This is a genomic window from Paenibacillus endoradicis (assembly GCF_024721975.1).
The window spans coordinates 519,044-749,729 of record NZ_JANQBB010000002.1 but is presented as its reverse complement, the minus strand read 5'-3'; the positions used below and the strand labels follow the sequence as shown (position 1 = coordinate 749,729).

At 38.4% G+C, this 230,686-nt stretch carries 178 protein-coding genes, 1 tRNA gene and 4 pseudogenes (2 of these 183 cut by a window edge); 142 read left to right on the top strand and 41 right to left on the bottom strand.

Annotated features, from left to right (window positions below; translation table 11 throughout):
• The 13 genes and pseudogenes from NV377_RS09340 to NV377_RS09285 form a co-directional block, all read left to right on the top strand.
• Positions 1-3,100, top strand: partial view of a beta-N-acetylglucosaminidase domain-containing protein gene (locus NV377_RS09340; RefSeq protein WP_258200928.1) — the final stretch only. It extends 3,506 nt beyond the left edge of the window; the window shows 3,100 of its 6,606 coding nt (coding positions 3,507-6,606); its start codon lies off the left edge, out of view; it ends in the stop codon at positions 3,098-3,100.
• A gap of 242 nt (positions 3,101-3,342) precedes the next feature.
• Positions 3,343-4,503, top strand: coding sequence for a cobalamin-independent methionine synthase II family protein (locus tag NV377_RS09335; RefSeq protein WP_258200927.1), 1,161 nt, complete (start codon positions 3,343-3,345; stop codon positions 4,501-4,503).
• A 424-nt stretch (positions 4,504-4,927) separates the two neighbouring features.
• A complete protein-coding gene (locus tag NV377_RS09330; RefSeq protein WP_258200926.1) occupies positions 4,928-5,944 on the top strand; it encodes a methionine ABC transporter ATP-binding protein in 1,017 nt (338 codons plus the stop codon).
• Entirely contained in the window at positions 5,937-6,599 is a 663-nt protein-coding gene (locus NV377_RS09325) for a methionine ABC transporter permease (protein ID WP_258200925.1), read from the top strand. The genes NV377_RS09330 and NV377_RS09325 overlap by 8 nt, the downstream gene beginning before the upstream one ends.
• 36 nt (positions 6,600-6,635) lie before the next feature.
• Positions 6,636-7,484 carry a MetQ/NlpA family ABC transporter substrate-binding protein gene (locus NV377_RS09320; RefSeq protein WP_258200924.1) on the top strand — a complete coding sequence of 283 codons (849 nt, stop codon included), beginning with the start codon at positions 6,636-6,638 and terminating at the stop codon, positions 7,482-7,484.
• Positions 7,485-7,633: 149 nt separating this feature from the next.
• A pseudogene (locus tag NV377_RS25920) lies at positions 7,634-7,711 on the top strand (DNA alkylation repair protein); the annotation flags it as partial.
• Between the two features lie 101 nt (positions 7,712-7,812).
• Positions 7,813-8,406 (top strand): YdeI/OmpD-associated family protein, encoded by a 594-nt coding sequence (locus NV377_RS09315; RefSeq protein WP_258200923.1) that lies wholly within the window; start codon positions 7,813-7,815, stop codon positions 8,404-8,406.
• Positions 8,407-8,703: 297 nt separating this feature from the next.
• On the top strand, positions 8,704-9,396 hold the full coding sequence (locus NV377_RS09310; protein ID WP_258200922.1) for a response regulator transcription factor: 693 nt from the start codon (positions 8,704-8,706) through the stop codon (positions 9,394-9,396).
• Positions 9,374-11,611: a sensor histidine kinase gene (locus NV377_RS09305; RefSeq protein WP_258200921.1), complete on the top strand. Its 2,238-nt coding sequence runs from the start codon at positions 9,374-9,376 to the stop codon at positions 11,609-11,611. Before NV377_RS09310 ends, NV377_RS09305 begins: the two co-directional genes overlap by 23 nt.
• A gap of 414 nt (positions 11,612-12,025) precedes the next feature.
• Complete coding sequence (locus NV377_RS09300) at positions 12,026-12,733, top strand: DNA alkylation repair protein (protein ID WP_258200920.1); 708 nt, start codon at positions 12,026-12,028, stop codon at positions 12,731-12,733.
• Positions 12,734-12,767: 34 nt separating this feature from the next.
• The gene (locus NV377_RS09295; RefSeq protein ID WP_258200919.1) at positions 12,768-13,730 is read left to right on the top strand and encodes a helix-turn-helix transcriptional regulator; all 963 of its coding nucleotides are present in this window, start codon (positions 12,768-12,770) and stop codon (positions 13,728-13,730) included.
• A gap of 113 nt (positions 13,731-13,843) precedes the next feature.
• A complete protein-coding gene (locus NV377_RS09290; RefSeq protein WP_258200918.1) occupies positions 13,844-14,470 on the top strand; it encodes a type 1 glutamine amidotransferase family protein in 627 nt (208 codons plus the stop codon).
• A gap of 68 nt (positions 14,471-14,538) precedes the next feature.
• Positions 14,539-15,063 carry a VOC family protein gene (locus tag NV377_RS09285; RefSeq protein ID WP_258200917.1) on the top strand — a complete coding sequence of 175 codons (525 nt, stop codon included), beginning with the start codon at positions 14,539-14,541 and terminating at the stop codon, positions 15,061-15,063.
• A 206-nt stretch (positions 15,064-15,269) separates the two neighbouring features.
• Here the strand turns inward: NV377_RS09285 and NV377_RS09280 are convergent, their stop codons facing one another.
• Positions 15,270-15,836 (bottom strand): TetR/AcrR family transcriptional regulator, encoded by a 567-nt coding sequence (locus NV377_RS09280; protein ID WP_258200916.1) that lies wholly within the window; start codon positions 15,834-15,836, stop codon positions 15,270-15,272.
• 196 nt (positions 15,837-16,032) lie between these two features.
• Here NV377_RS09280 and lpdA point away from each other — a divergent pair, with 196 nt between their 5' ends.
• From lpdA to NV377_RS09245, 7 genes are all read left to right on the top strand, one after another.
• Entirely contained in the window at positions 16,033-17,421 is a 1,389-nt protein-coding gene (lpdA, locus tag NV377_RS09275; RefSeq protein WP_258200915.1) for a dihydrolipoyl dehydrogenase, read from the top strand.
• Positions 17,422-17,466: 45 nt separating this feature from the next.
• Positions 17,467-18,099 (top strand): biotin/lipoyl-containing protein, encoded by a 633-nt coding sequence (locus tag NV377_RS09270; RefSeq protein WP_258200914.1) that lies wholly within the window; start codon positions 17,467-17,469, stop codon positions 18,097-18,099.
• Complete coding sequence (locus NV377_RS09265; protein ID WP_258200913.1) at positions 18,083-19,228, top strand: ABC transporter permease; 1,146 nt, start codon at positions 18,083-18,085, stop codon at positions 19,226-19,228. Before NV377_RS09270 ends, NV377_RS09265 begins: the two co-directional genes overlap by 17 nt.
• Before the next feature lie 104 nt (positions 19,229-19,332).
• Positions 19,333-20,145 (top strand): DUF4097 family beta strand repeat-containing protein, encoded by an 813-nt coding sequence (locus tag NV377_RS09260; protein ID WP_258200912.1) that lies wholly within the window; start codon positions 19,333-19,335, stop codon positions 20,143-20,145.
• Between the two features lie 169 nt (positions 20,146-20,314).
• Positions 20,315-21,193: an alpha/beta fold hydrolase gene (locus NV377_RS09255; RefSeq protein WP_258200911.1), complete on the top strand. Its 879-nt coding sequence runs from the start codon at positions 20,315-20,317 to the stop codon at positions 21,191-21,193.
• An 82-nt stretch (positions 21,194-21,275) separates the two neighbouring features.
• Entirely contained in the window at positions 21,276-21,647 is a 372-nt protein-coding gene (locus tag NV377_RS09250) for a BlaI/MecI/CopY family transcriptional regulator (RefSeq protein ID WP_258200910.1), read from the top strand.
• Positions 21,640-23,496 carry a M56 family metallopeptidase gene (locus NV377_RS09245; protein ID WP_258200909.1) on the top strand — a complete coding sequence of 619 codons (1,857 nt, stop codon included), beginning with the start codon at positions 21,640-21,642 and terminating at the stop codon, positions 23,494-23,496. The genes NV377_RS09250 and NV377_RS09245 overlap by 8 nt, the downstream gene beginning before the upstream one ends.
• 204 nt (positions 23,497-23,700) lie before the next feature.
• Here the strand turns inward: NV377_RS09245 and NV377_RS09240 are convergent, their stop codons facing one another.
• Together NV377_RS09240 and NV377_RS09235 are read right to left on the bottom strand one after the other, a co-directional pair.
• On the bottom strand, positions 23,701-26,805 hold the full coding sequence (locus tag NV377_RS09240) for a hybrid sensor histidine kinase/response regulator (RefSeq protein WP_258200908.1): 3,105 nt from the start codon (positions 26,803-26,805) through the stop codon (positions 23,701-23,703).
• A gap of 124 nt (positions 26,806-26,929) precedes the next feature.
• Complete coding sequence (locus tag NV377_RS09235; protein WP_258200907.1) at positions 26,930-27,877, bottom strand: helix-turn-helix transcriptional regulator; 948 nt, start codon at positions 27,875-27,877, stop codon at positions 26,930-26,932.
• A 119-nt stretch (positions 27,878-27,996) separates the two neighbouring features.
• Between NV377_RS09235 and NV377_RS09230 the strand changes: the two genes are divergently transcribed.
• The 17 genes from NV377_RS09230 to NV377_RS09150 all read left to right on the top strand — a co-directional run bounded on the left by NV377_RS09230 (position 27,997) and on the right by NV377_RS09150 (position 46,284).
• On the top strand, positions 27,997-28,446 hold the full coding sequence (locus NV377_RS09230; protein WP_258201159.1) for a VOC family protein: 450 nt from the start codon (positions 27,997-27,999) through the stop codon (positions 28,444-28,446).
• A gap of 244 nt (positions 28,447-28,690) precedes the next feature.
• On the top strand, positions 28,691-29,803 hold the full coding sequence (locus NV377_RS09225; protein ID WP_258200906.1) for a helix-turn-helix domain-containing protein: 1,113 nt from the start codon (positions 28,691-28,693) through the stop codon (positions 29,801-29,803).
• A 112-nt stretch (positions 29,804-29,915) separates the two neighbouring features.
• Positions 29,916-30,899: an ABC transporter substrate-binding protein gene (locus NV377_RS09220; RefSeq protein WP_258200905.1), complete on the top strand. Its 984-nt coding sequence runs from the start codon at positions 29,916-29,918 to the stop codon at positions 30,897-30,899.
• Positions 30,896-31,702: an alpha/beta hydrolase gene (locus NV377_RS09215; RefSeq protein WP_258200904.1), complete on the top strand. Its 807-nt coding sequence runs from the start codon at positions 30,896-30,898 to the stop codon at positions 31,700-31,702. The genes NV377_RS09220 and NV377_RS09215 overlap by 4 nt, the downstream gene beginning before the upstream one ends.
• An 81-nt stretch (positions 31,703-31,783) precedes the next feature.
• Positions 31,784-32,860, top strand: coding sequence for a FecCD family ABC transporter permease (locus tag NV377_RS09210; RefSeq protein ID WP_258200903.1), 1,077 nt, complete (start codon positions 31,784-31,786; stop codon positions 32,858-32,860).
• Positions 32,860-33,852 carry a FecCD family ABC transporter permease gene (locus NV377_RS09205; RefSeq protein WP_258200902.1) on the top strand — a complete coding sequence of 331 codons (993 nt, stop codon included), beginning with the start codon at positions 32,860-32,862 and terminating at the stop codon, positions 33,850-33,852. Before NV377_RS09210 ends, NV377_RS09205 begins: the two co-directional genes overlap by 1 nt.
• 281 nt (positions 33,853-34,133) lie before the next feature.
• On the top strand, positions 34,134-34,874 hold the full coding sequence (locus NV377_RS09200; RefSeq protein WP_258200901.1) for a hypothetical protein: 741 nt from the start codon (positions 34,134-34,136) through the stop codon (positions 34,872-34,874).
• 311 nt (positions 34,875-35,185) lie between these two features.
• Positions 35,186-37,450: an AraC family transcriptional regulator gene (locus NV377_RS09195; RefSeq protein WP_258200900.1), complete on the top strand. Its 2,265-nt coding sequence runs from the start codon at positions 35,186-35,188 to the stop codon at positions 37,448-37,450.
• 321 nt (positions 37,451-37,771) lie between these two features.
• Entirely contained in the window at positions 37,772-38,716 is a 945-nt protein-coding gene (locus NV377_RS09190; protein ID WP_258200899.1) for an ABC transporter permease, read from the top strand.
• A gap of 15 nt (positions 38,717-38,731) precedes the next feature.
• Positions 38,732-39,631: a carbohydrate ABC transporter permease gene (locus tag NV377_RS09185; protein ID WP_258200898.1), complete on the top strand. Its 900-nt coding sequence runs from the start codon at positions 38,732-38,734 to the stop codon at positions 39,629-39,631.
• A gap of 48 nt (positions 39,632-39,679) precedes the next feature.
• Positions 39,680-41,326: an extracellular solute-binding protein gene (locus NV377_RS09180; RefSeq protein ID WP_258200897.1), complete on the top strand. Its 1,647-nt coding sequence runs from the start codon at positions 39,680-39,682 to the stop codon at positions 41,324-41,326.
• Positions 41,327-41,431: 105 nt separating this feature from the next.
• The gene (locus NV377_RS09175) at positions 41,432-42,466 is read left to right on the top strand and encodes a glycoside hydrolase family 88/105 protein (protein ID WP_373425817.1); all 1,035 of its coding nucleotides are present in this window, start codon (positions 41,432-41,434) and stop codon (positions 42,464-42,466) included.
• Between the two features lie 327 nt (positions 42,467-42,793).
• Positions 42,794-42,997 carry a cysteine-rich CWC family protein gene (locus NV377_RS09170; protein ID WP_258200895.1) on the top strand — a complete coding sequence of 68 codons (204 nt, stop codon included), beginning with the start codon at positions 42,794-42,796 and terminating at the stop codon, positions 42,995-42,997.
• 127 nt (positions 42,998-43,124) lie between these two features.
• Positions 43,125-44,369 (top strand): SGNH/GDSL hydrolase family protein, encoded by a 1,245-nt coding sequence (locus tag NV377_RS09165; protein ID WP_258200894.1) that lies wholly within the window; start codon positions 43,125-43,127, stop codon positions 44,367-44,369.
• A 108-nt stretch (positions 44,370-44,477) separates the two neighbouring features.
• Complete coding sequence (locus tag NV377_RS09160; protein WP_258200893.1) at positions 44,478-44,771, top strand: ArsR/SmtB family transcription factor; 294 nt, start codon at positions 44,478-44,480, stop codon at positions 44,769-44,771.
• 112 nt (positions 44,772-44,883) lie between these two features.
• Positions 44,884-45,906, top strand: a complete 1,023-nt coding sequence (locus NV377_RS09155; protein WP_373425813.1) for an NADP-dependent oxidoreductase — start codon at positions 44,884-44,886, stop codon at positions 45,904-45,906.
• 78 nt (positions 45,907-45,984) lie between these two features.
• Positions 45,985-46,284, top strand: coding sequence for a putative quinol monooxygenase (locus NV377_RS09150; protein ID WP_258200891.1), 300 nt, complete (start codon positions 45,985-45,987; stop codon positions 46,282-46,284).
• Between the two features lie 151 nt (positions 46,285-46,435).
• On the opposite strand, the gene NV377_RS09145 is transcribed toward NV377_RS09150, so the two are convergent.
• Entirely contained in the window at positions 46,436-47,089 is a 654-nt protein-coding gene (locus NV377_RS09145; protein WP_258200890.1) for a TetR/AcrR family transcriptional regulator, read from the bottom strand.
• Between the two features lie 229 nt (positions 47,090-47,318).
• On the opposite strand from NV377_RS09145, the gene NV377_RS09140 reads away from it, so the two are divergent.
• The 14 genes from NV377_RS09140 to NV377_RS09075 all read left to right on the top strand — a co-directional run bounded on the left by NV377_RS09140 (position 47,319) and on the right by NV377_RS09075 (position 64,316).
• The gene (locus tag NV377_RS09140; RefSeq protein WP_258200889.1) at positions 47,319-48,104 is read left to right on the top strand and encodes an SDR family NAD(P)-dependent oxidoreductase; all 786 of its coding nucleotides are present in this window, start codon (positions 47,319-47,321) and stop codon (positions 48,102-48,104) included.
• A gap of 302 nt (positions 48,105-48,406) precedes the next feature.
• Entirely contained in the window at positions 48,407-49,381 is a 975-nt protein-coding gene (locus NV377_RS09135) for a LacI family DNA-binding transcriptional regulator (protein WP_258200888.1), read from the top strand.
• 13 nt (positions 49,382-49,394) lie between these two features.
• Positions 49,395-50,288 carry a ribokinase gene (rbsK, locus tag NV377_RS09130; RefSeq protein WP_258200887.1) on the top strand — a complete coding sequence of 298 codons (894 nt, stop codon included), beginning with the start codon at positions 49,395-49,397 and terminating at the stop codon, positions 50,286-50,288.
• A 63-nt stretch (positions 50,289-50,351) separates the two neighbouring features.
• Positions 50,352-51,272, top strand: a complete 921-nt coding sequence (gene rihC, locus NV377_RS09125) for a ribonucleoside hydrolase RihC (RefSeq protein ID WP_258200886.1) — start codon at positions 50,352-50,354, stop codon at positions 51,270-51,272.
• Between the two features lie 34 nt (positions 51,273-51,306).
• The gene (gene dcuC / locus NV377_RS09120) at positions 51,307-52,740 is read left to right on the top strand and encodes a C4-dicarboxylate transporter DcuC (RefSeq protein ID WP_258200885.1); all 1,434 of its coding nucleotides are present in this window, start codon (positions 51,307-51,309) and stop codon (positions 52,738-52,740) included.
• Between the two features lie 273 nt (positions 52,741-53,013).
• Positions 53,014-53,832: a GNAT family N-acetyltransferase gene (locus NV377_RS09115; protein WP_258200884.1), complete on the top strand. Its 819-nt coding sequence runs from the start codon at positions 53,014-53,016 to the stop codon at positions 53,830-53,832.
• A gap of 63 nt (positions 53,833-53,895) precedes the next feature.
• Positions 53,896-54,669 (top strand): class I SAM-dependent methyltransferase, encoded by a 774-nt coding sequence (locus NV377_RS09110; protein WP_258200883.1) that lies wholly within the window; start codon positions 53,896-53,898, stop codon positions 54,667-54,669.
• On the top strand, positions 54,659-54,988 hold the full coding sequence (locus NV377_RS09105) for an MBL fold metallo-hydrolase (RefSeq protein WP_258200882.1): 330 nt from the start codon (positions 54,659-54,661) through the stop codon (positions 54,986-54,988). Before NV377_RS09110 ends, NV377_RS09105 begins: the two co-directional genes overlap by 11 nt.
• A 620-nt stretch (positions 54,989-55,608) precedes the next feature.
• Positions 55,609-59,310: an S-layer homology domain-containing protein gene (locus NV377_RS09100; RefSeq protein WP_258200881.1), complete on the top strand. Its 3,702-nt coding sequence runs from the start codon at positions 55,609-55,611 to the stop codon at positions 59,308-59,310.
• A 232-nt stretch (positions 59,311-59,542) separates the two neighbouring features.
• Positions 59,543-60,397: an EcsC family protein gene (locus tag NV377_RS09095; protein ID WP_258201158.1), complete on the top strand. Its 855-nt coding sequence runs from the start codon at positions 59,543-59,545 to the stop codon at positions 60,395-60,397.
• 131 nt (positions 60,398-60,528) lie between these two features.
• Positions 60,529-61,416: an AraC family transcriptional regulator gene (locus NV377_RS09090; protein WP_258200880.1), complete on the top strand. Its 888-nt coding sequence runs from the start codon at positions 60,529-60,531 to the stop codon at positions 61,414-61,416.
• 244 nt (positions 61,417-61,660) lie between these two features.
• Positions 61,661-62,341: a DNA alkylation repair protein gene (locus NV377_RS09085; RefSeq protein ID WP_258200879.1), complete on the top strand. Its 681-nt coding sequence runs from the start codon at positions 61,661-61,663 to the stop codon at positions 62,339-62,341.
• A 120-nt stretch (positions 62,342-62,461) separates the two neighbouring features.
• Positions 62,462-62,863 (top strand): BlaI/MecI/CopY family transcriptional regulator, encoded by a 402-nt coding sequence (locus NV377_RS09080; protein WP_258200878.1) that lies wholly within the window; start codon positions 62,462-62,464, stop codon positions 62,861-62,863.
• Positions 62,847-64,316: a M56 family metallopeptidase gene (locus NV377_RS09075; protein ID WP_258200877.1), complete on the top strand. Its 1,470-nt coding sequence runs from the start codon at positions 62,847-62,849 to the stop codon at positions 64,314-64,316. Before NV377_RS09080 ends, NV377_RS09075 begins: the two co-directional genes overlap by 17 nt.
• Positions 64,317-64,444: 128 nt before the next feature.
• Here NV377_RS09075 and NV377_RS09070 read toward each other — a convergent pair whose 3' ends face one another.
• Both NV377_RS09070 and NV377_RS09065 read right to left on the bottom strand, forming a co-directional pair.
• On the bottom strand, positions 64,445-65,710 hold the full coding sequence (locus NV377_RS09070; RefSeq protein ID WP_258200876.1) for an MFS transporter: 1,266 nt from the start codon (positions 65,708-65,710) through the stop codon (positions 64,445-64,447).
• Positions 65,711-65,789: 79 nt separating this feature from the next.
• Positions 65,790-66,248 (bottom strand): annotated as a pseudogene (locus NV377_RS09065) (SDR family NAD(P)-dependent oxidoreductase); the annotation flags it as partial.
• A 211-nt stretch (positions 66,249-66,459) separates the two neighbouring features.
• Between NV377_RS09065 and NV377_RS09060 the strand changes: the two are divergent.
• The gene (locus NV377_RS09060; RefSeq protein WP_258200875.1) at positions 66,460-67,272 is read left to right on the top strand and encodes an SDR family NAD(P)-dependent oxidoreductase; all 813 of its coding nucleotides are present in this window, start codon (positions 66,460-66,462) and stop codon (positions 67,270-67,272) included.
• Between the two features lie 172 nt (positions 67,273-67,444).
• Here NV377_RS09060 and NV377_RS09055 read toward each other — a convergent pair whose 3' ends face one another.
• Positions 67,445-68,905, bottom strand: coding sequence for an MFS transporter (locus NV377_RS09055; protein WP_258200874.1), 1,461 nt, complete (start codon positions 68,903-68,905; stop codon positions 67,445-67,447).
• A gap of 262 nt (positions 68,906-69,167) precedes the next feature.
• Here NV377_RS09055 and NV377_RS09050 point away from each other — a divergent pair, with 262 nt between their 5' ends.
• Both NV377_RS09050 and NV377_RS09045 read left to right on the top strand, forming a co-directional pair.
• On the top strand, positions 69,168-70,946 hold the full coding sequence (locus tag NV377_RS09050; RefSeq protein ID WP_258200873.1) for a methyl-accepting chemotaxis protein: 1,779 nt from the start codon (positions 69,168-69,170) through the stop codon (positions 70,944-70,946).
• Between the two features lie 277 nt (positions 70,947-71,223).
• Positions 71,224-72,417, top strand: a complete 1,194-nt coding sequence (locus tag NV377_RS09045; RefSeq protein WP_258201157.1) for a CynX/NimT family MFS transporter — start codon at positions 71,224-71,226, stop codon at positions 72,415-72,417.
• Between the two features lie 77 nt (positions 72,418-72,494).
• Here the strand turns inward: NV377_RS09045 and NV377_RS09040 are convergent, their stop codons facing one another.
• Entirely contained in the window at positions 72,495-73,844 is a 1,350-nt protein-coding gene (locus NV377_RS09040) for an MFS transporter (protein ID WP_258200872.1), read from the bottom strand.
• A gap of 166 nt (positions 73,845-74,010) precedes the next feature.
• Between NV377_RS09040 and NV377_RS09035 the strand changes: the two genes are divergently transcribed.
• The gene (locus tag NV377_RS09035; protein ID WP_258200871.1) at positions 74,011-74,673 is read left to right on the top strand and encodes a helix-turn-helix transcriptional regulator; all 663 of its coding nucleotides are present in this window, start codon (positions 74,011-74,013) and stop codon (positions 74,671-74,673) included.
• Positions 74,674-74,771: 98 nt separating this feature from the next.
• Here the strand turns inward: NV377_RS09035 and NV377_RS25915 are convergent.
• From NV377_RS25915 to NV377_RS09015, 4 genes and pseudogenes are all read right to left on the bottom strand, one after another.
• Positions 74,772-74,888 (bottom strand): annotated as a pseudogene (locus NV377_RS25915) (GNAT family N-acetyltransferase); the annotation flags it as partial.
• 245 nt (positions 74,889-75,133) lie between these two features.
• A complete protein-coding gene (locus NV377_RS09025) occupies positions 75,134-75,868 on the bottom strand; it encodes an SDR family oxidoreductase (protein ID WP_258200870.1) in 735 nt (244 codons plus the stop codon).
• Between the two features lie 57 nt (positions 75,869-75,925).
• Positions 75,926-76,507: a Crp/Fnr family transcriptional regulator gene (locus NV377_RS09020; RefSeq protein WP_258200869.1), complete on the bottom strand. Its 582-nt coding sequence runs from the start codon at positions 76,505-76,507 to the stop codon at positions 75,926-75,928.
• Between the two features lie 47 nt (positions 76,508-76,554).
• Positions 76,555-77,442 carry an SMP-30/gluconolactonase/LRE family protein gene (locus tag NV377_RS09015; protein ID WP_258200868.1) on the bottom strand — a complete coding sequence of 296 codons (888 nt, stop codon included), beginning with the start codon at positions 77,440-77,442 and terminating at the stop codon, positions 76,555-76,557.
• A gap of 331 nt (positions 77,443-77,773) precedes the next feature.
• Between NV377_RS09015 and NV377_RS09010 the strand changes: the two genes are divergently transcribed.
• Positions 77,774-78,781 carry a hypothetical protein gene (locus NV377_RS09010; RefSeq protein WP_258200867.1) on the top strand — a complete coding sequence of 336 codons (1,008 nt, stop codon included), beginning with the start codon at positions 77,774-77,776 and terminating at the stop codon, positions 78,779-78,781.
• 130 nt (positions 78,782-78,911) lie between these two features.
• Here NV377_RS09010 and NV377_RS09005 read toward each other — a convergent pair whose 3' ends face one another.
• Entirely contained in the window at positions 78,912-79,793 is an 882-nt protein-coding gene (locus NV377_RS09005; RefSeq protein ID WP_373425812.1) for a LysR family transcriptional regulator, read from the bottom strand.
• Between the two features lie 125 nt (positions 79,794-79,918).
• Between NV377_RS09005 and zwf the strand changes: the two genes are divergently transcribed.
• The 3 genes from zwf to fsa are packed head-to-tail and all read left to right on the top strand — an operon-like array spanning position 79,919 to position 84,108.
• Complete coding sequence (zwf, locus tag NV377_RS09000; protein WP_258200866.1) at positions 79,919-81,442, top strand: glucose-6-phosphate dehydrogenase; 1,524 nt, start codon at positions 79,919-79,921, stop codon at positions 81,440-81,442.
• Positions 81,423-83,417, top strand: a complete 1,995-nt coding sequence (gene tkt / locus NV377_RS08995) for a transketolase (protein ID WP_258200865.1) — start codon at positions 81,423-81,425, stop codon at positions 83,415-83,417. Before zwf ends, tkt begins: the two co-directional genes overlap by 20 nt.
• 25 nt (positions 83,418-83,442) lie before the next feature.
• Positions 83,443-84,108 (top strand): fructose-6-phosphate aldolase, encoded by a 666-nt coding sequence (gene fsa / locus NV377_RS08990; RefSeq protein WP_258200864.1) that lies wholly within the window; start codon positions 83,443-83,445, stop codon positions 84,106-84,108.
• 457 nt (positions 84,109-84,565) lie between these two features.
• On the opposite strand, the gene NV377_RS08985 is transcribed toward fsa, so the two are convergent.
• Positions 84,566-84,913 carry a winged helix-turn-helix transcriptional regulator gene (locus NV377_RS08985; RefSeq protein WP_258200863.1) on the bottom strand — a complete coding sequence of 116 codons (348 nt, stop codon included), beginning with the start codon at positions 84,911-84,913 and terminating at the stop codon, positions 84,566-84,568.
• Between the two features lie 172 nt (positions 84,914-85,085).
• On the opposite strand from NV377_RS08985, the gene NV377_RS08980 reads away from it, so the two are divergent.
• The gene (locus NV377_RS08980; RefSeq protein WP_258200862.1) at positions 85,086-85,715 is read left to right on the top strand and encodes a nitroreductase family protein; all 630 of its coding nucleotides are present in this window, start codon (positions 85,086-85,088) and stop codon (positions 85,713-85,715) included.
• Positions 85,716-85,868: 153 nt separating this feature from the next.
• Here the strand turns inward: NV377_RS08980 and NV377_RS08975 are convergent, their stop codons facing one another.
• Both NV377_RS08975 and NV377_RS08970 read right to left on the bottom strand, forming a co-directional pair.
• Positions 85,869-86,981, bottom strand: coding sequence for a saccharopine dehydrogenase family protein (locus tag NV377_RS08975; protein ID WP_258200861.1), 1,113 nt, complete (start codon positions 86,979-86,981; stop codon positions 85,869-85,871).
• 65 nt (positions 86,982-87,046) lie between these two features.
• Positions 87,047-87,481 carry a MarR family winged helix-turn-helix transcriptional regulator gene (locus NV377_RS08970; RefSeq protein ID WP_258200860.1) on the bottom strand — a complete coding sequence of 145 codons (435 nt, stop codon included), beginning with the start codon at positions 87,479-87,481 and terminating at the stop codon, positions 87,047-87,049.
• A 301-nt stretch (positions 87,482-87,782) separates the two neighbouring features.
• Here NV377_RS08970 and NV377_RS08965 point away from each other — a divergent pair, with 301 nt between their 5' ends.
• Positions 87,783-88,613 carry a DegV family protein gene (locus NV377_RS08965; RefSeq protein ID WP_258200859.1) on the top strand — a complete coding sequence of 277 codons (831 nt, stop codon included), beginning with the start codon at positions 87,783-87,785 and terminating at the stop codon, positions 88,611-88,613.
• A gap of 137 nt (positions 88,614-88,750) precedes the next feature.
• On the opposite strand, the gene NV377_RS08960 is transcribed toward NV377_RS08965, so the two are convergent.
• Both NV377_RS08960 and NV377_RS08955 read right to left on the bottom strand, forming a co-directional pair.
• Positions 88,751-89,704: a type III secretion system chaperone family protein gene (locus NV377_RS08960; protein WP_258200858.1), complete on the bottom strand. Its 954-nt coding sequence runs from the start codon at positions 89,702-89,704 to the stop codon at positions 88,751-88,753.
• Between the two features lie 25 nt (positions 89,705-89,729).
• A complete protein-coding gene (locus NV377_RS08955; protein WP_258200857.1) occupies positions 89,730-91,802 on the bottom strand; it encodes a hypothetical protein in 2,073 nt (690 codons plus the stop codon).
• Between the two features lie 464 nt (positions 91,803-92,266).
• On the opposite strand from NV377_RS08955, the gene NV377_RS08950 reads away from it, so the two are divergent.
• The 24 genes from NV377_RS08950 (at position 92,267) to NV377_RS08840 (ending at position 128,500) form a co-directional block, all read left to right on the top strand.
• Positions 92,267-93,568: a hypothetical protein gene (locus NV377_RS08950; protein WP_258200856.1), complete on the top strand. Its 1,302-nt coding sequence runs from the start codon at positions 92,267-92,269 to the stop codon at positions 93,566-93,568.
• A 27-nt stretch (positions 93,569-93,595) separates the two neighbouring features.
• Positions 93,596-96,565 carry an MFS transporter gene (locus tag NV377_RS08945; RefSeq protein ID WP_258200855.1) on the top strand — a complete coding sequence of 990 codons (2,970 nt, stop codon included), beginning with the start codon at positions 93,596-93,598 and terminating at the stop codon, positions 96,563-96,565.
• A gap of 161 nt (positions 96,566-96,726) precedes the next feature.
• Positions 96,727-97,158, top strand: coding sequence for an ATP-binding protein (locus NV377_RS08940; RefSeq protein WP_258200854.1), 432 nt, complete (start codon positions 96,727-96,729; stop codon positions 97,156-97,158).
• A gap of 18 nt (positions 97,159-97,176) precedes the next feature.
• The gene (locus tag NV377_RS08935; RefSeq protein WP_258200853.1) at positions 97,177-97,521 is read left to right on the top strand and encodes an STAS domain-containing protein; all 345 of its coding nucleotides are present in this window, start codon (positions 97,177-97,179) and stop codon (positions 97,519-97,521) included.
• 14 nt (positions 97,522-97,535) lie between these two features.
• A complete protein-coding gene (locus tag NV377_RS08930) occupies positions 97,536-98,906 on the top strand; it encodes a PP2C family protein-serine/threonine phosphatase (protein ID WP_258200852.1) in 1,371 nt (456 codons plus the stop codon).
• Positions 98,907-99,031: 125 nt separating this feature from the next.
• A complete protein-coding gene (locus tag NV377_RS08925; protein ID WP_258200851.1) occupies positions 99,032-101,266 on the top strand; it encodes an AAA family ATPase in 2,235 nt (744 codons plus the stop codon).
• 5 nt (positions 101,267-101,271) lie between these two features.
• Positions 101,272-101,847 carry a Pvc16 family protein gene (locus NV377_RS08920; protein WP_258200850.1) on the top strand — a complete coding sequence of 192 codons (576 nt, stop codon included), beginning with the start codon at positions 101,272-101,274 and terminating at the stop codon, positions 101,845-101,847.
• 108 nt (positions 101,848-101,955) lie between these two features.
• Positions 101,956-103,644, top strand: coding sequence for a phage tail sheath family protein (locus NV377_RS08915; RefSeq protein ID WP_258200849.1), 1,689 nt, complete (start codon positions 101,956-101,958; stop codon positions 103,642-103,644).
• A gap of 38 nt (positions 103,645-103,682) precedes the next feature.
• Positions 103,683-104,120, top strand: a complete 438-nt coding sequence (locus tag NV377_RS08910) for a phage tail protein (protein ID WP_258200848.1) — start codon at positions 103,683-103,685, stop codon at positions 104,118-104,120.
• 402 nt (positions 104,121-104,522) lie between these two features.
• Positions 104,523-104,900 carry a phage tail assembly protein gene (locus NV377_RS08905; protein WP_258200847.1) on the top strand — a complete coding sequence of 126 codons (378 nt, stop codon included), beginning with the start codon at positions 104,523-104,525 and terminating at the stop codon, positions 104,898-104,900.
• Complete coding sequence (locus tag NV377_RS25780) at positions 104,897-105,085, top strand: DUF6760 family protein (protein ID WP_308860116.1); 189 nt, start codon at positions 104,897-104,899, stop codon at positions 105,083-105,085. Before NV377_RS08905 ends, NV377_RS25780 begins: the two co-directional genes overlap by 4 nt.
• A gap of 30 nt (positions 105,086-105,115) precedes the next feature.
• Positions 105,116-105,556: a phage tail protein gene (locus tag NV377_RS08900; RefSeq protein ID WP_258200846.1), complete on the top strand. Its 441-nt coding sequence runs from the start codon at positions 105,116-105,118 to the stop codon at positions 105,554-105,556.
• A gap of 64 nt (positions 105,557-105,620) precedes the next feature.
• Positions 105,621-108,839 (top strand): hypothetical protein, encoded by a 3,219-nt coding sequence (locus NV377_RS08895; protein WP_258200845.1) that lies wholly within the window; start codon positions 105,621-105,623, stop codon positions 108,837-108,839.
• Between the two features lie 88 nt (positions 108,840-108,927).
• The gene (locus tag NV377_RS08890) at positions 108,928-109,557 is read left to right on the top strand and encodes a CIS tube protein (protein ID WP_258200844.1); all 630 of its coding nucleotides are present in this window, start codon (positions 108,928-108,930) and stop codon (positions 109,555-109,557) included.
• Positions 109,558-109,569: 12 nt separating this feature from the next.
• Positions 109,570-110,670, top strand: coding sequence for a phage late control D family protein (locus NV377_RS08885; RefSeq protein WP_258200843.1), 1,101 nt, complete (start codon positions 109,570-109,572; stop codon positions 110,668-110,670).
• A 2-nt stretch (positions 110,671-110,672) separates the two neighbouring features.
• Positions 110,673-111,389: a phage baseplate assembly protein V gene (locus tag NV377_RS08880; protein WP_258200842.1), complete on the top strand. Its 717-nt coding sequence runs from the start codon at positions 110,673-110,675 to the stop codon at positions 111,387-111,389.
• A gap of 229 nt (positions 111,390-111,618) precedes the next feature.
• Entirely contained in the window at positions 111,619-112,020 is a 402-nt protein-coding gene (locus NV377_RS08875; protein ID WP_258200841.1) for a GPW/gp25 family protein, read from the top strand.
• Between the two features lie 19 nt (positions 112,021-112,039).
• The gene (locus NV377_RS08870) at positions 112,040-115,171 is read left to right on the top strand and encodes a baseplate J/gp47 family protein (protein ID WP_258200840.1); all 3,132 of its coding nucleotides are present in this window, start codon (positions 112,040-112,042) and stop codon (positions 115,169-115,171) included.
• Positions 115,172-115,186: 15 nt separating this feature from the next.
• Entirely contained in the window at positions 115,187-117,349 is a 2,163-nt protein-coding gene (locus tag NV377_RS08865) for a baseplate J/gp47 family protein (protein WP_258200839.1), read from the top strand.
• Between the two features lie 651 nt (positions 117,350-118,000).
• A complete protein-coding gene (locus tag NV377_RS08860) occupies positions 118,001-120,076 on the top strand; it encodes a phage tail protein (protein WP_258200838.1) in 2,076 nt (691 codons plus the stop codon).
• Between the two features lie 22 nt (positions 120,077-120,098).
• Complete coding sequence (locus NV377_RS08855) at positions 120,099-121,769, top strand: hypothetical protein (RefSeq protein WP_258200837.1); 1,671 nt, start codon at positions 120,099-120,101, stop codon at positions 121,767-121,769.
• Between the two features lie 458 nt (positions 121,770-122,227).
• Positions 122,228-125,308, top strand: coding sequence for an AfsR/SARP family transcriptional regulator (locus tag NV377_RS08850; protein ID WP_258200836.1), 3,081 nt, complete (start codon positions 122,228-122,230; stop codon positions 125,306-125,308).
• A 270-nt stretch (positions 125,309-125,578) separates the two neighbouring features.
• Positions 125,579-127,915: a chitobiase/beta-hexosaminidase C-terminal domain-containing protein gene (locus tag NV377_RS08845; protein WP_258200835.1), complete on the top strand. Its 2,337-nt coding sequence runs from the start codon at positions 125,579-125,581 to the stop codon at positions 127,913-127,915.
• Between the two features lie 180 nt (positions 127,916-128,095).
• Complete coding sequence (locus NV377_RS08840) at positions 128,096-128,500, top strand: hypothetical protein (RefSeq protein ID WP_258200834.1); 405 nt, start codon at positions 128,096-128,098, stop codon at positions 128,498-128,500.
• 198 nt (positions 128,501-128,698) lie between these two features.
• Here NV377_RS08840 and NV377_RS08835 read toward each other — a convergent pair whose 3' ends face one another.
• On the bottom strand, positions 128,699-130,573 hold the full coding sequence (locus tag NV377_RS08835; protein WP_258200833.1) for an MORN repeat-containing protein: 1,875 nt from the start codon (positions 130,571-130,573) through the stop codon (positions 128,699-128,701).
• Between the two features lie 39 nt (positions 130,574-130,612).
• Entirely contained in the window at positions 130,613-130,951 is a 339-nt protein-coding gene (locus NV377_RS08830; RefSeq protein WP_258200832.1) for a DUF4280 domain-containing protein, read from the bottom strand.
• 289 nt (positions 130,952-131,240) lie between these two features.
• Between NV377_RS08830 and NV377_RS08825 the strand changes: the two genes are divergently transcribed.
• From NV377_RS08825 to NV377_RS08800, 6 genes are all read left to right on the top strand, one after another.
• A complete protein-coding gene (locus tag NV377_RS08825; protein ID WP_258200831.1) occupies positions 131,241-133,991 on the top strand; it encodes an adenylate/guanylate cyclase domain-containing protein in 2,751 nt (916 codons plus the stop codon).
• Positions 133,992-134,059: 68 nt separating this feature from the next.
• The gene (locus NV377_RS08820) at positions 134,060-134,563 is read left to right on the top strand and encodes a GNAT family N-acetyltransferase (protein ID WP_258200830.1); all 504 of its coding nucleotides are present in this window, start codon (positions 134,060-134,062) and stop codon (positions 134,561-134,563) included.
• A gap of 599 nt (positions 134,564-135,162) precedes the next feature.
• Positions 135,163-135,507: a YojF family protein gene (locus tag NV377_RS08815; RefSeq protein WP_258200829.1), complete on the top strand. Its 345-nt coding sequence runs from the start codon at positions 135,163-135,165 to the stop codon at positions 135,505-135,507.
• 539 nt (positions 135,508-136,046) lie between these two features.
• Entirely contained in the window at positions 136,047-136,706 is a 660-nt protein-coding gene (bshB2, locus tag NV377_RS08810; protein WP_258200828.1) for a bacillithiol biosynthesis deacetylase BshB2, read from the top strand.
• Positions 136,707-136,782: 76 nt separating this feature from the next.
• Positions 136,783-137,310 carry a DUF402 domain-containing protein gene (locus NV377_RS08805; RefSeq protein WP_258200827.1) on the top strand — a complete coding sequence of 176 codons (528 nt, stop codon included), beginning with the start codon at positions 136,783-136,785 and terminating at the stop codon, positions 137,308-137,310.
• Between the two features lie 78 nt (positions 137,311-137,388).
• A complete protein-coding gene (locus NV377_RS08800) occupies positions 137,389-138,450 on the top strand; it encodes a DUF2804 domain-containing protein (RefSeq protein WP_258200826.1) in 1,062 nt (353 codons plus the stop codon).
• Between the two features lie 313 nt (positions 138,451-138,763).
• Here NV377_RS08800 and mnhG read toward each other — a convergent pair whose 3' ends face one another.
• The 7 genes from mnhG to NV377_RS08765 are packed head-to-tail and all read right to left on the bottom strand — an operon-like array spanning position 138,764 to position 144,569.
• The gene (gene mnhG / locus NV377_RS08795; protein WP_258200825.1) at positions 138,764-139,159 is read right to left on the bottom strand and encodes a monovalent cation/H(+) antiporter subunit G; all 396 of its coding nucleotides are present in this window, start codon (positions 139,157-139,159) and stop codon (positions 138,764-138,766) included.
• Positions 139,137-139,421, bottom strand: a complete 285-nt coding sequence (locus tag NV377_RS08790; protein WP_258200824.1) for a Na(+)/H(+) antiporter subunit F1 — start codon at positions 139,419-139,421, stop codon at positions 139,137-139,139. The genes mnhG and NV377_RS08790 overlap by 23 nt, the downstream gene beginning before the upstream one ends.
• Positions 139,421-139,897, bottom strand: coding sequence for a Na+/H+ antiporter subunit E (locus tag NV377_RS08785; RefSeq protein ID WP_258200823.1), 477 nt, complete (start codon positions 139,895-139,897; stop codon positions 139,421-139,423). Before NV377_RS08785 ends, NV377_RS08790 begins: the two co-directional genes overlap by 1 nt.
• A gap of 31 nt (positions 139,898-139,928) precedes the next feature.
• Positions 139,929-141,416 carry a Na+/H+ antiporter subunit D gene (locus tag NV377_RS08780; RefSeq protein WP_258200822.1) on the bottom strand — a complete coding sequence of 496 codons (1,488 nt, stop codon included), beginning with the start codon at positions 141,414-141,416 and terminating at the stop codon, positions 139,929-139,931.
• Positions 141,409-141,747, bottom strand: a complete 339-nt coding sequence (locus NV377_RS08775) for a Na(+)/H(+) antiporter subunit C (protein ID WP_258200821.1) — start codon at positions 141,745-141,747, stop codon at positions 141,409-141,411. Before NV377_RS08775 ends, NV377_RS08780 begins: the two co-directional genes overlap by 8 nt.
• Entirely contained in the window at positions 141,747-142,172 is a 426-nt protein-coding gene (locus NV377_RS08770; RefSeq protein ID WP_258200820.1) for a Na(+)/H(+) antiporter subunit B, read from the bottom strand. Before NV377_RS08770 ends, NV377_RS08775 begins: the two co-directional genes overlap by 1 nt.
• A 3-nt stretch (positions 142,173-142,175) precedes the next feature.
• On the bottom strand, positions 142,176-144,569 hold the full coding sequence (locus NV377_RS08765; protein WP_258200819.1) for a Na+/H+ antiporter subunit A: 2,394 nt from the start codon (positions 144,567-144,569) through the stop codon (positions 142,176-142,178).
• A 307-nt stretch (positions 144,570-144,876) separates the two neighbouring features.
• On the opposite strand from NV377_RS08765, the gene NV377_RS08760 reads away from it, so the two are divergent.
• The 5 genes from NV377_RS08760 (at position 144,877) to NV377_RS08740 (ending at position 150,132) form a co-directional block, all read left to right on the top strand.
• Entirely contained in the window at positions 144,877-145,533 is a 657-nt protein-coding gene (locus NV377_RS08760; RefSeq protein ID WP_258200818.1) for a universal stress protein, read from the top strand.
• A 318-nt stretch (positions 145,534-145,851) separates the two neighbouring features.
• A complete protein-coding gene (locus NV377_RS08755) occupies positions 145,852-147,243 on the top strand; it encodes an ABC transporter substrate-binding protein (RefSeq protein WP_258200817.1) in 1,392 nt (463 codons plus the stop codon).
• Positions 147,244-147,333: 90 nt separating this feature from the next.
• Positions 147,334-148,176: a carbohydrate ABC transporter permease gene (locus tag NV377_RS08750; RefSeq protein WP_258200816.1), complete on the top strand. Its 843-nt coding sequence runs from the start codon at positions 147,334-147,336 to the stop codon at positions 148,174-148,176.
• Positions 148,176-149,009 (top strand): carbohydrate ABC transporter permease, encoded by an 834-nt coding sequence (locus tag NV377_RS08745; protein ID WP_258200815.1) that lies wholly within the window; start codon positions 148,176-148,178, stop codon positions 149,007-149,009. The genes NV377_RS08750 and NV377_RS08745 overlap by 1 nt, the downstream gene beginning before the upstream one ends.
• An 88-nt stretch (positions 149,010-149,097) precedes the next feature.
• Entirely contained in the window at positions 149,098-150,132 is a 1,035-nt protein-coding gene (locus NV377_RS08740) for a LacI family DNA-binding transcriptional regulator (RefSeq protein WP_258200814.1), read from the top strand.
• 251 nt (positions 150,133-150,383) lie between these two features.
• On the opposite strand, the gene NV377_RS08735 is transcribed toward NV377_RS08740, so the two are convergent.
• The 4 genes from NV377_RS08735 to NV377_RS08720 all read right to left on the bottom strand — a co-directional run bounded on the left by NV377_RS08735 (position 150,384) and on the right by NV377_RS08720 (position 153,159).
• Positions 150,384-150,460 (bottom strand) — tRNA-Asp (locus tag NV377_RS08735).
• Between the two features lie 84 nt (positions 150,461-150,544).
• Positions 150,545-151,552, bottom strand: a complete 1,008-nt coding sequence (locus NV377_RS08730; protein ID WP_258200813.1) for an electron transfer flavoprotein subunit alpha/FixB family protein — start codon at positions 151,550-151,552, stop codon at positions 150,545-150,547.
• A complete protein-coding gene (locus NV377_RS08725; RefSeq protein ID WP_258200812.1) occupies positions 151,552-152,385 on the bottom strand; it encodes an electron transfer flavoprotein subunit beta/FixA family protein in 834 nt (277 codons plus the stop codon). The genes NV377_RS08730 and NV377_RS08725 overlap by 1 nt, the downstream gene beginning before the upstream one ends.
• Before the next feature lie 303 nt (positions 152,386-152,688).
• A complete protein-coding gene (locus NV377_RS08720) occupies positions 152,689-153,159 on the bottom strand; it encodes a GyrI-like domain-containing protein (protein WP_258200811.1) in 471 nt (156 codons plus the stop codon).
• A gap of 226 nt (positions 153,160-153,385) precedes the next feature.
• Between NV377_RS08720 and NV377_RS08715 the strand changes: the two genes are divergently transcribed.
• The 13 genes from NV377_RS08715 to NV377_RS08655 all read left to right on the top strand — a co-directional run bounded on the left by NV377_RS08715 (position 153,386) and on the right by NV377_RS08655 (position 171,126).
• Entirely contained in the window at positions 153,386-155,698 is a 2,313-nt protein-coding gene (locus NV377_RS08715; RefSeq protein WP_258200810.1) for a (Fe-S)-binding protein, read from the top strand.
• A 125-nt stretch (positions 155,699-155,823) separates the two neighbouring features.
• A complete protein-coding gene (locus tag NV377_RS08710; RefSeq protein WP_258200809.1) occupies positions 155,824-158,295 on the top strand; it encodes a 3-hydroxyacyl-CoA dehydrogenase NAD-binding domain-containing protein in 2,472 nt (823 codons plus the stop codon).
• A gap of 30 nt (positions 158,296-158,325) precedes the next feature.
• Positions 158,326-159,537 (top strand): acetyl-CoA C-acyltransferase, encoded by a 1,212-nt coding sequence (locus NV377_RS08705; RefSeq protein ID WP_258200808.1) that lies wholly within the window; start codon positions 158,326-158,328, stop codon positions 159,535-159,537.
• Between the two features lie 593 nt (positions 159,538-160,130).
• Positions 160,131-161,927, top strand: a complete 1,797-nt coding sequence (locus NV377_RS08700) for an acyl-CoA dehydrogenase FadE (RefSeq protein ID WP_258200807.1) — start codon at positions 160,131-160,133, stop codon at positions 161,925-161,927.
• Positions 161,928-161,941: 14 nt separating this feature from the next.
• Positions 161,942-163,918, top strand: a complete 1,977-nt coding sequence (locus NV377_RS08695) for an AMP-binding protein (RefSeq protein WP_258200806.1) — start codon at positions 161,942-161,944, stop codon at positions 163,916-163,918.
• A complete protein-coding gene (locus NV377_RS08690; RefSeq protein ID WP_258200805.1) occupies positions 163,911-164,312 on the top strand; it encodes a PaaI family thioesterase in 402 nt (133 codons plus the stop codon). The genes NV377_RS08695 and NV377_RS08690 overlap by 8 nt, the downstream gene beginning before the upstream one ends.
• A 46-nt stretch (positions 164,313-164,358) precedes the next feature.
• Positions 164,359-164,526, top strand: a complete 168-nt coding sequence (locus tag NV377_RS08685) for a hypothetical protein (protein ID WP_258200804.1) — start codon at positions 164,359-164,361, stop codon at positions 164,524-164,526.
• Positions 164,527-164,759: 233 nt separating this feature from the next.
• Positions 164,760-164,948 carry a hypothetical protein gene (locus NV377_RS08680; RefSeq protein WP_258200803.1) on the top strand — a complete coding sequence of 63 codons (189 nt, stop codon included), beginning with the start codon at positions 164,760-164,762 and terminating at the stop codon, positions 164,946-164,948.
• Positions 164,949-165,481: 533 nt separating this feature from the next.
• The gene (gene map, locus NV377_RS08675) at positions 165,482-166,258 is read left to right on the top strand and encodes a type I methionyl aminopeptidase (RefSeq protein ID WP_258200802.1); all 777 of its coding nucleotides are present in this window, start codon (positions 165,482-165,484) and stop codon (positions 166,256-166,258) included.
• Between the two features lie 201 nt (positions 166,259-166,459).
• A complete protein-coding gene (locus tag NV377_RS08670; RefSeq protein WP_258200801.1) occupies positions 166,460-167,254 on the top strand; it encodes a hypothetical protein in 795 nt (264 codons plus the stop codon).
• Positions 167,255-167,473: 219 nt separating this feature from the next.
• Complete coding sequence (locus NV377_RS08665) at positions 167,474-168,271, top strand: hypothetical protein (RefSeq protein ID WP_258200800.1); 798 nt, start codon at positions 167,474-167,476, stop codon at positions 168,269-168,271.
• Between the two features lie 173 nt (positions 168,272-168,444).
• Positions 168,445-169,308: a sulfurtransferase gene (locus NV377_RS08660; RefSeq protein WP_258200799.1), complete on the top strand. Its 864-nt coding sequence runs from the start codon at positions 168,445-168,447 to the stop codon at positions 169,306-169,308.
• Positions 169,309-169,671: 363 nt separating this feature from the next.
• Positions 169,672-171,126: a stalk domain-containing protein gene (locus NV377_RS08655; protein ID WP_258200798.1), complete on the top strand. Its 1,455-nt coding sequence runs from the start codon at positions 169,672-169,674 to the stop codon at positions 171,124-171,126.
• 975 nt (positions 171,127-172,101) lie between these two features.
• On the opposite strand, the gene NV377_RS08650 is transcribed toward NV377_RS08655, so the two are convergent.
• The gene (locus NV377_RS08650; RefSeq protein ID WP_258200797.1) at positions 172,102-174,378 is read right to left on the bottom strand and encodes a preprotein translocase subunit SecA; all 2,277 of its coding nucleotides are present in this window, start codon (positions 174,376-174,378) and stop codon (positions 172,102-172,104) included.
• 301 nt (positions 174,379-174,679) lie between these two features.
• Here NV377_RS08650 and NV377_RS08645 point away from each other — a divergent pair, with 301 nt between their 5' ends.
• Positions 174,680-175,423 (top strand): DUF975 family protein, encoded by a 744-nt coding sequence (locus NV377_RS08645; RefSeq protein ID WP_258200796.1) that lies wholly within the window; start codon positions 174,680-174,682, stop codon positions 175,421-175,423.
• A 424-nt stretch (positions 175,424-175,847) separates the two neighbouring features.
• On the opposite strand, the gene NV377_RS08640 is transcribed toward NV377_RS08645, so the two are convergent.
• A complete protein-coding gene (locus NV377_RS08640; RefSeq protein WP_258201155.1) occupies positions 175,848-177,200 on the bottom strand; it encodes an MATE family efflux transporter in 1,353 nt (450 codons plus the stop codon).
• Positions 177,201-177,337: 137 nt separating this feature from the next.
• Between NV377_RS08640 and NV377_RS08635 the strand changes: the two genes are divergently transcribed.
• The 4 genes from NV377_RS08635 (at position 177,338) to helD (ending at position 186,771) form a co-directional block, all read left to right on the top strand.
• Entirely contained in the window at positions 177,338-178,018 is a 681-nt protein-coding gene (locus tag NV377_RS08635; protein WP_258200795.1) for a TetR/AcrR family transcriptional regulator, read from the top strand.
• Positions 178,019-178,689: 671 nt separating this feature from the next.
• Positions 178,690-182,292 carry a glycosyl hydrolase family 18 protein gene (locus tag NV377_RS08630; protein ID WP_258200794.1) on the top strand — a complete coding sequence of 1,201 codons (3,603 nt, stop codon included), beginning with the start codon at positions 178,690-178,692 and terminating at the stop codon, positions 182,290-182,292.
• A 926-nt stretch (positions 182,293-183,218) separates the two neighbouring features.
• Entirely contained in the window at positions 183,219-184,136 is a 918-nt protein-coding gene (locus NV377_RS08625) for an oxidoreductase (RefSeq protein WP_258200793.1), read from the top strand.
• Positions 184,137-184,434: 298 nt separating this feature from the next.
• Positions 184,435-186,771, top strand: a complete 2,337-nt coding sequence (gene helD, locus NV377_RS08620) for an RNA polymerase recycling motor HelD (RefSeq protein ID WP_258200792.1) — start codon at positions 184,435-184,437, stop codon at positions 186,769-186,771.
• Positions 186,772-186,797: 26 nt separating this feature from the next.
• Here the strand turns inward: helD and NV377_RS08615 are convergent, their stop codons facing one another.
• Both NV377_RS08615 and NV377_RS08610 read right to left on the bottom strand, forming a co-directional pair.
• On the bottom strand, positions 186,798-187,160 hold the full coding sequence (locus NV377_RS08615) for a YbgA family protein (protein WP_258200791.1): 363 nt from the start codon (positions 187,158-187,160) through the stop codon (positions 186,798-186,800).
• An 86-nt stretch (positions 187,161-187,246) separates the two neighbouring features.
• On the bottom strand, positions 187,247-187,489 hold the full coding sequence (locus NV377_RS08610) for an ATP-binding protein (RefSeq protein ID WP_373425816.1): 243 nt from the start codon (positions 187,487-187,489) through the stop codon (positions 187,247-187,249).
• Positions 187,490-187,751: 262 nt separating this feature from the next.
• Here NV377_RS08610 and NV377_RS08605 point away from each other — a divergent pair.
• Positions 187,752-187,912: pseudogene (locus NV377_RS08605) on the top strand (transposase); the annotation flags it as partial.
• A gap of 360 nt (positions 187,913-188,272) precedes the next feature.
• Complete coding sequence (locus tag NV377_RS08600; protein ID WP_258200790.1) at positions 188,273-193,615, top strand: endo-1,4-beta-xylanase; 5,343 nt, start codon at positions 188,273-188,275, stop codon at positions 193,613-193,615.
• 163 nt (positions 193,616-193,778) lie between these two features.
• Here the strand turns inward: NV377_RS08600 and NV377_RS08595 are convergent, their stop codons facing one another.
• Positions 193,779-194,381, bottom strand: a complete 603-nt coding sequence (locus tag NV377_RS08595; protein WP_258200789.1) for a TetR/AcrR family transcriptional regulator — start codon at positions 194,379-194,381, stop codon at positions 193,779-193,781.
• A gap of 184 nt (positions 194,382-194,565) precedes the next feature.
• On the opposite strand from NV377_RS08595, the gene NV377_RS08590 reads away from it, so the two are divergent.
• The 9 genes from NV377_RS08590 (at position 194,566) to NV377_RS08550 (ending at position 200,848) form a co-directional block, all read left to right on the top strand.
• Entirely contained in the window at positions 194,566-195,303 is a 738-nt protein-coding gene (locus NV377_RS08590) for an SDR family NAD(P)-dependent oxidoreductase (protein ID WP_258200788.1), read from the top strand.
• A 64-nt stretch (positions 195,304-195,367) separates the two neighbouring features.
• Positions 195,368-196,141 carry an SDR family NAD(P)-dependent oxidoreductase gene (locus NV377_RS08585; RefSeq protein WP_258200787.1) on the top strand — a complete coding sequence of 258 codons (774 nt, stop codon included), beginning with the start codon at positions 195,368-195,370 and terminating at the stop codon, positions 196,139-196,141.
• A gap of 197 nt (positions 196,142-196,338) precedes the next feature.
• Entirely contained in the window at positions 196,339-196,833 is a 495-nt protein-coding gene (locus NV377_RS08580) for a pyridoxamine 5'-phosphate oxidase family protein (RefSeq protein WP_258200786.1), read from the top strand.
• Between the two features lie 94 nt (positions 196,834-196,927).
• Entirely contained in the window at positions 196,928-197,110 is a 183-nt protein-coding gene (locus NV377_RS08575; protein ID WP_258200785.1) for a hypothetical protein, read from the top strand.
• Positions 197,111-197,186: 76 nt separating this feature from the next.
• The gene (locus tag NV377_RS08570) at positions 197,187-197,966 is read left to right on the top strand and encodes an alpha/beta fold hydrolase (protein ID WP_258200784.1); all 780 of its coding nucleotides are present in this window, start codon (positions 197,187-197,189) and stop codon (positions 197,964-197,966) included.
• Between the two features lie 253 nt (positions 197,967-198,219).
• Positions 198,220-198,939: a metallophosphoesterase family protein gene (locus tag NV377_RS08565; protein WP_258200783.1), complete on the top strand. Its 720-nt coding sequence runs from the start codon at positions 198,220-198,222 to the stop codon at positions 198,937-198,939.
• 59 nt (positions 198,940-198,998) lie between these two features.
• The gene (locus NV377_RS08560) at positions 198,999-199,196 is read left to right on the top strand and encodes a DUF4177 domain-containing protein (RefSeq protein WP_258200782.1); all 198 of its coding nucleotides are present in this window, start codon (positions 198,999-199,001) and stop codon (positions 199,194-199,196) included.
• Positions 199,197-199,456: 260 nt separating this feature from the next.
• The gene (locus NV377_RS08555; RefSeq protein WP_258200781.1) at positions 199,457-200,098 is read left to right on the top strand and encodes a DUF4004 family protein; all 642 of its coding nucleotides are present in this window, start codon (positions 199,457-199,459) and stop codon (positions 200,096-200,098) included.
• Between the two features lie 3 nt (positions 200,099-200,101).
• Positions 200,102-200,848 (top strand): polymer-forming cytoskeletal protein, encoded by a 747-nt coding sequence (locus NV377_RS08550; protein ID WP_258200780.1) that lies wholly within the window; start codon positions 200,102-200,104, stop codon positions 200,846-200,848.
• Between the two features lie 88 nt (positions 200,849-200,936).
• On the opposite strand, the gene NV377_RS08545 is transcribed toward NV377_RS08550, so the two are convergent.
• The gene (locus tag NV377_RS08545) at positions 200,937-203,279 is read right to left on the bottom strand and encodes an AraC family transcriptional regulator (protein WP_258200779.1); all 2,343 of its coding nucleotides are present in this window, start codon (positions 203,277-203,279) and stop codon (positions 200,937-200,939) included.
• 155 nt (positions 203,280-203,434) lie between these two features.
• Here NV377_RS08545 and NV377_RS08540 point away from each other — a divergent pair, with 155 nt between their 5' ends.
• The 5 genes from NV377_RS08540 to NV377_RS08520 all read left to right on the top strand — a co-directional run bounded on the left by NV377_RS08540 (position 203,435) and on the right by NV377_RS08520 (position 209,895).
• Positions 203,435-204,946: an extracellular solute-binding protein gene (locus NV377_RS08540; protein ID WP_258200778.1), complete on the top strand. Its 1,512-nt coding sequence runs from the start codon at positions 203,435-203,437 to the stop codon at positions 204,944-204,946.
• Between the two features lie 307 nt (positions 204,947-205,253).
• Positions 205,254-206,807, top strand: coding sequence for an extracellular solute-binding protein (locus NV377_RS08535; RefSeq protein ID WP_258200777.1), 1,554 nt, complete (start codon positions 205,254-205,256; stop codon positions 206,805-206,807).
• Between the two features lie 110 nt (positions 206,808-206,917).
• On the top strand, positions 206,918-207,871 hold the full coding sequence (locus NV377_RS08530) for an ABC transporter permease (RefSeq protein ID WP_258201154.1): 954 nt from the start codon (positions 206,918-206,920) through the stop codon (positions 207,869-207,871).
• Between the two features lie 22 nt (positions 207,872-207,893).
• A complete protein-coding gene (locus NV377_RS08525) occupies positions 207,894-208,769 on the top strand; it encodes a carbohydrate ABC transporter permease (RefSeq protein ID WP_258200776.1) in 876 nt (291 codons plus the stop codon).
• A gap of 22 nt (positions 208,770-208,791) precedes the next feature.
• Positions 208,792-209,895, top strand: a complete 1,104-nt coding sequence (locus tag NV377_RS08520) for a glycoside hydrolase family 88/105 protein (RefSeq protein WP_258200775.1) — start codon at positions 208,792-208,794, stop codon at positions 209,893-209,895.
• A 47-nt stretch (positions 209,896-209,942) separates the two neighbouring features.
• Here the strand turns inward: NV377_RS08520 and NV377_RS08515 are convergent, their stop codons facing one another.
• A complete protein-coding gene (locus NV377_RS08515) occupies positions 209,943-210,857 on the bottom strand; it encodes a class I SAM-dependent methyltransferase (protein ID WP_258200774.1) in 915 nt (304 codons plus the stop codon).
• Between the two features lie 162 nt (positions 210,858-211,019).
• On the opposite strand from NV377_RS08515, the gene NV377_RS08510 reads away from it, so the two are divergent.
• Positions 211,020-211,871, top strand: a complete 852-nt coding sequence (locus tag NV377_RS08510; protein WP_258200773.1) for a phosphotransferase family protein — start codon at positions 211,020-211,022, stop codon at positions 211,869-211,871.
• 128 nt (positions 211,872-211,999) lie between these two features.
• On the opposite strand, the gene NV377_RS08505 is transcribed toward NV377_RS08510, so the two are convergent.
• Positions 212,000-212,446, bottom strand: coding sequence for an OsmC family protein (locus tag NV377_RS08505; RefSeq protein WP_258200772.1), 447 nt, complete (start codon positions 212,444-212,446; stop codon positions 212,000-212,002).
• Positions 212,447-212,800: 354 nt separating this feature from the next.
• On the opposite strand from NV377_RS08505, the gene NV377_RS08500 reads away from it, so the two are divergent.
• The 3 genes from NV377_RS08500 (at position 212,801) to NV377_RS08490 (ending at position 214,006) form a co-directional block, all read left to right on the top strand.
• Positions 212,801-213,001, top strand: a complete 201-nt coding sequence (locus NV377_RS08500; RefSeq protein WP_258200771.1) for a helix-turn-helix transcriptional regulator — start codon at positions 212,801-212,803, stop codon at positions 212,999-213,001.
• Positions 213,002-213,006: 5 nt separating this feature from the next.
• Positions 213,007-213,309: a hypothetical protein gene (locus tag NV377_RS08495; protein ID WP_258200770.1), complete on the top strand. Its 303-nt coding sequence runs from the start codon at positions 213,007-213,009 to the stop codon at positions 213,307-213,309.
• A gap of 166 nt (positions 213,310-213,475) precedes the next feature.
• Positions 213,476-214,006 carry an NAD(P)H-dependent oxidoreductase gene (locus NV377_RS08490; RefSeq protein ID WP_258200769.1) on the top strand — a complete coding sequence of 177 codons (531 nt, stop codon included), beginning with the start codon at positions 213,476-213,478 and terminating at the stop codon, positions 214,004-214,006.
• A 98-nt stretch (positions 214,007-214,104) separates the two neighbouring features.
• Here the strand turns inward: NV377_RS08490 and NV377_RS08485 are convergent, their stop codons facing one another.
• Both NV377_RS08485 and NV377_RS08480 read right to left on the bottom strand, forming a co-directional pair.
• On the bottom strand, positions 214,105-214,449 hold the full coding sequence (locus NV377_RS08485) for a winged helix-turn-helix transcriptional regulator (RefSeq protein ID WP_258200768.1): 345 nt from the start codon (positions 214,447-214,449) through the stop codon (positions 214,105-214,107).
• Positions 214,450-214,636: 187 nt separating this feature from the next.
• Positions 214,637-218,068 carry a galactose-binding domain-containing protein gene (locus NV377_RS08480; RefSeq protein WP_258200767.1) on the bottom strand — a complete coding sequence of 1,144 codons (3,432 nt, stop codon included), beginning with the start codon at positions 218,066-218,068 and terminating at the stop codon, positions 214,637-214,639.
• Positions 218,069-218,448: 380 nt separating this feature from the next.
• Here NV377_RS08480 and NV377_RS08475 point away from each other — a divergent pair, with 380 nt between their 5' ends.
• From NV377_RS08475 to NV377_RS08440, 8 genes are all read left to right on the top strand, one after another.
• A complete protein-coding gene (locus NV377_RS08475) occupies positions 218,449-219,300 on the top strand; it encodes a pentapeptide repeat-containing protein (protein ID WP_258200766.1) in 852 nt (283 codons plus the stop codon).
• Between the two features lie 126 nt (positions 219,301-219,426).
• Positions 219,427-220,443, top strand: a complete 1,017-nt coding sequence (locus NV377_RS08470) for an SDR family oxidoreductase (protein ID WP_258200765.1) — start codon at positions 219,427-219,429, stop codon at positions 220,441-220,443.
• Between the two features lie 314 nt (positions 220,444-220,757).
• Positions 220,758-221,213 (top strand): HEAT repeat domain-containing protein, encoded by a 456-nt coding sequence (locus NV377_RS08465; protein WP_258200764.1) that lies wholly within the window; start codon positions 220,758-220,760, stop codon positions 221,211-221,213.
• Positions 221,214-221,399: 186 nt separating this feature from the next.
• Positions 221,400-222,548 (top strand): phosphotransferase, encoded by a 1,149-nt coding sequence (locus NV377_RS08460; RefSeq protein WP_258200763.1) that lies wholly within the window; start codon positions 221,400-221,402, stop codon positions 222,546-222,548.
• A gap of 152 nt (positions 222,549-222,700) precedes the next feature.
• On the top strand, positions 222,701-223,186 hold the full coding sequence (locus NV377_RS08455; RefSeq protein WP_258200762.1) for an RNA polymerase sigma factor: 486 nt from the start codon (positions 222,701-222,703) through the stop codon (positions 223,184-223,186).
• Entirely contained in the window at positions 223,183-224,145 is a 963-nt protein-coding gene (locus NV377_RS08450; protein WP_258200761.1) for a zf-HC2 domain-containing protein, read from the top strand. Before NV377_RS08455 ends, NV377_RS08450 begins: the two co-directional genes overlap by 4 nt.
• A gap of 96 nt (positions 224,146-224,241) precedes the next feature.
• Positions 224,242-229,791: an S-layer homology domain-containing protein gene (locus NV377_RS08445; RefSeq protein WP_258200760.1), complete on the top strand. Its 5,550-nt coding sequence runs from the start codon at positions 224,242-224,244 to the stop codon at positions 229,789-229,791.
• Between the two features lie 301 nt (positions 229,792-230,092).
• On the top strand, positions 230,093-230,686 hold the 5' portion of the coding sequence (locus tag NV377_RS08440) for a family 43 glycosylhydrolase (protein WP_258200759.1). Its footprint extends 372 nt past the window's final position; only the first 594 of its 966 coding nucleotides appear in the window; its start codon is at positions 230,093-230,095; the stop codon falls past the right edge of the window.

Below are 230,686 nucleotides of genomic sequence, written 5' to 3'. Positions count from 1 at the left end.
TATAGGCGGTATTGAGGCCAAATATGTTCGAATTGTGTATACAGCAAATTATTTAGAAAGATTTGCGCATATTAATGAGTTCGTCATTAATGGTGGCCAGTATGTTGATACGGAGAACAATCCAACCTTTGTTGTAGATCCAATTGAGGAAGAAGGATTTGGTCCTGGACGTTTAGTTGATGGTAATCTAACGACTGCGTTTAAACCGAATATGACGAATCGTGCAGATGGATCATTGATTTATCGTTTGTCGGAGAAAACAGATGTAGCGGTACTCACAATTGTTCAAGGTTCAAATGCCATTTCGAACGCTACAGTAAGTGCTCGGGTTGGTACTGACCAATGGGTTGAATTAGGGTTTTTAAATAAAAGTTTAACGACTATTTACAATTCAACCTATGATCATATTTTTGAAATTAAATTAACTTGGGGTAATGTTCAACCAATCATTTATGAACTGAATATTTCAACCAACAAAGAATTAATACCAGCAGAGGCTAATAAAACAGCCCTATTGGCAGCAATTTCTGAAGCAGATACGAAAGTGCAGGCTGATTATACAGTTGAAAGCTGGAACGTATTCAGCCAAGCATTAACGGTTGCAAAAACAGTGAACAACAAGCAATATGCGACCCAAGTAGAAGTAGACGCAGCCGTATCATCTCTGTTAGATGCGCAAAGTAAGCTTGTAGAAGTTGCAAGCGATGAGAAGGAAATAAAGGAATTCAGCTTTATGGACTTATCTCCAGCAGTGACAGCAACAATTAACGGAACAAACATTGATCTTACTGTCCCTAACGGTACAGATGTAAGTGCATTGATTGCGACATTCACTAGTACTGGAACTTTGGTGCAAGTAGATGGAGTAGATCAAGTAAGTGGGACAACAGCGAATGACTTTACTTCTCAGGTAGCGTACATTGTAACGGCACAAGATGGAAGTACGCAAACTTATACGGTGACCGTAACAGTAGCTGCAAGTAGTGAGAAGGAAATAACAGAATTCAACTTTATGGGCTTGTCTCCAGCAGTGACAGGAACCATTAATGGAGTAAATATTGAACTTATTGTTCCTGAGGACACAGATGTAAGTGCATTGATCGCTACATTTACTAGTACTGGATCTTCGATACAGGTGGATGGAATTGATCAAGTGAGCGGGACAACAGCCAATGACTTCACTTCTCAGGTAGCATACATTGTAACGGCAGAAGATGGAACAACGCAAACCTATATAGTGACTGTAACAGTAGTCACAAGTAGTTCAAAGGAGATACTAGCTTTTAGCTTCAAAGAATTGTCACCTGCTGTGATAGGAATGATTAACGAGAAAAATATTGATCTTATTGTTCCTTACGGTACAGATGTAAGTGCACTAATCGCGACATTCACTAGTACGGGAACTTTAGTGGAGGTAGATGGAACCGAGCAAGTAAGCGGAATAACGGCGAATGACTTTACTACACCGGTAATGTACACCGTAACGGCGCAAGATGGAACAACGCTAACATATACTGTGACCGTAACAGTTACCGCAAGTAGTGAGAAGGAACTAACGGAATTCAGCTTCATGGACTTGTCGCCTGCAGTAACTGGAACAATTGACGGAACAAATATTGATCTTATTGTTCCTTACGGCACAAATGTAAGTGCGCTAATCGCGACATTCACTAGTACGGGAACTTTAGTAGAGGTAGATGGAACCGAGCAAGTGAGTGGAACAACGGCGAATGACTTTACTTCACCGGTAACGTACAGAGTAACAGCGGAAGATGGCACAACGCAAACGTACACCGTGACGGTGACAGTAACAGTAGCCTTAAGTAGTGAGAAAGAAATAATAGAATTCGGCTTCATGAACTTGTCGCCTGCAGTAAGAGGAAAGATTAACGGTACAAACATTGCACTGACTGTTCCTCGTGGTACAAATGTAAAAGCGCTGATCGCAACATTTACTAGTACAGGAACTAAGGTAGAGGTAGATGGAACTGAGCAAGTGAGTGGAACAACGGCGAATAACTTCACTTCAAAGGTAACATACATGGTAACGGCGGAAGATGGAACGACACAAACGTATACTGTGACGGTGAAAGTAGCCGCTGGTTCAACAAATTATGTTGATCCAGAGCCTATTCAAAATGATGGTAAGCTTAACATTCCGATTGGCGGCACTGGAACAGCTAATCTTAATGACGAAATTATAGTACATGTTCCAGTTGGAGCAATTAACCAACAATTACAGCTGACGATAGAGAAGATACTCGATCCGTCTGCATTAATTACTGACGAAGATATATTGGTCAGTCCGGTCTTTGGCATTGCTAAAAACATCTCAGAAGATTTCATAAAACCGATTACGATAACTGTAAAGTTTGATCCGAGCAAACTTGGAGAGGATCAAACGCCATCCATTTCTTATTATGACGAGGAGAAAAAGACTTGGATTTCAATAGGGGGAACAGTATCTGGGAATGAAATTACAGTAGAAGTTAGTGACGTGGCAAAGCTTGCTGTGTTTGGACTCAGCGAAAGTGAACCTGTTGAACCAAGTGTTGACCTTGAGGATATTCAAGGACATTGGGCGGAGGAAATGATTAAGCAAGCGGTTATTCAAGGTATTATTAGTGGTTATCCTGATGGTAGTTTCAAGCCGGAGGCTTCGATTACCCGTGAAGAGTTTATCGTTATGTTGGTTCGTGCATTGAAACTTAAGGGTGTTCAATCGGAACTTCTCTTCAAGGATACAGCAGAGATTGGCGATTGGGCGAAAGACTCGATATCACTTGCTGTTCAGGCAGGTATTGTGAATGGGTATGCGGATGGCACTTTTAGACCAAACGCAGAAATTAGCCGTGTCGAGATGAGTGCTTTATTAGAATCAGCTATGCGCATAGTATATAGAATGAATGTGGAAACGGATAAGGAATTGATTTTCGCAGACAAGGATAATATTCCGGTATGGGCGAAAGATGCGGTCGCAGTGGTAGCGAGTAATGGCGTAATGATCGGTCGCGGTGACAACCAGTTTGATCCAAACGAGACGACAACAAGAGCAGAAGCAATAACGGTTATAATGAGATTATTGGAAATGGAAAAATAAATAAAGTGTAAAAAAGCAAATAACTCGGAAAGTCTTCAAAAGACTATTCGAGTTATTTGTATTCATCTTTTGTAATGGAGATAATTGCTATTTCTTGTTAACGTATATTGACTTCTTTTGGTTATTGTTATAACTAAAAACTATAACTGGATATGGTTTTTAAGTGTTACGTATACATTACTTCTCCATGCTACAATCAGAGCATTACAAATTGACATGTTCTAGATTGAGGAGGTTTTTTTATGTGCAATAAATTTCAAATCGTAGGTAGCTTGTTGCGACCGGCTGATCTACTAAAATATAAAACACAAATTGAACATCGTGATGACATCGATTATCCATTTTATCAACAATTTGAAGGATATGAGCAATGTGAAGCGGAGGCAATACATGCTGTAGTGGATAAAGAAATTGAGAATGGTTTGTCAGTTATTACGGATGGTGAACATTCCAAATCCATGTGGCATCTGGACTTTGTCTGGGGTCTTGAAGGGATTAGTCGCTATATTGCAGATCATGGATATTTTTTCAGAGACACGGATGGAACTTCGAAATACGAGACACGAAAAGATATTGGTCTGCGCATTACTGGTGAATTGAGCGGAAAGAATCATCATTTTATTAAAACATATAAAAAGCTCCAAGCTCTTGCTGGCGACCGTGAAACAAAGCTGTGTGTACCTTCACCATCTCATATTTTTGGCGAGTTGTCATGGTCGGATAATATTGGTGGTAAAGAATCTGTTTATAAAGATAGACAGGAGCTTAAAAACGGTCTTGTTAAGGCATATAAACAATTTGTTGAGGAATTTGCTGCTGTCGGTGGAAAAATTCTGCAATTCGACGATTGCTTATGGGAGCTATTTGCGGATGACAACCCGAACTCTCCATATACTGGCGAGAACATCAATCAAGAGGAAGTACAGACTCTTGCTACCGAGTTTATTGACATTAACAATACAGTAATTGATTTTGGTCATAGCTTAGGCTTGAAAATGTGGACGCATAACTGCCGTGGTAACTATGATTCCCGTAATATGGGTGGAGGATCATATGCTAAAATTGCCAATCTGTTCTTAAAGCAACTTAAATATGATCGCTTTTTCCTTGAATGGGATGATGAACGTGCAGGATCACTTGAGGCTCTTTCTGTTTTCAAGGATAAGCCTAATACAGAAATTGTACTTGGCTTGTTATCTTCTAAAACCAGTACACTTGACGATGAAGAACGCGTAATTAGAATGCTGGATGAAGCATCAAAAATTATTGACAAGGATAGATTGTTACTTTCTCATCAATGTGGCTTTGCGTCCTGTGATGGTGGTAATGAATTAACTGAAACTGAGCAGTGGATGAAGATTAATCAAGGATTAAGAATTGCCCAGCAATATTGGGATAAATAATGTTCAATCGGCATCGTAACAGTGTGTAGTTGCGAAGGTGATACAAAAGGATGGCTCTGAAGGTCGTTAATAGACCAAAGAGCCATCCTTTTTCCTTTGAATAAACATGTATTAAAAGTAGTATAGAGTTCGTAAGGTATGAATGATTTTGACCAAATTATCAATAATAGTAAGAGAGAATCGATCAATGAAGATGTTTGAAAAAATGAAAATGATATAAATTACATATATTAATTATTTTTTCATCTAATATAGTATAATAGTAGTTTGTTTAAATAAAAAAATACTAAGAAAAAGGGGAATATAATTGTTCATAAACTGAAAATATTTGTTATACTAATTCATATCGAAATCGTCGGAAATAGATGGCTTCATAAATAGATGCATTGTAAACTAGGTAACTGGTGTGCTAGGAGGATTCAGGTTGATTCAACTCATTGACTTACACAAGCTATACAAAACAAATAAAGGCACAGTCGTTGGCGTCGACCACGTCAATCTTCATATCGCAAAAGGTGAAATATTTGGAATCGTCGGTTATAGTGGTGCAGGCAAAAGCTCGGTGTTGCGCTGCATTAATCTGCTTGAGAAGCCAACCTCTGGTAATGTGCTAGTGAACGGCGTTGACCTCACCACTTTGAATAAAAATGATCTGAGAATCGCTCGTCAAAAGATAGGAATGATCTTTCAACATTTCTATCTTGTCGGAAGTAAAACTGTATTTGAGAATGTTGCGCTTGCTTTGGAAGCTGCGGATACACCAAAATCGGCTATTCATAGCAAAGTTACGGATTTGCTTCAGCTCGTTGGTCTTGGAGATAAGGCAGATAGCTACCCTGCCCAATTAAGCGGAGGTCAAAAACAGCGTGTCGGTATCGCACGCTCTCTGGCAAATGATCCACAAGTGCTGTTATGCGATGAAGCAACGTCAGCGCTTGATCCAATGACTACACAGTCCATTCTATCACTACTTCGAGAAATTAATCGTAAGTTGGGGCTTACCATCGTGCTTATCACTCATGAGATGGAAGTGGTAAAGGAACTATGTCACCGGGTTGCCATTATGCAAAACGGCAAAGTAATTGAAGATGGCAATGTATATGAAATTTTTGCAAATCCTGTGCAACCACTGACTCGGGAATTTATTAATAGCGTGCTGGAATTTAAGTTGCCAGCAAAACTATGGGAAAAACTTGACCCATCTGGCAAAGTATTAAAGGTACTATTTCGTGACGATGCAGCAGAACAAGCGATTATTTCCGATTTGCTCAAGAAGAGCGGCATTCAGGCAAATATTTTGCATGGGAAAATCGAGTATATAGGTGAAAAGCCTCTCGGAACCTTCATTATGGAAGTAACCGGAACCAATGAGGAAGTCAATTCAGCCATTCGATATTTGAATGATCGCTCTTGTATTGTAGAGGTGGTTGAGAATGTTTAACTCCTTAATCGAGATACTTCCCGATATGGGAAAAGCGTTTTATGAAACGCTCCACATGGTAGGCATCTCGCTATTCGTTGCCCTTATACTAGGTCTGCCGCTTGGAGTGCTGTTATTTATAAGTAGTAAAGGGCTATTTTCAGAGAACCGTGCAATTAATATGATTCTGGGTGTAATTTCAAATATTGTACGCTCAATACCGTTCTTAATTTTACTAGTGCTATTGCTGAAATTCACGCAATTTTTACTTGGAACTACGATAGGTCCATCAGCGGCAGCTGTTCCGCTTTCCGTTGCAGCCATTCCTTTTTTTGCGCGATTGGTAGAGAACTCACTTAGAGAGGTGAATAAAGGAATCATTGAAGCTGCTATAGCAATGGGAGCAAGACCTTGGTTCATTATTCGTAAAGTATTACTACCAGAAGCTAAGTCGGGCATAATTTCAGGCCTTACTATAACCGCAATTAGCTTGCTTGGTTTCTCTGCGATGGCAGGTACGGTCGGTGGCGGGGGAATTGGCGATCTTGCCATACGATACGGCTATTATCGTTATGATAATGAAGTACTATTCACAACGGTTATTCTTCTTATTGTGGTTGTCCAAATTATTCAATTTGTTGGAGATTGGGCATCTCGTAAAGTAGATAAACGTTAAGAATAAAATTACAAATTAGCAAAGGGGATAATATCATTGAAAAAGCAATTAACGATCGTTACGTTGTGCATCTTGTTGATGTCAATGCTTGCGGCATGTGGTAGCAACAACACAGGAGAAGGAACTGGTACTAACGGAGGAGCTAGTGAACAGAAAAAATCGATTAAAATCGGAGCAACCGCTGGTCCTTACAGTGATATGGTGAATAAAGCGATTAAGCCTCTTATGGAAGAAAAGGGTTATAAGATTGAAATAGTTGAATTTAACGATTATGTTCAGCCAAACAAATCGCTTGATAACGGGTCGATCGACGCTAACCTATTCCAACACATTATTTATTTGAACAAGTTTGCAACGGATAACAAGCTTGAACTTAGCTCTGTCATTAGTGTTCCTACTGCTCCAATGGGACTGTATTCAAATACAATTAAATCCATTGATGATATTAAAGAAGGAAGTTCTCTTACGATTGCCAATGACCCAGCCAATCTTGCACGCTCACTACTGCTACTTCAAGATATTGGGTTAGTTACTGTTAAAGAGGATGCAGATCCAGCGACAATTTCTGATAAAGATATCGAAACTAATGTTAAAAATCTTAAAATAAATTCACTAGAGGCTGCTCAACTTCCACGCACGCTTGACAGCTCAGATCTGTCTGTTGTAGCGGGTAATTTTGCACTTGCAGCGGGTATGGACCTGACCACTGCTTTGCAGCTTGAGAATATGTCTGAAAACTATCGTAACGTAGTAGCTGTTAGAACAAAAGATATCGAAAGTCAATTCGCGAAGGATCTGAAAGCAGTTATTGAATCTCCAGAATTCGAGCAAAAGATTGACGAGCAGTTCCAAGGCTTCTCTAAACCAGAATGGATGACAAAATAAGTAAATGAAAAATAAGACCGTGCTGGTTCATCACATAGCACGGTCTTATTTATTGTACGCCCATAATGGGTAGAGTTTGATCTTTATTAACAACAGAGTTAGATATCATTAAGATTTGAGCTATAATTGATATAAATATCCGGAAACTATCGTTGGCTGAACAGCTTTTCGCAATGGGGAATTATGATACCATATATTTTGCTGGAATAATTGCTGGTCCGAAGGCGAAGATAGTATATAAAGTGAATATAGGATTCAAACACAAACATGAAAGATGTTAGATGCAGTGAACAAAATACAATATTGGGATGAAGAGGGATGTTTCTTAATGACAAATAGTAGACTGAATATTAAAGTTGATGAATTTTTAAGTAAGTCTAAAAAGTGGAAGAATGAATACGAGAAATTAAGAAATATCGTTCTTGACTGTGAATTAACCGAAGAATATAAATGGATGCATCCCTGTTACACGTTGCACAATAAAAATATTGTGTTAATCCATGGATTTAAAGATTACTGTGCGCTTCTGTTCCACAAAGGTGCCTTGTTAAAAGATACAAATGGTATTTTAATCCAACAAACGGAAAATGTACAAGCGGCGAGACAGATTAGGTTCACCAATGTTGAAGAAATAGTTGAAATGGAGTCCATCTTGAAAGCCTATATTAATGAAGCGATTGAAGTTGAAAAAGCTGGGTTGGAAGTGAAATTAAAAGAGACTAAAGAATACACAATTCCTGAAGAATTTCAACATAAATTAGATGAAATCCCTGCCTTAAAAACAGCTTTTGAAGCATTGACCCCTGGTCGGCAAAGAGCATACATTTATAATTTTTCTCAACCTAAACAATCAAAAACTAGAGTCTCTAGGGTTGAAAAATATATGCAGCAAATTTTAGATGGAAAAGGATTAGATGATTAATAAACGTATGCTAAATGTTGGTCCAGGTCTTTCATTAGACATAGAGTAGTAGTTTTGTATTACTTGGATACGGTAGGTACTGTTGGTTCAGTATCTGCCGTATCTTTTTCTTTTTTCTGTGCTGCCAACGCCTCACAAGCGTGCCATAATAGACTTTCACAGAGCTATGATTATGTCTAAGTAGACGAATAACTACAAAAATATTAAGAATGTCTTCATAATTATCGTAAACTAATGTTAAGATTTACCGTTTACAATTAAAATATGTAAGAAGGCTATTGGAATGGAGGGTGAGATATGGATCATTTTTTTGTACTAGTTGTTGATGACGATAAAGAAATACGTGACGTTATTGAAATCTATTTGAAAAATGAAGGAGTTACCGTATTAAAAGCAAAGGATGGAATTGAAGCTTTAGAAATAGTAAATGAACACCAAATTCATCTCATTATATTAGACATAATGATGCCCAAGATGGATGGGATCTCTACTACATATAAAATTCGTGAAAACAAAAATATTCCGATCATTATGTTGAGTGCAAAAAGTGAGGATGCGGATAAGATACTAGGTTTACATATGGGTGCTGATGACTATGTCACAAAACCATTTAATCCAATGGAGCTTGTTGCAAGGGTGAAATCCCAGTTGAGAAGATACGTTACTTTAGGTACTTATGAAGGTATTAATAAAATAATTGATCTAAATGGACTTACTCTAGATCAATCAGCAAAGGCAGTCACGGTTCATGGTGGACCCGTAAAGCTAACTCCAATTGAATATAAAATAGTTGAACTTCTTATGACCAACGCAGGGCGGGTGTTCTCGATTACTGAAATCTATGAACGAGTATGGAAGGAGCCCTGCTATAACGCTGAAAATACGGTAGCCGTCCATATTAGAAAAATTCGAGAGAAAATTGAAATAGATGCGAAAAATCCAAGATACTTAAAGGTGGTATGGGGAATTGGGTACAAAATGGAAAAGTAGAGTTGTCTGGACAGTGATGTTTACTTTTGGCATAAGTGGGATACTATCATTTTTAACGTTAGGTAGTAGTTACGTTCATAAGGACTATTTTCAGACTCCTGAATTTCAATCCGAGCTCCAGCAATTCGCAAACAATTTGAACAGATTTGAGTTAAACAGTATTACATTGGAACAAGCGAAAAGGTCGATCACGGTGGCAGAATATGAAATTAATAATTACCGAAATCAGTTTGGAGATGAAACATACCAAATCGATAACGTAAATGCTGAGTTTGAATCCCTTATTCTGGAAGCGTTGGCAATGGACGACCAAGCGGCAGCGGATATCTATACTGCGGAAAGAGACCAAAAAATAGAGGGAATAAAGAAAATGTTTGCGAATGACGATGATGCAAAAGCGCAGATAATAGCTAGAAAAGAACAGATTTTGAGAGAGTATTATCAGGAGCAAGAGTATTATCGTCCAGATTATTTGATATACAAGGAAACATTCCAATACTTATTTAAAAACAAAGTGACCGGTAAATCGTATACAAATCTGCAAAACTCAGGAGGACAGTTTGATAACGACTTGTTGTTTATCACAAGTTATTCTATACCTAAGGAATATTCGATGAATGGTAGCATTCCAGCAATATCTGACGAACTGGCGAATTCATTTATCCCATTTGAAGGTCAGATTGTGGTACCTAAATTTTTACCATCATCAAACCCAGTTATGATCGAATACGAACGGTACAAGCAGAAGCAAATTATCTGGTTAGTATATATTTTAACAAGTATTGGTACTCTAATACTATGTTTGTATCTGAAAAAAGCAAGAGGTATACCTGCGGAAAATGAAGCATGGAGGCTCTATTATAACAAGTTTTCGATTGATGCCAGAGTAATGTTGTTCACTCTAACAGCAATTGGTGCCATTATTTTCCCACTTTTAATGAATGAACAAATCTTTTATGACATCGAAAATTTATTTGTTTATAGCTCCAATGTAATTAGTTATTTGGCAATCGCATCGATTTGTTGGGGGTTTTCGCTTATTCAGGGGAAATTTCTTATTGCATCATTTAAGGATCAGGAAAACGTTAGAAATGAATGGGATAAGGCACTACTTAAGAGGGCTGGCCGGCAAATAAAGTCGATGCTTGGCAGAGTGGGTAGAGGCTTGAGGTCATTTTCTAGCAAAGTAAAGTGTAGCCTGAGAGATGCTTTTTTGAATAAGAGTCTAGGTATGCAGTTGTTTTTCATTTTAGTGGCGGTATTTGGTTTAGGGATAGCAGTGATCATGATTGTCATAGATCCCGTTTTTATTATTATCTATCTTATTTTGCTTGCGCTTATTGGGCTTCCATTAGTAATGATTTTGATCAAAAGCATAGGATATTTTAACCTGATTTTAATAAAAACGAATGAAGTGGCTGTTGGAAATCTTGGGCAGGATCTAGCAGTGTCGGGCAAATCTGTTCTAGCTAATCTTGCTAGCAATATCAACATGTTAAAACATGGGGTAAAAACGTCACAGAACGAACAGGCAAAGAGCGAACGCTTAAAAACGGAATTAATTACAAATGTAAGTCATGATTTACGGACACCGTTAACTTCAATTATTACTTATACCGATCTATTGAAAATGGAAGGAATAACGAATGAGGATAGAGCAGCCTATCTCGAAATAATTGATAGAAAATCAAAACGGCTAAAAGTGTTAATAGATGATTTATTTGAAGTTTCAAAAATGGCGAGTGGGAATCTAGAATTGAAAATGGAAAAGGTTGATCTTGTTCAGCTGTTACAGCAGACACTTGCCGAACATGATAACACGATTAATGACTCTAGTCTTCAATTCCGGATTACATACGCTGAAATGCCAGTTTTCGCTTTTGTCGATGGAAATAAGTTATGGCGTGTCTTTGACAACCTAATTGAAAATGTGCTTAAGTATTCCCTAGATAACTCCCGTGTGTATATTATGGTGGGAACGAACAACCATCAGGCGACAGTTACGTTTAAGAATGTATCTAAATTTGAACTTAGCGAAAATATAGATGAGCTATTTGAGAGGTTCAAACGTGGAGATACATCCAGGCAAACTGAAGGTTCTGGACTTGGACTTGCTATTGCCAAATCAATCGTGGACCTTCACGAAGGCAGTCTTAATATTGAAACGGAAGGTGACTTATTTAAAGTCAGTATTTCTCTAAAACTTGTGGTATAGCTGGAGACAAAATTGTACTTCGTTAAGTTACGATACCCACTACGCTAGTACCTATTTACTTCATTTATCACTTACTGGTTCTTGTTTATTGATCCTTAACGCAGCACAACTAGTTCGGTTGCAGTACAATAATGATGTGTTATCTTACTACTTTCCTTACTAAGAGCTTTACCATATGAAGTGACCCCAATTGTTAGCTCATATCTTACAATTAGGGTCACTTTACTTATGATCAGGCTTTTGATTTATCTGAAAATGTATATCAAGCGTAGATGAATTTATTTTATATGAAGAAATTCAAGAAATATATTAAGTGATTAGCATTTGTAATTGGTCTCCAAAAGAGATAAATTTGATAATACAAGTACAAGCAATCTTAGGAATCATTTTGAAGCAGAGAAAGGAGCATTAAATATGGATTTAGAAATGGTTATGCAGGAACTTGAAGCTTTAGGCAAGGAACGAACCAAAAAAATTTACCAATCCAATGGAGCACATGAACCTCTTTTTGGAGTTGCTACAGGTGTAATGAAGCCTATTTTCAAAAAAACAAAAATTAATCAACCGTTGGCGGAGCAGCTTTACGCTACGGGTAACTATGATGCCATGTATTTTGCTGGAATAATTGCAGATCCACAGGCGATGACTGAAGCGGATTTTGAGCGTTGGATTGATGGAGCTTATTTTTATATGCTGTCCGATTTTGTAGTTGCCGTTACTTTGGCAGAAGCAAATATTGCGCAAGAAGTTGCAGATAAATGGATAGCAAGTGGTGAAGAACTAAAAATGTCAGCAGGGTGGAGCTGTTATTGTTGGCTATTGGGTAATCGCCCAGATAGTGAATTTTCCGAAAGCAAAATAGCCAATATGCTTCAAATAGTGGAAAGCACGATACACGATGCTCCTGAACGAGCAAAATATGCAATGAATAATTTTATATACACAGTAGGAGTTTCTTATGTGCCTCTTCATAATATGGCGGTTGAAACTGCGAAGGTAGTAGGTCCTGTAGCAGTGAAACAGGATAAGAAAAAAGACAATTATTTGATCGCTTCGGAACGAATTCAAAAGTTCGTAGATAAAGGCGATCCTGGTTTTAAACGCAAACATGTAAGATGTTAATATTGAGTTATTATAGAAGCTGAGGGCTCATGATATGCCAAAAAACGATAATATGCTGGCAATTCTTTGGATGCTGAATTCGGGTGTAAAAGTTACTGCACAGCAACTAGCTGAAAAGTTAGAAGTAAATATAAGGACAGTTTATCGGTATATTGATGGACTATGTGCTAGTGGAGTGCCTATAATATCCGACACAGGTCATAACGGCGGATATAGCTTGCTTAATAATTATATTAGAGCACCTTTGTTATTTGATATAGAAGAAAAAAAGGCACTCCTTCATGCTGCTATTTTTGCAAAAGAAGCCGGGTACCCTTTGAATGAGGCATTAGACAATGCAACGTCAAAATTAAAAATGTATTCGAACGAGGAGCAGGGAAGTATACTTAGTCGTCATTTAGCCGGATTTGAAGTGATAAACAGTAGGGGATCTTCTTCAGTTCATCCGGTGTTGGTAAAATTGGAACAGTCTATAGCAAACCAATTTTCTGTAGAAATTGATTATCGTACAAATCGTGAAGAACAATCGAAGAATCGGTTGATAGAGCCCTATGGAATGGTTTACTGGAACAATAAATGGTATACTGTTGCATTTTGCCACCTAAGGAATGAAACTCGTAGCTTTCGAGTAGATCGGATTCTACAAATTAACCAAACTCAAATAATATTTAATCGTCCTAAAGACTTTTCTCCCCGTGAATTTTTTATGCAAAATCTGTTACCTGATTTAGTGGGTAAGGATGGATTAATTTCTTTAATTATCGGAGGCAGATCAGAGGCATTGGATGACTTATGCCTACATTGGTTTCTGGGTCATTATTTGGAAGAGCGAACATCAAATCAAGCCATCTTTTTACTTGATGAAAGATCTATTCATGCCTACGTCCCTTATATTCTACTTTCCTATGGGAAAACGATTCAAGTAACAGAACCACAGAGTTTGAAGGAAAAACTAGTTGCTGTTACATCGGAGTTAATAGAATATTATCAACTTTAATAGCTTCACTGACAGTAGATGTCAGTGAAGCTATTTTATAATAAAGATAATCATTGATTACTGATGAATGCAGAGTGTCATTTGATGAGTTGTAAAATAAGGAGAAGTTGCGAATGAATAAGGTGTATCTGTATGTTTTTGATACAATGGCTGATTGGGAAATAGGTTACTTAACTGCCGAACTGAACTCGGGAAGATATTATAAAAAGGGGCTTACCCCATCAAAAATAGTTACTGTAGGAGTTGATAAGACACCTGTAACTACAATGGGTGGATTAAAAATACAGCCTGACATTAAACTGGAGGACTGCGACATTGAAGGTATAGGTACATTGATTTTACCTGGCGGAAATACATGGACAGAAACCATCCATCAACCCATTTTAACAATCACCCGGAAGTGTTTAATGGAAGGTGTGTTGGTAGCAGCGATTTGTGGAGCCACACTTGGACTTGCCCAGGCAGGATTGTTGAATTCACGACCGCATACAAGCAATGATCTGGAATACCTTAAAATGAGCTGTCCAACTTACACGGGAGAAAAGTATTACAAAATGGACTCTGTTGTAACGGATGGAAAACTGATCACTGCATCTGGAGTGGCTCCGCTAGAATTTTCTGTTCATGTATTGAAAGCGCTGGAGGTATTCTCTTCTGAAACATTAGATGCTTGGTATAGACTCAATAAGACTCATGAATCCCAATATTTCTATGAGTTAATGAATTCAATAGCCGATTAACAAGACCATAAGAGCAAAAGGTATAAGCATAGAATTGATATGTTATGTTTTTTAAAGGAGGAGTAAAAGTGACTGAAAACAAAAAATATACTGCAGTGTCAGGTAAATACACAAAGAATGGAACACCCAACGGCTTTACATCGCTTACCCCATTTATAACAGTGAAAAAACCTTCTGAAGCAATAGAGTTCTATAAACTTGTTTTCAATGCAAGGGTTAAGGATATTACTGAATATCCTGATGGAAATGGCAATAAAATAATTGTTCATGCGGAATTAGATTTTGGAAATGGTTTTTTGCAACTGGGAGCAGCGAATCCAGCATATAAATTGGCTTTACCGCCAGATGGAGACAATGCGTGTTATTCTTTAGGAGTCTACGTAATGAATGTTGATGAAGTATTTGAAAACGCGGTAGCAAGAGGAGCAAAAGTAAGAGAACCCGTGGCAAGTTTTGTTTCAGGTGATCGATTCGGAAGTATATTAGATCCTTTTGGAGTAAGATGGTCTATTATGACTAGGATTGAAGATTTGTCAGAAGAAGAAAGTAGTCGGAGAGTTGCTGAATGGGCTAAAAGCATTAGTGGAGAATAAATGAAGTAACAGTTTTAATAAAAAGTGTTATAAGAGATAATTTGCTGAAATGGTGTAATAGAAATGCTGCCTGATATCATCTTAATCTCAAACAGAAAAAACACGCCATTGCTGGCGTGTTTTTTCTGTTTGAGAGCAGGATATTATGGATCGAATAGACTACAAAGTTACAAATAGTATAAGGACTTATGCTCAAATCATTTATGTTAGTTAATAACCAGCTCTTTGGCATGCTTCTTGCCTGTTGAGAGAATATTATTACTCAGTTCTGGATCATTAACAGTACGTGCAAGCATAAGAGAGCCAACCATGGTACTGAACAGCGCGCTACCTTTGGACACGTCAATCTCTGCCAGATTGGAAATGAAATCAATCATCCGCTCCAGTTCAAGCGTAAATACTTGGCGAACTTCCTCTGTAGAACGGGATATTTCACTAGAAAGAGCAGGAATAATGCAGCCCATCTCCGTTATGTCGCGGTGATACGGACTTAAATAATAATCAATGACAGTATTGATTTTGGGGTTCTGCTTCTCGTCATCAGCGACTTTTTGCAGAAGTGCAATCGTATCGCTGATAGCATAGCGACAAGTTTCGGCGACGAGCTGTTCTTTATTGTCAAAGTGTGAATAAAAACCACCATGAGTCAATCCGGCCCCCTTCATGATGAACGGAACACTTACATCTTGAATACCCTTGGTGCGAAAAGCCTGGGCAGCACTTTCAATGATCTTATTCCGAACTTTTATCTTATGGCCTTTGGGATACGGCATTGTAATCACTCCACAACTTCATAATTCTACTTTCAAAATATTATAAGCGTCATAATTAAACATGTCAATTTAGCGATCCGTTAACTGTTAGCTCAAGAAAGGATAAAACATGGATGTTGACGTTTCTAAAATATGATGGTTATAATATATTACGATCATCATATTTTAAAATTGCATCAACTGGAGGTATTAGGATATGAGTAAGTTTGAATCCGTAGAAACTTTGGTCATTGGATCAGGTCCGGGAGGTTATGTGGCGGCACTGCGATCCGCACAGCTTGGTATGAAGACAGCGATTGTAGAACGTAGTCAGCTTGGTGGAGTCTGCACACATGTAGGTTGCATTCCTTCTAAAGCATTAATTGCAGAATCGCACCGCTATAATTTGCTCAGGCAGTTCAATATTACAGATGCGGTAGAGTCATTTAAGAATGCTCAGCATTTCAAGCGGGGGATTGTGAATAAGCAGGAGGGCGGAGTTAGTTATTTATTAAAGACTGCGGGAGTAACTGTTCTGGAAGGCGAAGCTAGTTTCATTGATGAACATACAGCAATTATTAATCAGGCTGGAAACGAACATACTATTTCATTTAAGTACGCCATACTGGCAACGGGATCTCGTCCCATTGAGCTACAAGCATTTCCTGTTGGCGGACGTATTTTGTCTTCCACAGAGGCTCTGTCTCTCCCTGAGATTCCGTCCAGTCTAGTAGTTATAGGCGGTGGATATATCGGTGTCGAACTGGGACAAATGTATGCCAAGTTTGGAACAAAGGTAACGATAGTGGAGGGAGGAGAACAAGTACTACCTGGATTCGAGGCAGATCTTGTGGTCCCTGTTGTTAAGCAGTTAAAGTCTGATGGTATTAACATTATTACCGGAGCTATAGCTCAGAATATAGTGCACAATGTGGATTCAATTACACTACATTACAAGAAAAATCATGAGCAAAATCATATTACAGCGGAATATGTGCTAGTTACTATCGGCAGAAAACCAAATACTGACGGTCAGTTAGGATTAGAGCGTATAGGCTTACAAGTAGCAAGCAGAGGATTGATCGCTACGGATCTCCAGTGTAGAACCGCTATTCCGCATATTTTTGCAATTGGAGATATTACTGCTGGTCCAGCACTTGCGCACAAGGCATCCTATGAAGCCAAAATAGCGGCAGAAGCCATTGCAGGCCATGCTTCCGAGGTTGATTATAAAGCTATTCCGCTTGTAGTTTTTTCTAATCCAGAGTTGGCCAGTGTTGGCTTAAATGAAACAGAAGCAAAGACAAAAGCCATTCCGATTGTTATTGGCAAAGCTACTTTTGTGGTCAACGGAAGAGCATTAGCATTGAGGGAAAGCGAAGGGTTTGTCAAGATTGTAGCGGACCCGATGTCAGGGATAGTGATTGGTGCACAAATCGTTGGTGTTGATGCATCAACACTCATATCGGAGCTAACACTTGCTATCGAGATGGGGGCAACTGTGGAGGACTTAGCTATGACGATTCACCCTCACCCAACATTGGGAGAGGTGATTATGGAGGCTGCCGAAAACGCGGTCAGAAAAATGATGATGAAAAGTAAATAAGAGCAGTACTAACATTAAGAGAACGGGAATGGGAGAGATTGAAGGATGAAGATAAAGGCTGGAATTTATATCGGGATGGCAATAGCGCTGATCGTTGGAGGTTCGCTTCTTACTGTTAAAGGAAAGGATGCTGTCAGTCAGGCTGAGAGTAGGAAACAAGGTATTCTTGAAGCGGAACAAACAACAATAATTTATAAGGAGAATCCAGCATTAATTGTAAAGGTCGGTGTGGCAGTAGGCGATTTTATAAAAGAGGGAGATTTACTTTTCAAAGTTCAATCAGCTGAAGAAGGAGAAAAGGATGTATTGTCTCCGGATGATGGATTGATCAACAGAATTGTTGTAAAGCAGGGGGATCAAGTAAAACAAGGAGCAGCGATGGCGATGCTGCAAAAAACCAACTATTATGCAGATCTTTATATACAGGAAAGTGAAATTCAAAAGCTTGAGCTTAATCAAAAGATTGATGTTCATTTTCCATATTTGGATCACCCAATACAAGTGAGTGGTGTTGTTACTTCGATCTCAGTGGCTCCTCAATTTGCGAGTTTGCGTATGACACGTGAGAAAGGGCAAGCTGATTTAAGTATGTTTTCTGTTAGAATATCTATCGATTCAAATGCTGATTTGCTTCCAGGGATGACAGCGGAGGTGAAACTTAATGAACTCACTGATTGACGAGTGGAAGTACGTATTGGGAAGTAAGTATGTTCGCCTGATTTTTATCGGTCCACTTGTCGCAGCCTTATTTTTTGGCTTAATGTTTTCGAAAAACCAAATCATCGAATCGCCAGTTGTTGTCATTGATGAGGATCATAGCTCATATTCAAGGCAGCTGATCAATACAATAAATGCTTCTCCGAATATGAACGTCACAAATGTATACTCCAGTCGTCAGAACCCAGAAATATTACTGGCAAATGAGCAGGCTGTAGCCGTCATCATACTTCCAAAAGAGTTAGAGCTACGTCAGCAGCAGGGACTATCGACGAATATCGGTATCTTAATGGATAACACGATGCCTTCAGGGCTAACCGGAATTCGAACTGCGATTCAGGAAGTTATTCAAACAGAAAATATGACCCTTTCGATGACACGTCTAGTTCAAAAAGGAATGGATGCCGAAACGTCTAAAGGGCTTGTTACTCCGTTGTCTCTTCAACAAAGAATGGTATTTAATCCGACTTCAAGTTATGTGAGTTTTATGGTACTTGGATTTGTTAATATTGTGGTTTTGATGATTACAACAAGTGCAGCTGGCTCTATTGCTCCTCGCTTACGGCAAGAAGGGAAACTCTTTGCAAACGGAAAATCTCCTTTGCAACTTTGGATTCGCAGTGTCCCTTACGCGGTCTTGACCTCCCTTTCGTTACTTCTATGCTATGGATTATTAAAGCAGGTTTGGGGGATGCGGTTTGAATCAGAGCCTTATCTTTTTATTATTCCACTGCTTGTTTATGCTTTTGCTTTGTCCCTGATGGGCATACTAATCGGCTATTCCGCCAAAGAACAGTCTAAAGTTAATTTACGAACCAATTTCTTAGTGTATCCGTCTTTTCTTGCTACTGGAATTCAACTAACTCCACTTGCATTTCCGGAGCCCTTTCAAATATCCGCATGGGTATTACCAATGAACTGGCTTAACCGCCTCATACGTGGGATGGCCTTTCGGGATGGACAGTTAAATTACTACAGTCAAGAAATGGGTGCACTTCTAATCATTATTGGTGTTGTGTCTTTATTAATCGGCTTACTGGTACTAAGGGAATCATGGAAAGAAAGATTACTTCAGCCGAGAACTGCTTGAGTACCCGTCTAAAGTCTAGCTATGATCTGGCCGAGGGTCTGTTTTGCTTTTTCTAATTCATGATATAATATAGAAAAATATGGTTGGAAATAGGAGAAGAGATCATGAGATCATATCAAACAATAAGTAGGTTAATAGTGATTGTACTACTGGCAGTGGGAATGACAGGTTGCAGTTCATTTACGACAAACGTTGGCAATGTTGTCATCGGTGAAGGTTCTGGTTCGGGCGAACTTATTAGCTTACAAAAAGAGTCATTCAAGGTTGATGATTTTGATAAGATTCACGTTAAAGCGGAAGCAATGGCAATATTCATAACAAAAAGCAAAACTGATGATGCAGAAGTGGAATTACTGGTAGATGATAAGATCGAAAGCAAATTTACATTAGAAGCTTCGATTAATTCTAGTAAATTAGATATTAATGTAAAGGAAAAAGAAAAGGGCGGGAGCATTATCAATGACACTAGAGGTGAAAGGAAGTTGAATATCTCGTTGCCTGATAAACTGTATAATCAATTGACTATCAATAATAATTTTGGATTAGTAGATGTTCATGATGTGAATGCGGAGAACTTAGATATAAGTGTTGATGCGGGTTCCATTCAGCTTACAAGTGTAGTTGGAGAAATGAATCTTGAAGTAGATGCTGGTCAGATAGTAGTTGAAGGATTTAGTCTCGAAAACGATTTGACTGCAAAAACGGATGCAGGAGCAATCAGAATTAATCTGAACGAATCTCCAACGTCAGCTGAAATCAAACTAGTTAGCGAAGTTGGTTCAGTGTCGTCGAATTTAGAAGGACTTGACTATAGCGTTAACTCATCTAATAAAAAGGTAGGAACAATTGGATCAGATGGTTATCGAATAAATGCATCTACATCTATAGGGGACATTCAAGTAAATTTACAAAAATGATAAATTAGATTGCGTTTCTATTAAACCGTTTAATGGGGAAAGTCTCTGTTGAACGGTTTTTTTATAAATTCTATTGTTAGTAACACAGCTATATCAAATTACACTGATAATACTTATTACTAGTTATTACTGTTAATGACAAAAGAAAAACGTGGAGTGTGGATGTTCAATGGGATCTATCTTTAGGAACGATGAAGTTGAAAGAGAGTACTACCATTGTTACGAGAGAAGTTTAGCAATGTTTGAAATGAATTTCACATCTCTTATAATTCCTACATCATTCGGAGAAACACATGTGCTTTGCTTCGGTGATACGAATAAGAAACCGTTGTTGCTTCTTCATGGAATGACTATGAGCAGTATGATGTGGTATCCCAATATGAAACAATTGGTTCAAGAGCGTTCCGTGTATGCTATTGATGTAATAGGTGATTTTGGAAAGAGCAAGCCTGAAAAGGCTATAAAAAGTAGGAAGGACGCACAACTGTGGTTACTTGAAGTATTAAACGGTCTACAATTCGAAAAAGTAGACTTAGCAGGACACTCAATGGGCGGATTTTTATCTTTGAATTTTGCTCTGGCTTATCCAAAACGATTGTCCAAACTGTTGCTTTATGCCCCTGCCGGGTCTTTTCATAGAATAAGTCCAAAATTTTTCATGAAGGTTTATCCGGCGCTATTGTTTCATACAGATAAGTCAATCGACAATGCATTTAAGTGGTTTTCAGGCAAGGGGGAGATCCTACCTCCTGTATTTCGCTCTCTAGTTATCGCAGGTTATCGCCATGCGAAACCGCTTATGCAAGTGATGCCCTCCGTATTTTCCAAAGAAGAATTTCACAGTTACCAGATTTCTACTTTGCTCCTTATAGGAGACAAAGAAGTAATATACCCCGCGAAAAAGGCAATAGCAAACGCAAAAAACTGGATTCCAAATCTTGAGACTCATTTAATCACTGGAGCTAGTCATTCTCTAACTATGGAGGATGCCGAAATCGTAAACAAAATAACTCTTAATTTTCTTCATAATCAAGGTACAGATTGTTAATAAATAATATTCTTGATTTTCGCTTCTACAAGTTGTATTATAATAAACAAGTTGTAGAAACGAAAGGAGGAGTAATGATAATATGCAAATAACTAATGCTGAAATGGAAATTATGCAAATCATATGGAAAAGTGAAAGAAGAATGACCACAAAGGAGATTATGGAGCTATTGCCGGACAAAAAAACGACGACAATTCTCACGCTTGCCGGCAGGTTATTAGACAAAGGGGCATTACAATCTGTTAAGTTAGGGCGTTCGCATGCTCATGAATATTGGGCAGCCATAAGTAAAGAGGAATATCAAAAAATGCAAACACAGAGCTTCGTGCGCTCCATACATAATGGCTCTGCAAAAAGTTTGATTAGTGCATTGTTTAAGGACGAGAATTTAACGAAGAAGGACATCGAAGAACTACGGGAATTTATTAATAACGAGGCGGATGATCATGATTAAGTGGTTACTAATGACCTCGATTTCTGGAAGTATCGCGACTTTGTTACTTATTTTGTTAAGAACGAGATTGGCCGCGAAATACGGTGGACGCTGGTATTATTGTGTCTGTTTGGTAGCGCTGTTGCTATTTATAATCCCATTGTCCGTCAATGTGCCTGTGATTCAACCGGACCTTTCCTTCTTTGAAGAGAGGATAAATACAGAGCCAAGCGCTGTAGAGTTGACGACTACTGCGGTCGGGACGTCAACGCCAGAACAACTTGCATATCCCATTGTATCAACTGAAAATCTTGTTTTCCCTCATTTAACCTTAGAACAGTTGATCATCGGAATATGGTTATGTGGTTTTTTCATTATGATGTATCGTTACTTTTTCAGTTATTTCCGATTTAAAAAGCAAGTGATTCACGCTTGCCCAATCGACAGTATGGAAAATTTGAAAGTGGTAGTAAGCGATTATGTACACTCTCCTATGATCATTGGATTTTTCAAGCCTCTTATTGTTATTCCTAATACAGAAATGAATTCTGACGACTATAAATTGGCATTACAACATGAATGGATTCACTACAAGCAAAGAGATATCTGGTTTAAGCTACTTGCGGTATTAGTCAACAGTTTGCATTGGTTCAATCCAGTGTCTTATGTAGCTTTGTCTAATATAGGCGAGGCCTGTGAATATTCCGTAGATGAGAAAATAACAAAAGGATTGAAGACAGCGGAAAAGAAGCGATATAGTGAGATGATTCTACATTTTGCTTCATCAATATCACCCGTTCTGAACAGCAGCTTGGCCCTACATAAAAAACAACTATACAGGAGGTTTGCGCTCATTATGAAACGGAAAAACGATAGCAGGCGAATGTTCATGGGAACTCTTATTGTGATTTTAATCGTAGCAGTTTCAGTCTTCTCATCATCCGTCGTGTTTGCAAAATCGTCCACACCACTTACAGAATCTAGCGGTGGTATTAGAACTTATTATAATTATGTAAATAGTATGGAAGAAAATGTGCAAAGAACGCTCGGAATTAAGTCTTCGACATCCCCAATAAGTTGGAGTGTTACTTCGGGAGATTTGTATATCGATGCTGACGGACGAAAGATTGATAACCACAACCGTACGGAACCTTACTATAAAGTAGTTCAACATTGGCAGGACAAAGAAACTGCTGTTGCCAACATGACAAACAAAACTTTATCGATAGCAGGACAGACAGTAACGGTTGCTGTGAGCGACCAAGCAAAGGCTTATATTGACGACAAGGTCATTAAAAAAATGATTATTAACCAAATTAATTTTGAATTGACGACTTACCAGAGCAAAAATAATAATTACGATCATCAGGCGTTTATCAACGAGCTTATTAAGCGAGGAGCTTATGTTATTGAGGACGTTGTGACCCCAGAACAGTTTACATTCAACTTATCCAAGTTACCAAATGGCGGTGTTGTCGGCACGAAACAGTTAACTTCATATGACACGAAGGTTAAAAACATGAACATTTTTAACGGAAAAGCTAAACTTCCCAAAACTATTAATAACGGTGAAGGCAATCAAGGGCTACAGCTTGGAAACGCATTTGTCATGAAGAACGGCGAAACATTAGCAATCGATATCAAGGAAACGACAGATAAAATGCCAACGATAAGTTTAGCGGTCGTGGATAAGATAACTGGTGAGTTAGTGTTCTGGAATCCAGTTGTAAACAGTGGTGAAAGAATTATCTTTACTCCTGGAGAAAATGAAGTAAACCATTCCTTTAAGGTTTTGGCAAGCGGAGAGGAAAAAGATAATGCGAGTATAGAGATTTTTACTTATAAGACTGGAGAAGCGAAAACATTTTGAATCTATTGATTGGATGATGTAAGGAGATATTAAATTCTCCGAATGTTGTTCAAGTAACGCTTATAGTTGTGATGTATTGACGGAAATCGTAAAGAGGGGTAAGTGGCCCCTCTTTTTGTTATCTAATGCAATTCTCTAAGGTAACTTATCATTTCTTTAATAGCATAGAATCCAAGGGATTCACAGTAAAGTAAGACGGACTTTCTATCTACTGTCCGGAATGATAAACGACACCGTTGTTCCTTCATTGGGTTTACTGAATATAGATAACCCTCGACCATACAATTGTATCAATCGTCTATTCGTATTGGACAGACCAATTCCGCCCTTCCCCTTCATTGTTGGAGTCAACAGCTGATTCACTTTTTCTTCGTCCATTCCTTTGCCGTTATCACGTACTTCAATAAGCGTGGAATTGTCCAGACGAACAACTCGGATATATACCGTAACTCCTTTGTTCTGATTGATCAGACCGTGCTTGACAGCATTTTCAATTAGCGGCTGCAGTGAAAGCGGAGGGAGAAGCAAGCTAATGTTGGATTCAACCTCCCATACGATAGATAACCTTTCCTCGAAACGCACTTTTTCAATATATAAATATGATTCGACAAGCTCGAGTTCATGAGAAAGCTCGACCAGTTCTCCAGTATTCAAAAAATTAAAGCTGATCCGTAAAAATGATGCAAATGAATCACTTAGATTTCGCATCTTTTCCGTATCGATATCGCTAAGTGCCATGATTGAATTAAGCGTGTTGAATAAAAAATGAGGATGAATCTGTGCCTGAAGATAGGCGGCTTCCATACGCAAACGTTGATTTATAGATTGCTTCAGCGTAATTAGTGCACTAATTCGGTATCTAAGCTCTAGTGCGTCTACTGGCTTTGTAACATAATCGTTGGCTCCCGATGAAAATCCGGTGTAGATGTCAGCAGGCTGACTACGTGCTGTAAGCAGCAGAATCGGAAGCTCAGATACTGAGTAATTCTCTCTTACTCTCTGCGTCAACTCATAGCCAGACATATGTGGCAGCATGACATCGGCAATGAGCAGATCCCACTGTTGTGTGCCTAACAAGGCAAACACTTCGTGGGCTGAATGTGCTGTTGTGATGTTATACTGCTCAGTAGAAAGTATGCTAACAAGCACTTTCAAGTTGACGGTATTGTCATCCACTACAAGAATATTCGCCTTCCCCTCATTCATAAGTGGTGGAATTAGTAAGGAGTCCTCAGCTTCAACCATTGCCGGAAAAAACAATCCGGAGACTTCAACTTCACTTTCATCCATTAGTTGGTGTGGATGGCTTGGCAGTTGCGACAATGGAAGATTCGCCACGCTCGCTAATGGCAGATCAAAACTGAATATGGAGCCCTTGCCTAGTTCGGAGTCAACCTTCAATGCGCCACCATGTAAACTCACTAACTGCTTGCAAATACTTAAGCCAAGTCCGATGCCTTTCCCATCACTTACTCCATAAGTTCCTTGCTCATAGGGAAGAAACACTCGCGCTTTCGTTTGCTCATTCATGCCGACACCCGTATCGGAGATATGAATGATGGCATGCCCATCCCGAGTCTCGGTAGAAACCGAGATGGTTCCTTCTTCAGTATACTTAATGGCGTTATGCAATAGATTATACAAAATTTGTATTAATCTCTTCTCATCGGCCATTACTGGCGGGAACGATTGTGCGATATTAAGATGAAATTGAATAGATTTTCCTTCTGTCATAAATTTTAGCATAGTAATTACGCCAGGAATGATCGATTGAATCTTTACGGGTTCTTGTTGCAAGACAATCCGGTGTTCCTTAAGCCGTGCGACATCGAGAAGATCCTCAAGCATATACGACATGCGGCGACTAATTGATATAAGTAGTTCCATATCTTTAACGCTTTGCTTATTCATCTTCTCATTTTCTTTTGTAACAACAGTTTGAGCGATATTCATAATACCGTGTAGTGGTGTTCTCAGTTCGTGTGATGTATTGGCGAGAAATTGATCTTTCAGTTTATCAGATTTCTTTAACTGATCGTTTAGCAACTCATTCTCCATAGAATTCCGAAAGTATTTCTTAAACCAATAGGTCGAAAATCCGATAAAGGTCGCGATGATATCGATTGGATAATAGACGGGTACATTTCCAAATATAATCCACGACAGATTGGATATTATGCTTGCGGCTGCTAACAGCAAGAAGATGACGTCATTGTCGGATTGTTTCTTGAAGATCATTGTTCCTACTATATAAATAAACCATATGTATGGAATCATACTAAACGCAATAAATATATTAGAATCAAACACTCCATTTACAAATGAAGAGGGTGCTAACAATAGTACTCCTGTAGTTGTAAAAAGTGCTAATGTGTATAATCGTAGCCATACATTTGGTGAAGAAACCCCAGATAATCTTCTAAATATAATAAGAATGAAAAAGTTTTGCCACAGATACGAGACCAGCCTGATCTTTACCGCCCATGAATAATTAATGGGAATCCATTCCAGGAGCAAATTATCATATCTACTTACTATTAAAATTCCAACGGTCAGTGTTAACAGACTCATAATCAACAAGGCACGATCTTTAGGATTGAGTAAGTAGAGAATACAAGCATATATCCCATGAAGCATTAAAATAATAAACGTAACGAGTTGAAATAGAATGGAATCCCAACGCATCTTATCAATCGATTCCTGAGTACCGAAGAGAATGGAGCGCGTAATCCCACCGTCATTAGGGTCGTCGAAGTTGGCAACGCGAATAAGTAATTCTATTTCAGTTGTCCTTTCAACAGAATGGAGAGCGGTGTAAGAGACATTCTTGGGTGTGTATTCATTTACGTTTGAAGCAGGTATGCCACTACCACGCGAGACTACGCCATTAATTTCTATTTCCGATGAAGCTTGAATTCCTTGAATCCAGAATGCAACAGGTTGTTTCAATGGATCGATTAAAATCGTCAGTCGATACGTTCCGTACCCGTATGAGGAATCCGAATCCTTATTCAACACGTCTCCCCAGTCTCCTGGAACTTGAATATTGCGGGAGTGTTCAACCTTCGATTGTATATCCTGACTTGAAATTAATTTTTCAGGGTAGAATTTCCATTGGCCGTTCAAATAGAATGAAGAGGAGTTCTCCAAATCCAAATCGCGCATGTCTAGTACGCCATTGACGACGCGAGGGGACGCTGCTGTAGAAAAAAATTCGGACCAAGCCCAACGCAGTCCGAGGAGAACGCCGAAAAATAATGTAATGATGACTATATATTTATAAGAAGCTTTGTTTATTAATTTCATCATACCAAGTAATTTAACACAAAATGCGTGTATTCCTTTCTTATTCCAGCGATGAATGTAGATTAGTATAAGTGCTTCAGTAAATATCGCGACTAGTTTTAAATTTAAACTCAGCATCGATGCTAGTTTATAAGTTTTGATAGTGATTTAATAGATTTTTCACTTTATCTTGAATAATTTGTTTTAATGATTCTGGCTTCACTGATATAACAAAATGACCATACCTCATGAAATAGTTAGCTATAAACTCTTCTTCTCCTAGAGTATAGAATCCTTTTATCACTGTTTTATTATTAATCTCTAGTTGCATAGAAGGATAATGTTCCTTATAAAAAATATCCTTTGCTTGATCTACAATCTCTACTTGAAAATTAATACTGTTCCCAGATTGATATATTTCTAATGATCGTTCAAGGAGTTCATCTATTAAAAAGCGAGAATTGGTTTCCTCTTCTTCAATTTCTTCAATAAAGGTTATTCTATCACATCTAAACACTCTATATTTATTCGTATGTAGCTCTATTCCTGCAGCATACCATTGACCGAACTTAGCGGAAATTTTGAAAAACTGAACATGGTAACTTTTTTTCTGGTTATTCTTTACATATTGAATGTTACAGAAACTCTCGCTAATAATACTTTTAAGGATTTTATCTAAAAAAACACTAACATTATTATGCGGATATACTTCAAATTGAAGCACTTTTTTCATTTTATGAATCTGCTCTATTTGCATTATAGAAAGGCAGTTTTCAAATTTTTCATTTAATTTATTAACGCTTAAATGAAATGGTGTTGATTGATAAGATTGTAACGTCAACATCGCAAAATACAGTGCGTACACTTCATCTAGAGTGAAAATAATAGGTGATAACAATCTGTTTTTTAAGATACCATACCGTCCGTGTCTGCCATGTTCCGAAAATATAGGCATACCTAATTGTTCCAATGAACTAATATCGCGAAGAGCAGTGCTTTTTGAAATATTATATTTATTCATTAGGTCAATTAGATTAAAGTACTCTCGACCGTTCAAATATCTGATCATGTCATTTAATCGTTCTGATTTTTGCATAGTAATCCCCTTAAAAGGTGTCGTGATTTGATATCTTTTTATATGATAATAAGTTTAAGGTAATAAATCAAATGTATAAGTACTTACCTAAAATCAATGAATAAAAGGAGAATAATATGATGAGTACAACATTAGAAATAGCTATTTTCTTGTCGATGAATGGAAGAGCACATGAGGCAATAAATTTTTACGAAAAACATTTTAATGCAGAGCAATTGTTACTTGTGACCTATCAAGACATCGCAAAACGTGATAGCTCAATCCAGCTTACTGATGAAAATAAAAATTACATTTCTCACTCTGTCTTATTAATCGGAAAAACTAAAATAATGATAGCGGAAGATACGATGAATATTAGTGAAAAGTATGCAGTTGGGAATAACACATCATTATGTATTCAAAGTGCTGACTTAGCTGAAATTGAACATTTTTATAGTAGCTTAATTACTGATGAGCGAGTGAAGATTATAGCACCTTTATCTAATAATGTGTTTAGCAAAGCATACGGCATTATTGAAGACCCATTCGGTATACAAATTCAATTAATGTTTGATGACAGATTACGGTGAACGATTCGTGCTTTCAAATTTTAGAATATATTAGCGGGATTAGTATAGAGGGGCGATTTGCCCCTCTTTTTGCTATTCATCTCAATGAGATAAAGTATCTTATCCCTTCTCTATCTGCTTACAACTCAACCGATTCATATAGTTGCTTGTTTTATAAAAGGAAAGTATAATTGATAATCATTATCAATTGGCGAAAATTAATAAACAAGCTGAATGTTTATAGAGGCAGTAAAGAGGTGACGAGATGCAAAAACAGTTTCATAAAACAGATTTAAGTGAAGTTAGACAGTATATAGAAGAGAATTTCACGAAGCAATTATCTTTAGGGCATTTAGCAGACATTACTGGTCTTAGCTCCAGTTACTTTTCATCGGCGTTCAAACAAGCATATCATCAAAGTCCAATGGAGTTTGTTACACAGTTACGTATTCAAAAGGCTAAACAACTATTACAAAATGAAGATGTTCGGATGAAGTTTATAGCTGAAGCGGTTGGATATAGTGATGAATTTTATTTTAGTCGAGTGTTCAAAAAGGTTGAAGGTGTGCCACCTACAATATATAGTGGTCAGCAAAAGTCTCATATTGGAGTTGTTACAGGTAATATGATGGGATATTTACATGCAGCTGGACTGGTACCATTTGCTGCACCATTAAGTGCAAAATGGACACCATACTACTTTAATTTGTGGAAGGAACAAATAGAGCATAAGATTTCACTAATTAACAATAAAAATTATTGTAATCTAAATGAGCTATTTCAATTGCAATTCGATCTTCTTATATCCCCAAGAGATTTACCATCAGAAATGGTAAAACTGATGGAGGATCATTTTCCTATTTATTGGTTAGATGATAAGAAAAATTGCTTAATGGTATTAACTGAGCTTGCCGTTTTATTAAATAGAAAAAAAGAAGCAGAACAGTGGATCACGCAATATAAAACGCGATTAGAGGAGATTCGTGGACAATTAGGTTGGATAGCTAATCAACCTAAAGTTCTAATTATACGAATCTATCAAAGCCACATATTTGCTTATTGTAATACAGGCATACAGCATCTTATATATCAAGATTTAGGAGCAGTAGCTAGCTATGAACATTCTGGAACGTATAATGAAGAAATTACATTAGATGAGCTAGCAATAATGAATGTAGATAAGCTATTTACTATTATATGCCCCGATGATGAATCACGAGCAACATGGCATCATCTGCAAAGAAATATCGGATTTAAACAATTAGAGGCTGTAAAAGATCAACAAACATATGTGATACATTCGGACCCATGGTTTGAGTATTCTCCCATTGCATTAAGACGAATGCTAGAGGAAGTTGCGTTTATGATGATACCTTAAAATTGTACATGACTAACCATCATATATTACATGGTTAATATGTCATATCTCTTATATAATAACGAATGAGAATGATTATTAATGAGAAAATACGAAAGAGGGATTGTCAATTATGAAAGGGTTTAATGTGAAGAGATTAAGTTTTGTTGTCATTGTTGGTATATTGTCCGTTCTACTAACAGCTTGTGGAAGTAATAATGAAGCAAATCAGCCAGCGACGGTTACACCAGTTACAACAAGTGAATTGAATAAGGAAGAAGTTATTAGAGAACCATTCGTAGTAACCGATCAAGTAGGCAATGAGGTATCAATTCCAGGGTCAGTAGATAAGGTGTACGCACCTGGCTTAGAGGATTACTTAGTAACACTGGGCGTAACTCCAGTAGCTCAATGGTCAACTGGTACAAGCCCTCAACAATATTTACAGGATGCGCTGAGTGGCGTACAAGAAATTAGCTTTGCTAATGGAGTGCCTTCTCCAGAAACTGTAGTAGATTTAGAGCCAGAGTTAATTTTATTCCCTACAGCTTTTTATGCACAAAATGGTGTCCATGAAAACTATTCGCAGATTGCTTCAACTTACGTGTTTGAAAATGCACTTGGTAACGTAGTAGAAGCAACAGAGACGATTGCACAATTATTAGGCTTAGAGGAAAAGGCAACAGAAGCTATTTCTGCTTACAATACTAAGTTAGAATCAACAAAAGCACAGTTAGCTAGCATTACTGCCGGTAAAAAAGCTATTTATATTAATGCCAATGCTCGTGCAATCTTTTTAGTAGGTAACTTCCATTACGGGGGTTATGTATTAAGTGAGCTGGGATTTGCTCAAAGTGCACTTGTAGAGGGTCAATCCTCTGCTAATATTTCATTAGAAATGATATCAGATCTAGAAGCTGATTATATTTTTATTAACGACAACGACGGTCTTGGAGATGCCTTCCTATCAGAAATTAAAAATAGCCCACTATGGAGTGCTCTACCTGCAGTCCAATCTGGTCAAGTGTTTGAGGTAAAAGGTGATCACTGGAGATCAAGTGGATTAATTGCTTATGAAAAAACGATGGATGATATCGTGGAGTTTTTACAACCGTGATCATTAAGCCGTACACTAAGCCCAATTATGAAACGATGCTAATTACGAATACAGTAAATGATTTAGATTATGAAATTTTCATTGCAAAACCTTTTGATGAACCTGCAAAGGATGGCTATGGTGTTATCTACGTACTAGATGGTAATGGACTATTTGAAACAGCTGCTGAAATTACTCGATTACTGACGCGGAAACCTAAAGGATATCATTCAGCTATTGTTGTTGGTATTGGTTATCCTGGTGGAGAAGCATTTGATACAGAGCGTCGAATGTATGATTTAACAATGCCAGCTGAGTTAGAAAATTTACCACAGCGCCCAAATGGGGAGCCTTGGCCTAATCTAGGGGGAGCAGATGAACTGATTTCATTTTTTGAGAATGAATTAATGCCGACCATTGAACAGCAATACGTAATAGATAAGCATAAGCAAGCATTGTTTGGTCATTCATTGGGAGGATTATTTGTCCTTCATACTTTATATACACACTCATCATTATTTTCACATTATATTGCAAGTAGTGCATCAATATGGTGGAATCATCAAGCAATATTAAATGAGTATGAAGCATTTAAATGCCAGTTGTTAAAGAACGATTTAAGTAATGCACTCAAAACGCTTATGATTGTTGGTGGAGATGAGCTTGAGTATATGGTTAAGGATAGCTTGGATTTATGCACAAGCATGATGTCGTTACACGGTCCAAACTTTGAAGTAAGCTGGGCACTGCTTGAGCATGAGGAGCATGTTAGTGTAATATCTGGCTCTATAAGTCGAGCAGTTAAATTTCTGCTTACAACTTAATCCGATTTAAGTAGACATCATATTCGTTGTGCACCTGAGCTAGCCCTTGGCTGGCTCTTTTTGCAAAGTGAAGGGAAAGGATTGGAAATATTGGCCTCAAATGTTCATGAATCATCAATAAGTAGACCATATTCAGAGCCTAGTCCTGATACTATAAAAGGGGCTAAAAAGTTATCATTTTTCTTGTTACTAATATTATTTTTTTTACTATTAATAGGTGTTTTGATACTCGCAATGGCACTAGGTGCGAAAAAAATTCCTTTTTCAGATGTGTTTTTGTCGATTTTTGCTTTTGATGAGATGGTTACTAATCATCAAGTAATCCAGTCCATTCGCTTACCCCGTGTTCTTGCAGCTATGGCCACAGGGGCTGGTTTTGCAGTAAGTGGCGCTATTATTCAAGGAATTAGTCGTAATCCTTTAGCTGATTCAGGTATTCTTGGATTAAATGCTGGGGCAGGAGTCATGTTAGTAATTGCTATGATTTTTCTACCGACGCTTACATTTACAGGGTCACTTTGGCTTTGTATTATAGGCGCGGCGTTAGGAGCGGGTTTAGTATTTAGTGTTGGCTTGTTAAGTAAACGAGGTTTGACACCTATTCGACTTGTATTGGCTGGGGTTGCAATATCTTCAATGCTAACGGCCTTAAGTGAAGGTATAAGTATCTTTTTTTCAGTTTCACAACAGGTAGCTTTTTGGTATGGGGGAGGCTTAAGTGGCATTAGTATGGCACATTTACAGCAAATGTTACCTTGGATGATACTAGCACTATTACTTGCTATCGCAATTTCAAAATCGATTACACTGCTATATGTAGGGGAAGAAACAGCGCAAGGGCTTGGAGTTAATATTAAGCTTATAAAGAGTCTTTCACTATTATCCGCATTTATGTTAGCTGGCATATCATGTGCACTAGCTGGATCTGTAAGCTTTATTGGGTTACTTGCTCCACATTTGGTACGTTATTTAGTCGGTGTAGATTATCGTTTTATAATTCCGTTATCAGCAATTCTCGGAGCTATAATTGTAGTGCTTACTGATTTAGTTGCTCGAATCGTAAATGCTCCTTATGAAATTCCTGTAGGAGCTGTAATTGCTGTTATCGGTATTCCGTTCTTTCTGTTTTTGGCACGTAAAGAAAGGCGGGGGCTATAGTGACATTAAGATGGAAATTTATAGTTGTAGCAATAATTTTACTTCTTGGCTGTTTGTTTAGTTTGTCTACCGGTCAAAGTAGTTTAAGCTTACAGGAATTATGGAAAACTTTATTAGGGGATGGAACTTCGAGGCAGGAGCTTGTACTTTTTCAATTCCGTATACCTCGTATGATACTAGCTTTTCTAGTTGGTGGAGCGTTAGCCATTGCAGGAATGCTTCTGCAAGCAATAAGTCGAAATGCATTAGCTGATCCAGGAATATTAGGGATAAATGCCGGAGCTGGGTTAACAATGATGCTATTTTTGCTTTTACAAAATAGTTCCACTAGCGTTCATACTTATGTCCAACCACTCTATGCTCTAATGGGTGGATTTATCGTTGTAGCACTATTATTTTTACTTTCATATGATCGTAATGATGGCATTGTTCCCATTCGATTGATTTATACAGGGGTTGCTATCGCTGCTGCTATTAGTGCATTTATGATAGTACTAACATACATACTAGATCCTTCGCAATATCAAATGATAAAGGTATGGTTGGCAGGAAATATAGGTAATAGTAATTGGAGCGATGTGTATGCTATGCTTCCTTGGTTAATTATTATTGTCCCTTTATTAATTCGTAATCATCTTTTACTTGATGTGTTAAAGCTTAACGATCCAATATCAATTAGTATAGGTGCGTCTGTAAATAAATATCGCGTTTGGTTTTTAGTTTGTAGTGTGTTATTAGCAGCACCAGCGGTTGCGGTTAGTGGAAGTATTGGATTTGTAGGGCTAGTAGTTCCACATTTAGTTAGGCAATTATTTGGTCATGCACATAAATTAACGATTCCTGCATGTTTATTGATCGGAGGAGGATTAGTCGTTATTGCAGATGCTCTTGGCAAAATGGTAGTAGCAAATACTGAAATTCCAGCAGGAGTTATCGTTGCCTTAATTGGTGCACCTTATTTCTTATATTTATTAATTAAAAGTGATCATTGAACTTATCTGTTATAACAACCAGTATAGAAAACTTGTATAATGTCTATCGTTCCTTAGGTAGAAATAAAAATGGAAGTAATAAAGAGGGGCAACTTGCCCCTCTTTATTACTTCCATTTAAGTTGCCATACTCTAATTGTGGAATCAAATGTTTTTGTGTATTGCAACATATGAATGATACAATAATTAACAAAAAAATAAAAAATTACATTTAAAGTGAACGTAAAATTATAAGTCACAAGTACTTGAAAGAAACTCTTAAGTTAAGGAATGTGAAAAGTTATGACGGACAAGAGAGATATACATGAGAGGTTAGCAGATAGGATAGAATATGGAAAAGGTTTTTTTAATAATTTTATAAAAATAGCATTTTTTCCATTGGCTATGGCTATTATGATGTCTATATCATTACTATTTAGTAATGTAGCAAAAAAGATTCAATCAAGTATATTTTCTGATAATAATAGTTTATTGTTTATACCTGGCGATGCAAGTAATAATGCTGAATTTTGGGTGTTTATATCATCTATACTTTATATATTTATATGGATGATTTTTAAATTTAATTTTCGTTCGAGAAAAATGAAAATTATTTTTAATTCGATTGTATCTATTATGTTATTAGGAAATATATTAAATACAATTAAAGCATCATATGACTATTATGACATAACAAAAGAACATATTTTAATTAGAGAAAATAGAGATAGCAAAGTTAGAATGTATAATTTTAGTGATATATCCTATGTTGAAGCGACTTACAGAACTTTCAAATCTCGTAACAGTCCAGATAGATATTACTTTGTATATAAGGTTTATATGAAAAATGGAATGGAGTTTGATATGGTTGATAGTCCAGATTTTGAGAAGTATATAATCAATGTGGATAAAATTCTTCAAAATAATAATATAGAAATCATCAGAGATTATAGTGCAAAATATTTTCTGTATAAAATATGTGAGAATAGATGCTCTAATGATATATTAAAAATATATGGGGTATCAGAAATCATAGAAAATTAATAAGTTAACTAGTGAAATAGATTGTTATCTAGAGGTATTGAACCCTCAATAACAATCTTTTTTTTGAGTAAATAGAAGTGAAAAAAGAAAAATGACTTACAAAACATACAATAGATTGTATTTTGTTCTGTTTGTTTTTGGTATTTATGTATATTCAAACAAAAACAAACATGATACAATTATTAGTAAAACAATTAAATAATAACAAATCTATTTAGGATGAGCACCCAAACAATTGGTACTAATTCAAACGATGTTGTAATTAAAATTAAAGATCTATGGAGAGGTGATGTATCATAAAACGTCTTCCGATGATGTTGCAACTAGTACTAATTCTTTTTTGTGTCATGATTATTCCAATTTCTATTATGACTTGGTATAGTGGCACGCAGATTCTAGGAAATTCTGAACAAGTAATAGCTGAGTCCTCATTGGCTAGATTAGAATCCAATCTCAATTTAAATGAAAACGCTTTAGATTACATCGCTCAGGATACTGTTAAGCTTGCTTCTTCTAAAACGGTTGATGGTATTCGCCAGTATAAAACTTTCGTACAGCTTAATGCCGATTATAATCGTGTTGAACGTGCTCTTTCACTGTTTAAGGAGCTTCAGCGCATAATTCGCACAAATGACGGGGTATACTCTGCTTATTTTTATCTAAACGATGCTGATTACATTGTTTCATCGGATAAAGGAATTACATTGTTGGAGCGGTATGAATCCATTGATTGGATAGATGACGCCCTTAGCAAAAAGGAAGGCATTGCTGGTGTTTGGTACCCAAGGAAAATGGGGAATGGCGAAGTGGTTTTATCTTATCTATTGCCTTTGAATAGTTTATCAACGTCCACACAAGGAACGCTTGTTGTCAATTTAAAAGAAACTCAAATTGCTAAATATATGAATGTCTCTGATCAACAAAAGAATAGTTATTTTCTAATTGATGCAGCAGAGAAAACAATTATTTCACAAGAAAATAAAGATTTATTGCTTACAAATGTAGCTGATAATCCATTTATATCGGAATTATTAAAACAAAAACAGAAAAAAGGATACGTTTTTCATGAAAGTGAAGGGGAGCGTCTACTTTACACTTGGAGTAGTTCTAATATGTCTCAATGGCTTTATGTAAATATATATTCTATGGATAAGTTAATGTCCCAGACTCGGGCTGTGCAGCGGGATATTATTATACTTACCATAGTCATTATATTGCTTGGTACAGTTCTTACTGTTCTTCTAGCTACATGGCTATCTAGACCTTTGCGAAAATTAGTTCGCAACATTCGATTACGTAGTAATTTAAGCTTAACAGGTAAAAATGAGTTGGCATTTCTTGATACCGTATTTCACAGAATGCAAGAAGAAGAAGATAAACTTAATAAGCTAATCGTAGAACATGAACAAGATTCATGTAGTTTAACAATTCATCATTTACTTAGAGGTGATGCATTAGATAGTAAGAAAAAAGAACTGCTTCTCGAAATGTTTCCTCAGAAGTATTATATACTTGCCATGATGTCATTGGATCAATATAGCAAGTACGTTAACAATACAAGCCCAGAGGTACGATCTTATCATCGCTTTTTATTTATATCGCAATATGAAAGCCAACTTCCACAAGGCATTTACATTAAAACAGTCTACTATGGTGAAGGAAGAATGGCATTAGTCGTCAATGTTGGAGAAGAAGAGATTACAAAGTATGAGGATATTAAAAAAGCTATAGAGAATATTCGAGACACTGCATGTGAAGTTTTTGGTCATACTGTAACGATCGGTGTTAGTAGTGTAACGGAATCGACGGTTACGATACCAGATAAATTGCTCGAAGCAATGGATTTAATTAAGCATCGTATGATTAAAGGAAATGGTCGAATCATTTACTGGAGACAGGAATCACAGAGTAATAAAAAATATATTTATCCTATAAACAGTGAGAGACGTATTCTTAATTTTCTAGATACAGGAGATTTTGAGCTTATACTTGTAGATCTTAATAGTATTCGCAAGCAGATTGAATCGGCTGAATATATTTCGTATGACAATATACTATTTATTTACAACCAATTAGTCGGGGTAACGATTAAACATCTGAGTGAAAAGAATATGAATACGTCAGCTATTTTTGCAAACAGAGGAAATATATATTCAACAATTGCGTCTAAAGATACATTGGATGAGCTTGAGAGCTATTTGAGAGAATTTTTTAGAGATATTAGTAAGCATATTGAACAAAGCTCAAACGAGATTAATTATGAAGAACAAATATTAGCATTCCTTGATCAACATTTTTGTGAAGACATTGTTTTTGAGGATATGGCTAAGGAAATAGGTATTAGTTATTCGTATATGCGTAAGCTTTTCTTGGAGTTAACTGGAGATAGCTTAATTAATTACATTAACAATAAGCGTATACAAAAAGCTAAGCAGCTGCTTGTAGAAAATACTCTTACTGTTACGCAAATTGCGACTGAAGTTGGTTATAACAATATCCAAAGTTTTAATCGTTTTTTCCGTAAATATGAAGGTGTGACTCCTAGTAGTTATAAATCATCTAAACGTAATGATTAGTTTTGATTGTGATGATGAATTTTGATTATATTGGTAATGTAAGCGCTTTTAATTTAGGTCATTTAGGTAGAAATGATACAGAAATAGATGGGAATATCCCGTAATTTTGAACTGATTCATTGCTTATAAATATCATTGAACCCAGTAACAATGCGGGATATTTCGAATTATCAAAAATGATAGTAACAATCAAAATATACGATTTATCTTTTAGTGATGATCAGTGTAGTATTTGAATCAGCTTCTCCGCTCAATCAGAGCACAGCGTGGTAAATATCAAATAATAAAAAGGGTTGTAAGCCAAAGGAGGAGGTGGAAAATGTGAAAATTGTAAACGCTTTAAAAACTCGTGATGTTGACGGTAAAGGAATTTTCTACTATTTAAAGCGTGACAAAGAGTTGTACTTGATGCTTCTGCTCCCGATCATTTTTGTAGTTCTTTTCAAAATATCGCCAATGTTCGGAACGGTAGTTGCTTTCAAGGACTATAAAATTGCGAAAGGTTTTTGGGATAGTGATTGGGTAGGATTCCAAGTATTTCTCGATATCTTTGAAAAACGCGATTTTGGAAGAGCTGTTAAAAACTCGTTACTACTTAATATTTCAGACCTCCTACTAAGTTTTACAGCACCGATAGTTCTATCATTATTACTCAATGAAATTAAAAGTGTAAGAATGAAAAGAATTAACCAATCACTATTGTACCTTCCTCACTTCTTATCTTGGGTTATTATAGGTGCAATTGCTTATCAGCTACTAAGTTTAGGTAATGGTGTCATCAATAATATTGTTGATTCATTAGGTGGAACACGGATTCCATTCTTGCAAGAGGATAATAACTGGCTGATCAGTTATTTAGCAATCGGAGTTTGGCAAAGTATGGGCTGGGGGACAATCATTTATTTAGCTTCTATAACTTCTATTAATCCGGAGCTATATGAGGCAGCGTTTGTCGATGGTGCAGGACGCTGGCGTAAAATGTGGAACGTAACACTACCTGGTATTAGAGTGACAATAGTTACCTTATTGATCATGAATTTAGGTAAAGTGATGGGCGGTTCCTTTGAAAGGATTTCTGCACTCGCGAATAAGGCGACTACTGAGTATACAACAACTATAGAGGTATTAGTTTATCGTTGGGGTATTGAAGGTGGACATTTCAGTCGAGCTACTGCACTAGGACTTTTTCAGGCAGTTATAGGGCTTGCACTAGTTATCATCGCTGATAGAATTGCCAAAAAACTCGGCGAGGACGGCTTACTGTAGAAAGGAAGACAAACTATGAAAGCATCTAATAACCTAATTATGGTGAATCGAAAAAAACGGTTCGATATTTGGGATGTTCTAATCAATATCTTTGTGGTTATGACATCATTAGCATGCTTGTTACCGCTAGTACATACTTTAGCCAAATCTTTGAGTAAAGATGCCTATGTATTGGCGAATAAAGTAATGCTATGGCCGCTAGGATTCAATTTTGATGCATATGGAAAAGTTTTAGGTGATGCATCTATTCTACGATCTCTATATGTATCCGTTGTAGTAACGATAGCGTTTACAATACTTGGTATGATTATTACGATTTGTGCAGCATATCCTTTATCGCGAAAACAACTTAAAGGACGGAAATTCCTGTCATTCATCTTCTTAATCACGCTATACTTCAGCGGTGGAATTATTCCTGAGTACATGCTTATTAATCAGCTGGGATTACTAGACACAATGTGGGCGCTTATATTACCTCAAGCATTCAGTGCATTTAACTTCTTAATTATGAGAAGTGCGATTGCCAGTAGTATTCCAGTGAGTTTAGAGGAATCCGCACGTATTGATGGAGCAGGACACTTCAGGGTATTATTCAATATTGTGCTTCCGCTTTCTAAGCCGATTATTGCAACATTGTCTCTATTTTATGCAGTCGGCAGATGGAATGCATACCAAGATGCGATGTTCTATATTAAAATGAATACGGATCTGCGTCCACTGCAATTAAAGTTGTATTATATGGTCGTTGAAGCAAGTGAGAGTTTTCAACTTGAGGCAACTATGGTACAAGTAACGAATCCCGATGTATTAAAAGCAGCTTGCGTTATTTTTGCTACTGTTCCCATTGTCTGTATCTATCCATTTATTCAAAAGTATTTTGTTAGCGGCCAAATGCTTGGTGCCGTTAAAGAATAAAAGGACTAAATACTGTTTCATTAATATTAATTAGGGAGGCAATTTGCAATGAGAAATAGAAAATTAGTAATTATAGTTTTAACGTTAGTTATGTTATTTGGTGTATTGTCTGCTTGTAGTTCGAAAGGTAATAATACACCTGCAAACACAGATAAAACATCAGCTCCTCCTACAACAACAAATGACGTAGTCGAGGGTGCTTTTCCTGATTATTCTGCAGGTTTCCCAGAAAATGTAACGATTGAAATTCCTGTATATGAACGTGCCTTTGAAGGTTGGAACGTTGCTGACAACTATTATACTCGCTGGATTCAAAAAGAATTTGGAGATAAAAATAATGTAACTGTTAAATATGTACCTATTTCTCGTGGTAATGAAGTACAAGATTTCCAACAGTTACTTGCAGCTCATAAAGCACCAGATATCGTTTTCCACTATGATATGCCACAACAAATCGCTTATTACAGCGAAGAAGTTTTACAACCTATTAATTATGATGAAGTTGCAAATTACGCTCCTACGTATTGGGGTAATATGAGTTCAACTATTGAGCAGTACGGTACGATTAATGATGAGAAAATTTTCTTCTTTGCAAGTCGTCCTGATGCAGATAACTTCTTAACTTTGATTCGTAAAGACTGGGTTGAACAAGTTGGTATGAAATTAGAGGATTTAACTTCTCTAGAGAAATATAATGAAATGCTAGTTAAATGGAAAGAAGCTGGCTTAGGAGTTACAAGTGGAGCCTTGGTTCGCAATAACTTCAACTTTAACTATGGATTCCGCGATTGGCCAATTGACCCAGCATATCGTGCACTTTATTCTGATCTTTCCGTAGCAGATCTTACGACTGTAGCAACAGAACGTTACCTTCGTAACTTGAATTATCAATACAATAATGGACTTCTTGATAAAGAGTTTTACTTACGTGACGATGACAACAAAGTTAAATCAGAGTTTGTATCAGGAAGAACAGGTACTTATGCTACTTATCTAGCTAGTAATTCAGACGTAATCTCATCGACGTTAGCAAACAATCCAAAAGCTGAATTTGCTATTCTTCCACCTAATGCTGCTATTCCAGAGGGGCTTCAACCTCAAGGTCGTGCTTACTGGCCGTTTGGCTTTATTATGGGTATTAACTATGAAACGCCTGAAATTGAGCGTATTGCAGTTTGGAAGTTCTTAGAGTGGATGAGCCAACCAGAAGTTCTATTCTTCTTGCAAAATGGTGTAGAAGGTGAAAACTATACACTTGATGCAGACGGTCTTGCTGTTAAGAATTTAGAATACACTGGTGAATCTGTACTATCTATGAATAATAACAAAGATTATTGGGCTCTTGTAACAGAAAGTGCACAATACCCAGATCCAGAAATTAACAAGAAATCTCAAATTAGAAACTGGGCACCAGTAGGATACGAGTCTCTAATTGAAACTCACTTGAAAAACTATGTTGATACTGCCCCATACCGTACTCCAGATGCTCTATTTACTGATGTTGTAGCTACTGTTGGTGAATATAAAGCTGATCTTAATGAATTGTTCCAAGAACTTTACATTAAAATCGTAACATCTCCTGAAGCTCAATTTGATACACTTTACGAAGCAGCTAAGAAAACTTATCTAGATGCTGGTTATCAAGAAATTCTTGATGAGAAGCAGGAAATTATTGATAAAGGCAACTTCAGATAGTAAATTTTGAACCTGTATTTTAAGAGGTAGTTCAAAACGCGGAATATCATATCCAAAACAACCGAAGCTCTTGCAGATGCAAGAGCTTCGATTTAGGAGGGATACATAATGAAATTAAACACAAGTACAAATGAATTGAAGTCTACTATTGATCGTGTTGTAGATTATACGTTAAGTATGGATCTAACATGGGATTGGCCATGTGGAGTTGCCTATTATGGCGTAAGCCGAGCATTTGAAGTTACAGGTGAACAGAATTATTTAGATAGAATGGCATCCTGGTGTGATGAATATATTGAAGCAGGTCTCCCTACATGGACGGTAAATACATGTGCAATGGGACATATGTTGGTGACATTATACGAACAAACCAATGATCAGAAATATCTTGATCTTATTATGAGCAAGATAGATTACATAAAGAATCATGCACTTCGATTCGGAGACAATGTATTACAACATACGGTATCTGCTAACAATGATTTTCCTGAGCAATGCTGGGCAGATACGCTATTCATGGCAGCATATTTGGAACTACGAGTGGGAGTTATGCTTGAGGATAAATCTCTAATAGACGATGCTCTTCATCAATATTACTGGCATATCAATTATTTGCAGGATGAGAAGACGGGGCTATGGTATCATGGCTACAATAATGTTAATAAAGATCATATGTCTGGAATGTACTGGGCTCGTGCCAATGCTTGGGCAGCGTACACGATGTCTAGAGTAGGAAAAGTACTTCCACAACCATATTTATATCCTAACTTTATGCATATTGATTGTTCATTGCGTGATCAATTAGCTGCTCTAAAGAGATTACAAAGGGAAGATGGACTATGGGGTACAGTTCTTGATCATTCTCAATCTTACGGTGAAGTATCTGCTTCTGCTGGTATTGCTGCGGCGATGGTTACTCAAAGCAATCCACTACACGGAAAATATGCTCAAAAATCACTACAAGGTATATTAGCAAATATTGCTGATAACGGAAGAGTATTGAATGTATCTGCGGGTACTGCTGTTATGAACGATATAGAAGGGTATTTAGATATACCTAAAAAATGGGCACAAGGTTGGGGTCAAGGATTAGCTTTAGCTTTCTTAACCGCAGCTGTAGAAAATGAGCAGAAACTATAAATAAGCTAAACTACCAATGAATATAGAGAGCTGACTATATAATTAGAAGGTTACGTGAGAAACACCCCAATGACAATACTGTCATTGGGGTGTTTCTAGTATAATTTATTTAATTAGAGTGACTGATAGGTAGCTTAATCAATTGTATGATCAGGCAAATGGATTTTTAGAAGAAGGAAATCTCGAAAGGAACAGAGAAGAGTCACAGATTAAGTATATTATTCAGATTAATTTATAATAAAATGCCTATCGTCGAGATTATTGAAATAGAATTTCTGTTAGATTGTTATAGGTCACGTTATACTAAATATTAGGGTAGGTGAGAATATGTCAGATATAATTGCTAACAAATGTCCAATATGCAGTAATGATAATAAATGCGGAAATCTTTCAAGTGCCCGCAATACAAAATGTTGGTGTAGTAAAGAAATGTTCTCTAAAGAGATATTTGAAATGATACCAGCAGATCAATTGGGAAAATCAAGTATTTGTAAAGACTGTCTTGATAAATATAATAAATCTTCAATTTAGTTATAAATTAATAGTCGGTTAGAGTAGGTATAAGGGACTTTCTTCTTCTTCTAAACTTCAATGGACTGTGCATTAGATGTAGCATTAGTAAGTTGGAATATCAATATTTTTTGGAGGAGGATGACTAATGAGAATCAGGCAGATTATCTCACTTATAGGAATAGTCGTTGTGGTATTACATTTAACGGGTTGCTCATCCGCTCAACAGATTGGCGGGAATAAAGCTACGAATGACGATACGAATACATTTGAACAGGATATAGGTGAAGAGAAGATGGAAGATGATATTGCTAATAACTCAATGCTGGAACGTTCCCTCGTAAGTACTGGTAACAACTATCGGATGAAAAAAGCAATGGAGCAATCTCGTAATGGTGAAGAAACGACAATCGCGTATATTGGTGGCTCGATCACTGAGGGGTTCAACGGAGGAGCCGAGCATAATTACGCTAAGGAATCCTATCAATACTTTGTAGACACCTTCGGAACGGGTAATAACGTTAAGTATATCAATGCCGGGATGGCAGGGACTCCATCCACACTTGGTCTAATACGCTTGGAGCGCGATGTGTTACAGTATGATCCAGATGTGGTATTCGTCGAGTTCGCAGTAAATGATCCGAATGATGGGCTAAGTATGACAGCATTTGAGAGTCTCTTACGTCGATTGTGGGATGGCACGAAGGAACCTGCTGTAGTGTTGATTTTCACGGTTACAGAACAAGGCTACTCTGCTCAGAGCCAGATGGAGAATATCGGACTCCATTACGATTTACCGATGATTAGCGTGAAGGATGCTTTACTGCCGGAATTTGAAGAAGGAAGAATGTCTTGGAGTGATTATTCTGATGACGATGTCCATCCCGATATGAATGGACATATGCTTGTCGCGGAATTTATTAAGCATTATTACACTGTCTTGGATAGCGAAGAGAAGGATAGCGAACCGGTCAAACCGGCAACGACTTTCTATGGAAAAGCATTTGAGAATATGAAGATGCTAGATGCCGAGAATACGCAAGTCGTATCAATGGGGAGCTTCATCGAGGATTTGACTATCAAGCAATTTCCACAAGGTTGGACGCATCGGCGTGATGCAGGGAACGACAGCTTTATTCTTGATCTAACGTCCAGCAGTCTATTCATTGTGACGAAGGAAAGCAGTGAAATTTTAACCGGTACAATAGAGATCATTATAGATGGTGAGTTGGAACATGTTATCGACGGATACAAAAGTACAGGTTGGAACAATCCCGTTACAAAATTCATGTTCATGAAAGAGAATTCTGAAAGGCATCGAGTTGAGATTAGAATGGCAGAAGGTTCAGAGGATAAGGAGTTTTCTATTCTCGCATTTGGTGTTGTGGAATAAAACAATTCGTTATCACTCTAGTTTAAGTCAGATTTCAACTACCAGAGTTGCTTTTCAAGCTTATCTGAAAACTTGACAATCAAAGTTCAGTGAGAGTAGGATAGTTTTATGACTATTCAACAATTATTAGAAGAAGATGAGAAGCGGGTACGAATTTTTAAAGCTCTTGCAGAAATAAAACGAATTGAGATCATCCGTTATCTACTTGCCGAGCCAAGCCGTAATAGCTGTGGAGAGATCGGCGCTATAATGAATACGGATAAATCCAACATCACTTATCATCTCAAAATTATGAATGATGCTGGACTCATACGAGTCGTTCGTGAAGGGCAGAAAAAAATGATTTATTTGCGGGATGATGCATTTCAAGTGTATTTACCAGGTTTCTTGGACAGTCTATAAGATGTCAAGAAACCTTATTTTTGAGTAAATAGTTTGAAAGTATTATAACTATCATACAATGTTTCAGATAGGTATGATTATTGAATTGTTAATATCATTAAGAAGAGAGTGAATGCACATGATGAACAAAATGATAACGTTGCGATCTCGTCCGCAAGGATGGCCAACCAACGAAACATTCGAATTTAAGGAAACTCCAGTGAAACAACCTGAAGCGGGACAGATCGTCGTTCGTTCTTTGTACTTTTCCGTTGATCCATATATGCGAGGAAGAATGAACGAAGGTAAATCTTATATTCCACCTTATAAGTTGGGTGAGGCAATAGTCGGTGGCGTAGTTGGAGAAGTTATCGAATCACGTTCTGATAAATTTAGCCCTGGCGATAAAGTAATGGGTTATTTAGGTTGGAAGTTATATAACGTTGTGGATATAGCGGAAGTTCGTCCAATCGATGAGAAGATTGCACCGTTGTCTGCTTATTTAGGAGTAATAGGTATGACAGGATTAACTGCTTATTTCGGGTTAATGGATATTGGTAAACCAAAGGCTGGAGAGACTGTTGTTGTCTCAGGAGCTGCCGGGGCAGTTGGATCTATTGTAGGTCAAATTGCTAAAATACAGGGAGCTCGAGTTGTGGGAATCGCTGGATCCGATGAGAAAACCAAGCTACTCACGGACAAGCTTGGCTTTGATGCCGCAGTTAATTACAAAACTTCTCCCGACCTAAAAGCGGCAATCGCACAAGCCTGTCCAGATGGCGTTGATGTATATTTCGATAATGTTGGTGGCGATGTCACTGATGCGGTAATGAGCTTACTTAATGATTATGCGAGAATTCCTCTCTGCGGTGCAATCTCTTCATACAATAAGGAGATTGGTACTGATTTGAGACCTAGCATTTTAACGCAGCTTATTAAAACGCGTTCAATGATTAAAGGTTTCGTGCTTAGCGACTATTCAGACCGCCTAGAAGAAGGAGCTCAACATCTTGGGAAATGGCTATCTGAAGGTAAGTTGAATTACGAAGAGACGATTATTGATGGATTTGATCAGATTCCTGAAGCATTTCTCCAGTTATTCAAAGGAACGAATGTAGGGAAAATGCTTGTCAGAGTAACACCTGATGAAAAGTAGTCACTTAAAATTTATATAAAAGCTTTTTTTTGAACATGATCTCTAAAGGCTTATTAATAAGATGAGGAATGATTAATAATGATTATTGTACATGCTAATCTCCATGTGAAACCCGATCAAGAACAAATGTTTTTGGAAGAAATGAAAACTTTGCTTCCGCTAACAAGAGCAGAAGAAGGTAATATTAGTTATGAATTAATGAAAAATACTGAGAAGGACCATCATTACACGATGGTCGAATTATGGAAAGACGTTGAGGCGACTACTTCACATAATACAAGTGCTCATTTTACAGCTTTTGTTCAGAAAGCATCAGTCTTCATGGCTGCTCCTATGGATCTTAAAGTATTCAGTGGTGAAGTTGTAAAGCGTGATTAGCTCCTGCTAATATCGACTAACTTAATAATAATCTCACTTTGGACGACTTTGCTTGTCTAAGAACACTGAACTAATAAGCCGCTATCATGAAATATTTCATGATAGCGGCTTATTTTCTGTGGCATATAGTTTTGCAAAGATGTTTTTGTGATCAATTATCACTTCTAAAGAATGTGTGAATTAGATTTGATACGGATCTATCATACAATATTTTAGCAGCTTGCTCATCTTGAATGTGTCCTCCTAGATGCAGGTGAATGGTACCATGGAGCGATGCCCACACAAGATTAACAACTAGTATCGGGTCTTTCTCGGAAATAAAACCTTGTTCAATCGCTTTTGTAATAATGAAGATTACTTGTTTCAAAGCGGTTACGATAGCTTGCAAACTTTCCTCTTCAGGTTTGAATTCGCTAAATGCCCCACCAAACATAACCATATAGTAGCTGGTATAATCCCGTGAGAAATCCCAATAAGCTTGTCCAAGATCAAGAAGATACTGTTTAAGATCGGCTTGTTGTGGGACGGCTTGAAATGAAGCAGCGAGCAGTTTACACCCTTCCATAAAGAGTTCTTTAGCCAGACCTTCTTTACTTCCAAACACATTATATATGACTTTTGTGGGACATTCCATTTTCTCAGCAACTCTACGAATGGTTACGGCTTCAGGACCGAATTCTTGCATGATAGTAGCAGCAACTTCAATAATATTGAGTCTTAATAGTTCTGCATGTTGAAGTTTGGCTTTAGGGTAAGTTGTAACTGTATGATTAACTGCAGAAGGATTATTAGAAGAATTAAGCATGTAAATTCACAACCTTAGAATGTTAATTTCTGAAACAACCTATATTTCTAAACCTTATTTTACTGTTATGGAAGGGAAATTGCCAATATATATATTCTATACACATCATATTAATGTTTCAGTCGTGCTGCGATATGAAAAGATATATTGACATTATAGTCCAAATTAAATACAATGATTCATATTGAAACACTGTTTCCAAATCGCAATTAATGGGAGAGATAATGTAATGATACCAATAAATAATAAATGGGCATTGATTACAGGTGCATCTTCAGGAATAGGTGAGGCATTTGCTCGTGAGTTTGCAGCGAAAGGCAGTCACTTGATTTTAGTCGCTCGCTCAGAAGATAAATTGATCGCTTTAGCAGAGCAATTACAAAGAGAATTTTGTATTCAAGCACATATTCTTGTTTCGGATCTATCTCGAGAAGATTCCGCGATTAAGCTCTATCAACAATGTGTTGAACGAGGGCTTAAAGTTGATATTCTTATTAATAATGCAGGCTTTGCTACTCATGGTCTTTTTGAACAACTTTCTGGTTCAAGACAGCATGAAGAAATAATGCTTAATGTATCAGCAGTTGTAAATCTTACACATCTATTTTTACCGGAAATGTTGAATAGGAAAAGTGGTCTTGTCATAAATGTAGCTTCAACAGCAGCGTTTCAACCTCTACCTAATATGGCTGTATACGGTGCGACTAAAGCTTTCGTATTATCATTCACTCAAGCTCTATGGGAGGAAAATAGAAAACGCGGCGTACAATTTTTTGCGTTATGTCCGGGGTCAACGGAAACAGAATTTTTCAATGTTGTAGGGGCTGATGAAGCTTCAGTAGGGAAACGAGATACTCCAGAAAATGTGGTTAAAGTCGCTCTTCGCTCTATTCAAGCTGGTAAGGTTTTTGCTATTCCAGGATTTAAAAACTATATTTCTGCCCAAATGTCTCGTGTCTTTACAAGAAAACAGATGTTATTCATCGTAGGGCGAATGCTTCGCCCACGTCATTAAAAAAAATGCATAGATGGAAGTGTTTTCTAAATGTAACTTTTATCTTCAACAATTCACAGTTCCCTCAAATTCATTGAAAATACAGGAAAATTACATATCTTATATGTAGGATGCCCGTTCATAAATTAATTAAGAAGGGTATCCTATTTAGATGCGATACATAGTTAAAATATTCCAATCAATAAAAATGTACCCAAGTGGTGCTATTATGCGAAATGTGTTCGATAACAATATTGACTTACAATAAAATAAATAGTATATTATTTGTGTAACCGGTTACCTATGTAGGGTGGAGTGATAGTATGGCTTCAATTAAAGACGTTGCAAAGATGGCAGGAGTATCTGTTGCTACAGTATCAAGAGTGCTGAATAACAAGGGATATGTTGGGCAAGATACAAGGGAAAAGGTTGAAAGCTCGATTTTAGAATTGAACTACAAGCCGAATGAAGTTGCGAGAAGTCTTTTTAAGAAGCAATCTAATACGATAGGGTTAATCGTACCTGATATCATGAACCCTTTCTTTCCTGAACTTGCAAGGGCTGTCGAGGACACAGCTATTAAGTTAGGCTACAATGTTATTCTATGTAATTCAGATGCAAATAGAGAAAAAGAACAAGCTTATTTAGACGTTTTACAACAAAAATATGTTAACGGTATCATTGTTTCTTCAAATACTTTGACTGCTGATCAGATTATTGAAATTAATATTCCAGTAGTCAGTATTGACCGCGAAATAAGCAAAGGTCTACCGACGATAGTTGTAGAGAACAAAAAAGGTGCCATTGCTGCTACTCGTTTTCTTAAAAGCAAAGGGTGCAAAAGAATCGCCCACATCAGAGGTACCGATGGGATTGTTAATGCAGAAGAACGTTGTGAAGGTTATAAAGAAGTTGTAGACCAGGAACTGTGGTTTGGAGAGAGCTACATTGTGAATGGAAACTATGAAATGCAATCTTCAATTAAAGCGACGTTAGAGCTTTTGAGTCAACACCCTGAAATTGACGGTATTTTTGCTGCAAATGATATTATGGCAATAGGTGCTATGAAAGCCGCCCACCAGCTTGGGAAAAAAGTACCTGATGAACTTTCGATAATTGGATTTGACGGAATCTCGCTTTCTGCAGCAACGATTCCTGAACTAACAACGATTGTCCAGCCGATCTATGAGCTGGGAGAAAAAGCAACAACTTTGTTAGTTAATTTAATGGAGCAGAAGTCAGTTGAGAAAACTTATTTTAAATTTGATGTTGAACTTATAGAGAGAAATTCAACGTAAGGAGAATACTGGGATGGAGCAGAAACCTAAAATAACTGTTGTTGGAAGCATTAATATGGATTTGGTTACAATTACTTCTCAGGTTCCTAAGACAGGAGAGACACTCTTTGGAGATCAGTTTTATATGAATCCAGGAGGAAAAGGAGCCAATCAAGCAGTAGCCGCTGCTAGACTTGGAGGACGAGTGAAATTGATCGGTTGCGTAGGCAATGACAGCTTCGGTAAAGATATCCTCCAACATCTTCAAGAGCAAGGTGTTGATGTAAGCAATGTGGAACCGGTTACACATATGACTGCTACTGCGTCTATCATCGTTGCAAATCAAGATAACAGTATAATTGTAGTGCCTGGCGCTAACAATAATGTAACAGCTGCATTCGTAGAATCGAAACGAGATATTATTGCGGATAGCGATATTCTAATCCTTCAATTAGAAATACCACTAGAAGGTGTCCAGAAAGCAATAGAGATTGCCAAGGAAAATGGTGTTAAAGTCATTCTGAATCCCGCACCTATTCAAAACTTGCCATCACAAGTAATTCAAGATGTGGATTATATAACCCCTAATGAACATGAATATCTGCTATTGAAAGAAGAAAGCAACGAAGAGACTTTTGCTGAGAAACTGATCATCACTAAAGGCAGTAAGGGAGTTTCTATTGTTGAAGAAGGCAAGGAAATAATTATTCCTGCTTATAAAATGAATGTAGTTGATACTACTGGTGCTGGTGATTCATTTAATGGTGGCTTGGCCATTGCATTAAGTAAAGGATTAGATTTGAAAGACGCATGTAAATACGGAAATGCTGTAGCAGCATTATCCACTACAAAACTTGGTGCCCAAACGGGAATGCCTACTAGTGAAGAAGTTGAATCTTTTATTGTTAATCAAGGACGGTTAGATTAGAAACTATTTCTGATTAGTTCATATGAAATCTCATACGTTTACATTTCAAGGAGGAAGAGAAACATGACAAAAAGACCTATTATTATTGATACAGATCCAGGAATTGATGATGCAGTTGCACTAGCAATAGCACTTTATAGTGACAAATTAGATGTTCGCCTAATAACTACTATTGCCGGAAACGTTGGACTTGATAAGGTTACAACTAATGCACTCAGATTACTGAAGTTTTTCAATAAAAATGTACCGGTTGCCTTAGGTGCTGATAGACCGCTTATTAAGGAACCTATCGATGCAAGTGATATACATGGTTCTACAGGGATGGATGGTTATGATTTCGAAGAACCAACTGAAGATCTTGTATTGAAAGAGCATGCAGTAAATGCCATGTATCGCGTTATTATGGCAAGTGAAAAACCGATCACTATCGTTCCAATAGGTCCTCTTACTAATATTGCTCTCTTGCTTTCTATGTATCCAGATGCGAAAAAAAATATTGAAGAAATAGTATTAATGGGTGGCTCAACAACGCGTGGAAATTATGGAGTTATGGCAGAATTTAATATTGCTGCAGATCCAGAAGCAGCGAAAATGGTCTTCCAAAGTAACCTGCCAATCGTTATGGTAGGTCTGGATGTTGGATTGAAAGCTTTAGTGTATCCAGAAGATAGTGAGAAATTGAAAGAAATGAATCAAACAGGAAATATGATCTATCAATTGTTTCAAAAATATAGAGGTGGCAGCCTGAAAACCGGATTGAAAATGTATGATAGTACTGCGATCGCTTATCTGCTTCAACCAGAGATGTTCCAAGTAGTCGATACTTTTGTTGATGTTGAGTTAAGCGGTTCCATGACTACAGGATGCACTGTTGTAGACTTGAAAGGGTATCTGAAACAGCCCAATAATGCCAAAGTATGTGTTGATATTGATCCACAGATGTTTAAGCAATGGTTCATGGAAAGCTTGAGTAAGTGTAATTAGGCTATATTCATAGAAGTGGGGAGGAAATTCAATTATGAATTCCAATATAATAATGTATGCTTCTGCTATTATCGCAGTATTAATAGTCATTTATATGCTTATCAAAAAAATGGACATCAAAATCACACTCTTTCTAATGGGTATTATACTCATATTGATAAGTGTTGGTATGGGAAAAGAAATAGCGGTTAAAGATTTTGTATCGACAGGATCGTTATGGTTAGATCCGCTTCAGGTTATTGTTACACAGTTTAAGCAAACCTTTGGCGCTGCAGGCTTTATAGTACTTATATTGGGTGGATATACAGCTTATATGTCCTCAATTGGTGCAAACGATGTCACTGTAAATGCTTTAACAAAACCAATTGCAAAAATCAAATCTGTTTATGTTTTAGTTCCAATCGTGTTTTTATTAGGAAATGCATTGTCTCTTGTTATTCCTAGTGCTTCAAATCTTGCTATTATCTTATTGGCTACTCTATATCCAATTTTACGAAAAGCAGGAATGACTGCACTAACAGCTGCTGCGGTAATTGCTACATCAGCAACAATCGTTCCAACTCCTTTAGGTAGCGATAATGTGGCGATAGCTGAGGAATTAGCTAAACATTCATTATTCGCTGGAATGAACGTAACGGATTATGTATTTAATTATCACGCTCTAGTTTCAATTCCTACAATTATCTTTATAGCATTCGTTCATTACTTCTGGCAGAAGAGAATGGATAAAAGAGATAGTCTGCGTGGAATAGCTTTAAATGATAATGATAAACTTGAAGTACATGAAACAGTCGAAGTTAAAGGTGGTTTGCTTTACAAAACGGTATACGCACTACTACCAGTATTTCCGATTATTCTCCTATTAGGTGCTTATGCTGTTCAACTTACTACAGGTAACACGATAGATATTAGTGTAGAGGTTGCTACGTTAGTATCACTGGTACTTGCTATTGTATGTGAATTGATCAGACATAAAGGGAATAAGAGCGTTCTAGAGAAGACTGAAGCATTCTTTAAAGGAATGGGCGGAGCTATTCCAATTGTAGCCTTGTTAGTTGCTGCATCTGTGTTTGTAACTGGCCTAAAATCGATTGGTTTAGTTGATGAACTTCAAGCTTCAATGCAACAAATGCAAGGTAACGGGCTCGACTTTATTCTCCCTCTTATATTAGTGGGTTTAACCGCTCTTATTGTAATATTAAGCGGAAGTGGTACAGCACTGATTTTCGCAATGGTGCCGCTAATCGTTCCATTGGCTGAAGCAGCTGGAATAAGTCCTATCGCAATTTCTGTTCCACTTGGTCTATCAGGCAACCTATTCCGCGCTGTTTCTCCTGTTGCAGCTGTTATTCTAATTGTTGCTGGAACAGTTAAAGCAGATCCTATCGCAATCGTGAAAAGAACTTCAGTTCCGATGATTGCTGGTGTATTGTTTATGTTCATATTGTCTATGATTATGTTCCTATAAAGCTGATCTGGGATCAACTCACGAAGCAAAGGGAATGTATCAACTCTTTACGATCAATGTCTGCTGGATTTTCAGCAGACATTGATCGTTTTTATTTCTATCAATATTGGAAAGGAAATTAGCGAATAAGCTGCATAACTTGTTACTTTCTATGTGGCGAATTGAGGCTTGATAGAAAAGATGCAGTTATGTAAGCTTTAAAGGAAGTAGTTGAGAAAAATGGGATGAACGTCATACTTTCGGCCATTTGATGAAAAGAATTGAGGGGATTATGTGCAGAATAGTCTTGCTAAATTAGTTAGGGATAACTTTATACACAAAATTTCATTCTTAGCAGAGTATACAGATAGTATCAACGTAAGTGAAAACGATGATTATATTAGAGTGGATAGTGGTCTACCTTCAGATACATTCAATAACATTGTTTTGCTTAACCAACATTTACAACAATCTGATTCAGCGATAATCGAAGAAGCGATTCGTTATTTCATGAATAAAAAATTTCCTATGGCTTTATGGTCATGGGAAGATGGTAACAGCGACATCTATCAAGTTCTAAAAAGTATAGGATTAATAAAAGCAGAAACAAATATTGCTATGTATGCAGATCTACACGCATTGTTTCCTAATAAGAATCACACGGCAGAGTTTAATATGATCGAGGTTTCGTCTTCCAAGGAAATTGAACAATACGGGGATGTAATAGTTTCATTATTTGGTGATTCTGAAGAAGCGATTCAAGTTCATGCTTACTATAAATGCTTATCTGAATTACCGCTTATTAATCATTCAATTATGAAATTATATATCGGATTTTTCCAGAATGAAGTGGTTTCAACCGGCTCTTTGGTATTCACTAAGGACAGTGTGGGCATCTATGATATTGTAACCAAACGAGAATGCAGAGGGAAAGGTTTTGGTTCAGCGATGTTTAATTTTCTTATTGCAGAGGCGCAAAAGCAGTATACTGGACCTTGTGTACTTCAGGCTTCACCTGATGGAATCAATATTTATAAGAAGTCAGGATTTGAACCCATATGTAATGTTATCGTATATGAAAATCCACATCTGTTTGAATCGTTAATTGTTTAAAGGTTTATTATTAGAAATACTTTTATTATTATCCTATCTTACATAAAAACTGGAGGTAGAAATATGTTTAGTTCTTACAGTTCACTTTGTACAGAAGTCTATGATTTTACAAAACCAGTGGGGTATTCGCTAGCCGGAGATATTGAATATTATCAAGATCGGTTAAAAACATGTCAGGGGCGTATTCTTGAAGCTGGAGTTGGCTCTGGGCGTTTTATCATTCCGCTTCTTGAAGCTGGACTGACAGTGGATGGCATAGATTATTCTCCTGAGATGTTGGAGTCCTGTAGAAAACGTTGTGAGGAAAGAGGATTAACTCCTAATTTATATGAAGGTAAATTACAAAATTTTTCATTGCCGATTACTTATGAGGCGATAATTATTCCTACTGGCTCTTTTTGTTTGATCGAGAATCGAGAAGACTCGCAGAGTGCATTGAAATCTTTCTATAAGCATCTTGTTCCCGGAGGTCGATTAATTATAGATCTTGTGTTTCCTCATGGATGGAAAACAGGAGAGATTACTACTTCAACTTTTTCGCTACCTAACGGTGATGGGATTACGATGGAAAACAAATCTGTTGAAATAGATTGGTTAAATCAATGTACTGTATCTTATCTTAAATATGAGAAATGGCGGCAAGGCAAGTTGATTCAAAGTGAGCTGCAACGACTTGCATTGCGTTGGTATGGAATTGAGGAAATGAAATTTATTTTAGAAAGTAACGGTTTTACTAACATAACATGTTCTGCTGATTACGTTTATCAAAGCCAACCATCTAGTGGAAGTGATATTATTACATTCGAAGCGGTACGAAAGTTTGCTAATGACAATTGATGCAGTTCCGGTCGATGTGAAACTTTATGGAGGGGAGAGCATCGATGCTGTTGGAGGGATAAACGTAATTGAGATTCCAGGCCATAGTCTAGGACAACTTGCTTTTTCATTACAGCAGCATGGTGGAATTATGTTTGTCGCTGATGCGGCTTCAAATATTCCAGCACTTGGTTGGAGTATAGGACATGAGGATATGACAATTGCTAAACAAAGTCTAAAAAAGTTAGCCAATTTAGAATTCAAGATTGCTTGTTTCGGTCATGGTAAGCCTATCTTGATAGGAGCTTCGCAAAAATTCCGCAACAAATGGGGACAATAAAGGATTCTATCTAAAAGTATATTAGTTTAAGGTTATAAGATAGATAAGCTATATTGCAAGCAGTTTGCAGGATCTGTAATGATGACCTTGCCGGTATTAATCTATTATATTATTTGCGATTCAGTAATTGGTGGACTCATTTACATATTAATGTGTGTATATATCTTAACTGCTATCTTTACAAAAAAAAAATCACTTTACGATACCATCACTAGAACAATAGTTGTCAAAGTATCATCAAAATAAAGCACCATTATAGTAGTACGAAAGCTTGCCAGTCTGTATTAATATACATGAAAGGTACCCCTTATAGTGATCATTAGAAAAATACAAAGTGTATTTACTGATGAAATACTATAAAGGGATTTTTTTTTGTGAAATAACGTTACAAGAGGTCGAATAAATCAGTCCAATTGACCGACTAACTTTCGTTACTCAGATGAAAATAAAGGGATTGATTAAGTAGGTCAGAAAGGAATCTGAAGGGAGAGTCTCCTACCTTAGAATTAGATGAATTATATTAATTTCATTTACAATAATTCGGGAAAATGATACCATTATTTAGCATTGTTAAGTAATACATACAAAAAAGTATATTTATTAGGAGGCTAATGAAGTAAATGAGTAATTCATTATTAAGAATTAAAAGAAACATAGCAATTTTATTAGTAGTTTTCTTATTTGTAGGATTATTACCAGCACAAGTTTTTGCTAATGAACCGAAAAGTTTTACAGATATTAAAGGACATTGGGCAGAAGAATCTATTAATAAGGTAGTGCAAGAGGGATTATTTAACGGAAGTGCAGAAGGTGTATTTGAACCACAAGGTTCAATGACAAGAGCGATGTTTATTACTGTGCTAAATCGCTTAGCGGAAAAGTTAGATGGTCCTGAAGTTGCAGTTAAAGATCAGACCTTTACTGATGTTCCTGCGAGTGCTTGGTATGCCAATGCAATAAGTTGGGCTGTAAGTGCAGGTCTGACTGATGGATATGGCAATGGGACTTTTGGTCCTAATGATTTATTAAATCGTGAGCAAATTACAGTACTAATGATGAGATTCCTTACTTCATATATGGGTTATGATTTAAGTAAATATCAATCTAGTGATTTATTTGCTGATAGTGATCAAATTAGTTCTTGGGCTAAGGAAGCAGTATATCAGGCTGTGGCTCTAGGACTTGTTCAAGGAGAGAAAGGAAATTTGTTCAATCCTAAAGGTACAGCAAGTCGTGCAGTTGTAGCAGTAATTACTGAACGTTTCCTTGAAAAGTCAGCTGAACTTAAAGTTGATAAACCAAGCGAGACTCCTGCACCAACAACAACACCAGAGCCGACAGCAACACCAGAGCCGACAACACCATCAAGCGGTGGAAATGGCGGTGGTGGCGGTACTAATACGGTTAAAGTGACGGGTGCTACGATTAAACGTAACAATACGGATGTGGCAGGTACAGTTATTCGTTCTGGTGATCAGCTAACAGTTGATGTAACACCAACTAATGCAACTAAAACTGTGAAATGGCTTGTGAATGATCAACTTAAATCAGAATCGGCAACATATACTGTTCAAACATTTGATGTAGGTGCAGTAATTACTGCGGAGGTAACTGGTACTGGAAAATATAGTGGTACAGTAACAAGCGCGGCAACGGGCACTGTAATAGCATTAGTAGATCTGGCTAATAAAGATCTAGATAGCGCACCAGTTGTTGTTGCGGATGATGTGGTGTTCGTGGATGAGAATGGTGATGACATTACTCTAAACGCTACTGATACTGTTTCTTTCTCAGTGACAGCTTCAGCGGCTGAGGTTACTGAAGAAGAACAAGAAAATGTGACAGCAGCTCTTAATAAAGAATTTGCAGATGCGGAGTTAGATGTTGCTTCACTTAATATTAAGTACTTTGCAATAGATGCAAAATTATTAGTAGAGTCAGCAGAGAATAATACATCATCCGAAATCCATCCTGTAGGAAAAACGACATTAACGCTTTCTAAAGCAAATCTTGGGTTTGCTGCGGATGTAGATATTACTCCGTACACGTTCCTAATTGGACATACAAACAAAAAAGGTATTAAAGAGAATTTGATTGGAAAAGTTGTTGAGATTAGCGGTGAACAATTTGTTCGAGTTGAGCTTAATGGTCTGAGCACAGTTTATATTGGTAATGTTCCCCCATTAACGCTTACTTTTGATACAGATGGTGGAAGTATAATTGAACCTAAAAAAGTGAAGTTAGGAGAAATAACTCCAGCAGTTGCTGCTCCTACAAAAGAAGGCTATTTCTTCATCGGTTGGAATGTTGATCTGAATAAGTCTCCGATCTATATGAATATGACGATTAAAGCACTATGGCTTAAGGGAGCGTATATTCCGGAAGAGCGTTTGTCACTAGTAGATTCCAATGATATTGAGATTGAAGATTACAGCTATAATGCAAATGGCGTAGTTAAAGTTACATTAGCTGAATCTATTACTTATGATGCTAATCTACAGTATACGCTAAATATTGAAGCTCCTGAAAATGCAACAAACTATGCACTTCGTAATTCAGCTGAGGCTGCTGCTAGTGCAAAAGTTGAAGATGCTACTGCGGTGGATGGAATTATTAATGTTCCAATACAGATTACTGATGCAGAAGCTAAAGTGATTACAGGTAATTATTCTTCGTTCATTAAGTGGTTCGATGAAAATGGACAAGAAATTATTTTAGAGACTGTAACTGTTACTGTAGAAACGGATGAACGAGCAGCTACTAGAGAACAAACTTTTGATGTAAATCGTGGAGTTGGAACGGTAGAGGTAATGTTACTAGCTAAAGATGCTGAAGTTGAGAATTATGTTTCTTACTTAAATGGCTACTTAAGTGGAAGTCCAATATGGAATAACTATACACTTTATTTAAATGCTAGTTTTGATAAATATATTTCAGGGACATCAGTGCAAATCGATTATAATAATTATTCTGGATTTAAGATGATCTTTACTCCTTTCGTAGACGAATCATATAATAATGTGGTAGCAAAGGCTAGTGCATACTATTGGGATGCTATTAATAAACAAGAAAAAAATATTGATTTAGATACAAGAGTGAATGCTGATGGACTTCTAGAGGTGACAACGAAGGCTAATCAAAACCTTGAACAAATGGCTGGAACATCAAATAGCTTATATCTATACGTAACGGTTGACGTTGGCGGTAGAACGCAACAAGTAAATGTGAATGTGTATAATGTAACTAGTAATGTTGATGAACCTATCGAAACTATCAATACAGACAAATGGACTGAAGTAGTTGCGGCACTTGCAACATATCCAAAAGTTTATGTTAATTACCGCGGAGAAGCTGTAACTTTGAATAATGTATTAGAGCTACAGCCAAAACAAAATCTTAATATACTAAATTCTAACTTTACTATCGGTTCAGGAGGAGAGCTACGCTTAGGTGGTAGTGTTAACGGGGGAGCATATGTTAATACTAATGGAGAAATCATAGTATCAAGCGGAGGGAAAATTACAACTACCTCGCAGTTAGAATCACAAGGACATTACTATTATACTGGTGTGAGTGCGAATAAAGGGATTACAATAGAAGCAGGTGGAGAAATTGCTGTACCAAATATAGGTCTCTTGTCCATTCGTGGTAATGCTGGCTTGTTTGTTAAGCAAGATGGTCTTTTGAATGTTAAGGGTGACTTAATGATTAATACTGATGCAGATATTAATGGTACAATGAACATCATTGGTGCAAATCAAAATTATACTAATTCCTTAAGAGGAAGTGTAAGTATTTACGGAGATCTAACAATTAATAAATTGTTGGAAGTAAGTAAAAATGGACAAATATCAGTTTCTGGTATGACAACTATTCAAGAAAACAGCGAGCTTCGTTTAACTAAGGGTAACATTAGACTAAACGGAAAGACATACAACTATGGAAAGATCGCTGTACAAGAGGGAGATTTAACGTTATCGAACGTTGGTTATGCAGTGAATAATGATGGTATCATTGAGCTTGCAGCACAAGCTAGATTGACAATGCCTGGTACTACATTGGTAAATAATAAAACCATTTCAGGTTCTGGTACAATTACGTTGACAGAAGATGTTAATGCGGCAGCAAATTATGATAATGGTATTAAGTATGTAGAAGTAGAAGGAACTCCTTCTCCTAGTAACTATAATCGTTATCAGTTTGTGAGTGATCCAGAAGCAACAGTAACAGGTATAATTTATGAAAGTAAAATCTCTGGAACAGGCACTAAAGCGGAGTCAATAAAAGTTATTGAGTTCAAAATTCCTACTGCTGAACAATGAAGTAATGATGGAATAAAGTAACTAATAAGGCATGAATTCTGTAGTTTACAGAATTCATGCCTTATATTTTTAATTGAATATAGTAAAGGTATCTTGTAAGATTCGAATAGAATTTGTAAGACGCCTTTTATTATGTATAGCTAGGAATCGTTCACAGTACATAACTAAAATTTCATTTGCATCCATATCTCTTCGGATAACGTATAACAGAGCAATATGAGGGGGCTGAATGATGAAATCGGCGGATACAAAGCAGCAGCTTGAAATAGAGTTACAAGAGGTGGAAGCATGGGAGAAAGATCAGAAAGATTTATGGTTTTGGGAAAAGCTTGGTAGACTTCCGTTTATGTTACTAGATAAACTTACACCCAAATTTATTCAGCAAAAGCTAGGTCAAGCAGTTGAAGAGATTGGTGGATATGTTCAAAATGGGGGGAAGTACCTTGTTTCGGAGAAAAGTGTACTAGAACGAATTCAACAAAATGCAAAAACAGCCTCACAATCTGAAGCAATTGAAGTCGAATTAATCAATCGTGCTGAACCTCTAACGCTTGATCAATGTGCTATGTTGCCAATGTCAATCATGAATAAGACAGCCGACCAACTGTCAGCGAGTCGTTCTTCTATGGTAGCTATTCAAGGCGCGACAACAGGCTTTGGGGGCTTTCTTACATTAGCCGTTGACATCCCTGCTATATTAGGACTTTCATTGAAAATTATTCAAGAAATTGCAATGAGCTATGGTTTCGATCCGAAGCAGAAGGAAGAACGGATTTTTGCAGTTAAAGTGATGCAATTCGCATCTTCTGACATTGTTGGTAAAAAAGCAATTCTTGAAGATCTTGAGGCATTCGGTAGTGGAGAGCGCAATCAGCAGATGATCTCGCAACTACAGGGATGGCAGGAGGTTATCGCTGTCTATCGTGATAACTTCGGCTGGAAGAAACTGTTTCAACTTATACCAGTAGCAGGAATGTTATTCGGCGCCATTATTAACAAGGGAATGCTTAATGATGTGGCAGAAGCAGCCAAAATGTTATATCGTAAAAGAAGAGCATTACAGAAGTTAGAAGCATTAGAAGAGTAGATGTAACAAACATATTAAGAGCCCTCTGGTATCCTATTGATGATCCCTCTAGTCCTCTTGCACAATCGTGCATGAAAAGCTAGGATACATAAATTTTTTTCATCTATTCTTAAGAGAAAAGGAGGAGGAGTATGGATTGGCTGCAAAGAATGAACGGTGCCATTAGTTATATCGAAGATAACCTTACAGAGGAAATCGACTATGAAGTAGCAGCGGAAATTGCTTGTTGCTCAGTCTATCATTTTCAACGTTTGTTTTCATTTATCGTTGAAATCCCATTGTCAGAATATATTAGACGCAGACGATTAACGCTTGCGGCGTTTGACCTGCAAGGGAGCAGTGTTAAAGTAATTGATATTGCACTTAAATATGGCTACGATTCACCGGAAGCATTCGCCCGAGCATTTCAAAAGTTACATGGTATTACACCAACTACATCACGTAGTCAGGGTGTCAGTCTCAAAACATATCCTCGCATATCCTTTCAAATTTCAATTAAGGGAGTTGAAGAAATGAATTATAAAATTGTTGAGAAAGAAGCTTTTTCTATTTTTGGAGTTGAATCCATTGTTACTACTGAAAATGGTGAAAATCTAAGGCAGATCCCTGAGATTTGGACTAAAGCCTTTGCTGAAGGAACAATTGACCGAATTATCGGTGAGTTAGATCAACCTATTTCAAGCAGCGGAATTTCACCTGTTAATGCAGTAATGTGTTATCGTGAAACTGGTGGGATGACATTCCCTTATATGCTTTATGCTAATATGCCATTAGGAGGTGCACCAGAAGGATATACTTCTGTTGCAATTCCTGCGCTAACATGGGTAATCTTCACTACAGTAGAATATACGAAAGATCAAACGACAGAGCAGGTTCAATCGTTGTGGAAGCGGATATTTAGCGAATGGTTCCCAATAGCAAATTATGAGCAAGTTCATGGTCCTCAGTTCGAGATATACGGCACAGCTGAGAGTGGTAGAGAGTATTGTGAAGTATGGATTCCTGTTATGAAGAAATAAATAATGTATGCCAAAATCACTTCGTAATTTGCGAAGTGATTTTTTATTTTTTCATTTCCAGTAAAACATGAGTCTTAAATGAATCAAAACCGTTGTATATTTCGTTATTTTGCTATCATATTCGATTAAATGAATATAGTAGTATTCTATATTGTATAGTAGAGCTATATGTTCCAGTTAATGCAATAGCATCGATTTATTTATAGCAAGTTACATTTAAATAATAAAGGTGGTGTGATTAACAATGACGACAATGAAAGAGCAATTAATAGATTTGGCAGAAGAAGAGTATCAGAAATTTTCGGCAGCATTGATCCCGAATATTAATAATGTATTAGGCGTTCGTCTACCAGAGCTGCGCAAAATAGCACGAAAACTTGCAAAGAATGATTGGAGAACTTATCTAGAAAAGGCGGATCATCAGTATTTTGAAGAAATTATGCTGCAAGGTATGGTTATCGGTTATGTGCAAACGGATATTGAAGAACGATTAAATTATATATCTACATTTGTTCCTAAAATTGATAATTGGTCGGTTTGCGATAGTTTTTGTACAGGCTTAAAGTTCACTCATGACAATAGAAATCTGGTATGGGTGTTTTTGCAAACGCATCTAGTGTCGAATAAAGAATATGAAATACGCTTTGGCGTCGTTATGTTTATTTTCTATTATATTGATGAGCAATATATCGATAAAGTGTTGGAAATACTAGATAGTATTAGTCACGATGGCTACTATGTTAAGATGGCGGTCGCTTGGGCCGTCTCGATTTGTTATGTTAAATTACCTGAGAGTACAATGATCTACTTAAAGGATAATACACTAGATAATTTCACATACAATAAAGCTTTGCAAAAGATTACAGAATCTACCCGAATCGATCTGGATACGAAAAAGAAAATTCGTAGTATGAAACGAAAATAACTAAGATTGAAACCACCCTTAAATAGGAAATATAGAAGTCAGAAAATAATGACCATCTATTTACATCTAGAGGTTACAAGTGTAAACTATAAATGAAGTTACAACTGTAACCTTTAAGGAGTGATAAATCTGAACAAATTAGTAGCTAAAATATCTGATTCTGAGGCTGAAATTTTGCGTGTATTATGGGACACGAATGATGAGCTTCCTATTGCTGAGATTAGAAAAAAACTTGAGCAGACGAGTACATGGGAAAGTTCTACGATTAAAACATTACTTCGCAGACTGTGTGAAAAGGGGGTAGTTGTAGCAACTCAAAAAGAAGTGTTCTATTATAGATCATTAGTAAGTGAGGTAGAGTATAGCGAATATAATACTCAGAGCTTAATTGATCGCTTGTTTGCAGGGAGTGCCAAAAATCTTGTAGCTTCTCTTTTAGGTAGCAAAAAACTTAATGAAACTGATATCGAGGAACTTCGATCTTTATTTAAGGTAGGTGATAGAAGTGAACGAGATAGCTAAACTTATTCTCTCACTTTCCTTATCAGGAAGTATTCTTGCACTTCTGCTGTTTGCAATAAAGCCTATTATTAAGCATAGACTATCTAAGTCGATTCAATATTACATATGGATCGTAGTATTACTGCGATTAATCATACCATTCTCATTCGAAGGAAGTATTATTGATCAGTTGATGTATAGTTATCAAACTACTGAAGTGAACAATTCGCAAGGGAATGTTCAACAAGATGATAGTAGTAGCGGGAATATATTAGGCTCATTGACATTACCTAATGTTCAGGGAAATGTTGCAAACGGTGTCTATAATAATGATATTGACCATAATAGATATTTCACTGATCTAGTTATAGAATCTATTTTTTATATTTGGTTATTTGGTGTTATCTTTGCCCTTACTGTAAATTTGATTGGATATGCTAGATTTTCGAAACAGTTAAAACAAAGAAATATAACTACTTCTGATGATGATAATAAATTATTAGCTACGTTAACTAAGGGGAGAACGAAGGTCACGCTTGTACGTAATCGCTTTATAACCACACCGATATTGATTGGCATAATAAGACCTCAAATCGTAATTCCAGATTATAAATACAATGAACAACAACTTACAAATATTTTACTCCATGAACTTACCCACCTAAGACGATTTGATCTCTTTATGAAATGGCTGACAATGATCGTTACATCTATCCACTGGTTTAACCCACTTATGTATATCATCAAAAAGGAAATTAATCGTGCTTGTGAATTGTCATGTGATGAGGCGGTAATTAAAAACTTAAATACAGAGCAAAAACAAGACTATGGTGATACGTTAATTGCAGTTGTTGCGGAGCAAAAGTATGCTCTCGGAGCATTACAAGTAACGATGTGCGAAGAGAAAAAGCATTTAAAGGAACGGCTGTTGGCGATAATGGCTTACAATAAGAAGTCCAAATTGTTGACGTTCATTTCATTACTGCTACTTCTGGTTGTTACATGCAGCGCTGTAATATTAGGGGCAAGTGCAGGGAAGGTCAAAGATCATGAGATAGCCGAAAGTAAACAGCTAGATCAATATAAACTAGATACTCCTGAACATTGGTCTATAGTAAAACTTCCTTTCGCGTCACTGTCTTTTGAGGAAAATGGAAAAGTAATAGGCGAACTTGGTGTAACCCCATACTATCCAGACCAACCTCTATCACAATTACGAAATAACCATACAGAAGTTATTGAATCTCATGCATTGAATGGTTTTTTTACGGAAGTCATACAGGAAAAGATACAACAAACACCTCCAGCAGCATCTGGTGATACAACGGTAACGGAAACATTACATTTTTATTTTATTATGAAAGACAAAAATAAGGCATATGACCTTTATTTTTATACGCAAGATGTTGATGAACAAACCGCTGTAAGTGTAGCTAAAAGTTTTACATTACATTCAAGTAACGATGCTCAATGATTGCGATCAGTAGAACTTCGTATTTTTCACCGTATAAATTAGTAGTCATAGGGAACATCAACAAATAGCCAAGGCATATTAGCCCCGGCTATTTGTTTGACTTGCTACACTAGCCCTCATGACTATCTTTAATCCCACAAGCCAGCTGCTTCAAGTTTCTTTTTACCTTTAAAAGCGAAGAGTACAGCGATCACATTAATTATCATCATAAGACCAACGGCATATAAGATTGATGTATAGCTGCCAGTGATCTGAGCAATGTATCCATATGCAGGCAATGCCACCATACCAGCAATAGCTAACCCTATAACAGCAGTCGAGTAGATTTGGCTGTATTCTTTATTTCCGAATAAAGCAGTTGTTAGCAATGGTCCTAACGTTCCCATAGATGCTACGATGAAGCCAAAGATAGCGATAGCTATATTAAACATCGCTGGTTTATTTGCAACGGTTATAAGCATTATTACAGGAACTAAACCTACAATCATCGCAAAAATTGCGGTGCTTTTAGCTCCAATTTTATCGGATAATATTCCGAACGTTAGAGCCCCAACTAAAGTTCCAATTTGCCAACCACCCATTGCAGAGCCAGCAAAGGAAATATTATAACCTATGTTCATAGCAAAAGGTGCTACAAATTGACCAAAGCTCCCTATAGAAGTAACAAAGAAGAAGAAGATAAGCAACGAATAAAATGCCGAAGATTTGAGTGCTACAGATGACTTAACTCCTTTAGCTTCAACTTGCCTAACATCTTTTTTGTCATTGTCTCTAACTTCCTCTATACCAAGAGGCTGGAGACCTTTTTGTTGTGGCGCCATTCTAATCGTTAGTAGTACAGTTGGAATGACAATTGCCATGACTAGTACTCCTAGAAAGATGTAAGTATATCTCCAACCATGACTTGCGATCAAGTTGCCTGCCATAGGTTGAAGAATCGCGCCGAACAAGCCACCTGATGCGACCATAATCCCCATTGCTAAGCCATTATGTTTTTTGAACCAGTTATTGATTAATACAGGGCCAGCCATTTGAGCGACAAAGACCGAACCGATTGACATTGGAATACAGAACAAATACCATCCCCATACCGAATTCATGAGACCAAACATAGCAAACGATCCCGCTTGTAATATAATACCAATAATCAATACTAAACGAATATTGTATTTACTCATTAATTTACCAGCAATAGGAAGGAAGAGCATAGTTACAATTGAGGAAATACTGAAGTAGAGCGACAAACTTCCCATCCCAATACCTAAATCTTGAGTAACGGGTGTTAGAAATAGACCTCCGGCTGTCATAATCCCACCCTTGGCTAAACCTACGATTAAAGCTACTCCAAGTAATACCCACCAAGCGTAATGGATTTTCCTTTTATGCTGTGTCATGTTGCATTCCTCATTTCGACAATTATACCTTTTATCATGATCTAAAGTGAGAACCATTATTCTCTAATCTATGCAAACATTAACGTAATTTTATCGATCCACCAACAACCATAATTGTTTGTCCTGTAATATAATCAGAATCTTCGCTAGCTAGAAATACGGCAACTCGTCCAATATCTTCTTCAAGTTCACCAAGTCTTCGCATTGGAATTTTATCAAGCATACTTTGATAATACGCAGGATTTTTTTCAGCCCATTCGATCAAACCAGGAGATTTGGCAATGGGTGCAATTATGTTTACATTGATACCAAAGGGACCAAATTCGTTAGCAGCGACACGAGTAATTCCACGAATAGCTTCTTTTGCGGCAGCATAAGAAACTTGATTAGCGTCTCCATTAATACCTGCCCCGGAAGCAAAGTTAATAATTTTACCTTTTGTTTCTTTCAAATAAGGTAATGCTGCTTGCATGAAATAGAAGGTTGGATAGAACCCAGTATTAAAGGAAAGATCGAAATCGCTTTGTGTTGTATCTTCACTTGTAGGAAGCAATTGATATTCAGTTCGGTCATTATTATAGAGAAAAGCATTCGTTATTATGTGTTTAAAGCTTTTAATTTATATTGATATGGTATATAATTTCTCGTTGTACTAAAGTTGAAGTAAGCATAGCTTCTAATTCGTTTGAACATAATATTGGCATCTTGCTTTCTCAAAATTCATTCAGACATCAAAGGAGATTTTCATAATGGGAAGAGTTCAAGGTAAGGTAGCATTGATAACTGGTGGAGCTTCAGGAATTGGATTGTCTGCAGCTACACTACTAGCACAAGAAGGCGCTAAAGTAGTTATTGCCGATTTCAATGTTGATGCGGCTGTAGAAGCAGCAACGAGTCTTAAAAGTCAGGGCTTCGAAGCTTCTGGAGTTTTTCTAGATGCAGGTAAAGAGGAGTCTATCAAGGAAGCCGTAGAGTTTACGGTTGCAACATACGGAACAATTAATGTTCTTCATAATAACGTTGGGTTAACTAATTTGCGTAAGGATCTAGACGTAATCAATATGGATTTGGAAGAATGGGATCATCTAATGGATGTAAACCTGAAGAGTGTGCTGCTTGGTAGCCGTTTTGCTCTTCCATATATGATTAAAGCAGGTGGAGGTTCTATAATTAATACTGCTTCAATGGCTGGATTCGCTGGAGATGTAACGCGTACAGCATATGGTGCTTCCAAAGGTGCTGTTGTCAATCTAACAAAATATATCGCTGCTCAATATGGTAAACATAAAATTCGTTGTAATGGTGTAGCTCCTGGTCTAATCTTGACACCTGCAGCCGAGAAAAATATGCCACCAGCAGTTCTTGATATTTTCGGAAAGTTCAACGCACTGCCTTACCATGGTGAAGCTGACGATATTGGTTACACTGTATTATTCTTGGCATCAGATGAATCTAAATTTATTACTGGTCAAACAATTCAAGTTGAAGGCGGACATTATGGAAATAATCCAACGATTGCTGATTTCACGGATTATATGTTCCAAGTTCAAGCTAAGAAGTAACTATCTATAGTCGCGAGTACAGTTGTTGAAGATATATTTTAATTCTGACATCAACATTTAACAAAAGGGGATATGCTTAACGTCAATGTATCGACGTTAAGCATATCCCCTAATTTATTAGTTAGATCAGCATTGCTGGTACCTCTCACCGCTCCAATCAACTTTATCGACGCTAGTGATTCAAAGTGAGGTCTCTATGCTTGTTGAAGATGACATAAGTTGCAAATAGCAACAGAATAATTCCTGTTAACACAAACCCTTCAGTGATGGTTAAAGGTAGCCAGCCTAAAACGGAAGATCCTGCAACAACCCCTAAAGAGAATGCAGCGTAGAAATAACCATAAGCTTTTCCACGTAGTTCTGCTGGAGTAGCTTTAATGAGCATCGTATTAATAGATGGGAACAAAAGGGCAAAACCTACTCCGTACAGACCCAAAACAACGTGAAGTGATAGGTTCGTCGTTGATTGACTAATTAACAGCTGACTAATTCCCATTAAACCAATGCCAATAGTCATCGTTTTTGATGGAGCAACCCGATCGAAAATTCGGTTAGTAGGAAGCACAAAAATTAGTACAGCAACGATTCCGAAAGTACTCATTAATGTGCCACTTAATCTTGAATCATAACCGAGTGATTGAACATGCAAAGGTAGTAAATAAGCAATAACACCTTGAGAGAACATTAAGAAAAATGCACCTAAATATGCTTTAAGTACACCTGCATTGAAGATCGTGCCGGTTAATTGAAGGTTCGTTTGGCTGTTATCTTTTTTCAATAGATTGTGCTTACGCAGAAAAATAGCAGCCAGTATAGCTAGTAATAGTCCTAATAAAGCGACACATGTAAAGACGAATGGAACGGATGTTTTGCTTGCTAATATTCCGCTGAAAGCTGGACCTATAATAGCAGCTAGTCCGACAAATGTACCTGTGAAGGCGACTTTTTTTCCTTGCTGTTCTTTGATCGTACTATTCGCAGAGAATGTAAATGCAGCGGGAACAATGAGACCAGCAACAAAACCGTGTATGATTCGAACGACGATTAATAATGCAGGTGAATCGACGAATCGGTAAAGTAATAATGCACTACTCGTTAATAGCAAACCAATCATAAGTATTTTGAAAGGTCCCACTTTATCAGTCATAATACCAGATAAAATATTGCCGAACGTATTAGTTAATGAATATAAGCCAACGATAAAACCTACGAGAAACGTACTAGTGCCTACAGAAGTTGCAAATGTGCTCATGACTGGTAGTTGTGCGAACAAATCTATAAAAGAAAAGAACACAATACTATACACAATTAGAGCGTAGTTAAAAGGTTGAACACTATAGTTGACTTGGGCCTTCTTCAGTTTCCAATCGAGGACAAAGTTTGCGAATGGTATAAAAGCTGCGATTAGGGCAGCAACAGGCCATAGTATGCTCCATTTCACTCGAACTGCAGCAAATAGTATAGTCAGTACATAGGTTATGAAAATTCCACCATGAATACTCCCCATAATCGTTACCGCTTGGTCTATTCCCCAAATATATTTCAAAGGCATAGCAATACCTAGTAATACTAACAATGAAATACCATCTAGAAGACCTGTTATACGTAAAAAGTAAATAGGATGTAATCTCAATTGATATGCTCCTTATATATATTGAACTTCATAATTCTATTCTAACATTTGATGAGGGATGTAGAATAGGGTAGATTACTGGGCTTTACCAACATACTCTGAACACTTATTGAATAAGACGAAAGAACTATATAAATTTTGTGTAAATGTAAAAAAAAGATCTTTTTATCAGTAATAACAAGTTTCTTTTGATTAATTTTTCCAATTTTAGTACTATAGTATTGTGCTGTTATTATAGATAATTGGATGCGGGGCGTAGAAAATGAAAAAAGTTACACGTACGGCGCTGAGATTAACGATTCGCAAAAAACTGCTTTTGATGTCACTATCCTTACTTATCCTTCCCGTTTTAATTTTAGGAGGCGTCGCTTACAATGCTTCAATTAAAGAAACAGATGCCTTAATTGAGAGTAAATTAAGTACAAGTGTAAACTTGGCGATAGCATTGATTGAAAATCTGGAAAACTCCGTTCAATTGGGACTGTTGACAGAAGAGGATGCTCATGAACAGGTACGAACTATGCTTCTTGGGAAGAAAAATGAGGATGGTACTCGTCCGATTAATGACTCTTTCGATCTTGGATCAAATGGTTACTTTTTCATATTAGATAACAAAGGAAAACTTCTGGCGCATCCCTTGCTTGAAGGTGAGAACATTTGGGATAAACAAACTTCTGATGGAACGTATTACATACAGAATTTAATAGAGGTAGCCCTGAAGGGTGGAGGAACTACTTATTATAATTGGCCGCTACCTAAATCAGAAAATTCGTCTAATGATGCGGGGAAAGAAGCACTCAAAATAACGTATGCTAAGTTATCCCCATCTTCAGGATGGATAGTAGCAGCTGGTTCTTATATGCAAGATTATAATACCGGGCAAACAAATATTTTCAAAGGTATCATCATCACATTGATCGTATGTGTAATAATTGGTACTGTCGTGATTCTCTTATTTGCCCAACATATCTCTAAACCAATTACCCGTATAGCACGTGAGGCTGAAAGAATAGCTCAAGGTGATTTAAGAGTTGAAGAATTGAATGTACGTAACCGTGATGAGGTTGGTCAATTGGCAAGTTCATTCAATCAATTACTAGGGAATATTCGTCAATTAGTTGGGAGTTTATCGTCAAGTTCGAATGTGTTGGCATCTTCATCTAACCAGTTATCAGCAACATTAGATGAAACAACTGAGGCACTCCATCAGACGTCATCATCAATTAATGATCTGGCAAACAATAATGAGATACAAGTTAATGCTGCACAAGAGTCTTCACAGGATATTGAAGAATTAGTAAGTGGTATTGAGCGAGTGTCCGAAGCTTCTAGTCAAGCCTATCAGATGTCTATTCAGACGTTAGAAGAAGCCAATGCTGGTAATCAACTTATTATTAACTCTTCTATGCAAATAAAAGCAGTAAGTGGAACTGTGAATGAGCTAAGTATTGCTGTTTCTGGTCTTAATGAACATTCAGAAGAGATTGGAACAATCGTCAGCACGATTAAGGCTATTTCTGAACATACGAATTTGCTGGCACTTAACGCTGCTATTGAAGCCGCTCGATCAGGAGAGCATGGTAGAGGATTTGCAGTGGTGGCTAATGAAGTCCGTAAATTAGCAGGTCAAACAAGTGAAGCTGTAGAGCAGATTTCTATAACGATTGAGGAAATTAGACGAAATATCGGAAGTGCCCATGAATCAATGAATAAAGGTCAAAGTGAAGTAGCAGCAGGAGTTCAATCTATTGATGAAACAGGGAAAGCTTTTGAGAGGATCTTGGAAGCAACTCGAACAGTTGTTGATCAAGTGAAAGAATCTGCTGCTGCAGTGGAGCAGATGTCAGCGAGTTCGAAGCAAATATCTGATTCGGTTATCGAAGTGGAGAAAGTGTCACTTCACTCTGCTTCTGCTACACAAACGATTTATGCAAGCGTCGAAGAACAGCTTGCATCTATCGAAGAGATATCAGCATCGTCCCATAGTCTGCGAGAGATGTCAGATAAGATGCGTAGTATCGTCAATGAATTTAAGTTATAATAAATGATTTAAATTATAGTATCTAGCAGGAAAGTAGCCACTTCAAATGATGAAGTGGCTACTTTTTTAATTTGATTGACATTACAAGTAAAATACCTCTATAACATTGGAAAAAATAGTAGCGTTCAATCAAAGTTACAATTAGTTTTCAAATAATTTATAATATGTTAGCATTGAATTCATCTTATCTTCCTGAAGTGTAGATAAGACAGTGTTAACCGAAATACTAGAAGCAATGGATATGGAGGAAATATAAGTGAAGTCCGAACAACATCATATGATTACAACAAATGCGGGCTCGCAGATTACACGCTGGTTACTACTTATAGGAATAGTATTAATCGCAATGAATTTACGTGCTCCTTTAACTTCGGTAGGTCCTTTAATATCGATTATTCGTGACGATTTGGGTATATCGAATACATTAGCTGGCTTGATTACTACGCTCCCATTAATTGCGTTTGCCTTGCTATCGCCGCTTGCACCGAAATTGGCTCGCAAATATGGTATATCTAAAGTTCTGTTTGGAGCGCTAGTGTTGCTAGTCATAGGCATTGGTTTACGTTCAGCGTGGAATATAGGTTCAATGTTAATGGGGACATTGATTTTGGGACTTGCAATTTCCATTTGCAATGTATTGATGCCAAGTTTAATCAAAGAAAAATATCCTTTGCAGATCGGAATAATGATCGGTGTTTATTCCGTGGCAATGAATCTAAGTGGTGCTATTGCCTCAGGAATTAGTGTACCGCTGGCTAATCAATCAGGATTAGGTTGGAAAGGGGCTTTAGGTATTTGGGGCATCCTAGCATTTGTAGCTCTTCTCTTCTGGATTCCGCAATTAAAACATCAGCAAATTAAAGTGAAAACAGCGACGGCGACTGAACACCGAACGAATTTGTGGAAGTCTCCATTAGCTTGGTATGTGACTCTATTCATGGGGTTACAATCTATGCTTTTCTACGTTATCGTATCTTGGCTTCCAGATATACTCAAAACACAAGGGATAAGTTCGGATGATGCAGGATGGATACTATCTATAATGCAACTTGCTTTACTACCTGTTACTTTTATTGTCCCTATTATTGCTGGACGTATGAAAAATCAAATCACACTAACCATAATAACTGCACTTTCTTTCACTGTTGGTATTGGAGGTCTACTATCTGGAAATGATCGGGTTCTTCTGTGGGCAATTTTTATAGGAATTGGTTCAGGTTGTGCATTCAGTATTGCGATGACTTTATTTGGACTAAGAACGACTAATGCACATGATGCAGCTGAATTATCGGGTATGGCTCAATCTGTAGGATATCTATTGGCAGCGATAGGACCAATATTATTCGGCGCTTTACATGATTTGACGAATGGATGGAATGTACCACTAATCGTACTGCTAGTTATCACGATGTTGTTGCTTGTTTTTGGTGTTGCTGCAGGTCGCAATCGATTGATTGGAGCAGAGAACTGATTCGTTGAATACAGGGCGAAAAAAGTTAAGAGGGTGATGAACCCTCTTTTTTGTTGTGGTTGTAATTATCCGGATAGTTACTTTGCTATTCTCGTACTAGCGAAGAAACTTAATATGATTAACAATAGGTGAAAACCCATCGTTACAATTAATCCAGCTTGCATCGTCATACCAGAAGCTTGAGTTATAGCAATAATAGCTCCACCTATACCAATAATGACACCTGGTGTGAAAGAGTCTGCAAATTGTAGATTTGCGGAAGTTGCGCCAGCTCCTGTTTCTCCAGCATGGGCAAATGCTACTGCGCCGCTTGTCGGATGTGCTAATCCCATACCAATCCCCGCAATGATTTGTCCAATAACTGCGATCGTAACCGTTACAGCCGGAATCCAAAATACGCAAGTGAATCCAAGGATAAGTAACAGTACGCCCAAAACAATTCTTCGATTTCGTCCCTTACCTTGATCTGCCGTATCCCATCGTCCTTGAAGATAAGCAAAGATGCACCAACTTAGTGCAGCGCTAGCTACTACTAATCCTGCTTTATCTGGAGATAAGCCTTTTACCTCTATTAAAGCTAATACAAGGAAATTTTGTGTGCTGACATATGCTGCGAAGAACAGTCCACGTGTCGCAAGAATAGCCGGTAGACCTCTTTGGAATGCAAGGGTTCCCTTCGGTAATAATTTACGTAACGGCTGTATCATTATCGCCATGCCTACTATACTAAGCCCAATCCCTAATAACTTCGGTAGCATTCCTAGACCAATTAGAAAAACTCCTGTACCTATCGTTAATAACACAGCCATCCAGGTTGAGGAAGTTCCGTTTCCTTCTTGAGAACCTTTAGCAGTTAATTTTCTGAAGGCCGGTAAACTTAGTATTGCTGATAAAACGAGGATCGGTAATATACCCCAAAACACATATCTCCATGACCACTGATTTGCAATTAAGCCTGCAATGTATGGACCGAGCATAGAAGGTAGAACGTAGGCTGTCCCAAATGCACCTAATATCTTAGCACGTAATTCATCTGGATAACTTAATGAAATCGCAGTGTAAACGCATGTCATCATAGCGCCAGCACCTAGACCTTGCATCGCTCGTGCAATGATCATGATAAACATATCGGTTGCTATTGCAGCAATGACAAGTCCTGCGATAAATAATACGAGTGCAAAAGTAAAAGGTGTAGCTGGTCCTTTGATGTCAATAATACGACCTACAACTAATGTGCCAATAATCTGGGCAAGCAAGTAAGTACTGAATATCCATCCAAACAATTCAATGCCGTTTAGATCACTTGCGATCGCAGGGGCAATCGTAGTTACTGCTAGGCCCTCGAATCCAACAGCCATGACAGAGAGGATAATTCCTATCGTTAATGCAAAATAACGTGGGCTGAAAATACTTTGATGATTACTCATAAGATGTGTCCTCCAAAAGAAATTTTATGTATAATACAGATCTGAATACTTTGTAAAGATAAATGTTTATAAAGTAAAATCTACAGTTTGTTTTTGACTTTGTCAACATTTATATTTAAAATGTAAGGAGTGACCTTGAGGTAATTAACTTAAAGGGGGATTTTATATGAAACGGAATGAATCGAATAAAGAAGCTTCAATTAGAACCCGGAGAGGGATTATTAATCTGCTTAAGCAACAGGGAGCGATGGATGTTATGGCACTGTCCACCGAATTTTCATTATCGGGAATGGCTATTCGTCAGCATCTTAATGGACTCTTTGAAGAAGGACTAGTCATTTATGAAGAAGAAGCCCGTCCTATGGGAAGACCAGCGAAGTTATGGAAGTTGACATCTGAGGCTAATCGTTTCTTTCCAAGTGGCTATTCGGAGTTATCAGTCAGTTTAATTCATTCCATGAGAGAGGCTTTCGGAAAAGAGGGACTAGATAAGCTTCTCGCTGTCCGAGATAAAAATATGCAAGAGCAGTATTTGCAGCACATTGGAGATACATCGAGTGTTAGGGGAAAACTAGATAAACTAGCTACCATTCGAACTAAGGAAGGATATATGGCAGAGGTCAAGGAGCAAGACGATGGGAGTTTCTTATTAATTGAGAAGCACTGTCCGATCTGTGAAGCTGCTGCTGCATGTACTGGTTTATGTAACAATGAATTAAAACTTTTTCAATCGATTCTTGGAAATCATGTTTTGATCGAAAGGGAAGAGCATATTTTGGTGGGCGGAAGAAATTGTGTATACAGAGTAAAGGAATATCAACAAGCATAGTCACACTATATTAGAATAAATACAATGATTTTTACCGAAAATAAAGGTTTCTTTTTCCTTAGTGAACCCAATTTCGACTCTGTTCTGTCATTTACGATTTGTTTGACAAGACCGCAGTCTCCGATGATTTGATTCGTTTCTTTGAGACATACTGCCCATAATCCGTAACCATCATTAGCATATCTAACTTGATTTCTTGTAATCCAGTCTTGTGTTTAATATTACTCCGCATACCAGGCAATACGATAAAGCTCCCCGTTAGATTACAAAAAGCAATGGCATACTGGGGAAGTAAGAATGGTTTAATGTCTGACAACCAAATTCTCTTTGTTTATCATTGAAATGGGTTGCAGCAACCGGATCAATAACGATGATTACGATAAGGATAGCCTTTCAAGAGGGGCTATCCTTATTAATGTTTAATTCACTTCTTACAAGTTATTATCTAACTTCTTATTGTCTAGCTGTACTTCAATATTCGCTCTGCAATGGAAGGGAACAAGCGATTAATTACTATTAGCCATTTCACTTTACCAATAGGAACTTCAAATCGATCTTTTTGGAAGAATGCAAGAAATTGCGAAGCCAGCTCATCTGTTGAAATTTTATTATTTCCTCTGCCTATTGTCATATTCGTATCTACCACAGGTGGGATAATTTCAAATACTTTTATATTCGTATTTACAAGTTGATAGCGAAGAGCTTTCGTGAATATATGCAAAGCAGCCTTAGTTGCGCAGTATACAGGGGCAGATTTTTTCGGAACTAGACCTAATCCCGATGAAACATTAACGATTGCTGCTTCTCTCTGACGGGCAAGTAAAGGGAGCAGTTTCGATACAAGCAGAACTGGTGCGTTTAAATTCACAGCAATTTCTTCATTAATTTGATACGAGGTATGATTACCTTTTATAAATGAAAAGTTATATTGTATGCCTGCATTATTAATCAAAATGTTTAGTTGAGGATGATTGTCATATAGCTGTTTGACGAGTTGATTCAAATCCTCTTCATTTCCTACATTACAAATATACGTCGTGATGCTTGGATAACGTGTTTTTAACTGATCCAGTTTATGTTTATCTCTGCCGACGACGATGATGTGATTATCATGCTTAATAAACTCTCCTGTTAACGCTAGCCCAATGCCTGCTGCGCCACCTGTTATTAAAATAGTATGACCTGTAAGCTTCAAAAAAATCTCCCCTTTCTCTACTTAATTGTAGAGGTTGGAGGAGACTTTTTCATTAACCTAGGTTAACTTTTTGCGAATTCTGCTTAATGCAACAGGAGTTATTCCGAGATAAGAGGCAATATGATATTGCGGAATATGCTTTACCATGTGTCCGTACCTTTCGAGAAATAACAAGTATCTTGATTCAGCGGAAAGTAGCAGTAGTTCACGCTCCCGCATTTCTTTCTTAACGTATAACTGCTCTATTAATATCCGCCCTAATCTTTCCCAACAGACATGCCGAGCGTACAATAATTGAAAGTCTTTGTAGCGAATCGTAATTATTTCACTATTTCGCAAAGCTTGAATGGAAAAGTAAGAGGGAACATTGATAAGTAATGAACTGTAAGAAGCTATGAAATCATAGCCAGAGCAAAAGCTTTTGTTGAATTCATCTCCATCTTGCGTAGTATAGTAAAATCGAAATAATCCGCTCACGCAAAAACCGATGGAATCTGCAAAATCACCAGCTCTAATGAAATGATCATTTTTAGTAATAGTTGTAGCAACAGACAATTCCTTGAAAGCTAGTAGCTCCTCATCAGGGATAGGTGAGACTTTTCGCAAGCGATGAAATAGTGCTTCCCACATTGCTTCCATCGTGAACTTACTCCATTCGTAATAGAATATGAATATGACAATACTAATTATCCTGCAAATGCAGTAGATGATGTACCTGTAATACCTAGCTTAATGATGAATAGTCCGCCAGCGTCAGGCTGTTTTGAAAGTTCTTCCTCACTAAGTCCAACACGAGCGGTAGTAATATATAAGGTGTCTAAGTCAGTTCCACCAAATGTACAAGAAGTAACTTGGGAAGCGGGGACTGGTACAGTTTGCAGCAATTGGCCGTTCAGCGGATTCCATCTTGTCACACACCAACCTCCCCAATGTGCTACCCATAACATTCCTTCCGCATCGATTGTCATTCCATCAGGAAAACCGAGATGGTCTGGTATTTGAACGACAACTCGTCGATTACTTATATGTCCAGTTTCTAATTCGTAATCAAAAGCAACTACATTTCTAGTAGGTGTATCAATAAAGTATAATGTATTGCCTTCGGCAGACCATGCAAGTCCATTAGATATGCTAACTTCTGTCAGTAAAGTCGTAACTTTGTATTCACGATCCATAGAATAAAGTGATCCTTTTGATAACTGGTTGGACAAGGACATCGTACCTGCAAGATAGCGACCTCTAGGATCACATTTACCATCATTGAATCGATTATCCGTTAAGGAGGACTCGACTTCTGCTAGTAATGTTAACTCTCTAGTTGATAGATCATAACTATAGAAACCATCCTGTAGCGTTAATACGATACCACCTGATTGTCTAGTAATAACTGAACTAATATATGGTGGAATAGTAATGATGTCATCATTCTGAGGATGTCCAGGATTATGAATATGTAAATTATGTTCTAATATATCAAGCCAATAAAGTTGCCCAGTTGTCGTATTCCAAACAGGCCCTTCACCAAGCAAAGCTTTACTATTACTCACTAGGGATACATTCATTGTAGTACTCATCGATTACTCCTCTTTTCTATAACTATTATTTACATATAATTGTGCATTAGATTGAACGAACATACAATACATATTCTATTTGACTTAACTTCACAGTAGCGGAGAGGACATATCAATAGTAGACAACGGTTATTGGAATATCGATATGTCCCCTTAGCGTCTATCTAGCATATCAAAAAACAAACAAATTTTAAGGTTAAATGAAATTTATGGAACAAAAATTATATCTGAAACGTCAATCCTATGTACTGTAAAAAAAGTCTGTTAAAACTACTTCTTATTACCGCGAAGTTACTTGGGAAGATGAATGAAAATTTTTAGGGGGGATAGTGTGCAAGTATTTAAAAGTAATAAGTTTTGGTGGATCTTTGCACTTTCGATTATTTTAATTGGTTGTATCTTTTGGATAGTTATGCAAAACGATAAGGACAAAGTAGAACGTGCTGACCTTGAAGTGATAGTTCCTACCACGAATAAACCCAAAAGTGGTGACGAGCATATTGACACAGTCATCAACGACGAATTTTCGGTATCTGAGGAAGTTGAACCACAATATTTAACAGGTTCATTACAAGACGATCCATCATATGATTCTGAAAAAGTTGAGTCAATCACTGTACAGTATGGAAGTAACGAACCGTACACTGTACCTGAAAATAGAGAGTATGTCATATTACAAAGTTTGTATTGGCTAGATCTAACGGTAGCCAAGGCAGAGGATCAAACAATAGCAGATGATAATATGATGATCCATATTAATAGCACCGACAATATAGTTGCCATCCCGTACGATATTAACAAAAATACGTTCCAACTAGGAGACACGTTGTATTATGCCACTGATGAAGTGGCGAAAATGATGTACGGACAATATAAGCAAGAATCAGAAATAGCTAATATTGATCGAATTTACTCTAATGCCTCGAAAGAGGCTGCTGAAAGTATATCTACAGTAAATGAAAGTTTTCAATATGATTACGAACAATTAGTAATTGATGACATGGATTTTCATACATGGAAGGAGCACTTATCGAACGATTCTAAAGAAATGAATATAGTTAACTATTATGATAATGGATCAGGAAAAGTTTCTAGTATTAAATATTACGAAGATATAGCGGTAGTATCTGAGCGTGAAGTTATATTTATATCAGATAGCGTAGCAACTAAGGATGGCATTAAGATTGGGTTAACGAAAGATGAAGTACTGACAACACTAGGCAAATCGAATCTGGAAAATGACTCTCAGTGGAGCTATAAGATCGGAGACTATTTGAAATTCCATCTTTATTTTGAAGATAATAAAGTAGTATTAATGAGTCTGACGTTACCGCTGTAGGTTGAGTAGATTCAAACAAAACCCTCCAATAATGAAGTGTAGATCCAATCGTTAGACCTATGTCTAATGGTATGATGCACTTCAATTGGAGGGTTTATTATTTTTAATGGTGAAACACTCAAATTTCATTTTATTTAATATGCTCAATAAAACTACTTGCTGCACTTGAAAGTGGCATATTACGCATAATCATTAAACCTACTTGAGACGGAGGGAGCTGCACATCTAATTTGATTTCAAAGAGTGATCCATCATCTAGTTCTTTAGAAACAAATTCTCTCGTCACATATGAGATTCCAAGACCTTTACGTGCAAACTCAATCAACAAGTCTACACTTCCAACTTCTATGGCTGGTTTGAGCTCGTAACCGTACCCTTGCATTAATTCGGTAATTGCCATACGTGCTCGACTATTTCGTGAGAACAAGATGAGCGGATATTGGATGAGTTTATCTAGTGACAATACGACATCTTTAAGCTCTGCATAATGAGCCCCCGCAACAAAGCAATCTTGTAGTTGAATACCTTCCTTTAACTCCAATTGCGGATCGACGATCGGCATCCTAACAACACCTAAGTCGATTTTACCTTCTTTCAGAAATGAAATTATTTCTGGTGTCGTCCCATGAATCAGTTGGAGCTTAACAGCTGGATAATTTGTATGAAATTGTTCTAAGTATTGCAACAAATAATGCTTGAACAATGAATCACTTCCACCAATCCGTAACTCTCCACTTTCCAAATTTTTAAGAGCAGCTAATTTTTCTTCTGCTAATGTAATTAGAATTTGAGATTTTTCGATATAGGAGAAGAGTATGGTGCCTTCTTGTGTCAAAGCAACACCTTTGGAATTTCTATAGAACAAGGTCATTCCAAAACTATCCTCAAGTTGTTTAATCGCGTGACTAACACTAGGTTGAGTAATATATAGCGATTTTGCAGCCTTAGTTAAGCTGCCTGTTTTTGCGGCCCAATAGAAAACTTTATATAGCTCATAATTGGTCATAGACATGGTCTATAGCTCCTGTCAAATATATTAATTACTTGTATAGGTGTTATTAGTATTATAGTAGAAGTAATGAAGTGAAGCCAGTAGAAACTGCACCTAATATATAACGTTTGGAAGGAAAGATGATAATGGAAGCAACAACGTTTGTATTGTTTGGAGCAACAGGCGATTTAGCGAAAAGAAAAATCTACCCTGCCTTATATAATTTATATATCGATCAAAAATTACCGGAATCTTTCGCTGTTGTAGGACTTGGGCGAAGAGAATTTTCTGATGAAGTATTTCAAGCAAGTGTAGAGAAATCAATCCGTGATTTTTCTAGACGTGAAGCGAATGACGATGTTGTCATGAACAAATTTCTACAAGCATTCCGCTATTGCTCGTTAGATATTGGTCACACAGAAGACTATAAAAAACTACTGCACCTTATTGAAGAGCAAGAAACTAGCATGGGAACGTCTCCTAACCGTATGTTCTATCTTTCTGTTGGACCTGAGTTTTTCGAACCGATTGCTGCCAACATTAAAGAAAGTGGACTTGGTGCAACAAAAGGTTGGAAACGTCTGTTAATCGAAAAACCATTTGGACATGATTTGCAATCTGCTCAACATTTGAACCAGCAACTTAGTGATTCATTTGAAGAAAATGAAATTTATCGTATTGATCATTATCTTGGCAAGCCGATGATTCAAAAACTTGAAATCTTGCAACAAACGAATCCGGTACTTCAAGCGTTATGGTCCAATCGTTATATCTCTAACGTTCAGATTACTGCTAGCGAAACCGTTGGCGTAGAAGAGCGTGCTGGTTATTATGACCATGTTGGTGCGATAAGAGATATGTTCCAGAACCATATGCTTCAAATATTAATGATGTTAACGCTACATCTGCCGCAGAACAGTACTTCAGAAGTTGTGCGCTTTAAGAAGAAGACGATTATGGAATCTCTAGAGCCATTGTACAAAGAGAATGTAAAATCTAATGTTATCCGTGGTCAATATTCAGCAGGTTCGATCGCAGGTTCATCAGTAGTTGGCTACACCTCTGAAGCTGGCATCCCGGCTACATCAATGAATGATACGTTCGTAGCTGCAAGATTAGAGATTGATGATTCATTCTGGCGTGGCGTTCCTTTCTATATTAGAACAGGAAAACGTATGAACGAAAAATTCACACGTATTATCATTGAGTTCAAAGAAGCATTGCAACAGAGTACTACAACAACTGAAAATAACCAAGTTGCCAATCTGTTAATCTTTGAAATTAGTCCGAATGAAGGAATTACATTCCAACTAAATTCAAGAGATCCGCAAAATAAAGAACAATTCATACCTATTAATATAGATTTCCATTCGAGCAGTGATGATGTTCCGGAAGCTTATGAGAATCTCATTCATGATGCTTTCCATGGTGATGCTACATTCTTTGCTCATTGGGATGAAGTTGAATTGTCTTGGAAATGGGTTCAACCAATTCTAAACGCATTTGAAGAAAATCTTGTCCCACTTCATTATTATTCAGCAGGTTCTAATGGTCCAACCGAATCCGATGAGCTATTAGCTAGAGACGGTAATCACTGGTGGTTAGATGCCAAAGCTGATCAAAAAATACAAGCAACAGAAGGAGAACAATATGTCTATTCAAAACATTGATCAATTATCTATCGACACGATTCGTACTTTATCTATTGATGCAATTAACGCTGCAAATTCAGGTCACCCAGGTCTTCCAATGGGAGCTGCTCCAATGGCATACGCGCTATGGGCAAATCAAATGAATTATAATCCTGGTCATTCAAATTGGTTCAACCGTGATCGCTTCGTGCTTTCTGCGGGTCACGGATCTGCGCTACTATATAGCTTATTACATGTAGCAGGTTATAAAGTATCTATCGACGATTTGAAACAATTCCGTAAAATGAACAGTAAAACTCCTGGACATCCAGAATTCGGTCATACAGATGGCGTTGATGCTACAACTGGTCCACTTGGTCAAGGTATCGCTATGGCAGTTGGTATGGCAATGGCTGAAGCTCACTTAGCTGCTAAATTCAACCAAGAACAATTCCCAGTAGTTGATCATTACACTTACGCACTTGTTGGTGATGGTTGCTTAATGGAAGGTGTTTCTTATGAAGCAATGTCAATGGCAGGTCATATGAAACTTGATAAATTAGTCGTATTATACGATTCAAATGATATTTCTCTTGATGGAGACCTAAGTCTGTCTTTCGGCGAAAACATGCAAAAGAGAGCAGAATCTGCTCAGTGGCAATATTTGAGAGTTGAAGATGGTAACGACGTTGCTGCAATTACAAAGGCCATTGAAGAAGCGAAAGCTAATACGACTCAACCAACAATTATCGAAATTCGTACTATTATTGGTTACGGTAGTAAAAAAGTTCAAGGTACGAACAAAGCTCATGGTAATCCACTAGGTAAAGAAGAAGCAATCGCTACGAAAGCTGTATATGGTTGGGAACATGATGAGTTCACAGTACCAGCAGAAGTTAAAGCTCACTTCGAACAATTGAAACAACAAGGTGCTGTTAAAGAGCAGCAATGGAATGAACTGGTTGCAACGTACTCTGCACAATATCCTGAGCTAGGTCAAGAACTTGCTCAAGTGATTGATGGCAAAGTAGTTATTGATGCTTCTGACATCCTTACTTTTGATTCATCTAAAGCAATTTCAACACGTATTGCAAGTGGCCAAGCGATTAATCACTTCATCAAATCAGTACCTTCTATCTTTGGTGGTAGCGCCGATCTATCTGGTTCTACAATGACTGATATTAATGGAGAGCCAATCTTCGCAGTTGATTCATATGTTGGCCGTAATGTGTACTTTGGTGTTCGTGAACATGCGATGGGCGCAGCAGGTAACGGTATGGCATTACATGGCGGAGTGAAGCCGTTCGTAAGTACGTTCTTCGTATTCAGTGACTATCTTCGTCCAGCGATTCGTTTGGCAGCACTACAAAAATTACCTGTAACTTATGTATTTACACATGACTCTATTGCAGTAGGTGAAGATGGTCCTACACATGAACCAATCGAGCAATTAGCAGCACTTCGTACTATTCCAGGACTAACTGTAATTCGTCCTTCGGATGCGAACGAAACAGCGAGTGCTTGGGCATATGCATTACAACAACAAGATGGTCCAGTTGCTCTAATTCTTAGTCGTCAAAATCTACCGGTGTACGAAGAAACTAAAGCAAATATTACTGAAGTAGCTAAAGGTGCTTACGTTCTAGCTGAAACGAATGCAACGCCTGATGTTATTCTAATTGCTACAGGTTCTGAAGTTTCACTTGCAGTAAGTGCTAAGTCAGAATTAGAAAATGAGAATGTATCTGTTCGTGTCGTGGCAATGCCAAGCAGAGAGTTATTCAATGCTCAATCTGATGCATATAAAGAATCAATTCTGCCTGCTGCTGTAACGAATCGTGTAGCTATTGAAGCTGGTATTTCTCTAGGCTGGGAGCGTTATACAGGAGCTAATGGTAGTATTATCTCCATCGATACTTACGGAGCTTCAGGTCCTGGTACAGAAGTTATGGAATATTTCGGATTCCGGGCAAGCAATGTCGTTTCTGTAGCTAAGCAATTATTGAATAAATAATAAAAATCATTGGGGGTAATTTATTATGAAATTTTTCATTGATACAGCTAATGTGGTAGACATCAAAAAAGCGCATAAAATCGGTATTATTTCTGGAGTAACTACGAATCCATCGCTAGTTGCCAAAGAAGGCGTCAAATTCGAAGATCGTATCGAAGAGATTTTACAAGCAGTACCTGATGTTGAATCTGTTTCTGCTGAAGTTACTCCTGATGCTGTTACAGCTGAAGAAATGATTGAACAAGCAAACGAACTAATCAAAATTAACAATAACGATCCAAATGTAACGATCAAACTTCCGATGACACTTGCTGGTCTAGAGGCTTGCCGTTACTTGACTCAGAAAGGTGTTAAAACAAACGTTACTCTAATCTTCACAGTGAACCAAGCATTATTGGCTGCACGTGCTGGAGCTACTTATGTATCACCGTTCTTAGGTCGTTTGGATGATATTTCAGAAGATGGCGTTCAATTGATCGTGAAAGTTGCTGAATTGTTCCGCATTCACAACTTAGATTCACAAATCATTGCTGCATCTGTACGTCACCCAGACCATGTTACTCGCGTTGCTATGGCTGGTGCTCATATCGCTACTGTACCTTTCAATGTAATTGAGCAAATCTCCAAACATCCCCTTACAGATCAAGGGATGGAAAAGTTTGCAGCTGACTGGAAAAACACAGTAAAGTAATAGGATAACAATGCACGAAAATTATTACTGATACTCGGGCTGTAAGTAAACTAGATCGTATCTAGTTTACTTACAGTCTTTTTCATTTTAAATGTAAATACCCCTATATTCCACCAAAGTGGAGTGTAAGTGTCGAATGAAAGGGTATACTCCCCTTTATTTATATGAAATGGAGTGGAGGCGCTGAATCAGCAAAAGTGATGGTCACTAATTACGATGAGTGCTTTGTTCACTAGATGTTTCCAAAGAAAACACTAATGATTTAAGCATGATAAAGAAATACTAATTGCAGGACAGAGTACACAAAATAAAATAACCACCTTATACCGGGCGTGGTATAAGGTGGTTAAGTGAGTAATAGCGAAGTGGTTTGCTCGTTACTGGATTAGTATGATGTATGCAGTTGGTAATGAAAAACACACATTATTTATCTGTAAGAGTTTCTTATGTTTTAGAGTTAAGAAGATGCTTCTTTCGATTTATGTTCTAACTCACAAACCTCGACCCATCTGTGTATCGAAACAATAACATCTTTTAAAGCATGTCCACTAGCAGTTAACTCATATTCAACTTTTTTATTAGAGCAGTCAATTAAGTTTTTATTTATTAAAGCAGCATTAACTAATTCATTGAGTCGCTCGGTTAATAGTCGATCTGATATTCCATCAATACTTGAATGAATTTCATTATAACGTTTGGGACCAGACATTAATGTGTATAGAATCATACCCATCCAGCGCCTACCAAGAAATTCAATAGCACTATGAAAATCACTACATGTATGTTGACAATCAGACTGTTTCATTAGAGACCTCCCCGAACATTACTTTTATTTAGTTTAACACAAATCTGTCTATGGAACATTTAGAATCGTTAAATGGAGCAAAGGAATTACTTTCATATTGACTGATAAACTTACTTATGGTAAGTTTCTATTATAAACTTACTAATAGTAAGTAAAAAGAGGAGAATACTTTATGAATACTACAACAAAATCCGATTTATATTCAGTAATGGAAGCAAGAAAATCTGTTCGGGTATATGACCCTGCTTTTACAATTTCCAAAGAAGAAATAGAAGGAATTATTAAAGAGGCTACAACAGCACCATCATCAAGTAATCTTCAAGCTTGGAGATTTCTTGTTATTCAAGACCAAGAAGTGAAGAAAGAATTAAGAGCAATCGCTAATAATCAAGAGCAAGTAGAGACATCTTCTGCTGTAATCGCGGTTTTAGGCGATATAGAAATGTATAAAAAGGTTGAACAAATTTATACGCAAAATGTAGCAGAAGGCCATATGCCAGAGGCGAGCAAAGATGCTATGATTGCTAGTACAAATCGTTTGTACCCTAATGTATCTGACGAAGTAAGAAAAAATATTGCAAACTTTGATGCAGGACTAATTTCTATGCAATTGATGTTAATTGCAAAAGAAAAAGGTTTTGATACTGTAACAATGGGCGGGTTTGACAAAGAGAAGTTCTCTCAAAGATTTGAATTGCCTAGCAATGTAGTTCCAATCGTGCTAATCGCTATCGGTAAAGGTGCTGCACCTGCATATGGATCGTCTCGTTTACCATTGGAAGATATTTTGAGTTTTATCTAAACTATTGATGCACTTATAAATCATTTTATGTACATTTATATGAAAAAGCTGACTCACTTTGGGCAAGATCAATTGCCCTTATGAGTCAGCTTTTTTTCGAATAGTACGTCAGTAAAGCGTTAGCACTAAATTCATTGAATTTTCTGATATATGTTAGAAAGCTATTTTACTTGTTTTCGTTACGATGTTTACAGATGGTTCAATACTTGATGATACCGTTTCTAGATCGAAAAGCTGCTCGATATGAAATACACCTGTTGGGAACGATCTACTATAGAGAGAGTGAGCAATAGAGCAGGCTACTTTAGCTGTTATTTCCGCTTCAATTCGGCCATCGAAGAAACATTCGACTAACATATGTTTATCGTTTTTCTTGCCAAACGCGTCTATTTTAACTGCAAATCGATCACTTCCAAATTTCATTTTTTCAAACATTTTCACAGTCATGTTACGAAGTGGAGTATATTGTAATACTCGCAATATATTTAGCTTTCTTAATCCACCGATAAGCTTTGTCACGAATGCAGAATCGAAACAAAGACGAGTAGACACCTGTGGAATATGAAGTGTTTGAGTAAGGGTATGCTGGTCAGAGAAGTTAAATCGATAGGCATCTTTATGACCTAACGAATGACCAAAGTCAATCTTCTTACGTCCACTAAAACTAGATACGACCGTTGTATCCGCACTAAAACCTGACACGAGCGTATTCTGGTCCCATTTCTTCGTAACAAAGGTGCTAGCCAAATTATCAACGGTCCATTCGATTGCTACCTTACCATGATGATCGCCTAGTCCTAGCATGATAGAGATATCAATTTGATCAGTGTGATCCAATCGTTGTGACGCGTGATGAGCCATCAAATTAGTCATACCTGGTGCAAGCCCAACACTTATTACCGCTGTAGCGCCACCTTGATCAGCAGTAGTTTGTAGTGTTTGTACATCTAATAGAAAGGTATGTTGGGCAGAAATATCAACATAGTGTATTCCCTTAGCAAGACAGGAGCGAACAAATGTTAGATCTGTTTGATCTAAACACATAATAACTAGCTGCACATCTTCCCAAAGACTGATATCCACTTCGCTACTTATATCCAGTTGTAAGGGTAAAACTCGACCGTTTGTAGTGCTACAAAACTGTTGAGCGCGTTCCATACTTCTACCGGCAGCAAATACCAGTCCTGGATGAAGCCTACTCAACTCGGTACAAATGATTTGCCCCACATGACCATAACCACCAACGACTATAATTTTGTTTTTCATAGTTGACCTCACTTACATTATATTGAAAATATAGTATAGTAACTAAACTAAATATCCAAAAAAAATTAGTCTCTCATGACATTACATAAAGTATCGATACATTTTTCAAAGATCTTTATCTCTTCTTCACTTAATTGTTCTTGAAGTTGACGATAGAACTTTAGATGCGCCTCTTCATGTGCACGATAGGCTTCTTTTCCTTCCTCCGTAAGTGAAAGGACAGTTGCTCTCGAGTCAGAATGATGAGGAGTACGTTTGACGAGCATTTTACTTTCTAATTTTGCAACTAACTGAGTTACTGCTCCTTTCGTAATTTTCAGTCGTGCCGCAAGCTCATTCATTAGTAAGTTTCCATCTAATCCAATGGCATCAATGGTATGAATTTCACTAGGTGTTAATGGCCCTATATTACCAAAGAGTCGTGGTTGTCGTTCTAATTGTCGAAGCTGTAGAAATAATCTACCTAGTAATAAGCTTCCTGTATGAGTTTGATTGTCCATAAATATAGTATAGTTACTAAACTAAAGCGTGTCAAGTTGTTATATATTTGCAACATATTTCCTTTATTACCCTAATGATTAAGATATTAACTTTTAAATGTGTCTATAACGTTACTTAAATAAAAAATAAACGTCATGAAGCTGAATTATATGATATTTGTCAATAGTATAATGACTGATCATCGTGCTAGTATAAATCAAGCCATAAAACATTGGGCTATTCTAACCTATAACAAGTTAAAAAATATAAACTGTAAATAGTTGTACGTATTCGAAAACAAAGGATAGATGGAGGTTTCATATGACTTATCAAATCGTTGTAGACTCTTGTTGCGATCTAACTAATGACATTAAGCAAGCCCTTAATATTAAAGTAGTGCCTTTAAATTTATATCTTGGTGATAAAGAAATTATAGATGATGAAACCTTAAAAATCCCAAATTTTATTGAGGAAATGAAAGCTTGTACGCAAAAAGTTGGTTCTGCTGCACCATCACCTTCGCTCTATCATGAACTTTACGAGCAATCACCACAAACGTTCGTTGTGACGTTATCAAGTAAATTGTCTAGCTCTTACTCCAGTGCAACACTGGGTGCAGATATGTTAGAACAAAGTGAAAGTAAAGTTCATGTTTTTGATTCAAAAAGTGCCTCTGCAGGGGAACTTCTAATTGCTTTTCAAATTCGTGATCTTATCGAAAGTGGGATTCAAGGTGCTGAACTAATTAGTCAGGTTGAGCAGTTTATAGATGAAATGAAAACTTACTTCGTACTCGACAATGTTGATAATCTTATGAAAAATGGTCGATTAAGTAAGGTAAAAGGTAAGATCATTAGTATCTTGAATATTAAGCCATTACTTGGTTCAGATGGCGACGGTAATATCACTCAATACTCCACTTGCAAAGGTCAAACGAAGATCGTCAAAAAAATGGCTGAAACAGTAACTGATAGTGGTAAAAACACCGAAGGACTACGTGCCGTTATTTCACATTGCAATAATGAGCCACTTGCTCTTCGATTACAACAGCAACTAGTTGAACAATTCCAGTTTAAAGATATCGTTATTGTACCTACAGGTGGAGTAAGTTCCCTATATGCTAATGACAAGGGTGTTATATTAGCCTATTAATCGATCAAAGATAAGTCGATTTTAGTATCCAACTTACACGTTTATATTGTTAAAACTTATAAATAGGGGGCTCGTCCCAAGGTCATATTTTATAATGACTTTGAGCTGAGCCCCTTTTATTTATCTAGTAGATAAACTCACGTTATATCTTGTAAGGCTGGAACATATTGTTCCATGATCAGTACATGTTCATTCATAATCTTCATCATACTATATTCATCTATCCCTGTAGGACAAAGTAACGTTGAGCGGAAACGAAGTTCTCCATCAGCAATGTCCATTTCGAATGCACCATTCATAAGATCATAGTTTTCATTTATAAATTGTAGCGCAAACTGCTCACGATGTTGTTCATCAACAAGTGTGGGGAAAATGGCATAAAAAATAATGAGTTGAGAGTCATCTTCAATGCGAATTAGCTCTGTCCAGCTAACCTGATTTTTCCCATGTAGTTTTAATCGAATTAACTGTTCATTGTGAAAATCATATTTGATTTGATGATTAACAAGAAATTGTTCTAACTGATTTGAAAGATTATCATTATTTGTAATGATCTCAGAATCTGATGGCTGCTGTTGACTAGTCATGTTACGAGTTGAGGGAGAATGTAATAACTCTTGTCTCCATATAGTATGGAAGCCATGTCGCAGTTGCCCTTCATGAGCTAGTTCAATTGGTAAAGAAACGGTTTGCATCGCTTCAACGACATACCATAGTTCTGCCTGTGTAAGTTCAGGTATTGTTCGTGAGATAAATGTATCGGGAATAACAGATAGAAGAATAGCTTCAGCATCTGCTTCTTGTTTTACTATTTGTCTCGCCACGGAAGGTGCCAAAATAAGTTTAAGTTCAATATTGTCCTCAGCTTCAAAACTTACATCATTAAGCATTGCATGAGATGTTACGTGAAACCATTGATCATGAAAAATTGTTGCCATCTGCTCTGGTTCTACAATCGTTGTCATCGTAATATAATGTAGCTCGTCCTGTTGCTGGTGAACAACAGAGGTAATCAATACGGACAGACTCCGACCACTCCATGATTGAAAGATAGCAGGGGTAGAAGTAGATACAGATGAGATTACTTTCATAGACTGAGTCTCCTTTCAATGTTTATTAGCTTTGATAAAAATTAAGCTCTTTTTCGATTTGCCCGTCTTTTTTTCCACGTGAGGCACTCATTAATTTTCTTGATTTTTCAAGTTCTAAACTGAGAAAAGGGGTTTCAATTTTGATGCTGCTGCTTTTGGTAATGTCAAATTCGATTTTCCAGTCTCCGGATTTGCCATCCTTAAAGCCTAATTCTAAGCCGAAGTTAAGAGTAAGACCTGAATCCTTTTCGACAACGCTTTCTACTTCTCCTGTCTCTGGATCGACAGTCTCGGTCGCTTCACTAAGCATTGTTGTTAATTCGGAAGCTTTATTCTCTAGCTGCTCCTGCAATGCTTTCATTCTTGCGTCTTGAACATTATTCGTTTGTCCTGTTGATGTAGTATTTTTAGCTTGGATTAGTTTTTGAATTTTAGCAGTAGCACTAATTACCTTCGGTATAGCTTCCTCAACAATCGTTTCCCATGCAGAGAAACCAGCAATCTCACCTGGAAGATCGACGGATATACTTGCTTCCAATTGCTCAAGTGCTCTATCAAAGAATGTGATTGCACCTTCAGCACTGAAGGCTAGCGTTACTCCAGGTAAAGTTAGCTCAGTCGAACTAGAAGCTGATAATTTCTTATACGTCTTAAGTTGATTCATACGGGTAGATTTTTGTGTCAGAGCATCTAGTGTAGTTTCAGTATTTTCACCAAATAACAAATCAGGAATTGTTTCAAAGCTCTCTTTGCTATATTTGGTATAACGTTGACCTGATAATTCAAATTCCCCAGAGTAAATGCCGGTTTCAATTTCTGCAGAAGCGGACAAGCTTTGTCCAACATCAACGTAATTTTCAGTATCTTCCATTTCTCTAGCTTCCACGGTAGCAGCCCATAACTCGGCTTCCTCAAGTCTACTTTTTCCGCTTAATCCGCCTTTGCCCCATAATCGCTGAGCAAGTGAAGGCAATCCAGCATTCATGTTACGGTACATTCCATAAGAGACTAAATTTAGAGAGGACTGGACACTCGAGCCTTTCGCTTCAATGAACATGCCTAATTTTACAGCGACATCGGTTATTCCTGCGGATACTCCTGCACCGACAGCAATATTGGCACCAATCGTCATATGACCATCGTCTTTTTCAGCCTCTGCGCCTAGACCAATCGATACAAATACACCTGAACTAACGGGAATTTTTAACTCAAAATCAAGTGAAGCAGAGTCACCGTCATATGGAACAGCGCTGTTAATGATTGGAGCAATTTTAGACAAACCACTATTGACAGAATCAGTCTCAATAACTTTCTTGAGCGCTTTTTCACCAATTTGATCCAACGTAACCTGACCTTTAACTTCCTTGGTCATATCGTCAACTTTAACCTGATTGGGCTCAGCGGCTCCAGCGCTTTGATCACCTTTAATAATTATGCGAGCTTCATTGATCGCTGGCTCTTTAAATCGTTCAAGTAGGTCCTTTGCTTTATCTTTGGCGCTACTCGCAGCTTTCTTTTTCTTATCTTTCTCTTTGAGAGTACTGGACGACACACTTGCAAGAGCAGCTTGTTTCAATTGTTGTACTGCAGTATCTTCAGGAACTAGCTTATGTAGAATCCGATCGGATTCTTTCTCCATAATACTGTTCACGGATACCTTTGATTGAGAGTGAGCTTCCTTATTAGCAAGCATGCTATTGAATTGTTTCGAAATGTTACTATTACCTGCGAGCGAACTGTTAGAATCAAGATGCGTAGCAATATCTTCACTAGCTTGTGCACGCGCAGCATCCTTCATCGTTTGACGAAAATCATTCAATTTCTTAGAACGTCTGAAAGCACTTCTTCCTACGCCAAATTTATATAAGACTTCTGACTTTAGTGGTTTGTATAGATTTGTTTCATATATTGTATAGAATTCGGTTTCTGTTAGTCCAAACTGTTCTTCCTCAGCAATCCGAGCAAGTTCTTGGTTTCCAACGGTTTTCTGCAAATCAGTAAGATTAGATGATTTTGTTTGGGCGATTGGAGGGAGAGTTTTGTTAGTATCTACTTTTTCAGTATCTTTACTTGTTGACATCATAGATTTCGATGGCATTCCCAAGCCTCCTAATAGGAAATGTAGTAGAGAAGGTAGTTCATTTAGTATTGTAGCCATAAGAAATAAAAGGGAGGTAGGGAGGATGGCTATGTATATAGCTTACTCGAATAGTAACTATACAATGTATTTTAGCAGGAATAGATACAATAATATAGAAATATTGATATAATTAACAAATGAATTTATAAATATCCATATTCGATGTCGAATAAGCTAACAAGCTAATCATCGTTATCAAAGTTTGCTATTTGAACTACCTCTAATTAAAATAAAGGTTCAAAAAGCGGGCTTTCAGAATCGAGAAGATGCCCCACAGCGATAACGAGTAGCACAGCGTACGTTTTGTGTACGTGAGCACACGCAGGCTTTCGATGGGGTGCATATTCGATGTCGAATATGCTACGAAGCTAATCATCGTTATCAAAGTCTGCTATTTGAACTACCTCTAAAAGGAGGACATTATGGTATTCGGACGAAGACTGTCACCAGCTCCTAATCAACAAGGGAACATCAAGGAGCGCGATCAGCCTAATGTTGTTACAAAGCCTAGTCAAAGGGAGCTATCTCCCGTATGGAGGATGCAGCAAAGCATTGGCAATAAAGCATCAAGCCAATTGCTACAACATATTTCTCATACAGCACCTATGACGACAGCGACAGAAGGAATGAATCTGCAGTTTAAGCAGCTAATATTTGTGTTATCACTTCAAGCTCAGCAAGCTGGAGAAGGTATGATATGGAGTCAATTTGAAGCATTGTCTGTTGGGCAAAGACAATCATTGTTACTGCAGTGGTATGGCGAAATTGGAGATTTTACAACCGCGATGAGTATCATGCCAGATTGGAAGCAATGGCAAGAGATGATTACTTCGGTGAGGCGGATTACTTTACAGCCGGAGGAACCGTTTAATGAAGCTGATATATCAACTTTAGGGGCGAAAGAACCAAAAGTTGAGATGAGTGGGGCAGGCTTATTATTTCCATATCATGAAACATGGTTATGGTTGAATTATAAAGGTAATAAACAAGGGCAGGCTCATTTATTACAACGACTAGATCGTTTATCTATCCTCAAAAAGCAGTTATTACTACATAAATTGAATGGTGCAGGTCAATTATCACTATATCAATTGAGTAATAATGTGACGATTGAAGAGCATTTGAAACAATGGGTAGATTGGAATCGCATTGAAGAAGCTCTTCATGTCATGAATGGTTTGAATGATCGACAAGTTGAAAGACAACTCGAAACAGTTCAACAAGTAAATAACACAAACTTATCACACCCTGAATCTGGGCAAGAAGAATTGGAACAAGATGACGATCAACAATTTTCATGGCTCGGTTTTATCGGTTTTGATGGACAATCTGAAGATGCAGAGCAACCAGTGTCGATGGAGCAAATACTTCAAGATCCTGAAAAAATGTTCCAGTTGTTATTCGGTATTCATTTTGACAATGGAAAGCAGCCAATTACTGTTGGTAATAGAGATCAGCTTATTAATCGTTTTTTGGAGATTGATCATAAACTACTACCTAAGCAACAAGAACAGCAAAGAATGCAGAAGTTGAAGGAACAAGGTTATGCTTCTATTAATCAGTTAATAATGCTTCTGAAAATTACGATGATTGATATACTGTATCAATTCGGTGTTACGCGTAAAGATAAGAAGTTTATCACCATTTTGCAGAAGCTTGAACTATTACAGGGTAAGAAGAAGCCAACTAGAGAGTACATCGCTACCCGAATACATTCAATCTAATTACAAATAACAAGGTGGATATGTCTAGTGATAACAGCGGTGCAAAGATATTTTCATTTGAAACCCGAAGATAATCGTAAATTAATGTTAATGGGTGTCGTGTTCTTACTCGCAGGTATTTCTGAGATGATGAATTACACATCATTTATGGCGATTTTCAATACGAGGGTTGGCATTATGATTTTACCTATTATGTATGGGATTGAAGCTTGTCTACTTCCTCTGGAAGGATGGCTTTTATCATTTTTTTCACAACGAATAGCGAAGCCTCGATTTATGAGCAGGCTATATTTATTATTTGTTAGTATAGGATTGCTTAATGGTGTGATTCTACTATGCTTTCGGTGGCTCGAGCTCGAGTGGATAGGTTTTTATTTTATAATGTTTATTACGTCTAACTTTGTTATTAGACAACAAACATTGCTTATGTGGAGCACAGCATTTGACCTATGTCCAACGCAACAGGCAAAGCGATTAATGCCTGTATTCGTTTTATTAGCGATTATAGGTGGTATTATTGCAGGTCTAGCTTCCACTACGCTAGCTACTTTACTTGGTTCTGAGTTGTTGTACATGATTGCCGCATTATTATTACTGGCAGCATTTCCTAGTTTTATTCACGCGATACGCAAATATTTAGTGCCGTTAAGTTTTCAAGAAGAGCAAGCTCCGCAAGGCGAGCGAAGCTCATATTATTGGTCCAGAATCTTCCGATCTCCCTTCCTCCTATTAGTCGTCGGAATCATGACGGTCATGCCTGCCTTATACTTCGTGATGGAGTATCAATACTTCACAAAGGCTCAACAAGCATTTCCTAATGAAAGTGAGCTAACATCATTTTATGGAATGATGGTTGTGTTGCTATTTATAGCAGCATTTATTTTACAGCTCATATCTACCAAGTTGATGGATAAACTTGGTGCGACGAATACTATTCTATTAATTTCTCTTATTTTTGTAGCATGTTTTGGAATTACTTCACTATTTATTGATCACTCTATGGCGCTTATTATGGTAGCGATTGGCTATAGTTTTACATATTTGCTACTCTATTATTTCGCAGAACCAAGCTATCAATTTTTTTTCAAAATGCTACCTTTACAACATCGCGATGGTTATCGATATACAGCGCAAGGAATTGCTTCCTCAGCAGGTATATTGCTTGGCTCTGGTATCTCATTATTGCACTCCCAGTGGCAAGTAAGTCTAACGCTACAAGCCATTATTGGTCTCGTGCTTGCAGTTCTTTTAGTTGCAATCGCTTGGGGAGCGAAGTCGCTTTACATTAAAGAGTTAATTGCTAATTTACAGCAATCGACGAAAGATTATATTGCTGAATTACTAGAATCTATGCGACATGAACGTGTACGAAAAGCAATCGTGCAACAGCTTCAGCAAGGTGATGTACTACTGCAACAATTTACGCTAGAATTGCTAATTCGTCAGCCTGACCAAGCACTTTACCAAGTACTTTGGCAATATGCAGAAAATAGGCAAGGTAAGCTGAAAGCTTTAGCACTATCTGCTATTCATCCTCAAAGTTGGCAGCAGGTAAAGCTAGCACAATATAAGTTGTTAATTCGAGATGAAGATGATCAAGTACGTGCTATAGGTTATCGTCAATTATTTCTGTCGTCACAATTACTTTCTACGCAACTACGCAATGAGTATATTGAGCAGGCTCGTCGTGACATCTCACTTCTAGTTAATTATGAAGCATGGACAGTAACAAGTGATCTTAATGAACTGCAACTAGAGCTACAGCAGCAACTTCAGAAAGGAAATGAAGCAGCACAGCTTGCTTGTCAGCTTATTGGAGAACGTCATTTAGATAGTATGATCATGGATGTCATGATGTGTATGTTATCGCAATCACAAGCAGTAAAATTAACTGCTGTACGAGTAATTGGACAAATTTCCGATAAGGATATGGTTACGAGTTTAATGGAGTTTCTCGTTGGTGCAGATATTGAATTGAATAAAGCAATTGAAGAAGCGTTACTTTCACTTGGAGAATCTGCTAATGAGGAGCTACTTCGCTTTGTAGTATCTCCCAATCAGGAGCAATGGAGTAAAGCAGTATCGGTATTATCTGTTAACGGTAAGGAGCAGCATATTGAATCTATTGTCATCCCTACATGTGTAAGTAAACTGCAAGAGCTATCTGCTAGTCATCGCATGTATGAGCAAATTGCTGCTACGAATCAGGCGCAATGGATTGAGCTTGCTAGGGAACGGACAACTGATATTGTAAAGCAACAGCTAGATACGATTTGGAAAGTTATGATTCGCTATAGTGATGAGCGAGCAGTGACACTACTTCGTGAAGCTGTTGAAAACGAGCAGGAAGAAATTAGAGATCATGGCATTGAAATCTTATCTGAAGGCTTTGGTCATAACAAGTTAAGTGCAGAATTATTAAATTATTATCGAGGTCGTGAAGTTGAACAAGAAGAGCGGAAGGAAGTGACTGATCCTTGGCTTCAAGCAATTGCAATTAAGGCAGGAGCAGAGAAAGGTGAACTATTACTTATGAACAATTGGGAGTATCTAGGTGCACTTGATAAGATCGTATTTTTGAAGCAGTCTCCACTGTTTCAAGATATCTCAATAGATGAGCTTGGTAGAATTGCTAGTATTGCTCATGAAAAGACATACGAAGAAAATGAATACCTACTTCAGCAGGGTGAGCAAAGCACTAAGCTATTTATTGTACTAGAGGGGCATGTCGAACTTAGTGGCACGAATGAAGATGGCGTAGAAGGCACATTAGCTATTATAGGTGAGAAGATGAGCATAGGTGAAGCCTCATTATTCGATGATTCACCGTCAAAAATATCTGCTCAAGTACTATTCGGGCAGGTTCATGTATTAGAGATAAGTGGAGACGAAGTCGTCAAATTAGTCCGTCTTTATCCTGAGATCGGCGTAGGTTTGTTGCGCTCCATTAGTCATCGTCTACATGCCCTAGAGCAAATGCTATTGAAGTTAGGCTAGGGAAAGGGAAGTTCAAAAGGCGGACTTATGCTTCCGATGTATTTTTCATTAGCATGATGTATATCAGGGAGTGAATGAAAAATTAGTTTTATGCTTCCGAAGTATTTTTCATTAGCGAGAAGCATCTCAGGAAGCGAATGAAAAGTTGGAGGAGGTTTTCTATGTCACAGCTTCAGCTGAGGACCACGCCGTATGTTGCGAATTGGGAAGAGTTGCGTCAGCTTATTGAGCAATTTTGTATAGCAGAAATGCTAGATAGTAAGCTACGTTTTACTGTGTTGCTATGTTGTGAGGAGTGGTTTGTTAATATCGTTAATCATGGCTATAAAGCATATACAGATGCTGAGCTTCAACGTGAAGAGATTCGATTAGTAATTGAGCATATTGACGGTCAACAATTACAAATTGTATGTAGTGATGGAGCTCCTTTGTTTAATCCATTACTGCATAAACAGCCTAGTGTAATAGAAGATGTAGCCAGCCGAAAAGTTGGTGGTCTTGGTATATATTTTATTAGATCCAAAATGGATCAATGTCTGTATGAATATAAGGATCAACGTAATGAACTGACCATGATAAGACGATTAAATTAGAGATAAGGATGATCGCAGATGAATATTCATATTGAGCAAAAGGATCTGGCTACAGCGATAGCATTAGAAGGAAGATTAGATGGTGTGACGATGCAACAATTAGAACAACAGTTAGTACAGTTATTGGAACAAGGGTATAAACATTTCTTATTCCATTTAGAACGATTAGATTATATAAGTAGTGCAGGATTAAGAGTAATGTTATTCGCCATCAAAAGAACTAAGGTTATTCAAGGTTCAGTAGTGTTATGTGCTATGCAAAGTAATGTGAAAGATATTTTTGATCTGTCAGGCTTCTCTTCTATATTTACAATTTGTAACTCAGAAGAGGAAGCATGGGCATTTTTGCAAGCTAATGCATAGAAAGGACTGTTAGCATGCTGCTAGAATTAGGTTTTGGCATTGTTTCTGCTGGATTTGTTGGAACTATTTTTTATGCTCGAAAGTTGCAAGAGCAACATCGTAGAGATGTTGTTTTACTAGATTTAAGTTTGCAGCTAAGCTCAACGATTAAGCGTAAGCAATTGCTAGAAGTTATTATGACAACAACGGCACGCTCTTTGCGAGCAGAAGGTTCTTCAATTATTTTGCTTGATCCAGATAGTGGTGAGTTATATTTTGAAGTAGCAACCGGTGAAAATCATAAGCAAGTGAAAGAAATTAGATTACAGCCGGGTGAAGGAATTGCTGGTTGGGTAGCTTTGCATGGTCAATCGTTGTTAATTCCTAATACTGAAAAAGATGAACGTTGGTCTAGTAGAGTAGCAAAGCGATCAGCTATTGCAACTCGTAATATGATCTGTGTTCCCGTACAAAGTAATGGTGCCTTGTTAGGTGTGTTACAAGTCATTAACAAAAAGGGTAAAAGTCCGTTCAATAAGTTGGATTTGGCAATGTTGGAGAGTATGAGTGCTCCAGTAGCGATGGCAATTGAAAATATGCTGTTGTATGAAGCGCTTGAACATAACATGAATAGTCTACAACAGACAACAGCAGCGAAAGAAAAGATGGAGAGCGAGATGCGAATTGCCAGAGAGATTCAAGAAAGCTTTCTCCCAGGTAATCAATACAAGATGCATTCATGTCAGCTAAATGCTACTTTAATGCCTGCAAGAGAAGTCGGCGGCGACTTCTATCATTTCTTTCCGCTTGATGATGAGCATGTCCTCCTATGCTTAGGGGATGTATCAGACAAAGGGATGCCAGCGGCACTTTTTATGTCCGCAGTTATGATCTGGATTAAAGCCAAATCAACAGAGTTTGCTTCACCAGAGCAAATTATTACAGCGATTAATGAAGAATTAAGTACGGACTATTCTACAATGTTTGCAACAATTTTCTTAGCCATTATGAATACTAAGACAGGTCAGTTTGTATACTGTGATGCGGGACATTGTCCACCACTACTATTACGCAATGGTTCGGTTACAACTCTTAATAGTCAAAAAGGATTACCAATTGGGGTTTTAGTAGAAGCTCCTTATGTTGCACAAAGCATACAACTTCAAGCTGATGATCGCATTATTATGTATACCGATGGCATTACAGAAGCGGAAAATGAGTACGGACAATGGTATGGTATGGAGCGTTTACAACACTATTTGACCAAGCAACAATACTGTTCTACAGAAGAACAAGTAAAATATATTGTGAACGATGTTCAGAGCTTTGTAGCTACCTATCCGCAATGTGATGATATTGCTATTATGTGCATTGACTATCGTGATTCCATGAACTATCTCAATTAATGTGACCTAGATTACACAAATAAATAAAAGATATTGCACAAAGTGTAAGTAAATGCAAAAATATAATTAGATGAAATATTAACGACCTTAATCAGTAACAATATACTGGAAAAGGGTGGAATGAGATGGGCGAAGCTGTAAAAGTCCCAATAAAGATTGAGCCTTATGAATCTGCAAGTGAATATATATATGATCAGCTCGTCATCTTGGATTTGTTGCTCGAAGCGGAAATGAATGCGATGTCGCAAGAAGAACTTCGAACATCCGAGCGAAATCCATTCAAAGGAATGTATTTGACAGAATCAGAAGCACAGCAAATACTAGCTACAGAATTAACCTATATATCTCTTGAAGCAGAGCAACTTGAACTCATTAACAGACTAGAGCAGATGATTGATAGCCGATTACAACGTAATAGAGAGCTATCGATACCCCTCTCAATTATTAATTTACAACAACGATTATGTTTAGACGAGCTAGATATTAGATTATTGATCGTATCTCTAGCGCCGCATATGAATCGCAAATATTTGAAATTATACGGCTATGTTCAAGATGATCTCACTTGCCAATTCGTCACGCTTGATCTACTCATGCGTTTATGTAGTCGTAGTAGAGAAGAACAAAAGCAAGTGTATCGACGCATGATGAATGCGTCAAGCAATCTAAGAAATCTATTTACTACCAATTCAACACAATCTTTTGCTAACAAAGACTCATCGGTACTTGTTGAACCGCTTGTACTTGAGCCGCGTATTATACACTATTTACTAGAATTGAACTGGAAATATAACGGGTTATTAAGCAAAGTACGTTATACGACGCAGCAAAAGTATGAATCACTCCTCCCACTTATGATTCATGAATCGTTACAGCAACAAATGATTAATTATGTGAAACATTATCATGACCAACCTTTTATACTATTAATGATTGGCACAACTGGTAGTGGAAAAACAATACATAGTCAACATTTAGCGCGGAAAATGGGTAGACCAACACTCGAATTAGACACAACCTCCCTTTCTAACGATATACATCTTCTTGGTCAAACTATTGAACTTTTTCTACAGGAAGCAAAGCTTATGAATGCAATTCCGATATTCGATCATATTGAGCAATTTACTTCGAAGAATGAAGAAAAAGAAAATTATACAAGCCTGCAAATATTACAGGAGCAGCTTCAAGGCTGGCATGATATTATCATACTCCACAGTAATAATCATTTGCCGCTCATAACAAAATATGACCAAATTGAACGTGTAATTATTACATTCCCACTCCCAACACTTGAAGAAGGATCCAATCTTTGGAGATCTTATGCAGGTTCTAAATTAATAATTAATCCAACTTTAGCATTACAATTAGCTACCAAATTTCAATTTACAGCTGGTCAAATTGCTTCTACTGTTCGAGAAGCGTCGCTATTAAAACACTGGTCAGCGATAGATGTTGATCATATACAACTTCAACATGAGCAAGACGATAGTTATTGGCTTCATCAAGCTGCTAATGGACTTATTCATCATGGTTTACAACAAAAAGCAGTACAAATAAAGTCGCAATGGGACTGGCCAGATCTTATTTTGCCACAAGAGACATTACAACTATTACAACAAGCCTGTCATCGTGTAGCTAATCGACATATTGTCATGCATGAATGGGGGTTTGAACGTCTACTTCCATATGGAAGGGGCGTTAGTATGTTGTTCACCGGCCCTCCTGGAACAGGGAAGACCATGGCTGCACTTGTCATGGCTAAAGCGATGAAGGCTGAATTATATCGTGTAGATTTGACGCGTATCGTTAGCAAATACATTGGAGAAACAGAGAAAAACTTAGCTGATGTATTCGATCGTGCGAAATTAAGTGGAGCTATCTTATTTTTCGATGAAGCGGATGCTCTTTTTGGTAAACGATCAGAGGTGAAGGATGCTCATGATAAATACGCCAATATGGAAACTTCCTATTTGCTACAGAAGATGGAAGAGTACGATGGACTGACTATTCTAGCTACGAACTTTTCGCAAAATCTTGACGATGCCTTTATGCGTAGAATTCAATATATTATCAAGTTTCCTTTCCCGGATGCGACGCAACGTGAACAATTATGGCGTTCTATTATTCCATCTCATATTCGGATAGAGCCACTAGATATACCATTTCTAGCAAAAACATTTGAATTATCAGGCGGCCCTATTAAAAATATCGTATTAACAGCAGTGTATTTAGTTGCACAAGATCGCTCAAAGCTCAGTATGCAACATTTCATAGAGGCAGCGATTCAAGAATATAAGAAAACAGGAAAATTGTTAATGAAAGATCGATTAGGGCCATATGCACAGTATTGGAAGGGGTGATGCTAGTGGCGGATTACTCTGTCATAACAGATATTGGTCTATCTCTAGTAAAGGTGCTGCGTGAAGCACTTGTACCAGAGCTGATCTCGCATCCAGATGGAGTAGGTCTTGCTAGTCCAATGGATAAGGGCGATATGAATCTGACGGTATATTTGTACGATGTTCGTGAGAATACGGAAGTTCGAAACAATGATCTTATCGATCAAGGTGATCGAATGCGTTACCCTCCAATTCCTTTGAATCTAAGTTACTTAATTACTGCACATTCATCGTCAGATGTTCTTACTAGGGCGATTGATGAACAGCGAATTATCGGTCGCACGATACAGGTACTGCATGATCATGCAGTACTTCGAGGAGAAGATTTGGAAGGTGCATTGGCAGGTACAGATGGAACTTATCGGATCGTCAAGGCGGACATACCGCTAGAAACGATGATTAGTTTGTTTCCGAATCAGCCCTACAAACTAAGCTCAGCGTATCAACTAGGTCCAGTCTTTCTGGATTCAACTCGCACAAAATCAGTATCTAGAGTTAAAGAGCGACATCTTAAGTTACAGCAACATGAACCTCAATCGTAAAGCGAAATATGTACACTACATACTAGCAATACTATACCTAATATCCGAAAGGAGGAACCGATCTTTATCGAAAGGCACGTTAATCAGATAAAGGATCGGGAAAAAACAATGGCTGAATATTTTTCACCTGGAGTCTATGTAGAAGAATTTGATAGTGCAGGTCAACCGTTATCCGGTGTAAGCACGAGTACTGCTGGTTTTATAGGAATTGCGGAGATGGGGCCAGTTAAAGGGTTACCGACATTAGTCACTAGCCTAAATGATTTTAAACGTAATTTTGGTAGTTATCTTTCTGACAATCAATTTGGTCAATATCGCTATTTATCTTATGCAGTTGATCAATTTTTTACAAATGGGGGCTCACAAGCGTACATAGTACGCGTAGCACCAGAGGATGCAAAAGCAGCTAACGGTAGTAATGCACAGCTTAATGTTGCGGCAAAAAACTCAGGTTCATGGGGTAATGGCGTTAATATTCTTATTACACCTTCTAGCAAAGCGAAATCCTACATTACAGCTGAAGTTGGCGAAAAGTTATATGCCGTGAAAAACAGCGCTGGTTTTAATATTGGGGATGAAGTGAATTTTGCGGGTGAAGATGGAACTGAGCAGTCCGTTATCGAATCTGTTCGTGATGGTGTCATTGGTCTTTCTAAAGCGCTTAGCGGTAATGTTGTAACAGCAGAAGGTGCGATTCCAACAAAACTATTATCGACAGCTGAATTTACAATCCAGTTAGGTTATGGAAACGTAGTTGAAAAGTATGAGCATGTTTCTTTCAATGCTATTGCTGCGAATTACGTTGATAAAGTACTTGTAAAATCATCTCTAGTAGAAATCACTGGATTAGAGAATAGTAGTGTTGTTGCACTATTTGAAAGTAGTAATAAAGTAAGCCTGCAACTTACAGGTGGATTGGATGGTACACAAGGAAATATTTCACCTGCTACATATATTGGTGTTGATGAAGGTCCTGGTAAGCGTACTGGTATTCAATCTTTTGTAGATAACGATCGTATTAGCATCATCTCAGTACCTGGTGTGACTGATCCTGCAGTTCAATTAGCTCTAGTTGCACATTGTGAAAATTTAGGTAGTCGTTTTGCAATTCTAGATATTCCACGCGACAAAACATCGGTACAGGATGTACTTGAACATCGAGAACTATTTGATTCAAGTTATGCTGCGTTATACAATCCATGGCTACAAGTATTTGATCCACTAGAAAAACGTAATATTTTTGTTCCTCCGTCTGGCTCAGTAGCGGGTGTATATGCTAGAAGTGATAGTACTCGTGGGGTAGAGAAAGCGCCAGCAAATGAAGTTATTCGCGGTGTTTCCGGACTAGATGTTCAATACAATCGTGGTGAGCAAGATATTCTAAATCCGCAAGGCGTTAACCTGATTCGCAGTTTCTCTGGTCAAGGTATTCGTATCTGGGGTGCTAGAACAACAAGTTCTAATAGTTTATGGAAATATATTAATATTCGTCGCTTATTCATTTTTGTCGAAGAATCAATTAAACAAGGTACAAACTGGGTTGTATTTGAGCCGAATGATGAACGTCTATGGGCAAGAGTACACCGTACAATTGATGCATTCCTAACACGTGTATGGCGTGGTGGAGCATTGCAAGGTTCATCACCAAGTGAAGCATTCTATATTGATATTAGTAGCAACACGATGTCACAAGATGATATAGATAACGGTCGATTAATTTGCGTTATTGGTATTGCACCAGTGAAACCAGCTGAGTTCGTCGTATTCCGCATTACACAGAAAACGAACGAACAATAATGAACAAATCTATTAAGCAAAGAAAGGGAGATTAACATATGGCAGGCGAAAGAAATGATCCATTCCGCAAGTTTCGATTCCGTGTTGAGGTAGAGGGTATTGAACAAGCGGGCTTTAGTGAGGTTTCAGGATTTGATGCATCACTAGACGTTATTGAGTATAGAGAAGGTACAGATACGATAACACCTCGTAAATTACCTGGTCTTGCAAAGTATGGCAACATCTCCTTGAAATGGGGAGCTACTGATTCGTTGGATCTATTTGAATGGATTCAGGACTGTATCGTAGAAGGAACGGTTGAGCGCAAAACAATTACAATTATTGCGATTAGTGAAGAAGGCGAAGATGTTGCCACATGGCAAGTGAATGAAGCTTGGCCAACTAAGTATACAGCGCCTGATTTTAACGCAACAGCATCTGAAGTTGCTATCGAGCTTCTAGAGCTAGCGCATGAAGGCATGCTAAGGACGCTTTAATGCGACTAGGCGGGGGACAACATCTAGCATGTTGTTCCTTCGTCTGTTTAGATGTAGTTCAAAAAGTGGGCATTGATAACGATGATTATGCTAACGTGGAATATTCGACATCGAATATTCCCCCCATCGAAAGCCTACGTGTGCTCACGTACACAAAACGTACGCTGTGCTACTCGTTTCCGCTGGAGTGCATCTTCTCGATTTGCGAAAGCCCACTTTTTGAACCTTTATTGGAAGATGTAGTTCAAAAAGTAGACCTTGATTATGAAGTTACGCTGTAACTTGTCAGCAACAAGAAATATAACAAAAACATATAATAGTTTGGTGAATGCTTACGAGGCAACTTTTCAATAACAGAAAGCATAACAAGTAGTTACAAAAAGTTTGTGGGAGGAAATATGAATGTCATTTCGTACAGAATTTGAATTTGAGTTACCTAGAGGATATGTAGATGAGAATGGTAATTTACATCGTCGTGGCACGATGAGACTTGCAACAGCCGCGGATGAGATCTTACCGATGAGAGATCAAAGGGTACAGCAAAATCCAGGGTATTTGACGATTATATTGTTAGCTCGTGTTATTACGAAACTTGGAGATGTACGTGCTGTAGATACGAAAACAATTGAGAAGTTCTTTACGGCTGATCTAGCGTTTCTACAAAATTTTTACCGTGAAATTAATGAAACAGAAAAGCTTTCTGTACGCACAATGTGCCCTAAGTGTGAACATGAGCATGAGGTTGACATCTCTTTTTTGTCCGAGATGGAAGGAGCATAAGCGTTTATCCCGAGCAACGTCTATATGAGGAAGCGGGATTTATCGCTTATTACTTCCACTGGAAGCATGAGGACATTATGAATATGGAGCATCGTGAACGGCGGAAATGGTGCGATGAAATATCGAAGATTAATCGTAAGATGGGCGATGAAAAAGATCGTAAAAATCCATTTGACGTGTTCTAACAGTATTTTTCTGAAGTTGAGGTGAACAGCATGGAAGAGAAAGAGATATATCTTTCTAATGTCGTTGGTAACTATCGATTCATGGTCGAAATAGAAAATCTGCTCGTAGCAAGTTTTTCAGAAGTTAGTGGTCTAGTTGTCGAAACAGAGCTAGAGCAATATAACGAGGGAGGCGTGAACGAGTATACTCATCAATTACCAATGCGTACTAAGCATGTTCCAATCGTACTGAAACATGGTTTAACTGATTCCTATGAGTTATGGGATTGGTATGACGACGTGGTAAAAGGGAAGATTGTACGGCGTAGTGGTTCAATTATTCTATTTGACGATCAGTTTCGTGAGTTTCGTCGCTGGACATTTAACGATGCCTTTCCCAGTAAATGGGTAGGACCTGAGCTGAACGCTAGTGTTAGCGAAGTTGCCATCGAACAAATTGAACTTGTACATAATGGTTTTAAATTTTTGTAACAAATTAATAACTACGGTAATAGCAGCATAATGATCATCGCAATGAGAAAGGAGAGATCAGAATATGTCAAAGAACAAAGTAAAACCGATAAGAAGTATACATCTAGCAGATCAACAATTCGCTAATCAAATCGTTGGGAAATACGGTTGGAGAATTGATAATGGATTTGCAAGAAGTAAACTACAGCATCGGGTACAGCCTAAGAAACATGATTCAATGACATTCGCGAAATCTCCAGTCATTCATTTGACGAAGGTTATTCAGCCCCTGCATATTAAGCTAATTTACGAGCATCATCAACTTAATCAAATTGTAGAGTATAAAAATGCTTCACTACTTGTAAATTCAACATCTTCTAACGAACAACGGGGTGCAAGTACAAGTGCAATTAAAAGTGGTGATGCGGTAATAAATGCCACTTCGCAACGTACTTCAACTCTACTGGAGAAAGTTATACAAAAGGCTCATGAGCAAGCAGAGCGAAAGGTATTACAGCAAGTACAATCTCAAATTAAGCATAAAACGATATTAACGACATTACATGATATGCAACGATATGAAGGAAGTGAAGTAGATAATGGTAAGCAATCTACAGCTACATTACTACGCATACCAGCATCGTTTAGTAATTCAATAAGTAATCCGATAAGTAATCAAGTAACTAATCAACGAAGTGATTCAATATCAGCAACATCTTCGTCACCATGGATTAATACTACTCAATCTATTTATTCTTTCAATCAGACGATAGATAGTTTGCATCATATCGAGCAGAAGGCAACGAATAAACAAGCTAGTAAAAAGCAAGTTGCTTTAGCAAAAGTACTACTTAGTCCATACATAAGAAATATTGTAAGAGAAGAGCAGGAGCGTATTACAACGGAATTGGTTGAGCGTAATAAGCATTACCGAACGAAGGCGACATTACATGGTTTAGTTCCGCAATCACTTACTCCAATTACGGAGCAATTCATTGCTAGAAAAGTAATTATTGATAAATCATTATTAATTTCAATGGAACGGTGGCATCGCAAGCTAACGATAGCGCAAATTTCAATACTACGCCAACAGAAACTTCATATTGGTATACATCGAATAAGTAGTAAATTAGATGATCAGCAGTCACATACGAATGCAGTACAACGTAGCAATTTTTTACAGAAAGCAACTGATCCAGCGCTTCGACTAAGTAGCAATTCATCCAATAACAGCTCACAATTGTCTTTACAGTATGCCGAACGCGGTAAAACGATAACACAAACTAATCGAGAGCCAAGTCACAGTAACATAAATCATAAGACAATTATTAATGATGTGAAATATTATTTGAAAACTACACCTCAACATATTCATAGCATTAAGCATCATCAAAGATTAATACAAAACGAGCAAAAGCTTGTATACGTACCATTTGTTAATAGGAAAGATGCAGGAGTAACTGAGAAAGCAAAGCTGATCTATCGTAATCAACTTACACAAGTAGATTCACGAATTACTAATAATCAGCATTCATATAAACAACAACTTATTAATAATAAACATATACAAAAACAAGAGATTGCTAATAATGAGCATTCACATAAGTATGAAAATATAAATAGTGAGCAATTACGTAAGCAAGAGGTAAGTAGCAAAGTAATTTTATCAGCTACAAGACAGATAGCGATACTTACAGGTGAATTAGCAAAAAAACAACAACGACGTATTGAAGCTACTACAATACAAATTCGCTCAGTAACATCGTTTCATCAGCAATTGATAAAGCGCAATGAACGATTAATTTATGGAATTGAAATCGTTGAGAAGAAAAAGACGCCAAGAGCACGCAAGTTGTCACTTGTTCCTGTCGTAAAGCTAAGCTATAGAGTACTACCAGAGGAGCAACGAAAAGCTTCTATTCAAATACCGCAAGCTCAACATACACTAGACAAGGATAGACAGACTAAGAGGCAAAATCGCGAGACGATGCATTATCTTTCAGCGGAATCAACAGCTATAACAAATTCTTCATTGGAACATGAGCGACAAGCTAATTCACTTGCTCCATCGGTACGACAGCGATATGGGATACGTCGTCAGGCTCAGCTTATTTACACGGTGAATAGAAAGCATGAGTTGCGAATAGATCAGCAAACAACAAACAAAGTCGTTGAACAGACAACAAAGCAAATGATTCAACAAGTTAAAGAACAATTAATACAGCAGGTTAAAGAACAAGTCACACATCAAGTAACACAGCAAGGCCAAGATCAGGTCAAACAGCAAAACAGAGCTAAGGACCAACAATCTTCAGTCTCTGCAATAGTGGCAACAAACAAGGGGAATCAGAAGCAACTAACTAGCTCATCTAGTGGTTCGAATGCGAGGATAATAGAGGGACCTTATTACAATAAAATCTCTGTATCGGGTCAACTTACTCATATAAGTAAAGTTAATAAGATGCAATTGCAACAAGTGAAGGTACTGCATAGCAAATTAAAACAGTTACAAGCGACAACTATGATTGTACCAACTTCGTTACGTACCGCATTTATAAATTTGAGTAAAGCTGAATCTGGTCAATCTAGCAACAATGATAGCTCATTGCCAGTTACACAGACTAATCATAATGAGAATAACTTCCATTCAAAGCAACTAGTTTATCGTCAAATAAATAGTAACAATGTGCAACAGTTAGGTACATTAATTAATGAACTACATAAGACTAGAAATCAAACGATCCAAAGTTCTAGTCATAATATATCTGTCATAGATGTTCCAAGTATAATTCAGCCATTAACTATAATATCAACTACAATGAATAGTTTAATAACTAAGCGGATTAATCTTATTCACTCTTCACATCAACAAAGTGAACGAATTACGAAACGAATAAAACAAATAGGTGGATCTACATTACTGAGAAAGATGAAAAACATCATAAGTACACAATCATCTCTATCTACTCTTCATATTAAAACAACGGCTGAACAGGACTTAAAACTTATCGTGAATGAACAACATCATAAGAGTAATTCTCAAATCGTAGAACAAGTAAAACATCATACGCAATCGTCGATGAATCTACATGTAGCGAAGCAGCAAAGTATGCAACAGGATGATTCCAAGCAATTAAATGCTATGAAGCAGCTGGAAGTAACCGTAAAACGATTAGAGCAGGAAATATCCGTAGCGAAAGAAACTCCGATGCAACCTAATATCAATATTAGGCAACTATCAGATCAACTATTTGATCAAATCTCCAAAAAAATAAGGTTGGAAAAACATCGTAACGGACGATAGATATGAACGACAATATGCTCACGATAATAGCAATTGAGTATGAAAGAGTACTTAGCATAGATTCGAACAGATAAGGAGTTGAACAGTAATGGCGCTAGAAAAGGCGATGATTATCGTTATAGCAGGATCAAAACAGGAGCGAATAAATGTTTTATTCAATCCGACAGAATACTCACTAGAATCATCAAATAAATTTTCATGGCAATCCATTCCAGGTTCTTCTCAGCCTATTGCTCAATTTGTTTCTGGTGAAGCAACAACTCTATCCATGGAGTTATTTTTTGATAGCTACGAAAAATCAGAAGATGTACGTAAATATACGATGAAAATCGTTGAATTATTAAATGTGGATAAAGATTTACATGCACCACCATTATGTAAATTTGTATGGGGATCCTTAACATTTCAAGGTGTAGTTGAAAAAGTTGGTCAGCGTTATACGATGTTCAATCGTAGCGGAAAGCCAGTTCGAGCCAAGCTCGACGTATCATTCAAATCAGCTAAGACGGTAAAGGAACAACTTCAAGAAATTCCTCGTCAATCAGCTGATCGTACAAAGCAAAGAACGGTGAAGCAAGGGGATCAATTATGGCAAATTGCAGCTGAAGAATATGAAGATCCTGCATTGTGGAGGGCAATTGCTCGTGCTAACGGGATAGCTGATCCACGTCAATTAGAACCGGGCACAGTAATTAAAATTCCACGTTTATACGGCTAGAGGGGGAGCGGAATGAGTAGTGTCAAGCTAGATAATTCTAAGATGAGTTTCGATAAGCTTGAAGAGCATTATCGAGGGTTTCTCGCTCCTAGCTTCAAAATCGTTATCAATAATAAAGATATTATAAGAGAAGGAATGGCTGTAGAATCGGTAACCGTTGATACTTCAGTTACGAAAAAAGCAGATATGACTAGCTTTTCGGTTACAAATGCTTTTGATCTTATTAAACGAGATTTCCAGTGGACGAGTTCATTACTTATGTTAGGTAATTCTATTGAAGTATCGTTTGGCTATACAGATAGACTTACACCGATCTTCTTTGGTTATATATCCAATGTAGATTTTGACTTTTCAACAAACGATGCACCGTCAGTTTCGATTACCGCAATGGACATCAGCTTCTATATGATGCGAGGTGGAGAGCCGCAAGTTTGGGCTAACAAAAAGATTAGTGACATTGTCCAAGAAATAGGCAGGAAGTACGGAATTACAAGCTTTGATATTGAAGCAACACCTATTACACATCCAAAAATAGTAAAAAATGTTGAAAGCGATCATGCATTTTTGAATAAACTTGCGAAAGAACTAGATTATGACTTTTTTATTGTTGGCAAGAAACTGTACTATCGCGAAATGGCGTCTAACAAAACACCAGTCATGAAGTTAGAGTGGGGCAAACATCTCAGTAGCTTCCAACTAGAACAAGATATATCAGAGCAAGTAACCAAAGTTATTGTGAAGGCGACATTACGCAACAAGAAAAAAACGATTTATGTAGAATCAACAAAAGTGGATAAAGTGGGTTCGAACTCGCGCACCGGACCGAATATCTTAAGCAAATTAGGAGATTTTGTAGAGGTAATTCAGAAGACCGTGAATGATGAAGCAGAGGCCAGAGCTCTTGCAGATTCGAAAATGCAAGAGCGTAGTATGGAATTAGTTAGCGCGAAAGCTAGTTGCATCGGATTGCCAGAGTTACGAGCTGGTAGATACATTGAACTTAGTGGTTTAGGGTCCCATTTGAACAATACTTATTATATCGAGAGTGCTTCACATGTCATTGATAGCTCAGGCTACCGATCTAGTTTTAATTTACAAGGAAATGCGGTGTAGCAATGATTAATATATTTGATAGTTTCTCATCTGAAGACACCGACGAGTTGATGCAAGGTGTATATACAGGTTTCGTTACTGATAATAAAGACCCTGAAAAACTTGGCAGAGTTAAAGTGAATATACCGGTTATTGACGATCAGAAGGAATTAGATTGGTCTAGAATCGTAACCTGGATGGGTGGGAAAAGTCGAGGTGCGCTATTCATTCCTGAAGTTGGTGATGAGGTGCTTGTAGCATTTCTGCTTGGCGATATTCGTTCGCCAATCGTTATCGGGAGTTTATGGAATGATGTCGAAAAGCCACCAGAGGGTAAAAATGATAACAACGATATTCGGAAGATTAGGACTAGAGCAGGCCATGAAATTGCATTTAATGATACGAATAAAGAAGGTAGCATATCAATTACAACGGCAGAAGGTTATCAGCTAGAACTTGACGACAAAGGGAAAACTGTTCAACTAGCAACGAAAAATAAAGAGCAAAAGTTAACGATGAATAGTACAAGCGGTAATATTACGGTAAGTAGTGGTAGTACGAAAGTAACAATTGATAAGAGTGGCTCAATAAAACTAGAAGGCAGTGCTGAGATTACGTTGAAAGCTATGGCCGTTAAAATTCAAGCTGATAGTAAATTAGAATTGAAAGCAAATGCTTCAATCGATATTAATAGTGGTGGGCTTATCAATATAAAAGGCGCCATGGTCAAAATCAACTAAGAGGAAGTTCAAAAAGCGGACTTTGATAACGATGTAGCGCTAACGTAGCTTAGTCGGCGTCGAATATGAAGTGAATTTTGGAAGTCCGGTACGCATGTACCAAGTACGTACATTTACGTTTCCTCCTTCCTAAAATTGACTCCATCTTCTCGGTTCTGAAAGCCCACTTTTTGAACCTTTATTGGAATAGGTAGTTCAAAAAGCGACAGTGCATGATTGGAGGGCGGAAATGTCTAAAGAATTTTTGGGTCGTGGTTGGAAATTTCCAATCGAAGTTGATGAGCTAACAGGTCGCGTGAAGTCATCACAGTTCGAGGATGATATAGCTGAGGCGATTAAAATTATTATATGGACATCGAAGGGCGAACGGGTAATGCGCCCTGACTATGGTAGTGGTATTGAGCAATATTTATTCGAGAACAATGATGCAGTTACTTTGCAGTTAATCGAGAATGAAGTATTGAGCGCCATTATGAAATGGGAACCACGTGTGCATGAAGTAGAAGTAGAAGTAAAACCTGATCCCAATGAGGACAATAGGTTGAATATACATGTTCAATATACAGTTAGAACTACTAATAATTTATATAACCAAGTGTATCCTTTCTACTTATATGAAGGATCAAATTAAACCATCGGAGCGATGAATCATGAATACGAGCTTAGGAATGGGTACTCAATCACCATTAATTGATACCCGTAAGCATCAACAACTCATTGAACAATTGAATATGATGGTTCCTTATTATGCGCCAGAATGGAAATTCAATGAGGATGATCCTGACTTTGGTAGTGCTCTCGCATTGATGTTTCTCCATTTATTAGAAGGGAATATTCAAAGGCTCAATCAAATACCGTATAAAAGCTATCTTACATTTCTTAATCATTTCAATGTTGAGCGTGCTCATGCAACATCTGCTATTGCTCACGTTACGTTCAAATTAGCTGAAGGAACACCGGAATCAGTGTTCATCGATAAAGGAATACAATTATCAGCTAATAGTATGGACAGCAGTGATCCTATCGTATTTGAAACTTCCAGACCTGCCTTACTAACAACAGCTAAGTTACAACAAATCATATCTGTTTACCCTCGTAAAGATCGTGTTATTGTTCATCGTAATGATGGTGTCGACATCAGTTCTGATAGTGCTACCGAACAAGTAACACCAATAGCGTTATATGGTAGTGAAGGAATAAATATTCAAGAACATACGGTATATCTTGCACATGATTTTTTATTACTAGTTCATGAACCTGCTTCTATAGAGCTTACATTCATACATACACAGCGTGAATCTGCCTTATTAGAATCAGTAGCTATATTAGCAGATTTAGATAAGGTGGTATGGGAGTATTACAGTGATGGACAATGGGTGGAGTTTGATGCAGTTCATAGTTATGGCGCAATTATTCGCCTCTTAAAATTAACACGGCGCAAGCTACAACATACTGTTGTTGAAGGCAGGGAAGGTCGCTGGATTCGCTGTCGCGCCTTTTCACTCTCTGATGTTGCGGGAGGATCGGTACTAGGTAAAGTACAATTCGAGCGCGTTATTATGAAAACGGATTATGCCTTAGCGAAAGAGACAATCGGGATGTTTGCAGACCGAACGTATTACAACGATATGGCTGTTAATACGGTGCAAGGTGCTGAGCCGTTTGGCGATTTCTTTGCTCCCTATGGATTGTTCTATATTAGTAGTGAAGAGACGTTATCTAAGCGAGGGGCATTAACGACAATAGTATTCCAACTTGAATATCATATGCATCGTCTATTTCCGAATAAGCCGAAACCGATTAATTGGAAACCAATTATGAAGCGCGATGCACTTGATAAGGTAGACCAACCAGATATCGTAACAATTACGCATGTGCAGTGGGAATATTGGAATGGTCGTTCTTGGGTTCAATTAGAAGTAGCGGATACTGCAAGTACGATGTTCAATATGATTTGGGAAGGCAAACAAACTTGTGAGCTAAGCTTCGTGTGTCCAATAGATATTGAGGCTACTGATGTAAACTCAGAATTAAACTACTGGATACGTGGACGTATTGTTTCGGTAAACAATGCCTATTCGATTGATGCAGTCTACTATTCACCTTTTGTGTCACAGCTTCAGCTGAGTTATAAGTATGCAGAACCGTTATATGCTCCACAACAATTTATAACGTTGAACAACTTAGAACTAATAGATCGTTCTCCAGAAATGCGTAGTGGAGGTATGCCTTTTCGCCCATTTCTACCGTTAAGCGGTTATCAGCCAACGGTATGGTTTGGTTTCGATCACGCTCCGACTCGTGGTCCTATACATCTCTATATCGATATGATTACAAAAAATTGGACCAGTGATGAAATACCTCATATTCAATGGGAGTATCTACGTAGTGTGGGGACATCGGCAGTATGGACTTCCTTGGCGGTAGCTGATGAAACGCAAGGATTTACACAAAGTGGAACGATACAATTTGTTGGCCCACAAGACTTCGCATATAGCCATCATTTTGGTAAACAATCGTATTGGATAAGAGCAATTAATCGAGATACTCGTTTTTACGCAAGTAACGAAAAGGTATACGAGCCTAGAGTAAAACAGATCATCTTAAATACTTTAACCGTATTACAACAGATGACGATTGAAGGCGAGTTGCCTAGTTTCGTTGATGGCTATCATATTGCCCAAGATGTTCATGCCAGTTATTATGCTCTATCGTTAACGCCAGTACTAGCAGAAGAAGTATGGGTGGATGAAACAGATAGTATTAGCTCACATGAATTAAGTCAGTTACAGATTGATATCCCTTATCGTTTGAAGTTAATCCATGATTCCGAACAACAATTAATGAAAGTATGGATTCGGTATGAGCATGTCGATCAATTTCTACGTTCTAAACCGACAGATCGGCATTATCGAATAGATAGAGCAGCAGGTAGAATTACGTTTGGTGACGGTAAACAAGGTAGAACAGTGTCCGTCGTTGGTGATGACCAAGTAAAGGTTAATTATATTAGCGGTGGTGGAAGACGTGGTAATGTAGGCAAACGAGAAATTACAACGATGCAAAATGCGATTGCTTTTGTGGATTCGGTTCATAATTTTGAGGAAGCGGCAGGAGGCTGCGATGCAGGTACCATTAAAGAAGCAGTAGAACGTGGATCTAAAGTTTTTGCGCATCGCAAGAGAGCCGTCATAGCAGAAGATTTTGAATGGATGACGAAGGAAGCACATCCGAACGTAGCTAAAGTAAAGTGTTTACCCAATCGTAATGTGAAGCTAGAAAAGGAATTAGGTGCATTAACTATTATCGTAATGCCTCAATCTGGCAGACGACAAGGTGCACATTTTCAAGAGTTGAAAAAGGCTGTTGAGCATACGTTATTGCAGGCTACAGCGGCAAGTATTGCATTTCCTAATAAGCTTCAAGTTATCGAACCTGTATATTTAGAAATTGGAGTTCGAGCTACGATTTGGGTACGCAATATGGATGAAGTTGTGCTAGTTGAACGTGAATTGTTGTTGAAATTAGAGCAATTTTTACATCCATTAACGGGAAATACTGATGGACGTGGCTGGGAAATTGGTGGAATGATTCATCCATCCATGTTCTATGCACTAATGAAATCTGTAGGACCAGTCGTCCATATTCCGCAGCTATTACTAGAGTCCTATAAGCTTGAAAATGGTGAACGTAGCGAATGGAATCCAGATCGTATAGATGAGTTGCCACACAGTATCGTAATACCTGGTCAACATCAATTGACTATTGAGTTACACCAATAGAAAGGAGTCATTGTCATGTTACCGATACCTAATCTGGATGATCGTAGTTTTGAACAACTTGTGCGTGAAGCGAGAGACCTCATACCACGTATCGCGCCTGATTGGACAGATGAGAATGCTCATGACCCAGGTATTACATTACTTGAAATGTTGGCTTGGCATCTGGAAATGCAGCAATACGAGTTAGACTCTCTATCTGTTACTCACGAACTTAAATTTCTAAAATTACTTGGAGGTATGCCGCGTCATCGTATGCCTGCAACGACTTCACTAAGCTTTTCTCATGCTAGTAAGCAAACCTATATACCACTTGGAACACAATTGAAGGTAGGGCAATTAGTATTTGAAACGGTACGTTCAATTAATATTATCCCAGATATAAGCCAAAAAATCACACTTTATCGTATGGACGATATCCATCATTTGTCACAGGACATGACGACTGGTCGATCAGTAATTTATCCATTTGGAGAACATGCACAGCAGGATGCAACGATGGAACTGAAGCTTGCGGAACCGCTGCCACGTCAAATGCCACTATCTTTGTGGATTGAACTGGATCGTCAAGAACCAACGATACGTATTCCTGCACGGTATAAAAATTTTACACCGTCTGCTTACGTACAATGGAGTTACTTAGATGAGGACGAACATGGAGATAGTTGGAAACCAGTTCGAATGGAACGTGATGAATCGTATTGTATGCATCAAAGTGGTCCAATTCTATTCGAAATTCCTGTAGGTTCAAGTAAGGTGACAGCATTACGGGCAAAACTGTTGAGCGGTAGCTTTGATGATGTGCCACGCATCCGTAGACTAGTGTGGAATGAAGTGTTTGCTACGCAAGGTCAGACGTGGTGTATGGAACAAACATTCGAGGGTTGGTCGGAGCAAGATATGATGATTGGACAGATAGATCCGATTCACGTCTATTTATATCATGCTTTATTTATGGAAGGTCATATTCAAGTGCAATATTTTGTTCATAATGGTTGGATTGATATTTCAAGCAATGGATATGAATTAGTTCACGATGCCTCTCATCTGAAGATAATACTGTTACCTTCTTCATTGGTACCAGTTGGTACGAATAGCATTAGAATTGTAGCTGTTCAACCAGAATTTATAGCTCAACAATATATAGCAGCGGGTAATGGTATTTCATTTCAAAAGTATGATCTACCTATACCGTCAGTATTTTCGAACCAAGTCCGCCTGCAAGTAGGTGCTTACTCAGCTAAGTTAGGTTGCATGTTATGGGAAGACTGGGATTCAGTATTAGATTTTGATGATTCCAATACGTATAGCAGACATTATATTTTATCTAATGACGAGTCACAAATACAGTTTTCAGATGGAATACATGGGATATCTCCTCCAGCATCTACGTCTCGTAATATTAGATTTATTAGTTATCGAACGGGTGTAGGAAGTGCTGGTAATGTGAAGGAAGATACGATTCGTGAAATGGTACTAAGAAAAAATGCATTGCGTCTAACAAACTTGTTTCCAGCTTATGGTGGGACAGAGGAAGAAAGCGTTAGCGAAGCACTGGATCGTATTAAGCTTGAAGTTCTTGAACCAAAATGCGGCATTACAACTGCAGATATTGAGCAACGTGTCCTTGAAATTCCAGGGATACGAATAGCGCGAATAAGAGCAATTGCTGGCTATCATACAAGGTTGAACAATTACCCTAATGAGCGAGCGATGGGACATATATCAGTTGTAGTCGTTCCTGAGAGCTCACGTAGTTTTCCGATCCCAAGTGAAGGACTTCGCTTGACGATTGCTACTCATCTTGAACCTTACCGCTTGTTAACATCACAGTTTCACATCATTGCACCTGAATACATTAAAGTGACGATTCGTGCAATTATAGTTGTTACTCCTCAATATGAAGGAAAAGAGCATGACGTTATTCAGGCGTTAAATGGCTGGTTGAAGCCTGAAACCTCAGTACATTCTGAAGGATGGGAATTCGGCAGGGCCATATATAAGAGCGATGTTTATGACATGATTCATACCGTAGCGGGAGTGCAGTATATCCAAGATGTGTGGTTAATGGCAGAAGGTAATAATGTGTATCAGGATGAGGGCGGAGATATTATTATTCCGCCTAATGGATTGGCTTACTCGGGGGGGCATGATGTCGAATTTGTTCTGACAAACAATTAGGGGAAGTTCAAAAAGCGGACTTTGATAACGATGATTGGCTTCGCAGTATATTCGGCATCGAATATGTCCCCCATCGAAAGCCTGCGTGTGCTCACGTACACAAAGCGTACGCTGTGCTACTCGTTTCCGCTGTGGGTCATCTTCTCGGTTCTGAACGCCCGCTTTTTGAACCTACATTATGAGAGGAAGTTCAAAAAGCGGACTTTGATAACGATGATTGGCTTCGCAGTATATTCGGCATCGAAGATGTCCCCCATCGAAAGCCTGCGTGTGCTCACGTACACAAAGCGTACGCTGTGCTACTCGTTTCCGCTGTGGGTCATCTTCTCGGTTCTGAACGCCCGCTTTTTGAACCTACATTATGAGAGGAAGTTCAAAAAGAGGACTTTGATAACGATGATTGGCTTCGCAGTATATTCGGCATCGAAGATGTCCCCCATCGAAAGCCTGCGTGTGCTCACGTACACAAAACGTACGCTGTGCTACTCGTTTCCGCTGTGGGTCATCTTCTCGGTTCTGAAAGTCCACTTTTTGAACCTACATTATGAGAGGATTTCAAAAAGCAGACATTGAACAAACATGTTTATGCTTACGACGTTACATTTGATTAATGAGAAGAATATTAATTAAATGTTTTAGGAGGATTACTCAATGAATCAACCTACTTTTTTTACATTTCGTAAGCCCTCCGATTGGAGCAACGGGACGACGTTTCAGTTACAAGGAGAGCTTGCAGGGTTGCAAATAGCTAGAGATTATATGTATCGCCAAGTGAAGCGTACATCAATTCCTCTCGCACATGGTCATGAGTTTATTATTGATACAGTGCTAACGGACGATGGACGATGGTATATGTTAGATTCGAAATGCTGTATATGGCGTACTGATCTTGTTAGTTCTTTAGTGGAATTGGTCATGAGTCTTCCCTATGAGGAGAGCTATCAGCCGGCTAGAATTGCAGTGAATCGTGAGTCAATTGTTGTGCTTTATGATGGTGAACATGGAAGTATGCTGCAATCTTTTTTACTGGATCGTGCACAATTGAAATGGAGTACAACAGCTTGGTATAGTGATTATTTTATTGGTTATGAGTTAATTAACGACGATCAGGATGGAGTAATTATTATCGGTCAAGTATCCTCTACTGAGGATACACAATTACTACGTTTTGATGCCATTGGTGAGCCTATACTTAATGTTGAGTTGCCGAAGCGTAAAGCATTGTTTGACCAGCAACAGCAACTTCAAGTTCCAGCAGGACAGAAACATTATCAGTTACTGCTAGACGATCAACGTAACGTTCTCATTCTTGATTGCAATGAACAACGTCTACTTCGGTGGCAATTAAACAATAATATGTTGTCATTAATTACAGTAGCATTACCGTTTCAAAATGTCCGTTCTATTTGCTATCATGCTAATCATCAGTATTGGGCGTTGGTGTCTCAAGAAGATGATGTACTAGGTTGTGAGTTGATCTCTTTTTCACTTGATGGAAGCATTAATAAACGAGGTCAGATGGAGTTAGCTCGTGGTCAACAAGTAGAAGCAGGAAAGCATAATCTATATATATGGAATGATAAGGAGCATGAAATCTATACCGTACATCCAATATCTGAAACAGCCTATTGGGAAGAGCGACATGGACATATTGGTGTATGGTGTAGTCAAAGTCTTGATAGTGGTGTAGCGGCGACGGAATGGCATAGGGTGAAGTTACAAGTACATAAGCAGCAAGATACACAATGGAATTTAAGTTATTACGCCTCTGATCAGTTAGAGATCGTACTCGGTCAGGAAATAATCCACTTAGACCAATACATCCGTAATGAGTCTATACCAGTACTAGAGAAGCTAGATACGCTTGCTCCGCTATGGATAACGCCATTGAAAGATGCTGAGGATGCATTATTACATCGTGCGAACGGTCGCTACTTATGGATTTTCATAGAATTGATCGGATCGAGCATGCACTCTCCTATTATTGAAAGTATGGAAGTATATTTTCCAAGAAGTTCTTATCTTACTTATTTGCCAAGTATTTATCAAAGGGAAGCTACATCGCAAGATTTTCTATCGCGATACTTAAGTATCTATCAAAGTCTATTAGAAGATACTGATCAAAGCATTGCTTCGGTTACGAGAAGTTTAGAGCCTAATCAAGTCAAAGGGCAATCGTTGCATTGGTTACTGGGATGGTTAGGTATTGAATCAGATGATTATTGGTCAGAGAACCAATTAAGAGAGTTAATGAAGGTAGCACCAAAGTTATATAGTATGCGTGGTACAAAGTATGCAATTGAAACATTAGTGCGCATTTATACAGGATTTACACCAATTGTTCTTGAATATGAGCAAATTAAGCCGTTGAAAGAGAACGTGGAACTTGGAGACGTAGCTGAACGTTTGTATGCTGCAGACCCGCACGCATTCAATGTACTAGTAAAAGCAGAACATGTAGATACCGAGCTTAAAAGAGTAACGTTACAGCATATTGTTGAGAACTATAAGCCTGTATTTGCTACTTTCAAATTAGTTATATTACAGCCGTGGGTATATATGGATCTTCATTCTTATCTAGGGATGAACACTGTATTATCAGAACCTACTTTACTTACATTAGATGGTCGATCATCAATGCCACATCATACGATTACGATTGATGTTGGTCAAGACAATCGCATGGATAAACATACTAGATTAGGGTTGAATTCTCGATTGGAATAAGATAAAGGAGAGGAATGAGCGTATGAATAGAGCAAGATATGTTCCGTTTGAACGTAATCGGTATTTCTATGGTAAGTTGCTAACAGTACGAGATTTTATGTCTGAGCAAACGTATAACTCCGATAAACACCGATTAAGCAATCGTCTTTTATTTGGAAGCGGAGTAGTATCAGGGTTACAGGTTGTTGCAGTTGATGACAAATCTATTTCAATGGAAACAGGAGTTGCACTTGATAAATTAGGTCGAGAAATCGTAGTTGCTTCTCCTGTTACGATTAAGCTATCGAATGTAGATGGATTTACAAATAATGATTATGCAAAAAACGTCTATCTTTGTATAGCTTATGATGAGAAAGGCAAAGAACCAGTTCATACTGTAGCGGGTGGAGTTGGCTCTAGTGAGGAAGTTAGCGAGCATAATCGAATACTAGAAAGCTATCGTATTTTCATTACGGAACAAGCGCCTAAGCCACAGCAGTTCGAATATGATTATCTCATTGAAGATACATGGAGTTGGTACGATGATGGTCAGGTTCGTATTTATCAGCAGTTGCCACGTTACGTAGAATACGGACAAAGTTTTGAACTAAAGCTCATTATTGAAAAAACGCTTCAAACTTCTCCGATTTCTTTCCAATATGAGTTAGAACTTGAACATGCCGATATTGTTGATGGTCTTATTGATGGTAAAGTCGTTTTCAGTGAGCCGACTGAGGCTAATAGCACAAGGTATGAAAAAATAATTACATTACGCGCTCATCAAGCTGATGGCGATGAAAAAAGTAAACATATTCAACTAACATCAGTGTCTGGAAGCTCTAAACTTGTTATTGGAGAACGTTTATTGTATGACCTATCTTTGCCTAAGCAGTCAGTGCAGATTAGTAAGGAGTCGGTGGCAGATCGAATTCTTCATGCTTACTATGCTCGTCCTTTGGATCAAGCGATGGAAGCCCCAAGTGATCCTTGCATCTATATCGCGCAAATTAACTTGTTGCAAATGGGAGCAAGCTATGTCATCGATAAAGTGATTCAACAGCCTTTTCATGATTATGTTGTGAACCCAACTTTACTTTATAAAATGCTACTATCTAGTAATCTTTCAACACCTGAGCATTCAGGGCAAACGGAACTTGATGAACCGATTAGTACAGATGATCACGTTATCCCTTTCCCTACCATTGAAGAAGAATTTGCGAGACTTATCCCTCCGCAAATTGAAGAACTTGAAGAGCAGCAGGTGATTACTGGCGTCGTAGAAATCTCGATTGAGCCGGAGAAAAAATTGAAATGGTACCATCGTAAACAACGCCGATTTATTTCTGATGAAATTGAGCATGGATTCGATGTGCATCTTCCCGTTCTGCTCACACTTGCACTAAGTGATGAAGATGGACAAAGCAATATACCTGTTCCTGAAATGTGGAAGCGAAGCGATACGATTGTAGTAGGCGACAAAGACGTATTTAAGGGTAGTGAGTATGAACTAGATTTCCCTAAAGTATCATTAGCGCATATTCAATATCCGAGTAAAGGCAGCTTCCGTATTGGAGTGAAAGTACACGAGAAGACGGAACGATTACGGCTGCGAGTGCGTTGGTGGGCAGTGAAGGCATTAGAAGAGGAAGCAGTAGGATTAGCTGCTGAAGCGATTGAGCAAAGTCACAACCGCGCTGCTACAAGCAAAGCATAGTAGCCGGGCAGGTCTCTACGATAATGATTCGTTGATATAACCGCTGTTGACTTCGGATTTATGTTAATGATCATAGCGCCTATCGTTTCGCTGAAATAATAAAATGCCGAGTAGAGGGAATTAGTTTACCGTCTTCTCGGCATTTTTATTATATAGTTGAATCATTTGTATTTTAATAATTAAACGTGAGCAGTAGAGCAACATCTAGTAAGAGTTGTAGTTGTCAAAAGAAAATATAATATTAGACTGACGGTTCTTTATTAAACGGGCAGGATAGTTGAAGATCAAATGCGGGGAGCCGTATCACTCATCAATAACGGGGCAACCTTCTACAAAATGTCTTCCCGCGCAAATTCGCTAATGGGGCATATGTTGTGCAGCCTAAAGCATAGGATTTTACGACTTGAATGTCGAAGTTACTCCTAATTACACATTTTCTGTCTTATGGAGGGTTATCGATGATTATCGCAACAAAGATGCACATCCCTTATGAACGGCATACCTTGGTTGCACGTACAGACCTGCTTCGTCTGCTTGATGAGGGCATGGACGCGAAGTTGACGCTCTTATTCGCTCCATCTGGTTATGGGAAAACGACGGCGTTAAGCGAATGGGCCAAACAAAGCGGAAAGCTTGTTGCATGGGTGTCACTGGACAGGCAGGACGATGATTGGTTCACCTTTTGGAACATGGTCATCATTTCGATCCAGAATCATGTCGACGTCTTTGGCCTGACCGTTTGGCCTCTGCTGGAGGAGGGACCCTCTATATCTTCCGCATCGATGGAGCCGGCGATGACTGCGCTGCTAAACGAGTTGAATCAACTGCCAGGCGAGCTAGTCATCATGTTTGACGATTATCATCTGGCGACGATGCCGGCAATCCAGAAGTCGATGAGCTACTTACTGGAACACCTCCCAAACCACATTCATTTATATATTGCAAGCCGCAACGACCTCCCCTTCCCGACAGCAAGATTATTTATGAAAGGCGAGATGCGGAAGGTTACGATCGAGCAGCTGCGGTTCCGACTAGAAGAAGCCAATGATTTCTTCCGAGAGACGACGGAGTTACAATTGTCGGCTGAGCAGCTCCATATGCTGTACAATCAAACCGAGGGTTGGATTTGCGGCTTGCGGCTTGCGGCCATCTCACTGAAACGAAGCGAAAATATGACGGAATCAATTCGTGAATTCAGCGGCCATCAGCAGCACATATCTGATTACTTGCTAGAGGAAGTCATTCGCGATCTGCCGGAGGCGCTGCGCGATTTCTTGCTGCAAACTTCCGTGTTAAACCAGATGAATTATGCATTGTGCGAGGCGGTGACCGGTCAAGCGAGAGGTCAGCAGCAGTTGGAACAGCTAGAGCAGCTTCAGCTATTCATCATTCCTCTGGACGATCAACGCAACTGGTATCGTTATCATCATCTGTTATCTGATTTCCTGCAATCGATGCTTGCTCGGTCATACCCTAAGTGGTGGGTTCAGGCGAATACGCGTGCTGCGCAATGGCTCGAACTTAACGGGCTAATCGTAGAAGCTGCGGATCATTATTTGGCGGGCCGGCAGTATGAAGATGTCGCTCGCCTGATCGAAGAGCATCTGTACGAGCTTCTGGGAGGCAAGAATACCATCGTTGCTCGTTGGGTGATGCAAGTGCCTGAGCAGTATATAGCGAGCCGACCACTTGTTGAGCTTTTTTATTTGTTCGTGATGGTCGGCGTTCGGCAGTTTCAACACATTCCGGATCGAACGGAACGGCTTCGTATCCGTTTTGAAGCGTTAAAGGATCATATGGATGCTGACGTATGGCGTAAGACCATGGGGGACATCTATTATTTCTGTGGTACGGCTGCCTATGTGAAAAAAGACCTTCTGAGCACGGCTGACTATTTTATTCGTGGAGATACGTTTGCACCCGCACACGAACAAAGCTTGTTTATTCAAGGTGGAAACAATAAGCATTATTCGGTTGAAGAGTTTGAAGATCATCTGAGCTACATTAACGATTACCAGGGTGCTGCACAATTTTTCATAAGAATGATCGAGTATTGGCGAGATCACGTTAACCATCCGAATGCGACGCCGATGTATGCTTCCTATGCCAAGGTATTGTACGAGTGGAATCGGCTGGAGGAAGCGGAGGACTGGCTGAACCGTGTTATGCATGCAGACGGATTCGATCCGGTTCCTCGTAATCGGTATCAGCTCTTTGTGGCAGCTGCTAGAATTCAGCAAGCAAAAGGGAACTCACTAGAAGCAGCGACGCTGCTAGAACAACTTAAGTTGAAGATCGATTCACCAGACTATGAAATCTTCATAAGTAAAATTGAAGCGGAACAGGTGAGCTGGGCGGTGCGTCAGGGCGACATGGCGTCTGCTCAGCAATGGTTGAAGCAATGCGGGATGTCGTACTCGGACGAAGCAACGCTGGACCAAGTTTCTCAACAGTTGGCACTCGTTCGCGTGCTGGCCGCATGCGGAGAATTCGAATCCGCGCTATCTCTCTCAGAGCGACTGTATCATCTGTTGACGAAGGAAGACCGTCTGCGGGACTGCATTCACATTCTGAATTTGCATAGTATGACGTTATATCGCGACAATCAGACGGAGCCGGCGCTTGCGAAGCTGGCTGCCGCTTTACGTCTCGCCAAACCTCAAGGGTTCATTCGCAGCTTCGTTGACGAAGGCTCGGCGATGGCAGAGTTGTTGTCTATTTATGTGCAGTCGTATGGAGACAAAGGTGTGGGTTCGAAGGATGCAACAAGTTATGCGCGTCTCGTTCTGCAATCGTTCCCTGTTTATGAAGCACATCCACGAGTTAAGATCCGATGTTTCGGGAGGTTGCGCGTAGAGATAGAGAATGGTGCGGTGGTTAAATGGCGGACTTCCAAAACCGAGGAATTAATGGCATTTCTCATTCACCATCGCGGCGAGGCGGTAAGTAGAGATCAAATTCTCGATCGTTTGTGGGGAGAGGTGGAGGTGGACCGGGCAGGGGCCCAGTTTAATACAACGACTCACTATTTGCGAAAAGCTTTAAGGCAAATTGGACTTGACGGTATCGTTCAGCATGTGGAAGGCGGTTATCGCATCGATATGAGCCAGTTGTACTGTGATCTCGATGAATGGGATCGTTTGCTGGCCTCGCAGGAGCAAATTGAAGACATAAAACTTCGTGACTATGCCGATGAGCTTGTTCAATTATACGGAGAGGGCTTTATGGCAGGCACTTCGTACGAATGGTCAGAGCCGACGCGAGTTCGTCTGGAAAGCAAGTACGTCGGAATGTTACTTCGCCTTCATGAACGTGAGGAGAAGAGGGGGCACTATGATGCGGCTGCGGAACTGCTGCGGAAGGCGCTTATACATAATCCGCTGAATGAGTCCATTCATGAACGGCTCATTCGCGTACTGGTTTTGGCGGATGACCGCATTTCGGCGATCAAGCAATATGAGACTTTGAGGATGCTGCTTCTGACTGAGTTGGGGATTGAGCCGAAGGAAAAGGTCAGGAGATTGCTGGGTATAAATTGATACGTTTTCCTCCATAAAAGGAGTATCCCTCAGTTATGAATAATAACTGAGGGATACTCCTTTTCATTAGCAATTGTTTAGGAATTGTTTAGACCGGCTGTAATATGATGAAGCAGAAATCGACAACATTTTTGCCGAAAAGGTTAGAAAAATGGCTGGAGGGGAAACACACTTGTATAATCGTATGATAAGTATATCGCTTTATTTTAGTCGGCTCTGATATTGTGAAGCAAACCATTTTGAAACTTAACACTAGAAGGGATGAATCCGATGAAAAAAAGAATCTTAATTTTCACACTGGTGGCTCTATTGGGGTTAAATGCTGCTTTCAGCTTTCCCGCTAATGTGGCAGCCAAGACTTCTGCCGACTTTGAGGACCTGAAGGCTCTGGATGCGGCAACGAAAGCCAAGTTCGATGCGATGATTAGTGCTGGGATTTTCGATGGTGTTAGCGATACGACGTTCGGGCTCAAAGATGAGATGAACCGTGCCCAGTTCGCCAAGGTTGCAGCATTGATTACGGGCATTGAAGTCAATAAAGATCTGAAGACGTCCAGTTTCAGCGACGTCACAGCGGATGATGCCGCCAACGGTTATGCACTGCCCTTCATTGAAGCACTGAAAACGGCCGGCATCACGGAAGGCTATGGTGAAGGTACATACAATCCGGCCGGTAAAGTAACCAAAGAGCAGTTGGCAACGTTTTTGGTCCGCTTGCTAGGCAAGGACGCGGAAGCAAAAGCTAAGACTGGCGACGATAGTACGGTATCCGACTGGGCACAGGGTTATGTCGCCGAGGCATTGTCACTAAAATTATTGGAAAATCTTCCGGACGGAATTTTCGGCGGCAAAGCTAACGCAACGCGCGATCTGCTTCTTACCGGTGCTTATGAAGCCAAACAACAGTACGTTCCCATTGGGAAAGTGTCTATCGTGGAAGCGAAGCAAGTAGGCGTAAAGAAAATCAACGTGACCTTTAATAAGGCCGTAGATTCAACGAAGGCTGGTTTATCCGTCACAAAGGCAGAAGGTGCACAAATCGACTGGGCTGCTGATAAAAGAAGTGCTACATTGATCTTCGCGAAAAATTTAGAGGAAGGAAGTTACGTCATAACCTTATCCGGCCTTGATGCTGCGGATATAGACAAATCCACTGCCACCGTGTCTGTAACTGCCGAGAGAGTCACCAAGATTGAATTTCTCACTACATCCGACACGCTTCCCAGCTCGAGCAGGGTCCCTATTCAGTTTAGAGCTATCAATCAGTTTGGCGAAACGGTTCAAGATTTCTTAGAATTCTCTTTGTACCTTTCGGTTGCTGCTTTTACTGACTCTACATCTATGACCCCTACAACGTTTACTGTCTTTGCGGATACCTCGTGGAGTTCAACGGGTGAAAAATTCGACATTGAAGTGACAGATCTGGTCAGTGGAGTTACAGCTACTAGAACTTATATAGTTGGAGATCCTGAGGTTGTGCCGCAGGTAGTCAGTACGTCCAAAGTGGTTGCGAAACCGACTGCTAGTGTTTCGAGCGGAGCTGTAACGGTAGGCACTAGTGTATCGTTGATTAACGCGACGCAGGGGGCAACGATCTATTACACGACGGATGGTACCTCGCCAAACACCAGCAGCACGGTGTACAGCTCCCAAATCACGATTACGAATGCAATGACGATCAAGGCGATCGCAGTGAAAAGTGGCATGACAAACAGTAGTGTAATGACCGTAAGCTACACGATTATCGAGCAAGCGGCGACACCGACAGCAAATCTTGCAGGCGGAGCTGTTGCGGCAGGCACGAGTGTATCGCTGTCCAACGCGACGCAGGGGGCAACGATCTACTATACGACAGATAACAGCGATCCAAGCCCAACGAACGGCACGATATACAGCTCTCCAATCACGATCACGAATGCAATGACGATCAAGGCGATCGCAGTAAAAAGCGGCATGACCAACAGCGAAGTCATGTCAGTGTCGTATACGATTGCACAAGCGCAAGTAGCAACCCCTACGGCAATTCAGACTGACTCGAACGGCAGTGTCCAAGTTGAGCTAAGCACAACGACGTCCGATGCGACGATCTACTACACGACGGACGGTATTCATGATCCGACGACTAACCCGCAGACTGACCCGTACACCGTTATGTACAACGGACCCTTTTATGTACAGACCGGTTCTACGATCAAAGCAATTGCAGTGAAAACAGAGATGGCGAATAGTAACATCATGACAGAGCAAATTACGGTCGTTCCCACGCTAGTCTTATCTGCAAACAGCCTGGAGTATATCGGAGAATCGAACATCTCTGGGAGAAGTCTTCTGAAGTTGACGTTCAGCAAGAATGTGGACCCAACTTCAGCAGCGGATGGAAACTATATTGTATTGGCACAGGGCGGGATGAACATCCAACCGGTTTTCTTGCACTCGGCGACTTGGGGAGGCATTGATCATGAGAATGAAGTTACGCTAGAGGTTGACAGTCTGGCGGGTATAGCCCCAGGCACTTATGTGAGCGTCCAGGTGGACAACGTCAAAACCACTGACTTGAGCGAAACGATCGGAAACGGTCACAATAATACCGGTTATACGGTGCCTTAACCAGGCTAATTCTATATTGTCTAATAAACGAAGGCACCTGGTTGGGTGCCTTCGTTTATTGTTTGGCACAGGTCAAAGCCTCCAAGTATCTGCAACATAACCTGAGTAGTTTTCGTTATTTAGATCATAGGGAATATAAATTTCGAAGATTAAGCTACTTGAGCAAAGGGGAATTGAGGTATGAAGGTATTCATTTCACTATTTATTGCTTTATTCATACTTACAGGATGTAACCAATCAACAGTAAGCAATACCGAACATTCGCGTACTCCAACATCAATTGGAAATCCATCAGCAACAGATATTCTCGCTGAAAATCCGAATGCAGATATTTTTCAATACAAAGATGTTATCTACAAAAATGCAAGTAACAATGAATGGGTACAACAAGCAGAACTAACCATTGGTGATAGAGTCTTAACTATTGAAAAACAATATAACAACGATCTTACATTTGAACAAGGAATGGCGACTATGCTTCCTATTGGAACAGAAATTCATGTACCAATAACAAAAAGTGGAGCGATATTAATTGCTAAAGTAGACGGCAAGGAAATAAGATATGTTGGTCTAATCGAGGGTTAATTAATTGAATTAATGTTTTTTTCACTATGGTGTTTAATGTACGAGGACATAAGGAGAAACTTTCACTCATGGGGTATAAGTATAGTGAAAATTCACTTTTTTCGCTGAAAGTAGCGGAGCAACGCACTGTTTACGTAGCGGTGCTGAATGTAAGAAGGAGCATGGAAGCGTCATATGACGCTTCCATGCTCCTTTTAATTATTTGGGTTCATCAGGTTTCGATGATGGTTTCGGAAATACATCTATTGACTGTGTTGTGAGATCTACAGTTGCAGAGACAGGCTTCTCATCGAGATTAAGTTTAATTTTATAAGTGACCTCATCAATAGAAAAAGTACGTGTTAATCCGAGCGACACTAATTTAACTTTATCAGGTGTAGCAGTTACTCGTTCTAGAAGCTCCGTGTAGAATTGATCGAGTACATGTCCTTCTGATATCGTGAAAGATAGTAGTTGATATTCTGCGACTGAAACATCAGCCTGCCTAGTTTCGAAAGTTAAACTTAGCTGAGGATAGAAGAACTGTACGTCTGCCCCTTGAATAATAGCTGTCTGCTCAGTTGTTGCAGGCTCAGTAGTGCCTGACGGTAATACAGAATCCAATGCTGCAGTTATAATGGTAGAGTTGTAATTGTAAGCTAGTGCTTCCATTGGTTTAGTCGCAGCTTGGGAGTTATCAGCTTGCTCTTCACTAATTGGTTCAACTGGTGGAGCAACTTCAGATAATTCATCTAACTGCGTTTTCACTGAGGCAGGCTTACCAAGTAATGTTTCTCGTTCAGTGAATGACAGTCTAAGTAATTCATTAAAATCGAGATAATTGTCTTGGAAGTTACCGATGTAAATTATGCGAGTTCCATCTTCATACCATTTGCCAATGCCGTTAAGTTTGTTGTATTTGAAACTACCTTGATATTCTAACAAACCATCACTATTATACTTTTCACCAGCACCGTGATATTGATTGTTCATAAAGCTGCCAGTATAGATCGTATTTCCTTTTTCATCAAATATCGTACCGGTTCCATGATATTGATTAGAAAGAAATTCACCTTGATACATCACATTGCCTTCTTCAAAAAATTCTATACCTTGACCGGATCGCTTACCGTTACTGAAACCACCCTCATAAGAAATAAATCCATTATCATATAATGTTTTTCCTGTTCCGTGGTAGTTTCCATTCAGAAACTGTCCCTGATAGATGATAGTTTTATTAGCGTCATATAACGTTCCTGTCCCAGCATAAATACCGTTAGACCATTCCCCTTCATAGACTAGTGCCTTAGTTTCCGTATACTTTCTTCCTTGCCCATGCGGAATTCCTGCCTTAAAGTTACCTTGATAGGATGCATCACCATTAGGGTAGTATAACGTGCCTTCACCCTCATAGATGCCATCAACATAGCTACCTGTGTAGATGAGCGATCCATCGTCACCATACTTAGAACCTTCTGTTAATGTGCCTAATGCAAAGACCCCTTGCTCAATAAGTTTGCCATCAGTATTGAATAGCTTACCTTCACCGTCATATTGACCATTTGAAAAATTTCCATCATAAACTAGTAATCCTTTGTCAGTATAAAGCTTTCCTATACCATGGAATTGGCCTCTTGAAAATTGTCCGTCATAATGCAACTCTTTATTTAAATAATAGAGTTTACCTTTTCCTTCATAGACTCCATTAGCAAGTTCTCCTTCGTAAATGAGAACTTTATCACTAGTAAGTAATTTTGCTTTACCTGTATAAGCTGTAGCAGAACCATCTGCTTGTAATGTAATGGATGGAGTACGATTAAATAATTTATTAATGAACTTAGGAGGCTTAATAAAAATAAAGAAATAAAGCACTAAAATAACGATAATAATGATGATAACGAGTTTTTTTGATATGTAATAATTACCGATAGCAAAATAACTTTCTTTCGTAGTTTCTTTTTTACCTAATATTTTGGAGAACTGACGTTTTATCCATTTCGCAAGTAACTTAGGCCAGTTTTTTAACCGCTTAAGCGGCATAATAACATGCTTTTTAATAGGGTTAAGAAACGGCTTAATAATTTTTTCAATCATGAGCCTTTACTCCTTCTTCCTTCTGTCACAATGAAATAGTTAAGGCACCTGAACAGTAAATTGTCCGGGTGTATTAATAGAGATCACGCCTCCATACGAGCACATACATTTTGAAGTATTGTTAAGTGCGGGCATGTTGGCAATCATTACAGTAGGAGAGCCAGGTGCCCATGGTGCAACAGTTACTGGAACACAGGGCATAGGTGTTAATACGCCTAATGCGGACGCTGTAGCACTAGCTACTAAGGGATTAGCAAGAGATGAACACATAACAAAAGGTAAAATATTAACCATAGGCTTATTGTCTAGTATATTGGCGTAAGGTAGAGTGGCTGTCACTCTATTAGTTGGGAGAGAGAGAAAGACGCTTGGTGCCATTCCAAAACTACACTGGAGCGATGCTCCACCGCAAACGAGCTGTCCGATGTTTATCACCTAGCTTTATATAATAATAATCGTATGCCATATTGAGAGGAATATCACATACATATGAGTGGAAAGGGAGGATTCCTTTATATTCTACTATTTGTACGATAGTAGAGCAATAATTAACTATAAAATTAACACAAAATTACTTAAATATAGTAAAATGAAGAGAAGTGCCATATAATAGCTAGGTTTCTCGATGGATAAACATAAATCTATTTGAAGTACGGGAGAGATTGTATTGAGAACAAAGCTGATGTTATTACTAATTAGTATGCTTGTTTGTATAATTTTTATCGTTAGTTTACGCGAATTGGCCACCTTCCAGCCATTTAAAACTAGTAAGCAATACGATATGATCTCTCAAGCCATTAAGGATGAGCAAGGATCATTATACACGATTGTCGATTCCAAAAAGTTTTTACAGAAAGTTGATTCTTCAGGTAAACTTATTTACTCAATGGCGAGCGAGATGAATCAAGATTCTAATCACGCCTATATGTTCAACGACGTCACGACAGATAAAGATGGAAATGCATATGCGCTACTTACAATTCTCGATAACTATGGTTTACAAGTAACAGGCGAGCAAATCTTAAAAATAAGTGCAGATGGTGTAGATCGGACAGTTATACATAGCGAGCAATATGATGATACAGATTCATTAATGCGAGTAGGACGTCTACAAAATTTGTATATAGAGGGCTCTGAACTTTATTTTTTTAATATACAAACACATGCAACTACATTGTTAAGTGTGGACGTGAATAGTAGTTTACTTCAATATCCGAAACAAGTCTCACAATTTGAAATGCCAAGTAATCATTTTTTGAAAGAGGTTACGGGCAAACCCTCCTCCCCAGTGTTTTATACTACCAAACAAGGATTCCTTTTCTCCCAAAAAGGAACAGATTCAACTCAACTTTTTCCTTCTACCAATGAAAGTATTCTAAATTTTCCAGTTGAAATTGATATAGCACAAGACTCATATATATATTATTTGGACCAACATACTGAATCAGTTATGCGTATAGGATGGGAAGATAAGCAAGCAAAGCCAGAAATAATTCTCTCACTCTCACAGCTTATGCAAAAGTATGATGATATTGAATGGTCGAGTTTTACTGATCTTGCGCTTGATTATGGACATATTCTTATAACGACATCTGAGCAAGTTATTGAACTTGATACAAAAGGTCAGATTGTACGACTTTACGATGGCTATCACTATAGTTCAATGCATGTCGCGTTAGCGATATTGTTCTGGGCAATTGCAGCTTTGCTCTTATTTATTGTTACGTATACTCTTAAATTCATTTATAGCGATATGATGAAGCGGAAAATGTATCTGTTAATGAAACAATTACTTATTATACTACCAGTTCTATTACTTTGTATGGCTTGGCTGTCGTATACAGTGTATCAATCAGTGTCAGCAGAGAAGAAACAAGACACATTTAAACAATTGAAAATATTAGCTGCTAATGGTAACTATCTTGTTGATGGAGATGAGTTAGAACAACTAACGTCACCAAGAGACTACAAGAGTAGTTCGTTTGTCTATGTGAAGGAACGTTTGGATGAAGTATTCTCGTTATCTGGTGAGGAGCGTGATGGTCTTTACAATACGATCTATCGCTATATGGATGGCAAGCTTTATATTGTTATGGATGATGATGATGGTATGACAATGTTTACACCATTTGAAATAACACAAGAGAATCAAACCGTTCTAGATCTGGGAGAGCTTGTCCTAGGTGAGTGGCAAGATTCTAGTGGGGAATGGATGTATGCTCTTGGTCCAATCTACAATAGTTCAGATCAAGTGATTGGTATTTACGAGACGGGTAAAGATATGTCAGGTATTACACGTAGCAATATGAATTTACTTGGGACAGTTCTACAAATCGTTGCATGGATTGGCATTGTTCTTGGTGCAATAATTACAATTATGACGATTTATTTCTTAGCTTCCATTCGTAAGTTACGGCGCAGTGTTAATCAAATCGCAAGTGGCGAATGGGATGTTACGGTTCAAATCACTACTAGAGATGAAGTTGCTGAATTAGGTGATCGTTTCAATATGATGGCTGGTGCAATTAAAAAATATGTACTTGAAGTTACGAAATTGAGCAATATGTATTTCAGATTTGTACCACAGCAGTTTCTAGAAGTACTCGGCAAAAAGAATATGTCCGATGTACAACTTGGAGAACAACAAACCCGTAATATGACAATTCTTGTATGTCATATGCGTCAGTTCAATGATATGTCTAGTAAGCTGAGTACAGCTGAAAACTTTATATTTATTAATTCATTTCTGAAACAATTTGGACCAATTATTCGTGAGCATGGTGGGTTTATTAGTCGTTACTTAGGACCTGGAATGTTGACAATGTTCCCGAACGATACGACTCATTCGCTAATGGCAGCTTATCATATTCGTCGTGCACTAGAAGAATATAATGAACAACGAACAGATTTAGGATTACCGTTCATTGATATTGGTGTAGCGATTCATGCTGGAGATGTCATGCTTGGAATTATTGGTGAGGAGCAACGGCTTGAAGGTAGTGTAGTTTCTAATCATGTACAACTTACACTTGACCTTGAACGTCTATCTGAAAAACTCGGTGTATCTGTATTATTGACTGCAGAGGCAAGACAGCAGTTAGAGCTTGCTCGTACGATGCACTGTCGTTCGCTAGGGTGGATTCAGCTTGACTCAGATCAAGCTCCGATTCAACTTTTTGATTGGTACGAGGGCGATCCAATACATATTCGTCAATTAAAAGCAGAAACAAAGAAGCAATTTGAAGTTGCCATTGAAGCATATCGTAACGGAAGATTTTATGACGCTCGTGAAGGATTCGTTCAAGTAGTGAAACGTAATCGCTATGATCTAATTGCAAAGTTATATTTCTTTGAAAGTGATCGTTATTATCAAGAGGGCGCACAGTTGAACTGGAATGCTGCTCTGAAAATATCATAAAAATTGCACTAGTATGCACACTGAAAAAATCATAAGTTATGAACAGATGTTAGAAATGAGGGAAACGTATGAATGAGACGATCCATCAACATATTAATATTAAGCCAGTTACAACAGGTACGGAAGCGGGTAAAGTATCTGATTTTTTGTTAGGTGAGCATTGTTTTGATGATCAACGATTTACACCTGGGGAGACGGAACAATTACGTTGGTTACCCATGCGAAGTTTACAAGAAAAACATGTGATTTGTTGGTTCGAGGAAGAAGAAGAACATATTATTTCTGCAATAATTTTTGTAGAGAATGAGCATCGTAGTGGTGGATACCGTCTAGAATATTTCGGTGTACATCGAGAATACAGACATCGTAAGTTAGGTTGGAAACTGATGGATGCCATGTTCCAATATTGCCAAGCACGTCAAGGGCGCTATATTGAGACGTTTACGTGTGATCTCCCTGAGTATGAGAATGCACGAAAGATGTTTCAGCGCAATGGATTTACATTTATGTGCCATCTGCCGGAGTATTATTATCCGGGTGAAGGGAAGCTACTATATATGAAGCAATTATAAGAGGAAGTTCAAAACGCGTGCGTTGATAACGATGAGTTTGCTAACGTAGCTTAGTCGGCGGTGAATATGAAGCGAACTTGGGCAGTCCGGTCCGCATGTACCAACTACGTACATTTACGTTTCCTCCTTCCACAAGTTGCGCTCCATCTTCTTGGTTCTGAACGCCCGCGTTTTGAACCTTTATTATAAGAGGAAGTTCAAAACGCGTGCGTTGATAACGATGAGTATGCTAACGTAGCTTAGTCGGCGGTGAATATGAAGCGAACTTGGGCAGTCCGGTCCGCATGTACCAACTACGTACATTTACGTTTCCTCCTTCCACAAGTTGCGCTCCATCTTCTTGGTTCTGAACGCCCGCGTTTTGAACTCTCATTTGAAATTGCATTATTAAATTGGAATTTAGTATGGAATTTTTTGTTAGTATGCTGTTAATTCTTTATTAGGTACTACAAATGCTGTGATTATATCTCATTGTTAACATTCAATGATGATCACAACATCATTGTAGTATCTTTTTTAAAGTTGGAATAAGATTATTATTCAATGTATAGGGCAATATCTTGTATAATAGATAGTAGTATAGAAAGTGAGGCGTATTTATGAATCCAATTCAGGTTGAAGATATACAGAAACATATTGATGCTTTTCGAAATACTCCATTATTTATTCATTTGGAATTAACGACGGGTGCTTACGCTGCACATTTGGATGCAACAAAGCATCCTGCAGCTAATTTTATTCGCAATGCAGTTATTACGTATTCACATGGTTCAATAGAAGGAAAAGGTCCGTATCGAGTGGGGTTAAAGCTTGAGCATGGTTGGGTATATGCCGAAGGTTTAACACATTTCGTAGATGATGAACAAGGAAGATTAGTGCTAGCAGGTATTAACAATGAGGGGAAGCTGGTAGTTGCCCTACAACTGAGCACTTCCCCCTTCTAGTAGAGGAAGCCAGAAAAACACAACTGTGATCACGATGTAACGCGCGATAGCTTAGTCGGCGGCGAATCTGAAGCGAACTTGGGAAGTCCGGTACGCGTGTACCAATAACGTACACTTGCGTTTCCTCCTCCCACAAGTAACGCTCCAGCTTCTTGGTGCTGACAGCTGAATTTTTCTAGCTTTTATTGGAAGAGGAAGCCAAAAAAACACAACTGTGATCACGATGTAACGCGCGATAGCTTAGTCGGCGGCGAATCTGAAGCGAACTTGGGAAGTCCGGTACGCGTGTACCAATAACGTACACTTGCGTTTCCTCCTCCCACAAGTAACGCTCCAGCTTCTTGGTGCTGACAGCTGAATTTTTCTAGCTTTTATTGGAAGAGGAAGCCAAAAAAACACAACTGTGATTACGATGATTATACTAACGTAGCTTAATCGACGGCGAATATGCCCCCATCGAAAGCCTGTATATGCTGACGCACACAATAGCTACAGAGCTTAATAGACATCTTTTACACCTAATAATAGGAGGTTTCACCATGCCAGAAAAAATATTGGTTGTTTTACCGCATCCTGATGATGAAGCATTCGGATTATCAGGTACTCTTGCGAAATTCATTGATGAAGGTGCGCAAGTAACATATGCTTGTTTAACATTAGGGGAGATGGGACGAGGTCTCGGTAATCCCTTAATTGCTGATCGAATTAGCTTGCCGCATTATCGTAAGCAAGAATTAATTGCATCTTGCAAGGCAATCGGCTTTGAAGATGTACGTATGTTAGGATTTCTTGATAAAACAGTTGAGTTTGAGCCGAAGGAATATATTGATTCGGTTATAAGAGAAATTTATAACGATGTAAAACCTACATTAGTATTCACGTTCTTCCCAGGTTTCAGTGTACATCCTGACCATGATGCAACAGGAGCTTCAGTTATTCGTGTACTTCAAAGCATTCCAGCCGAGGAACGTCCACCAGTATGGTGCCTTGCTTTCGCACATGACATGTATGATGTTAACGGGGAACCTGATGTAACTGTAGATGTGTCATCATATCTCACTCAGAAAAAAGAATCCATTGTCGCACATGCAACTCAATTCCAAATATCAGAGATGTTTGGTAATGGAGATACGGATTCACCAGAAGTAAAACGGAAATTCGGTAAAGAGAACTTCTGGACATACCATTTCAATAAATAAAAAATGATATAGTTGGTATAAGAAGAGTCATCTCACGATGGCTCTTCTTATGTCCTTACAGCTAGGGGAGATCGTATTGGAACCATATTCACAGTTGAGAAAACCTGTACAAATTCAAGCATATAAATATCCCGATCGATTACATTATGAATGGCAAGCAGATTTAATCGAGCTTAATGAGCAATATGCGATGGTAGCATGTCATGCTGGTCGTCTATTTCAACATCATACGAAACAGAAGCAATTTATAATGCCTTATCCATCTATTGAAATTTTCTTTTTTGAGGAATGGTATACTTTTTCGGTTTCATTTCAAGAAAATGGAGAGATGATGCATTATTGTAATATCGCAATGCCAGCACAAATCGAGAATAATATTATATCATTCATCGACCTAGATCTTGATTATTTACAGGAGCCTCATGAGGATTGGAAAGTAGTAGATGAAGAAGAGTTTATTCATAATCAACAAATGTTTAAATATCCTGAAGATTTAATTGAAGGAGCACGATTAGGGTTAGCGAAATTGCAACAAATCGTCGTAACAAAACAATTTCCGTTCGATGAAAAAATAGATATCCAAAAATATGAAAGCGTTTTATAATAGTGATAATTTAATGAATTATGACTACAGCTATCTTTGCTCTATTAACATTTTTACCATTAATCGGAGTGGGACGTTATGCCAAATCGCGTATTGAAAAATTTCGGGGGTGTATCTATGCAATACGAAATTGTTACTCCTGGCCCGCTACTTAATAATGATGGTATGTTAAACCAGAAGGGCTATAGTACCTCTGCTGTACTAACTTATAATCGCGAGCATATTAATGCTTCACCTTGGCAAATTAAAGAATGGGATTTCTATCAAGTGAACAACGCCGATTATTGCATGCAAATGACGATTGGTCATGTAGGATATGCTGGTCATGTGTCCGTAAAATTATTCGAATTTGCAACAGGACAGCATTATGAAATAACTAAAATGTTAGTTCTTCCGTTCAATAGATTGAAAATGCCTCGCTCTGCGGAACAAGGTGATTTACATTATTGTAGCAAAGATGTAGAGATGCACTTTGAGGTCTATGATGGAGGAAGAAGGTTACGCTGTCGCTCAACCAGTAAGAAGCATCCCACGATTGAAGTAGATGTTATACTGTTGCAACCTGATCTAACTTCACTAGTTATCGCTACTCCTTTTGCCGAGAAAAGCACACAATTTTACTACAATCATAAGACGAATTGTATGCCTGCTACAGGTATTGTGAAGGTTGGAGAAGGTGAGAAAGAGTATATATTTGAACCTAGTACCGCTTTTGGTCTCATTGACTGGGGTAGAGGAGTATGGCCATTTAGTCATGAATGGATTTGGGGTAGTGGAAGTAGTTATGTGAACGGTAAGCGTTTTGGTTTCAATATCGGGTTTGGTTTTGGAGATACTACAGCAGCTACCGAGAACATGCTATTTTATGACGGAAAAGCACATAAATTGAGTAAAATTAATATTACACTTAATGAGAATGGATTTATGTCTCCTAAGCAAATTACGAGCGATGATGGTCGTTTTGAGATGATATTCACTCCGATATATGATCAGCAAACGGCTACTAAAATGTTATTTGTCGATAACAGTTGTCATCAAGTATTTGCTAGATTCGATGGTAAAGTAATTTTGGATGACGGAGAAGTGCTAGTGATTAATAATCTTATTGGATTTGTCGAGCATGCTATTAATAATTGGTAGCGTGAGTAGAAAACCATCAATAAACACTAAAAATGAGGTCTATCAAGCCAAATGAGCTAGCAAACTAAGAATAGACCTCAAAACTGAGGTCTATCAAGCTAAATGAGCTAGAAAACCATCAATAAACACTAAAAATGAGGTCCATTAAGCCAAATGAGCTAGAAGATCAGCCATAGACAGTAAAAATGAGGTCTATCAAGCCAAATGAGCTAGCAAACTAAGAATAGACCTCAAAAGTGAGGTCTACAGTAGAAAAAATATTCAAAAAAGGAGTTCTCCAGCATGGAGAACTCCTTTTGCATTTCAATATATATTAGTTATCTGCATCAACTGGTCTAACTTTTTCATCATCAATCGCTTGTTGATCATAAACATCTTGCAAGTCATCTTGGACACTTATTGGAGCCAGTGGTGTACCGTAACGATGTGCAGAACGAGTAACAAGATGTCCAGCGACTGGAGCAGTTAGAAACACGAATACAATAGCTAGCAATAGACGAATACTTGAAACACCATGTGTGAACGAGAAATAAATAAATGCTGCTGATAAGATGGACAATATCCCTAATGTCGCACTCTTAGTTGTTGCATGAGCACGATTATATACATCAGGTAATCGAATGAGTCCGAATGAACTTAGTAAACTCATCGATGTGCCAAATAGTACGAGAATAATGACGATCCATTCAATCATTCCGTTTACGCCCAATGACGACACCTCTTTCCATATATCTACTTAATGCTATCGTACTAAGGAATGCAAGAATACCGATTAGTAAGATCGTTTCAAGATAAGCATGAGAATTGAGATGGATAGATAATATAGCTACTATTCCGATAATGATATAGGCAATAGAATCAAGTGCCAATATTCGATCATGTATCGTTGGTCCTTTAATAATTCGATATAGTGTAATGATAAGTGAGATAGAAAGTAGAAACATAGCAAGTAACATAATTTTATCAAACATTATCGCATCACCTCGATAATCGCATTTTCGAATTTCTTTTTAGTTTTTGTAATGTTATTATGAAAATCTTTTGCATCCATTGCATGGATATACATTACCTTTTGTTTTGGATCAACTTCCATTACGACAGAACCTGGTGTTAGAGTTAGTAATGAAATAAGTAAAGTTATTTCAAAATCGGTTTCCAAAATCGTTTCGGATCTGAAAATGCCAGGTTTGATTGTTAATCTAGGTCGAAGAATTTCTTTAAGTACTACAATACTTGATTTGAATAATTCAACGACAAATAGTATTAACAACTTTATGACAGCATACAGCTTTCTCCCATAGAAAGGAGTGGGGAAAAAGCGTCTCATGGTTAGGATGATGATAAAGCCAACTACATAGCCGACTGCAAAAATAACGATATTCCAGCTTTCATTGAGTAACATCCAAATAAAAGCAATTAATAGGTTAATTAGTATCTGCGTTGTCATTGATTTACACTTCCCTTTACTTAGGCTGGGGTCAAGGACTAATCTGCTGGAGTACAGCCTCGATATATATACTTGGATTAACCATTACTTCGGTAGCTTGTGATATAAATGTCATTATCCATTCTGCACCAATACCCATACCAGCAATACAGATGACAAGAATTGTACCAGGTAATAATGCGTTTGTTCCAGTTGAATACTCTTGACCTTCACTCATAAGAGTCTCGCCCCAGAAACTATGGATGAATATCTTCATTACGGAGTAAAGAACGAGCAAGCTTGTTAATAGACCAATAATTGATACAATTAATTCCCCAGCGCTTACTGCACCTTTTAAGATCATGACTTTACCTACAAACCCACCTAGTGGAGGAACGCCTGCTAATGCCAGTACTCCGATAAAGAATAACCAACCAAGTAGCGGACGGAATAGTATTAAGCCACTAAATTCTTTAAGCTTGTCTGTGCCGAAGATGCTAATAATGGCACCACCAGTAATAAAGATCAATGCTTTAGATAACATATCGTGAATGAGATAGAAAAGAGAACCGCTCAAAGATTGATCTGTAGCTATTGATACACCGAATAGGATGAATCCTACGGAAACGATAACGTTATAGGATAGGATTTTCTTAATTTCCCATTGTGAGACGGCTCCCAGAGCACCGAGAATCATCGTAATGGCGGCCATCCACATCATCACCGTATGTGTAAACTCTTTATCGTGGTAGAAGACAAGTGTGAATATACGAATGACAGTATATACTCCTACTTTTGTTAACAAGGCAGCAAACAATGCTGCGATCGGTGCAGGTGGAGCGCTGTATGAACCCGGTAGCCAGAAGAACAGCAGTAGTCCTGATTTCAATCCGAATACCGTTAAGTATAAGAAGCTTATTGCTGTAAGTAAGCCATCTTGACCAGCCATTGCAACACGTTCAGATAGATGTGCCATATTCAATGTTCCGGTTACAGAATATAAATATCCAGTTGCGATAACAAATAATGTAGAGGAAATAACATTAATAAGTACATATTTGATTGACTCTCGAAGTTGAATTTTTTTACCACCTAGTACAATTAGTACGTAAGATGCAATCAACATAACTTCGAAAAATACGAATAGATTGAAGATGTCGCCTGTTAAGAAACTACCATTTACACCTGCAAGCAGAATTAGAATCATTGGATAGACAAAATGGCGTTTATGTCCAATTTCGAATGAGTTGAATCCGAATAATAAACACATCAACGTTACGAAGCTTGCTACTGTAACTAGTAGTACAGCTAACATATCACCAACGAGCACAATTCCATATGGAGCTGACCAACCACCAAGTTCTAGCACTACAATACCTTGATTAGAAACATGATAGACAGTGAAAGCAGATATCGCAATAACGACAAGTACACTTATGCCTGTTAACCATTGTTGTAACTTAATGTTCTCGCGGAAAAATACAAGCACCATTGCCATTAGCAACGGGATGAGAATAGGATAGATAATGATATTACTCATGCGATTCTCCTTTCAGCTTTTTCATGTTGTCTGTTCCAAGCTCAATATAAGTTCGATAGCCAAGCACAAGTAATAATGCAGTAAGTGCGAAGCTTATGACGATTGACGTTAATATAAGCGCTTGTGGAATCGGATCAGTATAGATTTCACCATGTTCACTTAACAACGGCGCATTCCCCTTCTTGAGTCCGTTAATGGCCATTAACATAAGATGGGTAGCGTGACTGAACAACGTTACACCTAGAATGATGCGTAGGAAATTTTTATTCAAAATAAGGTAAACAGCAATAGTGAAAAGTATCCCAGAGATAATAATAATAAACGTTTCCATTAGATATCATCCTCACTTATGCTCGTAATGATCGTCATCGTTGTACCAAGAACTGCTAGGTATACCCCTAGATCAAAGATCATTGCAGTAGCAAGTTCTGTTTTTCCGAGGAAAGGTAGATCGACGTATGTGTAGGCTTGCGAGAGAAACGGAACATTTAGTACAAGAGATGCGACTCCCGTTAATAGCGCAATTAGTACTCCTGTTGCTGCAAGTTTTTTGAAGTCAACAGGAATGATATCACGTACTGATTGAAGGTCAAAGGCAATATAGAGCAATATTAATGCAGAAGCAGTAATAAGTCCTCCAATAAAACCTCCACCTGGATTATTATGACCCGCAAAGAGAACATATATAGAGAAGGTCATGATTATAAATACGAGAATTTTCGTAGCTGTCTGCAAATAAACATCAGTGAACTTCATATTTTAATCATTCCTCCCTGCATGTCTTAGTTTGATCAGTGTATAGATTCCGATTCCAGCTGAGAACAATACAACAATTTCAAGCATCGTATCGAAAGCACGGAAGTCTACAAGGATCGAATTTACGATGTTTTTCGCTCCAGCTAATTGATAAGAATTATTGAAATATCCTGCAATAGGCACGAAAATGCGATGACCATAAGCAGACAGACCAATTAAAGTTAATGTGGTTCCAACCCCTAAAGCGATAATTGCATTAGTGAGTTTGAATTTTAGAGATGTAATACTCGTTTTTAACTTCGGCAAGAAGTAGAAGCATAGTAAGAACAGTGTAGTAGAAATCGTCTCAACAACTAATTGAGTTAAGGCAAGATCGGGTGCTCGGAATATGACAAAGAAAAGAGATACAGTAAAGCCAATAACTCCGATTCCCATAATAGACATGAGACGAGATTTAGAGAATAGAACAAATATTGCTGCTGCAACCGTTGCGATACCTAAGACAAATTCATACCACTCAATTGGAGAATCATTGGACATATCTAGGTAGAAAGAATTTGTAATTAACAACGATCCGAGTACAGTAATTATTAAGAAACAGAAAATATAAGTTAGATAATGTGTTGTAGAACCAGTCATATAACTACGAGTAACTTTGGAACCGAATTTCTCGAGATTTATCATCCCTTTATCATATACCTGATTCAAATTATAACGTTTAGAAATTAACGAAAAGATTGGTGTTTTCCATTTCTCTATACTCAAGAATAGCAATATTCCAATAATGATAAGCCCAATAGTCATAAATAACTCTAAGTTAAGTCCATGCCAAGCAGTGATATGAGCATGCCAGTCAGGATGCTTCGCAAAAACATTGGGTGCCATCCCTTTGACCGTCGGTTCTAAGATAGAGGTTACGACTAGACCAGGGAATAAGAATAGGGCAATGGCAAGAATAGAAAGTGTTGCCGGTGACGCTAACATACCTACTGGAGCCTCATGTGGTACACGCTCTAACAGATTAGCATGATACGTTCCTGAGAACGATTTGAAAATAATAATCATACAGTAGATAAATGTGAAAATACTTGCTACCCATGCAACAATAGGAATGATGTTGACCCATGAACTATTATTTTCAGATAAAGTAAGCATGCTCGTAAAGAACATCTCTTTACTAATAAATCCACTGAATGGTGGTAAACCTGCCATAGAGAAGGCACCTATCATCGTCAATGTGAATGATATTGGCATAAGATGCATAATACCACCTAGTTTACGAATATCACGTGTACCTGTTTCGTGATCGAGAATACCTACCATCATAAACAGACTACCTTTGAACACGGAGTGATTTATAAGGTGGAAGATCGCTGCAAGAAACGCGCCCATAAAGACTAAACTTTCATTTTCGAACTTTACGTTCATACCCATTGATCCTACACCAAGTAAACTCATAATTAATCCCAGTTGACTTATGGTGGAATAAGCAAGCAAAGCTTTTAGATCGTATTGTTTGAGGGCATTAAATGAACCCCAGAATAATGTAACAATACCAACTATTATTATTGTCCAAGACCATTCAAGTTGTGCGCCGAAAATCGGAGTCATACGCGCTACTAAGTATACTCCTGCTTTCACCATCGTTGCCGAATGCAAGTATGCGCTGATTGGTGTAGGAGCTTCCATGGCATCAGGCAGCCAAATATGGAACGGAAACTGAGCTGATTTCGTAAATGCTCCTAGTAGAATAAAGAACATCGCAGGAATGAAAAGGTAATGTGTTGAAACCGTATCGCCCATTGCAATTATTTCACGAATGCTGAAAGTGCCGGAGGCTACATATAGAATAATGAAGCCTAGAAGCATGGAAAAGCCACCAGTCATCGTAATATACATCGCTTTTTGCGCACCGTATCTTGAACGCTGACGCTGATACCAATATGCGATTAGTAAAAATGATGAAACGCTAGTGAGTTCCCAGAACGTATACAATACAAGCAGATTATCAGATAGAACTGACCCAAGCATTGCGCCCATAAATAACATTAGGTATGCATAGAATAGATGAAGTCGCTCACGGTCTTTTGACAAGTAGAAGATGGAATAAAGGACTACTAATGATCCAATACCTGTTATTAACAAAGCAAATAGCAAGGAGAGGCTATCTAAATAAAGTGTAAAATGAATATCGATCGAGGGGATCCATGGGACAGAAACCGTTATTGGTTCAATCGCGTCATAAATCGAAAAATAACTTGCGAAATATACAAACAAGACAACAGGAACAATTAACGCAATCCAGCCTGTATGTATAGCAGTTGTGTATTTGTATAATAATGGGATTATTATGACGAATACAAAGGGAAGTAAGATCGCTAGATGTAAAGTAGACAAAAAGGCTTCCTCCTTAAACTTTTTATGTTCTGCTCTCGATATAACTTCTTGCAGTAAAAAGTTGCAACGAAAGCATAAGCTTAAACTTTTTATGTTCTGCTCTCGATATAACTTCTTGCAATATAAAGCATCGAAAGCATAGCTTAAACTTTTTATGTTCTGCTCTTGATGTAACTTCTTGTAGTAAAAATTAGCAATTAGAGCATAAACTGAATTAATTTCTGTTAATTATACAACAACTTCATTGACAAGAGCACCCCAGTTATGTAGGCTAGAGCTATTATTAAGATGAGGTGAATGAGTAATCATGAAGACTGCAGGTATGGATGAATGCATACTGGTCTGTGTGTATTATGGGCCAAACGGTGAACGACTTATTCGGAGAGGCGGCAAAATAGCAGAAATGCTACAGTGTCCTCTATATGTGTTGACAGTAGACGCTCAACCAGAAAGTGAATGGGATATTGAAAAGATTCATTATATCTCTGCTTGGAAAAAAATTGCACAAGAGCATGGCGCAGAACAATTTATTATTAAATACAACGAGAAACGACCAGTTGCAAAAGTTATTGCAGAAGTTGCAAGAGACAAAAAAATTACTCAATTAGTGCTAGGTCAAACAGCGCAAAATCGTTGGGAAGAGATTACTCGTGGTTCATTTATCAACGTATTGTTGAACGAAATTCCTTTCATAGATTTACATGTTATTTCAGTATCTCGTGATGTTAAGAACCAAGATGAGTTCTACGAAAAAGGAATAAGAGCATATCTGACATGTATTGAAGATGGGTATAAACTGTGCTTCAATCATACGCATTATGCAAAATACGAAGGCATCTTCTATAAAGAGGTTGGAACAGACTTTAATAATGGGGTGTTTAAGTTTTTGAAAGAAGATGACATGATTGAGGTTCGTATAATTGATGATTATGTGAAAAATATTAACGAACGAATTAATGTTTAATTAAAATCCCACTATATAAAATTTTTGCCAAAAGAGTTATCAACGTAGTAATACGGTGATAACTCTTTTTCGTTTCGAAAATTTTATGTGAATATTGTTAATAGATCAGGGAGAACATATGATTACAAGTGAAATTTATAAAAATGAGATGGACTAAATTTGGAAAAAAGGGGGGAGATGTAAAAAAAACGATTGTCATTTATAAATGTCTGTGATACCATAAGTTTGCGAGTGAAACCGTTTTCGGTATCGTTTCCGATAAGCTTTCCGGAATACGCTTACACTTCCGAGATTTTCATTTTAGAGGGGGATTTTAGAATGAAGAAATTTAACAGAGTATTGAGTGTGCTTTTAGTAATGTCATTAGTATTTATCGCAGCTTGCTCGAACAATGCAGGCACGAAAGAGCCAGCAACGACAGACAACAATCAAGGTGCTGAAGGTGCGAAATCTAAAGAAACAATCTATTATCTAAATTTCAAACCAGAAATTGCTGAAGTATACGAAAAAATCGCTAAAGATTATGAAGCAGAAACAGGAGTTAAAGTTAAAGTTGTAACAGCAGCTGCTGGTACTTATGAAACAACATTGAAATCAGAAATTGCAAAATCAGAAGCACCAACAATTTTCCAAATTAACGGTCCGGTTGGATACGATGCTTGGAAAGATTACACACTTGATTTGAAAGACACTAAATTATATAGCTACCTTTCTGATCAAAGTCTTGCAGTAACTGAAGGCGAAGGCGTATATGGTATTCCTTACGTAGTAGAAGGATATGGTATCATCTACAACAACGCAATTATGGAGAAATACTTCGCTCTTGGTACGAAAGCAACTGCAATAACTTCAATGGAAGAAGTAAACAACTTCGATACATTGAAATCAGTAGTTGAAGACATGCAAGCTAATGCGGATGCTCTCGGTATCAAAGGCGTATTCTCTTCTACTTCTCTAGCTGCTGGTGAACAGTGGAGATGGCAAACGCATCTTGCAAACATTCCATTGTTCTATGAATTCAATGATATTCAAGGTTTTGACAATGCTACAAGCGCAGGTCTTGCTGCGAATGAAATCAAGTTCTCTTATGGTAACAACTTCAAAAACATTTTCGATCTATACATCAACAACTCTACTGTAAAACCTACGCTTCTAGGTAGTAAAACAGTTGCAGATTCTATGGCTGAATTTGCTCTAGGTCAATCTGCTATGGTTCAAAACGGAAACTGGGCTTGGAATCAAATTAATGAAGTTAGCGGAAACACTGTAAAAGCTGAGGATATTAAATTCCTTCCAATCTACACTGGTGTAACTGGCGAAGAAAAACAAGGTTTAGCTGTTGGTACTGAAAACTACTTCGCAATTAACAGCAAAGTTTCTGAGTCTAAACAACAAGCTTCTATTGCATTCCTTGAGTGGTTGTTCACAAGTGACAAAGGTAAAGCTTATGTAACGAATGATCTTGGTTTTATCGCTCCATTCAATACGTTTGCTGACAACGAAAAACCAGCTGATCCACTTGCTAAAGAAATTTTAGCATGGATGGAAAAAGATACAACATCTGTAGCTTGGACTTTCGCAGCATTCCCAAGTGAAGATTTCAAAAACAGCTTTGGTGATGCATTACTTCAATACGCTCAAGGTAACGAAACTTGGGATAAAGTATCATCTGTTGTCGTTGATTCTTGGAAAAGTGAAAGAGCTAAGTAAAGAATAAGTAGTGCAATAGATGTCACTATACTAAGCCAGCGTATAGTGACATCTGTTATTACACGAAGTAACAGAACAGGAGAGAACGCTATGCAGAAAATGATTCAGAAATATTTTGCTCTTTTTGCATTGCCGACATTAATTGCATTTACACTAGCTTTCATCGTTCCGTTTATTATGGGTATATACTTGTCATTTACACAGTTTACAACGGTAAATGATGCTACATGGGTTGGATTAGACAACTATATAAAAGCATTCGCAGACAAGGATTTTCTTAATGCCTTATGGTTTACAGCTAGATTTACAATTGTGTCTGTAGTTTCAATTAATGTTTTCGCATTTTTCATCGCTTTATTGCTAACAAAAAAAGTGCTAGGAACGAATGTATTCCGTACAGTTTTCTTCATGCCCAACTTAATTGGTGGTATCGTTCTAGGATATATCTGGCAACTAATATTTAACGGTATTCTTTATAAGTTCGAGGTTACATTGACGAACGACCCAGCTTATGGTTTCTGGGGATTAGTTATTCTAATGAATTGGCAACTAATCGGATACATGATGATCATCTACATTGCTGGTATTCAAAACGTTCCTAAAGAACAACTTGAAGCAGCAAAAATTGATGGTGCTACGAATGGGATAATTCTTCGCAAAATCATTTTGCCGCTCGTAATGCCTTCAATTACGATTTGTTTGTTCTTAAGTATTTCAAATTCATTCAAACTATTTGATCAGAACTTAGCGTTGACTGCAGGTGCTCCTTCCAAACAAACAGCAATGTTAGCTTTAGATATTTTCAACACATTCTATGGTAAAGCAGGCTTTGAAGGTGTAGGTCAAGCTAAAGCAGTAATGTTTTTCCTTATGGTAGGTGTTATTGTAATTGTTCAACTTGCTATTACTAGAAGAAAGGAGATCGAAAACTAATGAATGATACACAACAAAAGCGACCGTTTCTCTTTCTCTTTCTTGTAGTATTGGCAGTAGCGTTCCTATCCCCAATACTTATCGTTTTGATGAACTCCTTTAAAGGTAAATTTTTCATAAGTGATGCACCGTTTGTATTTCCGAACAGTGATACGTACGTTGGACTTGAAAACTATACAAGTGGTATTCAGAAAATTAATTTCTTTTCAGCTTTCGGAATGTCCTTGTTCATAACGATAGGCGCAGTTGCATTAATTGTATTCTTCACTTCAATGACGGGTTGGTACCTAACTCGTGTGAAAACAAAATGGGCTAGCGCATTATTCTTCATGTTTGTCTTTTCGATGATTGTACCATTCCAAATGGTAATGTTTACAATGACCAAAACCGCTAACGTAATTGGATTAGATAATCCGATTGGGATATTGATTATCTATTTAGGATTTGGTTCAGGGCTTTCGGTCTTCTTATTTAGTGGATTTGTCAAATCAATACCGCTTGAGATTGAAGAGGCTGTTATGATTGATGGTGGTGGTCCACCACAAATGTTCTTTAAAGTCATTCTTCCAATATTAAAACCAATCGCTATAACTGTAGCTATTCTTAATGTAATGTGGGTATGGAATGACTACTTACTTCCTTATCTAGTTATAGGTACAGAGTATAAAACGATTCCAATTGCTGTCCAATATCTTAAAGGTGGATACGGATCGATTGATATGGGTGCTATGATGGCTATGCTTGTTCTAGCAATTATCCCTATCGTCATTTTCTATCTAATTTGTCAAAAATATATTATTGAAGGCGTTGTTGCTGGCGCAGTAAAAGGTTAATACTCAATGGATGACGAATAAGTAGTAGTGTAGATTTTATGTTAATTCATTAATCTACATTCAAATAAGGCATAAAGGAAGTATGATTATGGCTTCTCTTACTATTATTGATATTGCTAAAATATGTGGTGTAGGTGTCACCACAGTATCCAGAGCGATTAACAACCATCCCGATATTAGCGACGAGACCAAGGCAATGATTATGAAGGTTGTAAAAGAGAACAATTATGTTCCTAATAACAACGCTCGTAATCTGAAACGTACTGCATCAAAAACGATCGCTGTATTAATTAAAGGGATGAACAATCCTTTTTTCATTCAAATGATTGATTTATTTGAAAAAGGAATAAAAGATAAGAAATATACATTCATTTTACACCGTGTATACGAACATCAAGATGAGATTGATGTCGCGAATGAATTAGTAAAAGAAAAAAAACTAAAAGGTATCATTTTCCTTGGGGGTTATCTATCTCACTCCCAGGATAAATTAGAGCAATTAACTGTGCCTTATGTTCTATGTACGGTAGGGTTATCTTCTGAATTTGATACTTATAATTACTCTTATGTTTCCATAGATGATTTTGCAGAAAGTTATAAAATGGTTGATTATTTATGTAGCCAAGGACATAAGCGAATTGCACTTATCTCTGCTTCAATGGAAGATCGAAGTATTGGGCAATTGCGATATCAGGGGTATAAGCAAGCACTAGAAGATCACGGTATAACCATTGATGAGCAATTGGTACGTCCTATGAAAGCTCATCTGGAAAGTTATTCAATTGAGAATGGCTATGTTGTCACAAAAGAAATGTTAGCAGAAAACTTAGATTTTTCCGCATTATTTGCGATTTCCGATTCTATGGCAGTAGGGGCAAGTAAAGCTTTGTTAGAAGCAGGTCGCTCTATTCCAGAGGATTGTTCAGTTGCGGGTTTTGATGGACTTGATATGTCTTTCTATTATCATCCTTCGATAACTACAATTGAGCAACCGATAGCTAAAATGGCAGAGGAAACGATTAAAATTATGTTTGACCTCATTAACAAAAAAGTGACTCATACTCAGCTAAAATTTCCTGCAGAATTAATAGTAAGAGATTCAACGGGAGTCATTCACTCGTGAATGATATCTAAACTAACTATTTAACTACAGTCCTATTAATTTTATAGAAAAATAGTCTATGGTGGCGATTGTTTCTCAATATCTTATTGAGAAGCGGTCGCCTATTTTTTGTTTCATTGTTTTAGTGACTACGTGACAATTTCGAGGCCAACGGCGATTGGAACAGTGATTAGCCATCGCAGCGCCACCCAAGCTAAACTACAATTTAAAACAAAAAAAGAGCCCCGAAGGACTCTATGTCGTTAAAATAATGGCGGAGCTGACGAGATTCGAACTCGCGGTCTCCTGCGTGACAGGCAGGCATGTTAGGCCTCTACACCACAGCTCCGTGTATTAAATATCTCTTAGAGACAAGTAGTATCTTAACACGCAGGAGCTATATAAAGCAATAGTTTTTTTGAAATAAATAAAATTATTGTCGAATTTCACGTAATTGTGCCGTAAGAAGTGGTACGACTTCAAATAAATCGCCAACAATACCATAATCAGCAATAGAGAAGATCGGTGCTTCACGATCCTTATTAATGGCTACAATGGTCCGAGATTGACTCATACCTGCAAGATGTTGAATGGCCCCACTAATACCGCAAGCGATGTACAGTTGCGGCGTTACAACTTTTCCAGTCTGACCAATTTGCAGAGCATAGTCACAATAGCCTGCATCGCAAGCTGCACGAGATGCTCCAACTGCCCCTCCAAGCTCATCAGCTAGTTGCTGTAATATTGCAAAACCTTCAGCTCCACGAACGCCTCTCCCACCTGCAACAATAATTTCAGCCTCTGTAAGATCAATTCCTTCATTGATGCGCTTAACTACATGTTGCACGATTGATGTTAGCTGTATGCCTTCACAGTTGACCTGATGTATGTGTTCGTCTGGATTGTTGATAGTAACATGTTCATCAATAGTAGCAGGGGCATTGTTATTGGGACGGATGGAAACAACATAAGGGGCAACCCCTTGGAATTGTCTACGTTCAAATGCTTTTCCTGCATAGATGGGGCGTATGAAGCTAATTTTGTCGGCAGATGATTCTATCTTCGTAACATCTGCAATATAGCCACTATGTAAAGCTGCTGCGAGACGTGGTGCAAGTTCACGACCGTGAGACGTATGTCCTATAACCACATAACTAGGTTGCAATGCGCTAATAACATCTGTCAGCGCAGGAAGAACAATCGTTGCTTGATAAGGTTCAAAATGTACGTGTTTTGCAATATGTACTTCATGAACACCATATTGTAGTAGCTCTTTCGCGGATGAAATTAAGCTAATATCATTATCGCTACCTGAAAGGAACGCGTGAATTGTACTTACTTGATTATTGAGAAGCTTCGTTGCTGCAGTAATAGCCTCTAATGTAACTCTTCGTAATGTTGTACCTTTGCGCTCAGCGACAATCACAATGTGATTACTCATTAACAATCTCCACCTTTCTTGATAATAGAACGTTCTAACAATTGTTCTACTAGAGAAGATGCTTGCTGCTGGGCTGTTCCTGCAATGAACTGTCCTGGAGGTCTAGCGTCAGGAGGAAGAACTTGATCACAACTTGTCGCACTTGCTGAGATTTTCGCGAGTGTTTCTGATTGCAACAAATCTGACGAGAATAATTCTGTTAATGGTTTTTTCTTGGCCTTCATAATGCCTGGCAAGGACGGATAGCGAGGATCATTCAATCCTTGCTGTGCTGTAATTAGGGCAGGGAGTGGAAGAAGTACCGTTTCTGTATCACCTTCGACATCACGTTCTATTCGTGCAAGATTTCCATTCCATGGTGACTCTTCTAACTGCAGCTCCTTAGCATTGCCAAGTTGTATCTTAATAGCAGCTGAGGCATGTGGCAACTGGAGTAATTCAGCTACTTGTAAAGCGACGCTACCATTGCCGCTATCAACGGCAAAAAGCCCCGCTAGTATCAGGTCAACCTTCATTGGTCGTATAGCGGCTGCCAGCAAATGAGCACTGGAGCTACTTTGACTTAAGTTTGTATGATCAGCAATAAGAATAGCTTGATCAGCTCCTACTGCAAGTGCTGAACGCAAGGCATGAGTACTACGTTCAGGACCTACTGAAATTACGATAATTTCTGCGTCATGCTGCTCCTTCATTCGCAATGCTTCCTCGAGCGCATATTCATCATAAGGATTAATAATGAACTTTGCGCCTTCCTCATCGACTGCCCCATTAACAATATGAATCTTTTCTTCTGTATCAAATGTTTGTTTCAACAAGACAACAATTTTGAACATACGGATGCCCCTCTCATATCGTTGTAAATTGATTTTAAAGTGCAAGTTCAGAAGAGATAGCAGCTCGTACGTACAACGCATCGTATAGAGCTATCTCTCAGCGATGTCATAACAAAGAAGCATTGATCCATGTAGTGCACATGCTAATAGGGGTAGCATGTGCAAAGTTGGAACATATGCCTTCGATGATTTTGCTAGTTAAGTAAGTGCTAGTGCTACCATATGAAAGATAATTGGAAAATAGACCGTTAGATCGTGAGCAACTTCTACCAGCAGAATTGTGCTGTGCTCAAGGGACTATGCTTACAATGGTAAATAAATTTCTATAATGTTATCCTCTTTCTCCAAAGCATCATTATCAGCCCAATACTCGACATCAAAAGACCGGAAGGCCGCTATTCCTTGTTCTCGAATTGAATTATATGTTTCTTCTATATGGGATTCAGCCCCCTTGTGAGAAATTTTTACATATGTACCGGCTGGTACTGTTCTTTGAACGAATCCTTCAGGGAGAGGGAGAAACTCTGTCACTTCCACAGCAATAATACTTTCGAAAGCAACATCTGGAGTCCATTCCTCATCTGGGTAAATCTGGACCAAGTAAATTCCGTTATGATCTAATCGATTTGTAATTTTATCAAGGTTCGAAATGAGTTTTTCACGTAAGCTTACGACGATCCTCGTTTCTAAATCTTCATTTAACGATACCGTCACCGTATAACCAACTAGCTTTGTTTCCGTTCGTTCGACGGTTTGCATATTTTCTTGTGTCATATATAAGCTGGCTCCTTTTCGGTAGTGAATTTTTAATATTGTAGCATACATGCAAATATATCTCTTCTCCAAAGATTATCACTGGTACGAAGGGTTAACAACTGATTAAAGCTGTCAACAGACGTTGAGTTCTATGTCGAATTGAAAGCATGTTAACTCTATTTTTCACATATAAATAAACAGTGATATCAGATAATTAACCTGACTGCAGAAAAGGAGGATGAATATGGGAACTGGTGATTACATAAGATTGTTCATTACATTATGTGTAGCTGGTGCATCGATATGGATGTTTGTTGAAATCATCAAGCGAAGAATTCAATACATAGCACTTGCAACTCCTGTGACATGGAACGATAGACAATCTTCGTCAAAAGCAACGCTTGAAATTATTACTCATAGTAAATTACTCCGAGATATTCGTAGTGGACTACTTCACATTATATATTTCTATGGATTTCTATCGTTGCAACTCGGAGCACTAGATCTAATGTTGAAAGGTTTATTTGGCGTACCATTAATTCCTTGGATGCCGTTATATGGTTATTTCAGTTGGTTGCAGGAATGGATTGTTATGATCGTGCTAGTAGCTATTATATTGGGGGCATTTCGTCGTTACGGAGAGCGACTTCCACGGTTAAAGCGCGGTGCCAAACCATCAGTAGTCTATTGGTTTATCGGCTTGTTAATGTTAAGTGTGTTGTTCTCAGTAAGCTTTGAAAGATTAATCCATAATAATGCATCGACAAGTACAACTACATACGCTCCGATTAGTCATGTCCTTGCTTCAAGTTTACAGTCGTTAGGAGTCGATCAAGGAAGTCAGATTGCAGAGATAGGATTTGAGATTAGCTGGTGGTTACATTTGCTCATTCTATTGAGTTTCCTTATCTATGTCCCGCAGTCTAAACATTTTCATCTATTAGTAGCACCAATTAATCTATGGTATAAGCGTTCTGTTCCAATTGGACAATTAAGTCACATTGATCTTGAAAACGAGGAAGCAGAAAGCTTTGGCGTAGGGCATATTCACGCATTTACTCAAAAACAAATGCTAGATTTATACGCCTGTGTAGAATGCGGCCGTTGTACTAATGTATGTCCCGCAACAAGTACTGGGAAAATTCTATCTCCGATGCATATGATTATTAAACTCCGTGATCACGCAACGGAAAAAGGGGCGGCCATTACTTCCAAATCACCATGGCTTCCGCAAGGGCTTTGGAAACAACCACCGTGGGGAATAGGTGATCTTACTCAAGGGGCACATGTGATGAACATGATGTGCAATATAACCGATCAACCACAAACTTCAGAAAGAACTAGCCAGGTGAATAATGCTCAAGTAGCAACTATGCCGGACTATTCGAAGTGGAAAGCAGATATTTCGGCAACGATGAACAAGCAAAGTAATGCATGGCAGTTTGATGCGGCTCGTAATCCGTTGCAATTAGAATTAATTGGAGATGTAATGACGGAAGAAGAAATATGGTCATGCACGACTTGTAGAAATTGCGAAGAACAATGCCCTGTAGGTAATGAGCATGTAGATAAAATCATCGACATGCGGAGACATCTGGTGTTGATGGAAGGTAGTATGCCAACTGATGCACAACGTGCTTTGCAAAATATAGAACGACAAAGTAATCCGTGGGGGATTAGTCGAAGCGAGCGGGCAGACTGGCTGAAAGATTGTCAGAAAAAGACGGGGATAACTATTGAGACGATGAAGGAGCGTCAAGCTTCTGCAATTAAGACAGATATACTGCTATGGGTTGGTTCAATGGGGTCTTACGACAATCGTAGTCGTAAGCTACTCTATGACTTGATTAGGCTATTAACCCATGCTCGTATCAACTTCGCTGTACTAGGTCTAGAAGAGAAAAGTTCAGGCGATACCGCTCGAAGAATAGGTAATGAGATGCTCTATCAAGAGCTTGCACAGCAAAATATTGAAACGATACATCGCTATAATGTCGAACGTATCGTCACGCCTTGTCCTCATACTTTCCATACTTTCAAGAAGGAATATCCTCAGCTTGGACTTGCAGCGCATATTGAAGTATATCACCATACAGAATTGCTAGATGAATTAATCCAGCAAGGCAAATTAAAGCCAAATTATCGTCTAGATGAAACGATTACGTTACATGATTCTTGTTACTTAGGACGCTATAACGGACTATATGATGCACCTAGGAGGATATTACAAGCAATACCAGGTGTCATTCTGAAAGAGATGGAACGATCCAGAGAAAATGCGATGTGTTGTGGTGCTGGTGGTGGATTGATGTGGATGGAAGAACATAGTGGTACTCGTGTTAACTATGCTAGAACGGCGCAAGCACTAGAGGTACAGCCAACAATGATAAGTTCCGCATGTCCTTATTGTCTAACGATGCTAGAAGATGGTGTTAAGGCATTAGTGGAGGACGGAAGTATTGCAACGAAAGATATCGCAGAAGTGTTAGCTACTAGCGTACTAGGTGTTATAGAAAGCGAGCAATCCTTGAATAGTGATGTGAGAGATCCATCATGAGATATGCTCCCTTCACATACATATAGTAGTGAGGTAGCTGGCAAAGCTCGACTGTGATCACGATATGCTGCTTTGTACCGTAATTGGCTGCGTAACAATTGAATAAGGGAAGGAGTGGATCTACTATGAGTTCATCTATAGTGAACAATGAGAAAACAGGTTTAAATGTTCGCAAAGTAGCTGTAATCGGTTCAGGAGTAATGGGAGCTGGAATTGCTGCACATATGGCAAATAGCGGTTATTCCGTTTGGTTATTGGATATTATACCATCTACGTTAACTTCAGATGAGCAATTACAAGGTTTGTCTTTACAATCTTCATCGGTACGTAATCGACTTGCAAATGCAGCGATTGGAGCTATGGTGAGGCAAAAGCCTGCACCGCTCTATGACAATAGTTTTGTCAAAAATATTACAGCTGGCAATTTAAGCGATCATTCGAAACAGTTAAGTGAAGTAGATTGGATTGTAGAAGCAGTTGTAGAACGACTTGATATTAAACAACAAGTATTTACGCTTATCGATCAAGCCAGACGAGTAGGCACACTTGTAAGTACGAATACATCAGGATTATCTGCGCATCAGATGGTTGAGCATTGTAGCAAAGATATGCGAGAGCACTTTGCAGTGACACATTTCTTCAATCCACCTCGCTATATGAATCTCGTAGAAGTTGTCCCAACCTCAGATACACTACCACAAGTCGTAGATACACTACATTACTTATGTGAACAAAAGCTTGGTAAAGGAGTTGTCCGTGCGAAGGATACCCCTAACTTTATTGCTAATCGCATAGGTACATATGGCATGCTCGTTACGTTAGAGTCAACTGCGCAATTTGGATTAACTATAGATGAAGTAGATGCACTCACTGGAGTTGCGATGGGACGTCCGAAGACCGCAACTTATCGAATGCTTGATCTTGTTGGTCTAGATACTTTATTACATGTTGTAGATAACGTACACAATCGAAGTAACGATGAACAAGAGAAAAAAGTATTTACAAGACCACTAATATTAGAGTCGCTTGTTAAGAAAGGCGCTCTAGGTCAAAAGAGTGGTGAAGGATTTTATCGTAAATCCAAATCGCCAACAGGAAAAAGTTTTATAGAATCCCTGCAGCTGAATTCACTCACCTATGAGATTGCTGAGCCGATTGTTTCACCAGTCATAGAAGCAGCGAAGAAAGGGAAAGGTGCAGCAGGTAAAGTAAATGCACTGCTTCATGCCCATCCAGAACATGCTCATGCTCTATTTGCATGGAGTACAATAAAGCCCATATTACTTTATTCTGCCAAATTATTAGGTGAAATTGCTGATTCTATTGTAGATATCGACAAGGCCATGAAGCTTGGCTTTAACTGGGAGCTAGGTCCTTTCGAATTATGGGATGCTATTGGAGTGCAAGCTTCAGTAGCACGTATGAAGGAAGAAGGAGAGGATATCCCACAGTGGGTAGAAGCATGGCTCGCTAGTGGTCTTACTCATTTCTACAAGCAGGATTCGGGCTATACCTGGTATGTCCATGAACAACAATTTGTACAAATAGAGGAAGATCCTAAAGTAATCTCACTCGGTCAGTGCAAAGAACGTGGGGCGACGATCTGGAGCAATTCTGGGGCAAGTCTTATCGACATTGGTGATGATGTCGTGGCACTAGAATTCCACTCCAAGAGTAATGCTATTGGGTCAGAAGTATTAAGTGCAATACGATATGCGAGCAATGAAGTATCCCGTAATTGGCGTGGACTTGTACTTGCCAATGAAGGTAAAAATTTCTGTGTAGGCGCTAATATTATGCTGTTGCTTATGGAAGCTCAGAATGAAGAGTGGGATGAAGTAGAAGACATTATTCGTTTCTTCCAGCAAAGTATGCTTCAGTTGAAACGACTAGATCGACCAGTTGTTGCAGCACCACATCGTATGACACTAGGTGGCGGTGTAGAGGCGTGCTTGCCAGCTGATGTCATTATCGCGTCTCCTGAAACTTACTATGGCTTAGTAGAAACAGGAGTAGGTTTAATACCAGCAGGTGGTGGTAGCAAAGAAGCTGCGATATTTGCGATGAATCGAGCTGCAGCAGGTGCAGGACCGAATGGCGTCAGTGAAAGAAAGTTACTAGCTGGAGATTTACAACCTCATCTGAATCATATGTTTGAAACAATCGCTATGGCTAAAACTTCAACAAGCGGTTATGAAATTGCTCGGCTAGGTTTTTCAAGGCCACAGGACCGAGTCATTATGCGTCAAGAGAATCGAATTTCTGAAGCAAAAAAGGAAGTGTTAAGGCTAGATCGAGCAGGTTATGAAGCGCCGAAAGAACAGCTTGTAACAGTAGCAGGTAGAGAAGGGAAAGCGGTATTGAAACTTGCAATCCAGTCGATGAAGTTAGGTAAATACATTAGTAGCCATGATGAATTAATAGCTACTAAGTTAGCACATATTTTAAGTGGTGGAGATCTTTCTTCTGGCGCGATCGTAAGTGAGCAATACTTGCTCGATCTTGAATGCGAAGCATTCTTGAGTTTATGCGGTGAACCGAAAACTCAAGCAAGAATGAGCCATATGTTAACGACAGGTAAGCCACTTCGTAATTAATAAATATTAAGTTAGAAAGGAGTATTAGAGATGCCGAGCAAATATTTCGAAGATCAAGATACAGATGCGGTTATTGTGGCTGCGGTACGAACGGCAGTGGGCAAAGCACAGAAAGGAAGTCTATCAGATACACGAGCTGAAGATCTGGGGAAAAGTGTTATACAAGGGCTGCTCGATACAGTTCCCAACTTGTCTAAGTCATTAATTGAAGATGTCATCATTGGTTGTGCAATGCCTGAAGGTGAGCAGGGTTTGAATATGGCAAGAATTATAGCTCTGCATGCAGGCCTAGAAGAATCTACTCCTGCAGTAACAGTTAATAGATTTTGCGCTTCAGGCTTGCAGGCAATTGCGTATGCTGCTGAACGGATTAAACTTGGTGAAGCAGAGGTTATATTGGCAGGTGGCGTAGAAAGTATGAGCCATGTGCCTATGACAGGGTTCAGATTATCACCACATCCCGATATCGTCGATCATATTCCTGAAGTGTACATGGGAATGGGGCATACAGCGGAAGAAGTAGCTCGAAGGTATGGGGTGAGCAGAGAAGATCAAGATGAATTTGCTACAGGTAGTCATCAGAAAGCAGCTTGGGCGATTGCTTCAGGTGCATTTGAAGATGAGATAGTACCGATTGTTGTGACGCGATCCGTTCGTAATGAGAAGGGAGAATATCGCGATAAAAGTTTTGAATTCAAGCTTGATGAGGGTGTTAGAGCAACGACATCACCGCAAGGTTTAGCAGCGTTGAAGCCAGCATTCACCATTGGAGGGTCAGTTACAGCAGGCAACTCTTCGCAAATGAGTGATGGTGCAGCTGCTGTGTTAGTGATGAGTAGAAGTAAAGCGAAGGAATTAGAACTGAAACCATTAGCAACTTTTCGACACTATGCAGTAGCAGGTGTAGCGCCAGAAGTAATGGGGATTGGTCCAATCGCAGCAATACCGAAGCTACTAGATAAGGCTAACGTCACGATTAATGATATTGATTTATTTGAGCTGAATGAAGCATTTGCTGCACAATGTATTCCGATAATACGTGAATTATCTATTCCTATTGAACGGGTAAATGTGAACGGGGGAGCTATTGCGCTCGGTCATCCGCTTGGTTGTACAGGGACGAAGCTAAGTGTAACACTCATACATGAATTAGCGCGTCGTGGAGGTGGTTTAGGCATAGTCACGATGTGTGTTGGAGGAGGAATGGGGGCAGCGGGGCTGCTTGAAGTCTACTCCAACTGAACGTTTCGCTTGTAATCACTTGTGATCGCGATGATTATGCTTACGTTGTAAATTCGACATCGAATATCCCATTCATCGCTAGCTTCAGTGCTCACGTACCAAGTGCGTACGCTCCGCGCTTCGCGTCACTAGCTTCATGTGATCTTCTTGGCGCTGACAAGTGAATTCATAGGTGATCGTGATGATTATGCTTACGTTGTAAATTCGACATCGAATATCCCATTCATCGCTAGCTTCAGTGCTCACGTACCAAGTGCGTACGCTCCGCGCTTCGCGTCACTAGCTTCATGCGATTTTCTTGGCGCTGACAAGTGAATTCATAGGTGATCGCGATGATTATGCTTACGTTGTAAATTCGACATCGAATATCCCATTCATCGCTAGCTTCAGTGCTCACGTACCAAGTGCGTACGCTCCGCGCTTCGCGTCGCTAGCTTCAGTGCTCACGTACCAAGTGCGTACGCTCCGCGCTTCGCGTCACTAGCTTCATGTGATCTTCTTGGCGCTGACAAGTGAATGCATAGGTGATCGCGATGATTATGCTTACGTTGCTGAATGGAAATGTCATTTAATTAGTTTTGGAGGTGATTAGAATGTCTATAACGAAGACAACATCTTTCGGCGGACGATTCGTTATTGAGAATAGTGACCCAATGCTAACAACGATTCCAGAGGATTTTACAAGTGAACAAAAACTAATGTCTGAAGCGGCACAGCAGTACATGGATGCTGAGATAACTCCGAACGATGCGGAGATTGAGGCACTTAATTATGAATTAACGGTTCAATTAATGCGTATTGCGGGTCAGCAGGGGTTGTTAAGTGCTGATATTCCAGAGCAATACGGGGGATTAGGTTTAGATAAAGTAAGCACCACTTTACTTGCTGAAACGTTAGCCAAAAGCTCATCATTTGCATTGTCTGTAGGTGCTCATACTGGCATAGGAACTCTTCCTATTGTCTTTTTTGGAACAACAGAGCAGAAAGAAAATTATTTGCCACTACTTGCTACTGGTGAAAAGATTGCTGCTTATTGCTTAACAGAACCAGCTTCAGGCTCAGATGCACTAGGAGCCAAAACGAACGCAAAACTAAGTGAAGATGGAAAACATTATGTATTGAATGGCTCAAAAATATTCATTACGAATGCTGGCTTTGCAGATGTATTTATCGTCTATGCCAAAATAGATAATGAACATTTTACGGCATTCATTGTAGAGCGTGATATGGTAGGATTCAGTATTGGACCAGAGGAACATAAGATGGGGATAAAGGGCTCATCCACATGTCCGTTATATTTTGAAGATGTGCATGTTCCTGTTGAAAATGTATTAGGTGAAATCGGAAAAGGTCATCTTATCGCATTTAACATATTAAATATTGGCAGGTTTAAACTCGGAGCAGCGTGTCTTGGTACATCGAAGGAAGCGATTCAGTTAGCTGCTTCATATGCCAATGTTCGCAAGCAATTCAATCAGCCAATCTCTTCGTACCCACTAATCGGAGCTAAATTAGCTGATATGAATATTGTCACCTTCGTAACAGAGAGTATGGTATATCGGATTGCTGGTTGGATGGATGCGATGTTGTCTGAGATAGATCAAACTTCATCTGATGCAGTTGCTTATAGCGGTAGACTCGCAGCTAAAGCAATTGGTGAGTATGCGATGGAATATTCGATGATAAAAGTGTTTGCATCGGAAGCGTTAGATTTTGTAAGTGATGAAGCTGTGCAGATTCATGGTGGCTATGGATTTATTAAAGAATACAAAGTTGAGCGAATTTATCGGGATTCTAGAATTAACCGCATATTTGAAGGTACGAACGAAATAAATCGACTATTAATTCCGGGAACACTGATTAAGAAAGCAATGAAGAATGAGTTGCCATTACTTGATAAAATTCAAGAGTTACAAGCGCAGTTATTAGAACCACAATTGTCCCCTCAACTGGAAGGCGTTCTAAGCTTAGAAGGTCATCGTATAGAGCAAGCGAAGAAATTATTTTTAATGATTGGTGGCGTTGCCGTTCAACGATACGGCGTAAAATTAGACGGCGAGCAAGAAATATTAGAAGCATTGGCTAATATGATGATTTTAACTTTTACAATGGAGAGCGCTTACTTAAGAGCTCAAAAACGAATAGCACTCGGTTTTGATCAAGATGAGTCTTCAATTGTAGCGATGATGACAAAAGTTTATGTGCAAGAAGCGATGGATCAGATCGAAGGTATCGCTAAAAAATCACTTGTGCGTATGGAGTCAGGCGACGCTTTGAGAATGCAACTATCGATCGTAAAGAAATTAACGAAAGCATCTCTTACAGATGTCATTACATTGAAACGAAAAATCGCTGCAAAGGTAATCGTAAGTGAGCAATATATTGTGTGAAGGAGTGATCTAGTATGGAATCACAAAATCCTCAACAATCCAATGTTCATGATGAGACGCAGAAAGAGACCGAAAGAGATGATCAAGTAGAATTAGAGGTTTCAAGCGAAGATGTAGTTGACAGCAATGGAGTAGTCGAGGATACTTTCGCAGAAGCAGAAGCAGAAGCAGAAGCAGAAGCAGAAGCAGAAGCAGAAGCAGAAGCAGAAGCAGAAGCAGAAGCAGAAGCAGAAGCAGAAGCAGAAGCAGAAGCAGAAGCAGAAGCAGAAGCAGAAGCAGAAGCAGAGCAATCCCCGCACAAAATATGGCATAAGCATTATCCTGAAGATATTCGAACTACACTCGATTACCCCGAAGTTAATATTGCACAGTTTTTGATAGATTCAGCGACGAATTATCCTGATAAATTAGCAATCCATTTCATGGGCAAGACATTAACGTATCAGCAACTCTACGTTGCAGCGGATCGATTAGCTAGAGGATTAGGCAGACTTGGTATCCAGAAAGGAGACCGCGTCGCGATTATGTTACCTAACTGTCCCCAGGCAGTTATTTCATATTACGGCGTTATCTTGGCGGGTGCAATCGTTGTTCAGACGAATCCCTTATATGTAGAGCGTGAATTAACCCATCAATTGCAAGATAGTGGTGCAGTATCAATAATTACTGTGGATCTACTTTACCCAAGAGTTGAGCGAGTTCGTGGCAAAAATCCAGAGAGTGGTCCATTATCTAAATTGAAAAATGTAATTGTCACTTCGATAAAGGACGGATTACCTTTTCCAAAAAATTTACTTTATCCAATTAAGCAACGTAAGGAAGGATTTAAGTCGGTCATTCCATATGGTCAAGATGGCTACGTCGCTTGGAGTACATTGCAAACTAAGAAATCTTTATCATACGAGCGGCCAACATTAGCCCAGCATAGTGAACTGGCTGCATTACAATATACGGGTGGTACAACAGGAACTCCGAAAGGGGTAATGCTCACTCATCGTAATCTCGTTACGAATACATTACAAACGATGGAGTGGTGTAGTCGCGTTAAAATTGGGGAAGAAAGATATTTAGCGGCGTTACCGCTGTTTCATGTGTTTGGGTTAACGGTACTAATGAACATGTCTGTGAAAACAGCAGGTTGCTTAGTGTTACTACCGAAGTTTGATGTGAGTGAAGTATTGAAAACAATAGATAAGATGAAGCCGACGATCTTTCCGGGTGCCCCAACTATGTATGTTGCCTTAATACAAGCGGCTAGAAAACAATCATCTCCATTAGATCTTTCATCAATTGAGGTATGTATAAGCGGTTCTGCTGCATTGCCTCTAGAAGTTCAAGAGCAATTCGAAAGTTTAACAGGAGGTAGACTAATCGAGGGTTATGGATTAACAGAGTCTTCACCAGTTACACATGCTAATCCAATCTGGGGTAATCGCAAGATTGGCACGATAGGTCTGCCATTTCCAGACACAGATGCTGCTATTATTTCTGTTGAGACGGGTGAAAGATTGCCATGGGGTCATTTAGGTGAACTCATTGTTAAAGGTCCTCAAGTCATGAGTGGTTATTGGAATAGAAAAGAAGCAACCGATCAGGTACTTAATGATGGTTGGTTAAAAACAGGCGATCTCGCCATGATGGATGAGGATGGTTACTTTATCATTATGGATCGGATTAAAGATATTATTATCGCTAGTGGATTTAATATATACCCTCGTGAGATTGAAGAAGTACTTTTCGAACACCCTGCAATTGCTGAAGCTTCTGTCGTAGGAATTAAAGATGCTTATCGAGGAGAAACAGTGAAAGCATATATTGTGTTGAAGGATAACTATATGGTTTCCGAGGAGCAGCTTGATGCATGGTGCCGAGAGCGTTTAGCTGCTTTCAAAGTACCTCATCAATATGCATTCAGAGATAGCTTGCCAAAGACAATGGTCGGGAAAGTGCTTAGGCGTAAGTTAGTCGAAGAGGAGCAACAACATGAATGATCAGAAGAGATATGAACAATTACAAGAGCTTGCTAAAGAGACTTTTTGGGGATATCTAGGTTGTGAATTAGTTGAAGCTAATGACGATCATGTTATTATTTCACTTGAACTTGCCGATCATCATAAAAATTTAATGGGCATTGTACATGGTGGAGTAATGATGTCTATGCTTGATAATGCTATGGGACTAATTATTATGTTGGGAACGGGAGAGAATACGGTTACAGCAACAATGAACACTCATTTTTTATCTAATGTTGCAACTGGTAAAATTTACTGCAAAGCGGAACTTTTACATTCAACAAAGCGTACTAATACTATGACAGCTTCATTATATGATGAACATAATGAACTACTCGCTTGGGCAAGTGGTGCATATAGACTCATGAAGTAATTGAGAAAATATTGTAAAATAATAATAAGAAAAGGAGGAGGTTGAGTTGTGGCAAAATATAGCTGCTTTAGTATTATTAACCTTTGGTGTAGTTGTAGCAATAATAATCGTAATTATCTATTTGCGAATGTATAGAAAGCAAAGACAATCGCAAGAAAAGTGTCATGATTCGGCCTCTTTCGATCATTCTAGTAATGATGAGCAAGTATTATGATGAGAATAACATTACTTTTTAAATATCAATAAAATTTTCTAATCATTCACCTACTTCTATATTGTTATCTGAAATGTTATAATAGTAAGAAAATTGAAACATTTGACCTAATAGCCATGGAATGCATTACACCTAAGGGGGAACAAGAGCCGGAACGATGGCGACAACTTCCTGTTGTTGTTCTCGAGTAGTACTATAGGACCTACCATCCATTGTATAAGGGAGGAGATTTCATGGCAAAGCACAGCCAAAATGAAGTCAAGGAAAGCCTGAAGGAATTGACGAGAATTTTCCAACCTAAGGACCCAAGGAAATTTGTTAAAGAGTATGTCCGTAAGTATCGTATTACTGGCGGCTATGAAGATGAATTAACCTCATTAGTTGAGGATGAACTTGGAAGAATGAACTCTTCGGCAATGTAGGTCAAATATATGAGAAAGAGTCTGATGAGCATAATGCTCCGGTCAGGCTCTTTTTTTGTGTTCAAAATGCATATTGATAAAAAGTACTATCGTTGTTTACTATCGGACATGCTTCGACACGAAATAAGAATGAAGCGAAGATGTGCGGAATATATTTAAGAGGGAAGACGTTTTACTCCGCTCCAAGAAAAAATCTCTGTTCCACTCTCCGTTGTCCTCGGATTTATCGTAATAAGCAATAGAGGTATAAATCCGAGGACAAAAACGGCCGCTGTCGCTTTTCCACTAGCGATTAGTTCTCAACGCTGCGAAGCAGCGTCAGAGGTGTTGGGGGTATGTGGGACAATATTTAGCAGTAAAGAAGAGTGGTTATTCAGACAATAGATTAAAAAATACTTTTATCTGCAGAAGTAGTGCGGTTGATCTGATGGGTGTTTATTAAGTTAGGAAGAGCGAACAAACTTTTCATTATGAAATTTTTAGATCATGCTTACGAATTAACTTTTCATCTAAAAAGTTTTAGGAGGGTGTTAATGATGCAGTCGATTGTTCCGAAGACGGAGGCGGAGATTAGACGTATTGCAAGAGCAGGTAAAATCGTTGCAGGGTGTCATAAAGCATTGGTTGATAAATGTGTCCCTGGAGTTACAACAGAGGCAATTGATCGATTCGTCGATTGGTATATGGTTGAACATGGCGCATATCCTGCACAAAAGGGTCATAAAGGTTACCCATTTGCAAGTTGCACGTCAGTAAATGAAGTAGCATGTCATGGATTTCCAAATTCGTATAAGCTCAAAAAGGGTGATATTATTACTGTTGATATCGTTGCTGATTATAAAGGTTGGAAGGCAGATTCTGCATGGACATATATGATTGGGGAAGTTTCACCTCAAGTTCGAAAGTTAGTAAAAGCGTCAAAGGCAGCTTTTCGTGCTGGTCTTGCTCAAGCGGTCGTTGGTAATGATATTTCAGATATTGGTTCTGCAATAGAGCAACGAGCAGAAAGAGATGGGTTTCAAGTCATTGCTTCATTTATTGGGCATGGTATTGGTAAGGAGTTACATGAGCCTCCACATGTTCATCATGTACGAACTAGAGCATCTGGAATTAAGCTTGAAGAGGGTATGGTTATTACGATCGAGCCTATATTATCTACAGGATCTTCACAAATTTATATTGCACATGATGGCTGGACAGCAAGAACGGTCGATCATGCGCTAACCGCACAGTTTGAGCATACGATCGCGATTACGAAAGCTGGGCCTAAAATATTAACAAAGTTAAGTAGCACAAAACGTAAAACGTAATGTAATTGAATCTAGTATCAATGGGTCTCAAACTAAACGTCAATTAGCAAATAAAAGCCAGTGAGATCATAAAATCTTACTGCTTAGTAGCTAATCGGCGTTTTTATATTTTATAATTACTATATATTGGAGTTGATAATTTTATAATGAGCTTGTTATTAATAAGCTAACAAGATGCATTTAATAAAGGGGAAGAGTTAATTGTTAATTATCAAAAGATACTCACTCAGTATTGCATTATGTTTGTTATTAGGTGGTTGTAATGTAGAAGTTAATGATGAGAGTGTTAATCCACATCCTACACAGCAAATTGTAGAACATACTGAAGCACCATTACTGAAAGAATCTACTGATCTGGATTCAATAGTGGATTCGCCAGTGATTTACGATAATATTCCAGTCACAAACTCAGATCGTATTGTACCTATAGAACTTCCGCTAATAGATGTAGATGAAGAGATGCTAACAGTCATTAAACAACGGATTGGGGATGCAGTCATTGTTATATATTCGTTGGGGGAAGAGGACCAACAATTATACGCATATGTTGAATACAATAATAAAACTTATGATTTGGGTCCTATTGGTTACGGAACTACCAATAATGTAAATTATGAATATGCTACGGTGGAAGCATTATCACAATCGTGGATTAAAGTAAGTGGAGCTTTAGGAGCTAATGCACCTCATATATTATATATTGATTTTAATAAGGACAGGCCTACTGCAATTGTCATTAGTGCACATGCTCGGGAATTTGATGTAGATGGTGATGGGATTAAAGAAATTGTTACTTTTGTTGGTACAGCTCCTTATACCACTGTATATACAATGGAAGAGCAACAGATTGTAGCTATAGATTTGAATGAATTACTAAATGCTATTGTCGTTTACTATGACGATGTAAAAGATTATTTCAATGTTCAATTTGAAATAGATCAGCCTACTACAAGATGGAAATTAGAAAAAGACTTCCTAAAACAAGTAGAAGAATAATCATGAAGCGATTATTATAATTAGAAAACGGGTTCCAAGAAGAGGCTGTCTCACTGAGATAGCCTCTTCTTATTGTTTATTCACTTAATAAAGATATTGAGAGATATACTTAATGATGTTAACATAATTGTAAATAAATACTATAATTGTGTTGTTAGTGGTGATACCTTGTGTTTTGTAATTTCAAAATTTAAAATGCTTATTGTGGAGGTAAGTATATTGTTAAAGCGTAGTGCCTGTATACTTTTTATTGCATTTTTCATGTTACTAGTAGGTTGTAATATGGCGAGAAATGAAAAATTTATAAACACACAACCGGCAGAGTTAGTAGTCGAAGAATCGAGAAATCTAATAGAATTAGAAAAAGCACTTATTAATGATTCAATAGCAGATTCTGATGTGACGTCCGAAGCGATTCCAATAATATATTCGAAAAATATAAATGCCACAGAGCTTCCAATAATATACTTAACAGAAGAGATTAACCCAATAATTAAGCAACCAATTGAGGATACCGTTATCGTAATATACTCATTGGGCGAACAATTACAACTATATGCTTATCTTGAACATGAGCATCAAAGCTATGATCTAGGTCCAATAGGATATGGGAAAGCTAACAATAGAGATTTTCAATATACTGTTGTGGAAGCGCTATCTAGCTCATGGATTAAGGTGAGTGGATCATTAGGGGCTAATGCCCCTCATACGTTATATCTCGATATTACAAAGGAAAAGCCGACTGGACTCACTATTAGCGCATATACTAAGGAATTTGACGTGAATGGAGATGGAAGCAATGAGATTGTAGCTTCCGTTGGTAGTCCTACTTATACATCTCTTTATACGTTGAATGATCAGCAGATTGGAGTAATAGAATTTAACGATTTGCTAGATGCATTTTTCGTTCGCTATGATGATATTCAAAATAACTTTGTTGTTCAATTTGAAATAAACCAGCCTATTTCAAGATGGGAATTAGATAATAATTATCTTATACAAATTAAAGAAGAATGAAAAGATTAATCATGATTGTTCTGGTGAATACATACAATATAAAAGCTAGTACACCATTAATTAATGGAGTAAACTAAATGCATAAAGCTATTAGTTTCAAGTATGATTCAGAAGTAACTTTTTGTTTACAGTAAGCATTTTAGTAGTTCAACAAAAGTTTTAGGAGGAGCATTATGTCATATTTTATTAGGCAGCAAAGGTTACAACAGCTGTTAGAAGCTCAAGCTGCGGGTGATACAAAGCTTGTTATTGTAGATGTTAGATATGATCTTTCGGATGAAGATGCAGGTGAGATCGCTTATCGTGAAGGTCATATTCCTCAAGCGCACTATGCTAATCTAAGCCATGATCTATCAAGTGGGAAGCGTCCAGATGGAGAAGGTGGTAGACATCCACTACCCGACCCACAAGCGGTAGCACAATTCTTTGGCTCAATTGGTATTGCAACTGATTCAATAGTTGTGGCTTATGATGATCAAGGTGGTGCGATGGCTTCACGTCTTCGTTGGTTATTGCAATGGATCGGTTTTGACGGAGAAGTATATGTGCTAGAAGGTGGGTTCAAGTCTTGGAAAGAAGCTGGACAAGCAGTTAGCACAGACATTCCAGATCGATTAGAAGGTTTCCATCTGCCTGTAGAATTAAATGAAAGCATACTTGTAGATCAACAATATGTTCATAGTAAAATTGGTGCTGCTGGGACAGTAATTATAGATTCGCGTGATGGTGCGAGATATCGTGGTGAGGTTGAGCCCCTCGATAAAGTAGCAGGACATGTACCCTCTGCGGTCAATTATTTCTGGCAAGAAGGTAAAAATGCTGACGGATCGTGGAAAAATGCTGAAGAACAAGCGGAACGTTTTGCAGCCATAGATAAGAATGATGAAGTGATCGTCTACTGCGGATCAGGCGTAACGGCTACACCGAATTACTTCGCTTTGCAAGAAGCGGGATATAACAATGTGAAGCTTTATGCTGGTAGCTGGAGTGATTGGAGTAGTAATAGCGACAACCCAGTTGCGGTGGGGGACGAGTAATAGGCGTAAGCTAAATAGTAGTATGTAAATTCTGAATACAGAGCATGACGGGTAATACCACCGTTGCTCTGTATTTTTTATGGTCGTAATTAACACATTAAGCCTTGCGTGAGTTCGAGTCAAATAGCTGCGTTTCACACTTAATCCCTAGCATTTCCATCATATCTGTCTATCATGAGGCTAACTCTTTAGCTCTTTCTCATTTATATTTTTTGTAACTTGAGTTACAGAAATATAATAAAAACTCAGTTATGTTATTTTATAGAATAAAATTCCTGGAGGCTGTTTTTGTATCGTGGGATAACCAAAGCGGGAGTAATGTACAAAGTGAAGATAAAATTTAGTAAGGGGAGATTTAAAGTGATGAAAAAAAACTTATTTGCACTACTTGTTTTTGTATTAATTGTATTCAGCGTATCTGCTTTACCTGCAGCTGCGGAAACAGTAAGTAAGCAAGGTAAGATAACAAATACGCCAATCTACGTTGATGGCAAGAAAACAGAAGCGGAAATTCTATCGATTTCATTGAATAATTCATTATATTTACCGCTTCGGGCAACTTCTCAGTTACTTGGATTCAAGATTAGCTGGAATCAAGAGGAACGAGCGGTTTACATTATCACTGGTTCTAAGACATCGGTAGCTTCTACAAACAACGAGAATGGAATGAAAGTAGGCGCAACAGTATCAGTATTGAATTCCAACACCTCAATCTATGTTGATGGAAAACTCGTTCAATTATTGGATACGAATCAAAATCGAATATATCCGGTATCATTCAATAATAGCTTATACTTACCAATACGAGCATTAGCTACTTCTCTTGGACTAGAAATTAAATGGGACAGTATAAATGGGGAAATCAATATTAATACTCAGGCAACTGACAAGCCAAAAGGAGAAAAGGGAGAGACAGGTCAGCAAGGTCCAGCGGGAGATAAAGGAGATAAAGGAGATAAAGGTGATCCGGGATATTCAGGATCACAAGGTCCAAAGGGAGATCCGGGAGCAGCAGGACCGCAAGGAAGTAAAGGCGATAAAGGAGATCCGGGAGCAGCAGGAGCGCAAGGAAGTAAAGGCGATAAAGGAGATCCGGGAGCAACAGGACCGCAAGGAAGTAAAGGTGATAAAGGAGATCCGGGAGCAGCAGGACCGCAAGGAAGTAAAGGCGATAAAGGAGATCCGGGAGCAGCAGGACCGCAAGGAAGTAAAGGCGATAAGGGAGATCCGGGAGCAGCAGGACCGCAAGGAAGTAAAGGCGATAAAGGAGATCCGGGAGCAGCAGGAGCACAAGGAAGTAAAGGCGATAAAGGAGATCCAGGGCCAGCCGGAGCACAGGGCCCAGCGGGGACTTCTTTTACCACTGAAGGATTTTCTGCTTCGGGTACGACATCTTCAATCGCTAGTAGCACGCAATTTACGAATTGGAGTGATACGTCCCCTTATTACGCAAGCCCTGAATTTGATCCTGTTACAGGGATTTTTACGGTACCGGCCACTGGCAAGTATGCCATACATGCAACGGTTAACTATAAGACTAACGCTCCAGTTAGTATAAGTTTAGGAGGTGACGTTGATCCAATGTTCACCGTAAAGAAGAATAGTGACACTGATTTAATAAAAGGTTATATGCCTATCCTAGACGTCAATATGGCGTTAATTTTGAGTATGAGGACCATACTAAGTAGTGCGACGGTGACGCTTTCCGGTGATGTAGCACTGCAAGCAGGTGAACAAGTTGGATTATATTACGAAGCTGACAATCTAACCCTTGGTTTCAGTACGGATATAGTATGGTCGATTCATCGGCTATCCTAATACAAGGTTGCATGAGGTGCAGTTGAACCTTTGGTAATAGAAACACATCTTAACAGATATAGAGTCTGCCATTCTTCTTGGGAGAATGTCTGGCTCTATTTTTGAATTATGATATTGTCCTTTTCTTCATTAGTAATAAACGTTTGGTTGAAGCAGGGATGCCTTTGAAAAAGGAAGACTCTCAACTATAGGAGTGACTGGAGTAATAACAGAAAAATTTTAAAAGAATGATTCACTGCTTTTCGTACTATATATTATATGGGTCTAATGTATCAAATTTTAATAGTTTGTTCGCGATCATCTACCTTTCTGTGTTTTGTTAGGGAGACTACTATAATGGGTAACGCAACAACGTTCCCACAGTCTCCGTTGGGCAAACTAATAGGAAAAACTCAAGTGTGAACCATGTCCTTTTAATTTATGGGCAGATTTTACAGTAAAAGATTGTTGGCCGTCAAGATGGGTATCGTCAGCCACTTTGCCAAACGAATAGGTATTGGAACAACAGCCAGTTCTAGTTTACCCCAGTTGTTAAACCAAGCACTTTCGTAAGGCTAGGCATCGCAAATGAAACCCACGCTCCTTAGGAAGGGTGCAGTCGCTACTATGTGCTAGAATTGGTCTTTGAGGCATCTTTGCAGGGTTGCTCAGTGTGTTACTTTTCGAGTTTTTAGCATGCCAATCCGACAGCTGGAGTGATTGGAGCAGTAATAGCGAAAATCCAGTTGAGGTGGGTGATTAGGAGGAGCGGAAAGAAACTTAATAGTACTTAAAGTTTTAATACATCGCCATGAGGTTTACATGCCCAGGCGATGTATTTTTATGCTCTGAAATGAATACGTAGTTAACAAACGATCATAAAAAACACTTATAGAACTGTTCAAACCAAATCTTCTGGGAATAGTTCGGATCAGCAGTTATTTCGTGCAACAAATGGGCGACAACGCGATCATTCTAGAAAAATGCTACGCTGCATCAAAATTTTTTCCACCCGAATGACCTCCTCAAAATCTTGCGAATCCAATAAGCAACTATCGTCTCTGGGGACCAATAGCCGGCTTTCCTCTGAATGTATTGATCGTTGATAATATAAGTCCTAGTGGAAGTAGGGCTCTTCAGCCCGAACTTTTCCCACAACGCAGGATCATTCGAACCTCCTAGTTTTACGAGCATATTCGTCGACTCTATATTTATTTTAGCCGAAATATGCTCGTATTCTTGGATGATTTGCATATGAAATTCGTCAATCGGATTGCGGTTAGCAAGGCTCTCCAAATGGATGCCTTCACGAATGTAAGAAGCGTATGCCAGATGGTCAGCCCAGAACTTGTCGATATAAAAAAGCCGTACCCGCTGCTCAGAAGGGCTCATCGGCGTTTCGCCTTTCAAAATCTTGAGCCGCTCCTTGTATAGAATACGTCTCTGTTCCTCCACCATATCCGAATAACAGTTCAGTTCCTGGCGGATATGAAAGTTTTGGCCCATAATAACGCGCTGAATATGCGTGATTTTGTTGCGAAGTACTGATTCTTCGAGAACTTCATCCTGCCTAAGATTGCGAATTGCTTTATTGATGCCGAACCGAAGGATCAACTCGTCCTCCAAGCTTACGAAAAATACGGAAGCTCCTGGATCGCCTTGGCGGCCAGAACGCCCGCGCAGTTGGTCGTCGATCCGCACGCTTTCGTTCACATACGTACCGATCACGTACAAGCCGCCGAGCTTAGCGACAACGTCTGCTTGCGTGGGGTTTCCGCCACCGAGCCGAATGTCGACGCCGCGTCCCGCCATATTCGTAGACACTGTTACTGCGCCGATTTCTCCCGCTTTGGCGATGATCTCGGCTTCTTTTACGTCGTTTTTGGCATTCAGAACATGACAAGGTACGTCGGCAACTGCTAGCGCCTTCGCCAACATGTCAGACTCTCCGACGCTTGATGTACCAATGAGAATCGGACGTCCCGTCGCATGGATGGACGAGATTTCTTGTACAAGCGCCTTAAGTTTGGCTTCTTTATGGGTATAAATCCGGTGCGGATGGTCGATTCGTATGTTTGGACGGTTCGGTGGAATTTGCACGACCTGCAGCTCATAGCCATCTTTGAATTCCATTGCGGAAGCGTGCGCGGTAGCCGTCATTCCGCAAATCTTAGGATATAGGCTAAGAAAGTGTTGAAGGGTGATCGTACCGAGAATTTCCCCGCCGGTTTTCGACTGCACTCCTTCTTTGGCCGCAAGCGCGGCTTGTAGTCCTTCCGGCAAATGCCTGTTCTCCGCCACGCGGCCGGTATATTCGTCAATTAGCTCGATTTTACCGTCCCGGACGATGTAATCGACATCTTTTTTTAATAACGATTCCGCATGCAGCGCGCAGTTTAACGACATTAACAAATGACTATTATGGCTTTCATACAAATTACCGCATCCCAGCAGCGATTCCGCTTTCGCAGAGCCCACTTCATTTAAATAAACGTTCCGCTTGAACTCGTCGAAGTCGTAATGCTCTAATTGCTTGAACTGCCTAGCCACTTCTGCGAAACGAATGTTGACGTTGTTGGAAGAGCCCGGCTCTCCAGCGATGACTAGCGGCACCCGCGCCTCGTCGATTAGCAGTGAATCTGCTTCGTCAACAATAACGTAGTGGAAAGGACGAAGCACGGTATCGGCTTCGTTTAATGCGATCGTATCGCGCAAATAATCGAATCCCGCCTCTTTGGCCGTAACATAGGTTATATCCGCGGCATATGCTTCCCGTTTCTCTGCCAAGCTCATGCCCGCTTGAACCGAGTTTACCGTTAACCCGAGGAAACGATAGATCGGTCCCATCCACTCAGCATCTCGATTTGCCAAATAATCGTTAAAAGTCAACACATGAACGCCTTTTCCGGTTAGCGCATTTAGATAAGCAGGCATAACAGCAGAGAGCGTTTTTCCTTCGCCTGTATGCTGCTCGATCAAAAAAACCTCATGCAAAGCGATGGCAGCTATAATCTGGACATCGTAAGGCTGTAAACCTAGCGTTCTCTTCGCTGTCTCGCAGACTAGCGCATAAGCATCGAGAAGGAGCTCGTCCAAAGGCGTACCCGATTGTGCTTCCTTTTTCAGCCGGAGAGATTCTGCTTGCAGTTGCTTTTCGTCCCATGCTTCCAAATTCCGTTTCCTAATGAGCTCTACTTTGTCCCGATAGCCTTTCAGATTATGTGGGGTAACGTGGTCTTCAAATTTTTGCATCAACTTGGCGGCTAAATTCATAGCAATTTGATTCCTCCTCGGTAGAAATACGCTTATTTTCATTAAATATTTGCGTTGTTCCGCAACCTATCAAGTTCAAATCTACTGTTTTTAGTTTGAATTTATTGTAATTTATGCATTCCAAAGTGTATACAATATATTACATTTTGGAATGCGTCTTAGTCAATGATAAGCAAAAAGAAGACTGCAACAGGTTCTTTACAGTCTCGAGATAATAAGAATGATTCGTTTCTTTTTATACTATATATTATATGGTATTTATTGTATTATATATAAAGCGATAAAGGAGAGAGGGATTTCTATGTGGGAGCGAAAAGAACTGAAGCATAGAGCTAAAGAGGTGCTACGGACATCATACTGGAAGGCATTTTTGGTAAGTATTATACTTGCATTTGTCGGTGGAGGCAGTAGTCCTCCTGACTTGAATTTCAGATCATCCCGTTCTACCGATATAAATGTGGATTGGGGGATGCTAGCGCCTTTCTTTGCTATATTTATAATTATTTTTATTGTTATCTTTCTGTTGGTAATTGCGTTTCGGATTTTTCTTTGTTTTCCTCTTGAGGTCGGTTCGATGCGTTTTTTCAAGCAATCTGCAGAACATGAAGTGAATTTAAACCATTTAGGTTATGCGTTTGACAAGACTAGGTATTTAGATATTGTGAAAACAATGACTTGGAGAGCTTTTCTTAATTTCTTATGGTACCTGCTTCTGATTATTCCTGGAATCGTAAAGTTTTACGCATACAGCCTAGTGCCATTCATTTTAGCGGACAACCCAAACATTGGCTATAGGCGAGCAGTGGATCTAAGCAAGCAAATGACACAAGGACACAAATTTCGTATATTCGTGCTTGAATTAAGCTTTATTGGCTGGATACTTCTAGGTGTGTTGGCACTCTTCATCGGTGTCCTGTTTGTGCTACCATATATCAATGCCACGAGAGCTGAGCTTTACCTAACATTACGTCAACTTGCATTGAATGACGGTCTGACAACGGAAGAAGAACTAAGGCTGAAACAGACCCCTATCTTTTATACATAAATAAGCCATACAACTATGACGTTTGTAGTCATAATGGGTTATAACTCAGAGGTGTTCTTTTGCTGAATAGCGATTATTGCAATCCGATTACAGTTTGTGCGGAGTGAGAGACGAGAACTTTGACGGGAATATAGTAATACAAAGAAGTACATCGCTCATATGGAGATGTACTTCTTTGTATTGACTATCTATAACTGTTGATTATTTCGATTAGAGGACGATACATTTTCAATTTATCATTAGGCGCTTTCCAAGCCAGAACTGTTTTTGTATTGCTCGTTTTTCTATTTTTTCATGGTAAAGAACTGGAGTGTTACGAAGTGCGGTCCTACCTAATAAAATGTTTGTAAGATTATATCCTCCATATAACAAGAAGGCAGAATCGGGAGTGCCCTTATCCTGCCTTCTTGCATGTTTACTTTTTCTAGTGTACTAAATTATCCAAATCGGGCTGCAATTTGTTCCGCAGAACATACAGCAGGATGGCACCAACAAGAAACGCTACCGCATCCGCAATGACGAGCGACCAGACCACCCCGTGGAAGCCGTTCATTCGATTGGCTATATATAATACAGGAATCAGAGTAATTCCTTGAATAATTGACATAATAAAAGCGGCGGTTCCTTGCGCTGTTGCTTGGAAGATCCCCATAAACAACGTGGTCATTCCTGTAATAAACAAGGATAAGAACGTCACATGTAAAAAGTAGCTGCCCATTTCAATTAATTGTGGGTCATTCGTAAATAAGCCAATTAAGTTATCGGAGATTAGATAGACGATGATACCGAAAACTACTGCTAGCGCTACAATTACTTTGATCGTGAATCCGATGGTCTGCTTCATTCGTAATTTATTGGCTGTAAAAGAGAAGGCGATCAACGGCACGACCCCCTCACATAAGCCCATGAGAATAAACTCAGGAAATTGCAATAAACGTGATGAAATTCCATAAGCAGCTACTGCCTGATCCCCATAATCGATAAGATAATGGTTAAAGATGAGCGACATTGCACCCAAGAAAGTACTCATAACAAAGACGGGAAATCCGATTTTGAATACATTGCTAAGAATCTCCTTGGAAGCCTTGAACCATTTTACGGAGATGGTTAAGAATTGGCTCTTACATCTCATATGGAAGGCATAGTATACAATCGCAACTAAGTTAGAGATGACCGTTGCAGACGCAACGCCGATCACGCCCCAATGGAAGATGAAGATAAATAGTGCATCAAGAATAATATTGACGACAACACTAAGAATCATACCAATCATCGACGTGAGTGCTGCACCCTCCGAGCGCACGATATTTTCGAGCGTGAAGAATAATACGACGATCGGTGAGCCAATAAGCATAACGGTGACATAATCTTTTGTAAATCCAAAGGAGTCTGCCGTTGCACCCAGGCCATGAATGATTGAATCGATTAACGGGAGGCCAACGGCCATTGCGATAAGTCCAAGAACTAAACTGCTGTAAAAGGCAAATGAAGACACATGCTTTACATCATCATACTTTTTCTCTCCTAGCAAACGGGAAATGAAAGAACCGCTACCCATGCCAATCAAGTTGCCTAGTGCCATAATGATTGCAAATAACGGCAAGGTTAGTGCGAGTGCGGTTAACATGGCAGTATTGTGGAGTGTACCAAGGAAATAGGCATTCAAGATGGAATATATGACACTCATTGACGTGCCTAGCATCATCGGTACAGCGAAGTGAGCTACTGCTTTTGCGACTGGTGCTTTTTCAAAGTAATGAAGGTTTTCAGTTTCCATATGGGTCACTACTTTCGTCATTTATTTTACCTTCAATCTAACGGTGTTAGGTTGTGCCTTACAGTGTTAGATGATATCATGAATTTATAAACCTGTAAATAATAAACTTACACTGTTAGATAAAAGGGCGGATTACGATGAAAAAACAACAGCCTCAGATTTCGGAGGATAAGATTTTGGAAACCTCGTGGGAGCTTCTTGGAGAAGAGGGTATCGAGAAATTTAGCATGAGACGATTGGCTGACAGGCTGGGGATTCAAGCTCCTTCTCTCTACTGGTACTTCAAGAGCAAGCAGAATCTCTATCAACGTCTGGCCAACCAGGTATCAAAAATGATTCTGGAGGAGTTTCACTCTGAGGGGGACTGGAAGGAGCAGTTGACGGAGTTTGCGATAACAGTAAGGAGTGTGCTTAGCCAGTATCCTTGCTCTACTCAGCTAATGATGATGACGCTACCTCACGAACCGGACATTATCCGTTTCACCAACCGTATGCTGCTCTGCGTGGAATCGACGCCGCTTGAGCAAGAGCAAAAAATGCAAGTGGTTACTACGCTTGTGAACTATGTATTCTACTTTGTCCTAGACAATTATCAGCATGAGCGCAATGTCTCCGCTATCCTTAAGAATCAGGGGACAATTCCTGGTGAAGAGATGATTCGCCTTCTGGACTCCATGAACGAGAAGGAAGTAGGATTGTTCCGGAGGATGTTCACAAACGGGTTGTTCGAGCTGATGGGGACCGACGGAGCGTTTGATTTTGGATTGAAGTTAATTTTGTTGGGAATTGAGCAAGTGATAAAGGAGCAGGAGAAGTAGAATGTAAAAACCGCTCATCCGATTATTGGATGGGCGGTTTTATTAGCTTTACTGTTTATCTACACCCAAATTCGCACTATAAGTGGTGCGGTGAAACGTACTATAAGTATGACGGGAGTTTATTAAAGAAAGGGACTAGCCATAACATTAAGAATTCATTAAGATTTGATCAGTTAAATAATAGTGAAATTATTAAGTATGTAGTAGCTCGTTGGTATTTAGTATGTGGCACAAATAATTCCCAATGGTATTAGTAGATTTTTGAGTGATGATGCATTTTATACTTTATTGTCGATCTTTAGCACATTAGCGTGTAATATTAATATTTCGTAAATAATTTACCCTCTAGTAGCAATTTGTCTCCCTCTCCCCGTCTGTTGAATCATGTTAGGATGGACTAGAAATGATGTAAATATGACTAATCTAATCCCTTTGTAAGGCGGGTGATACATCTAAAATAAGAGTAGCTCCATATCCTCTGTAATAAATCATTGCCCTCATTGCAAACGCATACATATTGTATCCAATTATCCTAGAAGGACGCATATTCGTACTGCATTTTAAAATCTGACATCCCAGGCCGTCCTCGACGATAACTTTTCTCATCCTAGACACAGCACATCATCATTAGAGCTTCGTACAGAAACTACTAAAATGATAGAGGTGATCGCGTGTATTCAATTCCCCGAAAAAAAGTACTTATGATGTTTTTAAGTTTTGCATTACTGATAGGCATGTTATCTAACACAGTTGTTGTTTATGCTAATGAACCTGCGGTTGCAGCTGCTGGTCTCGAACCACCGCAAAATCTCCGAGTTGTAGAAGGTTCTATTACCCATAATAGTGTTCAACTTGAATGGGATTTAGTAGGAGATGATAAGGCGCCCAACGATATTCAAATCTATCATGCTGATGGCAAATGGGCAGCTTGGGGTAATCGTACGACTAAGAGTGTAGGTGGACTGGAGCCAGAAACGACTTATAGCTTTTACATTGTTTGGGAGAGCGATAAGACTGTAGAGGGGCATACTAATGTAAAAAGTAACGTCATTGAAGTTACGACCTTAGCAGATACTTCGGAGTACAAGGAAGCACCTTTAGCTGCACCACTTAATTTCCAGGTTACCGATTTAACAGAGTCTACAGTAACCGTTAAATGGATTGGTAGTCCTGGTGCAACTGCTTATGATCTTTATGCTAATGGCTGGTGGATAGGAGGAGTAGATGCTGGTCCTAATCAAATCACTTATACTTTGAAACCAGAGCATGTAGTTGCAGGTGCGGAAACAGCTTTTTATGTTAGTGCTCAAAAACCACCAGAAAAAAGTGGTGACCCGATAATAACATCTGCTCCCAGCAACACGATTAAGCTCAAGTGGGGCGAACTCTCTGCACCTCAAGATGTGCAAGTTGTCACATCGAACCTTACTACAGCAGCATTAGGCTGGGCCCCAGTGGCAGGAGCAACCAATTATAAGATTTATCAAAATGATAAATTAATCGGCTCTTCTTCCGAAAATCGATTCACAGCAACTGGACTTCAGGAGGGTGAGTCTTATTCCTTTACAGTCGAAGCTAGCAATCACTTATGGCAGTCCGCTGCAAGTGAAGCTGCTGTTGTTGTACCTGGTGCCAACTTTACAAACGTAACTTATTATGCAGCATGGTCGGTTTATGACCGTGATTTCCAACCTGATGAGATGGATGTTTCCAAAATTACCCATGTTAACTATTCCTTCGCAGATATATGTTGGAAAAAGTTTGGTACAGGAACAACCGCTTGTGAGAGTGAAGATATTCCTTTGCAAGACAGGTATGTTTATGATGGAGAAATTGTGTTAGGCGATCAAAAAAAGGATATTGAAAATTTACAGGCCATCACGGATTTGAAATCAATTAATCCTAATTTCAAATTGCTAGTATCGGTTGGCGGTTGGTCTTGGTCCAAAAACTTTTCCAATATGGCAGCAGATGAAGTTACGCTTAGAACATTTGCTAAGTCCGCAGTTGATGTAATCCGAGAGTATAAACTTGATGGCTTGGATATCGACTGGGAATACCCAGTAGAGGGTGGGGAAACATATAACAGTCGTTCACCTAAGGATAAAGAAAACTTCACGCTACTTATGCAAACTGTAAGATCAGCGCTAGATGCCGCAGGTTCTGAAGATAACAGATATTATTTGCTGACTATAGCTTCAGGACAAGGTGACAACTTTGTTGTTAATGCTGACTTGGCAAACTCTAGTGACTATTTGGATTTCATTAATATTATGACTTACGATTATAGCGGTGGCTGGGAGAACATTGCTAATCACAATGCCCCGCTTTACTATGATCCTAACCTGCCAAAGCCAAATGCAGAACGGAATAATGTACTAGGTGGTGTTAACGGTCATCTTACAGGAGGTGTTCCTGAGCATAAGTTGGTATTGGGCTTACCGTTCTATGGCAAGGCTTGGAGCGGTTGTGAGACACCAGGACAATATGTGGACTGTACTAGTTTTCCAGCAGGTTCTTGGGAAAGTGGGATTTATGACTATAGCGAAATTATATCATTCATAGGCAAAGATGGTTATGTGCGATATTGGAATGATGCTGCTAAAGTAGCTTATCTGTATAGTCCAGAACAGCAAACTTTTATTACGTATAATGATCTTACTTCCATGATTTATAGCTCATCGTTAGTTAAATCCAAAAATTTGGCTGGTGTGATGAGCTGGGAGGTTACCGGTGACCGCACTGGTGAATTACTTACTCAATTGAACAAAGATTTACCGATTAATGGTGTAACGAATGAAAACGCACTTGCAGCACCTAAAGGAATAGCATTATCATCAGCTAACTATAAAACTCTTACTATCAAGTGGGATAGTGTTGCAGGAGCAACAGGCTACGAGGCTTATATTGATGGTCGTTATGTTGGTTCTACGGAAGAGACACAATTCACATTCGATAAGCTTAAATCTTCTAGCACATACAAAGTTCATGTGCTTGCGGTGAGTAAGGAAGAGCAAGGTATTACAGCAGTTTCCGCATTCAGTGATGTGTTGAACGCTCGGACACTGACAGCAAGTAGCGGTGGTGATGGTGGTGGAGATGCTGTGAGTCCACCGTCCAATCAGCAGGAACTCACGACTACCGTAGTTAAGCAAGAAGATACATGGACAGTCACGGTAGATAAGGATGCTGCCGTTGCAGCAATTAAGGCGAGTGCTAGTCATACCTTTACGTTGACGGTGGATAAAGCAGCGCCATCCGTTGATGTGAATCTACCTAAGGAGGTAGCGGCAGCATTGGTAGCAGCGGGAGTTGATGCTGAGCTGATATTAAATTGGAACGGAGTTTCTTATGTGTTCCCTGCCAAAGTATTAGATCATGCTACTGATATTCGTATTTCGCTAAATGTAAAGGATCAACAATCAGTAGGGTCTACAGTTACACCTGGCATGAGCGCGCAATCTAGAGCTATTGGGTTGACTGTTGAAGCTTTGGGAGCAGATGGAGCTTACTATGCTGTATCGCAGCTTGATGGAGCAAAGCTTATCATAATGTTACCTGCTAGTAGCATAGAAGAGGCACAAGTGAGAGGAATTGTATATTTACCAGACTCCAATACTTTCCGTCCTGTAGCAACTAAGGTGGTTAAACAAGCTGACGGTAGCTTAAAGGTTGAACTGGACGCTCCAACAGGCGGGATTTATATGGTCGTGGGCACCTCGTTTAATTATACGGATACCAATATATCATGGGCTAAGGATGCCATTAGTCGTGCATCTAATCGCTTAATTGTGTTTGGCGAAAGCACTGAGAATTTTGGCGCATTATCACAGATTACGCGTGCAGAGTTTGTTTCAATTGTAGTGCGCGGACTAGGTCTTCTGCCTAATAATGCAAAACAGACCTTTGAAGATGTAGATAATCAATCCTTGTATGCGGAGGATATTGCTATTGCTTCAATGTTAGGTCTTGTGAACGGCAAACAACCAGGCAAGTTTGATCCAGATGGTACAATTAGCCGTCAGGAAATGGCTGTAGTGCTTTATCGCGCTCTGGTGCTAAGTAAGGAAGCTGGAAACGTACAAGGTAGTGTTCTTGATCGTTTCCATGACAAGGAGCAGTTCTCAGCTTATGCCAAAGATGCGATCGAACAAATCGTCTCACAAAACATTATGAACGGCGTATCTTCTACACGCTTCGACCCAGAAGGAAAGGTAACAAAGGCGCAGGCTGTTGTTGCGATTATGCGCTTGCTCGATAAAGTGGAATCATAATAAATAGGTTGTACCCCGGTTGATACGCTCCCCTTATAGTAGACAGGTTAATTACAAAACCTGCTACGGTAAGGGGAGTTTTTGTAGGTACAAAGTTCAATAGAATGCATTAGAGAAGCTACAATCGTACCTATTTCACTGAACTTAAGCTTCAGGTGGTTAACGATTAATATAGTATTAAATCATTAATGAATAAAAATACAATTTAACCCAACTTTCCAATTAGCTGAAGTAGTATAATAGTCAAGTTAGATAGTGTTATGTTAGGTGAAGGGAGGAAAGATACTTTTATGGTTCCAGCATTATTCTTAATAGCAGCATTTATATGCTTTACTTTCGTATTTAGTTTGTCTAACGGAAATACAAGTTTTTCAGTATTCCTACTAATTACTGTTTGCATAATCGTTTTTTTTGGCTTTCTTTTTTACAGGGACGAGAAGCAAGGTAAGCAGTTTAAGGAGTGGTTATTGTCCAATGTTGATCATATTCGGCAGCATGGGGACACCTTTAATGGAATACGTATAGATAACCAGACACAATTTATGCAATATGAAATATGTTTTTCCTGGGTATTGATCTCCTATCGTGTCAAGACTAGTTATTATGTGAGAGAATATCATCCCACTGCGTTGATGAATATACTATTTTGCCTATTCACTTGTTTGTTTGGTTTGTGGGCCATGCCAATGGGGCCAATCTATACGTTTCAAGCACTTAGTCGAAATATTATAGCTCGTCCCAAATTGTTGGATACGGTGATACGAGAACTTAAACAATCAACAAGATGATATAAGGAAAGTAAAGGCGTAGCGTGAAAACCGACTAGCAGATAAGATGCTTGGCAAGTTAACGCTGGAAGAGATTCAAACTTTGGTTGCTCTTTTTGCGCAAGTTGCTTTAGACAAAATTAAAGGAGCGTGTGAAAAATGAGCAAGATTTGGACAAAAAGTAATATCACGGATGTGTCAGGAAAAGTAGTAATTGTCACAGGAGCGAACAGCGGTATAGGGTTTGAAACAACATTAGCATTGGCTGAAAGAGGGGCAACAGTTATCCTCGCTGTTCGGAATATGGATAGAGGAAAAGCAGCAGTGGACAAAATAAAGTCCATTTGTGCTGGTGCAAATGTCAGGGCTATGCTACTTGACCTTAGTGATTTGGCTAGTATTAGGACATTCGCAGCGGATTTTCTTAAGCAATACGAAGCCTTGTCTATTCTCATTAATAATGCAGGCATTATGATACCTCCATTCCAATTGACCCAAGATAGCTTTGAATCGCAGTTTGGCTGCAATCATTTAGGACATTTTGCTCTGACGGGATTGCTCTTGGAGCGCTTAATTTCTACCCCGTATTCGAGAGTTGTTACACTAAGCAGCATAGCAGCTCATAAGGGGAAAATAAATTTTGATAATTTAGATGGTTCCAAGGGATATAGTGCTTGGGAATTTTACGGTCAAAGCAAGCTTGCAAATCTATTGTTTGCTAAAGAATTACAGAATAAGTTTTCTTCCCACGGTATTGATTCAGTGAGTGTCGCATGTCATCCGGGATTCTCGCAGACAAATTTGTTCTCCAGAGGTTCAGGCAAACCGGCGAATATATTTGTTCGATTTCTTCAGAATCTAGTGAGTCAACCAGCAGATATGGGGGCGTTACCAACCTTATATGCTGCAACAGAACAGGAAGTAAAGGGCGGGGAATATATCGGTCCTGATGGTAAGGGAGGTAGGAAGGGTTATCCTAAGAGTGACGATATCATCGGAAAATTATACGACTCTGACGTCTCCAACAAACTTTGGAGTGTTTCGGAAAGTTTAACAGGCATCTCTTACAAATTTTAATAAATAGGAGATTCGGGGGCATACAGTGCTTTTTGGTAAGGTATCACAAAAGTATTCATGAAAAGAAAAGCAAATAGTAAAAAACACTCCTAAATGCCGATTTAGGAGTGTTTTTTACTTTATTATAAATGTTTAGTTATAGAAATAGAAAATACGTCCAGTACATTGAAAAAAATGTGGACTCGTGGTAAATTTATATAGATGGATAAATAATTTATAAAACTGTATAGTGGCTCTATTTTAATTATAAGGCATCGTTACTCATTAGTCAACCCCATATTTTAAAGGAGTGAATGCTATGAATTTGGAGTTTCAGCAGGAGCAAAAACGAGTTGATAATGTAATGGAGACCATTTCGGAGCAAATTAACAGGTTGGAGGAAGAAACTTCACTGCGCAAGAACGCAGTAGTAAATATTCGCAAACACTTTTGGGATGAAATTAAAGTGAATATGGATAGCTTCGATGATATTCTAGAGACTGTCATCAGCCTAAGACAAGAAGCTCAAGCACTATCCGTAAGCCAAAGCACCCACAAACATGCTTCTAAGAGATTAATTACGCTGCGCCGTATGCAGAATGTTCCCTACTTCGGACGAATTGATTTCATAGAAGAAGGATTGTCATCACAGGAACAGGTCTATATAGGAATCTCCTCGCTCATGGATAATAGCGGTGAAGATTTCCTTATCTACGACTGGAGATCACCGATCTCTAGTGTCTACTACGATTACCAACCTGGTCCTGCCCAGTATGTAACACCAGGAGGCATAATCCAAGGAGAATTGGAGAAAAAGTGGCAGTATCTTATTCGCGGTGGTACTCTTCAATCTATGTTCGATACAAGTCTCACGATTGGAGACGAGATTTTACAGCAGGTTCTGGGTCAAGGTACCGACAAACATATGCACAGTATCGTAGCTACTATTCAACAAGAGCAAAACCGAATTATCCGTCATGATCATGGGAGGCTACTCATTGTTCACGGTGCAGCTGGTAGTGGCAAGACATCTGCTGCTTTACAGCGAATTGCTTATTTACTCTATAATTATCGAGATAGTCTGAATGCTGATCAGATTATTTTATTTTCACCTAATTCACTGTTTAACAGTTATGTATCAAACGTACTGCCGGAACTCGGTGAAGAGAATATGCAACAGGTTACATTTCAGGAATACTTGGATCATCGATTAGGCAAAGAGTTTCAGGTTGAAAATCCCTACGATCAATTGGAATATGTTTTAACTACAGCGAATACTTCTTCGCATAGGTCAAGAGTGACGGGGATTCGTTTCAAAGCATCCACCTGTTTTTTTGAGGTTATCAATTCATACAGAAAGTCGTTGGAGTTATCTGGAATGTTATTCAAGGGCATTAACTTCAGAGGAAAGCCTATTGTTACTCCCAAGCAAATTGCAGATAGATTTTATAGCAGCGACACATCGATCAATTTCCATAATAGAATTGAAAAGTTAAAAGAATGGCTCATGAAGCTAATTAAAGAAGCTGAAGAAGTTGAACAGTCGAAGCCGTGGGTACAAGATGAAATTGAGCTGCTTAGCAACGAGGATTACCATAAGGCACATGCGTACTTAGCGGAAAAACGAGGCTTTGAAAGAGAAGCGATTGCCGATTATGAGATGGAGCCTGAAGCCCTTGCACGATTGATTGTTCGCCAAAAATTGATGCCGTTGCGAAAACGAATCCGTACATTTCATTTCATCGACATTAAAAAGATTTACAAGCAGATTTTTGCAGATCCCATGCAGATCGAGCAGTGGATAGAGGAGGAAACACCAGCGGAGTGGGAGAATATTTGTCAAGCGACACTAGAAATGCTAGACGAAGGCAAATTATTTTACGAGGATGCTACGCCGTTTTTATACATGAAAGAATTGATTCAAGGTTTTCAGACAAATGGCTCGATCAAGCATATATTTCTTGACGAGGCGCAGGACTATTCACCGTTTCAATTCGAGTTCTTAAAACGATTGTTTCCTTCTGCGAGGATGACAGTGTTAGGTGATTTTAACCAAGCGTTATTTACGCATGCCAGTGAAATGATAGATTTTCACATCCTTAGTAGCTTATACGGACAGGATGAAACCGAAGTAATCAATATGACCCGCAGCTACCGTTCCACAAAGCCTATCATCGAATTTACACGTAAACTAGTTCCTAACGGCCAGCAGATTATTCCTTTCGATCGCGATGGCGAGTTGCCTGTGCTGACACAATTGACTGATCGATCAGAACTACATCACTGCATTGTATCTAAAGTCGATGATATGCGAAGCCATGGCTACAATAATATTGCCATAATATGCAAATCAGCCGAGGAAAGCAAGAATGCATACGAAGCCTTGTCCAACATTGAAGATATTAAGCTCATAAAAAATGGCTCACCTGAGTATGAACAAGGAGTTGTCATTATACCATCGTATTTATCCAAAGGCATCGAATTTGAAGCTGTCATTATCTATGATGCATCGGAGCTAATATACGGTGATGAAAGTCTGCGCAGAGTTTTCTACACTGCCTGCACCAGAGCAATGCATGATTTGCAAATTTACTGCGTAGGTGAACCGAGCCCGTTTTTGCACAATGCTTTGCAGGAAAATCTCATTGAAGTTTGACCTAATTGGATTATTAAGAAAAATAACTATTCATCTTTCCTCTGTAAAATAGTACTTTCTATTAAATAAGTAACGTTATATTGAATGGCTAACTGTTGTAGAAAGCATATAAGTGTTGGTATATCGCAAGTGTGAAGTAGTTGTTCGTATTTTTGTTTTTCTTCGGGTGTGGCTATTTTCCTGAAGTACCCCCACATATGTTGGCAGGCATTGCGCATGCTACCTTCGGTTGCAGTTTGTTTTAGCGCATCATTGATCAATTGTTCAATTAGTTCATGGGTTAGCTGATCACGCATTGCCTGCCTAATTTGGTTATAATACTTTTGGCTATGGAACATGACACGGTATTTTTCTTCACGCCATAATTTTTCTGTTAGTTGACGTTTCATACAATCACCTCTCAAAAAATAATCAATAGAAATCATATGCTACCTAATTTAAAATTTCAAAATATACAATTATATAAGAGTAAGCGTTAAGGTTTTCGCTTACTCTTATATAATTGGATCTCAAAAGTTGTTTCTTCATGAGGAACACTCGACATGTTATGGAGGGTAACGATTTCTTTGACAATGGAAAGTCCAATGCCTAGTCCTTCGCCTTTTCTACTGTTATCAACACGGTAGAATCGTTCAAACACTTGCTCTTGTTCCTGTGAAGGAATACCAATCCTTTTATCGATTATCCTTATAAAAATGGTGTAATCCACTTCGCAAATAGAGATCTCAAGATAATTTATGCATTCGAATTAACGCGCGAATGTAAGGTTCATCATCCACAATTGAAATTTGCCCGTTGATACATCATTCCTCTTTCATCAATGAATTAAAAAACCATTACCATCATGATCAAATTATACCAACGAATAAAATAGAAATATATATGATATCAAGTGTATTAAGAATACGTTAAGAAACGTACAGCTGTATGAATTCCTCAAGCTTAAGATATGATCGTATCGTCATGAATTCAGTTAATTCTCGAAGGAAGCCGTTTATCTTGCCGTTGGTATTCGTGAAGATGGATCTAAAGACGTTTTAACCTACGCGTTTTCGCCTAATGAGTATGTAATGTGTGAAAAGAGATCCTGGAGGATGTTCGAGAGCATGGCACAGAAGAAATACTTCTCTTTACATCTGAATACGATGATGAGGGAGGTTCAATGGCATCAAGACTACGCTGGTTGTTGCAATGGCTGGGTCATGATGATCAAGTAAGGCCAAGTTTTACGAGCGAAATGTATAATAGTAATTGAAACATCGCTATATTTGAGAAGAATAAAGCAGTATATCTGAAGAATGATGCTATATTGGCGAGTAAAATAATATATATGTAAGCGCATTCATATATATTGTCAATGGCTAACAATGCAAAGAAGAAGACATTCAATGAACAGGAGGAATCTGGAATACGAGTACTTTGTGGTGACAGCACCGTCCGGCCATCCCGGGAAATCTCGAAATTACCTTGAAAAATATAAGAAAAGGAGGCAATATCAATCATGCGAAATTTGAAACAGTACCTTTCTCTAGTACTCATAGTTGCGTTGGTTTTCTCATCCGCCATCTCCCCAACGGCTGCCGCGGAGGATTCTATATCCGAATCAGAGGTTACTACCGCAGGACTGAATTATGATCAATACACGCCGCTTAAGGACGTATACGAGGATTACTTCATGGTCGGTACGGTCGGAGCCTTGACTGGCTCCAGGTCGGACCTCATCGCTTACCATTTCAACTCGTACACACCCGAAAACGAGATGAAGCCCGAAAGTATGCAGAAGGACAAAGGCACATTTACCTTTAACAACCTGGACAGCTTACTGAGCGATGTTACTGCCTTATCTGACAATATAAATCTGATTGGGCACACGCTCGCGTGGCATTCGCAGACACCTAACTGGATGTGGGACGCACCCAATTTTGACCCGGAGATCGCCAAGGCAAATCTTAATGCCCATATAGACACTGTCCTCAGCCGATACGGCGAAGATCTTCATAGCATCGACGTAGTCAACGAAGCCATTGGCACCGCGAACCCGACCAATTGGAAAGCCTCTTTGGATAAAGGGGAGGGCTGGTCCTTGGCTCTTGGCTCGGAATGGGTTGAACTCGCTTTCTTGGAGGCGGCCAATGTCGTTGACGAGAACGGTTGGGACACCAAGCTATACTATAATGATTTCGGCCTTAGCGGAGCCAAGGCCCAAACTGTTTACGAGATGGTCAAGGACATCAACGAAAAATACGCCAAAACTCGTGAAAATGGCAAACCCTTGATTGAAGGTATCGGTATACAAGGGCATGCGAATAAGAACGCGAAACCCGAGGACATGGAGGAGGCAATTAAACTATTCGCGACGCTGCCCGGCGTGAGCGTTAGCATCACCGAGTTGGATATTGAATGGCCAAATTTGGGTTCCCTCTCTCATGAAGATGCCGTGGCGCAGGGCCAAAAATATGCGCAGTTGTTCCAAATTTTCAAGAAGTACGCCGCTGGTACGGCTAATAACACTGGCAACCCGAAGGTCATTGAGCGCGTGACGATCTGGGGATCAAATGACCAGGACAGTTGGAAGGCTGGTGGCTTCCCGCTTCTCTTCAACGCGCCCAACGGAACGGAAATAACTGCTAAAGAAGCGTTAGTGGCAGTATTAGATCCCAACACGTATCTAGAGAAGAATCCTATTTTGAATGAGCCGGAACCGGAGCAGAAGAAGCACATCGACGGAGTCTATGTATATGATACAAGCAATGGAGACGGTTATTCCGGCGCGAACATCATCTTGGGTAATAACGCCAATGTGTGGCCTTGGTCGACGGCGGGAGCGGACGGCAAAGTGGCATTCACACCCGAGAAAGACGCGACATATCGTATCACCGTCAACTACACCTCGATGGGCACAAGTGCCATACGTGTGCGTTGGCTCAAAGATGAATCAAACGGCAGCTACACCGTCAAAGACGGCGAGGCCGTCAATGATCACCAGTATTCTGCTAATCAAGTAGCTACCGCAATTCCCGCCTACTTCAACAGTGGCATGGTAAATGGCGGAACCTACACCTTAATCACTGAATTAAAGCTGGACGGATCCCAGTCTAAAGAGGGTCTGATTGGCAACATCGCTATCCGTGGCGGTGCCGGCGGTAGCAGCTTCTCGATCAACGGGATCAAGGTCGAGAAGGTAGGCGCTGAAGGCAAGGACGATAAGCTGCTAGTCAATTGGCCGAACGAAATCCCGAAAGCCGGAACGGAAGGCGTCCATGTTTACGCCACGAATAATGGAGATGGTTATTCCGGCGCGAACATCATTCTTGGTAATAACGCCAATGTGTGGCCTTGGTCGACGGCGGGAGCGGACGGCAAAGTGGCGTTCACCCCAGAGAAAGATGCGACATATCGTATCACCGTCAACTACACCTCGATGGGCACAAGTGCCATACGTGTGCGTTGGCTCAAAGATGAATCCAACGGTAGCTACACCGTCAAAGACGGCGAGGTCGTCAATGATCACCAGTATTCTGCCAACCAAGTAGCTACCGCAATTCCCGCCTACTTCAATAGCGGCATGGTGAATGGAGAAACCTACAGTTTAGTCACTGAACTAAAGCTGGACGGATCTCAGCCTAAAGAGGGCCTGATTGGCAACATCGCCATCCGTGGCGGTGCCGGCGGCAGCAACTTCTTGATCAACTCGATCGAAGTGGAGAAGATTGGTACCGACGGTTCACCCGATAAGCTTCTTGTCAATTGGCCGAACGGGATAGAAGAGCCGAAACAGGAACCAGAGGAGCCAGAGATGAAGCAGTTACTTACTTTCAACTTCGACGATAAGTCGGCGCAAGAGAGCCTCTTCACTGCAGCTGCTTCCTCGAAGATTGAGTGGGTGAAAGAAGCCGGTGCGGGGAAGAATGACGACACCGCTCTGACGGTCACGCACATAAATGGCACAAGCTATACTAGCGCCGATAACGCTGTTCGGCTGACGCTTAGCGAACCTCTACCTGCCGGCGGAGTTTATAATATTTCTGTTTGGTTCTACGCCCCGGCTGCCGGCAACGAAGGCAAGAGTACGCTTACCGGGCCTGGCATAGTACTTAATGGGGAATATGGCAGTAGTGCATACAAGCTTCCAAGCAATGTCGGCACCTTGCCTATTGGCCATTGGAAAGAGGTAAATGTCCTCACTCCGTTGATGGAAAAACCGCTGAATACGATCGATTTCCGATTGGTTGTCAACGATGCGGATAAACATGCCAATGTATGGCGCATAGACAATATAGTCATAAGTCAGGTTGGCGAATTGCAGGAGGTTATTATCCCTAAGTGGGATCTTACGCTAGCCTCTATCGCGGACACATATAAGGATTCTTTCCTTATTGGCAACATCATGAACGCCAATCAGACGACGGATGCTGATATTACCACTATGTATAAGCATCACTACAACGTTATGACTCCCGAGAATGACATGAAGCCGCAATATTTGAGCTCTGCAAAGGGAGTATACAACTACACAAATGCCGACACGCTGGTGAACTGGGCTGAGGCGAATAACATCAAGGTTCATGGTCATACACTGGTCTGGCATGACCAATCGGCTGCGTGGCTGACCTCGGGTGCGGACGGCAAGGCACTTACCCGTGCAGAGGCTAAGTCGAATATGGAGGAATATATCATCAATGTCGCTGGGCACTTCAAGGACAAAGTTATATCCTGGGATGTGGTGAACGAGGCCTTTGATGGTGGATCGGGCATTCCTACGGACTGGAAAACTGTGCTTCGCAAGTCTTCTCCTTGGTACATTGCCTATGAAAATGGTGCAGATAAGAGCAAGGGAGAGAGCGGAGCCGACTATATCTATGATGCGTTTGTGTTGGCACGTCTAGCTGACCGCAATGCTACATTGTATTACAACGACTACAACGAAACCGAAGCATGGAAACGCGAAGCAATGGCATTAATGGCCGAGGATCTCAACGAGAAGTGGAAAGTAGATGATCGTAATACCGAGTCCGGACGTTTGCTAGTGGAAGGCATCGGTATGCAGGCGCATTACTGGATTCAGGACCTGAATCCAGCCACCGTAGAAGCAACCATCGCGCGTTTTGTAAAAGCGGGCGTGAAGGTCAGCGTTTCTGAGTTGGATATTCCTTCAAAGGGTACACTCACAAAGGATGAGGAAATTAAACAGGCTGAGCTATATGCCCAGTTGTTCGTGATTTACAAGAAGTACGCGAGCAGCATCGAACGTATTACGATCTGGGGTAAGGCGGATTCCCAGAGCTGGCGTGCCTCAGGCAGCCCTTTGCTCTTTGACAAAGCATTTGCCGCTAAGCAGGCATACTATGCAGTAATCGATCCAGAAGGATATCTGCACTCCGATCCAGGTACAGGTAATGATACTACAACGCCGCCTTCAAATATTACTGCACAAGCTGACGGAAGCAGCAGGATAAAAATAAGCTGGGAGACAGTAACGAACGCCGCCTCCTACAATTTATACCGAGCTACAGCGAATGATGGCGAATATGTCAAAATCAATAAGGAAGCGGTGACAGACAACAGGTTCGATGATACCGGTTTAAGAGCGGGGACGACCTACTACTATAAGGTAACAGCGGTTAATGAGAAAGGTGAATCGTTAAAATCTGCAGCAGTTCATGCCACAACAAAGAGTAACAGCGGTGATGGGACTGTAACGCCACCGGTTAATACAGGCGGATCAGGAGCAGTAACTGATGGCAACGCAAAAGTGACGATCGATTCGTCCGCAATGAACAAGGCTATCTCCGAAGCCAAGGCTGGAACTATTAAGGTTATAGTGAAAGCTGAGGATGGGGTTAAGCTGCTGTCGATCACGATTCCAGCCGATCTCATGAAAGTGGCGAAGGTTTCAAACATTAGTCAGATTGAAGTTGTATCTGATCTGGCTACGGTGAAACTTCCGATATCCTTGTTAGACAAAGAAGGAGCTGACGTAGAACTCAATATAGGTATAGTAGATAACAGCAAGTTATCAGACGTACAACGCGCGAAGGTTGGCACGAACACGGTACTTGACTTTAACCTGAGCGTCGGTGGAGAGAATATCGTCAGCTTTGGCACTGGTCAAATGGTCTACCTATCGTTGCCATATACGCTACAGCCTGACGAAAACGCGGAACAAATTGTGATTTACTATATGTCCGATGCCGGCAATTTGGAAGTTGTCAAAAACGGTAGATACAATGCCGATACTGGATTGGTTGAGTTTGGAGTCAAGCACTTCAGTAAATATGCGGCAGCTTTCGTCAATGTCAGCTTTGGAGATACTTCTTCGGTTGCATGGGCGAAAGAAAGCATCAATGCCCTAGTAGCACGCGGAATTGTGAACTGCTTATCAGCAGAAACCTTCGCACCTAATCGCGAGGTAACAAGAGCGGAATTCATTCAGATGCTCATTCACACGTTGGATCTGGTACAACCGAATGCAACGAGTACGTTCAGCGATGTGAAGGAGGGCTCCTGGTACTACGAAGCCGTCGCTTCTGCCCAGAATCTTGGCATTATAGCGGGATTGCCGGACGGAACCTTAGGAATCAATAACAAGCTCTCACGTCAGGATATGATTACAATGGTTGACCGTGCATTAAAGACAGCAGGCATTACTCTGCATGACGAGGTAGCAGCCGTTGCGTTCAAAGACGATGTTGCGATTGCAGCATATGCCAAAGAAGCAGTAGCAGCCATGCAGAAAGCAGGCATTATCAGTGGTATGGGGAATGGTACCTTTGCGCCGCAACAAGCAACATCTCGCGCGCAAGCGGCAGTCATCCTGAATCATTTGTTGCAAAGAGTGCACTAGTCACGAACCAGGATAACTTGAACAGACGGGAAGCCTCTTGTAAACCTAGCGGTTTATAAGAGGCTTCCTTGTTGTGAAGATCCAAAAACGAAGACGATCGTACTACGAAGCTCTTTACTAGGAATGACCATCGCTCCTAGCATTTTTAAGTAAAAAGTTCTTATTATTTTCCGATGTACTTAAGCGAGTACATATGTGTTTTCGATAAATCAATCACTTCCTGAATAAATTCCTCTTGAGACTCTTTGAAATCAGTTTGAATCCAATTCAAAATAAGCCCATAAAAGCCGTAGGCTGTATAACGTTTGAAATAATCCATATTGACAGGGATTTGGTTGATCGTTTCGAATATAAATTGTTCATTATAGATTTTTAAGATCGATTGAGGGAATTCTGTGTGTAGTCCTGGTAATGTATCATTAATTTTAATAAGTTCAAAAAAATTCCTATGATCATAAATGTAAGCAATGATATTCAACGAAGGTATATCTAGTTTATCCGTATATATGGTTTGTCCTGGAACATATCGTTTGCCTACTGAATCTTCCAACCCTTGAATCATAGAAGTAAGTAAATCTTCAGATAGATCTATTTTATCTTGGTAATGTACATAAAAGGTACTGCGGTTATAAGCGGCACAATCTACAATGTCTTTTATAGAGATAGAATGGTAACCCTTCTCTTTTATGAGTTTTATGAAAGCTATTTTTATGTGATCTTTTGTTCGGTTTCTTCGTTGAGATGTCACGTTTTGTTCATTGTTCATGAAAAGACCTCCCTGTAAAAAGACAATTTTGATATAAGTGTATATTAAATAGACACTTGCTGATCCTTTAATGATTGTTAAATGTGAACAGAATAGTACAATTAAGTTGTTAACAAAATATCCTTATATTATTTAGCTAAATGCAAATAATATTATTGAAAATATTGTACTGGAGGAATCTATTGTGGACAAACTGAAAAACAAAGTAGCTGTAATTACTGGTGGAGCTTCTGGTATCGGTGCGGCAACAGCACGTTTATTCGTCTCAGAAGGAGCAAAAGTGGTAATTGTTGATTTAAATGAAGAAAAAGGGAAAGCATTTGAGCAAGAGCTAAAAGCGCTTAACGCTGAAGCTCTATTTATAAAAGCAAATATTACTAGCGAAGAAGAAGTAGCAGGGATTTTCAAACAAACGATCGAAGTTTTCGGAAAAGTTGATACTGTATTCAACAATGCAGGAATTGGACGAGTTCATTCTTCTCATGATTTAGAATACTCCGAGTGGCGTAACACAGTAAATGTGGACTTGGATGGAGTTTTCTTGGTAGCGCGTGAAGCAATTCGTGAAATGTTAAAAGCGGGTGGAGGCACGATTGTAAATACTGCTTCTATGTACGGTTGGGTTGGTTCACCAGGATCTGCAGCTTATAATGCAGCAAAAGGTGGCGTAATTAATTTGACGCGTTCACTTGCTCTTGAATATGCAGAACAAAATATTCGTGTTAACTCATTATGCCCAGGATTCATTGACACTCCAATTATTCCTGAAGAAAGCAAGCAAGTATTAGCCGGGCTTACTCCGATGAAACGCCTCGGCAATGCCGATGAAATGGCAAAAGCCGTACTTTTCATGGCTAGTGACGATTCATCATTTATGACTGGAAATAGCTTAACGGTTGACGGCGGATATACAGCGCAATAATCACATTAACGAACTTAACTTATCTTCAAAATCATAATTCTATATCTCGGGAGGTATATATAACATGGGGAATTTCGATGGGAAAGTAATTATAATTTCTGGAGCAGCTGGTGGAATTGGGAGTGCTACTGCGAGAAAGTTGGCAGAGCAAGGAGCAAAGCTTGCTTTGGTCGATTTAAACTTAGATGCTGTTCAAAAAGTTATTTCTGAACTAGGCCTTGATGAATCAAGAGCAATTGCTCTTCAAGCAAATGTCGCTCAAGAAGAAGATGTCAAAGCGTATGTCGACGCAACCGTTGAAAAATTCGGGAAAATCGATGGTTTCTTTAATAATGCAGGGACAGAAGGAATTACTGCTAATGTTGAAGATTATCCAACTGAGACCTTCGAATTAGTCTTTAATGTCAATGTTAAGGGCGCTTTTCTTGGACTGAAATATGTTGTTCCTGTCATGAAGAAGCAAGGGTACGGCAGTATTGTAAACACTTCTTCAGGTGCAGGTTTAATGGGTTCTCCTGGATTTGTTGGTTACAATAGCTCCAAACATGCTGTAATGGGAATGACTAAAGTAGTTGCATTGGAAACAGCTCCATTTGGAGTTAGAGTGAATGCAGTGGCACCTGGTGTAATCAATACCCGTATGATGCGTCAAATTGAGAAAAATACGGTGCCTCAGGATAGCGAAGGTGCAAGAAAAGCATTTGGTGCCGCAGTTCCAATGGGAAGATATGGTGAAGCAGAAGAAGTAGCAAATGTAGCAGTCTTTTTGCTATCTGATGACGCTTCATATGTATCTCAATCGATTTACACGGTGGATGGCGGTCAATTAGGGCAGTAAAATTTAATATATGCATTACAGTAATAGCCACTTATTGAAGTGGCTATTTTTTTGTGGATTGATTTTTTATTTAGAGATGATATTGAAAAAAGGAGGGTACATAAATGGTTTTAAGTTACACAATTATAATGTTTAGGTTCTGTCATTTCTGCGAATGATAACAGATAATCAGGCAATATAAAAATGAGGTGCTGAATATGACAAATACACATGAATTAGATCAGGAGGCAATTGAAACGGTAAGGAAATTAATTAAAGGAATCGATATAGCCATGCTAACATCGGTTGCGGAGCAAGGCTTAGTGTCACGTCCTATGAAGACTCAAGAGGTTGAATTTGATGGAGATTTATGGTTTATGACAATGAAAGACACCAATGTATATGATGAACTTGTTAACTATCCGAATGTGAATATAGCATATGTAGGTAAATCTTATGTTTCGATACGAGGAAAAGCTGAATTAGTGGATAGCAAAGACAAGATAAAAGAATTCTGGAATATTGCTTATGAAAAGATGTTGAAGACGACTAGTGATGACCCTAATCTAATATTAATCAAAGTTAAAGCAGACACTGCAGAGTATTGGGATATGGGTAACTGGACTAAGGTAGTAAAGCAGTTTATAAATAAGCTAACTGGTAATAAGTCCGAGGAAAACGATATTAACCAGGTTGTCGATCTAAGTAACTAAAAGAGAATTGATTTCATTCGTATATGACAATAGAACTAAAGAGTTTAATATAACTTCTATATTTTGCAAAGCAGATCTATGAGGAGGATTAACAATGTCAAGTGAAAAATTAAACCATACGGATTCGAAAGATATTTCTGATATAAAAAATAAAGGTAAGAAGAGTCATATCAATCAGAGTCTCAAAATTACGAACGAGGAGTTTGCTACTGAATTAGGAATTGATGATAATTCTACTGAAAGAAATCCTGTAAGCGAACGATCTGCTTGGAATTAGGTATTCACCTAATTCTTCTGTAATGAATAAGTTACTTTTATTAGTTAATATAAGTAACTATATCGGAGGAATTAGCGTGGGGAACTTTGTAACTGTAGAGCCGGGTGTAAGTGTGTATGTCGAAGATATTAATCCAATGGGAAAGAAAACGATTCTTTTCATACATGGATGGCCTTTAAGTCATAAACAGTTTGAATATCAATATAATATTCTTCCTGCAATGGGATATCGTTGTATAGGCATGGATTGGAGAGGTTTTGGAAATTCTGATAAACCCTTTACTGGATATAGTTTTGATAGACTGGCTGATGATATTCGTGCAGTAGTGGATGCTATGGAGTTGAAAGACTTCGCCTTGGCGGGTCATTCTACAGGTGGAGCAATTTGTATCCGCTATATGGCGAAACATCAAAGTTATGGAGTATCTAAACTAGTACTTATTGACGCACAGTCTCCACACGCATTATCAGCAGATACTGCAAATAACTTCATTACAGAAACACTTAATGATAGACCGAAAATGTTGCGACAATTAACGGATATATTTTTCTTTCAATACATTACGCCTCCATTATCCGATTGGTTCTTTCAATTAGGATTACAGGCTGCCAGTTGGTCTACCGCTGCCATTATGGATACATTGAGAGATGAGAATGTGTATAACGACCTTGAAAAAATAAAGGTTCCTACACTAATTATTCACGGTATCCATGATCAAGTTGTACCGTTTGCTAATGCGGAAGAAACGAATAAACTGATTAAAAATAGTAAGCTTGTTCCTTTTGAATACAGTGGTCATGCGACATTCTATGAAGAACGAAATAAGTTTAACAAGCTATTGATGGAGTTTATATAGTGATATCAACTCCAGTAAAGGATAGCATTTCGGCATTACAAGCAACGGAGCGATTTCAACAGAGCTAAGTCTAAGGTCGGTAGTCCACATTTTTATGTGGATCCGACCTATTTGTATGTGGTGAGGTATATCGGACATAGCGCTAATCAGTGATAATGACTACACAGTTATAGCATATACATAGTTTAATTGAAGTGCTATAGTAATTTTAATGATGTAATATTTACCATTTTTTATTAGTCGGAGGTAACTTATGAGTAGAATTATTATGATTAGTGACATTCATGGCTGCATTAAACCATTTAATCAAATGTTAGATTTTATAAAGTTTAATCCTAATAAAGACAAGCTAATTTTACTTGGTGATTATGTGGATAGAGGTCCAAATAGTAAGGATGTTGTTGATAAAGTCATTTCATTAGTTAAAGAGTATGGTGCGATTGCATTACGTGGAAATCATGATCAAAGATTAGTTGATCTAATTAGTAATCATGATAACTCCATACAAACTAAATTCATTGAACATGGCGGTATAGAGACTATTCATAGTTATTGCGATGCTAAAAATGAGATTAATGAAATTGATATGAATAAAGCTATTTCTATAATCTCTGAAAATTATAGTCATCATATTGATTTTCTTCGTTGCCTACCATTGTATTATGAGGACGATAAACATCTCTATGTACATGCAGGTATTAATCCAAAGTATAGTAACTGGAAAGAACAATCAGATTATGAGTTTATGTACATAAAAGATGAATTTTTATATTACCCTACAAGCCTTGATAAGAAAGTAGTATTTGGGCATACAAAGGTAATTGATATCCATGGAAAAGCGGATGTTTGGTTTAGTGAGGATAAGATAGGTATAGATGGTGGATGTGCATTTGGGCTACAGTTAAACGGTTTAATATATGAGAATGGAACTTATGAAACGATAAGTATAGTAAATAGATCTAATATTGAGTAATTAAATAGACTTCAATAAAATACTATCAATAATTACAAGTGAAAGTGGAGGTAATACATATGGAACAATGGGAGTATAAAACTTTAAAACTCAGCACTGGGGGATTTTTCGGTGGTAAAGTCGATGAAGAAGAATTGGAAGACGAATTGAATAGATTTGGACGAGATGGATGGGAACTAGCATCATCCTTCGATACCAGTCAAGCACAAGGGGCATCGAGGGAAATAATTATTATGTTCAAGAGAAGAAAAGGATAGAAAAGATACTGAACGAGTGAAAACAATGAGCTATCTAACTAAATTCATAAAGACAATAGAAATCCCTCAATAGATGTTGTGTCTACTAATTGGGTATCTCTATTGTCTTTTTCTATAGAGGATATATCTGGATTTCAGCATCAATTATTATATTTTGGTGTGAGTAGTCACGTATACTATTTACAGTAAAACAATGTTATGTTACGATAAAAACAAATTAAAACGTAACATTGTTACGAAGTTGGAACGAGGGGAATTTGATGAATAATCAGGAGGAATTGATATCTAAGAAGGATCTGCTCTTGGAGACAGGTATTTCTTATGGACAATTGTATCGTTGGAAACGACAAGGTCTAATCCCTGATGAATGGTTTATGAAGCAATCTGCTTTTACCGGTCAAGAGACGTTTTTTCCTAAGCGAAGAATGTTAGAACGAATTCATGCAATTTTAGCGAAGAAGGACACTCATTCATTAGACGATATGGCGGTACTCTTTTCTCCTATCAGCGCTAATCGGATATACTTGCTACTGGATATTATAGATGCAATTGATATAAAGTCTGAAGTTGCTGATCTATGCATCCAACGTTGGGGGAAGCACCGCTTCACTTTTCAAGAGTTATTATTGATTGAGTTATTCGATACGATGAAGCAGGATCTTAGCTTGTCTGAGGAAGAGAGTGAAGAATGGCTTGTTACTGCGAGGCAGTGGGCGCAGGATCTAACAGGAACTGATCTGCAAGTTATTATTTACAGAAGAAAATCAATACTTCAATATATGATGCTTGATAATCCCAGTCGATATTATCTTGATCAATACTCTCATTTCGTACAAAAATATGATTTATCAGAACGGACGAAGAATTTAATCGAGAAATTACAAAAGGTTATGGAGGGATAGTTCATGGAACAATCACGACAAGGAAATGCTGTTATTAGTGGTAGCGGGCAATTAGCTGGTGGATTGTATGATAATATCACTATTTCTGGATCTAGTAATATTAATGGTGATATTAATGCATTAGATGTAAAGATTTCAGGATCTGCGCACTTTTACGGACATGTATCTTCCGAATCTGTAACTGTAAATGGCTCAGCAAAGTTTGATGGTGATATTAATACGAATAGGTATGTATCTTCAGGTTCTAGTATAATTAAAGGTCATGTACATGGTCGTATAATTACTTCTAATGGATCAATGAGTTGTAAAAAAGATATACGAGCGGAAGAAATTAAAAATAACGGCAGTATGCATGTTAATGGTGATATCGAGGCTGAGTCATTCAATACTTCTGGTGGTTTTCATGTAAAGGGTTTGTTAAATGCCAGCGAAGTTAAAGTTAATATGAGTGGTAGATGTTTTGCCCACGAGATTGGTGGCGATGAGATTATTGTTAAATATAGTCGACTGAACATCGTATCTAATCTTTTTAGATCGTTATTTGATAAATTTGGTTACGGTGATATGTGGAGACTACAATCTGCACAAATTGAGGCTACTGATGTATCTCTTGAATGGAGTAAAGTAGGAATTGTTAGGGGAAGTCGAGTGGAGATTGGATCAGGATGCATAATTGGACTAATTGAATATACAGAAACAGTTGATATACATCCTAATGCGATAGTGGATCAAGTAAAGCGGATAGTATAAGTATAGTGTACTCGGATAACTAGAGATTCTAGTACAACGATAAATAACAAACGGACTCACTTTATTAAAGGTGAGTCCGTTTAGGTTATTATTGTGTAAATGTATCCCCTTTGTCGATGCGTTCCTCAGTAGTTTTGAATTTATCACGATATTGGCCTGGGGTCATGCCCTCTATTTTTCGGAACGAGCGAATGAAGTTTTGTGAGTTATTATATTGAAGCTTTGCAGCAATGTCCTTAATAGCGATATTGGATTCTGATAGCCACTTTTTAGCCATTTTAAATCGATACATCGTTAAGTAATCACTAAATGAAACATTCGTTTCCTTTCGGAATACACCACTTAAATAGTTTGCATTATAATGCAAGCGAGATGCACATTCCTCTAGTGTGAGGTCAGTATCATAGTGTTGCTGCACAAGATCAATAATTTTCTCGGATAAATTATGATATTGCGTGTCCTGCCGGTTCCGATAAATGGTAACAAGCGGATGAATCACGGTCTTCCAGAACCAACGTTCAATTTCCTGTTTATGCTGTATTCTAAGCAACTGTTCTAGTAATGAACCTTGATGATCTAGTTGTTTTAACGTAATCCCCGATTCTTGCATTGTGATTACTAAATTATTAAGTAATCTAGTGAGTGGAAATTGGAATTCTTGCGGTGAACGATCACTTTGAAAGATGCTGTAAAGAAACTGTGATAACAGCTCTTTGGCTTGGTCTGCTTCTGCTACTTTAATGGCATCTATTAATTCGTTCTCAATCTGCTGCGGATAGAAAAGCTGCAATACATTTCGCTTTTCATTTGTTTGATTGTACTGAATTATAATGCCTTCCCCTAGAATCATACGATGTTTCAATGCATCTAATCCCTCACGATACGCATTACCTATGTTACTAAGTTCGTGAAAGGGTGTGCTAATTCCAATACTAATTTGTAGATTTAATATGTGTTGCATCTGTTGCTGGAGTGTTTCTGTTAAGCTATATTGCATGGAATGGAAAATAGCTGATTCTTGTTCAGGAGTACCGATGATAACGACTACACTTTGATCTAATACAATGGGAGCTAGACGCTGCTCAGTAGGTATCAATTCCTCTAAAACATTGTGCAGGGCGAACAAAAGTAGATCGATATCTTGAATATTATGACTACTTGATGGATGAAAATCAATTTGGATTGCAATAACTTCCATCGTATTCCAATGTTCCAACTGATAGGAATATCCAAACTGTTGAAGTTGTGAGTGCATTTCAGAGGCTTTAATTTGCCCCTGATAGGCTTTCATAAAGAAGAGAGTTCTGACTTGATGGAGATGCTGTTGAACTTGAAACTCAAGCTCTGATTTGGACTGGAACAAAGAATGGACACGCTCACTAATTAATTGAAATTCATTGGAATTTCGCGTTGATCCCTCACCGTGTTCAATCCCACCTATTTGCAGTAAAAGACGGCGTATCGGACTGTAGAATTGCTTAGTTCCAAGCCAAACTAATAGAAAGCATAAGAAAATGATTCCTACACAAATGTAAAGAGTATACATTCCGATTTTGTTGGATTCAGCTGTTAAAGCGACAATGGATGAAATAGACATATACGTCCAGCCTGTTGTACTAGATTTGTAATAGGTAACTGTTGAGTCGGTTTGATTAATTTGTGTATCATATTGACCGCTCATCTCGGTTAATTCGTTCAAATTAATGCCAGCAGCTTCAATTGGCTGTCCAATAAGCGATTGATCTGTATGAATTAGTATATTGGACTGATCGTCAAAAACGATCACATTAGAGCTGGAGTCGATATTTTGCTCTACCATTTCTTGTAGGCTGCAGGTTGGTATAGTTGCTAAAGATAGGCCATACATATCGATGCTATTGGCTGGAAGTTGCTTAACGAGAGTAATGTTATAAGGACATACAGCGGTATTTCTTGAAACCTCTTCACTATAGAAGAAATTTGATGGAGTCAGCACCCAGGAGGTATATTCAGGCAGATTCATTAGCTCTACTAGCTGATCAGCATATTTATATTGATCCAGTTCGTATAAACCCGAATTTTTAATGAGCCAATTATGTCGTTGATTGAGTAGGATAACATCCTCGAGCTTGATATCAAAGGATTGCATATGGCGTATCTCGTTACGAAGATCATCGTAAAGCATAAAATCTGAAGCAGCTAAGGATTGTGACATCGCTTGTTTAAGAACGGTAGAAGCGAGCATTTGATTCATGGTATGGTTGACAGTCGTCAATTTCTGCTCTACATTTGAATTAATCTGCATGATTAACTGTCTTTTTCCTTCATTAACATTTTTTTGAATTTCATTAGTCGCCGTAATGTAGGCGAAAATTCCTATGAAAATCACGGGAATCGTGCTGAGTATACATCCAAATATAGTCATTTTTGTTAAATAATTAAGTGATCGCATATTGTCTCAACACCTTAACATTATTATGAATATTAAAATTAATATGAATATCTCTATTTTAGTAAACGCATACATATTATACAATATTTATATTGTATAGCAATAATCAATACAATATTTTACAGAAAAATCCAAAAGTATAAAGGGGAATTATAATGAAAAGACACAAGCAATTGAACTTCATCTATATAGTGAATAGGCTTGGTATCTTACTATTAATCGTGACTCTTTTATTTGGTTGTAGTGCAACTTCTGTAACGACAAAGGTGGAGGAGACAAAGCCTACTGAAATTTCGATTATGGTGCCGTTACATTTTCCTCATTCTCCAAGTGAAGAAAGTATAGCGTTACTTGAACAATTAACAAATACTAAATTAGAATTAAGCTGGGTACCGGATGGCATATATTCTGACAAGATGAATACAGCCTTAACGACAAATTCTTATAAAAAAGTAATGTTTGAAAAATATACAGATTATGTTTCTGTAAAAAGTTCAATTAGAACAGGTGCGTTTTGGGAGATAGGTCCTTATCTGGAGCAGTTTTCTAACTTAAAACAATTGGATCAAGAGATCTTATCGCAAACAGCGGTTGATGGAAAAATATATGGTTTGTATACGGAACGTCAATCCTCACGTCAAGGAATCATTATTCGAAAGGATTGGTTACATAATTTAACTATGAAAGAACCGTCAACGATAGATGAGCTTTATGAAATATTGTATGCGTTTACTCATGGAGATCCAGATCAAAATGGCGAGGACGATACCATTGGCTTAACTGATCGAAATGATTTAATTTATGGTGCGTTTAAGACATTAAGTTCGTATTTTGGTAGTCCGAATAATTGGGAACTGACTGATCACACATTTATTCCAGAGTTTGAGACAGATGCCTATTTGAATACAATGAAGTTTATGAAGAAGTTATATGAGGAGAAGCTTATCAATGTTGATTTTCCAGTTACTAGTAAGGAGATGCAACGAGAGTTGTTAATACGCGGGACAGCAGGTGTCTATATTGGTACAATGACTGATGTCCAACGCTTATATGAGGAAGCAAAACAATTCAATGACAAGGTTGAATTTACAGTGATCAATCGGATAGAAGGTCCAAATGGCAACCGTATATGGTCCATACCTAATTTTAATGGCTTATATTTATTTTCAAAGAAAGCCATTCCTACAGAAGATGAGTTATTAAAGGTACTTGGATTTTTTGATCGTACGATGGATGCAGATGTAGCTAACTTATTGCACTATGGAATTGAAGATAAGCATTATTACATCGAGGATGATAAAGTTATATTATCAGAGGAACTGTCGGCACTACGTTCACAGGAAGTGAATGCACTATATTCATTAATGATTGCTGATCTAAGTAATCCTAATGTTATGGAGGTAGCTAAACAACAGCAGTTGTGGAGTTATGCTGAACAATTGATAGAAGATAATAATGAATTTCTTGTACTTGATCCGACTGTAGGATTTGAATCATTGACTTATGATGAACATGGGAGTGAGCTATACAGGATCATTTCAGATGCAACGTACAATTATATATTAGGTGCTATTGATGAGAATGGTTATAAAGAGAAGATAGAGTTATGGAGGAAAAGTGGAGGAGCTCAAATAATTTCAGAGTATACAGCTGATTATTTTAATTAAATTGTTTGTTAGCAATATACATTAATCAATTGTAGGATATATAGGCTGCGGTAAGGTAGTGCAAGTTATGGCTACCTTACCGCAGCTTTTTTGTCTAATTAGCTGGATGTATCAACAGTTTGATCTAAAGTGTCAATATATCGCGTTATAATCATTAACTCACATCATGATGAAATAGCTTGAGCATGAACAAATGATTATTTCTGCACTATATCTTCAGATGATATGGTGTAGAAGCTTACCGATAACTAAGCGAATCAAGAGTCAGGTTCAAGCAATTTATAATCGAAAATGGAGGTCATGATTTATGAAGAAAAAGCCAATAGTCTTGGTATTAAGCATTTTGTTAACGCTTTCTTTATTATTGAGCGCATGTGGAGGAAGCAACTCAGGTAGCTCCGATCCAACACCAACACCAAAAGCAGCAGACGGTAAGGGAAATGAGAACAAAAAAGAAGAGGAGCCTGCAAAACCTACTGAGATTACAATCATGCTACCACTAAATGTTGCTGAAACACCACCAGATACGATCAAAAATGAGCTTGAAAAACTAACAAACACAAAACTAACATATCAATTTTCCCCTGCAGATACGTATGAGGAGAAATTAAATACCTCACTAGCAACAAGCACTTTGCCACAAGTCGTGTATTTAAAAAATCAAGCAACATTTTTACAAATGAGAGAAGCAATTCGTGATGGACAGTTTTGGGAAATTGGACCTTATTTAGCGGAATTCCCTAACTTGGGTAAATTGAAACCAGAAATCATGAAAAACACATTGGTAGAGGATAAGCAATATTCCTTATATATTGGTCGTCCACTAGCTCGACAAGGTCTAATTTACCGTAAGGATTGGGCTGATAACTTAGGTTTAGAAGCACCTAAAACAGTTGATGAACTATTTACAATGCTAGAGAAGTTTACAACTGAGGATCCAGACAAAAATGGCCTTGATGATACGATTGGTTTAGCAGATCGTAATGATCTAGTCTACGGTGCTTTCAAAACAATTGCTTCGTGGTTCGCTACTCCAAATGGTTGGGGTGAAAAGGATGGACTGCTAGTGCCAGATTTCACTTCTGAAGAGTACATTGCATCAATGGATTATATGAAGAAGATTCGTGACAACAACTTAATGAACGTGGATTTTGCAGCAACTAGTAAAACGGATCAAGTAGCTTTATTTACAAGTGGTAAAGCCGGAGCTTATATCGGATCAATGCAAGATATTGATTCTTTAGATAAAGACTTGGTTAAGAATGTCCCTACTGCTAATGCAAGTGTTCACGCACTAATCGAAGGACCGGATGGTAAAGTGTCTTCTTGGGCGATTCCTGGATATAACAATGTAGTACTGTTTCCGAAAACAGCGATAAAAAATGAAGATGAACTTAAGAAAATACTTGCCTTCTTTGATGCAATGATGACACCTGAAGTATCTAATCTAATGTTCTGGGGAATTGAGAATGTTCACTACACAGTAGTGGATGGGGAAGCGAAACCATCTGATGATAAAGAGTTAACTGAACGTGAAGTTAAAGGATTCAAGGATAGTGTTATTGGAGAACCAGAAACGAGTGGTAGATTAGAGGCTTATAACACACTTGAGGCACGTATTCTAGCAGAACAATTAATTATCGAAAATGCTAAGGTAGCTATTGATGATCCAACAGCGGCACTTGATTCTGCCACGTATGCAGAAAAAGCAACACAGCTGCAAGAGCTGATTACGGACGCAACATATAAGTATATATATGGTTCAATTGATCGCGATGGATATAATGCAGCTATTGAAGAATGGAAAGCACGTGGAGGTCAAAAAATGATTGATGAGTTTAATGCTGCTTACAAAAAATAAGCTGGCTTAGACTGACTAGATATAAGCAGGGTAGCTGGAAGGGCTAAGCATAGAATTGCTATGCCCTTCTCTTCCCATCGAAATGCAACGTGGGAAAGGAGAGAAGTATGATGCAAGATGCGGTGATAGAGGAAACACATGTTATAGGTACACGATCGAGCAGTGAACTAAAGAAGCGTTTATGGCGAAATAAATGGTTGTACCTCATGATAACACCTGGAATTTTATATTTTATTATTTTCAAATACATTCCTATGTTTGGATTAGCGATTGCCTTTCAAAACTTTAAGCCATTCATTGGATTTTTAGGTAGTGAGTGGGTTGGATTTGAACACTTTAAACGTTTATTTACAGAGCCAGATTTCTTAAACATACTTTATAACACGTTAATTTTATTCGGGATGAATTTAGTTTTTTATTTTCCAGTACCAATTATTTTAGCTTTAATGTTAAATGAGGTTCGGATTGGGTTATTTAAAAGATTATTTCAATCACTTGTATATCTTCCACATTTTTTATCATGGGTTATTATTGTATCTTTAAGCTTTGTAATGCTTACGATGGATGGCGGAATTATTAATGAACTACTAGTCTATTTTGGATTTGAAAAAATCAATTTCCTACTCAATAACAGTTGGTTCAGACCTGTATATATTCTTCAAGTAATTTGGCGTGAAGCTGGGTGGGGGACGATTATATATTTAGCTGCAATAGCATCTGTAGATCCCGGGCTATATGAAGCAGCACGGATAGATGGCGCATCAAGGCTAAGACAGGTTTGGCATATCACTTTGCCAGCGATACGCAGCGTTATTATTGTATTGTTAATCTTGAAAATCGGTGATGTGCTAGAACTTGGTTTTGAGCATGTGTATTTGCTCTTAAATTCAATGAATCGCGAAGTCGCTGAAATTATAGATACTTACGTGTATACGGCGGGCTTACGTCAGGGGCAGTTCAGTTATAGTACAGCCATTGGTTTCTTTAAATCTTTAGTGGGCTTAATCTTAGTTATGCTTGCTAACTATTTAGCGAAAAAAATGGGCGAGGAAGGCGTATATTAATCTCAAATGGGGAGGAAAGCTCATGGTTGAGGATCGTACACTGAATGGGCGTATCTTTGCATTTATCAACTATTCTTTGTTAACTATTATTGCGTTACTAACTGTGCTGCCATTTCTGCATGTATTGGCTGGTTCATTTACAACGAGTGCAGAATTAGCGGTAAAACGATTTATACTAATACCTACGGAATGGAGCTTTGACGCCTACCGATTTATCTTCTCGACGGATACCATTTTTAATGCAATGGGAGTTTCGATAGGGGTGACCTTATTTGGTACGCTATTCAGTATGTTGATTACAGCTTTAATGGCGTATGGACTAGCTCGACGAGACTTAGATGGTCGCAAATATATTATGTTTATGGTTGTATTTACAATGCTATTTAGTGGTGGATTAATTCCTACTTTCCTTGTAGTAAAAGAGCTAGGTTTAATCGATAAATATATGGCATTAATCATTCCTTCTGCGATAAGTGCATTTAATCTAATTATATTAAAAAACTTCTTTCAGAATATTCCTGAAGGTCTAGAGGAATCGGCTAAAATTGATGGGTGTAGTGATTTTGGTATTCTATTTCGAATCGTACTACCATTATCTATGCCTGCAATCGCAACCTTATCTTTGTTCTATGCAGTTACCTACTGGAATACGTATTTAAGTGCTATTTTGTACTTGAATGATGATGCCAAATGGCCAATACAAGTATTACTTCGGCAAATCGTAGTGTTAGCCAGTGGGCTAGAGTTTAGTTCAGATCTAGATGCATCGGTGCCTCCACCAGAGCAAACGGTGAAGATGGCTGTTATTGTTGTATCCACCTTACCTATCCTTTGTGTATATCCATTCTTACAAAAGCATTTTGCTAAGGGTGCAATGCTTGGTTCTATTAAAGGTTAATAAAAAGTTTTAGGAGGTTATCATGGAAAGACAATTGAATTGGTCTCCGCTTGATTGGGCAGAGTCGGCATGTCAATCTTTGATGAAGGATTATATACCAGAAGAACTGCCGCCAGCTCATCGCTGGCATTATCATCAGGGAGTATTTCTATGTGGAATGGAGCAGGTTCTTTCTCTTACAGGGAAAGAGGGCTATGAACAATATATTAAACGCTATGTTGATCAGTTGATCGATGAAGAAGGCAATCTTTATTTTGCGAGAGATGAGCTTGATGCGATTCAGCCAGGATTGTTACTGTTTCGTTTAGCGGAGCAATATCCCAAGGATGGTCGTTATGAAAAAGCAGCGCAAAAACTTCGCTATCTATTTGAAACCTTAAACAAGACGAGTGAAGGTGGGTTCTGGCATAAGGATAAATATCCATATAATATGTGGCTAGACGGATTATATATGGGTGGAGTGTTTGCACTGAAATATGCCAACGCATTTGCTGAGCCGGAGCTTAGAGATATGGTCCTATTGCAGGAGCAATTGATGCGAAGACATATGCGTGATGAGAAGACTGGCTTGCTCTATCATGCGTGGGATGAAAGTAAACAAATGGTATGGGCAAATGAAGAAACAGGCTGTTCTCCTGAGTTTTGGGCTCGCTCTTTAGGATGGTATGGCCTTGCTATTAGCCAATTTCTAGACGAGTTACCTGTAACGGATTCACGAGTGAAGGAATGGGAAACGGTGCTATTACAATTCGTAGAGGCATTATTGCCATATCAGGATAGAGCAACGGGACTATGGTATCAAGTCGTTGATAAAGGTGACCAACCGGATAATTGGCTAGAAACTTCTGGTACATGCCTATTTGTATATGCGATTGCTAAAGCTTATCAAAGAGAACTTGTGGGGGAAGTATTATTGGACGCCGCCAGTAGAGGATATCAGGGATTGTTGGACACGATTGAGTTTGACGAGCGCTTTATACTCCCTAAGATTTGTATAGGAACTTCAGCAGGTGATTATCAAAATTATGTAACTAGGCCTACGAGCGAAAATGATTTGCATGGTGTAGGTGCATTTATATTAGCTTCAGTTGAAATGGAGAAAATCCAGTCACATATATCAAAATAAAACAAGCCAGTCAGAGTTTCACCCTGACTGGCTTGTTTTTATTGCGCTTAGGATTTAACAGCCAAGCAATAATTCACATTATCAAATGCCGTTATTTTGTGTGCAGGCTGATTTTCATTGTAAGTTTGAAACAACTCTGTAGTAATTTCAGCAGGAGTCAAATGCCGATAGATAAGGAAATTAACCGACGCTAACATTTGCTCCAACTCATCGTAGCAATAGCTTGCTTGCATGGGCTCGCCTGCTCGAGCAGCCATCATTACCTGCTTTTGTGTCCGTTCACCTGCTTGAGAGGTAAATGTATGTTCATCAGGATAATCAAAGACGATGCTGCTCCCGCTCGGAAGCAACGAAGCAATAGTAGACAAGAAATATTTAAATACATCCTTAGGTAAATAATAGCTTATTCCGAGCAAGCTGCTAAAACTGATTAAACTCGGGTTAAAAGCGGGACAGGCTAGTACAAGGTTCTGCCAATCAGTTTCGTGAAAGTCGGCTGAAATACAGTGTAGATTTGAGGGGGCATTCATATCTAAACTCAATACACGTCTGCATTTGTCGGCTGCAGTAAAAGGATGATCGATTTCAAAAATTTGCAAATTTGTTGCCCATTTCGGCTGACGATAAGCGAAGGTATCATACCCTGCGGCAAAAATGAGATATTGTCTGGCGCCGAGCGTGGTTGCAAGCTCAAGTGCCTGCTCTGCAAAAGCAGCTCTACCAATTGGAGAAGGAGATAATTGCTGATCAACTATACTACGTAGCGCTTGCTCCTTTGAACCAACAAATTCTGGCTGAAAGAAAGCTATTGCTTGGGACATATTGCTGGAAATATTCGCATATTCTTCATCCGTTAATAGCTGTCTAGCAATTTGATCATCAAAAATTTTGATCCCATTATTCTCAGCGTGATACGCTCTTGAGAATGCACTGACCAACGCAGTTAAACTCTTATTTTCCATTTTCTATCACCTCATTTAAGTTGTAGCATGAGGACAGTAAATGAAACAACACTTGATTTTATTGTAAATTTATGGTATAATATATGCGAAAAATTGATAAGATTCACAATTTAGACATATTTACAAATGTTTTTGTCACCGGCATAATGGGAGGGTTTCTAAATGAATATATTGATTGGTGAAAAAATTGGTGAGGGTGGTTGTTCTGAAGTTTTTGAGTGGGAAAATTCCAGTAAAATAATTAAATTAGCAAGAGCGAATACAGATATAAACGCTATGAAAAGAGAGTACCATCACAATCTAATAGCTTGGGATAATGGGTTATCTGTTCCACAACCATTTGAAATTTTGGAGATCGATGGTCGTCCAGGAATTGTTTTTGAACGAATATATGGGGACACGTTGATGAAACGCTTTGTACAAAATGCTTTGAAAAGAGCATCTACGGAAGCAGAAGTTACAGAAGATGATAATTATGATGACGTCCGAATAACTGCACAAATTTTAAGTGAGATTCATTCTAAATCCAATTTAAGTGTGCCTTCTCAAAAAGAAACGATAAAGAAGTCAATAAGTTGGGTTGATCATTTAACATCTGTTGAGAAGGCAGAAATCTTCGCCTTATTAGATAGTCTACCTAGTAAACAGCAACTATGTCATGGCGATCCTAATTTAGGGAATATCATGATTAGAGACGGCAAAGCTATAATGATTGATTGGATGAATGCCACGATAGGTAACCCAGAGGCAGATCTAGCTGAATACATAATTATGATAAGATTTGCAATTCTGCCATCCTATCTACCAGACAATGCGGTGGAATATGTTAATACAATCCGAGAGTCAATAATCAAAATATTTATCGATGAATATACAAGATTATCAGGTATTACTTATGATGAAGTAGACTCTTGGATTGCACCTATTGCTGCACGAAAATTATCAGCTGATGGAATAGGTGAAGAGGAAAAGAATTTACTTGTTGACGAAATTAGAAGAAGACTATCCCATTAGTTAATAACGTAATCAGACAAAGTAAAAGGGCATGAGCCGGATTAAATCCGGAACTCACGCCCTACGTAGAATCTGCATAACTTTATGAGTCATTATATAGTAAGTGCTTTCAAGGTTTTGATACGGAATTAATTTTCGATAATGATGTTTGCTAACTTAAGATTAACTGGATTTGCAATTGTATCTCCGACAGGGCACTTGCTCTCCAAAAATTGTACAAATTCATCTACTTTTTCTTTTGGAGAATCAGTTTTGATAGTAAATGTATAGCGGATATCTGAGTAGCCTGGTCTAACCTCAGATTTATTAAAGAAACCATCTAGATCTAGTTCGCCTTCAACGTCCACTTTGAAATCTTCTAGATTTACACCAAACTTAGGAGCATAAACTCTAGCAACAATAGCTTGGCAAGCTCCTAGAGAAGCAAGTAGTGCTTCGACTGGATTCATGCCTGTATCTGTTCCGCCTAGACTTTTTGGCTCGTCAATTATAAGCTCAAATTGTCGAGAAGTAGTTTTAACTTTGACCCCATCTTGTAATTGAGCAGTCGCTTTAAATGTAGTAACAGCAGCCATATCAAATTCTCCTTTGATGAAATAGTTAATTATTGATTATTTAATCAAATTCATACTATTCCACTATGTTTTATGAGTATTGTATAATTTTAGTTAAAACCTGTCAATATCTTTCGTAATAAATAAAGAGCTTTCCGAGTTCATTGTCCTGACTGAACCCCTTATGTTGATTACCCTATGTTAAAGCAGACATAACGACTCCAAATATCCATAACATGAATCCCGCATAGATAAGGGTTCATGTTTTTTTGATTTTAAATAATGTTATAAAAAATGTAAATTATTCTTGACAATGTATTTAAAAGTAAAGTATCCTTTACGTAAAGTTAGCTTTACATGAAGGGCAGGAGTAAGATGAAGCATCGTATGAAAGAACTAAGAGCTGCAAATGGTTGGACGCAAGAGAATCTTTCTGAAAAAATTGGTGTTTCTAGGCAAACTATTATTTCAATTGAAAGTGGTCGGTACAATCCGTCGTTAGAATTAGCTTTCAAAATTGCTATAGTCTTTCGATGTACGATTGAAGATGTTTTTATTTATGAAGAAGGAAGGTAGAAACTATGAATATGGAACAGATGGTTGGCTTGCTAGGTATGTTTGTCGGTATTGCATTTGGTGTTATTGGATTATGGTGGGGGCGTAAAAAAGCACTCATGAACAGAGGCATTGATGAAAGGTTTCAAGTCATTTCAAATAAATCGCAAAGTACTTCTTGGAAGATCACTTTAGGAGCTATTTGCTTCTTATTTACATTGCACATAGTAGGAGCACAGATTTCTACCGTAGCTACACTTGGGATTCTTTTATTGATTCATATGGCGGGATGGGCATTATCAACCTTTTACTATAATCATAAATATTAGTAGGGTAACCGGTATTATAAATCGACGAAAAAGTAAGGTGGAAGTAGTGATTACCTTCATTGATACTAACCTTTAAGTAAGTACCTGTAATAAAAGTGCATACTTTTCAATTAATAGTGCTCGTCTTATACTCTATAAATAAATAATATTTATGGAGGCTAAGTCATTGAAAACTCTTATTGTCGTTACACATCCAAGCATAGAAAAATCCATTATTAATAAGCGGTGGATAGACGAACTCAAAAAATATCCTGAAAAGTATACTGTACACGAATTATATCAAAGTTATCCTGACGGAAACATTGATGTGGAAAAAGAGCAGAGATTAATTGAATCACATGATCACCTTATTTTGCAGTTTCCAATATATTGGTTTAACTGTCCGCCGATTCTTAAAAAATGGCTTGACGATGTTTTGTCTTATGGTTGGGCATATGGATCAAATGGAGGAGATAAATTAAAGAATCGTAAAATCGGTTTAGCAGTCTCTGTTGGAATAAAAGAGGAGGATTATACCCAAGAAGGAAAATATCGTTATACACTAGAGCAGTTATTATCTCCATTTGAAGCTACGTTCCTATACTGCAATGCAGATTATCGTTCGTTCTTTGCGTTATATGGAACAGAACATGAAACACCTGCAAATCAAATAGAAAAAAGCGTGAAAGATTATTTGAATTTTATTGACAACTTATAATAGGCAGCTTTATTTAATTAATAGAGAGAAGTATTTTCTAGTTCAAGGAAATACTCCTCTTGTTTTTAACAAAATACCAATATCTGCTGTTGTTTAGCCTAAACAGTTTGTGGACTATGATGTTCTCCCCACTCACACATTATATCTAACAATGGAATGAGAGAAAGCCCAAGCTCAGATAATGAATATTCAACCTTTGGCGGTATTTGGGGGAATTCCTTGCGGATGATAACACCATCTGCCTCCAACTCTTTTAACATGATGCTTAGCGTTTTAAAGGGAATTGTGCCGATACTTCGCTTTAGCTCATTATGCCGCATAATTTTATTTTCAGACAGCCAATACAAAATTATCATTTTGTATTTACCGCCTATGATAGACAATGTATATCCAAAACCAGTATCTTTTAGCATTACACCAGTAGGAACACAGCTTTCACTCATAAGCTAGATTCTCCTTTAGACAGGGATATGAAATAAATAATCATATTAGATATGCTATAGTATTTCTGAAACTAGGTAAAGTGATACTTCACGAATGAACAGTCTCATTTGGATTGACAATCCATTCAATACAAAAAAGAGCTTACTTGTTACCCCAAGTAAGCTCTTATCTATTAACGAAGGAGTATTACCAGTTGTTTCCTGATACTTTAGTAACTGTAAAGTTTGGACTTCCACTTTGTCCGTAAATAGGAGCAACACCAGCATTATTTATCTTCACATTCGTAAAGCTTGCTTCTCCAACAGCTGGTCCTTGACCTTGTTCACCTCTAACTACAAGTTTGATACCATAACGTGATGGATTGTTAATGTTGACGTTCTCTACACGAACGTTTTGCATAGCAAGATTCTCTGGAGATTTTGTTTGGAACATTAAGCCAAAGTATACAGGATTATTAATGTCTACATTTTTCACTAAAATATTTTTGAACGTTCTATCTCCACCGAAGAACCAGATCGCTCCAAAGTTTTGATATTCATTAATTTTGTCATCTGCGCCGACACTAGTCCAGAAATCTCCACCTGTTCGATCTAATGTAACTCCGTCAATTACTGTATCCTTATCACCAAATCCTAATGTGTTGTAGCCGAAACTCAAGCTACTAATTGTAATCCCAGGGTAAGTTAATGTATCAGCCCCATAAAGATTTTGAAAAAGATTATCTGAGCCTCCGTATACGGCAAAAGCCGCAGCACGTCTTACATTAGTCGCCGTAAGATTGATGTACTTATTACCGACATTGTAGGACCCACCAGAATCAACTGCACTGAATATAGCGAAAGCATCATCTCCAGCACCTCTAGAATAGTTGTTATCAATGACATTGTAAGATGAACCGTTTGTCATATTAATTCCATCTGCGAATGTGTTCTTGATACGGTTGTCTTTGAATGTATTATAAGATGAGTTGACTCCCCAATATAAGCAGATGAAATGCTCTACCCAAACGTTTTGAACGGTTACATCTTGCATGCCATTACCATCGATGAATTTACCAGGACCATCTGTTCTGTAAATATAGTTACCCCATGCAGATAGATCTTTAATCGTCGAACCGTTAGCAGTAGAACCAATATTAAAACCGACATCCGTATTCGATTGATTTTGCGGTGCGACTAATTTGGTATGCCAAGGACCAGCACCGATGATTTCAGTTGAGCGTCCATACAAGAAAATTTTGCTGTTAATTGTCCACTCACCAGCAGGGATAAAGATACCTTTTTTCGTATTGTCTTGTCTGAATTCATTAAGCGCTTGCTCAATAGATTTTGTAGCAGAAACTTCAATATATTTACTTGGGTCTGGATTGGATACTGGAGGAGCAACATTTTCCGTTTCAATCATATCTAAGTAGATTGACGATACATCTCCTGCATCTTTTTGAATTTTGATTTTCGTTCCTACTGGATATACTTGATCAAGCATTAACTGTGAATCTTCATAGAGCCAGTAAGCCGTTAAGCCTGCCCCAGGACTATTGTCATAACCTAATCGACCAAGTGTACTTGGTGTCGCATAAACATAAGAGAACTTAGAGGTTACGTTAAATTTACCTTTACTTACACCATCAGCATAAATACTAACCGTTCCTGTCGTATTATCAGCAACAGCGTTACGAAGCACGAAGGCATTAGCAGGAGAAGTGAGCGTGAACTCTACATATTCACCTGTTGCATCAAGATGAACCGCGGAACGTCCAGAAGCTTCACCGGCAAAGTCACCAGGTTTGAAATTAGGAGTTAATCGTGTTCCATTCGTAGTATTAGAGACTGATTCTGCTTCAATAATAGTAAACGGCATATTAGCACCGCGACCTGAATAAAGACTGGACGTACTTGAATTGTTTGCTTGCTTAATACTTACTTCGTTAGCATCAGCTGCAACGGTAGCTGTTACAGAGTAACTACCATTAATGGCTGGCCATGTTCCCATATTGACATTGACAGATTGACCTACAGCTAATACGCCATTGTAAGTTCCATTAAACGTTTTGATCGTTGTACCTGCAGTATCTTGAAGAAGTAGAGTGATGGCGTGAGCTCCACTTGCAGAAGAAGAATTTCCTTGATTTTTAAGATTTACCGTAAATGTTACCGTATCGCCAAAGCTAGGATTACTCGGATTCCATGAAGTCGTTGTTATCAAATCGGAACTAAGAACTGGAGTGACAATTAACGAAGTCGCACTAGTGTAGCTGTTATTATTGGTGTTCTGCTCAACAATTAATTTGGTTTCATTAACTTTGGCGACAGTAGCATATGATCCAGCATTTTTCTTCCCTATATTTAATTGAACAGTTGTTGAAGCGCCAGCAATTAATGCAGATACTGGAGCAGATCCTACAAGATCATTACCTAGATAGAAATTGACTGTGCTAGCAGGAGAGTTAACATTCCCGATATTTTGAACAGTTGCATTTAGTGTAATGTTATCTGTTTCAATCGGAGATGTCGGTGTCCAAGTTAATGCTGTAATTGTTAGGTCTGGATTCGGCGCAGGAGTTCCGTATATTTCGAACTCAGCCACTTGTCCTGCAGGAGCACCTGAGTTAGTTGTAATGTTCAATCGAACTTCTTTCGCAGTAGCTACAACTGGAATTGTTACAGAGTTACCTGTTGTAGGATTAAAAGTATAGGATTGTGCGGAAAGAAGGTTTGTGAAGGATGCTGAGTTCTGAGTGTTGCCTAGTACTTGAATAGTTTGTGAGCGAGTAGCCCATGCACTAGAGGGATTCAACTTCACAACAATGGATGTAATGTTATGATTAGCTCCAAGATCAACAGTTAACTGACTTGGATTACTAGCGCCTTCCCAGTATGTTGCTGTACTGCCATCGTTGCCGTTCGTAGCTGCGAAAATATGAGCAGTAGAGTTGGATGTGATTGACTTACCAATAGCTAAGTTAGAACCAGTTGGAGGCGTAGGTGTTGGTGTTATTGTTGGTGTAGGTGTTGGAGTAGGGTTTGGTGTAGGTGTTGGCGTTGCTGTTGGAGTTGGTGTAGGGTCTGGTGTGGGTGTTGGTATTATCGTAGCACCATAGATTTCGAATTCGGAAAGTTGTGCAGCTGGCCAACCTGTGTTAGCTGTCATATTCAGAAGAACGAAGCGTGTGTTAGTTGCTGAAAAGTCGATCGTGACTGTATTGTTATTTATGGAAGGATTGAACGTATAGGTAGCAGAATTAATAATGTCAAAATATGTGGAGCCATCTGAGCTACCTTGTACCACTAATGTTTGAGTACGTGTTTCCCAACCTGTTGGCAGCTTCAGTGCAATTTGATCAATACTTTTGCTACTTCCTAGGTCGATTTGTACCCACTGTGGAAATGCGTTGTTTGTACTTTCCCAATATGTGCTGTGGTTATTGTCGTTGACATTGCTGGCTCCATATACATCGGCGAATCCACTAGCTGTAACAATCTTGCCTAGAGCTAGATTAGCCCCTCCTGCAGCTGATGATGATGATGGATACAATGCAATTTGTGATAACAATACAACTAATGATAGAAACAAGATGACATACGGATTTCTTTTTAATAATTCCCTTTTTGAGAACATAAAAAACCTCCTAGTCAGATAGTTTACCACGAATTAATACGCTTACATTTTTGCTCACTGAAATTATTCGTTCTGTTATCCACCTCCATAATCAAGTGATATCTCTAATTCTACAAATCTATTAACAATATGAGTTTCCAATTAGTTTAAAATTTGGAAACTATTTATATCCCTAGCATAAATCAGTTAACCAACTTTCTGAAGATGTAATACTACGAATATCATGTGTAATATTATTATATAGCAAATAAAAATCAAACAAAGTATGAAGGGTTATCTGGATAAGTGAAAGGAGTTGCTTCTACTCGAACTTTCCCAACATTTCTTTTAAATGGTAATATTAATTATGACAGATGATAGAAAAGGGAGAGTAGATTATTGTGACTCAGCAATTACTAATTAACAGCAATAATCAAAACCAATATCTTGCAGATTGTCAGCAATGTTTTGGTTTATGCTGTGTAGCGTTACCTTATGCAAAGTCAGCTGATTTTGCTTTTGATAAAGATAGTGGGTCACCTTGTAAAAATCTTCAAGCGGATTATCGTTGTGGTATCCACCAAAAATTAAGAAGTAGTGGCTTAAGAGGCTGTACAGTATATGAATGTTTTGGAGCAGGTCAGAAAGTTTCTCAAATGACTTATAACGGTAAGAGTTGGCGAGATAACCCAGAGTTAGCAAAGGAAATGTTCGATCTATTACCTATTATGCAACAACTGCATGAAATGCTTTATTACTTAACAGAATCGCTTAGCTTACAGGATGCAAAGCCTATTTATGCGGAAGTACAAAAGGCTATAGTAGAAACTGAAAGACTTACAAACCTCAATACGTTAACACTCCTAGAACTCCATGTACCGACTCATAGAGCATTTGTTAATGACTTACTGTTACAAACGAGTGAACTAGTACGCGCTAAAGTCAAAATAGGCACCCACAATAGCAAGCATAGTAAAAATATTAGAGGAAGAGATTGTATTGGTGCAAAGCTAAAAGGAGCTAATCTTAAAGGTAGTAATTTAAGAGGAGTACTATTTATTGCTGCGGATCTTAGACAAGCTGATATGAGAAAAGCAGATTTGATTGGTGCAGACTTAAGAGACGCAGATCTAAGCGGGGCTAATCTTATAGGCAGTATCTTTCTTACGCAAGCACAAGTCAATTCCGCTAATGGTAATAGTGAAACTCAATTGCCATCTGCTCTAACAATTCCAGATCATTGGTTAGATTAAATATGTCTATCGATCGCCGAATAGTGATAGATAGCTTTTACGTGTTGTTTTGATAACGCATACATGATAACGTAAGAGTGTAATAAAGCAATGATAATGGGTTGAAAATACTTTGGAGGTGGATAGATGAAAGCTCTATTTATTGGAGGAACAGGTACGATTAGTTCGGCAATTACAAAACAATTATTAGAACAAGGACATGAGTTATATTTACTGAATCGTGGGAACCGTAATAATGATTTGCCAGTAGGTGTTAATGTTATTCAAGCGGATATTAATAATGAAGAGCAAGTATCAAAGCTCATTGAGCATTTAGAGTTTGATGTTGTTACTGATTTTATAGCATTTGAACCAACACAATTGGAAAGAGATTATCGCTTATTTAACGGTAAAACAAAACAGTTTATATTTATTAGCTCAGCGTCTGCTTATCAGACACCACTATCTGATTATAGAATTACTGAGGGTACGCCATTATCCAATCCTTACTGGGAATACTCGCGTAATAAAATTGCTTGTGAAGAATATTTGATCAAGCAGTATCGTGACAATGGTTTCCCCATTACGATTATTAGACCAAGTCATACGTATGATGAACGCTCGATTCCACTAGGAGTACATGGTAGAAAAGGATCATGGCAGGTTGCTAAGCGTATGCTTGAGAATAAGCCAGTCATTATTCATGGTGATGGTACTTCTCTATGGACGATGACGCATAATAGAGATTTTGCAAAAGGTTTTATTGGGTTAATGGGTAATATTCATGCTATCGGAGAGTCTGTACATATTACGTCAGATGAATCAGTCACATGGAATCAAATCTATGAAATCATTGCTGATGCGCTTGGTGTGAAGCTAAATAGCGTCCACGTTTCATCACAATTTTTGGCAGCATGTGATGATGATTTTACTGGTGGATTATTAGGCGATAAGGCTAATTCTGTCGTTTTTGATAATTCTAAGCTTAAGAGACTTGTTCCTGAGTTTGTTGCAACAACCCGATTAGATCAAGGGATTAAGCAAACGATTGAATATATATTAGCTCATCCTGAGCATCAGACGGAAGACTTAGAATTCGATAGTTGGTGCGATAAAATTATTGGCGCTTTGAATACTGCTACGGAGTCGATAAAAAACAGCTAGGTCATAATAAATATCGGAAAGTGTGCTGAATGCGGCACACTTTTTTATTGGAAACGAATACAATAAAATGATCTGTAGCGGAATCTTAATTTTTGAAGTTAATTAGTCTCTGTCATGCAGTATTTTTATAATAAATTATGTCTATTATAATTAATAATTGATATGCCAAAATTTCAAAGATAGTGGCGAATTATAGGTTTTTCTATAGAGATTCAACAAGTATGAGAAGAATAGTTCGGTTCGTGTTATAATAGAAATCACTAGTATGTAATTCATCATTATGCCATAGCGGCGATGATTAAGGAGATTGAATTTTGAATAATAAAAACTATGAGGCTGTAAGTGAGCTTCCGGAAAATTTTGAAGAGCTTAAGAAAGCAGTTAATCGTACTGCTAACTGGAAAGATCGTTTGAATGCTGTTAATGAATTGGCCGGTTGGAACTCCGATGAGACAATTAAAGTTTTACAACATGTTATGACAGGCGATCAAGTATCTCAAGTTCGTGAAGCTGCATTCCGCACGCTGAAAAAAATGGGCGAAGATGTACAAATGCCAGCTAAAAACAAAGGTGAGCTATTTAAAAATCTTCGTAAGATTTTGCTAAGAATTAAGAAGAGTTTACCTGATGGTCATACATTCGAAGAGTTTAAAGAAAAGCTACAAAAAACTCGTGTAGATATTTATGATACTTACGAAGGCGATAAAGGCGAAGGCTTTGACGCTTGGCTTAAAGATATGTGGGAAACAACTACTAGTAAAAGAAGGTAATTGTTTCGTTAGGTAAGACATAGAGGGGAGCATGGATAATATCCATGCTCTTTTTTGTGTTGTTATAGGAATACAATTCATTCATCTTATTACCAAATTTATGTATAATTGAAAGAGTAATCAGTAATCTAATTTATAAATTTACAATGCATATGAAGTGTTAATTCGTGTTTGGGGGTAGAACTTTTGTTCAAAAACAATACAAAAATACTAATAGAAAATAAACTACAGCAACTAAATAGCTGTCTTCAACAAATTTTTAATAGTGAAAGAATAGCAATCAAAGCTGCAACTTGTGATGATATTGGTTATACCACTCTAAATTTCACAACAGCAGGAATTTATCATCTACATGGCGTTGTAATTGTTGAGGGTGAGCAAATGCCTTGGTCAATCATTTTGAAAATAATAAAGGCTGATAGTTTAGAGAAAGAAGAGAGCACACATCATAATTATTGGCAAAGAGAAGCATTGGTATATGAATCAAAGCTACTAGATGATCTTCCTAACTCTATTCGAGCGCCAAAGTGCTATCTTATTGAGGAGCAGCAAGATAATACGATTTGGATGTGGATGGAACGAGTAATCGGAAGATACGCTGAGAAAAGTGAGCATTTTGACTATATTGCCAGGCAACTAGGTCGTTTTAATGGGGATTATTTAACGACGAAGGAAATACCTAATCAAGAATGGATATGTAGAAATTGGTTAAGATCATGGATAACAGCAAGTAGAATGTATGCTCCGAGCCTGGAGGATTATTCGAACTCCTTACTTAATGATGAAGAACGTAATATATGGGATTGGTACCAAACTTTTAGTAATGAAATCGAACGCAACTTATTCTATCTCGAAAAATTGCCACGTGTACTAGCACATCAAGATATGAGTCAAATGAATATGTTTATAGTTGAAAATAGACAACTAGAAGATGAATTAGTGCTTATAGATTGGCAATTTATGAGTATCTCTGGTGTAGGTGAAGATTTAGCTAAGATGTTCGGTGTGAATATGAGTCAAGGAATCATTCCAACAGAGAAATATAATATATTTCAAGAAAATTTATATGAAGCTTATATTAATGGATTACACGATATGGGTTGGCAAGGTAATGAACAACAAGCTAGATATGGTTATTGTATTGGGACTGCATTGCGAAGTGTATGGGAGGTACCAAAGTACTTTACTTTAGCAGCTCAACTACAGAGTGATAAACTTAATCAACAATTACAAGACAGCGTAGCACAACTACGAGAAATAATAATCATACAGATGGCAATGGCTTATGAAGCTGAAAATTTGAAAGAGAACTTATTTGAAAGGATAACCCATTAAGAAATACAGAACATAGTGAGGGCACGCTTCGCTTGTTCTGTATTTTTTTGTTAATAATTCAATAAAAAAATTCAGTGTATCTTGTGTCTTTTTTGCAATATCGTTGTCTAATATAAGACGCGATCAAAGGGCTTAGGAGAAGAGGTGAAGATTTGGAAGATTTCTCGGACGTCTATAACGAATATGCACCCGGGGTATATCGTTTTTTGTTAACACTCACACGGAACGAGAATATGGCAGAGGAGATTACTCAAGAAACTTTCTATAGAGCATTTCGTCAAATTAATAACTTCAGAGGAGAAAGTTCACTCTATGGCTGGCTATGTCAGATTGCTAAAAATATATATTTCAATGAAAGTAAAAAGAACAAACGAACTACTGTAGCTATATCTGAACATGATACAGACTGTTCAGACGACTTCACAGTTCAATTAATGCATAAAGAGCAAGCTATTGTATTACATCAGATTTTACATGGACTACCGGATCCATACAAAGAAGTTTTTACACTTAAAATATTTGGTGAACTGAAATTTAGGGAAATTTCAGCTCTGTTTGGCAAGTCAGAGTCATGGGCAAAAATTACATATTATCGAGCTAAGGAACGTATTATCAATGAAATGGAGGAACAGCAATGAAAACAAATTGTAATATTATCTATGATCTACTCCCCTTATATATTGATGGGATATGTTCAGAAGAGAGTAAATCTTTAGTAGATGAACATTTACATGAATGTCCGAATTGTAGCAAGAGATATGCTGCTATGAATCAACATCTAACGGTTGCTGATTTCAATGATTCTGATGGGGAACCAGATTATAATAGTCAGGAAGAGCAACAGAAGATGCGAGACAATGCAGCTAGAAAGGTAATGAAACGAATAACACGAAAATGGAAATTGACTGTTCTTATAACGGTATTACTCATACCACTTATTTCTATTGGTTGGAATCAGTATCGGGGAGAGGGACTAAGTTATACCAATATGTATGATTATTATAGTGCTAGCAGAATGATGAAAGCTCTGGAGAATGAACAATATGAAAAAGCATTTTCTTATATTGATGTGAAATTCTATTATGATGATATTCAGAAGAGAATGGAAGAATCCAAAACGGCAACGATATCCAAAGAAGAGTTCCAATTAGTGGTTGAAGAAGCACTTTCTTATTATACAAATGGTGAAATAAGGATAGCTGAAGAAAAGTTTGATAATTGGATTATTGAAGCACAGAAAGAGAACATACGTATAAAAGAATTTTATGAGCAATCTCCATATGTAGATATGACTTATGATAAATTCTATTCGATTAGTAAAGCTAATTTCTTAGATAATATGAAAGATTGGGAGCAGCTCGGCTATCGTTTGAAAGGTCATAAAATACGGTCTGATAATACTCACAGAGACGATGATCTAACACAGTATAACTATAATATCTCTATCTCAAATGGAGAGGATACTAAAGAGTTTGGAGGCATCGATATATTCGGTAACAATGCTGGTCAGTTCCATATTGGTGGTGGGTTCCATGATTCGAAGCAAACGTCGCCTAAGTTATCTAGTTTCTTTCAAGCATTCAATATATTTGACTAAATTTACTAGCCTTTACTTAACTTTAACGTTAAATAAACATAGAGATGACAAATTCCCCCTATCATTGAGACTATCAATGTTAGGGGGAATTTATTCATGTACGCAGTTAAACATCGAAAAGGAATAGCTATTCTACTAATGGTAGCTATCATTTTCAGTATGGCGCCAGTTAGCATGAGCTATGCAAGTGAAAGCGACAAACCAGATCTACTAATTACAGAATTAGTGCCTGATTCAGCCAATGTAGCATCGAAAGATGCTTATGAATTTGTTGAAATATATAATAATACGGACGAGACAATTGAGTTCAAAGATTATGAACTACGTTATCGCTATGGTGCGACCGATACTCATTGGAATTTCGGAGCTTCTTACAGTAGTATGTTGATTCCTTCCCGAGAAGCTATCGTAATCTGGGTCCAAACTGTACCTGTGATAGGCGTTACGACTGAACAATTCAATAACAATTACAGTACGCAGCTTGTAGAAGGAACGAATCTATTCAAAATAATAACTACTGGTGGAATGGATAATGCTAATTCAAGAACGTTAGCTATAGTTGATCCAACAATCTTAGATGAGAATAGTAAAGGTACAGTTGTTTCTCAAGCAACATACGATAACGATGAGCAAACAAAACCGGACAAAGGTATTTTCTATCGTATGCCTAACGAGGGTGATAAAGCTATGGTTATGATGGACAATCCAGGTACAATTAACGCATCTCCTGGTAGTATCACTCCAGATCAATTATTACGACTTGACGAGGTTGTTACAGAGGTACCAATTGCATTGCAACATACTCCAAGTACGTACCGCTTGATCTCTACAAATGATTTTGTGATTGAGGCAGCGATTTCTAATGCTATTAATACAGTTGATGGAAAGGTATATTATAAATTCGATGATGAGACAGCTTATACAGAAATGGACATGGCGGGTACATTAACGCAGCAAAATACAACGATCGTAAGTAGCCAATTGATTTCGCACAACAAGCTAACGTACTACATAGAAGTAATAGCTGATAACCAAGCACCAATCGTAACTCCAATCTATGACATTACAATCGTTAATCTTGACGAAAATAGTGAAGAGACTCCAATTATGCTTGTAACAGAATTACTGCCGAATAGTAATAATGTAGGTGGAAGTGATGCTTATGAGTTTATTGAGATCTACAATAATACAGATGAAGATATTAATTTTAAGGATTACAAATTATATTATATCTATACCGATTCTGGAAGAACGGCTGACGTCGTTTGGGCTACACAGCAAGAGGATATTATTATTAAAGCAATGGACACGATGGTATTTTGGAATATTAACTCTGCGAATGGAAGCTTAACTGTGGCAGACTTTAATAAAGAATTTAAGACAAATCTAGTTGAGAATGAAAATATCGTTAAATTGTACAATGATGGACTAGCGAATGGTTCCAAACGTGGCATCGCAATCGGTACGAATACTCATCAAGATATTTCTGTAGCGTATTACGACGGTTCTCGTGGAAGTGTTGTTAACAAAGGCAGTCACTATCAGTATCAAGTTGGTAATACAGAAATGTTCGAATTTGCAGTAGGAACGATTGATGCTTCACCTGGATACGTATTACCGAATCAAGTACCAGCAGTTCCTATGAAAACTGATGAAGATAACGAAGAGCCTGTATTTACTAATCTAACTGAGGTTACTGAAGTTGATGAAATAACTGATCTTAAGATACAAGCTGAAGTTACAGATAATAAAAGTGTAAAATCAGTTGTTCTATATTATAAGACGGATCAAGACTCCACATATTCTAAACGTTATTTATACGATGAGAAAAGAACGAATCAATTTGCTTATACGGTCAATTCGACTGAATTTATTGGACGTAATGAAGTGACCTACTATTTCGAATACTCGGATGGTGCGAATAGCTTAACGTCTCCCATGAATACAGTAAATATTACGAAAAACGGAAACGATGATGGTACACGATTGAATGTTAATAACAATGAAATCATAAGTGGAACAACAACATTGAAAGCAGCTTCTGATACATTAACACCAGACGAATTACAACTATCCATTGATGGACAAGAAGTAGTTGATACTTATACAGCATTAGAATCTGAAGCATATTTTGTATTTGAAGCTACTGATGTCAACTATTACTTCAAAAACGGTGTGACGATGGGAACGGAGATTCTTCATACATTCCTTGATCCTATTAACACGTACACAACAATCAAAGTTCCAATTTCTGCAGAGCGATTAGCGCTTGGTAATAATGAAATTGCTGTTCGTGCAGGTACGAAGTCTGGTCCATTCGATGATCGTCCTGAAGAAAACAAAGATGATTTCAAAATTCGTAATGTACGTCTAATCTTAGCAGACGGTACAAATATTTATGACCCAGCTTACAATAATAAAGACACTATCATCAAAATGGGTGATAGTGCAGGTATGCATGAGGCAATTGAATTTAAGTTTGAGCTAACAAGTGACAATTTATTGGCACTTGCTTATGACTGGAACACGCTTGAAACAGAAGATGGCGAACATATTGTTAAAGTAGTAGTGGGTAATGAACAAGTTGAGAAAAATGTTATTGTTGATAATACTTCACCAACGATTGTTCCTTCGATTACTAATGATGAGGTATTACGTAGTGAGTTTACACTTGATGCAGTAGTTACAGATAACTATGCTGGAGTAAAATCAGTCGAGGCAACATTGAATGGTGACAGTATCGAGTTGCCATATGAGACTTCAACTGGAGCATTGGCTTCTGGAACATATTCATTTGCAGTTACTGCAACGGATACAGTAGGTAATCGCTCAGTAGAAACGGTCACATTTACAATCGATAATGATAACCCAAATTCAGTAAAACTTATTACTCCTCTATCTGGTAGTAAAAATGTTGGGCTATCACCAACATTAAAGGTTAAAGTTACTGATCCGCAAGAGGATCTGATGTCTGTCCTATTCAAACGTGGCTTCCATTATGATAGTCAACGGAAAGCTGGTTTTTCCGCATATTCCGGTTCATCGACTGTAGAGCCACCGAAGCAAAAAGTACCTTCAACTGAGACAAAGATGAATTCTTCGGCGTTGAAGGAAATTAGTGCAATTGATAGTAAATACTATACAACTGATGCTACCGAGCAGTTCCCTTACCAACGGTTTGAGATCAAGCTAGATTCTTCTGTTGTTGCTACGGATGAAGTTGAGATCAACTGGAAAGGTAATTCGTTAGAAGGAAGAAAAGTTAGCTTATACGCTTGGAATCCTACTGAGGGTAAATGGGATTTACTAGACAACTATGTTGCAGGACTAGAAGATTTTGAGCTAAACGCTAATGTTCATGCAGGAGATTATAATGATAATGGTGTCATTAATGTTATGGTACAAGATGAAAGACCAGTAACTGAGGATGAATATGATTTCTCCTTCGTATGGATGTCCGATACTCAATATTACTCAGAGAGCTACCCAGAAATTTATACAACTAACACGCAATGGATAGTAGATAATCAAGAAGAGATGGATATCCGTTATGTCATTCATACTGGGGATCTAGTTGATGATGCAGATCAACCGTATCAATGGGAAGCTGCGAATAATGCGATGGAAATTATCGAGAAAGCAAAAATTCCGTATGGTGTACTTGCAGGTAACCACGATGTTGGTCATCAAACTGGAGATTACTCTTACTATTGGGAACATTACGGAGAAGATCGCTTCAAAGATACAGAAACATATACATATGGTGGATCGTATCAAAATAACCGTGGTCACTATGACCTGATCTCCGCTGGTGGTATTGATTTCATTATGGTATATATGGGCTGGAATATCGGTGATGAAGAGATTGATTGGGTTGAACAAGTGGTGAAGGATCATCCCGATCGAAAAGCTATTCTATCATTCCATGAATATATGTTAGTTTCTAATAACCGTGCACCAATTGCCGATGAAATTTATGAAAGAGTCGTTGTTCCGTATCCTAACGTGATTGCTACTTTAAGTGGTCACTATCATGATGCAGAAACGCTTGTCGATGAAATCGATGATAATGGCGATGGAATTGCAGATCGTAAAGTATATCAAATGCTTGCAGATTATCAAGGCGCTGAAATGGGTGGATTAGGTTATATTCGTCTGTTGCAATTCGATCTAGATAATGATCAAATCCATGTTAAAACGTACTCACCATATTTGGATGATTATAATTACTATGATCCAACAGAATATCCTGGTAAAGATGAATTCGATATTGACGTAGACTTAGGTGTAATGAACAAACGAGTAGCGACTGACTATTTCGAAGTGAATATACACACAAAGCAAGTCATTGGTGAAGTTACCGATGTTGCTAGTGGGTCAGAAGCTTCAGTTCAATGGAATCAATTAAAGCAAGGTACAAACTATGAATGGTATGTTGAAGCAACGGATCAATTCTCAGGTAAAACAGTTTCACCAATTTGGAACTTTACAACAACGGGTGGTACAACGGGGACCGATCCATCAACACCAGCACCAACGCCAAATCCAAGTGAAACACCAGAAGCTTCAAATAATACGATTACGGTAAATCTTGAAGATGTTGCTTCCAAAGAGTCTGAAAAAACTTCTATTACTGTTAATCGTACAGATGGAAAACCAGTCGATGTTGTTGTAACGAGAGAAGCTATTTCGCAATTAGCTCAGAATGGGCATGATCTAGAAATTGTAGTAGTTGGGCAAACGATTACTATTCCTTCTTCAACTTGGAGTGGATTAGCTAGCGATGAGACGTTGAAAATTACAGTAGTATCGAAGGAACAACGAGGAACTACGGATAAATTAGCAAAAGAGTTCCTACATGCAAGTAATGTTCTAGATGTTAAGATGACAGCAACAAGTCTAGTCAATGTAGCTGAGTCTAGAGAAGTTGAAGGTAAGATGACACTTGAGTTCGATATTACTTCATTAGATGCTGATCTTGTAGGTATCTACCAACTAGTCGATGGTCAACCTGTCTATGTGGGGGGTAAAGTAGATGCTCAAACGATTCAAGTTGATGTTAAGCAATCAGGTCAATATTTTGTAGCAGAATACGTGAAGTCATTCCAAGATATTACCGACCATTGGGCAGAGCGCAGTATTTCCATTCTAGCGTCTAAGCATATCGTGAATGGAACTTCAGCAAATCATTACAGCCCAGCAACAGATGTTCAACGTGGAGATTTTACAACTGCTCTAATAAGATCATTAGGTATTTATGATCCACAAGCAAGTGAGCAATTTACAGATGTTAATGTTGATGCTTATTATGCTGGCTTTGTTACTGTAGCAAGTGAGCTTGGCATTGTTCAAGGAAGTAATAATGCATTCCGTCCAATAGATAAAGTTACACGTGAAGAAGCGGTCGTTATGTTAATGAGAGCATATCGTACTCTGAACCCGGATAAGACGGTAAATGTAGGAGAACAAGCAGACTTTACCGATATGGATGACGTATCGGAATGGGCAACGAAAGATATTCGTGAGGCGCAAGCATTATCCCTAATTCAAGGTAAGAATGGTCATAACGTTGATCCGAAAGGACAATTAACAAGAGCAGAATTAGCTCAGATGATCGTAAATTTTCTTGCTATAACAAATAAATAAGCGGAAGTTAGCTTCATGATAAATGCACTTCTATTGGTTGGAAAATTCTAACCAGTGGAGGTGCTTTTTTGTTAGATGAAAATGTGATTCTAATTACCTATGAAATAATGCTCGGATTACCCTAAATGACTATTGTAAATGTTAATATTAAATTATAACATTTTCATTAAGGAAGGTGCTGATTCGCGCTTCCTTTTATTACAACAAGATATGAAAGCGCTAACATACTTGTACACGAAGGTGGTGGTTACTAATTTGATCGTAGTAATAAAATTCTGTAGTACAAAGGAGAATTGATGAAATGATGAAGATCAGTTCAAAAAGATCAAAGCTCACTATATTACTTTTATCGTTAATGTTGCTACTCAGTGTGGTTTTTCCTGTTAATGCTGCAACATGGAATTTGACAGGGGACACGAATGTACATGATCCTGCTTACATTGTAGAAAATGGTACGGGAACACGTTGGGTATTCAGTACTGGGGAAGGGATTCAAGTATTGTATTCTACAGATGGCGTAAACTATAAACGTTCAGGGAAAATTTTCAATTCAAGACCTTCGTGGTGGAGTAACTATGTTCCGAATCATACAGGTCTTGATGTATGGGCTCCAGATATTTACTACTATAATGGTACGTATTACTTATACTATTCCATATCTACTTTTGGGTCCAAAATATCAGCTATTGGGCTAGTAACGACAACCTCTATTTCAGGTGGAGTATGGACGGATAAAGGGATGGTAACGTATTCTAATAACTCTACAAATTACAATGCAATTGATGCCAATATTACACAAGCAGCAAATGGTGCGTTATGGATGGTATTTGGATCATGGAGTAATGGCATATATATTACATCCATTAGTTCTTCTACAATGAAGCCGACAGGAAAC

What these genes read in the sequence shown, in the direction of transcription:
- NV377_RS09335 (WP_258200927.1), top strand. Translation starts at nt 3,343, where the DNA reads ATGTGCAATAAATTTCAAATCGTAGGTAGCTTGTTGCGACCGGCTGAT.
- NV377_RS09325 (WP_258200925.1), top strand. Translation starts at nt 5,937, where the DNA reads ATGTTTAACTCCTTAATCGAGATACTTCCCGATATGGGAAAAGCGTTT.
- NV377_RS09315 (WP_258200923.1), top strand. Translation starts at nt 7,813, where the DNA reads ATGACAAATAGTAGACTGAATATTAAAGTTGATGAATTTTTAAGTAAG.
- NV377_RS09310 (WP_258200922.1), top strand. Translation starts at nt 8,704, where the DNA reads ATGGATCATTTTTTTGTACTAGTTGTTGATGACGATAAAGAAATACGT.
- NV377_RS09300 (WP_258200920.1), top strand. Translation starts at nt 12,026, where the DNA reads ATGGATTTAGAAATGGTTATGCAGGAACTTGAAGCTTTAGGCAAGGAA.
- NV377_RS09295 (WP_258200919.1), top strand. Translation starts at nt 12,768, where the DNA reads ATGCCAAAAAACGATAATATGCTGGCAATTCTTTGGATGCTGAATTCG.
- NV377_RS09290 (WP_258200918.1), top strand. Translation starts at nt 13,844, where the DNA reads ATGAATAAGGTGTATCTGTATGTTTTTGATACAATGGCTGATTGGGAA.
- NV377_RS09280 (WP_258200916.1), bottom strand. Translation starts at nt 15,836, where the DNA reads ATGCCGTATCCCAAAGGCCATAAGATAAAAGTTCGGAATAAGATCATT.
- lpdA (WP_258200915.1), top strand. Translation starts at nt 16,033, where the DNA reads ATGAGTAAGTTTGAATCCGTAGAAACTTTGGTCATTGGATCAGGTCCG.
- NV377_RS09270 (WP_258200914.1), top strand. Translation starts at nt 17,467, where the DNA reads ATGAAGATAAAGGCTGGAATTTATATCGGGATGGCAATAGCGCTGATC.
- NV377_RS09265 (WP_258200913.1), top strand. Translation starts at nt 18,083, where the DNA reads ATGAACTCACTGATTGACGAGTGGAAGTACGTATTGGGAAGTAAGTAT.
- NV377_RS09260 (WP_258200912.1), top strand. Translation starts at nt 19,333, where the DNA reads ATGAGATCATATCAAACAATAAGTAGGTTAATAGTGATTGTACTACTG.
- NV377_RS09255 (WP_258200911.1), top strand. Translation starts at nt 20,315, where the DNA reads ATGGGATCTATCTTTAGGAACGATGAAGTTGAAAGAGAGTACTACCAT.
- NV377_RS09250 (WP_258200910.1), top strand. Translation starts at nt 21,276, where the DNA reads ATGCAAATAACTAATGCTGAAATGGAAATTATGCAAATCATATGGAAA.
- NV377_RS09245 (WP_258200909.1), top strand. Translation starts at nt 21,640, where the DNA reads ATGATTAAGTGGTTACTAATGACCTCGATTTCTGGAAGTATCGCGACT.
- NV377_RS09240 (WP_258200908.1), bottom strand. Translation starts at nt 26,805, where the DNA reads ATGATGAAATTAATAAACAAAGCTTCTTATAAATATATAGTCATCATT.
- NV377_RS09235 (WP_258200907.1), bottom strand. Translation starts at nt 27,877, where the DNA reads ATGCAAAAATCAGAACGATTAAATGACATGATCAGATATTTGAACGGT.
- NV377_RS09230 (WP_258201159.1), top strand. Translation starts at nt 27,997, where the DNA reads ATGAGTACAACATTAGAAATAGCTATTTTCTTGTCGATGAATGGAAGA.
- NV377_RS09225 (WP_258200906.1), top strand. Translation starts at nt 28,691, where the DNA reads ATGCAAAAACAGTTTCATAAAACAGATTTAAGTGAAGTTAGACAGTAT.
- NV377_RS09220 (WP_258200905.1), top strand. Translation starts at nt 29,916, where the DNA reads ATGAAAGGGTTTAATGTGAAGAGATTAAGTTTTGTTGTCATTGTTGGT.
- NV377_RS09200 (WP_258200901.1), top strand. Translation starts at nt 34,134, where the DNA reads ATGACGGACAAGAGAGATATACATGAGAGGTTAGCAGATAGGATAGAA.
- NV377_RS09195 (WP_258200900.1), top strand. Translation starts at nt 35,186, where the DNA reads ATGATGTTGCAACTAGTACTAATTCTTTTTTGTGTCATGATTATTCCA.
- NV377_RS09185 (WP_258200898.1), top strand. Translation starts at nt 38,732, where the DNA reads ATGAAAGCATCTAATAACCTAATTATGGTGAATCGAAAAAAACGGTTC.
- NV377_RS09180 (WP_258200897.1), top strand. Translation starts at nt 39,680, where the DNA reads ATGAGAAATAGAAAATTAGTAATTATAGTTTTAACGTTAGTTATGTTA.
- NV377_RS09170 (WP_258200895.1), top strand. Translation starts at nt 42,794, where the DNA reads ATGTCAGATATAATTGCTAACAAATGTCCAATATGCAGTAATGATAAT.
- NV377_RS09165 (WP_258200894.1), top strand. Translation starts at nt 43,125, where the DNA reads ATGAGAATCAGGCAGATTATCTCACTTATAGGAATAGTCGTTGTGGTA.
- NV377_RS09160 (WP_258200893.1), top strand. Translation starts at nt 44,478, where the DNA reads ATGACTATTCAACAATTATTAGAAGAAGATGAGAAGCGGGTACGAATT.
- NV377_RS09155 (WP_373425813.1), top strand. Translation starts at nt 44,884, where the DNA reads ATGCACATGATGAACAAAATGATAACGTTGCGATCTCGTCCGCAAGGA.
- NV377_RS09150 (WP_258200891.1), top strand. Translation starts at nt 45,985, where the DNA reads ATGATTATTGTACATGCTAATCTCCATGTGAAACCCGATCAAGAACAA.
- NV377_RS09145 (WP_258200890.1), bottom strand. Translation starts at nt 47,089, where the DNA reads ATGCTTAATTCTTCTAATAATCCTTCTGCAGTTAATCATACAGTTACA.
- NV377_RS09140 (WP_258200889.1), top strand. Translation starts at nt 47,319, where the DNA reads ATGATACCAATAAATAATAAATGGGCATTGATTACAGGTGCATCTTCA.
- NV377_RS09135 (WP_258200888.1), top strand. Translation starts at nt 48,407, where the DNA reads ATGGCTTCAATTAAAGACGTTGCAAAGATGGCAGGAGTATCTGTTGCT.
- rbsK (WP_258200887.1), top strand. Translation starts at nt 49,395, where the DNA reads ATGGAGCAGAAACCTAAAATAACTGTTGTTGGAAGCATTAATATGGAT.
- rihC (WP_258200886.1), top strand. Translation starts at nt 50,352, where the DNA reads ATGACAAAAAGACCTATTATTATTGATACAGATCCAGGAATTGATGAT.
- dcuC (WP_258200885.1), top strand. Translation starts at nt 51,307, where the DNA reads ATGAATTCCAATATAATAATGTATGCTTCTGCTATTATCGCAGTATTA.
- NV377_RS09110 (WP_258200883.1), top strand. Translation starts at nt 53,896, where the DNA reads ATGTTTAGTTCTTACAGTTCACTTTGTACAGAAGTCTATGATTTTACA.
- NV377_RS09105 (WP_258200882.1), top strand. Translation starts at nt 54,659, where the DNA reads ATGACAATTGATGCAGTTCCGGTCGATGTGAAACTTTATGGAGGGGAG.
- NV377_RS09100 (WP_258200881.1), top strand. Translation starts at nt 55,609, where the DNA reads ATGAGTAATTCATTATTAAGAATTAAAAGAAACATAGCAATTTTATTA.
- NV377_RS09095 (WP_258201158.1), top strand. Translation starts at nt 59,543, where the DNA reads ATGAAATCGGCGGATACAAAGCAGCAGCTTGAAATAGAGTTACAAGAG.
- NV377_RS09090 (WP_258200880.1), top strand. Translation starts at nt 60,529, where the DNA reads ATGGATTGGCTGCAAAGAATGAACGGTGCCATTAGTTATATCGAAGAT.
- NV377_RS09085 (WP_258200879.1), top strand. Translation starts at nt 61,661, where the DNA reads ATGACGACAATGAAAGAGCAATTAATAGATTTGGCAGAAGAAGAGTAT.
- NV377_RS09070 (WP_258200876.1), bottom strand. Translation starts at nt 65,710, where the DNA reads ATGACACAGCATAAAAGGAAAATCCATTACGCTTGGTGGGTATTACTT.
- NV377_RS09060 (WP_258200875.1), top strand. Translation starts at nt 66,460, where the DNA reads ATGGGAAGAGTTCAAGGTAAGGTAGCATTGATAACTGGTGGAGCTTCA.
- NV377_RS09050 (WP_258200873.1), top strand. Translation starts at nt 69,168, where the DNA reads ATGAAAAAAGTTACACGTACGGCGCTGAGATTAACGATTCGCAAAAAA.
- NV377_RS09045 (WP_258201157.1), top strand. Translation starts at nt 71,224, where the DNA reads ATGATTACAACAAATGCGGGCTCGCAGATTACACGCTGGTTACTACTT.
- NV377_RS09040 (WP_258200872.1), bottom strand. Translation starts at nt 73,844, where the DNA reads ATGAGTAATCATCAAAGTATTTTCAGCCCACGTTATTTTGCATTAACG.
- NV377_RS09035 (WP_258200871.1), top strand. Translation starts at nt 74,011, where the DNA reads ATGAAACGGAATGAATCGAATAAAGAAGCTTCAATTAGAACCCGGAGA.
- NV377_RS09020 (WP_258200869.1), bottom strand. Translation starts at nt 76,507, where the DNA reads ATGGAAGCAATGTGGGAAGCACTATTTCATCGCTTGCGAAAAGTCTCA.
- NV377_RS09015 (WP_258200868.1), bottom strand. Translation starts at nt 77,442, where the DNA reads ATGAGTACTACAATGAATGTATCCCTAGTGAGTAATAGTAAAGCTTTG.
- NV377_RS09005 (WP_373425812.1), bottom strand. Translation starts at nt 79,793, where the DNA reads ATGTCTATGACCAATTATGAGCTATATAAAGTTTTCTATTGGGCCGCA.
- zwf (WP_258200866.1), top strand. Translation starts at nt 79,919, where the DNA reads ATGGAAGCAACAACGTTTGTATTGTTTGGAGCAACAGGCGATTTAGCG.
- tkt (WP_258200865.1), top strand. Translation starts at nt 81,423, where the DNA reads ATGTCTATTCAAAACATTGATCAATTATCTATCGACACGATTCGTACT.
- fsa (WP_258200864.1), top strand. Translation starts at nt 83,443, where the DNA reads ATGAAATTTTTCATTGATACAGCTAATGTGGTAGACATCAAAAAAGCG.
- NV377_RS08985 (WP_258200863.1), bottom strand. Translation starts at nt 84,913, where the DNA reads ATGAAACAGTCTGATTGTCAACATACATGTAGTGATTTTCATAGTGCT.
- NV377_RS08980 (WP_258200862.1), top strand. Translation starts at nt 85,086, where the DNA reads ATGAATACTACAACAAAATCCGATTTATATTCAGTAATGGAAGCAAGA.
- NV377_RS08975 (WP_258200861.1), bottom strand. Translation starts at nt 86,981, where the DNA reads ATGAAAAACAAAATTATAGTCGTTGGTGGTTATGGTCATGTGGGGCAA.
- NV377_RS08970 (WP_258200860.1), bottom strand. Translation starts at nt 87,481, where the DNA reads ATGGACAATCAAACTCATACAGGAAGCTTATTACTAGGTAGATTATTT.
- NV377_RS08965 (WP_258200859.1), top strand. Translation starts at nt 87,783, where the DNA reads ATGACTTATCAAATCGTTGTAGACTCTTGTTGCGATCTAACTAATGAC.
- NV377_RS08960 (WP_258200858.1), bottom strand. Translation starts at nt 89,704, where the DNA reads ATGAAAGTAATCTCATCTGTATCTACTTCTACCCCTGCTATCTTTCAA.
- NV377_RS08955 (WP_258200857.1), bottom strand. Translation starts at nt 91,802, where the DNA reads ATGCCATCGAAATCTATGATGTCAACAAGTAAAGATACTGAAAAAGTA.
- NV377_RS08950 (WP_258200856.1), top strand. Translation starts at nt 92,267, where the DNA reads ATGGTATTCGGACGAAGACTGTCACCAGCTCCTAATCAACAAGGGAAC.
- NV377_RS08940 (WP_258200854.1), top strand. Translation starts at nt 96,727, where the DNA reads ATGTCACAGCTTCAGCTGAGGACCACGCCGTATGTTGCGAATTGGGAA.
- NV377_RS08935 (WP_258200853.1), top strand. Translation starts at nt 97,177, where the DNA reads ATGAATATTCATATTGAGCAAAAGGATCTGGCTACAGCGATAGCATTA.
- NV377_RS08930 (WP_258200852.1), top strand. Translation starts at nt 97,536, where the DNA reads ATGCTGCTAGAATTAGGTTTTGGCATTGTTTCTGCTGGATTTGTTGGA.
- NV377_RS08925 (WP_258200851.1), top strand. Translation starts at nt 99,032, where the DNA reads ATGGGCGAAGCTGTAAAAGTCCCAATAAAGATTGAGCCTTATGAATCT.
- NV377_RS08915 (WP_258200849.1), top strand. Translation starts at nt 101,956, where the DNA reads ATGGCTGAATATTTTTCACCTGGAGTCTATGTAGAAGAATTTGATAGT.
- NV377_RS08910 (WP_258200848.1), top strand. Translation starts at nt 103,683, where the DNA reads ATGGCAGGCGAAAGAAATGATCCATTCCGCAAGTTTCGATTCCGTGTT.
- NV377_RS08905 (WP_258200847.1), top strand. Translation starts at nt 104,523, where the DNA reads ATGTCATTTCGTACAGAATTTGAATTTGAGTTACCTAGAGGATATGTA.
- NV377_RS08900 (WP_258200846.1), top strand. Translation starts at nt 105,116, where the DNA reads ATGGAAGAGAAAGAGATATATCTTTCTAATGTCGTTGGTAACTATCGA.
- NV377_RS08895 (WP_258200845.1), top strand. Translation starts at nt 105,621, where the DNA reads ATGTCAAAGAACAAAGTAAAACCGATAAGAAGTATACATCTAGCAGAT.
- NV377_RS08890 (WP_258200844.1), top strand. Translation starts at nt 108,928, where the DNA reads ATGGCGCTAGAAAAGGCGATGATTATCGTTATAGCAGGATCAAAACAG.
- NV377_RS08885 (WP_258200843.1), top strand. Translation starts at nt 109,570, where the DNA reads ATGAGTAGTGTCAAGCTAGATAATTCTAAGATGAGTTTCGATAAGCTT.
- NV377_RS08880 (WP_258200842.1), top strand. Translation starts at nt 110,673, where the DNA reads ATGATTAATATATTTGATAGTTTCTCATCTGAAGACACCGACGAGTTG.
- NV377_RS08875 (WP_258200841.1), top strand. Translation starts at nt 111,619, where the DNA reads ATGTCTAAAGAATTTTTGGGTCGTGGTTGGAAATTTCCAATCGAAGTT.
- NV377_RS08870 (WP_258200840.1), top strand. Translation starts at nt 112,040, where the DNA reads ATGAATACGAGCTTAGGAATGGGTACTCAATCACCATTAATTGATACC.
- NV377_RS08865 (WP_258200839.1), top strand. Translation starts at nt 115,187, where the DNA reads ATGTTACCGATACCTAATCTGGATGATCGTAGTTTTGAACAACTTGTG.
- NV377_RS08860 (WP_258200838.1), top strand. Translation starts at nt 118,001, where the DNA reads ATGAATCAACCTACTTTTTTTACATTTCGTAAGCCCTCCGATTGGAGC.
- NV377_RS08855 (WP_258200837.1), top strand. Translation starts at nt 120,099, where the DNA reads ATGAATAGAGCAAGATATGTTCCGTTTGAACGTAATCGGTATTTCTAT.
- NV377_RS08850 (WP_258200836.1), top strand. Translation starts at nt 122,228, where the DNA reads ATGATTATCGCAACAAAGATGCACATCCCTTATGAACGGCATACCTTG.
- NV377_RS08845 (WP_258200835.1), top strand. Translation starts at nt 125,579, where the DNA reads ATGAAAAAAAGAATCTTAATTTTCACACTGGTGGCTCTATTGGGGTTA.
- NV377_RS08840 (WP_258200834.1), top strand. Translation starts at nt 128,096, where the DNA reads ATGAAGGTATTCATTTCACTATTTATTGCTTTATTCATACTTACAGGA.
- NV377_RS08835 (WP_258200833.1), bottom strand. Translation starts at nt 130,573, where the DNA reads ATGATTGAAAAAATTATTAAGCCGTTTCTTAACCCTATTAAAAAGCAT.
- NV377_RS08830 (WP_258200832.1), bottom strand. Translation starts at nt 130,951, where the DNA reads ATGGCACCAAGCGTCTTTCTCTCTCTCCCAACTAATAGAGTGACAGCC.
- NV377_RS08820 (WP_258200830.1), top strand. Translation starts at nt 134,060, where the DNA reads ATGAATGAGACGATCCATCAACATATTAATATTAAGCCAGTTACAACA.
- NV377_RS08815 (WP_258200829.1), top strand. Translation starts at nt 135,163, where the DNA reads ATGAATCCAATTCAGGTTGAAGATATACAGAAACATATTGATGCTTTT.
- bshB2 (WP_258200828.1), top strand. Translation starts at nt 136,047, where the DNA reads ATGCCAGAAAAAATATTGGTTGTTTTACCGCATCCTGATGATGAAGCA.
- NV377_RS08800 (WP_258200826.1), top strand. Translation starts at nt 137,389, where the DNA reads ATGCCAAATCGCGTATTGAAAAATTTCGGGGGTGTATCTATGCAATAC.
- NV377_RS08790 (WP_258200824.1), bottom strand. Translation starts at nt 139,421, where the DNA reads ATGTTTGATAAAATTATGTTACTTGCTATGTTTCTACTTTCTATCTCA.
- NV377_RS08785 (WP_258200823.1), bottom strand. Translation starts at nt 139,897, where the DNA reads ATGACAACGCAGATACTAATTAACCTATTAATTGCTTTTATTTGGATG.
- NV377_RS08780 (WP_258200822.1), bottom strand. Translation starts at nt 141,416, where the DNA reads ATGAGTAATATCATTATCTATCCTATTCTCATCCCGTTGCTAATGGCA.
- NV377_RS08775 (WP_258200821.1), bottom strand. Translation starts at nt 141,747, where the DNA reads ATGGAAACGTTTATTATTATTATCTCTGGGATACTTTTCACTATTGCT.
- NV377_RS08770 (WP_258200820.1), bottom strand. Translation starts at nt 142,172, where the DNA reads ATGAAGTTCACTGATGTTTATTTGCAGACAGCTACGAAAATTCTCGTA.
- NV377_RS08760 (WP_258200818.1), top strand. Translation starts at nt 144,877, where the DNA reads ATGAAGACTGCAGGTATGGATGAATGCATACTGGTCTGTGTGTATTAT.
- NV377_RS08755 (WP_258200817.1), top strand. Translation starts at nt 145,852, where the DNA reads ATGAAGAAATTTAACAGAGTATTGAGTGTGCTTTTAGTAATGTCATTA.
- NV377_RS08750 (WP_258200816.1), top strand. Translation starts at nt 147,334, where the DNA reads ATGCAGAAAATGATTCAGAAATATTTTGCTCTTTTTGCATTGCCGACA.
- NV377_RS08745 (WP_258200815.1), top strand. Translation starts at nt 148,176, where the DNA reads ATGAATGATACACAACAAAAGCGACCGTTTCTCTTTCTCTTTCTTGTA.
- NV377_RS08740 (WP_258200814.1), top strand. Translation starts at nt 149,098, where the DNA reads ATGGCTTCTCTTACTATTATTGATATTGCTAAAATATGTGGTGTAGGT.
- NV377_RS08730 (WP_258200813.1), bottom strand. Translation starts at nt 151,552, where the DNA reads ATGAGTAATCACATTGTGATTGTCGCTGAGCGCAAAGGTACAACATTA.
- NV377_RS08725 (WP_258200812.1), bottom strand. Translation starts at nt 152,385, where the DNA reads ATGTTCAAAATTGTTGTCTTGTTGAAACAAACATTTGATACAGAAGAA.
- NV377_RS08720 (WP_258200811.1), bottom strand. Translation starts at nt 153,159, where the DNA reads ATGACACAAGAAAATATGCAAACCGTCGAACGAACGGAAACAAAGCTA.
- NV377_RS08715 (WP_258200810.1), top strand. Translation starts at nt 153,386, where the DNA reads ATGGGAACTGGTGATTACATAAGATTGTTCATTACATTATGTGTAGCT.
- NV377_RS08710 (WP_258200809.1), top strand. Translation starts at nt 155,824, where the DNA reads ATGAGTTCATCTATAGTGAACAATGAGAAAACAGGTTTAAATGTTCGC.
- NV377_RS08705 (WP_258200808.1), top strand. Translation starts at nt 158,326, where the DNA reads ATGCCGAGCAAATATTTCGAAGATCAAGATACAGATGCGGTTATTGTG.
- NV377_RS08700 (WP_258200807.1), top strand. Translation starts at nt 160,131, where the DNA reads ATGTCTATAACGAAGACAACATCTTTCGGCGGACGATTCGTTATTGAG.
- NV377_RS08695 (WP_258200806.1), top strand. Translation starts at nt 161,942, where the DNA reads ATGGAATCACAAAATCCTCAACAATCCAATGTTCATGATGAGACGCAG.
- NV377_RS08690 (WP_258200805.1), top strand. Translation starts at nt 163,911, where the DNA reads ATGAATGATCAGAAGAGATATGAACAATTACAAGAGCTTGCTAAAGAG.
- NV377_RS08680 (WP_258200803.1), top strand. Translation starts at nt 164,760, where the DNA reads ATGGCAAAGCACAGCCAAAATGAAGTCAAGGAAAGCCTGAAGGAATTG.
- map (WP_258200802.1), top strand. Translation starts at nt 165,482, where the DNA reads ATGATGCAGTCGATTGTTCCGAAGACGGAGGCGGAGATTAGACGTATT.
- NV377_RS08660 (WP_258200799.1), top strand. Translation starts at nt 168,445, where the DNA reads ATGTCATATTTTATTAGGCAGCAAAGGTTACAACAGCTGTTAGAAGCT.
- NV377_RS08655 (WP_258200798.1), top strand. Translation starts at nt 169,672, where the DNA reads ATGAAAAAAAACTTATTTGCACTACTTGTTTTTGTATTAATTGTATTC.
- NV377_RS08650 (WP_258200797.1), bottom strand. Translation starts at nt 174,378, where the DNA reads ATGAATTTAGCCGCCAAGTTGATGCAAAAATTTGAAGACCACGTTACC.
- NV377_RS08645 (WP_258200796.1), top strand. Translation starts at nt 174,680, where the DNA reads ATGTGGGAGCGAAAAGAACTGAAGCATAGAGCTAAAGAGGTGCTACGG.
- NV377_RS08640 (WP_258201155.1), bottom strand. Translation starts at nt 177,200, where the DNA reads ATGGAAACTGAAAACCTTCATTACTTTGAAAAAGCACCAGTCGCAAAA.
- NV377_RS08635 (WP_258200795.1), top strand. Translation starts at nt 177,338, where the DNA reads ATGAAAAAACAACAGCCTCAGATTTCGGAGGATAAGATTTTGGAAACC.
- NV377_RS08625 (WP_258200793.1), top strand. Translation starts at nt 183,219, where the DNA reads ATGAGCAAGATTTGGACAAAAAGTAATATCACGGATGTGTCAGGAAAA.
- helD (WP_258200792.1), top strand. Translation starts at nt 184,435, where the DNA reads ATGAATTTGGAGTTTCAGCAGGAGCAAAAACGAGTTGATAATGTAATG.
- NV377_RS08615 (WP_258200791.1), bottom strand. Translation starts at nt 187,160, where the DNA reads ATGAAACGTCAACTAACAGAAAAATTATGGCGTGAAGAAAAATACCGT.
- NV377_RS08600 (WP_258200790.1), top strand. Translation starts at nt 188,273, where the DNA reads ATGCGAAATTTGAAACAGTACCTTTCTCTAGTACTCATAGTTGCGTTG.
- NV377_RS08595 (WP_258200789.1), bottom strand. Translation starts at nt 194,381, where the DNA reads ATGAACAATGAACAAAACGTGACATCTCAACGAAGAAACCGAACAAAA.
- NV377_RS08585 (WP_258200787.1), top strand. Translation starts at nt 195,368, where the DNA reads ATGGGGAATTTCGATGGGAAAGTAATTATAATTTCTGGAGCAGCTGGT.
- NV377_RS08580 (WP_258200786.1), top strand. Translation starts at nt 196,339, where the DNA reads ATGACAAATACACATGAATTAGATCAGGAGGCAATTGAAACGGTAAGG.
- NV377_RS08575 (WP_258200785.1), top strand. Translation starts at nt 196,928, where the DNA reads ATGTCAAGTGAAAAATTAAACCATACGGATTCGAAAGATATTTCTGAT.
- NV377_RS08565 (WP_258200783.1), top strand. Translation starts at nt 198,220, where the DNA reads ATGAGTAGAATTATTATGATTAGTGACATTCATGGCTGCATTAAACCA.
- NV377_RS08560 (WP_258200782.1), top strand. Translation starts at nt 198,999, where the DNA reads ATGGAACAATGGGAGTATAAAACTTTAAAACTCAGCACTGGGGGATTT.
- NV377_RS08555 (WP_258200781.1), top strand. Translation starts at nt 199,457, where the DNA reads ATGAATAATCAGGAGGAATTGATATCTAAGAAGGATCTGCTCTTGGAG.
- NV377_RS08550 (WP_258200780.1), top strand. Translation starts at nt 200,102, where the DNA reads ATGGAACAATCACGACAAGGAAATGCTGTTATTAGTGGTAGCGGGCAA.
- NV377_RS08545 (WP_258200779.1), bottom strand. Translation starts at nt 203,279, where the DNA reads ATGCGATCACTTAATTATTTAACAAAAATGACTATATTTGGATGTATA.
- NV377_RS08540 (WP_258200778.1), top strand. Translation starts at nt 203,435, where the DNA reads ATGAAAAGACACAAGCAATTGAACTTCATCTATATAGTGAATAGGCTT.
- NV377_RS08535 (WP_258200777.1), top strand. Translation starts at nt 205,254, where the DNA reads ATGAAGAAAAAGCCAATAGTCTTGGTATTAAGCATTTTGTTAACGCTT.
- NV377_RS08530 (WP_258201154.1), top strand. Translation starts at nt 206,918, where the DNA reads ATGCAAGATGCGGTGATAGAGGAAACACATGTTATAGGTACACGATCG.
- NV377_RS08525 (WP_258200776.1), top strand. Translation starts at nt 207,894, where the DNA reads ATGGTTGAGGATCGTACACTGAATGGGCGTATCTTTGCATTTATCAAC.
- NV377_RS08520 (WP_258200775.1), top strand. Translation starts at nt 208,792, where the DNA reads ATGGAAAGACAATTGAATTGGTCTCCGCTTGATTGGGCAGAGTCGGCA.
- NV377_RS08515 (WP_258200774.1), bottom strand. Translation starts at nt 210,857, where the DNA reads ATGGAAAATAAGAGTTTAACTGCGTTGGTCAGTGCATTCTCAAGAGCG.
- NV377_RS08510 (WP_258200773.1), top strand. Translation starts at nt 211,020, where the DNA reads ATGAATATATTGATTGGTGAAAAAATTGGTGAGGGTGGTTGTTCTGAA.
- NV377_RS08505 (WP_258200772.1), bottom strand. Translation starts at nt 212,446, where the DNA reads ATGGCTGCTGTTACTACATTTAAAGCGACTGCTCAATTACAAGATGGG.
- NV377_RS08500 (WP_258200771.1), top strand. Translation starts at nt 212,801, where the DNA reads ATGAAGCATCGTATGAAAGAACTAAGAGCTGCAAATGGTTGGACGCAA.
- NV377_RS08495 (WP_258200770.1), top strand. Translation starts at nt 213,007, where the DNA reads ATGAATATGGAACAGATGGTTGGCTTGCTAGGTATGTTTGTCGGTATT.
- NV377_RS08485 (WP_258200768.1), bottom strand. Translation starts at nt 214,449, where the DNA reads ATGAGTGAAAGCTGTGTTCCTACTGGTGTAATGCTAAAAGATACTGGT.
- NV377_RS08480 (WP_258200767.1), bottom strand. Translation starts at nt 218,068, where the DNA reads ATGTTCTCAAAAAGGGAATTATTAAAAAGAAATCCGTATGTCATCTTG.
- NV377_RS08470 (WP_258200765.1), top strand. Translation starts at nt 219,427, where the DNA reads ATGAAAGCTCTATTTATTGGAGGAACAGGTACGATTAGTTCGGCAATT.
- NV377_RS08450 (WP_258200761.1), top strand. Translation starts at nt 223,183, where the DNA reads ATGAAAACAAATTGTAATATTATCTATGATCTACTCCCCTTATATATT.
- NV377_RS08445 (WP_258200760.1), top strand. Translation starts at nt 224,242, where the DNA reads ATGTACGCAGTTAAACATCGAAAAGGAATAGCTATTCTACTAATGGTA.